The sequence below is a fragment of the Hyphomicrobium methylovorum genome, from assembly GCF_013626205.1.
Taxonomy (GTDB): Bacteria; Pseudomonadota; Alphaproteobacteria; order Rhizobiales; family Hyphomicrobiaceae; genus Hyphomicrobium_B; species Hyphomicrobium_B methylovorum.
This window is the reverse complement of the sequence record NZ_QHJE01000001.1, coordinates 1,960,172-2,190,857: the sequence shown is the minus strand read 5'-3', so window position 1 is coordinate 2,190,857 and position 230,686 is coordinate 1,960,172. Positions and strand designations below refer to the sequence as shown.

The following is a 230,686-nucleotide window of genomic DNA, read 5'->3' as shown; positions in this document are numbered from 1 at the left end:
ACATTCCACTTACGCAGTTCGCGCTGCTGTCGAGCTATCAGCTCACAGACAAGCTTCGCGTTGGCGGCCAGGCAATTTACAACGGCGATATCGTCAGCGGCTTCTTCGCAGCGAACCAGTTCGGCTACCATACGAATCCGTATTGGCGCTTCGACGCTTTCGCCGACCTCAAGATCACCGACAATCTCTCGCTTGAAATCAACGGCGTGAATCTCACGGACGAACTCTATTACGACGCGCTGTATCAGGCAGAGAACTCGTTCGCGTATGTCGCTCCCGGCCGCTCTGGTTACCTGACGGTCAAGTGGAAGTACTAGAATTCCCAATTGCAGCCGTTGCCGCTGGCAGCGGCTGCAATATTGAGTAAGTTTGGCGGGATGCCATATGCCTCCTGACCCGCGGACGTCTTCACCGCCGACGCGGGTTTCGCCATTCGTATAAAGGTTGATTATGCTTATCTGTATTCCAGAGGTGCTCAGCAAAGACGAAGTCGCTTCGTTCCGCAAAGTCATGGATGCGCAGAATTGGGAGGACGGCCGCACGACAGCTGGCACCCAATCGGCCACCGTGAAAAACAACCAGCAGCTGCCTCAGAATTCCGATGCTGCGCGGGCACTCGGCGATAAAATCCTGGAAGCCCTCTCGAAGAACTCGCTATTCATTTCTGCGGCGCTGCCCCAACGCATTTTTCCGCCGCTGTTTAATCGCTACGGCATTGGCCAGGATTTCGGCATCCACGTCGACAGCGCCATTCGTGGCATTCCCGGAACGCCGGTCCGCATCCGCACCGATCTTTCATGCACCCTCTTCCTCGCTGAACCAGATGAGTACGATGGCGGAGAGCTCGTCGTCGAAGATTACTACGGCACGCACGAGGTGAAGCTGCCTGCGGGAGATCTGGTGCTCTATCCGTCGACGAGCTTGCATAAAGTCACCGGCGTCACGAGGGGCGCACGCGTCGCGTCGTTCTTCTGGCTGCAAAGTATGATCCGCGAGGATTCGCATCGCTCGCTGCTGTTTGACCTCGATCAGTCGATCCAGGAACTCGCAGCGGAAAAAGGCGTCGAAGATCCGACGTGCGTTCGCCTAAGCGGCATCTATCACAATCTCATTCGCACCTGGGCGGAAACCTAAAGCGCGTCGAGAAATCCCGCGCATCGATGAGCTAAACGATCTGCGCGCCATCAGACTTCGTCGCGAGCGCTTCTCGCAAAATGTCGAAGGCCTTCTGAAGCTGTGTCCGATTACGCGCGGCACCAAGCGCCAATCGGATCGCGCTCGGCGGCGTTCCTGACGTCGCAAAAACGTCGCCCGTCACAACGGCGAGCCCATGCTTCTGCAATTGCCCCGCGAAACGGTTGCTCGATCGTCCATCCGGCAACGAGAGCCAGATGTGGGGACCGTTGGGATGGCCCTGGAAATCGTAGCCCGCGAGAGCTTCACGCGCGAGCGCCTGGCGCGCCGTCACTTCGGCAGAAACGGCGCCGATGATCGCGTCGGCCGTGCCGTCTCGCAACCAGCGCACCGAAATCGCCGTCACCAGCGGCATCGACATCTGGATTGTCGCGCGCAGTGTTTCTGCAAGAGCAGCAGCACTCGCGCGATCTGGCGTTACGACCAGTGACGTCCGCAGCCCCGGCGAAATGCACTTCGAAAGGCTCGCAGCGAGATAAGAGCACTCAGGGATCAACGACGTCAGCGGCACCACGCCAGGCACCAGAAATCCGTAAGGATCATCCTCGATCAGCGTCAGATCGTGCTTGCGGATAATCTTCGCAATGCGTTGACGACGCTGTAACGGCATCGTCGCCGTCGTCGGATTGTGCACCGTCGGCATGAGATAGACGACGCGCGCACGATGTTCGCGGCAAGCGGCGTCCAGCGCCTCCGGCTTCATGCCGTGCTCATCCATCTCGACGCCAATCAAACGTAGTCCAAGCGCAGCGGCAGCCGCTTTGAAACCGGGATACGTGAGATCTTCGGTGAAAACGGCTGAGCCTCGCGGCGTCAAGATCAGCAGCAGAGCGAAGAGCGCCGCCTGCGTTCCCGGCGCAATAATGAGCTGCTCACCTTTGCAATCTGGCACGAAGTTGCGCAGCCATTCGGCCGCTTGATGCCGCTCCGCTGCAGCTCCACCCGCAGGATGATAGCTGAGATAAGAATCGACCGTCGCTTCGGTGCGGAACTCGCCGATCACCTTCGCCAGCCGACCACCGAAATCCACGCCGAGCGGCTGCGGTGGAATATTCATCGAAAGATCGATGCTGGGCGATACCGATTGTCGAGCAGGAACGCTGCTGCCTCGTACAACGGTGCCGCGACCGACCCTCGCGTCCGTCAGTCCGAGGTGGCGCGCCTGATTATACGCCCGAGTAACGGTCGTCAGATCGACACCCAGCGCCTCAGCGAGCTTGCGATGCGTCGGCAGCTTCTGCCCTTGGTGCAGAACCCCCGTCGCAATGTCATCAGACAGCGCCCCGACAATCCGCAGATAAAGCGGGCCGGTCCGTCCAGAAATTGTAGGTATCCAATCCATACAAGCGTGTCACTAGGCGCGTTGCAATGCCATACAATTCTCTTTAGATCTTCCATGCAGACAATGCAATGGAAACGCCGAGGACAAGTCATGATGGACTCTGAGCCAACCCTGAAGACCGCCATGAAGCGCGGCGCGATGTGCAAATGCCCGAACTGCGGAGAGGGTCGTCTCTTCCGTAAGTTCCTGAAGGTCGTCGACAACTGCGAAGTGTGCGGCGAAGAATTGTATCACCACCGCGCAGACGATCTCCCGGCGTACATCAACATGTCGATCGTGGGTCATATCGTGATCGGTGGCATGCTGTGGCTGGAGATGGCATACCATCCGCCGTTCTGGGTGCATTCCGTCATCTGGTTCCCGTTGACGCTGATCCTGAGCTTGGCGATGCTTCAGCCGATCAAAGGCACCATCGTCGGCATGCAATGGAAGAACGGCATGCACGGCTTCTCAACCCGCAGGGGACTGGCGAAGCCGAGCGACGTGCGCGCCGCCCCATCAACCACCCGTTCAGCACCCCTCTCAGCGATCATCTAATCGCGGAGACCGCCTGAGTCGGAGGAAGGTCCGAGCCCGGATGAACGCCGCGAGCGACACTGTTCCACTTCGCCATATCCTACTTGCCGTCGCTGTCATGGCGATATGGGGAACGAACTTTGTCGTCATCCACATCGGGCTCGAGCATCTTCCGCCCCTTCTCTTCGCCGCGCTGCGCTTCGTCTTCGCGGTTATTCCGGCCATCTTCTTTCTGAAGCGGCCGGCCGTGCCGTGGCGCAATCTGGCGGGCTACGGACTGCTGATCGGCGGTGTGCAGTTCGGCATCCTGTTCATCGCAATGAACGGGCACATCACCCCGGCACTCGCATCGCTGGTCGTTCAAGTGCAGGTCTTCTTCACCGTTGGTTTTGCAGCATTGCTGACCGGCGAACGCGTACGCCCGTTTCAGCTCATCGCCCTGAGCCTCGCCGTCACCGGCATGGCGATAATTTTCGTTCATACCGACGCAACCACGACGACACTTGGCCTCGTTCTCGTCGTGATAGCAGCCGCCGGGTGGGCTGGCGGTAACACCGTCGCGCGCGCCACACCGAACGTAGACATGCTCGCGTATGTTGTCTGGGGCAGTCTCTTTTCTGTGCCGCCGCTGTTCGCCCTCTCCCTCGCCTTCGAGGGCTGGCCCGCCATTCATCAAGCACTCGTATCCGCCGACGCAAAAACGTGGTTCGCGGTGGCCTATCAATCGATCGCCAACACGCTGTTCGGTTACGCCGTCTGGGGCTGGCTGCTCGCCCGCTATTCCGTAGCGCAAATCGCTCCGATGCCGCTGCTGGTGCCGGTGTTCGGCATCGCTGCATCCGCCCTATGGCTCGGCGAACCGCTGCAATATTGGAAGATCGAAGCCGCCCTTTTGGTCATGTCAGGGCTGGCGCTCAATTTGCTGCTTCCGCGAGCTCTCGCCTACCGTCGAGACCGCACACGCATGCCGATCGAGGGCGTGCCGAGCTTAGCTGTCCCAGGCACTGCGAACACGACCCCGCCACGTAGTGAATAAGTATAAGAACCGCGGAAAAATCCGCCCATAAAACCAAGGAGGCATCCAATGTCCAACGTCATCGCTCCCCCATTCACTTTAGAAACGGCAACCCAGAAAGTACGTCTCGCGGAAGACGGCTGGAACAGCCGCAACCCCGAGAAGGTCTCGCTCGCCTACACACCGGATAGCCGCTGGCGCAACCGCTCTGAGTTCGCCAACGGACGCGCCGAAATCGTCGCCTTTCTCACGCGCAAATGGGCGAAAGAGCTGGACTACCGGTTGATCAAAGAAATCTGGGCCTTCGGAGATAACCGAATAGCGGTGCGTTATGCCTACGAATGGCACGATGACAGCGGCAACTGGTTCCGCTCCTACGGCAATGAGAACTGGGAATTCGATGCCTCCGGCCTGATGCAGCGCCGGTTCGCCTGCATCAACGATCTGCCGATCAAGGAAGCCGATCGCAAATTCCGTTGGCCGCTTGGCCGCCGCCCGGACGACCATCCCGGCCTCTCCGAACTGGGGCTCTAACCCGCCCTAGCACCCACTTGTGACGCGCATGAACAACGCTGGAGCAACGCTCCACTGCGCTGGTTCCTGCATCACTTGTCGCGCCTTGACTATTTAAAGCGATAGGCTCATTGGAGCAGCGTGGCGGCCGAGATTTCGGGCGCCGCGATTATAAGGAACTCAAACCTTGTCAAGCGACAGTAGTAGTCGAACTTGCCAGCCGTCGACGCTCGTGGCCTGATCATCGATAGGCTCGCCACGATCCGTTCTGACGGCGGATCGAGAGGTGAGCAATGAAAGAAATCCACTACACTTCCGGCGAAGATGTAGATCCGATTCTGCTGGTCGAACTGCTCGAAGAGCACGACGCAGATATCATCACTCAACTCAATGAGTGCGATCTCGAAACCGCCGCCGCTATCCTTTCACAACTTCCCCGAGACCGGACCGTCGACATCTTCGACCGGCCTGAGCTGACTCGTGCCGGCGATCTGATCCTTGAACTGCCGGAAGAAATGGCCGGCGAAGTCCTGAAGGGCATGTCGGCCGACCGCGCCGCCGATACGCTCCGCTTGCTTGACGGCACAGACCGCACGCTTTTGCTCTCCCGCATCGATTTTGAAACCGCGCAATCCCTGAAGCTGCTGCTCGCGTATCCCGAGGGTACGGCCGGCAGTATCATGACGACCGAGTTCGTCAGCGTCCCATCGACATACACCGTAGCCGAAACGCTGAAGCACATTCGCGAAGTCGAACACACGCGCGAAACGGTCTATGCGATCTACATTCTCGATCCCATTTCGCGCGAACTGATCCGCGTCGTCGGATTGCGCCAGCTTGTCTCCAGCGAGCCAGATCAACTGATCATGGATGTCGCGCCCGACCGAGATCCCATCTGGGTCGAACCCGATACCCATCGAGAAGAAGTTGCGCGGCTCATTTCGATCCACGACCTTTTGGCCGTTCCCGTGCTCAATGCGCGCCATCGCATATTGGGCATCGTAACCTTCGACGACGTGATCGACGCGATCCTCGCCGAAAGTACGGAAGACGTGCAGAAGTTCGGCGGCGTCGAAGGCATGGCAGAGCCCTACCTCGAAATCGGCTACGTCGAGATGATCAAAAAGCGTGCAGGCTGGCTCTGCGCGCTCTTCCTCGGCGAAATGCTGACCGCCAGCGCCATGCAGCACTACTCCGATGAGCTTGCGAAAGCCGTCGTGTTAACACTGTTCATTCCACTGATTATGAGCTCCGGCGGCAACTCCGGTTCTCAGGCAACATCGCTGCTCATTCGTGCATTGGCACTCGGGCAACTCCGATTGCGCGACTGGTGGCGCGTCGCCGCGCGCGAAATCCCAACGGGTTTGACACTCGGAGTCATCTTGGGAGTCATCGGCATGGTGCGCATCGCCGCTTGGCAGGAGTTCGGAATCTTCGACTACGGCGAGCATTGGAAACTCGTGGCGCTGACCGTCGGCGTGGGTCTTGTCGGCATCGTCACCTTCGGCTCCTTCGCAGGGTCGATGCTTCCGTTCATTTTGAAGAGATGCGGGTTCGACCCCGCAAGCGCGTCCGCGCCGTTCGTTGCAACGCTCGTGGACGTCACTGGGCTGATGATCTACTTCAGCGTCGCTCTGCTTATTTTGAGAGGCACGCTGCTCTAATTCTAATCGGGAACCACACAGAAAACCCGCGGTTTTGAAGAGAAAGTGTCTGCCGCTGGTATTTAGGTATGCTACGAAGCGGCAAGCTGAGACCTACATTGAGGCGTCTCAACTTGCCGCTCCACGCTTATACTCCTGACATGTGGTTCCGATGATACGACACGAGCAATCGCGATTTTCACTTCGCATGCGATCTTTCGCATTCGTCGCTTCCACCCTCGCACTGACCAACATCGGCGCTGTCAACGCGCAAGAAGCGCCGCCCGCATTTCCGGTGACGGTGGCTACGCCGCTGCAAAAACACATCAAGACATGGGACGAATACTCCGGCCGCTTCGAGGCGGTTCAGCGCGTTGAGCTCCGTCCCCGCGTCAGCGGTTACATCGATCAGGTCAACTTCAAGGAAGGCTCGGACGTAAAGCTCGGAGACCTGCTCTTCACGCTCGACAAGCGGCCGTTCGAAATCGCCGTCGAAGCAGCAAAGGCCGAGGTATCGCGCGCACAGGCGCAAGTCGTTTTCGCGAAAGCCGATCTGGAACGCGCCGCACCGCTCGTTGAATCGAGAGCGTTGAGCGAGCAGGTCTACGAACAGCGCAAATCGAGCCTGGGTGTTGCCGAAGCATCGGTCATGGCCGCCGAAGCCCAGCTCAAATCGGCCGAACTCAATCTCGAATGGGCCGAAGTGCGCGCGCCGATCTCCGGCCGCATCTCGGACAAGAAGATTGACGTAGGCAACCTCGTCATCGGCGGACAAAGCAACGCCACTCTAATGGCCACGATCGTCTCGATCGATCCGATCCATTTCGTGTTCGACGCCTCCGAGGCCGACTACATGCGCTACACGCGCCTCAGCCAGTCCGGCGCGCGGGCGTCATCACGAGACACCGCCAATCCAGTGCGCATCAAACTCGCCGACGAGACCGATTGGTCTCACGAAGGCACGATGGACTTTGTCGACAACGCTTTTAACGAGCGGTCCGGAACGCTCCGCGGGCGTGCCATCGTCAAGAACGCTGACGGATTGTTGACGCCGGGAATCTTCGCCCGCCTCGCGCTCTACGCAGGTGACGTCGATGCACTGATGATCCCCGACACCTCGATCGTTTCAGATCAGGCGCTCAAGATCGTCTACACCGTCGGCAACGACAACATCATCAAAGCAACGCCCGTTACGCCCGGCCAACTTTACGAAGGCCTGCGTGTCATAAAATCCGGCCTCAAGAAAGACGATCAGGTCGTCATTGAAGGCGTGGCCAACCCGGCAATCCGGCCGGGCACCAAGGTTGCGCCAACAGTCGGCAAGATCACTCCGCCGGAAAAAACTGCCCAGAAATAATTTCAGCGAACAACCGTCGAAAGTCCGATGCGCCTCACCCATTTCTTCATCGATCGCCCGATCTTCGCATCGGTCGTCTCGCTCATCATCACCATTCTCGGGTTGATCTCGGTCAGCTTCCTGCCGATCGCCGAATACCCCGAAATCGCGCCGCCGACCGTCAGCATTCACGCGACTTACCCCGGCGCATCCGCACAGGTGATCGCAGAAACCGTCGCCACGCCGATCGAGCAGGAAGTCAACGGCGTCGATAACATGCTCTACATCAGCTCGCAGTCGACGGGCGATGGTCAGGTTACGATCAGCATCGTCTTCAAACCGGGAACCGACGTCGATCAGGCGCAGGTTCTCGTTCAGAACCGCGTCTCGGTCGCTGAACCGCGCTTGCCGGAAGACGTCCGCCGCCTCGGCATTTCGGTCCGCAAGGCATCGCCCGACCTGATGATGGTCGTGCATATGACGTCACCGGACGGGTCGCGCGATCAGCAGTACATATCGAACTACGCCACGCTCTACGTGAAGGACGTACTGACCCGCATCGACGGCGTGGGCGACGTCAACGTCTTCGGCGCACGCGACTATTCCATGCGTATCTGGCTCGATCCGGACAAGGTCGCAGCTCGCGGACTGACAGCAGGCGAAGTGGTGGCAGCGCTTCAGGCCGCAAACCTTCAGGTCGCCGCAGGCTCTATCAATCAGCCACCCGCGACGTCCGACGGCGCATTCACGCTGAACGTCAAAACGCTCGGCCGCCTCACGTCACCCGACCAGTTCGAGGATATCGTTGTACGCGCCGAGCCGGACGGACAGGTCGTCCGCGTGCGCGACATCGCCCGCGTCGAGCTTGGCGCTCAAGATTATACGGTCAACGCGTACCTCGATAACAAGAACGCGACCGCATTGGTTCTTTTCCAGAAGCCGGGCTCGAACGCGCTCGCCACAGCGTCCGCCGTCAAGGCGCAGATGGAAACGCTGAAGAAGGATTTCCCGCCCGGCCTCGACTACACCGTCATCTATAATCCGACCGAGTTCATCCAGTACTCGATCGACGCCGTAGTTCAAACGCTGGCCGAAGCGATCCTCCTCGTCGTTCTGGTCGTCATTCTATTCCTGCAGACGTGGCGCGCCGCGATCATTCCGATCTTGGCTATTCCGGTTTCGTTGATCGGCACGTTCTTTGTGATGAGTGCCGTCGGCATCACGTTCAACACGCTTTCGTTGTTCGGCTTGGTCCTCGCCATAGGCATCGTCGTGGACGACGCCATCGTCGTCGTCGAAAACGTCGAACGCTACATCGAACAAGGCCTCAGCCCCAAAGCCGCCGCCCATAAGACAATGGACGAAGTCGGTGGCGCGCTGATCGCAATCTCGCTCGTGCTGATCGGCGTGTTCCTGCCAACGGCCTTCATCACGGGCCTGCAAGGCACGTTCTTCCGCCAGTTCGCGATCACCATCGCTGCATCGACCGCCATCTCACTCATCGTGTCGTTGACGCTTTCGCCAGCCATGTCGGCCCTGCTGCTCAAACCTCATCAGAAGGAAAGCGAACGTCGCCGCTCGGTCATTGGCTTCCTCGGCGCACCGGTTCGCTTATTCTTCCGCGGCTTCAATCGGGGGTTCTCGGCGCTGTCGCATGGATACGCGTGGCTAACAGGGAAGCTGATCCGCGTCGGGTTGCTGTTGATCCTCGTCTATTGCGGCCTCGTCTTCATGACGTACTCCCGCCTGACATCGACTCCGACTGGCCTCATTCCCTCGCTTGATCGCGCCTATCTGATCGTCGCGATGCAGTTGCCACCGGGATCGACGTTGACGCGAACCGACGCGGTCGTGCGCAGAGTTGGTGAAATCCTTTTATCGCGCCCCGGCGTTCGCAACTCGGTCGCATTCGTCGGTTTCGACGGCGCAACGTTCACCAACGCGCCGAACACGGGCGTCATTTTCGTCAACCTCGCACCGTTCGAAGAGCGCGTTCACTCCGGGCTGACGAAAGACAAGATCCTAGCTGACTTGCGCCAGGAAATGGCGGTCGTGAAGGATGCATTCGTGCTCGTCATCGAGCCGCCGTCGGTTCCTGGCATCGGCACGGGCGGCGGCCTCAAGGGCTACGTTCAAGACAAGGGCGGACGCGGTCTCCCCGCGCTCGAAGGCGCCGCTTGGGCCATGGCCGGAACCACGGCGCAGAATCCTGGTGTCGCTCAGGCCTTCACGCTCTTCAACGTGCGCACGCCCGAAGTGTATGCCGACATCGATCGCACAAAGGCCGAACAGCTCGGCGTCCAGATCAGCCGTGTCTTCGAAACGCTGTCCGTTTACATGGGCTCCGCGTTCGTCAACGACTTCAACATCCTGGGCCGCACCTATCGCGTCACTGCGCAAGCGGACAACCCGTACCGACTCTCGCTGCATGACGTGGAGAACCTGAAGACGCGCAACGCGACCGGCGAAATGGTGCCGATTGGCTCCGTCGCCACCTTCAAGGACACAACGGGCGCGTACCGCGTGCCGCGTTACAATCTCTATCCGGCAGCCGAAGTTCAAGTGCAGCTCCAGCGCGGCTATTCCACCGGTGAAGCCATCGCCGCGATGGAAAAAATCGCCGAGAATGTTCTGCCCTCAGGCTTCGGCTTCGAATGGACCGAAATTGCATTGCAGGAAAAGCTCGCCGGAAACACGGCGATCTTCGCCTTCGCGCTTTCGGTTGTGTTCGTCTTCCTGCTGCTAGCTGCGCTGTATGAAAGCTGGCTGCTTCCGCTGGCCGTCATTCTGATCGTGCCGATGTGCATCCTCGCGGCAATGATCGGCGTGAACATAGCCGGGCTCGACCGCAACATTCTCGTCGAGATCGGACTCATCGTGCTTGTCGGCCTCGCGGCGAAGAACGCAATTCTGATTGTGGAGTTCGCCAAGCAGGGTGAAGATCAGGGCCTGACCCGCGCCGAGGCAGCCGTCGAAGCGGCCCGCACACGCTTGCGGCCCATCTTGATGACGTCGCTGGCATTTATTCTGGGCGTGGTGCCACTCGTGCTGGCATCGGGTGCGGGTGCCGAAATGCGCCAATCGCTCGGCACGGCCGTGTTCTCCGGCATGCTTGGCGTGACGCTCTTCGGCTTGATATTCACGCCGGTATTCTACGTTCTGGTCCGCAAATTGGCGCCGCAGCACAGAGCTGACGAAACAACAATCACACCCGGCGATCCGCCAGCAGCCGCAGCACACTAAACCGGAACCAACGTGTACCCCCATCGCCTATGTGGCGGGGGGTTGAACGTCAGCTTCTGGCGGTTGCTCCACGTAAAGTCGCAGGACGACGGCAAACATTGCCGCGCCGGTTGCGAACATCGAAATAAACCAAGGCTGCCACATGCCGTAGCTTGCGGCTGTCATGCACATCACACTGGCGAACGTTGCGTGCGCATAGGGAGTGACCCGCATCGGCCACGAGCGTATTCGTTCCAGAACGGCAAGTCCGAACAACGTCAGAAGCGCAGCACCGACTGCGCCGAGTTCAAACCAACTCTGCAGATAGATATTGTGTGCATGCGGCGCGACGGGATCGAATTCTTGATCTGCGGACAGCGTCCGCGCCGTCACCGCTTTTTCGCCAGCAGGATCGATCTGATACATCATGCCCGCGCCGATGCCGATAACGGGCGACTTCATCGTCTCTTCGGACGTGTGATGCCAGATCACGATGCGGTGCCGCAGCGTATCTTGCAGCCAGTGTGCTTGCTGTAGATCGTAGTTGTAGAGCGCCAGCGTCACTGGAACGACCGCTAGACACGCGGCAACCCACAACAGCTGAAGCGTGACATTGCAAAGCCACTGGTTATAGCGCGAGAAGGCGTAGATGCCCGCGCCGACCACGAGACCAACCTTGGACGTTTCGTGTTCGGATTTCATGACCACGACGACGGCCGTGAGAATGAGAACCCAGCGCAGAATGCGCGCCGCGTCCGGGCGTACGAGTTTGTCGATCACCAACAGCGCTGGCCAGATGAGCAATGTCACCGGCGCGATATTGCGCGTTAAATCCGTTGGTGCGATCGACACCAGAACGCCGTTCTCCCACATGAAGTCTCGCGCAGGCCGCAGCCAAGACTTGGGAATATCGAGCGCACGATAAAGATTGAGCTTCACCGCCTGATTGGTGAGGATCTCGAACCCGAGATAGACGAGCCCCACGAGCAGCCCGATCCACAGCCCCTCCGCGATACGCCGCGAAAGCTCACGATCCGAGGTGAACACCGTCTGAGCGATGACCAGATACGCGTAAAGGAAACCAAAGGCCGTAATGAGCGGAACTATGGTGCCGCTTGGTCGAAACGCCCACGCCGCCGATAATGTGGCATAGGCAAGCAGTCCGACCATCGTCCATTCGACTGCGCCGAGTTGTGGTCTCAGCGACCATCTGCCTCCGTAAACCCGTCCGAAAACGAGCAGAGAAATGGTAACAATCGGCAGCGAGTAAGGAATGGTTCTGGGACTTACAAATCCCGCCGCAATCGCAACCGCGACGAGCGTTCCAACCACCCTACACCAGAATTCACCATCGAACCCGGATTGGTATTTTGCAGCACTATCAGCAGGCACAGTCACTGAGCCACCGCCAACAGCAATTGGCGCAAGCACTTGAATTCGCCTTCCAAGACGAGTTGAGATAGATCAGGGCGGCATTGAAATTCCGTCCGCAATATCTGGTAACCCGCCATCGTCCCCCCTGAGAGCAGATGAACTAATCACATGAAATCTGATAAAAAACCTAACCAAGTAGATGTAGAAAATGCGTTTGCGACGGTAATTCGTTGGGCCGGAGACGATCCGACGCGGCCAGGACTGAAGGAAACTCCCAATCGTGTAGCGCGGGCGTTCCAAGAATTCTTTCGCGGCTACGGGGAAGACCCGGAAGCAATTCTCCAAAAAACCTTTGAGGAAATCGAAGGTTACGATGAAATGATCGTCCTTCGGGGAATTCGTTTCGAAAGTTATTGCGAGCACCACATGGCGCCGATTATCGGACGCGCATGGGTTGCATACATCCCGCGTGGCCGCGTCGTTGGTATTTCAAAATTAGCGCGCGTTGTCGATGCTTTTGCAAAACGTTTGCAAATCCAGGAAAAAATGACGGCGCAGATCGCAAACATTATCCAGGAGGTCCTGGATCCTGAAGGCGTCGCCGTTGTGATCAAGGCCGAGCATTTCTGCATGACGACACGCGGCGTTCACAAGCCCGGGACAGACATGGTCACAAGCCGCATGTTAGGCGCGTTCCGAGACAATCCTCTCACGCGCCAAGAATTTTTGGCGATTGTGACAGAAGACCAGAAATCTTGATCTCAGGTCATTCGGCTACAAAATCACTTCAGTAATCGACTTTGACGAGATAGAGGCCTGCCGCCGGCGCAACCGGCCCGCAGGCCTCTCTACGCTGTAGAGATAGCGCTGACGCCAAATCGCCCGCTGTCCACTTTCCGTCTCCCACGAGTTTCAAGCTGCCCACCATCGACCGCACCTGATTGTGCAGAAATGATCGGGCCGAGACGCGACAGAGAATAACGTCGTCCTTTCGCAGAACTTCGAAACTGTCGATCGTTTTGACCGGCGATTGCGCCTGGCATTGAGCGGCGCGAAACGTCGTGAAATCGTGCGTCCCCAAAAACACTTTCGCCGCTTCCGCCATCATGTCGGAGTCGAGATCGCGCATCGTCCACCATACGCGATGCCGCTCCAGAATCGGCGGAGCGCGCCGCGTCAGGATGCGATATTCGTAGTATCGCTTGCGGGCACTGAAGCGCGCGTCGAATGCGTCATCGGTCACTTCGGCAGTCAGCACCGCAATCGGGTTAGGCCGCAGATGAAAATTCATCGCGTCCCGCACGCGCCCCGCGTCCCAGGGCTTCGACAGATCGAAATGCGCCACTTGCCCCAGCGCGTGAACTCCGGCGTCCGTACGGCCCGCGCCACGGATGCTCACCGTCTCACCGGAAAAGCCACGCACGGCAGCTTCAAGCACACCTTGAATCGATGCGCCTTCGGCTTGGCGTTGCCAGCCGACGAAAGGCGTTCCGTCGTATTCGATAGTGATGCGAAAGCGGGGCATTCAGGTCGACAGCGCAATGGGAAGATATGGATCTCCTAACCGCTCTCGCGCCAGTGCTCAATCTCTCGTTCAGCGCATCTGCACGCCGCCACCACCTTGGCGCGGTCCGGAATGATGCGGCCCTCCGGGATGGCCCGGTCCACCATGTCCATGACGGAAGCCGCGTCCATAAAGCGGAGCAGAGTAAATCGTGCCATCTTCGGAGTAAGTCGCACCCCGGCGCGTGTAGACGCGCACCCGAGAAGGCGACGAACCATAAACGTGCGTCTCGTTGAAACCGAGCGAAAGAGGCGTGCGATTGGGATTGATGATGACTTGTCGATCCGGAGGCAGCGGACGGAAAACGCGCACGCCTTCTTCAACCGTAACAACGGCGCCGTAAATCGGACGCGTCTCAATTCGCGTCGTATACCCGTCAGCCGCCGCACCGCAGGTAGCGAGAGCTAGGAACGCGCAAGCAGCCAGATGCGAAACGCTGATATGACGAAGCATGACGACCTCGAACGGAACTACGGACGTCGCCAGTTTAGCGATCCGTTTACCGCGTGGGCAGAATTCTTCGCTGCATATGCTTAACGGCCGAGCTAAGCGAAACGTATACCCGGCGTGAGACGCGAACCGCGCAAGAAATCTGCGGCACTCATCGGCTGCTTTCCTGCTCGCTGCAGTTCGCGGATGCGGATCGCACCGCTTCCGCACGCAATCGTCAGCTCAGCGTCCAGCAATTCCCCTGCGGTGCCGTTCCCCGCGACAGCTTCAGCCGAGAGAACTTTGATCCGCTCGCGCTTCTCTCCCTGCACCAGTTCGAACCAAGCGCCCGGACGCGGCGCAAGTCCACGGATGTGATCGATCACGGCGCGCGCGGGCTTGTCGAACGCAATGCGCGTTTCGCTCTTGTCGATCTTCTCCGCATAGGTGACGCCTTCGCTCAACTGCGGAACACTTCCAAGCTTATCCGCTTCAAGCAAGGCAAGCGCCTCGACCATCGCCGTCGCGCCAACGACAGACAGCGCGTCGTGCAATTCCCCCGCCGTCATCTCCGGCGAAATCGCAACATCGCGTTCGAGGCAGATCGGTCCGGTATCGAGACCCGCATCCATTCGCATAACAGTCGCCGCAGTCACAACATCACCCGCCATGATCGCACGCTGGATCGGCGCGGCACCACGCCAGCGCGGCAGCTTGGACGCATGAACATTGAAACATCCAAGACGCGTTGCCGAAAGAATGTCCGGCGGCAGCAACAGCCCGTAAGCAACCACCACAGCCGCGTCTGCTTTCAGCGCCGCGAACTCAGCCCGATCCGCTTCGGCCTTGAATGTCTTCGGCGTCCTGACAAGTAAGCCCAGCGCTTCCGCGCGCCGATGGACTGGCGATTTCGTCTCTGCCAAGCCGCGCCCGGATGGTCTCGGCGGTTGGCTGTAAACAGCAACGACCCGATGTCCGGCTTCAAGAACGGCATCGAGAACTGGCACGGAAAAATCCGGCGTACCCATGAAGATGATATTGAGCGCCATGCGTACCTTCGTGGCTGCCAATCGAGCTGCGAGCAGCTTCAGATGGAAACACCGCGCATTCGGCCGCGGCTCTCAGTTCAGTCGCGCAAATCGCGGGTCTGCTTCTTGAACTTCCGGATGACCATGTCGCGCTTCAATCGCGACAGGAAATCGATAATCAGATGCCCGTCGAGATGATCGATCTCGTGCTGGACGGCAGTCGCCAACAGCCCGTCGACAGCCATCTCCTGTTGCTTGCCGTGCCGATCGATGAAGCGCACGGTCGCTGTAGCGGGCCGTTCGATATCGACGTGGACGTCCGGAATGGAGAGACAGCCCTCTTCGTGCACACGCGTCGTCGAACCGAGCGCAACGAGTTCCGGGTTTGCCATAGCAATCGGATTGGGCGGCGCGTCATCCTTTGCCGTATCGAGCACGATGATGCGCTTCAAGATGCCGACCTGCACAGCAGCCAGCCCAACTCCGGGCGCCGCGTACATGGTTTCCAGCATATCATCCATTAGCTTGACGACAGCATCGTCCACCCGTTCGACGGGGTCGGAGATCTTGCGCAAGATCGGATCAGGTATCGTAACGATCGGAAGTACGGCCATGGCTGCTGACATATGAGAGCCCACCGCCCCGGTCAATGGCGATACCTCAAGGTTTGAAAGCGCGCGTCATTTCCTCACGAGCGGCCGCAGCCAGCGCTGAGATCGTTCCCTCACGAGAAACCCAACCCGTCGCGCGCAGCCGCGCCGCATCGACCACCAACTCACCGGTCAGGCGGTCTGCGACACCCGGCCGCCCCGCCATACGCAAAGCACCAGCCAGCGCCGCCTCCGGCACAGGAACCAGCATCGCCCGCCGGCCGCGTCCGGCACGCACCGCCGCAACGATTTCCGCCAATGTCACAGCGCCTTCGTCCGCGACGACGAAAGCAGCATCCTCTGTTGCAGGCGAACTGAGCGCATGCTCAACCGCAGCCAATAAGTTGCCGATACTCAGCAACGACCTTCGGCCTTTGATCGCCCCAAACGGTAGCGGCACCGGGCGGGCCGCAAGCCGCATGAGCGCCGCCATGTTCCCTTTGACCTCCGGCCCATAAACGAGCACCGGCCGAAGCACCGTCCAACGCGTTGCCGAACCCGAGAGCACGTCCGCGGTCACGCCCTCCGCAGCGAGCTTCGAACGGCCGTAAGCGTCGGTCGGCTCTGGCGGCGTGTCTTCTGTCACGACGCTGGAATGGCGCGCGCCGACCAGCGCACGGATCGACGACATCAGCATGAAACGCTTGACGCGAGCAGCCCGCGCAGCGCGCGCCAGCTGGCGCGTCGCATCGACGTTGATTGCCGTATACGCGGCATCGGGAATACCGGGACGAGCGTGCGCCATGCCCGCCGCATGCACCACCACGTCAACTCCACGGACGACATATTCCGCCGCGAACGATCGCGCCATATCACCGAGCGCAATGCCCTCGATCCGTGGATCATCGAAAACAACTGGCTGACGCGACGCCGCGCGCACGCGGTATCCCTCTTGCGCAAGCTTGCGAACAAGATGACGCCCGATGAACCCCGAAGCGCCGGTTACAAGAATGCGAGGACTGTCGCTCACGACGGATGTCCGATGTATTGGGCAGCAGTGCTCTTCGCTTAGACCGCCCGAACGCTTTCAACTCAATGCAGCGTCCGCGAGGGCGCCACGTGCGTTGCCAGCGAAATCTGTTCCGCCAGATCGCTGGACGCATCCATCTGATAGCCTTCCACGATGCGCATCAGAACGCCCTGAATGCCTGCCGTATCGCGCAGCGCAATCGCAGCGCGCAGCTGATCGAATTCATGTGCCAGTTCCTGCGGCGTCAACGCGGGCTCGTCGAGCCGAAGAATACGCGGATGCTCAGTCGGCGTCGTATCCGCACCGATCAGAAGCTCTTCGTAAAGTTTCTCGCCGGGCCTCAGACCGATATAGGAAATTTCTATATCACCTTCTGGATTTGCTGCGTCTTTCACTTCAAGCCCGCTGAGACGGATCATCAATCGCGCAAGATCATCGATCTTGACGAGCTCTCCCATCTCAAGCGCGAAGATACCGCCGCCTTTCGCATGGCGCCCGCCTGAATGACAAGTTCCGCCGCTTCCGGGATCGACATGAAGTAGCGCACCACTTCCGGATGCGTCACCGTCACCGGTCCGCCATTGGCGATCTGGCGGCGGAAACGCCCAACGACCGAGCCAGAGCTATCGAGCACATTCCCGAAACGCACGATAGCGAACGTCGTAACGGGATCAGTCATCGCGCGCGCCTGCAGCGCCAGTTCGGCAAGCCTCTTGCTGGCACCCATAACATTCGTGGGTCGCACAGCCTTATCCGTCGAAATCAGAACCATGCGCTCGACACCGCATTCGATAGCCGCTTCCGCCACGATATCCGTACCGAACGAATTGTTCTCGATGCCGACAATTGAGTTGTGCTCTACGAGTGGCACATGCTTGTACGCCGCCGCGTGATAGATCGTGTGAATATCGTATCGCCGGAGTGTATCGAGCAGCAGCGCCTCGTCGAGAACAGAGCCCAGCACACCTACGACGTCCGGCATCTGCTTACCTGACGCGGCATCCTTCGCAATCGCATCGCGAAGTTCAATCTCGATATTGTAAAGCGCCGCCTCGGAGATATCGAGCAGCACGAGACGAGACGGACCCTGCTTGAAAACCGTCCGCACGAGTTCCGATCCGACCGATCCGCCAGCGCCCGTCACCAGAACATTCTTCTGCCGGGTATTGCGCGAAAGCAGATCGTCGAGGGGCGGCACGCTATCGCGTCCAAGAAGATCGGCAACATCGAGACGGCGCAACCGCGAGACGTCCACACGTCCCGACGCGATATCTTCAAGCGATGGAAGAATCTTTACCTCGACCGGGAGTTGTTCGAGGTCCTTTAGAACGGCGCGGCGTTCCCTGCGCTCGTTCTCGGGAAGCGCAAGCAGCACCTGAGTGACGCCAAAGCGCTCGACGACAGGGGCGAGACGATCTGGCTGATACACGCGAATATCGGCGACGTACTGACCCCAGAGCGACGGCGACGGATCGCAAAAGCCAACGACGTCGTATTCCGACGATCGGGCGAGCGTGCGCGAGAGTTCCACGCCAAGGCGCCCTGCACCGTAAATCAGAACGGGTTCACGCCCCTTCGACATATCGAACTTCGGCAGCACGATGCCGTAATTGCTCAAGAGCCAAGCAATGCACTGCCGCGAGAGAATAAGCAGCGCCGACCCCGCGATACCGTAGAGAAGGATGACGCTGCGCGGGATGCCGTTCTGCCCCATCATGAAAACGAGGAGCGCCCAAATGAGGACAGACATCAGGAAGGCGCCGATGATGCGCCCATGCCCATGCGATCCAAGATACCGCGTGACGAACCGATAGAGTTCAGCAGACGCCAGCGTCACGATAGCGATGACAGGCGCGGAAAAAAGCAGAACCGCCGTCCAGTCATCTGGCCAGTACGACGTGCCATAGCGGATCGACATCCCAAGCCAAAGGATTGCCGAAAGCCCGACGAAATCGAGGACGACAAGAAGCGCCCGCTTTTTCCGTCGTGGAAGTTCAAGCAAACGCTTGCGCAATCCAATGAACGACTTTCGTCGAGCGACCATACCCGCCACTAGAATAACTGAAAAATAAAGTATCCCGCCGGCCAAGTGCCCGAGCGGCCGGAGCCGCAAACTACCCCATCTCGACGACACAACCAAGTCAAAGGCGCTATCCCCCTACGTGCCGCTGCGACGGGTCGCACAATAGTACCGAAGTCGACCTATCTGAAGCTTTTCCCAATACGGGCGATGAGTTGGTAGCCCGATATGGTCGCAATAAGACCGAACGCGATGCCACCGGCCATATTCCCGGCGAGCACACCAAGCGCCTGGAAATAGTGTCCGCCTATAAGAACGAAAGGAACCGTGCCGATCGTAGCACGTCCCCAATTCAGTAACGTCGAAAAATGCGGCCGCCCGAGCGTATTGAACGCGGCGTTGGAAACAAAAAGCGCCCCCATGAATACGAAGAACGGCGACAGCCAACGGCAGAAAAAAACAATCAAATCGTGAGCTTCGTCCTTGGCATGGAAAAGCCTGGCAACGCCTTCGGCAAAAATGGAAAGCCCGAGCCAAGCCACCACCGTGAACGCCGTCATTGTGAGCAGCGCCAATGTGAAAGCGTCGCGAAGCCTGTCCGGCGCGCGCGCTCCGAAATTCTGCCCAAGAATTGGGCCGATCGTTCCTGAGAGCGCATAGATCGCGCCGAACGCAACGGGCACCAGACGCCCGACGATCGCCCATGCCGCAACCGCCGGATCGCCATATGCGGCAATCGCATATGTAACGTACCCGTTTGCAACCGCGGGCGCGACGTTGGTGAGCACGGCAGGTCCGGCGATACTGAGAAACGGCGGCGCATCCTGGCGCAATGTTGAAATCTTCGAACGTCCGCTCAAATTGTGAACGCGGATAACGCCGTGAAACCCGATGCCCATCATCACGAGCCGGGCCAACAGCGAGGACACCGCTGCCCCCTCGATGCCATAACCGAGATAAACGATCACCACGAGATCAAGGATCGTGTTCACGACGGCGCCGAACAGGGTCACGAACATCGCCCTGCGGGCGTCTCCGACTGACCGCAGCACCGCCGCAGACGTCATCGCCAACGCCAGAACCGGCAACGTCGGCACAAGAATTCGGAGATAAACGGCCGCGAGATCCAACGTCCGGCCGCGCGCGCCGAGCAACTCCAATAGCGGCTCGATCACCAGCCACAACGCCAGCGCCGAAATGGATCCGACGATGAACGCGATGACGTGGCAATTCGCAGAGAGGCGACGCGCGCGTATCCGCCGACCCGCACCCAGCGCCGGAGATACGAGTGCCGTTGCCGCAATCGAAAGTCCGATACCGATAGACGTCGCGAGAAACAGAATAGAACTGGCGTAGCCAACGGCCGCGACGATCGCTTCGTCACCAAGCTGCGATAGGAAGTAGATGTTGGCGAGGTCACCCGCGAAAATCGCCATCAGCCCGACAGCACCCGCGCCAGTCATGAGCAAAATGTGCCTGAGCAGTGACCCGGTCACAAACCTCGGAGCTTCCGCCAAGCGACGCCCAACACCTTCGTTCGTCATAAACTTTGGTCCTGAGGTATCGCTTTGACGCGCTTACGACGAAAGATTGCGACGCGCTTTGAAGGCCGCAGCAAGCGTTCCGTCATCGAGATAGTCGAGTTCCCCGCCGATCGGAACTCCATGAGCTAGACGTGAAACGGTTACGGTCGCCTGCGCCAACTGATCGGAAATATAATGCGCCGTCGATTGGCCTTCGACCGTCGCGTTGAGCGCCAGGATGATCTCTTTCACTTCCGGCGCAGCCGCGCGCGCAATGAGGTTTGCGATGTTCAACTGAGCAGGCCCCACGCCGTCGAGAGGCGACAAGTGACCGCCAAGAACATGGTAGCGAGACGAAACGACGTTCGCCCGTTCCAGAGCCCAGAGATCGCCAACCTCCTCGACCACGACGATCAAACTATCATCGCGCCTCGGATCGTTGCAGATGCTGCAAGGAGAAACGGTATCCAGGTTTCCGCACGTCGGACACTCGGAAATCTTGTCGACCGCCTGCTGCAACGCGTCCGAAAGGGGGATCAGCAGATCGTTACGCCGCTTGAGAAGAGCCAGCACCGCTTTGCGCGCCGAACGCGGTCCAAGCCCCGGTAAACGAGCCAGGATTTGGACGAGCCGTTCGATTTCCGGCCCTGCGATTTTGCGCGACATCTCTCAGCTTTCGAAGGAACGGCGTTCGTGACGAGATTCGATCCGCCACGCACGTACGGCAAACCCCACGATAATGCAGTGCAGGACAGAACTCGGGGCGAACGCGTCAGCCAACCGGCGGACGAACGTCCTCGCCTAAAACAGTTTCATGCCGGGAGGCAAGGGTAAGCCGCCAGTGATCTCGGCCATCTTGGCTTGCATCTCACTATCGGATTTTTGCCGCGCGTCCGCCGCCGCCGCAACGATCAGGTCTTCGAGAATCTCGACTTCGTCCGGCTTCATCAGACTTGGATCGATGCGCACGCGCCGCACCACGCCTTTGCCGTCAACGGTCAAATGCACGAGTCCGCCACCCGACTGCCCCTCAATCTCGGAGCGCTCGAGTTCCTCCTGCACTTCTTTCAGGCGGGCCTGCATCTGCCCAACCTGCTTCATCATTCCCATCAGATCTTTCATATGGTCCTCTGTACCAAGCACGGGGCGATGTCAGCGACAGACATCAGCCAGCTTCGCTTTCCTTGTCATCGCCTCGAAACATCTCGCTTCCGACTATCGATTTGATCTCCATCTTCGCATCGGGGAAAGCCTCGAGCACGGCCCGAACGGCCGGATGCGATTTTAGTTCCTCATGTTCCGCCGCCTCGCGCGCCCGCTTTACGGCGCCGATCGCGGGCTGCCCCTGCTCTTTCGACAGCACGACGACCCAGCGCCGGCCGGTCCAAAGATTGAGCTTCTCACGCAGATCGTTCGCGAGTTCCGGCGGAGCAGCCGGAAGTAGAAACAGATCGATTGAACCCGCCGCCGCGTCGAACTTCACGAGGCTGACGTCATCTTCCAGTTGGATCGTCAGCTTCACGTCGCGTTTTTCTTTGGCGAGCGCCACAACCTCCGCGAAGCTGCGCGGGTTCGCGATTCCCGGGAGCGACGTACCACCGCCCTCCTGCAAATCGCTATCGCTGGACCCGTCGTCGAAATATCCTTCGTCGCCAGTATCGAAATCGAAATCGTCCGCTGCGTCCGAATTGTCATCCGCCTCGGCCCGCGCACCGGTACGCGCTTGGTTGATAACCGGCGGAGCTTGCCGCTCTTCGCCAGAACCCGATGACGGCTGCAACGCAGGCCGGCGCGCAGGCTGTGCGCCACCGCCAAGACCGCGAACCAGTTCGTCCGGCGTCGGCAAATCGGACGTGTACGCAATCCGGATTAAAACCATCTCGACCGCAACGTCGGGATTCGGCGCGCGGTTGACGTCTTCCAGTCCCTTGATGAGCATTTGCCACGCGCGCGACAGATACGGCATCGATAGGCGACTTGCGAGATCGCTACAGCGCCGCTTTTCTTCCGTCGTCATGCCTTCGCTGGCAGGCTCTTCGCCAACTGCCTTCACGCGCGCAATCGCGTGAACCGTCTCGGCAAGATCCCCGATGACTTCATTTGCGCCGGCGCCGTCTCGATGGAGAGCGGAGAACAGCGCAAGCGCCGCCGCCGCGTCACCACGGAACAAAGCCTCTGCGAGTTCAAAAATCCGCGTCCGGTCGGCAAGGCCCAGCATGTCGCGAACTGCCGACGCGCCGACGTGGCCTTCACCCATTGCGATCGCCTGATCGAGAATGGAAAGGCCGTCACGCACCGATCCCTGCGCGGCGCGGGCGATGAGTTGTAGAGCGTCCGCATCTGCCGTGCCGCCTTCGCTCGCGGTGATCTTGGCAAAATGCTCAGCCAGCACCGGCTGATCGACGCGTCTAAGATCGAACCGCTGGCAACGAGACAGAACGGTCACCGGAACTTTGCGGATTTCCGTCGTCGCAAAAATGAATCGCACGTGGGCAGGCGGCTCTTCCAGCGTCTTCAGCAGCGCGTTGAACGCGCCTTTCGACAGCATGTGAACTTCGTCGATGATGTAGACTTTGGTGCGCGCGACCATCGGCGTGTACTGCGCACTTTCGGTCAGCTCGCGAATGTTATCGACGCCGGTATGCGAGGCCGCGTCGATCTCCAGAACGTCCGGATGCCGGCCTTCCATGATCTCTTTGCAATGCGCGCCGAACCCTTCGGGACCAGGCGGCATATCAATTGTCGGCTTGTCATAGCCCGGCGCTTCATAGTTGAGCGCACGCGCAAGAATTCGCGCCGTCGTCGTCTTGCCGATGCCGCGCACGCCGGTCAGCATATACCCCTGCGCGATCCGGCCGGAGGCAAACGCATTCCGCAGAGTCGTCACCATTGCCGATTGGCCGATCAGATCGTCGAACGTCTGCGGCCGATACTTGCGCGCCAGCACGACATACGGCTTCGCGGGCTCAGAACTCTCAGAGCGGCCGGTATCAGTTGGTGTTGTTTTCTTCGCCATATGCCCTGAGCAAAATTGACGCCCGGAGGGCGATGGAGCAAGGCGACCCGCGGCAAGCCGCGCCCCCGCAGAGGGCCGTTGGCCCGTGAGCGAATAAAGGAGGCTGGCGAACGACCCGATTCTGATCGTTAGGGCTGCTTCCTTCCGGACCTGACCCGGTTGGCGACGAATGCGTCCGCCGCCAACCTCCCGGCCTTATAATGGGCTGGCGCGCTGAAAAGTACAACCCGAACTCTGGCCGGGAAGGCGGACGAATGGGCTCCACGTTAGGACAATACGTCGCCGTATTCGAAGCGGGCTAAATGCAGCGCCCGCCGTCAACTTCCATTGCCACGCCCGTGATGAAAGCGCTCGCCGGATCGGCGAAGAACAGCGCGGCATTGGCGATATCGACGGGCTTCGACATGCGCCCGAGGGGTATCCCGGCAACGAACTTGGCGCGGTTCTCTGGCGTATCGGATAGCCCCATGAACTGCTCCAGCATCCCGGTCTCGCCGATCACCGGATTGATCGCGTTGACGCGGATATTCTTCGGCGCCAGCTCCGCCGCCATCGACTTGGTCAGCGTGATCGCCGCTCCCTTGGACCCGTTATACCAGGTCAGCCCCGGACGCGGACGGATGCCCGCCGTCGAAGCCGTCACGATAATCGACCCGCCGCCGCGCTTTTCCATCATCGGCACGACGGCAAGCGTCGTCAGATAGATCGATTTCACGTTGACAGCGTAGATCCGGTCGAACTCATCTTCCGTGACCGTCATCAGCGATTGGTTCTTATGCGTCACGCCCGCATTGTTGACGAGAATGTCGACACCGCCGAACGCGTCCGTAGCCGATGCGATCATACGCTCGACGTCATCGCGCTTCGTCACGTCGGTTGCCGTTGCGATAGCCCGCCCGGCATCCGCCCGCGCCGCTTGCGCTTCGGCGGCTGGCCCATTTACGTCGGCAAAAACGACGTTCGCGCCCTCTGCGAGAAACAACTCGGCAATGCCGAGCCCAAACCCGGACGCAGCGCCAGTGACGATCGCAACCTTACCCTGAAGCCGCATGACTAGACCGACCGCGGCAACGGAATTTGCCCGCTCGCTGCCAGTTCCGCCGCCTCGCGCCGGAACGGGCTCGCTTCGTACGTGCCGAGGATCGTCACTTCCGTGGAGAAGAACGATAACTCCTCCAGCGCAAGCTGCACGGAACGATCAACCGGATGTCCTTCGATATCGGCAAAGAACATCGTCGCATTGAACGTGCCCTCCTGCTGATAGCTTTCGAGCTTCGTCATGTTGACGCCGTTGGTCGCAAAGCCACCAAGGGCCTTGTAAAGCGCCGCCGGAACGTTGCGAACGCGGAACACAAACGTCGTCATCACCGGACCGTCGCCGGGCTCGGCGTCGTCCGGATCTTTCGCAAGAATGACGAAACGCGTGGTGTTATGCGTTTCGTCTTCCATGTCGCTCTTGAGAATTTTCAGACCATAGATTTCTGCTGCGAGGCGCGATGCGATGGCCGCCGTGGTGAGATCGTCACCTTCAGCAACAAGCCGCGCGGAGCCTGCGGTATCAGCCTCCGGCACCGGCGTAATACCGAGCTTGCGCAGCGTCGAGCGGCACTGGCCGAGCGCTTGCGTATGGCTCATCGCGCGCTTGATCGCGGAAAGGCTCGCGCCCTCCTTCGCCATCAGTTGATGGCGCACGCGCAGAAAGTGCTCCCCTACGATGTAGAGACCGGCATTCGGCAACAGGTGATGAATGTCCGCCACCCGCCCCGCGACCGAGTTCTCGATCGGGATCATCCCATACCGCGCCTCTCCAGACTTCACCGCCAAGATCGCATCCTCGAATGTCGGATAGGCGATGGCTTCGAGTTCGGGATGGGCTTCGCGCGCCGCGAGATGAGAATTCGCGCCGGGCTCTCCCTGATAGGAAATCTTCGGCGGAGAGGCGGACAGGGTGTCAGGCATGAGGATGCGGCGTCTCGGGTCGATTGTGTTGCTGAAACTACGCGGAGTCAGGGCGCGAGAAGCTGGCGGGCTCGCGCGAGGTCGGCCGGAGTATCGACACCGAGGGGAACGGTGTCAACGATCGCGACGTCGATCCGCATCTCCGCCTCCAAAGCGCGCAATTGCTCGAGCTTTTCCCGCGTTTCAAGGGCTGAGGGCGGCAGGCCCACAAACCGTTCCAGGCTCTCCCGGCGGTAAGCATAGATGCCGATGTGATGATAGAGGGGGCCGTCACCGTGGGGCGCCGTGGCACGCGTGAAATAGAGCGCCCTCAGCCGGCCCGGCGAAACCGGCGTGCCAACCACCTTCACGACGTTCGGGTTCGTCCGCTCTTCGTCGTTCGATATGACAGCCGCAAGCGTGGCGATGTCGACCCGCGCATCCTTCAGCGGAGCCACGCAGCTCTGCACTAGCTTACCGTCGAGCGTCGGCAGATCACCTTGCAGGTTGACGATAATCGCGACCTTACGCGCGGGGTCGATCGTAGAAACCGCCTCATACACGCGGTCTGAGCCCGAGGCATGATCCTCGCGCGTGAGCACCGCTTCGCCTCCGGCAGCTTTGACGGCCTCGGCGATTGCATTGCTATCGGTGGCGACAACCACACGCCCCGCATTCGCCGAAACCGCGCGACGCCAGACGTGCACGATCATCGGCTCCCCATGGATCTCCGCGAGCGGCTTTCCAGGCAAACGGCTGGCGCTCATTCGCGCCGGTATGACAATCAAAGCTTCTGCCAAAGTTTCGTGGGACATAAGACCATTTTATCGGGATTATGAGGAGGATCGGTGACAAACTGTCTCGCGAGTTTGCGCGGCATCAGGGTGTTTGCGCGCTTGCATGCCGGATGTGAGCTTATATACCTCCCAATAATCCCGTCACGAGTGATTTGAGCGGCCTGTACGCCCAACTCTTCAGCTGGCCGACACGCGGAGCGCACACATGGACCAATTCGAGTTCACGAAAATCGCTGGCTCGGTGCTCTGCGCACTGCTGCTGATCTTCGGCACCAAAACCATCATCGAGATGAACGTCGGCCATTCGCACGAGAAGCCGGGTTTTGAGCTGCCCGCTCCCGCACCTGCTGAAGGCGCAGCACCCGCCGAAGGCGCGGCTGAGGCTGCACCGGTAGACAAAGACGAAACGCCGGAGGTTCTCGCGCTGCTGCCGAAAGCAAACGCCGACAACGGCAAAGCCATCTTCAAGAAATGTCAGGGCTGCCACGTATCGGAAAAAGGCAAGGCACCGACAGTCGGACCAAACCTCTGGGACGTCGTGAATCGTCCGAAGGCGTCCTTTCCAGGATTTAATTATTCGGCAGCTATGAAAGCCAAGGGTGGCGATTGGTCATTCGAAGAGCTGGCTCACTTCCTCCACAAGCCGAAGACATACATTCCAGGCACAAAAATGGTCTTCAGCGGCCTGCCGACGCCCAACGATGAGGCAGACGTGATCGCCTATCTTGCAACGCTTGCAGATACGCCCGTTCCGCTGCCGAAATGACAGCAAGTTAACTCGCTATACGCCCCTATTTTTGCGACCCTGCCGACCTTCGGCGGGGTCGTTTTCTATTGAGATGGAGTTGTCCTCCCACCGCGGCGCCGTGCTAAGCTTGTCGCTGGGATAACAGCATAGGGATCGAACATGCGCATGCGCCTCTCGCAGTTAACCGTTCTCGCGACGGCGCTGATTTCGATCTGCCCAAGCTTCGCTTTCGCCGATACGACCAGTACGGACGGAGAGAAATGCCGCCACTCGATCTCTCTCATTGGCGAGCCGAAGTTCGGCGCCGATTTCAAAAACTTTGATTGGGTCAATCCTGATGCTCCGAAAGGCGGAAGATTACGCCAATGGGCGAACGGCACATTCGACACGCTGAATCCCGTTTCCGACAAAGGCGTGAAGGCGCTCGGACTGGGACTCATCTTCGAAGAACTGTTCACGTCGAGCTTGGATGAACCGTCGACGCAATACGGACTGATTGCCGAATGCGCATCCTATCCGGATGATTTTTCTTCGGTCACGTTCAAGCTGCGCCCCGAAGCGAAATTTCAGGACGGCCAGCCGGTAACTCCGGAAGACGTGATCTTCTCCTTCGACGAAGCGAAGAAAATCAATCCGTTTTACGGCTTCTACTACAAGAACGTCGTCAAAGCCGAAAAGACCGGCGACCACGAAGTAAAGTTCACATTCGATTCCAAGGGCAATCGTGAACTCCCGTTGATCGTCAGTCAGCTCAACATTCTGCCAAAGCACTACTGGGAAGGGAAAGACGCGTCCGGCAGGCAGCGCGATCTCTCCACCACAACGGTTGAGCCGCCGCTTGGCTCCGGTGCGTACAAGATCAAGTCCGTCGATACGAGCCGCAAGATCGTCTACGAGCGCGATCCCAATTACTGGGCCAAAGATCTGCCGGTCATGCGCGGCCAGATGAACTTCGATACGATCGAATACACGTACTATCGCGACCGCACGCCCGCATTCGAAGATTTCAAAACCGGCTCGATCGACATCTGGCCGGAAAACCAGGCCGCGGCCTGGGCAACGCAGTACAATTTCGACGCCTTGAAGAAGGGGTACGTCAAGAAGGAAGCGTTCCCCATCAAACGCGTCGCGCCGATGCAAGCATTCGTCTTCAATCTGCGGCGCAAGCAGTTCCAGGATCCGCGCGTCCGCCAGGCGTTCAATTTGCTATTCAACTTCGAAGAGACGAACAGCAAACTGTTTTACGGACTCTACAAGCGCGTCGGCAGCTTCTTCGAAAATTCCGAACTGCAGGAAGGTGGCTTGCCGCAAGGACGCGAGCTGGAAATCCTGAACGAGGTCAAATCCGAAATTCCGCCGGAAGTCTTCACGACACCCTGGGCCAACCCGGTGAATGCTGCTGAAGGCGACTACCGCAAGCACCAGCAGCAAGCGTTGAAGCTCTTCGAGGAAGCCGGTTGGAAAATTTCAAGCGAACCGGTCAACGATCCAAACTGCGGCTGGTTCTGCAGGTTCAAGCAAACGATCGGCCTTGGCTCCGCATCCACCGCACGCGCGCTCCGCAACGCCGACGGCGAACGCATGACCGTTGAATTCTTGCTGGACGGCGACACGTTCGAACGCATCGTCATGCCTTACATCAAAGGGCTTGAAGCCCTCGGCATTAAAGCCAGCGTTCGCGTTGTCGACAGCTCCCAGTACAAGCAGCGCGAAGACAAACGCGATTTCGATATCATCATCGACAACTTCGCCCAGTCCGATTCTCCCGGAAATGAGCAGCGCGATTTCTGGGGCTCGGCTGCGGCCGACAAAGATGCGAGCCGCAATACGGCCGGCATCAAGAACCCCGCGATCGACAAGCTGATCGACAAGGTCGTCTTCGCAACAGACCGCGCGGAATTGGTCGCCGCAACGCACGCGCTGGATCGTGTTCTCCTCTGGAATTACTACGTCGTACCCCAGTGGCACTATCCATTTGAGCGTCTCGCTTATTGGGATATTTTCGGACGGCCCGACAAGCAACCGTCGCAAACGGCCGGGCCCCTACAGACCTGGTGGTACGATGCCGACAAGGCAAAAACCATCGAAGCTGCAAGAGCGAAGTAGTCCCGTGCACATGAAAGCGCGAAATCTCGCAAGCATTCGCATCGGCTGCTCCGCGCTGCTTGCGCTCGCGGTCTCACTCGCATTCGCTCCAGCTGCTTCGGCTGAGCCGCGCCATGGCCTTTCCGTCTTCGGAGAGTTGAAATACCCGGCGGACTTCAAGCATTTCGACTACGTCAATCCCGATGCGCCGAAAGGCGGCCGCCTCAACACGATGGGAACAGGCGGCGCGAATACGTTCGACACCCTCAACCAGTACATTCTCAAAGGCGATGCCGCGCAGGGCCTTGAATCCCTGTTCGACTCCCTGATGGTCCGCGCGATGGATGAGCCGGATGCCGTCTACGGTCTGATCGCAAAATCCGCCGACGTCGCGCCTGACGGCATGTCCGTCACATTCAAACTTCGCCCTGAAGCAAAGTTCTCGGACGGCACTCCGGTCACCGCAGATGATGTCGTCTATTCCTTCAACGTTCTGAAGGAAAAAGGCCATCCGGCTGTCTCGATCACGTTGCGCGATGTCACCTCTGCCGAAGCGCTCGATCCCGAAACGGTGAAGTATACCTTCACCGGCGAACTGATCCGCGACCTCCCAACGACCGTCGCGCAACTGCCCGTGTTTTCGAAGGCGTTCTATTCGAGCCAGCCGTTCGACGAGACGTCGCTGAAACCGCCGCTCGGCTCCGGCCCCTACATCATCAAGGATTTCAAGCCGGGCACGTACATCCAGTACGAGCGCCGCGCCGATTACTGGGCGAAGGATCTCCCGGTCAATCGCGGCCGCTTCAACTTCGATCAAATCCGGTATGACTATTACCGCGATCGCAACATCGCGCTCGAAGCGATCAAATCCGGCCAGCTCGACCTGCGCGAGGAATTCGGCAGCGTCTCCTGGGCGACGGGCTACAACATTCCAGCCGTGAAGGAAGGCCGCCTGATCAAAGCCATCCTGCCGGACCAGCGCCCTTCCGGCGCGCAAGGATACTTCCTCAACACCCGGCGCGACCAATTCAAAGACCCGCGCGTTCGCGCCGCTTTCGATCTCGTCTTTGATTTCGAATGGTCGAACAAGAAGCTGTTTTACGGGCTCTACAAACGCACCGCCAGCTACTTCCAGAACTCGGACATGATGGCAACCGCGCCGCCGACGCCGGAAGAACTCGCGCTGGTTGAGCCGTTCAAAGACAAACTCTCGCCGGAAGTCTTCGGCCAGCCTTACACGTCACCCGTGACGGACGGCAGCGGCAACAATCGCGCGAATCTGAAGGCCGCGCGCGACCTTCTGATCTCGGCCGGATGGAAGCCCGGCGCAGGCAACATGCTGCGCAACGACAAAGGCGAAACGCTCAACGTCGAGTTCATCGAATTCGAAGAGATGTTCGAACGCATCACCGTTCCCTACGTCGAAAATTTGCGCCGCATCGGCGTGAACGCCTCGTTCCGCGTCGTCGATCCAAGCCAATACGAACGCCGGGTGAAATCGTTTGACTTCGACGCCACGACGCAGCGCTATTCGCTTCGCCTCACACCCGGCATCGAAATGCGCTCCTATTGGAGTTCGGAAGCGGCGAAGACCGACGGCTCCTTCAACCTCGCCGGAATTTCCGATCCAGTCATCGACGCATTGATCGACAAAGTCGTCGCCGCGAAATCTCGGGCTGAACTCGTCACCGCCACGCACGCGATCGACCGCGTTCTGCGTGCCGGACATTATTGGGTTCCGCACTGGTACAAAGGATCGTATTCGGTGGCCTACTGGAACAAATACTCGTTTCCGGCCGTGCAGCCCAAGTATGATGCCGGCATTCTCGACACCTGGTGGTTCGACGCGAAGAAAGCCGAAGCTCTGAAATCCGGATCGCCTGAAACTCAGCCCAAAGAACAGACGGCAAAGCCCTGATGGCCAGCTATCTCCTGAAACGCCTGCTGCTCGTCATCCCGACGCTGTTCGGCATCATGCTCTTTTCTTTCATCATCATTCAGTTCGCGCCGGGCGGCCCGGTCGAACGGATGATCGCGGAACTGACCGGACATTCCTCCTCGCTGCTCAATCGGATGGGCGGCGGCGGGGGCGATGCTTTGGGCGGCGGCGCGACCGGCGCACAGCTTGGCGCCGGAGCAGACAACATCACCTCGAAATATCGCGGCGCGCAGGGCCTCGACCCGGCATTCATCAAAAGCCTCGAAAAGCAGTTCGGCTTCGATAAGCCCGCGCACGAACGCTTCTTCCTGATGATGAAGAACTTCATCACCTTCGATTTCGGCAAAAGCTATTTCCGCGACGTCTCCGTGCTGCAGCTCATAAAAGAGAAGCTGCCCGTCTCCATCTCGCTCGGCATATGGATGACGCTACTGACGTACCTGATCTCGATCCCGCTCGGCATTCGCAAAGCCGTGCGCGACGGCGAGCCATTCGACACTTGGAGCAGCGCCGTCCTCGTCATTGGTTACGCAATTCCCGGCTTCCTGTTCGCGGTGCTACTGCTGATTTTGTTCGCAGGATCGTCGTTCTTCCAGTGGTTCCCGTCGCGCGGACTGTTCTCAGACAACTGGGATCAGCTTTCGACGTTCGGCAAGATCACCGACTACCTCTGGCACTTGACGCTGCCGATCATCGCAATGGCAATCGGCTCATTCACCGCCATGACGTTCCTGACGAAGAACTCGTTCCTCGATGAAATCCGCAAGCAATACGTCGTCGCCGCACGCGCCAAGGGCTTGACGGAAAATCAGGTGCTCTACGGACACGTGTTCCGCAACGCCATGCTGCTCGTGATCTCCGGATTTCCCGCGGCCTTCATCAGCGCGTTCTTCTCCGGCGCGCTGCTAATCGAAACAATCTTCTCGCTCGACGGTCTCGGCCTGCTGTCGTTCGAGAGTATCGAGAAACGCGATTACCCGGTCGTCTTCGCTTCGCTCTATATCTTCTCGCTCGTTGGTCTGTTCGTCGGCATCCTCTCGGATTTCGTCTACACGCTCGTCGATCCGCGCATTGACTTCGAAACGCGTGAGGTCTGAGCCATGGATCAGAAGACCGAAGAACGCATCGAAACCACAGCGGGAACGACGGCTCCGCCAGCACCCCAACGCTCTCGCTGGCAGCGGTTCCGCCGCCGCTTCACGCTGTCGCCTGTTAACCGGCGCCGTCTCGAACGCTTCAAAGCGCACAAGCTCGGTTACCGCTCGTTCCAGGTTTTCATGGCGCTCTTCCTGGTGACGCTGTTCGCCGAATTCATCGCCAATGATCGCCCCCTCCTTGCCAGCTACAAGGGCGAGATCCTGTTCCCCGTTCTGGTCGACTATCCGGAAGAAAAGTTCGGCGGCTTTCTTGCCATCACTGACTACCGTACGCCCGACATCCAAAACGAGATCAACGCAAACGGCTGGATGCTCTGGCCGCCGATCCGATATTCCTACGACACGATCAACAAGGATTACCCTGGCCGCATCGGCGACAACGGCATCTGCCTCGGCTATCCCGCACCGCCTCCGTGGGCATCCTCAATGAAGCTTTGCGAAGCGCCTGCCGATCAGGTCGCCCGCTATCGCCAGCTCGGAAACACCAACTGGCTGGGGCTCGACAACCAGGGCCGCGATGTCGTCGCGCGTATCATCTATGGCTTCCGCATCTCCGTGCTGTTCGGCCTGATCTTGACGGTCATATCGTCCGCGCTCGGCGTGCTCGCTGGCGCGGTGCAAGGCTACTTCGGCGGCAAGGTGGACCTGATCTTCCAGCGCGTACTCGAAATCTGGAACTCGATTCCGGAACTGTTCGTGCTGCTGATTATCTCATCGCTGTTCATACCGGGCTTCTGGACGCTGCTCGGCATTCTGCTTGTCTTCAGCTGGACGTCTCTCGTCGGACTTGTGCGCGCGGAATTTCTGCGCGGCCGCAATCTGGAATATGTCCGAGCCGCACGCGCGCTTGGCCTTTCCGACTGGCAGATCATGTTCAAGCACCTGCTGCCGAACGCAATGATCGCCACGCTCACGTTCTTGCCGTTCAAGCTGTCCGGCGGCATCGCCGCGCTGACCGCACTGGACTTCCTGGGCCTCGGCATGCCGCCCGGCTCGCCATCGCTCGGCGAGCTTCTGCTGCAAGGCAAGAAACACCTCGAAGCACCATGGCTCGGAATATCGGGCTTCGTCGCGGTCTCGATTATCTTGTCGCTCGCGATCTTCATCGGCGAAGCGGTCCGCGACGCGCTCGATCCCCGCAAAACCTTCAGGCAGAACTAGACGATGTCCGAAAACACCGCCCCACTCGTCGACGTTCAAAACCTCTCCGTTGCTTTCGGACACGGCGCGGACGCGGTTACGGTCGTCAAGAACGTGTCCTTCAACGTCGGCAAGGGAGAAACTGTGGCTCTCGTCGGCGAGTCGGGATCGGGCAAAACCGTTTCTGCCATGTCGATCCTGCGCCTTCTGCCGAACTCCGCCTCACATCCGTCGGGCGAGATCCTGTTCGAAGGCAAGGACATCCTGAAGGCCAACGAAGCCCAACTCCGCGCCATCCGCGGACGCCGCATCTCGATCATCTTCCAGGAGCCGATGACGACGCTCAATCCACTGCACACCATCGAGGTGCAGGTTGGCGAGATCATCAAGCTGCACCAAAAATTATCTGACAAAGACACCCGCGCCCGCGTCATCGAGCTTCTGAGCAAGGTCGGCATCCGCGATCCCGAGAAGCGCCTGAGCGCCTATCCGCACCAACTCTCCGGCGGCCAGCGTCAGCGCGTGATGATCGCCATCGCTCTCGCCAACGAACCCGACCTCCTGATCGCTGACGAACCGACCACCGCACTCGACGTCACGATTCAGGCGCAGATCCTCGAGCTCCTGAAGGTTCTGCAGAAAGAGATGGGCATGGCGATGCTGCTCATCACGCACGACCTCGGCATCGTGCGGCGCATGGCAGATCGCGTTTACGTCATGCAGAACGGCGAAATCGTTGAGACGGGCCCGGCGGAAGACGTGTTCACCGCGCCGAAGCACCCCTACACGCGCCACCTCCTCGCTGCCGAACCGAAAGGCATGCCGCCCTCCACCGACGACACACGGCCCGTCATCGTAGAAACAGACAATCTCAAGGTCTGGTTTCCGATCAAGAAGGGCTGGCTTCAGAAGACGGTCGATCACGTCAAAGCCGTTGATGGCCTGTCGCTAAAACTCAGGGCTGGCGAAACGCTGGGCGTCGTCGGTGAATCCGGTTCCGGCAAGACCACCCTCGGCCTCGCGATCCTCCGGCTGCTCTCATCCGAAGGCCCCATCGCCTATGTCGGCAAACGCATCGACGGCTTGACCAACAAGCAGATGCGTCCGCTGCGTAAGGAAATGCAGATCGTCTTTCAAGATCCCTACGGCTCGCTGTCGCCGCGGCTGACGGTCGGCCAGATCATCGAAGAAGGCCTGCTGATTCAGAACCCCGAACTCGATGATGAGCAGCGGCGCGAACGCGTCAGCGCTGCTTTGACTGAGGTCGGCCTCGATCCGAACGCGCAGGATCGCTACCCGCACGAGTTTTCCGGCGGCCAGCGCCAACGCATCGCCATCGCACGCGCCATGGTGCTAAAGCCGAAGTTCGTCATGCTCGACGAACCGACGAGCGCCCTCGACATGAGCGTGCAGGCGCAGATCGTAGATCTGCTTCGCAGCCTTCAGAACAAGCACGGCTTGGCATACCTCTTCATCAGCCACGATCTTCGCGTCGTCCGCGCGCTTTGTAACTACGTCATCGTCATGCGCAACGGTAAGGTCGTCGAAGAAGGCCCCGCGCGCGAAATATTCGAGCATCCGACGGACGACTATACGAAGGCGCTCCTCGCAGCAGCGCTCGATATCCGCGTCGCCCACCGGGCCGCGCTCGCAACCTGAGGGAGACGCCCATGGCACTTCCGAAAATCGTCCACTACCACGCGCCAAATACCCGCTCGTTCACGATCCGCTGGCTCTTTGAAGAACTGGGCTCGCCGCCGCACGACCTCAAAGTGCTCAACATGAAAAAGGGCGAGCACAAATCGGCCGAGTTCCTTGCCATCAACCCGATGGGAAAGGTGCCGACGGTAACCGCAGACGGAACGCCCGTAACCGAAGTCGGCGCGATCGCGATCTTCCTTGCCGATCTCTATTCCGATGCGAAGCTCGCGCCAGAGGTCACCGATCCCGCACGCGGCACCTACCTGCGTTGGATCGTCTTCAATCACGCTGCGATCGAACCTGCCGTTATGGACAAAGCGCGCAACACGCCTGCCGGGTTTCCGTCATCGGCGCTTGGATACGGCTCATACGACGATACGGTGAACGCTCTCGCCGCCGCCATTGGCAACGGCCCCTATGTTCTGGGCGACCGCTTCTCCGCCGCCGATGTCGTCATCGGCTCCGCCGTGCGATACCTGACGATGTTCAAGCTTCTCCCCGAGAAACCTGAGTTCTCAAGCTATATCGAACGCATGACGAGCCGCCCGGCATTCAAGAGCGCACTCGCGAAAGACGAAGAGCTGGCAAAGGCGCTCGCATCCTGAAATTGTCACCTCTTCCCGCAATCGGCAGATCGGCTATTCTCCGACATCCAAGCCGCTGATGCAGGAACACACGATGCTGCCAGATGACGTCTTCCGTGAGCGCCTCGAAAGCACTCTGGTCGAACTCGAAACCTGGGCCGAAACCACGCGCCACTGCGCCGACATCGACATCGGTGCCTCACCGCGTTACTGGCGCATCGAGGTGGTGCCGCATTTTTCGGGGGCGTGTCCGTTCGCTCTGATGCTGAGCGCCAACCAGACGTTCACGCTCGAGCTTGCGGGCGAACGCCATTCCGATCTCCCAATCGAACACTTCGACCTGTTCCCGCGCCTCGCCCGCGCCGTCAGGGTTGGAAACGTCGAACGCATCGAAACGCTGAACGCGCTGACGAAAGTTCTTCTCATGGTCGAGATGCGCGTTTCGCTTGGCGACAACCGAGACTGGATCGGCCAGCGCCGCATCGTTCCGCAGAATCTCGACGTACTGCTCGACTCTGAAGAGCGCACCGCTCACCGCTTTCTTGCCTACGAACGCTAATCAGGCCAGCAGAACGCGCTTGGAATGGTCAGACAGCCGCTTCACGGCAACGATCGGCCCCACAGCCTTCCCAATGCGCAGCGCAGCCTCCGGTAATGGTTCGAGCGCCACCAGCATATGGTGCGAATTCGCGTGAACCATAAGCACGGCATCGATCATGATACCGACGTGCCCCTTCCAGAACACGAGATCGCCGCGCGTCAGGCCCTCGAAATCTCCGGAAACCGCAACCGACTCGCCAAGCTCCAACTGCTGCATATCGCTATCCCTGGGCGCCGTATGTCCGGCTGCAAGGAGCGACGTCTGGACGAGGCCGGAACAATCGATGCCAACATGCGTGCGCCCACCCCAAAGATAGGGCGTACCGATAAAGCGCTCTGCGATCTCAACGAAATCACGCGCATATCGCTCGACTGGCGCAGCGTGCCGCGTGAAGACAAAGCCGCCGTTTTCCAGTTTGAGAAAATGCTCGTCGCCAGACTCCGCGGCCAGATACGCATTGAGCGCGAGATGCATGATCGGCGGAGATTTGATATCTGGCGCACGATAGACGAACGTACCGAGCGTCTGCACACGATGCGTCGGCCGAACGGTACCGCGCCGCACCGTATCGGCAGGCAGATAGCCAACGTAACCATCACGGCCAAGCTGCACCCAGGCCCAGCCGCCTTGCTCGTCGTAGATCGTAACCGGCTCACAGAAGAGCGCTTCCGTCTCGAATGCCCGCGCGGCATCAGGAGCTTTGCGCAGCGGAACAGCGGCACGAACAACCGTTCCCGCCTCGCCCGTCACATATCGCTCGGCCTTGACTGCCCCTTCGAGGGCCTTCGAAGCAAGATCGGGCCGGAAAACATTGCGCCGCGGGTCGAGCGCGCGCGGCGGAGGTTTATTCACCTTGGGACTCACGCCTGAAGCTCCCGTCGCAATTGCGCGATCACGGCCCGCGCGCTTTGAGGCTCACCGCCTTTCGGCCCAAGCGGACGCGGCGCCGGGCGCCAGCCATAAAGATCGAAATGGGCGAAACGCCGGGCCTTGCTAACAAACCGTTTCAGAAACAGCGCCGCAGTAATCGCACCGGCAAACGGCGACTCCCATACGTTGTTGATATCCGCAACGCTGCTGTCGAGATGCCGATTGTATCCATCCCAGAGCGGCATACGCCACACGGGATCGCCAATCGCGGCGGCAAGCGGCGGCAACTCCGCGGCCAAACCTTCATCGTCGGTGAAGAACGCGGGAAGGTCGGGACCAAGCGCACTTCGCGCCGCGCCCGTTAGCGTCGCGAAAACAAAAATGCTCTCCGGCTCTTCGCTGTCCGCCAGCGCCAGCGCATCCGCCAGAACTAGGCGACCCTCAGCATCCGTATTACCAATCTCGACGGAAAGGCCGCCGCGGCTTGCCAGCACATCTCCGGGACGGAACGCATCCCCGCCGATGGAATTCTCCGCCGATGGGATCAACACACGCAGCCGGCAATCGAGCTTTTCGGACATGATCATATGCGCAACGGCAAGCGCTGTTGCTGCTCCGCCCATGTCCTTCTTCATCAGCAGCATGCCGCTCGCCGGCTTCACATCGAGACCGCCGGTGTCGAAGCTGATGCCCTTGCCAACAAGCGTGATTTTCCGCGCGTCCTTCGAGCCCCACGTCAAATCGATCAATCGCGGCGGCCTTGGGCTGGCGCGCCCAACAGCGTGAATGAGCGGATAGTTCTGTTCGAGAAGTGCATCGCCGACAACGGACGTAACCCTCGCGCCATGCCGCTCCGCCAACTCACGCACAGCGTCTTCGATCTCCGCTGGACCCATATCGGATGCAGGCGTGTTGATGAGATCGCGGCCGAACCAGATGCCTTCCGCCGTGGAAATGATCCGCTCCGCATCCGCGCCATCGAAACGGAGTCTGGCAGGCTTCGCGTTCCCATTCTTCTGCGCACGATAGCGTTTGAAAGCATACGCACCGAGCGCCCAGCCCAGCAACGCAGCTTCACGGTCCGACGTTTCCGTCGCCAGCGCGTAGACGCCGCTTGGTAACGCCTGCGCGAGCAGCCCCATGGCAAGTTCCGACGGTCCGCTCGGCTCACCCTGCTGACCGTCACCCAGCCCGAAGACAACGGCGCCGATTCCGCCGTCCGCATTCGGGATCAACACATGCCGCTTGGCCGCTCCTGAAAACTTTTGCGCGCCGAGCCACGCCCGCTGGCGCGCATCGAGCCCGGCAAGCGCATCCGGATCGGACGAACGTGAAAGATAAACCGGAATATCCGAGGGCTCCCCGGCCCCCATCTCGAAAACATCCCGAACCGACCAAGCAGTAGTTTGAACCATCGCACCCATCGCTCGCTTCATATCTCTCCATCCAACACGGAGTCCGCCCATCGCCGCAAGCCGGTGGCTCGCGGCGTAAGGGCTGAGTTGCATCAGCTATCACGACCGGGAGCAGAACCTTAAGCGTTTGTTGACGCGTGCCCCGGAAACTGACGCTCAAAGATTCGCTGGCGTTGGACCGCGAATCCCCGCCACGGAGACGACCCCAATGCGCACCGCGCGCCCCAATTTCGCTGCCTTAGCATACCGCAAAGCGCCCCCGTTTGGCGTTCTCGCCAGCGTAACCGCCGCACTGATGCTGAGCGCCTGTTCGGCTTCGCCGGACCTCCTAAAGCAGGTCGCGCTGAAGTCTGAAACGCCCGCGCCGACCGAAAGCGAGCCCAAAACGCCGCAAACGGAACTGCAGCGCGCGACCACCTACTGGGGCGCGGAATACGCCAAGAAGCCGACCGAAGTTCAGCCCGCGATCAATTACGCGAAAAACCTGAAAGCGCTCGGCGAAAAGCGTAAAGCGCTCACCGTGCTGCAGCAGGCAAGCACGATTCACGGCAACGATCCCCAGCTCGCAGGCGAATACGGACGCCTTGCGCTGGAACTCGATCAGGTGAACGTCGCGAGCCAGCTTCTCGCAGCAGCCGATGATCCGACGAAGCCTGATTGGCGCGTCGTCTCGGCGCGCGGAACCGTTTTGGCGAAGCAAGGCAAATACGGCGAAGCGATCCCCTATTACGAACGCGCCCTTACGATCGCGCCCGACAACCCGTCGGTTATGAGCAACCTCGCGATGGCTCACGCAATGATGGGCGATCCGAAGACGGCCGAGCAGATCCTCCGCCAGGCTTCAACCACGCAAGGGGCCACGCCGAAAGTCCGCGAGAACCTCGCGCTGGTCCTCGGCCTGCAGGGGCGTTATGAGGAATCGAAATCGATCGCATCCAGCGTTCTGCAAACAGACGTCGCTTCAGCAAACGCCAGCTACCTGAAGCAGATGGTTCGCCTCGATGCAAAGACGGAGATGCCGGACGCCAAGAGCTTCGCGGCTCAAACTTCCGTTGCACGCGCCGAAACCCCGCCACAGCCGCGCGCTGCCGAAGTTCAGTTGGCAACCGCCGTAAAACCGTTGCCCGCGTCTCCGAGCCTCTGGGAGACGACAAGTCTTTCCGATCCGGTGCCTGCCGCTGGCAGCAGCCGCGGCTTCTGATTGAAACCGCACTCTCGAAGGTCACAACGCAATTTCAACGCCTCCGTTCTTCGGAGGCGTTTTGCTTTGTGCAACCGAAGCTGATCTCACTGACGAAACCTCGCGCTCCCGGCCAAACAAGAAAAGCCCCGGCCGGATCAACCGGTCGGGGCTCAACGCAACACCATACCTATGCGCGGCAGCGCGCTTATTTATCGAGAGCCATGTAGCTCATCGCCGCTGGTCCAAGAATGACGATAAACAGCACCGGCAGAAAGAAGACGATCATCGGCACCGTCAGCTTCGGCGGCAACGCGGCGGCCTTGCGTTCCGCTTCCGATTGACGAATTTCGCGGTTCTCCTTGGCCATCGTCCGAAGCGCCTGGCCTACCGGCGTACCGTAGCGTTCAGCCTGAGCCAGCGCCGTTGCAACGCCCTTCACGCCCGGCAGACCTGTGCGCTTTGCGAGATTATCGTAAGCCTGCCGACGGTCCTGCAGATACGAAAGTTCCGCCGTTGTCAGCGTCATTTCTTCGGCAAGCTCGATCGACTGCGGTGCGATTTCTTTGCCAACTTTACCAAATGCCGCCTCGACCGACATGCCCGACTGCACGCAGATCAAAAGCATATCGAGCGCGTCGGGAAACGCCTGCTGGATCGATTGTTGGCGCTTCTGCACACGGTTCGAGATGAACATATTCGGCACGTAAAAGCCGAGAAACCCCGCACCGAATGCAATACCGGCGTTGATCATCGGCGGGTAATCGGTCTCGTAGACGAAGTACAAATAGAACAGCGCAAAGAAGAACATCGCAATCGGCGCAACCACGCGGAAGAACATGAAGCGCACGATATTGCCTTCACCGCGCAAACCAGCGCGCTTCAAGTTCTCGCGGATTTCGTCGTTATCGAAACGCTCGCGCAGCCGCAATTCATCAACGATGCGCTGCATGAAGCCTTTGGACGTATACCGCAGGCGGCCTGCGCCTTGCCGCTCCTTCGCCGCCATATCCGCAAGGCGCACCGAACGCATCTTGCTGCGCTCGATTGCCATTTCCTTCATGCGGCGGTTCATCTGATCCCGCTGCAACATCGGCATGGCAACGGTCAGCACGGTCGCGAACACACACAGCGCAGCAAGCATCGTCACGATGAACTGCGGGTTCATGACGATATCGATGAAGTCGCTCATTGTTGCGCCGCCTGTAGCATTCGCATTCGCCGCTCGAGTCTAGAATTTAAAGTTGATCATCTTCTTCATGATGAGAATGCCGAACGACATCCACATCGCTCCGGCTGCCAACAAGAAGTTGCCCGTAGTTGTTGTAAACAGCGGCATGATGTAGTCGGGCGTCGTCACGAAAACCATGAACATCACGCCTGGTGGCAACGATGCCAAAACCATGGCCGAAGCTTTCGCTTCAGCAGAAAGGGCCTTGACCTTCATCGCCAGCATGTGGCGGTCGCGCAGAACACTCGACAAGTTGGAAAGCGCTTCCGAAAGATTGCCGCCCGCCTGCTGCTGAATGCCGATGACGATTGCAAGAAAGCGCACCTCCGAAATCGGCATCGTTTGGCACATACGATCAAGTCCCTCGCTGAGCGGCACACCCAACCTCTGCTGCTCAACGAGATTTTTGAACTCGCCCGCCAGCGGCTCGCCGCTTTCGCGCGCAATCACCTGCAAACATTCGTTGAGCGGCAAACCAGACTTGACGCCGCGAACGACAACGTCGATCGCGTTGGCCAGCTGAGCGGTAAACTTCGCCTGGCGCCGCCGTATCATCCGATTGAGAATCCAGCGCGGAAGACCAAAGCTGCCGACAAATAGCGCAACGATCGCAACGGGTAGTGGCGCGTCTAACAGGAACATCGCGACACCAGCCAAGACCAGGCCAACGGTCGCGCTGATGATGTAGAAATCACGCGGGCTTTGCGTCAGACCCGCGCGCTCCAGGCGCAAGCCCATCGTCACTTTCTTGTCGGACTTCTGTCGCTCCTCCATCTCCTTCAGCGTTTCAGCAACCGAACGCTTGCGGTTGTTCTGGATCTCTCCAAGAACTCCGCTGGTGCGACGGTTGCCACCGACAACAGATTCGAAACGCTTGTCCTTCTGGCGATCCCCGGAAAAGTACGGAAACGCAATTGCGTAAACACCGCCGGCAAACGCAAGCGCCGCGAAGAGCGGCACCAGCAAGGAAATCAAGCTGCCATCACCCATTGCGATCGCCTAAAGGATTGCCGTTGTTGTCCATTATTTCCGATTCCGCCAAGGCGCGCGCAAGGCGTTCGGTCTCGTTGTAGTATTCCGCGCGCTCCCAGAGGCGTGGGCGCGCGATACCTGTAGAGCGGTGATGTCCGATCAGCTTGCCATTCGCATCTTCGCCCGTCACCTCGTAAACGAGCAGATTTTGCAGCGTCACCGTTTCCTCTTCCATGCCGAGAACTTCGGTGATGTGCGTAATCTTTCGCGAACCATCACGAAGGCGCGACGCCTGCACGATGAGGTCGACAGACCCGCAGATCATCTCGCGTATGGTTTTTACAGGCATCGAATAGCCGCCTTGCATAATCATGGATTCAAGACGGCTCAGAGCTTCGCGCGGACTATTCGCGTGTAGCGTACCCATTGAGCCATCGTGGCCCGTGTTCATCGCCTGCAGAAGATCGAATGCTTCCGGTCCGCGGACCTCACCGACGATAATCCGCTCAGGTCGCATACGCAGGCAGTTCTTGATGAGATCGCGCATGCGAATCTCACCTTCCCCTTCGATATTCGGCGGCCGTGTTTCAAGCCGCACAACATGGGGCTGTTGCAGCTGAAGTTCCGCAGAGTCTTCGCATGTGATAATGCGCTCGTCGTGATCGATCGAACCGGTAAGGCAGTTCAACAGCGTCGTTTTACCGGAGCCCGTGCCGCCCGAAATGATAACATTGCAGCGCACACGGCCAACGATTTCGAGAAGCACCTTCGCTTGCGGCGTGATCGACCCGAACTTGACGAGCTGCTCGAGGCGCAAGCGATCCTTCTTGAATTTTCGGATCGTCAGAGCTGGGCCATCGATCGCAAGCGGCGGCGCAATGACGTTGACGCGCGACCCGTCAGGAAGACGCGCGTCGCAGATCGGACTGGATTCATCAACCCGACGTCCAACTTGGCTGACAATTCGCTGACAGATATTCATCAGCTGCTGATTGTCGGCGAAGCGCACGCTTGTCTTGATGACCTTGCCGTTGACTTCGATAAACGTAGCACCCGCACCGTTGACCATGATGTCAGCGATGTCGTCACGCGAAAGCAGCGGCTCCAGCGGCCCGTATCCGAGAACGTCGTTGCAGATGTCTTCGAGCAGTTCTTCCTGCTCAGCGATCGACATCACGACGTTCTTGATCTGAATGATCTCGCTAACGATGTCGCGGATTTCTTCGCGTGCCGCCGTCGTATCCAGCTTCGCAAGCTGGGTCAGATCGATCGAGTCGATCAGCGCGTTGAACACCGTCGTTTTAACGTCGTAGTACTCTTCAGAATGCTTGCGACGCACCTCTTCCACGGGCTCGGGCTTCGGCTGCTTCGCTGGCGCAGCAGGCGCCGCTTGCCGCGGCTCAGCAACAGCTGCCGGCGAATTCGGTGTAGAAACCGGAACGCCAACACGCACCGGAGTAACGGGATCGTTCGAACGCCTGCCGAACATGATGACGTCCTTAACGCTTGAGCTTCAACTTATCGAGAAACGGCGCGATTGCACCGAGACGTGAATTTGGCTTTTCGATTTTGACGCCGCGCCGCGTGACCTTCTGCGCGATTTCGAGGAACTTCTCCGTGGCTTTTGCCTTCGGATTGAGCTCTGCGATCATCTGCCCGTTGTTGGCGGCCTGACTGAACGTTTCGTAGTCGTTGTCGATGACGCTCATTACCTTGAGATCAAGCGCCTGCTCGAACTCCTTGAGCGTGATTTCCTGACGCTTCGGCACGTTCGCCATATTGAGAATGATATGCGGCTTGCTGTCGTTCTTCCGCGAGGTCTTCAACAGATCGACGATGTTTTTCGCGTTGCGGAGGTTTGCAAGATCGGGAACCGCGGTGATCACCACCTCGTCCGCTTGCAGCAGCACACGCTTCGTCCAGACCGACCACCCATGTGGAAGATCCACGGCGACGAACGGTACGTTCTGGCGCACCACATCGAGAACCGCATCGCACGCATCCGGCGAAATTTCGTAGTCGCGATCGATAACGACTGGCGCCGCGAAGATCGAAAGCCGCTCGGAGCATTTCGTCAGCAAGCGATCCAGCAATTGATCGTCGAGGCGTTCTGGCGCCGCCAACGCGTCGGCAATGCCCTGAACAGGATCCTGATTGAAATCGAGACCCGTGGTGCCAAACGCCAGATCGAGATCCGCAATCGTAACGTTCGTGTTCAATGTCTCCGACATCGTCCAAGCAACGTTATGGCAGATCGTCGAAGAGCCAACGCCGCCCTTTGCGCCGATGAAAGCAAAGACATGCCCGACCGGATCGGTGTCGGGATTATTGTAGAGATTGGAGATGCTCTCCATCACGCCAATCGGCGTGACCGGCGCAACGAGGTATTCACCGACGCCGCGTTTCAATAGCTCACGATAGAAAAGAACGTCGTTGTGGCGGCCAACCACGATCACCTTCGTTCCGGGGTCGCAGCTCTCTGCGAGCCGATCAAGCTCTTCGATCAGCTGTCCGCCGGAGAGATTGCTGTCGATGATGATGAGGTTCGGCGTCGGGCTATCCATATAGTGGCTGATCGCCGCCGCGATGCCACCCATGTGGACGCTGAGATGCGCCTTCGCCAGCCGCCGATCATCGGCCGCAAACTGTAACGTATCCGCCACGTTTGGATCGTCGCAGAATGCCTGGATCGAAATGCGCGGGATGGGACGCGCACGATCGCTCGGGTGCAATTCCAGCCCCCCATCGTCGATGATGTCTCCACCGTCGTAGGATTGCGCGTTCTGGGCCATATCGTTTCGCTACCTCAAATCAATCCGCGATTCGGACCTTCGTCACTTCTTCTTTCGCCCCGAGCGTCTCGCCCTTCACATACTTGCCGTACATGTCATCGCGACGGTTTGAATCGCGCGGGCTCATCGTGCGTGGGCCAAGAAGATCGGCCGGGTTCGCAACCATGACCGCGAGATTTCGCTGACCCGAACATCCCATGTTGGGGTAAGGCGTGTTCTGGTAGGCGCGCGCCAGATTTTCGGACCAGTTCAATCCGCAGTCGGGCGCATCGGCGACATAGCGCATGTACGAGATCCGTAGCGGCGCTTCGCGCGTATTCGCGTGATACGCTTCGATCGAGATCGACGATTCCGAATATCCGCTGGACAGCATCAGCCGACGGACATCCTCGGCCGCGTCAAGCGCCGCGCCTTCATTCGCAGACCCTCCCGGCGCTGCAATGACGAAGCGGCTATTGCCAGCGTCACCCGCGCGATTGCGACTGATGAAATCGACCACGCGTCCCCGCTGAGCCGACGTCAAACCGCTCGATCCTCTGGCCACGCTGAGATTGAGATTGGCCGGCTGCTGCGAAACCAAAATCGGGTGACGCTGCTCCGGATCAATCAACTGCCAGCCCGCAACCTGCGGTCCTGCGCGATCGTGCTGGCACCCTCCCAGAAGCGGAAGAATAGCGAGGGCGACAACCTTGGCCCACACCATGCGGGCACCATGAGGTTCGCGGATATTTGTAATTTCGCTGCTCATTGCTGCGTCTCCGGAACCTTATTATTCGACGATAAAGCCGTAATCGCCCTTCAGACCGCCAGAAGGAGCGTTCTCGCCCTTGCCGTAGATCCGATTGAGATGGCCAAGGAAGTCTGCCTTGAGATCGGTCGCCGGATAGAGACCGTCCGTCGGCGTTGCGAGCTGCTGACGCGAAACGGGCTGCACGAGATACGGCGTGACGATGACGACGAGCTCGGACTCTTCATTCTGGAAATCGCGGCTGCGGAACAGCGTACCGAGGATCGGAATGTCCTTCGCACCGGGGAAGCCGTCGATGTTGTGCTGCATCTTCGTCGAGATCAAACCAGCAAGAGCCAGCGATCCACCGGACGGCAGTTCGACGACAGTCTTCGCCTGGCGGGTATCGAACACCGGATTGTTCGCGATGTAGTTCGCAATATCGCTGACGCTCGTATCGATCTTGAGGCTGATGCGCCCTTCGGTCAGAACAACCGGCGTAAAGCTCAACTGCACGCCGAATTTCTTGAACGCGACCGAACTGACACCCGACTGCGTATCGATTCCGGTGACGTAAGGCACTTCGCCACCCGCCAGAAACTCTGCAGGTTCACCCGAAATTGCAGTGAGGTTGGGTTCTGCAAGCGTACGGATCAGACCGTCGCGCTCGAGCGCGCGGATTGCCGATTGAATGTTGTTGCTGCCGTTGCCCCAGCCGGAAATCAAACCGCTGTTGCCAACCGAGTTCGTACCGGGGCCAGAGTTATAAACGCACATCGCTCCTGCCGCGCATGCGCCGCTGGCAGCTGTCGAAAGTCCGAACGCTGGCAGCTGGCCAAGGCCCTGGGAGGACGAAATCGGGAATGAGTTCGCTGTCAGAAGCGTTGTCGCGAAGCTTCCGGATTGAAGCATGCCACCAAGGTTGACACCCAACTGCTTGAGCAGCGTGCGCTTCACTTCGGCAACGGTAACCTTGAGCATCACCTGCTCTTCGGCTTCCACCGTGAGCATGTTGATGACGGTATCCTGCGTGGACGTCTGCGATTGCGCGTCGGTCGAAATCGCAATCCCTTCCGTTTGCTTCGACTTGTTCGAAACATCGTATTGGACGTTGGCAAACTGCCGGGCGAGATCGGCCGCGCGTACCGAGTCCGTCGGATTCTTGACCGAGCCCGTGAGCACGACGGACTGATTGAGCATCTCGACTTTGATGCGCGAACCGGGGATCAGCCGGTTCAGCAGGCTTTCAATCCCGGCGGTCTCACGCTCAACGTAGATTTCCATCGTCGCGAATTGCTCGCCCGAGGAATCAAAGAAGAAAGCGTTTGCCTCGCCGACTTTCCGCGCGAGAAGAAAAACGCGGTTGGAGCTGAGAACCACGGCATCGACAGCCGACGGGTTCGACACCATCACGTCGCGCACATCGCGCGGAAATTCGAGAAGAACCGACTTGCCCAAGCCGATCTTTATATCTCGACGGCCCTCTTCACCGACACGGATGAAGGACTGGTGCTGACCAGCTGAGGCCATTTCGCGCGCCGACTGTGGCGAGCCCGATTGGGGCCCCGCCAGAGCAACTGGAATGGCGATAAGCATCGCCGGCACGAGCACAGCGAGTGCGCATGCAGCAGAGCGCTGCAGGAGAGTATTTAGGGCGCGCATGTAATTCCAACCTTGTGACGACCACTGACTCACACTGACTCAGTTCACGCCATACACACGCGACTTGGCACCATACCGAACTATACGAACTGAATTATTATCCTCGGGCTTATTGAGATTCAGTCCACCCGCACGCTCAGGATCCGACGACAGGTCGGCAACGCTTCTGAGCGACAGAGTGATTTCACCCATGGAATTCGCGAGAGCCATCATCTCAGCCTGACGCGGCATCAGTTCGAGCGTGGCCGTCGAAGCGGACATATCGGCCGCCTTCTTACCTTCCTTGATCTCGATCTGCTGCCCGATCGCAATGACGCGAACGTTGCGGAACAGAGTGTCGGAGATCGTCTGATCCTTGCCGCCGCGGCTCCGCATCTGCCGGATCAAAATCACGTCGACATGATCGTTCGGAAGAATCAGGCTTCCAGCAGCCGTCTCGGCTTTGATCTTGGTCGAAATCGCGCGCATGCCCTGAGGCAGGATCGCGGCAAGAACGCCACCCTGACCTGCCTTGATGAGCTTCTGTGCGGTAATCGGTTCACCCGCCAGCAGCGCCGAGCGCGCGACAGATCCCGAAATCTCGCGCATCCGCGAAAGGCCGCCATTCTCTTTGGTGATGTAGGCGCGCGACGTCGCCTTCACAGGCCACGAAACCCAGCGGAAGTGACCTTCATTCACGATCTGCCCGACCGGAATATCGGTACCGGCAACGAGAACTTCGGTGCTGTCGACTTGCTTCTCGACGGTGACCGGTGCCGGTGGCGGCTGCACGAACGCGCTCGCCACGTAATAGGCCATACCGGCAGCAACCAGCGCGACTGAGAAACCGACAAGTTGAGCCCGCTTCATCCGCGCCCCGCATCCTTTCGACCAGGAGTTCGATCCTGTGAAGCGGATATTGGGTGACAAACGTCAATGCGAGGTTAACCGGAGTCTCGCAATGACGTCATTGTAGCGCCACCGCAACGCCGATCCGTCCACTTACGGGGTAAGAAATGCGAGGGTGATCCTTAGGACGCGGGTTAGAGAACCTGGCCTAGCGCATCCACGTCAGGAAAAGATCGGTCTGCGGGAAAAGAAGAAGACCGGCAGCAGCGATCGCAATGCCATAGGGAACCGGGCCGCCCTCTTTATTGAGGCGCAGTGCCCAACCAGGAAATCCCAGAGCTTCGGCGGGAACCATTCGGCGATAAGCGAGAAGGAACAAGCAAAGCACGCCGCCGAAGATCGTTACGGATGCCACGTACTCTACAATATATGCGCTGCCCATCCACAGAGCGCCGGCCGCCATCAGCTTCGCGTCTCCGCCACCGAGGTAGTTCATCGCGAACAGCGCGAACGTCAGTGCAAGAACACAAAACGCGCCAGCAACGTGGAGACCGAACACGTCGAGCGGCATTTGTGTCAGAGCCGCGACCGCCAGAAAGGCAAGGATCAAAGCGGCCGAGATCCGGTTGGGGATCTTCATCGTGAAAAGGTCGTTGGCCGCTGCAAATGTCATCGCAATGGGAAACGTCATCAGAAGCAGCGAAACGACGATCGACATATGATTTTCCGGACTAAAGTGCGGGTTCGGCGCGAGTATGCGCGAGGAGAGTAAAAACGCGCCTAATGCGGCTGGCTTCGCGATTAGTTGGTCGGCGCCATACCGTCCGCAACCTTTCCAAAGGTGCCGTTGAGCGACGTCGCAATGCCTTTGCCTGCCGCTACGATGCATATACTGATGATGACTGCGATCAGCGCGTACTCGATGGACGTCGCGCCATCCTCTGCTGCAGCGAACTTCCGAAGCTTCGAAAGGAGCATGGGGAAACAATCCATCTGCGAGAACCCGCCGGGGCGACAAGCCGTAATCATCATCGCGACGCTATCCGGCATCTCTTAATATTGCGTAGTGCGCCGAATTTTTCCGCGAGACGAGAAGCTCTTGAAATGCAAAACGCGCCCGGGTTTTGCCCAGACGCGTTTCTCTGCTTGGCTTAAGCCAACGAAGCTTACTTGGAAGCGCCGTCGAGTTCGGTCTTGACCTTCGTGAAGGTCGTGTTGAGGCTGCCGCTGACCTGCTTCAGGACGGCGATGATAGCGACGCCGATAAGAGCTGCGATGAGGCCATATTCGATAGCCGTTGCGCCCGACTCGTCATTCATGAAACGCGAAAACATGTTGAAGTCTCCCAATACGCTAAACTGTACAGTTCCGATCCATGTCCACCGTGGGACGTCTGTCCTCTCCGCTGAACTGATGATCAAAGTAGAGGACAAAAATTAAAGCCAAGTAAAATAGCTCAAACACGAGATAACAAGTTAAACGAGCAACAAAACGGTGTATACGTAAAGAATAAATCAAAGTATTATTTGATATATCAAAGCATCTTTCGTACATACCGCGCGACACATATGCCGCATATCAAAAATATAACAAGTACTACCTGGTTAATACTGAAATTAATCACCTGATTGCACTGACGCCCAGACCGGTTGACCGGTCCGTCGAGCCCCAAAGTTCGACTAAAATGCAATCGAACTTTGGGCTGGTCTGACGATCTAATTCAATAAACCGTCCCAGACGGCAGCGGCTCGAAACGCACCGCCGAACTCCCAGGCACCAGCCGAAAACGCGTTTCGGCACATAACCGAACGACCGTTTGTAGTTCCTTCACCATTATATGAGCTAATCGCCGGACATTCTTCAAAGGATCGCGCGATGCTCCGTGGAGCGACGACTAAATTGAAGCCGATGCATCGGCCCGCCCGCGTTGTGGCACTTGGCGCAACTCTTCTGGCGTTATTCGCTGGTGACGCGCTCGCCGGTGATCTGATCGTCCGCTACGACCAATCGCAGCTTCTGCGCCTTCCCCGGCCAGCTACTGAAGTCATTGTCGGCAACCCGTCGATCGCCGATGTCGCTCTTCAAGGCGGCAATATGCTGGTCGTTACCGGCAAGACGTTCGGCATCACCAACATCATCGCCCTCGATGCTCAGCATAATGTCATCCAGGACCAACGGGTCATGGTGGAGCGTGACGACCGCAAGATCGTCAACCTTCACAAAGGCAGCACACGCTTTACATACGCGTGCACGCCGAATTGCGAACCGACTCTGACGATTGGTGACGACAAAGACTTCTTCGCCGACGTAGAAGCCGCCAATTCCAAGAAAACGCGCTTTTCGGAAGGCTCTTCTGACTCAACGAGCGGAAACGCACAGCAGTAGTCTGTTTCATACTTTCTCAACCATCGGATACGAAACATCTTTCGCTAAATGCGCTTTTAATCCGTTTCGTCCTATCTATCGCGATCCATTCAGAGGGTTGCGAGAGTGCCATGCCGAGCGTTGAAGCAGATAAGCCTCACTCGAGCCGGAATATGCCAAATCTTTTTCGCCGCTGGCGGAACGATCGCTCGGGCAGCACCGCAGTAGAATTTGCGATCGTCGCAGCGCCGTTCTTCATGTTCGTCTTCGCGCTGATTGGCATTTCCTACTACTACTTCGTCATCAACTCAGTCGAAAAAGGGATGGATCAGTCGAGCAGGCTGATCCGCACGGGACAAGCCGTCTCCGATAAAATGACGGTCGACCAATTCAAGAAAAAAATCTGCGATGGCGCTGGCGATTGGATCAAGTGCGAGAACCTTCAAGTGTTCGTCAAACACTACGCCAACTGGGCCGGGTTAGTATCTGATGCGCCGCAGGAGTGCCTCGATAGCAATCAAGTCATTATTCAGAATACCACCCCGGGCAATCAGCTGATCGCGATCGAGTCCGGTAACGCGAGCGACGTCGTCATCGTCACCGCCTGCTACCTATGGAAATTCACCGCCAATTTTCCCTTCCTCAAAATTGGCAACATGAAGAACGGCTCGATGATGGTGCAGTCTGCCACCGCATTCCGTAGCGAACCCTATCCCGAATCTTGATCTTGCGAGCATCGGAAGACGTTTCAGCCATGCGCATCCGCTCAACTTTACTTCTTAAGGCACGCTTCCGCGCCTTCATGTCGGACAAGAACGGCGTCGCCGCGGTGGAGTTCGCCTATCTCGCACCGCTGCTGATGCTGATTACGTTCGGCACATATGAGATGGCGCGCGGCCTGTTTGTACACAAACGCTTCCAGCGCGCGACCGCTATGATCGGAGATCTGGTAGCCCGCGAAAAGCAGATCGGCTCAGATGCGACAAGCGCGAACGCTGCGCTAACCGGCATCATGGCCTCCGGCCAGCATGTCATGTCGCCCTACAGCACAACGCCGTTTAAAGCCGCGATTTCACAGTTGCGTGCGTCGCCAACGGACGCAAAAAAAACGAAGGTCGAATGGTCATGGTCTTACCAGGGCATGCCAACGACAGGGTGTGGTTCGGATAAATCTATGCCGGCCGACAATATGGTCACGAAGGGCAATGCCGTGGTCGTCATCGAGACGACCTATGACTACAAACCTCTACTGACCAACATTATACCGGGTCTGGTGCAGTCGATGACGTGGCGAGACACGATGACATTCGCTCCGCGCTACGGTTCCGTTTTCTATGCACAAGCTGCCCAAAACACGAAATGTCCGCCAGGCAGCGGCTGAACGGTAAAAGTTATTCCGCGAATAAAATTTGTTGTTTGCAATATTTTTTGGCCGATTTGCTCATTTGTGATGAGTGAACGAAATTCATTCCCGGCGTCCTACGCAAATCAACATCGGATGCTCGAATAATTCGAAAAGGCGAGAAACACCCTTTCCCGAACAACGCTAAAACCCCGGTTCAATCTGCGGTTTATGCTCAACCCAATGTTGTCTTGAGGCGAGCATGTTGATATGTGGAATTATTTCCATGACGGGCGAAAAAGGCACGTAATTTCGATGGGACGGAGGTCTGCGCATTCTCCGGAAGAATTGAGACAACTTATTCTCGATGCTTCAAAAACAATCGTTGAGCAAAACGGTATTTCTGGTCTTTCTGCGCGTGAAATTGCGCGCATAATCGGCTATTCTCCAGGTACACTCTATAACATCTTTGAAAATCTCGACGATGTACTTCTGAGCATGCAAATTCAGCTGCTCGGCCGGTCAGTTGACCACCTCCACAGTGTAGAACTTGGTTCGGATAGTGAGGAGAATGTCGAAGCGCTGATCCAGGCGTACATCGATTTCGCTCTTTCGAACCGGCACATGTGGAACGTTCTGTTCGCTCACACCCTACCCGCGACCTTCACGATACCGGTATCCTTCACCGACCATTTGAATAGCCTCTCGGACATTCTCCGCCGCGCGCTGAAGCCGATCGATCCGAACGCCACGGACAGCGAACTCGATTTGACAGCTCACAGCCTCTTTGCAGCGGTGCATGGCATGACCGCGATTGCTGCCAGCGGTAAAAGCGCAATTCTGACGCCCCTCACCGCCCGATCCTACGCCAAGCAGCTGAGCTCGACGTTCCTCAGGGGGATGCGTTCTCGTCCGGCGTAGGCTCCACCGTAACCGGGGCAGCGCTTTCGGAATGGTCAGCCTCCGGCAGGCGAACATCCGGCGTGCTCGAGGCTGCCGGGGCTTCCTCCATTACGTCCGCAGGCGTTTTCGCAACAGACCCCGTAACGACGCCAGGCGCCGGAGCTTCACGCCGCGCGAAATGCGGCCCTTGCAGAACCCCAAACCATCGATCGCGCGGCAGCAAACGCTGCTCAAGTCCGGTCCAGAGACTGCGCGTTGTCAGCCCATCGACAAACGTCGTCGTCGACGGAGAGATCAACAACGCGCCGACCGTAGCGGCTGCCATTGCTGCAGAGGCCTTGAGGTAACGACGGTCGAATAGCTTCAGCGCTGTCCCGAATGAAGCCTTGAGCCGCGTATCCATCACATCGACCGAATACATTTCGTCGAGCGTAAGATGCGTCAAGTAGCCGAGAAACAGGAACGCCGCCGCCAGCCACGAAACGCCCGTGGGCTTCCCAAGCGCGTGATGAAATACGATCGCCGTAGCGACAGCACAGAACACTGCCGCCAAAATCGAATGCCAGACGCCACGATGGACAGAGAGGTTGTGAAACGCCTTATGCAGGCCGTATCTCACAAATAGCAGCGTCCCGAGCCATAAGATCCAAAGCTCCGCCACGGAATACTTCGTCGCCGCGTTGAATAGCACCGCGAACGAGAAAAAGATGGCAAGCCCTGCGAACATCGCGCGGCTGGGCCGCGAATCCTTAAGATCGATATCCGGCAGAACAGATCCCAACACGCCTGCGAGCGTCACGGCGACGAGATTCTGCGGCGCGACCACATCGGCAGCCAGCGTCAGAGTCGCCATAGCGCCCGAAACCACCGTTCCAACCGCGATGTGCGTCGTAAAGTTGGCCATGGCTTTCTATCTCACCCCGTCTCAGCGAAAACGCCGGACTGAACGCCGCCAGCCCGCTATCTGAGCATCAGATTCGCCCCCTCCCGACGAGCAGCTAGGCCATGCGGCGTGTGGATAAGCCCTTATTTCCGCGCCTCGGGTGCGATCTCTCGCGGCTGGCGGCATGGCGGCAAATGTGCCACCTAGTCGCCGAAGCTCCTTCGGAAATACGTTTTATGCCCCGCCCCGAGATCGAAGCGTCGCGCATCGCCAAGCTGGCGGCGATCAACATCGCCGTTGCCTTTGCCGTCGTGGCTATCAAATACGCCGCTTACTACGTTTCGGGCTCGGTAGCGCTCTTCTCGGATGCCGTCGAAAGCATCGTCAACGTGATGACGGCCGTGGCCGCCTTCGCTGCGGTCCGCATCAGCGCCAAACCCGCCGACGATGACCATCCCTTCGGCCACCACAAGGCCGAGTTCCTGGCAGCGATGTTCGAAGGCGCAATGATTGCCGTTGCCGCCGTACTCATCCTGATCAAAGCACATGATGCGTTCGTCTCCGGCGTTACGCTGGAGCAATCGACGCTCGGCATCGGCCTCAATATCGTCGCCACGATTGTAAACGGCACCTGGGCATGGCTACTGATCCAACGCGGACGACTGTGGCGCTCACCCGCTCTTGTCGCCGACGGCCAGCATCTTTTCACAGACGTCATCACCTCGGTCGGCGTCGTCATCGGCCTGATCCTTGCGGTCATCACCGGCTGGCACGTCCTTGACCCGCTAATCGCAGCGCTCGTCGCCCTGAACATCCTTTGGATGGGCTATCGGATCGCCACGCAGTCCATGTCGCGCCTACTCGATCAGGCCGCGAGTCCAGAGATTGCTGCACAAATCTGCGAGATCATCGCCGGGAACGGACACGGCGCGCTACAGGCCCATGACATTCGAACACGTCAAGCGGGGCGCGCGTTATTCATAGAGTTTCATCTCGTGGTGCCCGGCACGATGTCGGTCGAGGAAGCGCACGAAATCTGCGACCGCCTAGAACACTCGATCGAAAATGCAATTAAAGGATCGCAGGTCGTCATCCACGTCGAGCCCGAGCACAAAGCGAAGCCTGACGATTCAGGAGCGGTCCCGATTTAGATCGACCGCGCGCGACACGGCGCATTCTGGTCCGTTACGCATCGGACGAGACACGCTCGCCCCAAAGATCGTATTCGCCCGCTTCGACGACTTTCACCCGCACGATGTCGCCAGCCTTTACGTCGCTCTCGCCATTGAGAAAGACGTTGCCATCGATCTCCGGCGCATCCCACTTCGAACGTGCGATCGCGCCCGTTTCGTCAACCTCATCGACAATCACGTCGATCGTCGATCCGACCCGGCTTTCGAGCCGCTCCGCGCTCACGATCTTCTGCGCTTCCATGAAGCGGTGCCAGCGCTCGTCCTTCACTTCTTCCGGCACAGCATCACCCAGCGCATTCGCCGTTGCACCTTCGACTGCTTCATACTTGAAGCAACCGGCGCGATTGATGCCCGTCTCACGCAGCCACTCAAGCAGGAACGCGAAATCTTCCTCCGTCTCGCCCGGAAAACCGACGATGAACGTCGATCGGATCGCAAGATCAGGACAAACGTCGCGCCAGCGGCGAATACGCTCCGCCGTCTTCTCCTGCGATGCTGGCCGCCGCATCGCCTTCAAAACGGATGGCGAAGCGTGTTGGAACGGAATGTCGAGATACGGAAGGATCTTGCCCTCCGCCATCAGCGGGATCACCTCGTCAACGTGCGGATACGGATAGACGTAGTGCATGCGCACCCACACGCCGAGATCACCCAACGCCCGTGAAAGATCAAGGAACCGCGCCTTCAGCGGCGCGCTCTTCCATTGGCTTTCCGCGTACTTGAGATCGACACCGTAGGCACTCGTGTCCTGGCTGATAACCAGAAGTTCTTTCACACCCGCATCCACCAGCCGCTCAGCCTCATGCATCACATGATTGGCGGGACGGCTCGCGAGATCGCCGCGCAGCGAGGGAATGATGCAGAACGAACAGCGGTTGTTGCAGCCCTCGGAAATCTTCAGATACGCGTAATGGCGCGGCGTCAGACGCAGCCCTTCCGGCGGAACGAGATCCATGAATGGATCATGCAACGGCGGCACCGCAGCGTGCACAGCGCCAACCACCTGCTCATACTGATGCGGCCCCGTAACCGCCAGCACACCCGGATGCGCGTCGCGAATGCGATCCTCTTCGACGCCGAAACAACCCGTGACGATCACGCGCCCATTCGCCGTCATCGCCTCGCCGATGGCGTCCAGGCTTTCTTTCTTCGCGGAATCAAGGAAGCCGCAGGTGTTCACCACCACAACGTCCGCGCCCTCATAATCTGGCGCGATCGCATAGCCCTGCGATCTCAGCTTGGTGATGATCCGTTCGCTATCGACAAGCGCCTTCGGGCAGCCAAGCGACACGAACCCGACCTTCGGCGGCGCCGACGCGTTCGCGAGGCGGCGCACTTTAGCGCTGTCAGCGGAAACTGATTTGACCCTGGGCTCTGTCATTCCGCGCTTCTAGCCGCGCCCTACGGGAAGCGCAATCGTGACACGATCGCCCCGGAGGTCCTCCCGAGGCGGTTAAGCCAGCCGCCGCAGATGGTTATCAAACGCGATGTTGCGCAGCTCGACCTCGGAAATGACGCGCGCCTCGGCCGTTTCATACCGCATCACACCGAACCCGGATGACGCCGCGAAACCGTGCTTGCCGTCGGACGCAATCCCGCAAACGTCCTTGAGAACGCTCTGCGAGATGACCCGCGCCGTCGCCGCCTCGACGTAGAGAACCTGCCCGGCCTTTGGCGCGCTAGCCGCGATGATGCTGCCGTCACCGTTGACAGCCATCGACCCGATGTAACCGCGAAGCTCGACGGTCGTGCCCGCGGGCGGGGTGATGAACTGCGGAGCACGGTCGAGCCCAGCGCTACCGACGAGCTGGGGCGCTTCGCTCGGTGAGCCCTCCCATTGCCCGCCGAACCAGACAACGCCGCTTGCATCCTGCGTAAGGTGGCGGATCGAAAGAGACTTCAAATCTCCGGTCATATCGTGCTTGACCTTGAGCGCGCCCGTCTCCGCATCGACGAACGCAACCGACGCCTGCATCTCTTCGACGTTCAAATTCACGCGGTTCGCATCTGGAACGGTGTCGAGGCCCCCGGTGCCAACTGCAAGCGTCTTGCCATCCGCCAGCAGCATGATCTCGTGCGGGCCCGTGCCATAGCTCGGATGTTCCCCGATCTTGCGGTAACCGCGCTCCACGTCATAGACGCCGATGCAGCCGAGTCCCGCCTCGATATCGTTCTCGGAAATGTAAAGCAGCCGCCCATCCTGCGAGAACGCGCCGTGCCCGAAGAAGTGCCGCCCCTTGCTTGCCGTGAAGATGACGGGCGGCGTCGCCTTGTGCAATTCGAACGCCACCGCAAAGATGCCGGGCCGCCGCGCAATCGCAGCAAGCCGCCCAGACGGGCGATGAAACGCAATGTCATGTCCACGCCCCGAAAGCGGAACTTCACGCACGATCGAACCGTCGGCCTTTAGAAGCAGAACGGAATAGCCCCCCGATGCACGCCGCGCCGCCGAAATGTAAGCGACATCATTATCGGTTGCAGCCGCCGCGAAAGCCTGTTCACCAACGGCCGTCGCGCCGACGAACGCAATCGTGCTGAGCAACAAGGATCTACGATCAATCGCCATCGAGTTCATTGAATCCCACCGTAATGCGCGCATCTGGGCAAAGTTCACCGGTAATCAGTTTTCGCATGCCGACAAACTTATCGAACACTTCGCGCAGAGGCGGCGTCTTGCGTCCTTCTTGCGCCTTCGGTCCTCGTCCACCGACACCGTCGGTCGATAGAAATGCGCGCCACGCACCGCTGATCCAACCCATTACCCAATCTTTGTCTTCCGGGAGATAGGCCTGCAGCTTCAGCGTATCGAACAGATTCTTGAGAGACGCGATCGACGCCAGATAATACGCGCTCTGCAAGCCGGACTTTTCATAAGCCCCCGCGAGCTTCAATGTCGGATCGATCTGCGGCTTGATCTGCAAATCCGAGGTGAGCGACATGCCCATCAACAGCGTCTTCACCGTTTCAGCCGCGGCCTCACTATCGGACTTATAAACCGGGTTGTCTGGCCCGGCCTTCTCCATCGTGTCTCTCCAACCGCCCGGCGCTTCCCAAGCGTCGGTCACTTCGCCAGCGACCGTCTGAATGTTCTTGGCGATGATTTCCGCAAGCTTACAGCGATAGTCCGCGGCCTCACCCGGTCCAAGCGGCACAGCTTTATCGCGTATCAAAACTTCGAGCGCTGAAAGCCCCTGCACCGCCACGCTCTGCTTTGCGATTGCACCGGGCTCCAGCACCGCCGGATCTTTGTTCAAAAGAATGAGCCGCAACTGCCGGCCAACGAACCCGCGCGGATCGGGCCAAAATGAAAGCCGCTCGCGGCGGCCACGCTCGGCCATTGGACCGAAGCGCATGTAATCGACGCCCGCGTAGGCCGTAACCACATTCGCGAACGCAGTATCGAGCGCTGCTCTAGCTTCCGGACTACCTGTTTTGCAGACATTTCTGACCGCGTCAGGCAGCGGCCCGGTGGCGGCCTTCAGTGCATCGAAGTGCGGAAGGATATGCTTCTCGATCGCAGCGCGCACAATCTCCTTGTGCGTCGGTGGCGTCTCCGCCGCGCGAGCGCTTCCAACGGCAAACGCCATCATCGCAAACGTCGCGACAATCGCCGCCAAACGAACAGATATCGCGCTTCGCATGGTGTTGTGTCTCTGTCTCATAGTCCGTTTACATACTCGATCAGACGCAATTTATCTTCCGCCTTCAAGGCGCCGAATTGCTCCCGGCTGCGCGCCGCCTCACCGCCGTGCTTCGCAACAGCTTCATCAACAGTCGCCGCCGATCCATCGTGCAAATAGCGCCGCGGGCCGCGATTTCCGCCGCCAATCAACGGCGCCGTTCGCCACTCCGAAGATGCGACGCCCGGCTCACCAACGCCATCGTCGAGCGCCGATCCCATATCGTGAAGCAGAAGATCGGTAAATGCGGGAATAAGGCTCCCATCGCGCGCCTTGAGGCTCGGAACGTGGCACTGCGCACATCCGGTCGCGTCAAAAATACGTGCTCCTGCGGAATCGTCCTGCAGCGCACGCGGCTTGAGGCTCTCGATGTAGTTAGCGACGATCCGCAACATCGTCGCCGATATCTCCCGCCCGTCGAATAGTTTGCTCTCGCCGTTCGGCGCACCGAGACACGCCGTCTGCAACTTCGTGCAATCTCCATAAGGATGCGGCGCCTTCGGGCTCGATAAACCGATGTCGAGAGAGAACGCGTCCGCCACCTGGTCTTCCAGCGTCACTTGCGACGCCTTCCATCCAAACCGGCCGATGCCATCCGCTGTACGGTTTGCACGCCCGCGAATGCCATCGCCGTTCTTGTCATCAGGATCGGCGCGCTTCAGAATTTCCTCGTCTGAAATCTGATCAAACGCACCGCGCCCGTGAAGCGGCGGCGCGATACGCACACCCGCCTTCACACCAGAAGCAAGCGGCGGCCCGTTGAGATGATACGAAAGCTCAGGCAGAAAATGCGCGCTCCCTTCCGGAACAAGACCCGGAACCGCATCCGTCTGCAGTTGCCGTTCATAGTAGGGATCGGCCGAACCGTCAGCGCGCCCGAACCGAAGAACAGCACCCGCAATGTCGTCGCGAGATGGATCGTTGCGCGAGGGTGCCACGTGCGCCCCTCCCCCGCCCGCGTGACACGATACACACGAACGCGCTGTGAAATACGGACCCAATCCATCGGAACCATCTGTTGAAGACGGCGCTGGAATCCAGTTGCGGTCGAACAGAGCCTTCCCGGCAATCGCATCCAGCGGATCGGTATCGGCAGCCAGAGCAAACTCGCCGCCCGACAAAAAGAACGCCGCAAGCATCGTCATCGGCATTATGCCTGCCGTCCGAACCGCGCTCATGTCACGACGATGTAGCCCATCATCCCGGTCTCTTGATGTTCGATGATGTGGCAGTGGAACATCCATTTTCCGGGATCGCCCGCGACCAGTCCGACGGTGATCCGCTCCTTCGGCAAAAGCAGCACAGTGTCGGCGCGAAACCGCGGAAGTCGACGGAGGTTAGAGCCAAGAACCTCAAACATATGCCCGTGAATATGGATCGGATGCGCGTGCGGCGTCAGATTCTTCAGCTCGAATACGTAGCTGTTACCGCTCTTGAGAACCGCAAGCGGCGCGCCGAGATTTTGATGATCCTTGCTGGGCCACGCTTCCTTGTTGATCGCCCAGAACGTATTGGTCGAAAGACAAAGCGAGCCGATTGTAGTGCCCGTGGCATCACTCATCTGCACAACCGCTTCGCCCGTCGCAGTCGCCGAGAAATCCATTTGGATGTGCTCAGCACTCGCCTCATCGAGCGGCGCAAACTTCGAAACCTTCAGCGGCTGCGGAACGAATTTCCCCGTCCGTCGCGGCGCACCTTCCGAAACGAACTCGGCAAGAACAGCGGGAACTTTCGAGAAGTAATCCATCAACCGCACCGTCTCGCCCGCAGGCGGCGTACGCAGCAGCAGGTCGACACGCATCGCCGGACCAAGCCGCCAGGATTCGAGCATGATCGGCGGTTGTCCGTTTCCGTCGACCGCGATGATTGCCGCTTCCGCCGTCTCGAAACCAATCTCCGAAATACGCACCGGATCTACGTTGTAGAAGCGAATGCGAACGTCTGCCGAAGCTGGAACCTTAAACACCGGCTTAGTCACACCGTTGACCGAGCGAACGGTGCCAGACGTGCCTGCACGCGCCGCACCATCATCGGTGATGAACGGAAGAAATTTGCCGTCCGGCGAAATTCGCCAGTCCTTCATCAGCAGAACGAGTTCAGCGTCGGGAGGTGAAATCTCGTCACCCTCGACAATCAGCGCCGCTACCAACCCGCGTCCGAAATGCTCCGCCGAATTGCAGTGCGTGTGAAAAAAGAACGACCCGGTGTCGGGCGGCGTGAAACTGTAGCTGCCCTTGGCGCCGGGCTCGATCGGCTGCTGCGTGAGAAACGGAACACCGTCCTGATCGTTCGGTATCCTGAGACCGTGCCAATGGATCGACACGTATTCGCCCTGCCGCGGCAGGTTATTGACCAACGTCGTCTCAAGACGCTCGCCAAGTTTCATCCGCACGATGGGAAACGTCGTTCCTTCTTCGAACGTCCACAACGGCAACGTCGCGCCATTGAAGCACGGAAGCGCCGTCGGCCGCTCGGCGAGATCAAGCGCGAGATGCTTGACGCCGGACGCGATGGGCTCCGCCACGATTTCCGGCGTTAGCGCGTCCCGCGCTCTGGCAACGTACGCGGTGCCGGCGAAAGACGCTGCGACGCCACCCGAAAACGCGGCGGCGCCCGCAACAAACTGTCGTCGTGTCGTACCCATGCTTCCTCTTATAACCGCACACGCATCGCGAACGCTCGCGATGCCTGGCCGCTACTTGCTTCCAACTGCCGTCGGGTTGTCGAGGCTATCGGAACCTTCCATCTTGATCTTGAGATGCAGCGCCGCGACGACGCCTTCGATCGCGCGCGCCTGCGCCACGAGAGCATCTACGCCGTCGAGGATCATCTTGTTGCCAGCTTCATTTCCAGCGGCCAGCATCTGGTCGTAGGCCATTTCGCCGGAGTCGGCCTTGTCTTTGATCGCCTTCAACTTCGCGAGCGTATTGGCCATCGCCTCGTCCACGCGCTTCGCGGCTTCCGGAGCCTTCGCCCGCGCCAATTCGGCGATGCTCGCGCCGCTGACGGTCTTTGAGCCCTCGTACTTTCCGTTCCAGATCCCGATCATGCCGACCTGATCGAAGTAGTGGCTGTTCTGCGTGTTGTCGGAGAAGCAATCGTGCTCTTCCTCGGGATCGTGCAGCAGCACACCAAGCTTCATGCGCTCGCCTGCAAGCTCACCGTAAGACAGCGAGCCGATACCTGTCAGGATCGACGACAGCGCGACGTTATCGCCCTGCGCTTCAAGTGCAACCCGCGCGGGTCCGCCCGCCTTCCAATTGCCGGTCATCTCCGCAAGGTCATCAACCAGCAGACCGCTCGCGGCCTTCAGATAATCGCGCCGCCGGTCGCAATTCCCGCCCGTGCACGCCTTCAGATCGTAGTCCGTAACGGGCCGTTCGCCAGCGCCGGGTCCCGTCCCGTGCAGATCCTGCCCCCAAAGCAGAAACTCAATGGCGTGATACCCCGTGCCGACATTCGATTCGACGTGCAGCGCACTGTTCAGTTGGCCGATCACCTCTTTGGTGATCTTGCTCGCGTCCAGAACCTTCGGGCCGAGCCGAATGGATTTGTTGGCAATGATATTGGCCGTGTAGAGAGGATTTTCTGCCTTTTCGTCGCCGTAGCTGGCTGCATCGACGTAATCGATCAAACCCTCATCCAGCGGCCAGGAATTCACACGACCTTCCCAATCGTCCACGATCCTGTTGCCGAACCGGAATCCTTCGCTCTGCATGTAAGGAACACGTGCCGCTTTCCACGCGTCGCGGGCCGCTGCGAGCTTTTCGGTTGTGGGTTCAGCCAGTAGATCATCAACGGCCTTATCGAGATCGCGCGCCTTCGCCAGCGCGTCGCCATAGATCGTTTCCGCCAGATTCCCGTAATTTTGAACGATATCCTTTACGGCCGGCGCATCGGCGCGCGCCGGGCCAGCCGCTGTGACGACGACGCCAAACGCCAGTCCAATCACACTCGCCAGAGCTACCGCCGCCTTCGCCATTCCCAAATCTCCGTCAAACTTTGAATTTCGCAGTGCAGCCACGGGGATACCTTCGTTTTTATTTACTGGAGAGGTATAGATTGAGCCTGGATCGACAGTGTCAAGTGAACTCGGCGACATTGTACATGCCATCCCGGCCCCCGGCACTTGCCACGTTGCCAAGAACTGTGAAACAAGCTCTGCCATGGAATATTTGCGCCGCGGGGCTGCCTTTCAGGTATCGAAATGCGCTTAACGAAGCAAACCGGACACGCAATCCGTATTTTGGTGGATTGTGCCCACGCAGGTGACCAGCTCGTAAAGGTTGCCAGTATTTCGGGCCGTCTGGGTGTTACGAAACAAAACGTCTTCAAGATCGTGCACATCCTGTCGCGCGCTGGCTTCGTCGTGGCCTTGCGCGGACCGAACGGTGGTGTCCGTTTGGCGCGTCCCGCCGCCGAAATTCGCATCGGCGACATCGTTCGCGCGATCGAGGTGACGCGCGTCCAAGTTGAAGGCGGACGCAACCGCAAGTCACCCGAATCCGACCCTGCGAACATCAACGCTATGTTTGATGACGCTCTGGGTGCGTTCATTTCCGTTCTCGATCAGCATTCCCTGGCCGAACTTGCGGTGCGATCGCCGATGGAGATCGCGAACGTGACGGGTACGGAAGAGACGACCGGCCCCGCACGCACGACACGAACACGTGCAACGACAAAGAGACCTGCTGCCCGCGGCATGCGCCGGACTTAGTCTTTCGCCCGGACCTCCGATGTCTCTTCGATCTCGCGAACGCTTGTCCATCCGCCGCTTCGGGATCATCGCTTTTTGCGTTGCGACGCCCGTCGCAGCTCTGCTCACGCTTTACGCGGCCGAACCATTTCGCAGCGTCATCCTGGCCCTCTGCGGTGCGACCATAGGCGCGGCTGTCATCGCAATTTGGCGAAGCGATGCGCTGAGTGACGACATGCTTGAGATGATCGTCAAAAGGACGCGCAGCGAAAAGGTCTTACCGTGGCCCGAAGTCGTGGCTGCGATGCCCGATCCAGCCGTCGTCGTTGACCGCTCGTCGATCATCCAAAGCTACAATGAACCGGCGCGCGCTGTGTTCGACCTCCTTCAAGCCGGAAAATCTCTAGAACATGTCAGTCGGGATCCCGAACTGCTCGAATCCGTGAGCGCCGTGCTCGAAAACGGGGAACGCCGCACCTCGCGTCTGTTGCCACACGGGGTGCTTGGCCGCCGCTTCATCGTTACGATTTCCGCGTTGGGCAACACAGAGCATCGCAAGGCGCGGGCGGTTCTCATTACGATGCACGACCAATCCGAGCAGCACCGCCTGCTGGAAATGCGCACCGACTTCATCGCAAACGCGAGCCACGAACTGCGCACGCCGCTCGCGACACTGCACGGCTTCATTGAAACACTACAGGGCCCCGCACGAAACGACGAAGGCGCACGCGATCGCTTCCTCGCGATCATGGCCGATCAGGCCAATCGCATGAAACGTTTGATCGACGATCTGTTGCTGCTGAGCCGGGCCGAGGAAAAGGCCAACCTGAAGCCCACCGGCACAGTCGATGTAAACGGCCTACTGGCAGACGTTGGCCGCGCGCTCGCACCCATCGCAGCGGCGCGAGACATCAAGATTACGATCGCGAACACGCCAGAGCCGCTTGTCGCTTTAGGCGACCGCGACGAGCTGTTCCAGGTGTTTCACAATTTGATCGAAAACAGCATCAAGTATGGCCGCGAAAGCGGCAAGGTGACAGTCACGCCCGAGTTCAAGCCAAGCTCGAAGGACGCGGCATCGGGCTCCACGCCTCACGCCATCGTTTCCGTGTCAGACAACGGCCCGGGCATCAGCCCCGAGCACTTGCCGCGTCTCACCGAACGCTTTTACCGTGTCAACGCCGAGCACAGCCGGCGCGTTGGAGGCACAGGCCTCGGCCTCGCCATCACCAAGCACATTCTCACGCGCCATTCGGCCGAATTATCCGTCGAGTCAGTCGTTGGCCAGGGCACCACGTTTCGAGTCACGCTTCCTGCATTAAAATATAATTGTAATTCAATAAGTTAATCTGTCACAAATCTATTGCAACAAAGGTCTAGAACGTCCTCGCGTTGAGTTGTCCTGAAATGGATGACATTGCCGGCCACCCCGCTGCGGTCGGGTTCGGCCAACGCCCCGGAACGAGGCCCGCCAAAAAGGGTTTGCCGGGCACAAGGGTCGCGGCTCGCCGAAATGCGCGAGCAAACGCGCGACACCTCAAGGGGAAGACGCGTTCGAAAGTGCTGTCGCCGTTCATGCGGTGACAAAACGAAACCGGAGAACGTTTTGCCGGGCACGGCCGGCAAAGGGGAGTGACGGGGCAATTAGAGCCCTCGTTCAACAGGAGAACACGAGTGAAAAAGTCTTTGGTTGCGCTTTTTGCGGCGCTTGCGGTCACGGCCGCTGTGGCTGCCCCAGTGCAGGCCGGCAACATTTCCGGCGCTGGCGCCACGTTCCCCTACCCGGTCTACGCAAAGTGGGCCGATAGCTACAAGAAAGAGACCAACGTCGGCTTGAATTATCAGTCGATCGGCTCGGGCGGCGGCATCAAGCAGATCATCGCCAACACGGTCACCTTCGGCGCTTCCGACAAGCCGCTTTCCGCTGAAGACCTCGAAAAGAACGGCCTCGTGCAGTTCCCGACCGTTTTGGGCGGCATCGTTCCGGTCGTCCACATCGACGGCATCAAGCCGGGTGACCTCGTTCTCGACGGTCAGACCATCTCCAAGATCTACCTCGGCGAAATCACCCATTGGGATGACGCCGCGATCAAGAAGCTCAATCCCGACCTCAAGCTCCCGAACGACGCCATCGCCGTTGTCTTCCGCTCGGACGGATCGGGCACCACGTTCGTCTGGACCAACTACCTCTCGAAGGTCAGCGCGGACTTCAAATCGAAGATCGGCTCGAACACCTCCGTTCAGTTCCCCGTCGGCATCGGCGCCAAGGGTAACGAAGGCGTCGCAAACAACGTGATGCAGACGAAGGGCGCTATCGGATACGTTGAATCTGCATACGCGAAGCAGAACAAGCTGTCCTACACCAAGCTCATCAACAAGGACGGCAAGACCGTTGCACCGACCATGGACACGTTCCAGGCAGCAGCCGCGAACGCCGACTGGTCCAAGGCTCCCGGCATGGGCGTTATCCTGACGGAAGAGCCCGGCGCCAACACCTGGCCGATCACCAACCCGACGTTCATCCTCATCCACAAGAAGCCGAAGGACGTCGCTGCCGTGAAGGAAGCGCTCAAGTTCTTCGAGTGGGCCTACGCGAAGGGTGACGAAGAAGCCTCGGCTCTCGACTACGTGCCGCTGCCGGACAACGTCGTCGAACAGGTCAAGAAGTCGTGGACCGAAATCGTCGGCGCAGACGACAAGCCGGTTCTTGCTACGAACTGATTGACGGAAATCTTGGAGGCGCCTTACGTGGCGCCTCCTCCCGCCTTCCGACGCAACGTCGGTTTCCTTTCCCGGAGCGGAAAACTTGACCTTCTATGTAGATCTCCCTGAGCATCAGTCGCCCGCCGAACGGCGCAGCGTCCTTGAACGTCTCCGCAAAACCGACGTCCTGTTCCGCTGGCTCACCCAGTCATCGGCCTATCTCGTTCTCATTATTCTGGGCTCGATTTTCCTCTCGCTCGTCGCAGGTGGGTGGATCGCCTTTGAAACGTTCGGCTTCAGCTTCCTGACCACCGAGGTCTGGAACCCCGTAACCGAACAGTTCGGCGCCCTCGCTCCCATCTACGGAACGATCGTGACGTCGATCATCGCCATGCTCGTCGCCGTGCCGATCAGCATCGGCATCGCCGTCTTCCTGACCGAGCTTTGCCCGATGGCCCTCCGCCGCCCGATCGGCGTCGCGATTGAGCTTCTGGCCGGCGTTCCCAGCATCATCTACGGCATCTGGGGCCTTTTCTTCTTCGCCCCCTTCATTCAGCGCTACGTGCAGCCCGAACTGATCTCGACGTTCAAAGGCGTGCCCATACTCGAAACGCTGTTCTCCGGTCCGCCATACGGCATCGGCATTCTGACATCGTCGCTCATTCTCGCGATGATGATCCTGCCCTTCATCACCGCTGTCTGCCGTGACGTATTCGAAACCGTGCCACCGGTATTGAAGGAAGCAGCTTACGGACTGGGCTGGACGACGCGCGAAGTCGTCAGCAACGTCGTCATTCCTTACACCCGCGTCGGCATCATCGGCGGAGTCATGCTCGGCCTCGGCCGCGCGCTCGGCGAGACGATGGCCGTGACGTTCGTCATCGGCAACGCACACCGCATTTCCGGTTCGATCCTGGCGCCTGGCACCACGATATCGGCAACCATCGCGAACGAATTCACCGAAGCCGTTGGCGATCTCTATACATCGTCGCTGATCGCCCTCGGTCTCATTCTCTTCTTCATCACCTTCGTCGTGCTGGCGCTCGCGCGCCTCATGCTGATGCGCATTGAGAAAAAGGCGGGAACCTAAACATGGCACTCGATCATGGGCGCTATCGCCGCCGCCGCCTGAGAAGCACGATTACCGTCACCCTCTGCTGGCTTGCAGCGGCTCTCGGCATCACCATTCTCGGCGTCATCCTCGCCACGCTGGTCTACAAAGGCTTTGCTGGACTGGGCTTGCAGGTGTTCACGGAAATGACGCCGCCGCCGGGAAGCGACGGCGGTCTTCTGAACGCCATCGTCGGCAGCCTCATCATGACGGTCATCGGCGTTATCGTCGGTACGCCGATCGGCATTCTGGCAGGCACCTACATGGCGGAATACGGCCGCTACAATAAAGTTAGCTCCGTCATTCGCTTCATCAACGACATCCTGCTCAGCGCGCCGTCGATCGTCACAGGTCTCTTCGTTTACGAAATCCTGGTCCGGCCGATGGGGCACTTCTCCGCCATAGCCGGCGCGGCTGCGCTTGCCATCCTCGTCATCCCGACGGTGGTCCGCACGACGGAGAACATGCTGCTGCTCGTACCGAACACGCTTCGCGAAGCCTCAAGCGCGCTCGGCATGCCGCAATCCATGGTCATCCGCAACGTCGCCTACAAAGCGGCGCGGGCAGGCATGATCACCGGCGTCCTGCTGGCAATCGCACGCATCAGCGGCGAAACGGCACCGCTTCTATTCACCTCGCTGAACAACCAGTTCTGGAGCACCGACGTTAACGCTCCGATTGCAAGTTTGCCGGTGGTGATCTTCCAGTACGCATTGAGCCCGTATGAAGATTGGCAGCGTCTCGCTTGGGCGGGCGCGCTCCTGATCACCGCAGCGGTGCTCACTCTCAGTATTCTTGCACGTTGGTTAGGGTCTTCAAGGACGCAACAATGAATGTCATGTCTAAAACCCTAGACCAGGGTCTCACGGAAAAGATCTCGGTCCGGAATCTGCAGTTCTACTACGGCTCGACGCACGCGCTGAAGAGCATCTCGCTGCCTCTCTATGAGAAGCAAGTGACGGCTTTCATCGGCCCGTCGGGTTGCGGCAAGTCCACGCTGCTGCGTGTGCTGAACCGGATGTACGATCTGTATCCGAACCAGCGCGCCGAAGGTGAGGCCATCTTCGACGGTGAGAACATCCTCAGCCCGAAGCAGGATTTGAATTTGCTTCGTTCGCGCATCGGCATGGTGTTCCAGAAGCCGACGCCGTTCCCGATGACGATCTACGAAAACATCGCATTCGGCATTCGCCTCTATGAGCGCCTGCCGAAATCCGAAGTCGATGCGCGCGTCGAATCCGCATTGGAAAAAGCGGCGCTTTGGAAAGAAGTGAAAGACAAGCTGCACAGCAGCGGTCTGAGCCTCTCCGGCGGCCAGCAGCAGCGTCTGTGCATCGCACGCACCGTTGCCATTCGGCCCGAGGTCATTCTGTTCGACGAGCCATGCTCCGCACTCGATCCGATCTCGACCGCCAAGATCGAAGAACTGATCGACGAGCTGAAACACGACTTCACGATCGCGATCGTCACGCACAACATGCAGCAAGCTGCGCGCGTCTCTCAGAACACGGCGTTCATGTACTTGGGCGAATTGCTGGAATTCTCCGAGACCAAACAGATCTTCATGAACCCGACCGACAAGCGCACGCAGGACTACATTACAGGCCGCTTCGGCTAGAATAGCGCCAGAAACCAGCCTTTAAGGCCTGCGATTCAGGCCGGTACTTTCAGGAATGACCGCTATGAACGAACATACCGTCAAATCGTACGAGGATGAATTCAAACTCCTCGACCGTCGCATCGCTCAGATGGGCGGCTATGCCGAAAAGCTTTTGGTGCAGGCGATGGACGCGCTCGAACGGCGCGATCCCCAGCTCGCCGAAACCGCCGTATCGAGCGACGCTGTCCTCGACTCGCTTGAGCGAGAAGTGCAGGAGCAGGTGATCGTGATGATCGCTCGCCGCCAGCCGATCGCCAACGATCTCCGTCACATCATGACGGTGTTGAAAATCGCGGGCGACCTCGAGCGCATCGGCGACCTTGCGAAGAACATCGCCAAGCGCGCGCTCGCCGTCGCGGGCGAAACGTATCCGAAGCCGCTGATGACCGGCATGCGCCACATGACCGAGATGGTCCAGACGCAGCTGAAGGACGTCCTCGACTCGCTGGCGTCTCTCGACGCCGACAAGGCGATGAAGGTCTGGCATGCCGACCAGCAGGTCGACGCGATGTACAATTCGCTGTTCCGCGAACTCCTCACCTACATGATGGAAGATCCGCGCAACATCGGGCTCTGCACGCATTTCCTGTTCGGCGCCAAGAACATCGAGCGCATCGGTGACCACACGACCAACATTGCCGAAAACGTCTACTATCTCGTGCACGGCGTGCCGATCGCGGACGACCGTCCGAAGGGCGACAAGACGGCATCAACTCTCATCACCCCGCGTCAGTAATCGCGGACCAGGGAGATAAAAGGCCTAAGTCATGGCAGCTAAAATTCTCGTTGTCGAAGATGAAGCTCCGATCGTCGAGCTTCTGCGTTACAATCTGAACTCGGAAGGCTACGACGTCGTGCATGCAGCCGACGGCGAAGAGGCCGAACTCCTGCTCGCCGAGCAAACGTTCGATCTCGCCATTCTGGATTGGATGATCCCGAAAATCTCCGGGATCGAACTCTGCCGCCGTCTGCGCAATCGCAGCGAAACGGAAGCATTGCCGATCATCCTGCTCACAGCACGCGGCGAAGAAGCCGACCGTGTTCGCGGCCTGACGACCGGCGCCGACGACTACGTGACGAAGCCGTTCTCGGTTCAGGAATTGATGGCGCGCATCAAAGCGCTTCTCCGGCGCACGTCGCCCGAGCGCCTCAGCGACACCCTCGTTTCCGGCGAGATCACAATGGATCGCGGTGCCCATCGCGTCACGCGCAGCGCGCGTGAAGTCCGCCTCGGTCCCACCGAATACCGCATGCTCGAAGTGTTCCTCGAGAGCCCGCGGCGTGTCCTCTCGCGCAGCCAGTTGCTGGATCGCGTCTGGGGTCAATCGGCTGAAGTCGATGAGCGCACGGTCGACGTCCACATCGGTCGCCTGAGGAAATCGCTGATCCGCGGCAATGAAAGCGATCCCATCCGCACGGTCCGCGGCGCGGGATACGTGTTCGACGGCCGTCAGGCAGACGCAGCCTAACGTTTGCTCAAGCCTCGCGGCTGGCTCAACTCTGCGAAGAGAGACAGCCCGCGAGGCTCTTTGCCAATCCGCGCATCAATTCGAAATAGAGATCGGGTCCGGGCGTCAGAAGCTGCGCTTCGGTGTCGAGCGTGCCTGAGCGCGCTTCAGTCCCTTCCGTCACAGCCTCGACGAGCTTCGGCTGAAAGCTTGGCTCGCTAAAAACGCAAACGGCGCCGAGCGACGCAATCTTCCGGCGCACGTCCGTTAGGCGGCGCGCGCTTGGCGGCACATCCGGGCTGACCGTGATCGACCCAGCGGCGTGAACGTCGAAGCCTTTCTCAAAGTATTGCGTCGAGTCATGAAACACGACGAACGGCCGGTCAGATGCCGACGCAAGAACCGCCGCCAATTCGCCCTTCAGGCCGTCGATACGCTTTTCGAGTGCCGCTGCATTAGCTTCGATCCGTGACGCATGTTCGGGAAACCGCTTGGCCAACGTCGCGCTCACATCTGCAACAATCGCTTTCGCGTTTTCCAGATCGAGCCAGATGTGCCCGTCCTTCGCGGCATCGTCGAGGTCATGCGCGTGCGTGTGTGCGTGTCCTTCATGCTGGTGCTCATCATGCGCCTCATGGCCCTCATGCGAATGAGCATGCGTTTCGAAAGTCCCCCCAGCGCGGCGATCGAGAAGCCGCACACCGGGAGCATCCGCGAGAGTCAGCACAGTTACGTTCGGTGACAGCGTCGAAACGATCTTTCGCGTGAAAGGCTCTATCGCCTCGGACACGCGGATGAACACATCGGCACCGTTAATCGCACGCGCCGTTGAAGGGCGCAGTGAAAACGTATGCGGCGACGCCGAACCATCAACGAGCAGCCGCGGCTCGCCGACACCCTCCATCACCTGCGCAACGAGCGCGTGGATTGGCTTGATCGTCACGACCACGTTCGGCGTGTTGGCGCGGGCAGCCCCCGCAAACGCCAGCAAAAACATCGCCGACCACACGAATGCCGAAGCACTTCGGCCGAAAACGCCAAGAATCACGGCCGTCGGCCATCTCAAAAACATCGAAAAATCACCGCCTCGCGAGCTATCCGTATATTATAACAATCTCCGTACTCCCGCCGCAATACGCCGTCATGCCTCTCCCTGGCATATGGCACGCTGCGCTCCGTGTCGCATTGTCGCCACGTTGCCCGTGCGTGCGTACAACAGCAACGAAAACGCACCGCTCACTTTCGGACATGCAAGAGGCCACACGTGCTGGGTACGAAATCGACGCTCTTCTCTTTGTTTACGGCTTTGGCTGCATTGGCTATCGCAACACCGGTAGTCGCCCATCCCCACGTCTGGGTCACGTATGAAATGACGGTCGACTACGACAAAGACGTCGTCACCGGCGTCGACCACATCTGGTCGTTCGACGACGCCTATTCCGTCATGGCGCTCGAAGGACTCGATACCAATAACGACGGCAACTACGACGAGAAAGAACTGGCCGAACTGCTGAAGGTCAACATGGAGGGCCTGAAGGAGTTCAACTACTTCACCGTTGCCAAGCTCGGCGCCGACAAGCTCACGTTTAAGCCGCCGACGAATGAGCGCCTGGAATATAAGAACAAAGTGTTGAGCCTCCATTTCCGGCTCACGCTTGAGAAGCCTGTGCCAGCCAAAGCGGAAGGCCTGACGTTCGCGGTGTTCGATCCGTCGTTCTTCATCGCCTTCGAGCCCGAGAAAACAGACAGCGTGAAACTTGCTTCCGCTCCAGCAGGCTGCAGCGCAACGATGATCGATCCCGATGCCGAAAAGCAGGACGAGCAGGCCAAGAAGCTCGGAGACGCGATCGTGCAGCAATTCGGCGGCGACGCGCTCGGCTTCGGCTCCTACAAAACCGTTGCCGTAAGCTGCAAAGGCTCGTAGCGCGATCGCGACGTCCGGGATCACGGCGCGCCCGTAGTCCCAATCCGAGACGGCGATTAACTAGTGCTTAAAGTTTTCGAACCCCATCGCGCGGCGAGAGTTTAAGACTTGTAACGACCACTGCGTTCTCGGGGAAAATGGATGCTTCGCCTCTTCACCGCCGCAACTTTCGCCCTGCTGTTGGCAACGCCCTTGCGCGCGCCTTTCGCGGGCTTAGACGGCAGCGCCTCGCCCCCGGCAATTGAAAGCGGCTTCCAGCTCATCGTCGTCGAAGCCGACGGTTGCATCTACTGCAAACTATTCCGGCGTGACGTTCTCCCCGCCTTCCAGGCCTCCAATGACGGCAAAGACATGCCCGTCCGCTTTATCGACGTGAACGTTCTCGACAATACCGAGATGGAATTTACGTCTCCGGTCGACATCGTCCCGACCTTCATCGTCGTAAAATCGAACCGCGAAATCGATCGCATCGCCGGCTACGTCGGACCGGAAAACTTCTTCCATTCAATTCATTACTTGCGGTCGTCCGCGCCCTGATCGTAAATTTTTTACCAGCCGCCGCGAACAAGACGACAATCCTTCCAATCCGCGTCATCCTTCGATGCAACACTCGCGAATCGAAGGCCATGCGCGCTGGACGACGCGGTGGTGGCGCGAGCTAGCAGCAGGAGACAATTCTTATGGATGCAAAGTACGCCGAGGACATTAAGCGCTATCAGCCGAACGTTGACGAGAAGGCCGTAGCAGCCATCGTCAAACATCTCGGCATCGCACTTAAAAGCGCGGACGCCTCTCTCGTTTCGTGTTCGAGCAAGGACGAACTCGCAACCGTTCGCGATAGCTGGCTCAAGAAAAAGCTCGCGCTGACGGACGACGACGCAAAGCTCGACAGCGCGATCCACGACGTCTGCACGGTCATGAAAGCTGACAACCGTAAGCAGCGCGTGACGTTCTACTATCTTCTCGCCGAAAAGGCTGGAAAGCTCGCAGCCCTCGCAGGCTGATCCGCTTTAGGCGCCCGCAGAAAATTACGCGGGCGCCGACGAGGCGGCGCAATTCACGCCGCCACAGCACAGTCGAGAGCGAGCACTCAGGCTGCTTCCGCTTCTTTCGCCGGTTGAGCCGTCTCAGCGATGTAGCTCATAGCCGCCGCGACGCCGCCCTTCTTATGGGGCACGCCCGCCAACTCCAGACCCATCTCCACGCCGGTCAACGCGCCGAGCACAGTCAGCTCGTTCGTGTCGCCGAGGTGACCGATGCGGAACGCCTTCCCGGCCAGCTTGTTGAGCCCCGTGCCGAGCGACATGTTGAAATTGTCGAGCACGATCTTGCGGAACGCGTCAGCGTTATGTCCGTCCGGCATGAGCACGGTCGTCACCGCAGGCGAATAATACTTCGCGTCACGGCATACGAGCTCAAGACCCCACACGCGAACAGCGAGGCGCGTTGCTTCCGAAAGCCGCGCATGGCGCTGGAATACGTTCTCAAGGCCTTCGCTGTTGAGCATGTCGATCGCTTCTGCCAGCCCGTAGAGCAGGCCAGTCGCAGGCGTATATGGGAAGAACCCGTTCGAGTTGTTCGCCAGCATATCGTCCCACGAGAAGTACGACCGCTTGAGCCCAGCCGTCTTCGATGCGTCGAGCGCCTTCGCGCTGATCGCCGTGAAGGAGAGACCCGGCGGCAGCATCATGCCCTTCTGCGATCCGGAGACCGTAACGTCGATGCCCCACTCGTCGTGACGCAGATCGGCGCAAGCAAGACCCGAAATCGAATCCACCATCAGCAGCGCCGGATGCTTCACGGCATCCATCGCGCGACGAACTTCATCAATCCGCGTCAGGCAACCCGTGGACGTCTCGTTGTGAACGACGCAAACGGCCTTGATCTTGTGCGCGGTGTCTGCCCGCAGCTTGTGCTCGATGAGGCTGGCATCAGCGCCGATCCGCCAGTCCGTCGGAATAACCTCGGGATCAAGACCGAGCCTTGTCGCCATTCCGGCCCAGAGCACGGCAAACTGGCCCGTCTCGCACATCAGAACCTTATCGCCCGGCGACAGCGTATTCGTCAGCGCGGCTTCCCAGGCGCCCGTGCCGGACGACGGATAAATGATGACGTGGCTCTGCGTCTTGAAAACCGACTTGATGCCGCTCAACACGCGCTTGCCAAGCTGCTGGAATTCAAGCCCACGGTGGTCAAGGATCTGCCGCGACATTGCCGAAAGAATTCCCTCCGGAACCGGCGTCGGGCCGGGAATCTGAAGGAAATGCCGGCCAGGGCGGCGGGGCGCGTTCGTCATCATGTTCCTCGGGGCTGGGTGAATTTAGTGCCGCTGTCGTAATACGCTGCCGCTCCGGATACAATTAGCAGATCGATGCATTTTCCCCGTTCTTTCGCGCATTTTGTCTCGCTGGCAGCAAAACGCGAACCCCTGGCCCCTCCCTGCCCCCGCCAGCTTGCAAGTTTTGAATGGCTGGCCCATCAAACGGCTAACCGGTTGATTTTTTGAACAAGTGGGGTTCGTGACCATGGCGGAGAGAAACATCGCTCATCTGACGGCCACGGAGGCGCGCGCCGAACTGGAAGCCGGGACGCTGACGTCGCTGGAGCTTGTGGACGCATGTCTCGCCCGCATCGCGGAGCGCGATTCGGATGTCGGCGCCTGGGCGCATCTCAATGCCGAAGCCGCCCGTAAGTCCGCTCAGGAAGCCGACGCCCGCCGCGCTGCTGGCAAAAGCGTTTCGCCGCTCACGGGCATCCCGGTTGGCATTAAAGACATTATCCACACGACCGATTTTCCAACCGAGTACGGCTCATCCGTTTTCGCGGGGAACCAAACCTCGGAAGACGCTTTCATCGTCGCTCAGTTGAAAGCCGCAGGCGCCGTTCTGCTCGGAAAAACGGTAACGACGGAGCTCGCGTTCTTCGGACCCGGAAAAACGCGCAATCCGCGCGACCTCGAACGGACGCCCGGAGGATCATCCTCGGGCTCTGCTGCTGCCGTGGCAGACGATCAGGTTTTCTTAGCGCTCGGATCGCAAACCGCCGGTTCAACCATTCGTCCGGCGTCCTACTGCGGCACCGTCGGCTTCAAGCCGACATTCGGCTACACCTCCCGCACCGGTGTCCTGCCCCAGTCCGAACCGCTTGATACGCTCGGCGGTTATGCCCGCTCCGTCGACGACATCGCGCTTCTGTTCGATGCGATCAGCGCCCATGACCCGGCGGATACCGGCATGGCGCCAGGCAATCGTCCTTCGCTCGTAGATGCTCTGGCAGAACCGGGCCCCAAAGTGCCGCGCTTCGCCTACGTCCGCTCGCCCGGATGGCCGCAAGCCGAGGCCGCAATGAAAGCCGCGTTCGATGATTTCGCTGGCAGCTTTGGCGCACGCGCCGAAGTTGTCGAAACGCCTCTGCCAGCAGAGTTCGATGAGATCCTCCGCCTTCAGCAAATCGTGCAGTTCTCCGACATCGCCCGAAACTACGGCCCGATTGCCGACGCAAATCCGGATGCGATTTCCGCCAAGCTGAAAGAGATCATCGCCGAAGGCCGCACGTTCTCCTCGTCCAACTATGCCGCCGCGCGCGAGGAACAGGAAAGCCTGTACGAAGCGCTCTGCGCCGTACTCGGAAATTACGATGCGATCCTGACGCCCGCCGCAACCGGAGTCGCGCCAATCGGTCTGGCCTCAACTGGAAGCCCCGTCTTCAACGGCCTTTGGACCTACCTTGGCATGCCCTGCATTTCGCTTCCGCTGATCGAAATCGATGGCCTGCCCGTCGGCGTACAATTGACCTCCGCACGCGGCAGCGATGCAGCGCTCCTCCGCGTCGCCAAGTGGATGACTACCGACAAAGGTGCCCGAGGCTAGCCTGCGCTGGCGGCCGGCTCGACGGAGGAGAGTCGCCAGCGCCAACAACGAAGACTCGTCGAAGACGCCTTCAGTTCTCACGCCGCCTTCGAGCGTCCGATCGCCGGACCCGCCGCAACCACGTCGGCATCGACGTAACGCGCATACTTCGCGAAGTTCTCGTGGAACATAAGCGCAAGCTTCGCCGCCATCGCATCGTAGTCAGCGGGGTTCGCCCACGTATCGCGCGGCACGAGAACCTTCGGATCGACACCCTCGAGCGCAACCGGAACTTCGAATCCAAACACCGGATCGATCCGCATTTGCGCAGATTTCAACGTGCCTGAAAGAGCGGCGTCGAGAAGCGCCCGCGTCACGGCAATCGGCATACGTTTGCCATCGCCATACTTGCCACCCGTCCACCCGGTGTTGACCAGCCAGCAATCGACATTGTGATCGGCAATCAGCTTACGAAGGAGGTTGCCGTAAACACTCGGATGACGCGGCATGAACGGCGCACCGAAGCACGTCGAAAATGTCGGCTTCGGCTCCGATCCCATTCCCTTCTCCGTCCCGGCGACTTTAGCCGTGAAACCCGAGAGAAAGTGATACATCGCCTGGCTCGGCGTCAGCTTCGCAATTGGCGGCAATACGCCGAAGGCATCCGCCGTCAGCATGACGATGTTCTTCGGATGGTCTGCAACGCCCGTAGGGCTCGTATTGCTGATCGCTTCGAGCGGATAAGCCGAGCGCGCATTTTCGGCCAGCCTGTTGTCATCGAAATCGGGAACGCGCGTTTCGGGATCAATCACGACGTTTTCGAGTACCGTGGCGAAACGGTTCGAAGCATCCCAGATCGCAGGCTCCGCAGACTTCGAAAGCCGGATCGTCTTCGCGTAGCAGCCGCCTTCGAAATTGAAGATGCCGGTATCGGCCCACCCATGCTCGTCGTCACCCAGAAGCTCGCGCGAAGGATCAGCCGACAACGTCGTCTTGCCCGTTCCCGAAAGCCCGAAGAAGACCGCCGAAGTTCCATCCTTGCCGACGTTCGCCGAGCAATGCATCGGCATAACGTTCTTCTGCGGCAGCAGATAGTTCAGGAATGAAAAGACGCTCTTCTTGATTTCGCCCGCGTAGCTCGTGCCGCCGATCAGCACGAGACGCTTCGTGAAATTGCACGCAATCACCGTTTCCGTTCGCGTACCGTGATAGTGCGGCGCGGCGCGGAAGCCGGGCAGATCGACAACCGTGAACTCAGAAACAAAATGCGCCAGCTCTTCGTTTCCAGGACGACGCAGCAAATGTCGAATGAACAGCGCGTGCCACGCATATTCCGTAACGATGCGCGTATTGAGCCGATGTTCGGGATTTGCGCCCGCGAACAAATCTTCGACGAACAGTTCCTTGTGACGCGCGAAGTCGATGAAATCCGAAAGCAGCCGGTCGAACTGCTCCTCGCTCATCTCCTTGGCGTTATCCCACCAGATCGCATCGGCCGTCGTGGAATCTCGGACGATGTATTTGTCTTCCGCAGATCGCCCGGTGTGCTGCCCCGTCTCGACGACGACGGCACCACTCGCGGCAAGCCGGCCTTCGCGTCGGCGAATGACATGCTCGACGAGGTCGGCTTCGCGAAGGTTGCGGTGAATTTTGTCGGTTTTTGAAATCGGAAAAAGCTGAATGGTCATTGCAACATGCCCTTACGGTCCGCACCGGATGAGCCGGCGAACCGTCTGAATGCCCAACATACAACCGATTATGCTGCATGCGCGCAGTCTTGGCTCATTAGAAAAGGATCAAGGCAAGCTCAAGCCGTCCCTTCGTCCTAGACATGTCGATCGCAGGGATTTTCGTAATCGCATGTTCCTGCACAAAATTTCGCCGCTTACGCCATCTGTGCGAAACAAGTGGAAATGTTCAGGCCTCGCACGTTTCTTCGCTCGTTGCAGCGCGCAAACCCTGCGCTTCGCCTTGCTCATGCAGCCTGGGTCGCATATTCAGGTACCATTCAGTCTCAGGCGTCCTAATGGACTTGGATGCCACAATTGGTCCACCATGCCACCATATGCGGCAGCGGCGGCCAGACTGCCTGCGGCACACGCGGGGGCGTGAGAGGAAAATATGAAAGAAAAGAGTACGATCGCACTCGTCGATGACGAACGGAACATTCTCACCTCGCTGCGCATGGCGCTGGAGGCGGAGGGTTACAAAGTTCGCACCTACGGCGACGGTGTGTCCGCCCTCGAAGCCCTGACTGAAGAGCCGGCCGATCTCGGAATTTTCGATATCAAGATGCCGCGCATGGATGGCATGGAGCTTCTTCGCCGCGTTCGCCAGCAATCGGCGATGCCCGTTATCTTCCTCACCTCCAAGGACGAGGAAATCGACGAGCTGTTCGGCCTCAAGATGGGCGCCGACGATTACATCGCCAAGCCGTTCTCGCAGCGCCTGATCGTCGAACGCGTGAAAGCGGTTCTTCGCCGCGCCGCTCCGAAAGACGGCACCACGGTCGAAGATGAAGCGAAGCGCGTGCTTGAGCGCGGCAAGCTGAAGCTCGACCCCGAGCGTCATACGTGCCATTGGGACAACAAGGCGGTTACGCTAACGGTTACGGAATTTCTTATCCTACAGGCGCTGGCCACGCGGCCAGGTGTCGTCAAGACGCGCGACGCTCTGATGGATGCCGCTTATGACGATCAGGTATATGTTGACGACCGCACAATCGACAGCCACATCAAGCGGCTGCGGAAAAAGTTCAAGCAGGTCGACGACGATTTCGACGTGATCGAAACGCTCTACGGCGTGGGCTACCGTTTCAAGGAATGAACGGTCCGCCGTCAATGGGGAATGGATGGCGCTCGACACCAATGAAATAGCGGCAGCCGCCGCTCTTCCATCTTCGGCTATCGACGTCGACGATCCACCCCGCACGGCCCCTCGGCGCAAATTCGATATCGGCGACGCGGCCGCGTCGCTCGTCGCGGGTGCAGGCCGGTGGATTTCGCGTGGCTGGATCGCCCGCGCGCTTCGCAAGAACCTGCGCCGCCGCATCTTGCTCGCGAACCTCGTCGGCCTCGCGGTGCTTCTCTTCGCGATGCTCTACTTCAGCCTGCATCACGGCTGGCTGCTCGACGCCAAGGTCGACGTCGTAAAGACGGTGTCACGCATCACGTCCGAAGCCATCGCCTACCGCGCCGTGAATGAGCGCGCCATCTTCGACCCCAACCGCCTGCCGGAAAAAACCGCGCCGTGGGCGCAACGCGACGATGCCTTTGCCGCGCTCGAGTTACCGATAGACCCGCATCAGGCCGCCGTCGTGCTTCGCAAGCTCGTCGGGCCTGCAAACCTCAAAGCCCGCGTCTATTCGGCGAAGGGCACGCTCATTATCAACAGCGAGACTCTCTTTTCCGACGATACGCAGTCGAGCGCTGGCGCCGACAATAGTCCCGCTCCGCGCCTTCGTAATTTCTGGACGCGCGTGAACTACTGGCTCATCAACAAAGAGCTGAAAGTCTATCGCGAACTCGGCACTGCAAACGGCTTCCTCTATCCCGAAGTGAAGATCGCGGCCCAACAGGGCGTCGAAACGCCGATCCTTTTGCTCAATAAACGCGGGCAGCAAATCGTCTCGATGGCGGAGCCGATCAAGCGCGGCAACAAGGTCCTCGGCGTCCTTCTCGTTTCAACACAGCCGGGCGACATCGATGACATCCTGTGGGACGAACGCTGGCTGATCCTGCAAATCGCTGCGATGGCGCTGCTCGTCGCAATCGGTAGCTCTCTCGTCCTGGAGCGCACCGTCGCCGGGCCGATGCGTCGCCTGTCGGAAGCCGCCAATCACGTCACTGAAAATATCTCAGCGCGTCAGGAGCTTCCTGATCTAACGGAGCGCCGTGACGAAGTCGGTCAAACCAGCCGCGCTTTCGTGGCGATGACCAACGCACTCTATAAACGCATCGAAGGCAGCGAAAAGTTCGCCGCCGACGTTGCACACGAACTCAAAAACCCGCTCGCCGCTGCCCGTTCGACGGCCGAAGCTCTCGCCTACGCGAAATCGGATTCCGACCGCACCGAACTCGTGAATGAAATCCAGGCTGAGCTGAAGCGCCTCAACCGGCTCATAAACGACATTTCCAGCACCTCGCGGCTGGACGCGGAACTTGCGCGCCAGCAGATGCAGCCCGTCGATATCCGCAGCGTGCTCGAATCGGTGAACGCACTCTTCGTCGACATGCTGGCCGACGACACGCGCGACATCTCACTTGAGGTGGAACCGGCCGCCGCCGTCGCCTACCGCGTGCGCGGCAACGACAGCAGGCTTGGCCAGGTGTTCACAAACCTGATCGACAACGCGTTGTCCTTCTCGCCCGAGAACGGCAAAGTGACAGTGCGCGCCCGCCCCGTCGGCCAAAAAGTCGAAATCACAATCGACGATGAAGGCCCCGGCATTCCAGAAGACCGGCTCGGCCAGATCTTTGACCGCTTCTACAGCGATCGTCCGCAGACCGACACCAAACGCGGCAAGAATTCCGGCCTCGGCCTTTCGATCTCGCGCGAGATCGTGGCCAGCCATCACGGAGAAATTTTCGCCGAAAACCTGCCGCGGAATACCGGCAGCGGCATCGCCGGAGCGCGCTTCACGGTGCGGCTCCCATTAACGATAGAGGGGGCCGGGCTTGCCTGGCGAACCTGAGAGCGAGCGCATCCACGCCACCGCAATTGCCGTGGGCGGACGCGGCGCGTTGATCCGCGGCCCCTCGGGTTCGGGCAAATCCGACCTCGCGCTCCGCTGCCTCTCGCTCGCGCCGTCCACCCTGCTTTCAAGCGCGGTGGAGCTCATTTCAGACGATCAGGTGATCCTCACACGGGACGAAACAGCGGGCCGCATACGCTTGCTCGCATCGGCGCCAGAGACAATCCGCGGCCGCCTGGAAGTCCGTGGCATCGGTATTATCGACGTAAAGGCCGCGCCATCCGCCGAGATCGTCCTGGTGATTGACCTCAGCACGGATGAACCTTTCGAAAGGTTTCCAGACCCTTGGAAAAAAGTTCTCTGTGCGAAGTTCGAAATTCCAGTGCTAAGGCTCGCGCCGTTCACCACGTCCGCGCCCCAGAAGGTCGTCGCTGCCTTGCAGCTGGCCGGATTACCACCCACCTTATATACGCCGTGAACACCCACTAAATATAGCTTGCACCTACGGCAAACACTTGCCACCTTCCGCGCAATCGGCCCGGCCTTTAAGCCGCTGCCAAATGGAACTGCAATCGGCTGCCATCATGATCGGACTCGTCATCGTCACGCATGGTGGCCTTGCAAAAGAGTTTCGCAACGCGCTGGAACACGTCGTTGGCGCTCAGGAAGCTCTCGAGACTGTCGCAATCGGCCCCGATGACGACATGGAAGAGCGCCGCGCTGATATTCTGAACGCGGTCGGTCGCGTAACGGATGGTTCCGGCGTCATCATCCTCACAGATATGTTTGGCGGCACGCCATCCAATCTGGCAATCTCCGTCATGGATGAAACGAAGGCCGAAGTCATCGCCGGCATCAGCCTACCTATTCTGGTGAAACTCGCGAGCATCCGCAACGAAGTGCCATTACCGGCCGCGGTAATAATGGCCCGCGACGCGGGGCAGAAATACATTAAGGTCGCGAGCCAAGAATTGACCGGAAGCTAAATCTGGCTGAGAGAACGTAATGCCTGAGCTGTCAAACAGCCCCCGACCTGAAGCCGTCGTTACAATACGCAACATCAAAGGCCTTCATGCGCGTGCATCCGCGAAGTTCGTGAAGTGCGCCGAAAGCTATCAAGCGACCGTCACAGTCACGCATCACGGCCAATCCGTTGGTGGCACATCCATCATGGGCCTGATGATGCTCGCCGCTTCGCCGGGAGCAGAGTTGCATCTCGTCGCGCAAGGACCGCAAGGGCCGGAAGCGCTCGCAGCGCTCGTCCGTCTTGTCGAAGCGGGCTTCCATGAAGAATGCGTCGACGACGACTGACGCTACTTTCCTCACGTCATCCTCGGCCAAACGCGCAAAGCGAATGACACTCATCTCGTCATCCTCGGCCAAGTGAGCAAAGCGAATGACGGCCGGGGATCCAGCGCAAGACTCGGGCGAAGCCCGTCGTCCATTTGTCAGCCACACATACCCCCAAAAAACGAAGGGGCCGCTCGATTGAGCAGCCCCAGCGATAAAACAGTCTTTATACCGATAGACCTGAGCGCGATTACGCCAGCTTGAACGGCATGTCCTTGCCAGCAAAGAACGCGTCGATGTTGTCGAGCGCTTCAAAGCCCATCTGGTTGCGCGCCTCAATGGCCGCCGATCCAAGATGCGGGAACAGGAACGTGTTCGGCAGATCGTAGTAGCCTTCGTTGATGTTCGGCTCGCCCGCGAACACGTCAAACCCGGCATAGGCGAGACGGCCCGACTTCAGAGCTGCAATCACGTCGTCGTCTTTCACAAGGTCGCCACGCGCCGTATTCACGACGATCGCGCCCTGCGGCAGCTTCTCGATCGTCTCCTTATTGAAGAAGTAGCGCGTCTCCGGCGTCGAAGGCGCGTTGATCGAGAAGAACTGCGAAACCTTGAGCAGGCTGTCGAGCGAGTCGTGATACGTGGCGTTGTACTTCGCTTCGACTTCAGGCTTCGCGCGATAGATGTCGTAGTAGTGAACGTTCATGTCGAAGCCGCGCGCACGCTGCGCAAGCGCCTGACCGATCTTTCCGAAGCCGTAGATGCCGAGCGTCTTGTTATCGAGACGCTGGCCAACAAGTTGCAACGGCTGCCAACCCGGCCACGAGCGCGTGCGGATCATCTTCTCGCCTTCGCCAGCGCGACGCGCCGAACCGAGCAACAGCAGCATTGCGATTTCAGCAGTCGCGACGGTCACGCCATGCGGCGCGTTGCCGACTTTGATACCCCGTGCCTTGCAGGCGTCGAGATCGATATGATCGAAGCCGATCGAATACGTCGAGATGCACTTGATGTTCTCGGGAATGCGATCGATGACCTCTTTGCGGCACTTCTCATTGAGCGTGATCAGAAGCGCATCGACGGACTTCGCCGTCTCGATCATCTCATCGATCGTAATCTTCGGATCGTCGCCGTGGGCGATGACGTCATAGGACTCGCGCGCGCGGGCCATTGCAGCCTCCGGCAACGGCCAGGTGATCAAAATCTTCTTCTTCGACATGGAAATCAGGCTCTCCCGGGCATTCTTTTGTTCGTAGACCAACGCTTGTGCCCGACCGGGCCTTGGCTGACAAGCCCGTCACAACGGCGCATCGCACCGCAACCGGACGCTCAGAAACCATTTTTTCACGCGCGGCCTATATCTTTAACGGTACGCGGGGGCGGCGTATTTCGCCTCGAATACAAGGTGGCGCCATGCGCATCATCGTCATCATGCTGGCGCTGCTCGCCTGCTTCAAAGTCTGGAGCCAAGACCGGACCTATCGCTCAGTCATGGGCGAAGCTTTGGCCAATGCCTATAGCGAGCGAGCGCTCGAAGCCTGCCGGAAGGCATCGGCACCGCGTACGCAAAACGCGCGGATCACAGCCGCTGCGTGGGGCCGCGAAACCGGCATCGAGACGACGCTTGGCAACGCCGATGTGGACGTCGCCATCTGGGATACGCAAAATCCGCTCTGGTCGCGCCGCTTCCGCGATCCCTATCTCGTGCTGACGAGTGCAACGGCCGGCACCCGATGCGCCTACGACGTCACCGGAAACACGGCGACGCTCTCGAACTAGGGATAAATTGCGTAGCTGCAACCTCATGCCGCGCCGGCTGCCATTTCGTTAACAACGTCCCGTTCACCTTTGAGCCCGACAATGACCGGGTGATTCGGCTTCCGCCGGTGAATTCCGGCGAACCTCCACGATTGGCGACGGCGACGCCCCGCCTCACGAACTGCGAACGCATGAAGCAGAAGACACAACCCGTCGCTGAAATGCCCGCACCCCATGCGTCAGCACTTGGCCGCCTGCGCGCTGCCGTTCACAAGCGGATCAAGGCCGTCGTCGCATTGCCGGTCGCGGCAGCGCTGCTGACTGCCACGATCGTGTCGTTCCTCCCGAACCGATATGTCGCCAGCGCCATTCTCCAGATCGATCCGCGCCACAGCCTCGCTCTTTCCGAAGCCGAGACGGGCGCAAGGATCACGGGCGGCGACCCGATCGATTCCGAGATCGCGGTCCTAAGGTCCGAGCCTGTCATCGCAAGAGCCGCCGAAGCACTGCATCTCGAAAACGACCCGCAAATCAAACCGAGCCTTCCCGCGCGCGTTCTCACGATTCTGAAGCCCGGCAGCGACGACAAAACAATGGCGACAGCGGCCATCTATAGCGGGTTGACGGTTTCGCGCCTGCGCAACACGCTCCTCGTCAACATTCGATTTTCATCGCCCGATCCTAAGAAGTCCGCGCGGGTCGCCAATGCCGTCGCCGAAGCATACTTGGCCCATGAAGCAAACCGCCTGACAGAAATCGAGCTCCAGGAGCAGACCGAAGACGGAAGCACCAAAACTCCCGCTGCTGGAGAAACAGCATCCGAACGTATGTTCGCATCTTTAATGACCAAATACGGTGCGCCGCTCGCCGGTGCCCGTATGGTCGCGAAAGCCCAACCTCCGCTAGAGCCGTCCTCGTTGAACCGAGTGAAAACAACGGCACTCGCCTTCGGTGGCGGATTGCTTATCGCGATCCTGATCGCGCTGGCGCTCGAACTGCGCGCCTCACCCGCCGGACAACGACGACGCGCCAAGGGCGTATTCGCCTGCTCTCACGTAACGACGATTCCACAATTCGCCGAAAACGCGGCCACAGCTACACCATCTCGCGCCTGCCGTGTCGTGCTCAGCGAACCCCAAGGCAGCTACGCCGATGCCGTTCGAGAAACCTGCCGCGTGCTTGACGATCGGCGAAGCAGCAGTTCCGGCCGCCTCCTTCTTTGCGTTTCCGCGGTCCACGGCGAGGGCGCCGAACTGTTTGCCTCCAACATCGCGCACGAACTCGCGATGGCGAACCGTTCGCCGCTGCTGGTTGATACCGATCTTCGCGGACGAGGGCTGACGCGACAGCTTGCAGGCCGGATCGAGCGGGGCATGTTCGAGCAGATTGCTGCGGGCCAAAACGTCGAGAACGCCATCCTGCGCGACGCAACGACAGGGCTACATTTTCTTCCGGCCGCCGGTCAGGGCCCATCTGGCTTACGCCCGGAAGACGTCTTGAAATCGCGTCACATGAGCGAGGCTTTGAAGGGACTGCGCGGCGGCTTTGAAACCGTGATCCTATCCGCAACGCCACTCATGGAAGCGGCCGACGCGCGCGCTCTCGCCGACATTGCCGACGACATCATTTTCGTGACCGCCTGGGACAGAACTCCCGAGCACGTCGCACAGCAGGCACTGCAATTGTTCGAACAAAACCGGCGCAAGGTCGTCGCGGCAGTTCTGACGGACGTCGCTGCTGGACACGCGACGAGAGTGATGAGCTTCGCCGACATCTTCGGTGAGATCCGCGGCGCAGCCGCCTTCCCGACGTTCCGATCACGCGCAGCCTGAAGCAGCCAATTCGCTTCTGCTTGGCGCCGAACTTCCTACAACGACGTAGAACCGCTGCTCCCGCTCCCAATGGTCTAAGCCGCGCCGCATCGCTGCCTGCTCCAATCGCAGCAGCCCTGCCGCACTCAAATCTGCTTCTCCGAACCACCCTGCAGACAAGAAAAAAGCGGCGGAGCTGATGTGCTCCGCCGCCTGGCAGTTTCGGGAGTAGGTTTACGAGGGCAACTTAGAATCTCACCTTTACGCCACCATAAGCCGCAAACGGGATAGCCGGAGTAATCGACCGGTGCGTACCGTCTTCGTCGAACTGGATCGGCGGAGTATCAGCCTTACCGCCAACGTTGGCTGCTTCGACGTTAAAGTACGTACCGTAGATGCCGTAGTAGTTGTCCGTCACGTTCTCGAACAAACCATAGATCTGGATGTTGTCCGTGATGTCGTAGGACGTGTGCAGGTTCAGCCTTGCAAAGCCCGCCAGCGGACGATCCTGATTGCCTTCGTCGCCCGTGAAGAACTGGTCGCTGACAGCCAGCAGGTCGGCACCGAACTTCCACTTCTGGGTCATCCAGTAGTCGAAGCCGATCTTGAAGCGGTGCTGCGGTGTGCCCGGCAGACGGTTGCCCGGCCGCACCTGGACGCAATGTGCTTCATCATCGTCGTCGTCATCACCGCCGGCACCTTCAGGGCACTCGCCTGCAAATGGGTTATCCGGTGAAGACAAGGTCAGATAATCGCGGAACGTCGCATCGACATAGGTGTAGTTGGCGTAGGCGAAGAGGCGCTGCGAACGATACTCGATGCTCGCCTCGACACCCTGCCGCAACGTTCTACCGGCGTTGAGGAAGTATCCGCGACCGTTGGAGGTCTCGTCAGCAACGCTCAAGATATCGTCGGTGTTGAGCGTGTGGAATGCGCCGACGCCCCAGTTGATCCGATCACCCTTCCAGCCGAGCTTCGTCTCGCCGCGTACACCGAGTTCCCAGGTGCGGGAGACAACTTGCTTCAGCGGAGGATCCGCCGTCAGGAAGCTTTCGATGATGCACGGATGCTCGGGATCGGCGCAGGCGATTTCAGCCGGCGTCGCAGCGCGGTTCGCTTCCGAATATCCGCCATAGAGCGAGAGACCGGGTGCCAGCTGATACGTGAGGCCAGCCATCGGATTGAAGCGATTGTAGGTGTTCGTGCCGTTCAGGAACGACAGCTCTTCTTCGCCCGTATTGTCCTTGATTTCGATGCGCGCATAGTTGAAGCGGCCACCGACGGTCAAAGCCAAACGATCCGTCAGATCGGTCGTATTGCTGAAGTATGCACCGAAGTAATCGTTCTTCGTCGTGATATCGCGCGGCGTCACGTCATCCGATCCGCACTCTTCGCCCGGCTCGATCGGCACAGGGCACGGACCTTCCGGCGGCGCCTGGAATTGGATGCCCGTACCAGCCACGACGAAGCGCGGCAGGAAGGTGCCAAGCTCGCTGTTTGCTGTGTAACCGACGCGACCGTGATCGTAGCTTGTGCCGACGGTAAACTGGTTGCGGTATCCGAACAGGCGCGACTTGTCGGTCGCCTGCAGAGCCACGCCCCAGCTATCGGCATCCTGCGATGTTCGATCGATCGATCCATAGTTTGCGGTTGGATCAAAGTTGATAGTGCCGTCAGGATTGACGCCTGCAATGCCCGGCTTGCCGAACGCTACGCCGTCTTCGATGCACAGAAGGCCAGGATTGTCGTCGCACTCCTCAGCTTCGGCGATGTTGCCGTCAACGTGCCTCTGCTTGAACCTGCGGTAGTAGGCATTGGCCGCAACCTCGAGGGTCTGCGTCGCCTGCACCCGGCCGTTGAGCTGATAGAGTTGCAGCTGGTTGTCGGTCGTCTGCGGCGACGTAAAGGTGCGGTCCCAGCCACGCTGGTTCAGCAATTCTTCGGGCGCTGCAGCCGTAACACCTACGTGGTTGTCCGCGCCGGTGAAGCTGAAGTGGAACTCCGACCAGGAATTCTTGAATCCGAGGTCAGCATAACCACGACGGATCTCCGCATCAGAGAAGTCGCGGAAGCCATCGTCGTTGATGCCTTCGAATGCGCCGTAGATGCCGAAGTTACCCGACTGATAACCAGCCTGCGTCGAAACCTGCTTACGGCCGTACGAACCGAAGCGCGTATCCACTTCGGCACCCTGATAGTTGAAGCCATCCTTCATGTTGATGGCAATCGAACCACCGATTGCGTTCAAGCCGAACAACGGATTGCCCGTCATCACGGTGATGTCGTTGATGGCGTTCGAGGGCAGGAAGTCCCAGTTGACCGTATCGCCGAACGACTCGTTGATGCGGACGCCGTTCTGATAAACGGCAAGGCCCTGCGCCACGCCGTTGACGGGCGACGCTTCAAAGCCGCGGAACTGGACGTTCGTCTGGAACTGGTTGCCCTGAAGATCGCCAACGATGACGCCGGGCACGCGGGCCTGCAGTGCTTCCTGCGGAATGACGGTCTCGTCGCGTTTGAAGTCCGTCGCCGTAACCTGCGAAACGCTGCTCGGCACCTTCGCGACCGGAATAGCGCTTCCGCTCAACGGAGACATATTCACTTCAGCGGGCGGGCCCGATGCCGTATCGCTGGTCTGTGCCGGCACTTCCTCTTCGGGCATCGGCTGCGGAGCGACGGCGACCGGCGGCGGAGCTTTTGGCTTCTGAGCTTTCTTAACGGGCTTGGGTTTAGCGTTGTTCTGCTGGATGACCCGAACTTCTGGCAAGTTCTCGGCATTTGTTCCCTGCCCAGCGGCAGGGGGCGCTGCGGGCGTTTCTGCAGTCGGCGGAGTATCTGCGGGAGGGGTAGTGTTGCCCTGATCCTGCGCGATAGCGGACCCAGAGCCACTCATGACTGCGAACATGGCAGCGGTCGCAGCCGACGCTATTAGATGACGCCTCATCCCCCGATTCCCCTTCTAAAAATTAGCGTCGCTCGACCTTAGCCAATCGCAACAACACCAATATTTCCCAAGCGGCACCCGACTCTCGGCCGCTCCCCATTACACCAAGGGACACGTTGCCGCGGACGGTCAACCCAAGCGGACAGGAGAAAACTTCCCAGCATATGTTCCTGGAGTGCCCAGTTGCCAATGTGCAACAGAAGCAAAGTGTTTCGGGAATTCGACTGGTTCTAAATCAGGAAATTTTCTCGGTGCGACGCAGCAATGTTGAGAAGCGCCTCATCAATCTCGACCGGATAAAAACTGTTCTAAATCAAAGGTGCGAAAGTTCAGTTTGCCGCATGATAACTCTACCAATTCTTGAGGTTTTGGCACTGGTCACGTCCCCACAAAATGAGTACACGCAAAGCAACAGTGCAGGCTTTCTCAGAACCGGAAACCAAGAACGTGATCAGCATTCTGAAGCGTCTCCAGTTGCCTCAAGCATTCGTGGCAATCATGTTTCTGATGGCTCCTGGCGCAAGCGCCGAGCCGGAAAATCATGAACATCAACAGCACGAGTCAAAATCGCAAGAAGCGAAAGCTCCGGAGTCGTCGGGAACATCAGTTCATCTTGAGCTGAATAAGCTCGAAGAATCTGACAAAGGCTGCCGCGCTTACGTCGTCATCAAGAACGAAACTGAGAAAAGCTTTCAGTCGTACAAGATCGATCTCGTACTCTTCCAGGCAGACGGCGTCATCGGCCGCCGCTTCTCGATTGATCTCGCTCCGCTCCGTCCGAAGAAAAGAAGCGTCAAGCTGTTCGATATCGACGGAATGGCCTGCAATAAAATCGGCTCGCTGCTCATCAATGACGTGATGGAATGCAAGTCCGAACCCGAGTCGGACTCCTGCTTGCGCGAGCTCTCGACATCGAGCCTCACGAACGTCCAACTTTCTAAGTAAGTGGGGATCGCTTTGTACGTATTGGCAGAAGAGATCGTCGGCCGGGATTTGACTATCCTTGGGCTGTTCCAGCACGCAGACATCGTCGTGAAGTCCATCATCATCGGCTTGCTGGCGGCGTCGCTCGTCTGCTGGGCGATGGCGTTTGAAAAGTTCATTCGCGTTTGGCTATTGAACCGCGAAATTCGCGTTCTCGAAACGAACAGCTCAAAAGGCACGTTGCCCGCGTCGCGCTCCAACGGATTGGTTCGCGCCGTTGGTGAAGCAGCACGCACCGAATGGAACGAAGGCGTTCACGACGGTACGAGCGGTGAAATTCGAGACCGCCTGGAAATTGCCATGCGCGCCGCATCCAAACGTCAGCTCAAGAACATCGAACAGGGACTTCCGTTCCTCGCCACGCTCGGTTCGGCAGCTCCGTTTATCGGCCTTTTCGGCACTGTTTGGGGCATCATGAACTCCTTCACCGCCATCGCGCAGTCGAAGGATACGAGCCTCGCGGTCGTCGCACCCGGTATTGCTGAAGCGCTGTTCGCAACCGCCGTCGGTCTGGCCGCCGCTATTCCTGCCGTTATTTTCTACAATCAGATTACTGTTGCGCTTGGCCGCGCCTCTGATCGCGCCACGCCCGCAATTGTCGGTTTGGCGCGCTCGCTATCGCGCTCAGGAGTCGGGAGCGCAAACTAATGGGCATGTCGGTTCCCAGCGGTGGCGGTGACGACGAGAACGGTTACAAGCCGTTGGCAGAGATCAACGTGACGCCGTTCGTCGACGTGATGTTGGTGCTACTTATTATCTTCATGGTGGCCGCGCCGTTGATGGTTCAAGGCGTGCCGCTTGAATTGCCGAAGACGTCGGCGTCGAAACTTGGCGCCATCAAGAAACCGATGGTCGTCTCAATGTCGACCGATGGAAAACTTTATATTCGCGACGAGGAAGTTTCCTCGGGAAGTCTCGTTTCGCGCCTGATGCAGATCAAGTCGCAAGAGGGCGACGGTGTGGTCTACGTCCGGGCCGATCGAAAAATGGCTTACGGCGATGTCATGGAACTGCTTGGGCGTGTCGGAGAGTCGGGCTTTGCCCGCGTCTCTCTGCTCTCACAGCCAGCACCTTCCGCGCAGAGCGCCAACTAACCTGACGGGCGGCGTATGAACTGGTTACGAGCGGCAGCGGTTCTGTTGTCCCTATTGATCCACGGATCAATTGGATACGCCATGCTGCCTGCTTCCAATCATGCGGACATGTCGCTCGATGTCGGCGAAGGCACTGACATCGTCCTCGTTGAACAAGGCATCGCAACCGAAGGCATTTCCAAGCTCGGCGATGCGCTCGAAACCATCGAGACGGCGGAAGTCGTTCCCGTTCAGCAGACGGCGCCACCACCGCCGCAAGAGGTGAAACCCGACGAGTTGCAGGACGTCATCGTGTCCGAGGCGAGCACCATCGTGCAGGACATCGTCAAGACCGAGCAACCTCCGCCGCCGAAGCCGGTCGAGCAGGAGGTCGTAAAGACCGAGCAGCCCCCGCCGCCGGAAGTCCTGCCGCCATCGCCCGACGAGGTGCAGACGCAATCGCAGCCTGAGCAGGTCGCGATCGTCACCGAGCAGAGTTCGGGCGAAGCCCAGTCGGGCGGTGACGCAAAGCTGTTCGGCCGCTACCTCGGCCAGATCAACGATCACGTCCAGCGCGCCAAGGTGAACCCGCGATCGACGGTTGCTGGCGTCGTTGTCATGCGCTTCACGATCGACACAGACGGCAAGCTGCTGTCGAAGGAAATCGCCACAAGCTCGGGCTCCAAGGTGCTCGATGACGCCGCTCGCGCCGCCCTGGATCGCGCCGCGCCGTTCCCGCCGATCCCGCCTCAGGTCAGCGTCAAACCCTTGGCCTTTACCCAGCCGTTCAAATTCATCATGCGCTAACCAAAGCTTGTTAGCTTTGCGCGCTTCCATGCTTCCCCTCGGGGTAAATTTTTCAAAAAATTTATTTATTAACTGTCTTGCAACGATGGCCCCGGTTTGCCCGGTCCGGCCCAAGGCTGATGGCGGGAATTAACCGACGATTAGTCTACTCGATAATAGAGTGAACCGTTAACCGAGCACCGCTCTAGGCTGCACTCGATGCACTTCGGATCTGCCCCTAACTCGAAGCCGAACTCGCTGATGGATGAATACGCCGCGTTGCTGAGCGACGCCGTTCTCCGTCATCGCGCCCGTGTAGCCGAACACACGGCCCGCCTTGAAGCCGAACTGGCGAGCAAGGTGAAGTCCGAATTCATCGCCAATATGAGCCACGAGCTGAAGACCCCGCTGAACACGGTCATCGGCTTCTCCAAGCTCCTCACGCAGCACGAGCACAAGCGCCTGGGCGATCAGGAGATCGTCGAATACGCAACGCTCATCAATTCTGCTGCCGGCCAGCTTCTCGCGATCATCAACGACATTCTCGACATTTCGAAACTGCAGAGCGGAAAGCTCGCGCTCGACACCAAGGTGCTCGATCTCGAAATCGTGCTGACTGACATTCTCGCGACGATACAGAAGCAGGCGCGCGACTCGAACCTCTCTCTCAGAATCGCGCTTTCGCCCGACCTGCCCTTCGTGCGCGCCGACAACACAAAGCTGAAGCAGGTATTCAGCAACCTTCTCTCGAACGCGCTGAAGTTCACACCCGAAGGCGGCACGATCTCGGTGAACGCCACGACCACGGACGACGGCGACGCCCGCGTTGTCATCGCCGACACCGGCGTCGGCATGACGAGCGAGGAAGTCCAACTCGCGCTGATGCCATTCGGCCAAGCCGATGGCAGCCGCACGCGCTGGCGCGAAGGCGCTGGCCTCGGCTTGCCCATCGCTCATGCACTTGTCGAACTGCACGGCGGCGCACTCGAAATCCGTTCCCAGAAGGGCTCAGGCACCGAGGTCGTTATCTCGATCCCGAACAAAGATAAGAACATCCAGTCTGCCGCGGTGAAAAGCACCGGCGCGCGGAACTCGACGACCTAAGCGCGGACGGAAACCACACTATGATTGGCAATCCGCTCAGTGATGAACATCGCGACCCTTCGTTCGGGCGCATCGTTTCCGTCACGGGCTCAAAAGCGATCGTCCTGCTCGACAACGCGAATGACGCACATGGCCGCCGCCGGCGCATCCGCCCCGAAATGGGCACGCTGCTCGCAATCGAAACGCAAAATACGTTGGCGCTCGCCGTCGTTTCGGCACTGAGCGTTCCGGTTCCGTCGCAAGGCGAAGGTGATGGCGAAGTCTGGATCGCAGAGCTTGGCCTCGTCGGAGAGTTGCAGAAGCGCTCCGACAATCAGGTGCATTTTAATCGCGGCGTAACGGCGTTCCCCGGGCTCGGCGATCGCGTCCGAGCTGCATCCAAAGCGGAGCTCGAAGCCGCGTTCTGTGGCGATGCAGACGCTGCCGTCCGTATCGGATGCCTCCGGCAAGACAACTCGATCCCCGCGATGGTTCGCGTCGACGAACTGCTCGGCAAGCACTTCGCCATTCTCGGAACGACCGGCACCGGCAAATCGTGCACCACGGCGCTCATCCTCCGCTCGATCCTGGAAAAGAATCCAGCGGCGCACATCGTGCTGCTCGACCCGCATAGCGAATACGCGACGGCATTCACCGAGTGGGCCGAGGTCATTTCCCCACGCAACATGCAGTTGCCATTCTGGCTTCTGACGTTCGAGGAAATCTCCGAAGTCCTCGTTGCTGACGACGATCGCAAGACCGAATCCGACGTGCTGCAAGAGCTGATACCGATCGCCAAAACGCGATACGCCAGCAGCCGCGCAAGCGAAGCTCCAAAAACCCGGCGAAGCTTCGCCGAGCTTGGCCGCTACACTGCGGATACGCCCGTTCCGTATCGCATTTCCGATCTGGTAGCACTCATCGACGACCGGATGGGCAAGCTTGAGAACAAGCGCGATCTGACGCCCTACCGCAACCTCAAGCATCGCATCGAAACGGTCTCGAAAGACCCGCGCTATGCGTTCATGTTCGGCTCGCTCACCGTATACGACGGCATGGCACAAGTGCTCGGGCGCATATTCCGCGTGCCCGTCAACAACAAGCCGATCACAATTCTCGAGCTAACGGGCATCCCGTCCGAGATCGTCAACGTCGTTGTTTCGGTTCTCTGCCGCATGACGTTCGATTTCGCGCTCTGGAGCGAAGGCCAGATTCCGGTAACGCTCGTTTGCGAAGAAGCACACCGCTATGTGCCGGTGAATTCGACTCTCGGCTTCGAGCCCTGCAAGCGGGCCATCGCCAAGATCGCAAAGGAAGGCCGAAAGTACGGCGCGTCTTTGTGCATCGTCACCCAGCGTCCCGCTGAAATCGACCCTACCATTCTCTCCCAGTGCAACACCGTCTTCGCGTTGCGCATGTCGAACGACCGTGACCAGGCGATTGTCTCATCCGCGGTTTCCGACACGGGATCGGGTTTGTTGGAATTTCTCCCGTCGCTCGGACAACGCGAGGCCATCGCATTCGGCGATGGAATGTCCCTGCCCGTCCGCATCAAATTCGACGAGCTTCCCGCCGCGGCGCTGCCGAGGTCGTCGACGGCACGCTTCACCGAACGTTGGCAACGCCCGCTCGGCGACGAGCGCTTCCTGGATCAGATCGTCGAACGTTGGCGCATGTCCGCCGCGCCGCCGACCGCAGATCTTACGCAAAACCTCTCGATGATGGTGGATGCCCTCGGACTGCAAAACCAGCCCGAGCAGGAAACCGCGCACGAGCCACCCGCGAGATCCGTTGCTCCACCGCTCCCGGCTGCAAAACCGCCAGCCAGCTTTGCATCCGCGATGCGATCGCAACGCGCAACGCCGCCAGCCGCGCGGCAAACGACGGCAGCTCCCGACGACGCCGAGGAGGCAACGGCCTCCGTCGCAGTGTCGGCATCGCTTCGTTCACTTCGTGACCGCCTCACGCGAACATCGAATTGAACAGCGAACAGCCCGACCTTCACCTGTTCAGCTAAAAAAGTGCGGAACCGATAACGTTAGCTAGCCTTCTCGAGGCCACATCGGCGCTGTTCTTGCATCGCATCCGCGCGCAACTTAGACAGTGGTTTTAGGATTTTCGTAGGGCACCCGATGAGCACAATCTTTCCGGTTATTCTCTCCGGCGGCTCTGGCACACGGCTCTGGCCGCTGTCGCGGTCAATGTATCCGAAGCAGTTCATTCACTTCTTCAACGGACAGACGACGAGCTTCCTCGGCGCAGCACTAAAGCGTCTGAAGTCCGGCCCGGACTTCGCCGGACCGATCCTCCTCTGCAACAACGATCATCGCTTCCTCGTTCGCGAAGAACTCGAGCGCGCAGGGATCGAGGCAGAAAAAATCATCCTTGAGCCGGTCGCACGCAATACGGCGCCCGCCATCGCCGTTGCTGCCCTCGTCGCGTTGCAATCCGACCCAGCCGCCATCCTCGCGGTCATGCCGTCCGACCACATCGTGAAGGACGAAGCCGTATTCGCGGAAAGCGTGCGCCGCGCTGCCAAAGTGGCCTCGGAAGGACGCCTCGTGCTGTTCGGAATTAAGCCGAACGAACCCGTTACCGGCTATGGCTACATCAAACGCGGAGCCAGACTTCCAGGCGAAGAAACCGAAGCCTTCATCGTAGATGCCTTTGCGGAAAAACCGGATCGTGCAACGGCTGAGAGCTATCTCGCGCAGGGAACGTATTACTGGAACAGCGGCATTTTCGTTCTCGATGCCCGCACCTACATCGACGAAATCGAAAGGCTCGCGCCTGAGATCTTGACGGCAGCACGCGACGCCCTTGCAAACGCTGTTGAAGATCTGGGCTTCCTGCGCCTCGAAAAGAAAAGCTTCGCCGCCGCGCCCAGCATTTCCGTCGACTACGCCGTGATGGAAAAAACGGCTGCAGCCTCCATGCTGCCGCTCGACGTCGGCTGGAACGATGTCGGCTCTTGGTCGTCTTTGTGGGATGTCGCTGAGCGTGACGCGGACGGAAACTACGTCAAGGGCGACGCCATTCTGCAAGATACGACCGATTGCTACGTTCACTCGGAGAAGTCGGTTGTCGCAACCATCGGCGTCAGAGACCTGATCGTCGTCGACACGCCAGATGCCCTACTGATCGCCGACAAAAACCGCTCGCAGGATGTCGGCAAGATCGTCGGTCGCTTGAAGCAATCGAACCGCAAAGAGCAGGAGCAGCATCTCCGCAACTATCGCCCGTGGGGATACTTCGAGACGCTCAACATCGGCCCGCGCTTCCAGGTCAAGCTGCTGCACGTAAAGCCCGGCGGCATGCTGTCGATGCAAATGCACCACCACCGTTCAGAGCATTGGGTCGTCGTGCAGGGAACGGCGCGCGTCGTCATCGGCGAGCGTGAACAGCTCGTGCGCGAGAACCAGAGCGTCTACATCGTCGCTACGCAATGGCATCGCCTGGAGAACCCAGGCAAGGTTCCCGTGCAAATCATCGAGGTGCAGATCGGCTCATACCTCGGCGAAGATGACATTCTCCGCACCGACGACATCTATCACCGCACACCCGAAGAGACGAAGTAGCTGCCGGCTACTTCGGCGGCTCCTGCGGCGGTCGAAGCGTGAATATCCGCCCAGTGCCAGACGTCTTCGGCTCGCTTGAAGCACTGGCTTCAACGCCCGTAACTGAGGCCGGAACCATACCCGCCGCCTCAGCCTCGGCATTCGCTTCGTCCTGCTCTCCGCAGCGTTCGCGGAAATTGCGCCAGCTCACTGGAATGAATGCCAGATAGCCAAGCGTAAGCGCTGTGAGCGTCTGGTATGGATACGTGAACAGCATCGCCACGAGACCGACAGCGATCACGAAGATCGGCAGCACCCATTCTCGGCCGACGCGCTCTCCGAGCAACTTGCCCGAATATGTCGGGATCGTCGAAACCATCATGAACGCCAGGAAGAGCGTGTAGATCAGAACCGCCGAAAGAGCCCACGGCGCCTTGATCTCTTCAAACCCAAGCTGACTGATATAGACCGGCAGCAAAACGGCGATCGCCGCTGCAGGCGTTGGCATGCCGACGAAGAAATTCGACTGCCACTTTGGCTTTTCGTCTTCGAGCGCCGCATTGAACCGCGCAAGCCGCAGAGCCGATGCCAGCGCGAAGATCATCACACAGATCCATCCGCCGCTTTTGAAATCTCCGTGTCCCCACGTGAAGATGAGGAACGCCGGTGCAACGCCGAAATTCACGAAGTCTGCAAGGCTGTCGAGTTCCGCGCCAAAACGTGATGATGCCTTCAGCAGCCGCGCAATGCGTCCGTCGATACCATCGAGGCACGCCGCAAAAACGATCGCCGCAAGCGCCAGGTCATAGCGCCCCTCGATTCCCATGCGGATCGACGTCAGACCGGCGCACAGCCCGAGCAACGTGAAAAAGTTCGGCACCAACATGCGCACCGGCACACGCCGATGCCGGAACAGAGATCTTCTGCGCCGACGCCGCGTTTCGGTATCCAGAATTGGCTCAACAGGATCCATGGCAGGGTCTCCTTCGACCGCACGCACTCAAACGCATCGAACGGCGCGGCATCACTCAGCCGCGCAGCGCTTCACGCTCTGGTTCAGTTGAAAGCAGGTCTGCAAAAACGGTTTCACCCGCAACGGCGCGCTGCCCAACGCTCACCAAAGCGATCTTTCCAGGCGGCAAGTATACATCAACGCGAGACCCGAAGCGAATAAGTCCGAACCTCTGTCCTACGCCCACAGCGTCGCCGGTATCGAGAAACGTCACAATCCGCCGCGCCACCAATCCAGCGATCTGCACGACACCGACTTCTCCATGCGCCGCCGTTTCAATGACGAGCATGCGCCGCTCGTTCTCTTCGCTGGCCTTATCAAGCGCCGCATTCAAAAACGCGCCCGGCACATAAAGCGAGCGCACGATCCGCCCCGCAACCGGCGCACGATTGATGTGCACGTCAAAGACCGAGAGAAACGTCGAGATGCGAACGCGTTCCTCAGGCCCCATTCCAAGTTCAGCCGGCGGAATCACACGCTCCACCGACGAGATCTTTCCATCGGCGCTCGAAATAACGAGCCCCGGCCGAAGCGGCGTCACACGCGCCGGATCGCGAAAGAAATAGATGATCCACGCCGTTACGCCCGCCGCAATCCAGCCAATCGGCGGATAGAGCAAAAAGAACACCAGCGCCACGGCTGCGCCGATCGCAATGAATTTGTGCCCGTCCGGATGAACCGGCGACAACGTATCGAAGATCGTATCGATCAAACTGCTATTATCGGACACGTCGGGCTCCTGCGGCGCGATGTATTTTCTCGGCGAACTATTCTTTACGAGAGCGGAACCGCGACGAAGCGCAGATCGCCCTTTCCGTCTTCTAGTCTAAGCAGAACAGCTTTGCGCCCAGATTTGCGAACCTTCTCGACGCTTTTCGCCACATCGCCCGGCTCCGAGATAGCTTCCTGCGCAACCTCGACGATCACGTCGCCGGGCTTGATCCCCTTTTGCATCGCCGCGCTTTGCGGATCGACCGCTTCGACGACCACACCCTTGACCTTGTCGTCGAGCCCGTACTTCTTGCGCAGCTCGCTCGTCAAAGCCGAAAGCTTGAGCCCGATGATTGCGGCGCCCGGAACTGGTTTGCTGTCATTCGTAACGGAACTCGGCGTCGCGTCGTCGTCTTCATCTTCAAGACGGCCAACCGTCACCGGCAATGTCTTGCGTTCGTTCTTCCGCAACAATTCGACATCGACAGCCTTCCCGATCGGCGCCTGAGCGACGACCCGCGGCAGGCCGCGCATCGAGTTCACGTCCTTACCGTCGAACTTCAAAATAACGTCGCCCGCCTGAAGACCGGCATTCGACGCAGGAGACCCCGGCGTCACGGCCGAAATCAATGCGCCGCTGTTTTCCGGAATGCCAAGCGTTTCAGCAATATCGTCAGTCACCGTCTGAATTTTCACACCGAGCCAGCCGCGCCGAACCTGCCCGAACTGCTTGAGCTGGTCGACCACGCTCGCAACCGTGTCAGAAGGAACCGCAAAGCCGATGCCGATGGATCCGCCCGTCGGAGAAATGATCGCCGTGTTCACGCCGATGACTTCGCCATCCATATTGAACAACGGTCCGCCGGAATTGCCTTTGTTGATCGCCGCATCGGTCTGCAGATAATCGTCATAGGGGCCCGAATTGATGTCGCGGCTCTTCGCCGAAATGATGCCGAGCGACACCGATCCGCCAAGGCCGAACGGATTGCCGATCGCTAAGACCCAGTCACCGACCTCAAGCTGTTCGGACGGTCCAAACTTCACATCGACCAGCGGCTTCTTCGGTGTCACCTTGAGCAACGCAAGATCGGACTTGGGATCGCGGCCGATCACCTTGTCGACCTTCAGCTTCGAGCCATCGTGAAAATTGATCTCGATTTCCTCAGCGCCTTCGATCACGTGGTTGTTCGTGACGATCAGGCCTTCTTTGCCGTCGATGACGAAGCCCGAGCCAAGTGATGAGATCCTGCGATCCGAATTCGGAACGCCGCCGCGCTTGTTGAAGAAATCATCGAAGAAGTCTTCGAAGGGCGCACCCTTCGGAACCTTGGGCAACGGCACCCCGGCCGGCCCCTTCACCCGCTGCGAGGTGGCGATATTGACGACGGCATCGGAAAGCCGCTTCGCCAATGGCGCAACCGACGTTGGACCGTTCTGGCTGAAAGCGTGAGCCGTGGCGGAGAAAAGCGCCAGGGAGAGGGCGGCGGCAGCCAGAACGCGGCCGAGAGGCGCTGAAGCTATTCCGGGCATTCGAAACTCCAGGATCTGATCCGGCCAGTGCCGGCAAGCCCGGCAGAATAAGCCGGATCGACTTCGACTGTCGAAGCGCAATCCTAGCATACCCCCAAAACCCGGGAGAACTTGGGCGGAGATTATCCCCGCGCCAGCCACACCAGAAAAACGCCAAGGGCTACGGCGCCGAGCGCCGTAGCCTGAATACCGCCATTGCCGCGCGTTGCAATCTCCGCAACCACGCGCCGCGCAAGGTTTGGTGCGAGAGCCCAGAGAAGACCCTCAAGAACGAGGGCAATCCCCAGACCCGCAATCAGATCCGTCATCGAGCCGGCGCGGCAGAGCCCGCGTTATTCCGGACGTGACCTTGCGGATCCTGGAAGTACCGGAAGAATTCGCTATCCGGCGTCAGCAGCATCCGCGTGTCCTCGGGCCTGATCGCTGCGGTGTAAGCCTGCATCGACCGGTAGAACCGGAAGAACTCCGCGTCCTTGCCGAAAGCATCGGCGAAGATGCGGCTGCGCTCAGCTTCGCCATCACCTCGGATCTCGTCCGACTTCTTGGTCGCCTCGGCCTTGATGATCGTCACCTGCTTATCGGCGTTCGCGCGGACGCGATTGCTTTCGGCTTCACCTTGCGCACGAAGCTCAGTCGCCTCGCGAACACGGTCGGCGCGCATCCGGTCATAGACCTTCACAAGGTTGGCCTTCGGAAGGTCCGCACGCTTGATACGCACGTCGACAACTTCGAGTCCGAAGTCACGACCTTCCTTGTTCACCTGTTCCGCGATCTGCTTCATCAGGCTTTCGCGCTTGTCCTTCACGACTTCCTGAAGCGTCGCGGAGCCGAGCACACGCCGGATTTCCGATTCAATCAACGGTCCAACAACTTCCCGCACGCGCTCTTCGGTGCGCACGTTCTGATAAAACTTGAGCTGGTCCGTGATGCGATAGCGAGCATACGCATCAACAATCAGACGCTGCTGATCAGACGCCGTGACTTCCTGTTCCGTCGTATCGAGATCGAGAATTCGCTTGTCGAACGTCTCGACCGTATCGATGAACGGAATCTTCCATTTCAGGCCCGGCGATGTGATGACCTGCTGCGGATTACCGAACCGCAGAACCAGCGCTTGCTCGTTCTGATGCACGATGAATGCTGAGGCGTAGAGAGCGACGGCGCCAAGAACGAGAACGGTCGCGATGAAAGCAAAAAACGCACGCATCTCATCGTTCTCCTTCAGCCGGTTCGCTTACGCGCTTCTGGATCTGATCAAGCGGTAGGAACGGCACGACGCCCTGCCCACCCTGCTTCTGATCCAGAATGATCTTGTCCGCGCCGCCAAGCACTCGTTCCTGCATTTCCAGGAACAAGCGATCGCGGGTTACGTCCGGCGCCTTTTTGTATTCTTCGTAGACTTTCTCGAAACGCGCGGCCTGACCGGTCGCCTCAGCGACGGTCTGATCACGGTAGCCTTCGGCGGCTGCAAGAATGCGATCCGCATCACCACGCGCGCGCGGCGTCACCTGATCGGCATACGTCTGCGCCTGCTTGATCAGCGTTTCTTTTTCCTGAGCAGCAGCAGCAACGGCACGGAAATCACCGACGACTTCTTCCGGCGGATCGACTTCCTTGAGCTGCACCTGGTCGATCTTGATGCCCGCCCGGTAATAATTGAGCGTTCGCTGCATCAACTTCTGAACTTCTTCCTGCGTCTGCTGCCGGCCACCGGTCAGAAGAGGCTGCAGGTTGGATTGCCCGACGACTTCACGCATCGCGCTTTCAGCAACTTCGCGAACCGTCGTTTCCGGCGCCGCGATGTTGAACAGGAACTGCTCGACGCCCGTTTCGCCGGTCTTCTCGTCACGCTCCGGGCTGATGCGCCAGAACACAACAAACCGGACATCGACGACGCTACCGTCGCCGGTCAGCATCAAACCGCTGTCACGCGCACCGATAGCGCTCCGCGCAGAGCCGACTTCGATCGTGCGCTGTTGCGTAACCTTAGGCAGGCGAACTTCTTCGATCGGATACGGCCAGCGGAAATGCAGACCAGCGGGCTCCCAGCGATCGAACTTGCCGAACCGCAGAACGATGCCCTGCTCGTCCGGATTCACGCGGAAGAAAAAGCCGTAAAACGCCACGCCAGCGAGAAGCAGCATCGAGACCAGGAAGATAAAGGGCTTCGGCACGCCGCCGCCCAAGCTTCCGCCGCCGCTGCCATTACCGCCGCCACCGCCGCGCATCACCTGGCGCATGCGATCCTGGCCGCGTCTGAGAATTTCATCGAGATCCGGCGGCTCCTTGCCGCCGCCACCACCGCCGCCTGAGCCCCAAGGCCCCTGACCCCAAGGTCCGCCACCTTTACGGCCGCCGTTGCCGCCGCCTCCACCGCTGCTGCCACCGCCGCCTTGACTACTCCAGGGCATAAATCAGGGACCTCGTCTTTAGAATTTAGGGCTGAATGAGATCAATACGGAGAGCCCCTCAAATCGATCCGGGCCGAGCCCCGATACGAAATGCCAGAGGTGCACCGCTGACGAATTGCGAAAACTCGATTGATCAGAGTTTTGCGCAGCTTATAGGGCAGGGATCGACCGTTCGCAAATTCCGCTTTGTTTGGCTAATCGCAATTTGGGGCAGCCCCAGGCCGCCTTCAAGGGCGAATGGCCCAAACTCCGGCGAACTTTATTCGGTAGCGCCTGTCCGTTCATAAATGATTAGGGTCGCCGCATGTTCGTCGCGAGGGCCCTGCGGAAGCCCCTCCCGGCTGACTTCGCGCCAGACGGCGTCATCCAGCGGTGCAAAGTGCCGGTCACCCTCGACGTCGGCATGCACGCGCGTGAAATAAATGCGATCTGCAACGGGCAACGTCGCCTCGAACACGGCCACACCGCCAATAACCATGATCTCGTCGGCGCCCCGGGTCGTTCCGAGTATCCGCGCCAGCGTAAGCGCATCCGTGACACTGTCGCAGACCGAAACGCCCGCAACTTCAAACGCCGGATCACGCGTAATGACGATATTATCGCGCCCATCGAGCGGCTTGCCGATGGAGTCGAACGTCTTCCGGCCCATCACGAGCGGCTTATCCATCGTCAGCCGGCGAAACATCTTGAGATCGGACGACAACCGCCACGGCAACCCGCCGTCCCGACCAATGACGCCGTTCTCGGATACGGCAACGACAAGAGAAACCTTCATTGTACAACCATTCTAAACTGCTACCGGCGCTTTGATGTGCGGCCAGGGGTCATAACCCTCAAGCGTAAAGTCCTCATAGCGAAAATCGAAGATCGAGGTCACGCTGGGATTGAGCGCCATTCGGGGCAACGGCCTCGGCGCACGCGAAAGCTGCAGATCGGCCTGCTCCAGATGATTGAGATAAAGGTGCGCATCACCGAGCGTGTGCACGAATTCGCCCGGCTTTAATCCGGTCACCTGCGCCATCATCAGCGTCAACAGCGCGTAGCTTGCGATATTGAAGGGCACGCCGAGAAACACATCGCCCGAGCGTTGATAGAGCTGGCAGGAAAGTCGTCCGTCTGCGACGTAAAACTGAAACAGGCAATGGCACGGCGCCAGCGCCATCTTCGGAATATCCGTCGGATTCCACGCGGAAACGATGATGCGACGGCTATCGGGATCGCGCCTCAACGTTTCGACAGCCGACGTGATCTGATCGATCGACGCGCCGTTTTCCCCACCCCAGGAGCGCCACTGCTTACCGTAGACCGGCCCGAGTTCACCTTCAGGGTCCGCCCATTCATCCCAGATCGAAACGTCGTTGGCTTTGAGGTAGCTCGTATTCGTCGCGCCCATCAGAAACCACAGCAGCTCGACGATGATCGACTTCACATGCAGCTTCTTCGTCGTCACCAGCGGAAACCCATCCGCCAGATCGAACCGCATCTGATGCCCGAACACGCTGAGCGTGCCCGTGCCGGTGCGGTCGGTCTTCTTCACACCTTCCGTGCGCACGCGGCGCAAGAGATCGAGATATTGCTGCATGTCCCAAGCACTCGTGCGATTCTGGCAGGAGGTTCAACTAGCCGATCAGCCAAGACGGCCAGAACGCGAGTATAAGCACGATCAAAGAGTTGTAGACACCATGCGCGACCATGGGCGCAACCAGCGTCCCCGTGCGCTCCCGCAGAAATGCCAGATAAATCCCGATCACCAGCACCGCGATCACGCCATAGATCGAATAGTTCGCGTGCAGCGACGCCCAGAGCACCGAGGTCACGAGCGCCGTACCGAGAAACCCGAACACCGACCGTCTAAGCACCGCATAGAGAAGACCGCGAAACAGAAGTTCCTCAGCCAGCGGTGCGCCGATACCTGCGGCGATGAGCATCAACCACCACGCGCCCGTCCCCATCAAACCGACGAACGGTTCCAGATCCTGACGAACGGCATCCCCATCGAACGCATAGGTTGAGGCGCCGATCAGGGCCGCCAGCGCCATCAACGCGATCACCGACAATACGAGCGTTCGGATGCCCTCCTTCGGCATTCCGAACGGCAATAGAGATCGTCCGCTGGCACGCAGCCGGGCATCTGCAAAAAATACCAGAAGCACCGTCACGGCTTGAAATCCGAAGAGCGACGCCGCAACCCGCGCCGTCAGCAAAAACTCGGGTTCCCCAGCGCGAAAGGCACGCGGCTCGTCCAATCGAGACACGATGTCGAACAGCTTCGCTGCCCCGAAACCGGCCGCAGTCGCCAGAACGATAATCGCGGCGGTGATGACGAAGACCGCAACGACCGGCTTCCACCCAGCGCGCTCGCCCGGCTCCTGACGCTGACCTGCAAAGAGGTTCAAAATGCCGCCGCCTGGTTACAGCCGCGCATCCCATGGCCGCGCACGCCCCGCGTCAACTCGACCATCTGACAATGAACTTTCCTTGGGAGCGTAATTTCTCTCATGCGGAACCGCTTTGTTTTCTTGGCGCGAGGCATTATATTTCCTGTGCCGGCTTGCCGGCTATGGCGATAAACGCGGTCGTAATAAGCTGATCGGACCCGGGGGCGGTACCCGGCGCCTCCACCATTTCTCTCTGCCGCGCTTCGCGGCCGGCTCCCCTCCGGGGAGTCGCGAAGCGCCAGGGAATATGGGGGCGAAATAGGATCGACGAAAGTGTAAAGGACTTTGCTTTTGCCCGGCATGATACCACCGTTATCGGGTCATTCAGAATAGTTGCCAATGACAACTATGCTGAGGCCGCTCTCGCTGCGTAATGCAGCGCGACTAGCCTGAACTTGAAGCCCTTACCCTTAGCCGGGTAAGGCGCGGTCCGGAGGGCACCGGGCAACAGAAGCCCTCCACTTTACCGCCACAAGCCGTTCGGACTTGACTGAGCGGCAAAACTGATCTCAACCGTCGATAAAGAGTGCGGCACTTTCGAAGGCTGAAGCATGGCATCCGGGCCATCAATCGATTACGCGAAACTACAACAGGACGCGATGCGGGGCGTAGTGCGCGCCGTACTCCAGCAAATCGTGAAAACCGGTTTGCCGGGCGAGCATCATTTCTATGTCTCGTTTCTCACGCAGGCGCCGGGCGTCATTCTTTCAAAGCGCTTGAAAGAAAAGTACCCCACCGAGATGACGATTGTGCTTCAGCACCGCTTCTGGGACCTGATCGTCTCGGAAGATCGTTTCGAGGTGAAGCTGACGTTTGACGGCATACCGGAGCGGCTCGTCGTTCCTTACGCCGCCATCAAGGTGTTCATCGATCCGAGCGTTCGCTACGGCCTGCAGTTCGATGATGAAGCCGTCGAAGCCGAGGCCGCGCGCCCGCATCATGCACTCACCGCCGACGCAACATACGATCAAGTCGGTGGCGCAGCAGACGTTCCGCGCACGACGACGAAGCGCCCGCGCGCACCTCGCAAGTCACGTGCCGAAAAGGACGCCCCGCTGAATACGGCACGCACCGCGCGTGACGAAAGCGAAGCGATGCCGCCCTCGCCTGAGCCCGCATCGCGCGCAGGAGAAGACGTCGAAAAATCTGACGACGTTGCGCAAACGGACGACCGTCCGTCCGAAGGCGCGAAGATCCTCAGCCTCGACCAATTCCGCAAGAAATAAGCGTGCCGCCTTAACTTGCCTCTTCCGTTGGGAAGAGGCGGGCAGCGCCTGAAAACGGCTTTACTCCACCGCCAGCATCTTCATGCGGACGGCGCGGCATTCGTTGAACCCTTCCAACGAAGCAGCCTGATAAAGCCGTAAAAATAACCGAGCCAAAGAACCACGGAGAGGCCGTAAAAAACGATGGTCCGCACGGACCACAGCGGCCAGTTACCGGCGGCACCGATGGCGACGACGTTGGGATAGAACGAGAAGAGCGTCGAGCGCCACCTGTTCCACACCACGGTCACTTTCTCGTTGCGGCCCTCGAACGTCTTCGCATCATTGAACACGCGATCGCTATTGCGCTTCAGCCACCACCAGGAATCCTCGTTCGCCAGCTCTAGCCCGCGATCGGATTGGTTGCGCATAAAAATGTAACGGACGTCGGTCGTATTCCCTTTCGCGTCTGGTTCGCTACGGCGCACTTCCGTTCCGGTTACGAGTCCCGTCGTCCAAGTCGGACGCGCATACTCCCATGCGAACCAGATGGGCAGCCCCACAATGAGCGATGCGACGGCCAGAACCATCCCGCCCTTGCGCCAAAGCACATATGCGAGCACGCCAATCGCGAACAGGATGATAAAACCGTAAGACAACCAGGCCTGGAGCATTCCTCAAACCTCGCCTTGCCCTCGGTCCCATCCGAGATCGCGAGTAAACCTAGGTATCTCTCCGCACTACGGCAAGATGGTTTCGCTGGGGGAAGACTTTGAAGCCCGCGCCCTACCCCAGCCGACAGCGACCAACGACCGCTGCCCCCAACGCGCTCGCACTCAGCTCGGCCGATAGCAGTTGACGATCGTGCCCGCAGGAAATGCTTTCGAGCTGATCAGAGTGAAGCGACGAGGCTGGATCACCTCCGTGAAAATCGGAAGACCCTGCCCCAACACGATCGGAACGGTCGCCAATTCGAACTGGTCGACCAGGTTATGGGCGATGAGACTGCGAGCGAAGGACGCGCCGCCATAGGCGAACATCGGCTTCCCGTCCTGCGCTTTCAATTTGGCGACTTCATCAACGAGGTCTCCGCTCGCCACATAGGCCTGTGACCAGCTTTCGGCGCCAGGTTGAACAGTTTCGAGCTTAGAGAGAGCCGCGCGGGCCTCATCCAAGATCGCCGCTCCGCGTTTCGAAAACACGGCCTTGGGAATCCGGTTCATGGGAGCGGCAAACGCGTCGGTCGCGCTCGGCCAATAACCAGCCCACATCCGGAACGTGTTGCTACCCACGACGTGCAGGCTGGTCTCCGAGACCCTTTCTGCGTTCCAAGCCTTCGCCACGGGATCGGGCGGCGGCTGCAGCACACCGGGATTGCCATCCGCGCTTCCCACGAACCCATCGAGGGAAACAAACATCTTCAAAATCAGCTCTCTCATGGCGTGCTCCTCTGGCGTTTCGAAACGAGGACGTTTCGAGAGGACCGATCCCGACAGCACCGACGTGATACAGGCAAACTTAAATCTTCCTGCTGTCATACGCCCAGTGAAGCAGAGCCTGCCGCTGCCGCCGCCTGCAACCGAGATCGAGAGTGTCGCAGTTGCGCTTCAATTGCCCCACATGACGGCTGATCTGTCTCCAACGCTTGATCTGGCGAGCGTCTTCTTCCGGCAAGCGCCTGCCCATGTAATAGCGGCAGTACCACTGGAACCAGCCGCGCGGATCGTCCGAATGAATCCATCCGTTCTTGCGCCAAACCGAAAGCGGTTGGCTCGCCTTGATCCTGAAAAAATTCAGCGTCGCGTCATATCGATCTGGCGAGAGCTTCGCGTGTTGAAACCAGCTTTTCGGAAACTCTTTCTGGCAGTCGGTCATGTATTTGCCGCCAAAGACGCCAAGGCTAAGCATCTCTGTGGGCGTGAGATCCGGCGCGAAGTCCGACGCAAAATCGCGACCCGCCCCCGCCACCAATTCGTAGCGATAGCCCCGCTGCATCTTGTCGTTCACGTGTACGGTCTTGTGTTTCATCTCCGCGGAGCGCCCCCAACAAGCGGATCATTCTGCTTCATGATGCCGTTTCACTGCGACCATCACTGCTGACCGAGAAAGGCAAGCCAAACCTTGATCGTCGCCTCGCTAGCAACGCACCCGCAAAACCAAAGTTTCGTCCCGGCGCGCTAGCGCGGCGACACTAACCATCCTTCCCCATCCCACCCGAAAACTTATCCCCGCTCTACCCGACGACCTCATACTTCCACGCATCTTACCACGCTTACAGAGAGCATGAGCTCGTGCCGCGAGACATGAGTGGATGAGAGCATGCGGGGTCGCGCGGAGAAATCGGTATGCCGCGGGTTCGCTGCCTGCCGCGCTCGGGCCTCTGAGGAGGCGGCGCGGTGAAACGCCGCTCGGAATGTGATGCGGGGGCGGATGGCGGGTTCGAAGGCTCAAAGATCGCCGTGCGGCGATCCGCACTCATACGAGAGGCGCCGGACGTTAGGGCCGGGGCCGGGGCCGAGGCGGAGAGTTGGCATGCACGGGGCGGCGCTGGTTCGCATCGCTAATCCAATTGCAAAGAGCGAGGCCACACCGCCCCGTCCTTCTGTTTTCATCCGTCACGGCGACTCGCATTCTGCGGGCCAGCCGAACTCCCGCTTGGTGCTACACCCGCCACCGTCGACAGGCTCGCACTGGTAAATGCGGCCGGAAAACGCTCGACAAAGCCCGCTCCATGCGCGACGAAGCTCGCAATTTCACACTCACGATCTGCAAATGGGACCGAACGACATGAGCAAAACGCGCACCGAAACCGATACCTTCGGGCCCATCGAAGTTCCCACCGACCGCTATTGGGGCGCGCAGGCCCAGCGCAGCCTCGGCAATTTCAAGATCGGCTGGGAGAAGCAGCCCGCGCCGATCGTCCGTGCTCTCGGCATTGTGAAGCGCGCCGCCGCCGAAACCAACATGGCGCTCGGACGGCTCGATACCAAAATCGGCGACGCCGTCGTCAAAGCCGCGCAGGACGTGATCGAAGGCAAGCTCGACGATCACTTCCCGCTCGTCGTCTGGCAGACGGGCTCCGGCACGCAGTCGAACATGAATGCGAACGAGGTGATCTCGAACCGCGCCATCGAAAGCCTCGGCGGAGAACAGGGCTCGAAGAAGCCCGTGCATCCGAACGATCACGTCAATATGAGCCAGTCGTCGAACGACACGTATCCGACGGCGATGCACGTCGCTTGCGCCGAAGAGATCGTGCACCGGCTATTGCCCGCGCTCCAGCACCTGCGCAATACGCTGAACGACAAAGCGCACGCCTGGACGCGCATCATCAAGATCGGCCGCACGCACACGCAGGACGCGACACCGCTGACGCTCGGTCAGGAATTTTCCGGCTACACCACGCAGGTCGAAAACGGCATCGCCCGCATCGAGCAGACGCTGCCCGCGTTGATGCAGCTTGCGCAGGGCGGCACGGCCGTCGGCACCGGCCTCAACGCGCCGGAAGGCTTTGCCGAAATGGTGGCCGAGCGCATCGCCGCCATCACGCAGCTTCCGTTCAAGTCTGCGCCGAACAAGTTCGAAGCCCTCGCCGCCCACGACGCAATGGTGTTCTCACACGGAGCGATCAACACGGTAGCGGCGTCGCTGTTCAAAATCGCGAACGACATTCGCTTCCTCGGCTCAGGCCCGCGCTCTGGCCTCGGCGAGCTGTCGCTTCCCGAAAATGAACCCGGGTCGTCGATTATGCCGGGCAAAGTTAATCCCACGCAGTGCGAAGCGATGACCCAGGTTTGCGTGCAGATCTTCGGCAACAACGCTGCGTTGACGTTCGCGGGCAGCCAGGGCCACTTCGAGCTGAACGTCTTCAACCCGGTGATGGCTTACAACTTCCTGCAATCGGTACGCTTGATGAGCGACGCCGCAACGTCCTTCGCGGAAAATTGCGTCGCGGGCATCGAGCCGCGCGAAGACAACATCAAGGCCGGGCTCGAGCGTTCGCTGATGCTCGTCACGGCGCTTGCACCGAAAATCGGCTACGACAACGCTGCGAAAATTGCCAAGACCGCACACAAAAACGGTACGACGTTGCGTGAAGAAGCCGTCGGCGGCGGGTACGTGACCGATCAGGAGTTCGACGACATCGTGCGTCCGGAAAAGATGATCGGCCCCGGCTGAGACATCGTTTCGTCGCACTCAGAAGATGCACATACTCACGTAGACCGCGGCTGGAAGTGTTCCATCGAGCACCAACCGTCGCGGATAGAACGACGCGAAGTTTGACGGCTTTGCATTGATGCACGTAAGATGCAGCAAACGTCGTTAGACCCGACCCGTTGCGGAGTGCATTTTTATGACCGCAGAGATCGTCAACCTCAACAAGGTCCGAAAGGCGCGTGAGCGCGCCAATCGTGAGCGCGAGGCTGAGGAAAATCGCATGAAGTTCGGCCAGTCGAAGGCGGAGCGCGGCCTGTTCGATGCGCAAAGCCGTAAGTCGCAGATGGACCTCGACCGTGCGCGCCGCCAGAACGAGCATCACATCGACGATGACGATCAGGATCCGGGTCCCAAAGCGTCATAATGCGACCTGAGAAGCGATCGTTCTCGATTCGAGGACATCGAACCTCGATTTCGCTGGAAGCGCCATTCTGGGTGGCGCTCAAGGAAGCCGCCGCGGAAGATGGCGTGCCGCTCGCCGGACTGATCAGCAAGATCGACGAACAACGCGGAGAAGCTGGCCTATCGAGCGCCGTACGCGTGTGGATTTTGGATCGGCTGAAATCCCGCGCCGCTCCCCACGCAAAAAATTGCGACAACTGACGGGAACGCCGCTCAGAAATTACGAAGCGATTTCATAACTTCGTCTGAGGATGTACGCCGCTGAGCCGGCGGCTGCGGCCTCGGCCGAGGTCTCACCACAGCCTGATCCTTCGCAACAACGGGAATACCAGTCGTCGGATCGATCGACGGCGCAGTCGCGTCGCCTGAGGCTGACGGAATCGGCTCCACCGTGATGGTGGGAGAAGAAACCGTGTTTCCGTTTGAAGACGCCGACGCCCCAGCAGATGTGGTACCTTCGCCAGCAGGAGACTGCTGCGATATGGAACCGCCATCGGTACCGGCAGACTCTGGAATGACCGGCGGAAGCTGTTCAGCTTCTTTCTTCGCGCGCTCGGCCGCAATTGCCGCCGCACGCTGCGCCTCAACAGTCTTCCGGCGTTCGCGCTCTAGGCGCGCGCGCTCTTCATCCACCCTGCGATGTTGCTCAAGCAGCTTCGCGTTCCGCTCCACCTGCCGCACCGCAAGTTCACGCTGCAGATCGTTAACGTCCACACTCGTCTTGATGACCGAAAGATCATCGAGAGACCCATCGTAAAGCACGATCGCCGGAGGCAGCGGCGCAGTCTGCGCCGTCGGGTTCCAGTCCGGCAACGGAATTGGCGGCTTAGGCAAAGGTTTGGCGGGTGCCGTCACCTGACACGCTGCACTGAGATTGAACGATGTGAGATCGGCCGAGACCGTCGCGTCGACTTTACCACCCTCGGCATCGATCTTGAGAGGCTCGAACTTGATCGTCCCGTCCGCCATCTGCAGCGCAAATTCGCGGTCGCCGACATGGAGTTCGGACGTATTGAGCGCGGTGAGCAACCCCGCTGATATTGTCCGCGTATCGTTCTGCGCCGTGCCCTGCACAACGTCGTCGACGACGCGCGAAAGCGCCTCGATAGACGGGCCGCGCAGCGTCGCATCCTTGAGCGTCACATGCCCTGAGCCAGTAAGAACTGCCATGAGGCCCGCCGGACTTTGCGCCCGCGCGGTGCCATCGAGGCTAACATTCGCCGTGCCTTTCGCCGCGCTGCTAAGCGACGAAAGCTTCGCCCCGTCGAGCTTGAATTTTGACGCCAGCGTCACGCCGTTCGAAACCTTTTCGAGATCCGCGCTGCCCGTAAATTCTCCTCCCGCTGCATCCGCAGAGAGATTGCTGATCGAGATTTTTCCAGGCGTCAGCTTCACGCGCATTTCGCCTTCGTGCGTCGCGAGGTTTCCGCTCAGATTGAGAGACGCGAAGCTAACCAGCAAATCCGCTTCGGTATTATCGAGCGCAGAAAAATCAAAAAGTCCTGCAGGCCAAACGTCAGCCCCCTGCGGCGCGGACGTATCACCGTCCGATTCAGCTCCAGCTGATGGCGCGCCCGTGACCGCGGTAAACAGCGTCGCAATCCGCACGCGATCCGCGCCGATTTTTCCGCTGATCCTGCGCTGCCCCTTATCGTCGACGCTGACTTGCACATCACCCGAAACGGCCGAAGTGCCAAGGTGCAAATCGTGCGTCGCCAAACTCCACGCGCCGTTTTCGCGATTGATATCGAACCGCCCATGCATTTCCGCTGGCGCAACGCCGGCAGGAAGCGACAAACCGGCAAACGCAACAACGTCAGCCACGTCATTCGATTTGACATCGCCACTTCCGGTAAAGGCATAACGCGCGCCTTCGGGCCACACCGTCGTACCATTCGCGGTCGCTGCAAATCCCGGCGCAGAAATCTCGATGCGCGTCGCAACACCGTTTGCAACAGTACCCGCCGCAACGACCGATGCCGTTGCCCGGCCAGGCGTAGAACCCTCCGGCGCACGCGCGGCATCCCTCACGGACCTCGGCTCTCGGCCGATCGCCGGCAGCAACTCACGAAGCGTTGGCGCATCGAACGTAACGTCCAAGCGGCTCGGCCGTGTACGCCATTCTGCAAACCCGCCATCAAACTCTCCGGAGCCGCGGAACAGCGAACCATTGAGAACGCCATCGACACTGAGGTCCACCGCACCGGGAGTGCGGCGGCCAAACTCAATGAGACCCGCGAGCTTGCCAGTCTTGAGCCCGCGAAGACCCTCCGGCCCTGTCAACTCGACGAGCCCCGTCTTCTGCGCCAGCTCCCGCATGGCATCCGGACTCGTAGCAGACACGTCGTAAGCCAACCGTCCGATGGCCGCGCCTTCGCCCTTCTTAATCTTACCTTCGAGACCGACGGTCAGACCGCTAGCCGTCGTCACCTTTGCGGACGGCACGCGAATGTCGGATCCCTCGAGTTCGAAAGTCACGTCCACGTCACGATACCGATCCGAGCCGTCCGTGAGACTTCCTGTAATGACGCGGAGACGCATGTCTCCCGGAAGATCTTTCTCTGAAGCCTTCTCAGCGTTGTCCGGCAATCCAAGCGTCTTGCGAAGCTCCGTCTTGAGCCCGGCAAGCATCGTCGGAAAAATTTCGCCGGCGTCGAGGTCGGCCGCCTGCAGCACCAGATCGATACGTCCGCTATCCTTATTCGCAACAGTCAGATCACCCGACATCGCTCTCCCGGCGATCGTGCCGAAAGCGTCGCTTAGCGTGAAGCGCGCCGGATCAATATCGAGCTTGCTGGTGAGCGAATATGCGCCATCGGCTGTCACGCCGATATCGATGCCGCCTTTAGCAGCCCAGTCTCGCAGACGCGCAAGGCTCGATCCGCCAATAAACAGATTTCCGGAGAAACTGCGCTTGCCCTTGTTGTCTTTCATGTCTCCCGAGAGATCGAGACGCGCTCCCCCGGGAAGGCCAGCGTTGAAACGCGTAATCCGCGTAACCGCTCCGTCGCGCTCGGCATCAATCTGCAATCCACCGGCGTTTTCGCCGCCAAGTTTCACCCGATCGAGGTTGATCTTCGCGCTAGCCTTGCTCTCGCCTGCGACCGTCTCCACCAGACCGAGAACGAGTTGCTTCAGCTTTGCAAATGACGCGCCGCCTTTTGCAGATCCAGACAGCCAATCGATGTCCAGCCACTGCGAATTGAGAGCAAGATCGAGCTTCGCGGGAGTCGCCCAGGTCGCAACGGCCGAACCAGTGATCGTCTGCGGTTCAGCGGCATTCGCGAGCGACAGAGAAAGATCCTCAAGCTTTGCGCCAGCAACGTCAGCCGTCACGTCAGCCTTGAGGTCGATCAGCGGTGCCTCGCCGTTTTCTGCCCCGGCAAGCCCTTCACCACCCGGAACTGCAACAGTACCAGTCCACGAACCCTTGAAGACGGGATTGGTACCGATATCCGATGCACGCCCTTCTAGCAGATACGAGTTCGACGTTCCTTCGGCGCGCGCGGCGAGCTTAATCCCGATAGAGCCATCACTTGCAGCGGGGTCAGTCGCAAACTTGATGTCATGCACCGTATCCGACCAGGCAGCATCGCCCTTGAACCGAAACGGTCCGCGCAAGCTATCGGCCGAAAGCTCGCCGTTGATATTCTCAACCTGCGCCACACGCTCCGTCGCCGCGTTGTAGATCGATACGCTGCCATCCGAGAGACGAACGGAGCGCAGCGCCACGTCGCGCGGCACGAACGGCAGGTCGCCTGGCTTCAGTTCGATGTTCGCCCAGTTGCCACCGCCCTGCGGATCCACGACAAGCGCCAGCGCCGGTTTCTCGAGTTCGATCTTGCTCGCTTCGAGAACGCCGCGCAGCAGCGCCGAACCGGAGAGCCACATCTTGAAGCTATCAGCGCGGATAAACGGCTCACCCGTCTGTCCCGAGACGTTCGCAATGCGGACCTTCTCGAAACGGACGTAGGGCGCGGGCAGGAACTTCAAATTGACTTCGCCGCCGACACGCACTTCCCGGCCAAGGACCTTCGAAGCTTCTTCTTCGAAGACGCCGCGATATCCATTCCAGTCGATGACATTCGGGACGGCAAAAAGCGCCGCTAGAACGACGACCAGAAGTCCGCCAAAGTATAACAGCCCGTTGTTCATGAGCTACTCTTGCAGCCCGCACGCGGATCGCCGGGCGCTGCGTCGGGTCAGATTGAAAAACTGAACCCCCGTGCGCACCTATATGCCACGGAGTGCGCACACTCTGAACCCGAATTTTGGCGTCAATTCAGGCATAGGTACTTTTTCTGTTTTTCCTGTTGGCGCACCTGTGCAAATTCGCCCAACCCGGACGCATCAGTTGTAGGATCAGCCCGGGTGGTTTAGGTCAACTCACATGAATTCGACTCGCAAGCCGAGCGCTTCGGCAGGTCCCGATCTGCCGCCTGACGACGACCCGCCGTTTGATCTCCCACAAGCTCCGGCGACGACCGATCGTTCTGCGCCTAAGCCCGCCTCAGATAACAGCACACGCCCGTCCATCTCGGCGCGCGCGGTTGCCGCTGCGCGCGGTGCACCCCAGTACCTGGACGGCCTCAATCCCGAGCAACGCGACGCCGTAGAAACGACAGAAGGCCCGCTTCTCGTTCTGGCAGGCGCAGGCACTGGCAAGACGCGCGTTTTGACCACACGCATCGCGCACATCCTGGCGACGGCGCGAGCCTATCCGTCACAAATCCTTGCGGTGACGTTCACGAACAAAGCCGCCCGCGAAATGCGCGAGCGCATCGGCACGCTGATCGGCGGCTCGCTCGAGGGTATGTCCTGGCTCGGCACGTTCCACTCCATCGGCGTCAAGATCCTGCGCCGCCACGCCGAACTCGTAGGCCTGAAGTCTGGCTTCACAATCCTCGACACCGACGATTCTCTCCGCCTGCTGAAGCAAGTCATCGAAGCCGCCGGTCTCGACAAGGACCGCTGGCCCGCGCGCCAGCTTGCTGGCCAAATCGATAGCTGGAAGAACCGTGGATTAACGCCCGACAAAGTTCCGGCCGGAGAATCCTTCGCTTTCGCCGCGGGCAAAGGTGCCGCGTTGTATGCGGCCTATCAGGCGCGTCTGAAAGACCTCAACGCCTGCGATTTCGGCGACCTGCTACTCGAATGCTTGCGCCTCTTCCGCGAGCATCCAGACGTGCTCGCGGACTACCACCGGCGCTTCCGCTACATTCTCGTCGACGAATATCAGGACACGAACGTCGCCCAGTATCTCTGGCTGCGGTTCCTCGCGAAAGGCTCGCCAAACATCTGCTGCGTCGGCGACGACGACCAGTCGATCTACGGCTGGCGCGGCGCCGAGGTCGACAACATCCTGCGCTTTGAGAAAGACTTTCCAGGCGCGAAGGTCATTCGCCTTGAACGCAACTACCGTTCGACGGGCAATATTCTCGCCGCGGCATCCGGTCTGATCACCAAGAACAGCGGCCGTCTCGGGAAGACGCTGTTCACCGACGGCGCATCTGGCGAGAAAATCGCCGTTGCCAATTTCTGGGACGATGAAGCCGAAGCCCGCGCCATCGGCGAGGACATCGAATCTTTTCAGCGCACACGTGAAAAGCTGAATGACATGGCGGTTCTCGTGCGGGCGTCCTCACAGATGCGCGCGATAGAAGACCGCTTTATCACCCTTGGCCTCCCTTACCGCGTCATAGGCGGTCCGCGCTTCTATGAGCGTCAGGAAATCAGGGATGCCATTGCCTATCTCGACGTCGTTGCCAATCCGTCGAATGATTTGAAGTTCGAGCGCATCATCAACGTCCCGAAACGCGGGCTCGGCGACACCACGGTGAAGCGCGTGCGCGAACATGGCCGCGCTCGCGGGCTGCCGCTCTATCAGGCGGCGCGCGAAATCGTCGAAACCGACGAGCTTGCCACCAAGGCGCGCAAATCGCTCAGCGACCTGACGAACGCATTCGAACGCTGGCGTAGCAACCTCGACCACATGCGGCACACCGATCTGGCGGAACTCCTGCTCGACGAGTCCGGCTACACTGCGATGTGGCAGGCGGATAAGAGCCCGCAGGCGCAAACCCGGCTCGAAAACCTGAAAGAACTCGTGCGCTTCATGCACGGCTTCGACACGCTCCAAGGGTTCCTGGAGCACGTTTCCCTTGTCATGGATGCGGATCAGGGAAGCGACGGAGATCGCGTATCGCTGATGACGCTGCACGCCGCGAAGGGTCTCGAATTCGGCATCGTATTTTTGCCCGGATGGGAAGAAGGGCTCTTCCCGCATCAACGCGCGCTTGATGAAAGCGGCAACGCTGGCCTCGAAGAAGAGCGCAGGCTTGCTTACGTCGGCATCACCCGCGCAAAGCGCCGGGCAAAAATTTCATTCGCCCAGAACCGGCGCACGCACGGCCTATATCAGTCTGCGATCCCGTCCCGCTTCGTTGATGAGCTTCCCGAAGCGACCGTCGACGTCGTCGAAAGCGAGATGCCCTACGGCGGGCGCTCGAACGCGTTCGGTTACGGTGGCTCGTTCGGACCGAGCAGGTTCGATCGCGCGGGCGGGTCGGACCCATTCGCCTCGACCTACAATACACCCGGCTGGCAGCGCGCCCAGCAATCGTGGAGCGGCAGCCGTGACAACCGACGCAAATCCCGCCCTCCTGTGACGCTCGAAGGCGAGCTTGTAGCCGCCTCCTCCGCCAGCGCCCCCGCATTCAAGGTCGGTACGCGCGTCCAGCATGAAAAGTTTGGTTCAGGCACCGTCACCTTCGTTGACGGCAACAAGCTCACCATCGACTTCGACGATGGCTCAACAAAACGGGTTGTGGCGAGCTTCGTCGATCCGATCGAGAGTTAGCATCACAATTGAAAAAATGCTTTTACAACAAAGCATTAATCTCGCGGTGAGAGCAAGAAATTTGCCCTCCCGAATCGATTTTCGCCCGCAGAATCCAGATCTCGCCACAATTCGATGGCACGTTTGTCGCAGCTGAATGAGCTGTGGGGGTTCACAAGCTAAGTTATTCTGGTAACGCCGAAATCACTTCGGTGACGAGTTCTTGTTGCGCGTTTCGTGACCCACGAAAGTAAATTTGCGCGGGGGTGCAACTTGAGTGGGTCGATTTGGTTTGGGAGGGGTAGAGTCCTGGAGAGGAGCTATCCATGAGCACGTACCGGTTTCCTTTAAGCGGCAAAATCGGACTCGTACGAGGACTGGACGGATATGGCCTGCTGCGCGTCATCAGTATGAGGCGCGAAGAAGCGAAGGCGAAGCCTAGGTCATACGTCCTGCAGGACATCAAACCGCTGAGCGAAGAGGAAGTAAGAAAACTTCCCGTTGCTCATCGCTGTTCCGCCTGAGATCGAGGATCGGCTTAGGCACCAGAGAGACGAAAAAAACAGACGGAAGCAAAAACGGATTCCGGTTTCAAGCGGCGCCCATGAGGCGCCGTTTGTGTTTCTGCGATTTGCCCAAACGCCCAGCGCAACAACAGCCGACGGCGACTGAAGCAAGGTCGAGGGCAAGAAACTAAGCCGCCGCGACTTGCCCGGCGCCGTTGCCTTTCAGAATATCCCAGGCAGCGTTGATCTGCTTGATCCGCTGCTCCCGATACAGCCGGTCGGGCTCGTTCTGCGCATGATCGGGATGCCATGACATTCTGAGCGCATCGACGACCTTCTTGACCGCAGCTTGTGGCGCCTCCGCATTGAGACCCAGGACGCGGTAGGCTTCGAATGTCGTCGATGGTGACGCGGCCAGAAACTGCTCGTCGCCTTCCGGCTGCTCCCCAGCGCCTTTCGCAATTCGCGCGATACGGTCGAGATCGCGAGTCAAACCGCGGAGCATGGCCCCCGCCCGCTCCGGCGCCAGCGTCTTGCCACGCTGCGCCACGTCGTCGGCGCGCTTTCTGAGGCCGTCGAGCTCCGACTGCAGCACACTGCGAAGCGCAAGCCCTGAAGCAAGCGATGAGACAATCATCTCAGTCTGCGCGATACGCGCCTTCGCCAGCGCAACCGAGTTGATCAGATGCCCAAGATCGCCTTCGAGCGCCGCATTATCAGCTCCACCAGCGCGACGGCGGCGCGTGAAAGCGCGGCTGGTCGCAAACAATCCCAGCGCGAGGACAGCGATCGCCGCTGAACCTGTCGCTATGCCACCCCATGAAACGAAACTTTCCGACGGGCTGACGACCGTTACCCAACTGGACGTTGCCTCGGAGGATTGGGGGTCGCGGTCCACAATCACATCGTCGGGCGAAAGAAACTGGCGCGAGACGGCAGGCAGCCGTGTCGTCTGTCCGAAGCCTGGCAGAACGATACGCCCGCGCAACCCTGCGATCGGCGCATATCCAGCCGGTAGATTCACAGGCAATTCAACGCCAAGCGCGCTGGCCGAAGCTGCAACCGTTGCCCAGGGGACCGTCTGGCCATCGCACGCGATTGCAAACCGATGGACTAGGATCGATTCGCATCCCACTCCGCCATCCGTGGAACAGGCCGAAAAGGGGCGCGCGTCACGTCTTCCGACAATCGGGTACGTGGTCGGCGCGGAATGCGCCAGACGCGGCGATCCCGCCGTCATCTCGCAAGTGAATGGAATGACGAGATCTTCCGCGTGAAGCTCAGTGGGAAGAGCCCAAACCAGCGCTACCAAACCGAAGCCCGCTCCGGCTCCGATCCTCAAACTACTCCGCCAGAACCGCATTCATCCCCCGGCAATCACTTCCCGATCCCTTTGTACAAGGATCGTATCGCGACCTCGGCACGACTGTGGCAATTCGGCAAGTTATGAACCGGTATTCTACAATGCTGGCGTGCAACATGCCCTCTCCGTCCCCGCCATGCTGCTGCCGTTCTCTCCAAGCAACCAGAGAGAAGGGCGTCGCGAACAGTGCCGTCCGATCTAGGGAACTGCCAAACTCGACAAAGCCGCCCTGGGCCGACTAAAATCTCCGCCGGACCCGTAGATCAGGGCAAAGGGGCCGGGGGAAATCACACGACGGGGAGTTGCGTCATATGTCGTCCGCGGATTTTACAGCGGGCCCTCTTTCGAGGAAGCCGGGATTCTTTGAGCGCCTGTACGATCTGACCGATCTCGACGCCAAACCGGCCGAGGCGCGCGAAGACGACGTCGAAGAGCGCGTGAGCGACATCCTTCAACCAGACGAACGAAGAAAGCGCGAGCGCTTCATTCCCGTCACGCGCTTCGCGCTGCTGGATCGCCTGACCAAGCCGTGGCTCTGGCCACCGGGCCAGGCAGCCGACGCACGACGCTTTTTCCGCTATCTCGATTATTGGCGCCAGCAGCAGTATTTCGCGCTGCTGCTCGATCTCGAGCAGACCTACGAAACCTTCTCGCCCGACAGCGATCTGCTGATGACGCGGAAGTTCTCTGAGGAGGATCGCGATGTGCTGAAGCATCGGGTCTTCGAGGGAGTCGAAGGCCTCTTGCAGCGTGCCAACTACGAACGCATCGACCCAACCGACGTCGAAATGATTCTGACGCGGGACAGCCACTACGGGCTGGACCTGACCGTGGACATGAAAGCGTTCGAACGCATCGTGATCTACTACCGCGGCGCCACCAACCAGCGTTATGAAAAACGGATTGTTCGCAAGTTCCTGCGCAAGGAAGAGTTCAACGTCCCGATCTTCCAGCGCCTTTTCATCATGTTCAAACTGAAGCCGTTTGAAACCCGCGTCGAAGAGGTGATGCAGGATCGCAAATGGACCCGCGAGGCCGCCACCAAATGGGTCGATCGCCGCTGGCAGCAACTTCCGCCGGGCATCGCGGATAAAAATATCTACTTGAAGCTTTTCAAGAACATTCCGCGCACAGACATCGAGATGGTGTTTCCGAATACGGAGGTGCGTTTCCGCTCGCGCGATAAGCTTCGCCTCGGCGTTACGGCCGGGGGCGGCCTCGGCATGGGTGCCTTTGGCGCCGCCGGAAAGATCGCGTTGCTCGCCAGCAATCCAATCGCGGCCATGGGTGCCTTGGCAGGCCTCGGCGGTATCGCCGCGCGTCAGGCAATGGGCTTTTTCAATCAGAAGCAGCGCTACATGGTCGTGATGGCGCAGAACCTCTACTTCCACACGATGGCCGACAACCGCGGCGTCATCCTCAAGATCGCTGCCCGCGGCGCCGAGGAGGACGTAAAGGAAGAAATGCTGCTCTACAGCGTTCTCGCGAAAGAAAAATCGACGCGTGCGGACCTTCCCTCGATCGACCTCGCCATCGAGTCGTACCTGCACCGGACGTTCGGCGTGAAAGTCGACTTCGAGATCGATGATGCCCTCGATCGGTTAATTCGCGACGGCATCGTCGTCGAAAAGCCCGACGGAACGCTGGCAACCCTGCCGCCGGCCCAGGCCGCCAAGCACATCGACGACAAGTGGGACCTGTTTCTCGATCACCTTCCCGATCCGATCCCATCAGAGGGCTATGAGTTTGAGGGCCGATGAGCTAACTGAAGCTTATGACCGTCAAGAAGTTCGCCGCTGACTTTACCGATCGATCCCTCGCGCATGCGACCGTCAACGCTCTACAGGACTTCGTAGAGCCGCCGCCGGACGCATTGACCGTGTTCGAGAACGGTCCGGGCAAGTGGCGCGTCGAAGCATATGTCGATCTCGACAGCGGAGACCGCAACCTCGCGGACGAGCTTGCTCAGATCATGGAAGGCCCTCTTCCGGAATTCACAGCCGAGATCGTGCCTGACCTCAACTGGGTGGCGGTGTCCCAAGCGGCCCTGCCGCCTGTGCGAGCCGGTCGCTTTACGATCCACGGCAGCCATGATCGCAATCGCGTTGCACGAGGTCCCAATACCATCCTGATCGATGCGGGAGAGGCCTTTGGCACAGCGCACCACGCAACGACGCTGGGCTGCCTGCTTGCGATCGACCGGCTGTCCCGCTCACGCGCTTACGAAAACATCCTGGATCTCGGCTGCGGATCGGGCGTCCTGTCAATCGCCGCCACAAAGGCGATGCCTCACGCTCGCGTCATCGCCGCGGACATCGACCCTAAATCCGTCGAGGTCGCGACAGAGAACGTCCGCCTGAATGGGGCCTCGCGCCGCATCGCGCTTTATGAGGGTGATGGCCTGGCCCATCCCGAGGTTCGCAGCCGCGCACCTTATGATCTATTGATCGCGAACATTCTCGCCGGTCCGTTGCTGCGTCTCGCACCGGCGCTTGCACAAGCCGTCACAACCGGCGGAACGCTGGTGCTCTCCGGCATCCTCATTCCGCAAGCGCCAGAAGTCATCGCCGCCTATCGCACGCAGGACTTTGCGCTCATGCGCCACGACCGCCACACCGGATGGTCGGCACTGACGTTCGAACGGCGCTAAAATCGCACGTTGCCGCCACCCCGTGAGCCTCCTAAAAACGTCGTCATGTTTCAAACCTTCCAATCGCAGTCGAACCCCGAAAACGTCGCCGCGCGCGTAAAGGCGCTGCGCGCGCTGATGGCCAAAGCAAAGCTCGACGCCGTACTGATCCCGCGCGCCGACAAGCATCAGGGCGAATACGTCCCGGCGTCAGACGAGCGTCTGCAATGGATCTCTGGTTTCTCGGGCTCAGCGGGCCTCGCAGTCGTCACGCGCAAATCCGCGATGCTGATGATCGATGGCCGCTACACGGTTCAAGCTGCGGCTGAGACCGATAAGTCCGTTTTCGAGGTCTCGCTGTTGCCCCGCGCGAAGCTCGGCGAATGGTTGAGCAGCGCGCTCGGCAAGGGCCACACCGTCGGCTTTGATCCTTGGACACACACGGGCGGAGAGATCGCGCGTCTCAAAACAGCGCTCTCTTCGAAGAACATCAAACTAAAACCGCTGCCCAAGAATCCAATCGACACGCTGTGGGGCAAAGCGCGTCCAAAGCCGCCAGCAAACCCCGTCATAGCGCAGCCGCTCGAATTCACGGGCAAGTCCGCCGCCGACAAGATCGCGAGCATTCAGGCGAGATTGAAAAGTGAAGGACAGGCCGCCGTCATTCTGACGCTGCCGGATTCGATCTGCTGGCTATTCAATATCCGAGGAAGCGACGTCGCGCATAACCCCGTCGCACTCGCATTCGCGATCGTGCCCGCCAGCGGCAAGGCCGAGCTTTTTATTGACGCTGAAAGGGTAGACGCCGAAGCGCGCACCAGCCTCGCGAAGGTCGCCAAGTTGCTTCCGCCGAAGACCATGAAGGAGCGCCTCGCCAGCCTGAAATCACAAGGCAAGCGCGTTCGCCTGGACCCTGAAACGGCAAGCGCATGGTTCGAATTGAAACTCGGCCCAGCAGCAATCGCGCGCGGACAGGATCCGTGCATTCTGCCAAAGGCGATCAAGACCGAAGCCGAAATCGACGGCGCTCGTTCCGCGCACGAACGCGATGGCGCAGCAGTCGTTCGCTTTCTGGCGTGGCTCGACGATACCGCACCCAAAGGCGAGCTTGACGAAATCACGGCCGTTAAAAAACTTGAAGACTTCCGTCGCGACACGAACATGCTGCGCGAAATCAGCTTCGCAACCATTTCCGGCGCCGGTTCGAACGGCGCCATCGTCCATTATCGCGTCTCCGAAGCCACCAATCGGACAGTCACACCTGGCGAACTCTTCCTGATCGATAGCGGCGGACAATACCAGGACGGCACGACCGACATCACGCGCACCGTCGCCGTCGGAGAGCCGAACCAAAATATGAAGCGGCACTTCACCGCCGTTCTCAAAGGACACATCGCAGTCGCAACAGCGCGCTTTCCAAAAGGCACGCGCGGCATCGATCTCGATCCCTTCGCGCGCCGCGCGCTATGGTCCATCGGTGAAGACTTCGACCACGGCACGGGTCACGGCATCGGCAGCTATCTCTCGGTACACGAAGGCCCGCAGTCGATCTCGCGCGGAGGCATGACGCCGCTCGAACCCGGCATGCTCATTTCCAACGAGCCCGGCTTTTATAAAGTCGGTGCCTATGGAATTCGCATCGAGAACGTCGTGCTGGTCACGCCCGCGGAAAAAATCGGCGACGGCGAACGGCCGATGATGGCATTGGAAACATTGACGCTCGCGCCGATCGACCGACGCTTGATCGATGTCGAGATGCTTGAGACAATCGAGCGCGAATGGCTCGACGCTTACCATCGCCGCGTGTTTGAAACGCTTTCGGGCAAACTTGATGCACACGACCGTGCGTGGCTGAAACAGGCAACGAAGCCTCTATAAGCAACCATAAAGCACGCGCGGTTCGCAGGGCAAAGCTTACCCAATAAGCGCAAGCCACTCATCTTCGCTGAGAACCGTGACGCCTAACGCACGAGCGTTATCCAGTTTCGAACCAGCTTCCGCTCCGGCGACGACATAATCGGTTTTCTTTGAGACCGAGCCCGACACCTTGGCGCCAAGGCGTTCAGCTTGCGCCTTCGCTTCGCTGCGCGTCAGCTTCGTAAGCGTTCCGGTAAAGACCACCGTCTTTCCACTAACGGGCGTGTCTTTTACCTGCGGCCGTTCGAACGGCGTCACCGTCAATTCATTACGCAGCGCCGCAATCTGTTCGCGGTTGTGCGGTTCGGAAAAGAAGTCGATGAGCGCATCAACAACGGTTTCGCCGATGCCCTCGATATCGTCGATCTCGCGATACGCGTCGCTCTCCTTGCCGTCCTGGATGGCGGCATTGACGGCCGCGAGCAACGCGTCGAGCGTCCCATACGCCTTGGCAAGATCCTTCGCGGTCGTTTCCCCGATGTGGCGAATCCCAAGCGCAAACAAAAACCGGTCCAACGATACCGAGCGGCGCGCATCGATCGCCGAAAAGAGCTTACGAACGGACGTTTCCTTGAAGCCGCGCACCTTCGTCAAAGGTTCATCGGAAGCCTGATCGCGTGCTTCGAGCGTAAAAATATCAGCCGCCGACCGAATGCGTCCCGTCTCAAAGAAGAACTCAATCTTCTCCGCACCAAGCCCCTCGATATCAAGCGCATTGCGCGACACGAAATGCTTGAGGCGTTCCTTCACTTGCGCAGGACAGATCAATCCACCGGTACAGCGGCGAACGACATCAACCGCATTACCTTCGTCGTCCGCCTCTCGCACAGCATGACTTGAGCAGATTGGGCAGACCGTCGGAAACTCGAAAGGCTTCGAATTTGTCGGACGCTTATCGAGCAGAACTTCAACGACTTGCGGAATAACATCGCCCGCGCGCTGCACGACAACGGTATCGCCTTCGCGGATATCCTTGCGCCGGATTTCATCCTCGTTGTGCAGCGTCGCATTGGAGACGACGACCCCACCGACCGTCACCGGTTCAAGCTTCGCAACAGGCGTCAGCGCACCGGTACGCCCGACTTGAATATCGATTTTGTTGAGAACCGTCGTCGCCCGCTCGGCAGCAAACTTGTGCGCAATCGCCCAGCGCGGAGATCGCGACACGAAGCCAAGCCGCTCCTGGTAGTCGAGCCGGTTCACCTTGTAGACGACACCGTCGATATCGTAGCCAAGTCCCGCACGCTTGAGCTCGATCTCGCGATAAAACGCGATGAGTTCATCCGCTTCGCGCGTCACGCGCAGCAGCGGATTGACGGGCAATCCCCATGCTTCGAACGCCGCCAGGACACCCGCCTGCGTATCTGCGGATAGCTTCGATGCGGCACCCCAGGCGTAAGCGAAAAACCGCAGCGGTCGTTTCGCCGTGATTCCGGAATCAAGCTGACGCAAAGACCCCGCCGCCGCATTGCGTGGATTCGCAAAGACCTTGCCACCGGCTTCCGCTTGCGCAGCGTTGAGCGCGGAGAAGTCCGCATGACCGAGATAGATTTCACCCCGCACGTCGATGACGTCCGGCACGCCTTTGCCTTTCAGGGTATGCGGGATCTCTTTGATCGTGAGCACATTCGCGGTGACGTTCTCGCCTTCGAAACCGTCACCCCGCGTCGCAGCCTGAACGAGCTTGCCGTCCTCGTAGCGGATGGAAATCGAAAGCCCATCAATTTTCGGCTCAGCAGTGATCTCAAGCGTGTCATCTTCCGCGACATTCAGAAACCGCCGCACGCGTTTGCCGAACTCGACAACGTCCTCGTCGCTGAAGGCATTGCCAAGCGACAGCATCGGCACGTCATGACGAATCTTACCGAACGCAGCAACGGGCGCAGCGCCCACTGTCTCGCTCGGACTGTCTTCTCGCCGAAGCTCGGGATGCGCTGCTTCGAGTTCCGTCAAGCGGCGGCGCAAAGCGTCATAGGCGGCGTCCGAAATCTCCGGCGCATCCTCGCGATAGTAAAGAGCATCATGATGCGAGATTTCAGCCGACAGCCGAGCGATCTCCTCGGCGACATCTTCAGGCAGCGCTGCGTCGGCAGCCCGCGTTCCCTTGCTCGTCTTCTTCGCCATTGAGATATGCGTACAGCCGCCGCCGACAAGACCTACGCGGCAGGCGACCCCACCGCGCTCAAAATCGACCGGAGAATAGCGGATCGATCAGCCGCGAACAGCTCTAACCGTTACCGAGGCTAATTTTCGGTACTGCGTTCCAAGTCTTTGAGAGCCACGACTCCCCGTCCTCACGCGGACCGACACCACCCGACTGAAGCAGGGCATAGGAATCTTTGTACCACTTGCTATCGGGATAGTTGTGCCCAAGCACAGCGGCCGCATTCTGCGCTTCCTTAACGATCCCCAGCGCCATGTAGGCTTCGACGAGGCGCGCAAGCGCTTCCTCGACATGCGCAGTCGTCTGGTAATCGCTCACCACTGTCTTGAAGCGATTGATCGCGGCAACGTAGTTGTGCTTGTCGAGGTAGTAGCGGCCAACCTCCATCTCGGAAGCTGCGATGTTATCCTGACAAAGACGGATCTTGTTGTCCGCATCGCGCGCGTACTCGCTATCAGGGTAGCGCGTCTTCAAAGTCTTGAACTGTTCAAGCGCCTTCCGCGCGGGCGTCTGATCCCGGTTCGACGTCTTCATGTCGTCGAAGTACGATTGGGCGATAATGTTGTGCGCCATCGGCGCTTCTTTCGTGCCGGGATGCATCGCGACGTAGCGCTCGGCCGACGCAATCGCTTCAGGCGCCTTGCCTGCGCGATAATACGCGTAAGCCGCCATCACGATCGAACGGCGCGCTTCCGGCGAATATGGATGCTCGCGGTCGACGGCTTCGAACTGCTTCGCTGCATCCTCGAAATTTCCGCTCGCCATTTTTGCGTCCGCATCCGCGAACATTTTCGAAGGCGGATCGGGATTAAGCGCTGAGGTATCAAGCTTGCTCGACGCGCAGCCGGCAAGCGCCAGCGCTGCAACAAGCGTTGCTCCAGCAAAAAACCGCACGAAATACGGAATGATCTTGTCTGCGAGTATCGTCATACGCCGCGTTGCTTCCCCACCCTGGCCCGCGCTGGTGCCGCTCTTGGCCATCTCGTCAACGACTGCAACCCGGAACCCGGATAGCATTTCCGTCTTCGATCTGAAAGATCGGCGCCCTCGCGCCGAAGACCCTGTCCCAGGGAAAATTTATCGGCGGAATGTGGTGCATTCCAGGCCGAAAGTGCGGGGCCACCGCGATTGAGGCCCCGCCGATAGACTATTCCGCAGCGATTGCGATACCGGACGTTGCAACCGGCATCGGCGCCCGCGTGGTGCGAGTGCGCGGAACCTGCACGACGCTCCAGTTCGAAGCATCGGCAAACAGAGCCTGCAAAACCATCGAATTGAGGCGATGGCCACCGCGATACGAGCGGTAAGCACCAAGCAGCGGCATACCTGCCAGCGCCAGATCACCAACTGCATCGAGCATTTTGTGACGGACGAACTCTTGTGGATAACGCAGGCCGCCCGGGTTCATCACACGGCCTTCGCCGATAGCGACCGTGTTGGAAAGATCGGCGCCGAGCGCCAGTCCTGCTTTCCAGAGTTTCTCGACGTCGCTCATAAAGCCGAACGTGCGAGCGCGAGCGATTTCATGACGGAAGATGCCTGGGCTCATCTCATACTGGAGCCGCTGACGACCGATAACGGGCGATTCAAAGTCGATCTCAACGTCCATACGGAAACCGGTGTGCGGATGAAGCTCACCCCAGCAGCCATTTTCTTCAGCGCGGACAGATTTGAGAACCTTGATGTACTTGCGCGGCTCAGAGAGCTCGCGAATGCCGACCCGATCAATGGCTTCGACGTAATCCGCCGAGCTGCCGTCCATGATCGGAACTTCTTTGCTATCGATCTCGATATAGAGGTTATCGATCCCGAGGCCACGGAGCGCGGCAAGAAGATGTTCGACTGTGCTGACGGTCGTACCGGCTTCATCGCCGATGACCGTACAGAGCGTTAGATTTTTTACGTTCGCGACATGCGCAGCGATTTCAGCAATGACCCTGCCACGTTTGGTGACAAGAAAACGGAGCCCAGTATCAGCCTCTGCTGGATGCAGTGTGAGTGATACCGGAGCTCCGCTGTGCACCCCCGTGCCTGTCAACTGAATTTCGCGAGCAAGCGTGGTTTGCCGCGCACCGATGAATCGATTCGACATACAGCGCCGTCCCTCGTGTTCTGGTGGACCGCTGCTCCCCAGCATTAATGCGGTCAACCACCCCCTGACTGCTGCACATCACCTTCTGATTTTTGCCAGTTCGCCGGCTTATTTTCGCCGTGTCTTGAACCGTTGGAAGGATCACTGCAGGAAGTCGATGTCCAAAAGCTAACTGCTTCGCGAAACACCGACAAATCACGCTTTCTTACATTCTGTTACGCTTTAGCAACCATGCTTGACGACACGTTTGTCTTGAAGCAGTCGCAATCTCACCGTCGCTCGCGTGCAACAAAAACTGGCAGAGATGGATTCTCATCATCGCCTTCAACGCGATACGCATCGTCTCTTTGTGACGACTGTTTTACACTGCGGCTGAAATTCGTCAAACGTCCAAAAAAGCCCGATTTTCTTGACTCTTCTGAGCGTCCACCATCTGTGGATCGACGCGCATTCCATTCCTTCTGCGCCTGCGGAGGGAAGTCTTCGATCTGCGGCAAGCGACGTCCGCCCCGCTGAAATTCTGCGGGCGCTTGAGGCTCGAAGTGATGTCCGCTTGCAGTCGTAAGACCACCCGGTGGAAGCGGTGGCGTTCGTAACAAAGCGTTGCCGGTGAGCGGAGGAAAATTCTCGAGTCCGTCTTCGATGCTGACATTGCCCGGTGCAATCCAGCTGTCGCGACCGGAGCCACGCGAATCGTTTTCCGTTTCATTAGAATAGTTCTGCGAACGATCCGCCGATTGCGGTTGCATCGCTTCGGAAAGTCGCCGCTGTAAATCGCCGGGAGGATTTCCCTTTCCGGCTTGCCCTTGCGGTTTCGCGGGAGCCTGCGGCTGAGAAAAGGGTTCCGGCGCGCCGTAGCCGCCATTGCCGCTCTGCATTGGTTGCTGCGCGGGCTGTTTTGCACCGCCGCGAGCCTGCGCTTGAGCCTGAGCCGATTGCTGCGCCGCAAATTGCGCTTCGGCGCGATTCATACCGGAAGCAACGATGGAAACCCGCAGCCGGTCGCCGAGCTGATCGTCAAACGTTGCGCCGACGATGATATTCGCCTCGGGATCCACTTCCTCGCGGACCCGGCTCGCGGCCTCGTCCACCTCGTAAAGCGTCATATCTCGGCCGCCCGAGATCGAAAGCAGCAGTCCGCGCGCGCCACGCAGCGTCACGTCGTCGAGCAGCGGGTTGGCGATGGCTTCTTCGGCCGCGAGAACGGCGCGCCGCTCTCCCGTCGCCTCGCCCGTACCCATCATCGCTGTTCCCATTCCACTCATGATGGTGCGAACGTCAGCGAAATCGAGATTGATTAGGCCCTCTTTCAGTACAAGCTCGACGATGCAAGCTACGCCCGAATAGAGCACCTGGTCGGCCAGCACGAACGCTTCGGCAAACGTCGTCCGTTCGTTCGCGATGCGAAACAGATTCTGGTTCGGAATGACGATGAGCGTATCGACGTACTGGCGCAGCGTCTGCACACCAGCTTCCGCGATGCGCATGCGCCGCGCACCTTCGAACTGAAACGGCTTACAGACGACGCCGACGGTCAGCGCACCTGTCTCACGAGCAGCCCGCGCCACGACAGTCGCCGCGCCCGTTCCCGTTCCGCCGCCCATGCCAGCCGCAACGAACACCATGTGCGAGCCCGCGATATGCGTTCTCAGTTCATCGATTGCTTCTTCAGCGGCCGCTTCGCCGATCTCCGGCCGCGATCCCGCGCCAAGCCCTTCCGTGAGGTTAGCGCCGAGTTGAACGCGATATTCCGCGCTTGAAGCCGCGAGAGATTGCGCGTCCGTGTTCGCAACGACGAACTCGACCCCCTGCAATCCGGCAGCGATCATATTGTTGACAGCGTTGCAGCCTGCGCCACCGACGCCGACGACCGTCAGCCGCGGCTTCACATCGACCAATGTAGGCAATTGCAGCTTGATGCTCATGACGTCCTCGAAAATTCTAGCCGGTCCGGACCCGAGGGCGTAATGCGCCCCTTCTGGTTTATCCCTGCCGCGAACCTGTCCATACCGTCCCTAAAACCCGCGCTTGAGCCACGAACCGACACGTCCGAGGTACCCTTGCGTAAGAACCTTGCGCCCATATGGCGGACTCCACTCGGCACGACCCCGGGCCGCAATCGTCGCCAAACCGGAAATCGTCGCCATTTGCGGTCCGGATAGGCTTGCGTTCAGTCCCACGAGATCGTTCGGCCGACCGAGTCGTACCGGCCGCCCGAATTCGTGCGCGACATACTCGGATAGTCCGAGAAGCTGGCTGGCTCCGCCCGTCAGAACAACCTTCTCTCCTGCAAAGCGACTCGCCGGGTTGAGCGCGATCCGCTCGCCGACTAGCCCCAAGAGTTGCTGCACGCGTGGCCGAATGATTTCCGTCAGTCGTGCCTTGGTGGTTTCGTAGCTCGCGTCGTCATCTTCCCCGGCAACCGGATGGGCGATCGACTCGTGCTCATCAGACTGGGCATTGAGCAGTGTGCCATAAAGCGTTTTGATTCGCTCGGCTTCTGAGAGTGGCGTCTGCAACGTCCGCGCGATGTCGTAGGTGATGTGCTGACCACCCACCGGAACGACATCGACGCCCGCAAGCATCCCCTCTGAAAACATAGCCAGTGTCGTCGTACCGGCGCCGAAATCGATGCATGTCACACCGAACTGACGCTCTTCCGGCGTCGTCACCGCAAGCGCGCTGGCATAAGGCGTCGCGACGAGCCCATCACACTCCGCGTAACAGCGGTCGATCAGAACCAGAAGGTTGCGCAGCGGCGCTTCGTCAGCAGTTACGGCATGAAGGCCTGCCGCGAGACGCCGGGCCGCAAATCCGATCGGATCGCGTACGCCTGCCGCGCCGTCGAGTTCGCAAGCCAAACGATTGAGATGAAGCAGCGTGCGGCCATCCCGTTGCGCGTAGCTTTCGCCCGCAGACATCAGGCGCGCCATATCCTCGTGCGTGACGTGACCGCTTTCGACGTCGATACGCGCCGTGCAATGCGTCGATGCGAGACGCCCTGCAGCAATCGACACGGTGTAATTGCCAACCGACACGCCAGCCGTCCGCTCGGCATGCCCTATCACCGAACGCACGATCGATTCTGCGTCATCAAGATTTGTCAGAACACCGGCTTTGACGCCCTTTGAGCGCTGCATGCCAAGGCCCGCCAGCTTAAGCACCGGCTCTGCGGAGCCCGGCCTTTGCTCGGCGACAATCACCGCCGCCACCGTCTTGCTGGTGCCGATATCGAGGAGGCCGAACGTTTTAGATGTGCGCTTGTCCGCCATGAGCTTACCGATGAAGTGAAGGCGTCGAACCGCCGTTATTGCTGGCAACCGCAACGTCCACCGGCCGAACAGCAATCCGACCCGGCGTCCGCACATCGATGACCATAGGGTCTCCTTTGAGAAGCGTTGAAACCGCGTTCGTATTTGCGATCTCTTCCAGTCCTTCGATTTCGCGGTCGGCCGCAAGTTCGAGAACGGAACCGTTGGCAAGAACGATGCGCCAACGCCGTTCTGCAATACGTTCGCCATAGGCATACTGGCGCGCGATTGCGGGATAACGCTTGATCGCGGCGAGCATCGATGCAGCTTCGTTTTTCGCGCCTTCGCCCGCAACGCGCGGCAACGCCCAGTTGCTCGCCACCGGAACCGGACCCAGCACGCGCCCGGTGCCATCGACCAGGTATGCGTCACTGCCGCGAGTCCAGATGAACGACGGCGTCCGCTCTCGGATGATGATGTCGAGTGTGCTCGGATAAACGCGTGTGATCTGCGCGGTATCGACCCACGGAATACGCTCGATGCGTTTCAGCGCCGCGTCCGAATCGAATGCTGCAAACGTCCTGACGTTGGTGAGGTCCAAAGCATCATAGACGTCGCTATCGGCGGCGAAGCGCTGTCCCGAGAGATTCACCTGATCGATGCCGAAGCCCGCAGCAATGACCAGCGCAGTCGCCTGTGCCTGCACGAACCGAATTGCATCCGCCGGATTGAATGCATCACGCGGCAGCGCGAAGTAAGCACCGCCGATCGCTGAACCGCAGACCGAGAATGCAATCAACGCGCGCGTCCAGCGCCGAAGCGAGCGCCGCGAACGGCGTGGCGGCCGCCGATCACCGCGCGGAACCCGTAAGCTCTGAGGAGAAACCGAAGTACGCCCGCGAACCGCACCTTGAGTGCTTCCGGTCGCGGGAGACGTGCGAACATGAGCGGTTCCGGACGTTAGCGCTTTGTGCGCTCGCCCCCACCACCGCTCGATGCCCGCTACCTGTTGCAACTCGCGTCCTCGACCATCCAGCGGACAAGGTCGCCAAACGACCAGCCCGCATATCCGGCCAGCTCTGGCACGAGAGAAGTTCCCGTCATGCCCGGCTGGGTGTTCACCTCAAGACAGATCAGCTCCCCGCTGCCACCCGGCGTATCGTCGAAGCGGAAGTCCGCACGCGACACACCACGGCAGCCCAAAGCCTGATGAGCTCTTAACGTTAAGGAACGGACTGACTGGTAAACATCGGGTAAAAGTTGTGCAGGCAGCTCATGTTTGGAGCCGCCAGGACCGTACTTCGACTCGTAATCGTAGAAGGAGAGTCCCCTTAAGGGCACGATCTCGATGACATCCGTCACAAAGTCGCCAAGTACGGCGCACGTCAGTTCGCGCCCGGCGACATAGCGCTCGACCATGACGACTTCATCGAGAGTTGCAGAAGCAGCTATCGAATTCGGTGGCTGGGCAGCATCCGGCGGCACGATGACGACGCCAAAGCTCGAGCCCTCCGCGATGGGCTTCACGACATAGGGCGGCGGCAGAACATGGGACGCGAGCGCTTCACCGCGCGTCACGAGCTTGGCTTCAGCGACTGCAATGCCCTGCAGCTTCATTACGTCCTTGGCGCGTTCCTTGTGCATGGCCAGCGCGGAAGCCAGAACGCCAGAGTGCGTGTAGGGCACCCCAAGAAGTTCGAGGATGCCCTGAACGCATCCGTCTTCGCCGAACTTGCCGTGCAGCGCGTTGAACGCGACATCGGGCTTCAACTCCTGCAACTGGATCGCAAGATTGCGGTCAGCATCAACCTCGGTAACACGGTAGCCTTCGCCACGAAGCGCCTCCGCAACGGCGGCACCCGACCTGAGGCTCACCTCGCGCTCCGCCGAAAGACCGCCCTTCAGAACGGCAACGTGTTCGTGCGTGCGCTTCGGCACCGGACCGAGTTTATTCATGGCGCCCTCGACCTCGCTTCGCGAAAGGGTTCAAGTTTGGGAAGATTCTGTAGTCGCGTCGGCAATCGCCAACGCCTCGCCGGTTAACCGGCCGGGCTTTGCGGAACCGAGACGAATGATCTCCCAGTTCAATTCAATGCCCGACGACGCCTTCACGCGCGCGCGCACCGTCTCGCCAAGAGTCTCGACGTCTTCGCCGGTTGCCTGCTGGTCGTTGATCAGAAAATTGCAGTGCATCTCGGAGACCTTCGCTCCACCGACCCGCAATCCACGGCACCCAGCTGCGTCGACCAGCTTCCAGGCGCTGTGACCGGGCGGGTTCTTGAATGTTGAACCTCCGGTGCGCTCCTTGATCGGCTGGTTCTTCTCGCGATAGTCCGCGACCTCGTCCATTTCCTTCACTATCTCGGCGGAATCTCCAGGTTCACCCGCGAAGGTCGCCTCCGTGAAAATCCAATCCGCGGGAATTCCAGAATGGCGATACGTGAATTCCATGTCGGCAAGTGACAGCACATGCACGTTGCCATCGGGATCGACCGCGCGCGCACCAACAAGGCAATCCTTCGTCTCACGGCCGTGAGCACCCGCATTCATCCGCAGCGCTCCGCCGATCGAGCCCGGAATGCCGCGATAGAACGCCAAGCCACGAATACCGGCATCTGCCGCAGCGCGCGCAACTTTCACGTCGGGCACCGCCGTTCCCGCACTGAGCCGATGCCCATCCTCGACGCGGATCTCACTGAACCCGCGTCCAAGCCGAATGACGATTCCGGGCACGCCGCCATCACGCACAAGCAAGTTCGAACCGAGCCCAATCACATGCACCGGCAGGTCGCGCGGCCGCCTTGCCATGAAGTAAGCAAGATCCGCTTCATCGGCGGGCGTAAACAAAACCTGCGCCGGACCGCCGACACGGAACCACGTGATGTCGGCCAGCGACGCATTCGCCGCCAGCCGCCCGCGAAGATCCGGCATTGCGCTGCGCAGGTCGCTCGTGACATCTGCAAACATCACGCAACGCCCCCAGCGCGACGCGCACCATCATTCAGCCAATCCGGCAATGCGTGCGCCCATTCGGTCGAATATCCGGCGCCAAGGCAAACCACGATATCGCCGGGCTTGCCGACGCGTTCGATCGCCGGAACGATTTCCATCGCATCATCCACCGCTTCGACGGAGCGCCGTCCAAGAGTGCCGATGCGCTCCGCAAGTGTTCTGTTGTCCACGCCCGCAATCGGCCCCTCGCCCGCCGTGTAGAGCGGGCCGACGATGACGTGATCGGCATCTTTGAAGCACCGGGCGAAATCATCGAACAGATCGCGCACGCGCGTGTACCGATGCGGTTCGACGACGGCGATCACCTTACCCTTCGCGCCGCCACGTGCCGCCGACAACACCGCCGCGATTTCCGCCGGGTGATGCCCATAATCGTCGTAGATGCTGACGCCGTTCCACTCGCCGGTAAATTGGAAGCGCCGTTTGACACCTGAAAATCCGGCCATCGCGGCCTTGATCTTCGCATCATCGAGGCCTGCTTGCGTCGCGACAGCAATCGCCGCAAGCGCGTTGAGCGCATTGTGCGTGCCCGGCAGCGGCACCGACCAGCCTTCGAGCTTTCGCGCACCGCCTTTGACGAGAGCCGTAAGCGTCGCGTCGAAAACCGCCGTATTTCCTTCGATGCGGATACCTTTCAGAACAAGATCGGCATCGGCGCTTTCCCCGTAGGTCAAAAGCCGCCGTCCGTCTGCTCTCAGATTCAATCGCTCGACCAGTTCCCGCACCACCGGATGATCGATGCAAACAACTGCCAAGCCGAAGAACGGAATGTTCTTCAGAAAGGCTTCGTACTCGCGGTGCATGGCTTCGACCGAACCGAAATAGTCGAGATGCTCGGGATCGATGTTCGTAACGATGCCGATTTCCGTCGGCAGACGCGTGAACGTGCCATCGCTCTCATCCGCCTCGACGATCATCCACTTGCCGCGTCCAAGCCGCGCGTTCGATCCCCATGAGTTGATGATGCCGCCGGTGATCACCGTTGGCTCTTCGCCTGCTTCCGTGAAGATATGCGACAGCAGCGACGTCGTCGTCGTCTTGCCGTGCGTGCCGGTCACCGAAACCGTGGAGTAAAGCCGCATCAATTCCGCAAGAATTTCTGCACGCCGAATGATCGTCAGGCCCTTCTGGCGCGCCGCGATCAGCTCCGGATTGAATGGCTTCACCGCCGTCGAAATCACAACATAGCGCGCGCCGATCAGGTTGACGGGATCGTGGCCAACGAACACCCGAATACCTTTCGAGCGCAGCCGCCGCACGTTCGCGCTCTCTTTTTGATCGGACCCCTGAACGGTATAGCCCTTCGCCACCAGGATCTCGGCAATGGCGCTCATGCCGATGCCGCCAATACCGATGATATGGAAGGGCCCGATCTCACGCGGCATTTGCATGGCTCAAAATCCTCGGTCGAGCTTCAGCCTGTCGGCGGAAAAAATGTGCTGGCTTGCGTCATCCGGCGCGCGCCACATCCGGACGGCGCCGATCTGCCAATGCCAATGCGAAGTCGGCCAAATTACGAACCGCCTCCGGGCGCCCAGCGTTTTTAGCCGCTCGGGCCGCGTCCGCAAGGGCACCGGGCTCCGCCAAAAGCCTTTGCAAGTGGTCCGCAAGCCGTTCTGGCGACAGCGAGCGCTGTTCGATGCACCATGCACCGCCCGATTCGGCAAGGCGCTGCGCATTGTTGAGCTGATCGTTGTCGAGCGCATGCGGCAATGGCACCAAAATCGACGGACGCCCGATGACCGTAAGTTCCGCAACCGTTGAGGCGCCAGCCCGCGCGATAACGAGATGCGCCTCTGCTATCCGCGCCGGAAGGTCCGAAAAGAACGGTGCAACGTTCGCGTTGATTCCGGCCTCGGCGTAAGCTTCACGCACACGATCGATGTCTTCCTCGCGCGCCTGCTGCACCACCCGCAACCGCTTACGCACATCGTCGGATAACGCGAACAACGTCAGCGGCATCGTATCCGAGAAGAAGCGCGCGCCCTGGCTGCCACCGAATATCAATAAGCGAATGTCGCCATCGATCGTCGCCTCTTCATATCGGCGCGCTGCTGCATCGAGAACGACCTTGCGAACAGGATTACCCGTCAACACGGCCTTCTCGGCCAATCGTCGTTCCAGATACTTCGTCTTCTCAAATGATGTCGCGACAGCCGTAACGCGGCGCGCCAACATCTTGTTCGCGCGCCCGAGCACGGCGTTCTGCTCATGGATCGCTGTCGGAATGCCGCGCAAGCGCGCCGCTACGAGTGGCGGATATGTCGGGTAGCCACCAAACCCGATCACAGCACTCGGACGCACGTCCTTCAAAACCTCGAACGCGCGTTTGACACCGCTCGCCAGTGCAAACGTCGTTTTTGCAATGTCCGCTGGCGAACGAGACGCAAGCGTTGCGGAAGGAATCCGGTAGATCGAACGCGCGGGAAAACTCGTGCCGTAGCGGTCGCCGCGCGTATCGGTCATGAGGTCGATCGCGATCCCTCGCCGCACAAGCTCTTCGGCGAGTGCGAACGCCGGAAAAAGATGTCCCCCCGTTCCACCTGCCGCCAGAACGATTGATCGCACGCCACTCATGGATGTCTGCTCATGTCGATGGATTGGGGCTGCCGAACTGCGGTTCGTCTATGGCCACCATTTTCGGTTTCTTCAGGCGTGTCGGATCTGGCCGTCTGCGTGTCAACGCCATCAGCATACCCGCCGTAATCGCCAGCGCCAGCATCGACGATCCGCCCGCGGAAATGAACGGCAGCGTCATACCCTTCGGCGGTAGCAAGCCAATGTTCACACCCATATTGATGAGGGATTGCAAACCAAGCAGCAGCGCTAAGCCCTGCACCGCCAGCCGATCCGCAGCATTTGGTTCATCAGCCGCGCGCTTCAAAGACCTGATGACGATGAATGCAAAGACCATCAGCAGCGCAACACAAGCGATGACGCCGTATTCTTCGCCGATCACCGCGAAGATATAGTCGGTATGAGCGTCCGGCAGTACGGACTTGATCGTACCCTCGCCTGGACCGCGGCCGAACAACCCGCCTTCGGAGAACGACTGCATCGCGCGCCCGACCTGATAGTTCTCGAACGGCGCCGCGCTGAAGAATTTCTCAAGCCTCGACTGCACATGACCGAAATTCATGTAGGCCAGCCAAAACCCGCCGCCCCCGATCGCCACCAGGATCGCCGCACCGATCAGCGGAAGGCCCGCCAAAAGATACAGCAGTCCTGCTGTTGTGCTGACGAGAACGGTCTGCCCAACGTCTGGCTGCGCCACCAGCAACCCCGCGAAGGCCGCCCATAAGAGGAGCGCCAGCGGCAATGCCGGCATGTCGCTGCGCCGTGCAGCTTCAGCGAACAACCACGCCATGACGACGATGAACGCGGGCTTGGCAAACTCCGACGGCTGGATCGAGTATCCCCCGAAGTTCAACCATCTCTGCGCGCCGTTGATCTCCGTACCGGAAAAAAGCACGAGCCCCATCCCCGCAAGCGCGAGAATAAGCAAACCGGCGGACAGCCTGCGCACGCCGATCGGCGACAGCAAGGATAGCCCGAGCATCAAAATGGCGCCCAGTGCAGCAAACACAACGTGCCGTTCGACGAAGTAAAACGTCGGCAAACCTTTTTTAATCGCAACAGCAGGCGATGCCGCGAACGACAGCACTACGCCGATGGCAATCAACGAGAGAAGCGCAGTCAAAAGCCCGCGATCGATGGTGAACGACCAATCAGACAGCAGGCTGCGGTCTGCGCGCGACATCTTCATGGCGCGGCCCGCCGCATGACGATGCCGGGCAAAGCGGCGACCAGCGAACGGAAACTGTCACCACGCGCTTCGAAATTCTTGAACTGATCGTAGCTCGCGCACGCGGGAGACAGCAGCACGATCGACTTGGTATCGCCGATCTCGCTCGCGTCGCGCGTCGCGGCGGTGAGTGCCGCGTCGAGCGTTCCGCTCATTTCAAACGGAACCTTGCCCTCAAGCGTCGCCGCAAAATCCTCAGCCGATTCACCGATCAAATAAGCCTTCGTGATACCGCCGAAGTACGGCGCAAGCGGTTCGATCCCACCCGCCTTCGCACGACCGCCTGCGATCCAAAACACGTTCTTCGGAAAAGACAGCAGCGCCTTCTCGGTCGAATCCGCGTTCGTCGCCTTGCTATCGTTGATGAACACCGCATTGCCAGCGCGGCCAATCTCTTCCATCCGATGCGGCAATCCCGGAAACGATGAAAGCGCACCTTGCCAATCGAGATCGCTCGATTCACCGATCCAGTTCAGACATTCGCGAACAGCGGCAACGGCGGCGAGCGCGTTCTGCGCATTGTGTTTCCCACGGAGCGTCGCAATACCGTCGAGCGCACCAAGCTTAACGGCAAGCCCCTCGCGGTTGCTGCACACGATGGTGCCATCAAGAATGCTATACCCAGGCGCGATGGATTTCTCTGCGCTGAAAGCAATTGCCGCGCCGCGTTCGATGCGCCGCTTCAGCATTTCAAGCGTAAAGGAATCATCGATCCCAACCGCCGCAACCTCCGCGCCTTCAACGATGCGCTCCTTAATGGCGGCATAGCGATCGATCGTACCGTGGCGGTCGAGATGATCCGGCGTCACGTTCAGCATCACGCCGACGGTCGGCGAAAGCGTCGGCGTCAGATCGATTTGAAACGACGACATCTCGACGACGTAGAAGCGCGTTCTCTGCGGCTCATCGAGAGTCAAAATCGCGCGGCCGATGTTGCCGCCAAGTTGCACATCACGCCCCGAGAACGCGAGAATGTGCCCAATCAACGCTGACGTCGTCGACTTCCCGTTCGTGCCCGTTACCGCAATGAAGGGAGCGGACCCCGCCCGCGCTGCCCGTTCACGCGCGAAGATCTCGATATCGCCGATGATCTCGACACCGTGGGCGCGCGCCTTCTCCACCGTCCAATGCGGAACAGGATGCGTCAGCGGCACGCCCGGCGCCAATACGAGCGCAGAAAACCGCGACCAGTCGGCGGCACGCAAATCAAGAACCGGAACACCGGCGCGAATGGCGGCTTCCCGTCCCGCCGCTCCGTCGTCCCATGCCTCGACGTGGGCACCGCCTTCGACAAGCGCCTTCGCCGCCGCGATCCCGGAGGATCCGAGACCGAAAACCGCTACCGTCTGACCATTGAATGTTGTTGCGCGAATCATCGGCCGAAATCTAACGCATCCCGCATGATTTGGCCGCGACCTAACGCAACTTCAGCGTTGAAAGTCCGACGAGTGCCAAAATCACCGCGATAATCCAGAAGCGAATAACAACGGTCGATTCCTTCCACCCCTTCTGCTCGTAATGGTGATGCAGCGGCGCCATCTTGAACACGCGCTTGCCGGTCCACTTGAACGACAGCACCTGTATGACGACCGATAGCGTCTCCAGCACGAATAGTCCGCCGACGACGGCCAGCACGATTTCATGCTTGATCGCCACCGCGATAGCGCCAAGCGTGCCGCCGAGGGCCAGAGACCCGGTGTCCCCCATAAAAATCATCGCCGGAGGCGCATTGAACCAGAGGAACCCGAGCCCTGCACCGATCAGAGCGCCGCAAATAACGGCCAGCTCACCCGTGCCCGGAACGTGATGGATCTGGAGATACCCGGCAAACTTGGCGTTGCCCGAGAGATACGCAATCACACCGAACGTCGCCGCGGCGATCATCACCGGCACAATGGCAAGCCCATCAAGGCCGTCCGTAAGATTGACCGCGTTGCCCGCACCCGCGATCACCAGCACCGCGAGCAAAATGAAGAACGGCCCGAGGTCGATCACAAGATCCTTGAAGAACGGCAGCGTCAGCACGGTGTTGAGCCCGTTCGGCCCAAGTTTCATCAGCATGTAACCGGCAATCGCCGCGACCAGAACCTCCAGCAGAAATCGCGATCTGCTCGAGAAGCCGTCGCTCGAACGCTTCGTCACCTTCAGAAAATCGTCATAGAAGCCGATCGCCCCATAAGAAATGGCAACGCCCAGCACGACCCAAATGTAGCCGTTGGAAAGCTGCCCCCAAAGCAGCGTCGAAACCGTGACCCCCGCGAGGATCATCAGACCGCCCATCGTCGGCGTGCCGCGCTTCAGAAGATGCGTCTGCGGACCGTCAGAGCGGATCGGCTGGCCCTTCCCCTGCTTCACGCGCAGAAGATCGATAATCGCCGGCCCGAACATCATCACAAACAGCAGAGCCGTGAAGATCGCGCCGCCTGTACGGAAGGTGATGTAGCGAAAAACGTTCAGCGCGCTGATCTGGTCGCTGAAGTTTACGAGCTCATAGAGCATGCAGGATCAAGTTCCCCCGTAAATGCCGCCATCGCTTAGGCGGCGGACCCGCGTCGCGAAAAATGAGATTTGAGGCCAGAGACGACCTCACCGAGCCGTGTCCCGTTCGACGCCTTGACCATCACGACATCGCCAGGTCGCAAAATCTCGAGCAGTCCCTCCGTGAGAATGCCGGGCGTTAAACCGTACCCGCCCTTCTTGGACTCGGGTAAGGCATCATAAAGGCCCTTCATGTGGACGCCGCAGGCAAATATCAAATCGATACCCGCCTCCTCCACAGCGTCCTTTAGGCTCCGGTGCAGCTCGGCCGCATCCGGTCCGAGTTCCAGCATGTCGCCCAACACCCCGATCCGGCGGGCAAATTTGTCCCTCGGCTGCGCTGCGAGGGTCGCAAGAGCCGCCCGCATCGACGCCGGATTCGCGTTGTAGCTCTCATCGATCAGAAGCGCTTCCTCGCCCCGAACCGCCAGAATCGTTCGTTCGCCGCGACCGACCGGCGGTTTCAACTCGGCAAGGGCAGCAATTGCGCGCTCAATGTCCGCACCGACGGCATCAAGCGCCGCGACGACCGCAAGAGCGTTTTCCGCGATATGCCGCCCCGGCATCCCGAGCGTAACGCGAAGCCGCCGCCCGCTCGTCGAAACGGTCATCGTCGTTCCGGCATCGCTCAACGTCAGATCCTCGCCACGAACATCCGCATCCGCCCCAAATCCGAAGGTAACGGAGCGCGCGCCGCAGTTCTTGGCAATGCCTACAAGACGCTCGCGAAACGGATTGTCGTGCTTGATGATCGCCGCGCCGCCCGGAACAATCCCCTCGAAAATCTCGCCCTTTGCATCGGCAATACCCTCGACCGACGAAAAGTGTTCGAGGTGCACCGCTTCTACGGTCGTAACGATCGCCGCATGCGGACGCACCATCGCCGTCAATGGCCGAATCTCACCGGCGTGGTTCATTCCGATTTCGAATACGGCGAAGCGCGTATCGCGAGGCATCCGCGCAAGCGTCAGCGGCACACCCCAATGATTGTTGTAGGATTTCTCTGATGCGTGCGTCGGGCCCAGTATCGAGAAGCAAGCGCGCAACATTTCTTTGGTGCCGGTCTTACCAGCGCTCCCGGTGACAGCGACCACGCGCGCTTCGCCCGCAAGACGCACTCGCGCGGCAACGCCGAGGGCTTCGAGTCCCTTCAGCACATCCGGCACGCGAAAAAGCGGCCCGTCTCCCGCCTGCTTCGCATAGGCGTCTGAAACAAGCGCCGCGCTCGCCCCGGCCTTGAAGGCAGACGTCACGAATTCATGCCCGTCACGCAGATCTTTGAGCGCGACGAACAGATCACCGCCTGCCAGCGTGCGCGTATCGATGGAAACGCCAGAAACCGAAACATCGGTCGCCTCGCGGGACGAAGCCGTTCCCAGCGCCTGAGAGAGTTCCGGTGAGGTCCAGAGGTTTTGCATTGATGGAGAGATCAGCTTTCTAGCCGGCGGCGGATTTCTTCGTGGTCCGAAAACGGCACGACCCGATCGCCGATGATCTGGCCCGTTTCATGGCCTTTCCCGGCAACCAGCAGCACGTCGCCCGGTTTCAGCATCGCCATGGCCGTTGCGATGGCTTCCGCCCGGTTCCCGATCTCCAGCGCTGCCGCCGCCCCATTCAGGATCTCGCTACGAATTACCGCCGGATTCTCGCTGCGCGGATTGTCATCGGTGACAATTGTAATGTCGGCCTTCTCGATCGAGATGCGCCCCATGATCGGACGCTTGCCTTTGTCGCGATCGCCGCCGCAGCCGAACACAGAGATCAACCGGCCCGAAGCAAACGGCCGACAACCATCAAGAGCAGCCGCGAGAGCTTCCGGCTTATGCGCATAATCGACAACGGCGAGGCCACCATTCTTCTGCCCAACGATTTCGAGCCGCCCTGGCACACCTTTAAGATGCTCGAGAGACGCCAGAACGTCAGCAGTTGCCTCGCCGGTGGCAATGGCAAGCCCGGCCGCGACAAGCGCATTCTCCACCTGATACGCGCCGACGAGCGGCAATCGCACGTCATAGGCCTTGCCTTGGGAAACGAGCCCGATGCGCTGATAGAATCCCTCGCGGCGGAGCGACAGCCGATTGAGGAGATCTCCGCCTGAGCCAACCGTCATCACGCGCAAACCTCGCGAGCGCGCAGCCGCGATCACATCATTGGCGCGCGCGCCGTCCATGTTGACAACGGCGGGCTGTCCAACCTGCAGCAGCTCCGTAAACAAGCGCAGCTTGGCCTTCAGATAAGCCTCTTCGTCCGGGTGATAGTCGAGATGATCGCGCCCCAAATTTGTGAACGCCGCCGCAGCAAGCTCCACGCCGTCGAGGCGGTGCTGATCGAGACCGTGCGATGAGGCTTCAAACGCGAGATGCGTAACGCCTTCGTCCGCGAGCTGGGCAAGCGTTGCATGCAGCGTGACGGGATCCGGCGTCGTCAGCGATCCATAGATCGCCCCACCCGGCTTAACGATTCCGATCGTGCCGAGGGACGCAGCAGGATGGCCGAGATACGAAAAAATCTGGCGCGTAAAATCGGCAACCGACGTCTTACCGCTCGTACCTGTTACGGCCACAGCGCAGCGCGGTTGTTTGCCGTGAATCTTCGCGGCAATCTTCGCAAGCACGGCGCGCGGATTGTCGACCTCGATCAGAGCGACATTCGCCGGGACGGCGCTGCCTTTCCCCTTCCCGACGATGATGACTCGAGCGCCGCGTGCAACCGCAACAGGCACGAACGTAGCACCATCCACCTTCGATCCGGGAAGACCTGCAAATATAAAGCCGGGCCGGACTGCGGCACTCGACGCTGTAACTCCGGTGACAAAAATATCCGACGAGCCCGCTGGCAGCGGAATATCGGACGGCAGCACATCGCTGAGCCGTAGTTCGCCTCCAGTCTGCTCGCTATCGCTCATGTGCTTTGTGCCCCTTCGCCCCGCGAACTTAGATACGAGGCGAGGGGCCGATGCGTCAAATCACGCAAACCGCCGCCGCGACGGCCGACAGCCCTATTGGCTCTGCGCAACGTCCATCGGTGCGACGCCAAGCTGAGCGGCAACCCGCGAAATAAGACGGCTGGTAACCGGCGCCGCGTTCGTGCCCGCCGTACGCCGCCCCTGAGTGTCCGCGACGCCCTTCGGCTGAAACAGCACGACGAACGTCAGATACTGAGGTTCGTCCATCGGGAACGACGCCAGGAACGACGTGATGACTGCGTTCTTGGCGTAACCGCCACGAATGGCAAGGTCGGCCGTACCTGTTTTTCCACCCACACGGTAGCCGGGCACGTCCGCTTCCCGGCCCGTTCCGTCTGGCGCGGTCACGTTGAGGCGCATGATGTTCGCCAGCTGCCGCGAGGTCGCGTCGCTTATCCGCGGCTTCGTATCCGCCGATTCAGCGTCGAACCGGCGAAGGAACGTGGGCTGCACCTGATGGCCGTGATTCAGCAGCGTCGCGGCGGCAGCCGCAAACTGAATCGGAGCGACGGCAATCCCATGTCCGTACGCAGCGGTGATCGTCGATGCGCGCGTCCATGTCTTGGGAACCTGCGGCGGCGCAACCACGCCTTGCTCGGTCTTTAGCGTGCCCAGAACGCCAACCTTGTCGAGGAACTCCGCGAACTTCTCCGGCCCCGCCTGCAACGCCAACATGGCGGCCCCGATGTTCGACGAGTGCGTGAAAATTTCTGTCACGCTCAAAGGCCGCCCCGCCGGATGAAAATCCGTGACGGTGAAGCGCCCAACTTGCATCGGCTTGCGCACATCGATCATCGTGCCGGGCTGCACATGGCCATCATCAAGCGCCATGCCGATCGTAAGCGTCTTAAAGACCGACCCAAGCTCGTACGTGCCACCCGAAACGCGATCCAATCGCTGATCGGCGAGCGCTTCCGTCGGCCAGGAAGGATCGACCCGCGGCAGCGACGCGCTCGCAAGAACTTCTCCGGTCTTGATGTTGAGGATGAGACCCGCCGCACCTTCCGTCTTGTACAGCTTTACTGCGTCATCGAGTTCGTCTTCGAGCGCGTGCTGCACGCCAATGTCGAGCGAAAGCCGAACGGGTGCGCGCGATGACAGCACAGCGGCATGCACCGGATCGACCCCGACCTTTTCGTCGATGTACTTCTCGATCCCGCTTACGCCGCGGTTATCGACGTTTACGGAACCGAGCACGTGCCCCGCGAGAGCCCCGGCCGGATAAGCGCGCTTCAGCTCATTGCGGAACGATAGTCCCGGCAAACCGAGGTCATGAACCTTCTGCGCAATCTTGGGAGAAACGCCTCTGCGCACCCACACGAACCGGCGCGAGCGATCGGAGAGCGCGCGTCGCAGCTCCTGCTGGTTGATATCCGGCAATACAGTGACGAGTTTTTCGACCAGTTCGTCGCGATCAAGCACCAGCGCCGGATCGGCGAAGATCGAAGGCGCCTCGAGATCGGTCGCGAGAAGCCGTCCGTTGCGGTCGACAATGTCAGGACGGCTGAAGCTTCGCGCCACGGGCTCCGAAAGCGCGAGCGTCGCGCTTGGAGACCGGTTCACCGCGAGCAGAACCAGCTGAATTCCGACTTGCACGAACGCAAAGAACAGAAAGCCGTAGACGCAGGCTTCAGTTATGTGCCGCGTTTTCGATCCGTATCCACCGCGCGGGCGCCGTCGCGCATCAAGACCTCGCGCAATGTCAGCGGCCATCGGCCTGCGCCCCGTTGACGGTCAGCTCAGACACCATGCGTCCGTTACGGAATTGGTCGGGCTTCGGCGGAGCAAAGCCAAGTTGGCGTGCCAGGACATCGATGCGGTCAGGACGGGCGAGGTGGCCACGTTCGGCCTTCAGCACCGCGATGTCGTCTCGCGCGCTCGCAGCGAGACGCTCTATTCCCTGCATCTCGGCTTCGAGACGGCGCGTTTGATAGTTAAGGCCATACAGGAGCAGCGCGCTCGCAATGGCAAAGAAGAATGCCGTTATGTTTAAGAGACGCATTTCATGTCCCCTACTGACTAAAACTCGAAGAACAACCTCTGCGGGGTGAAGGGACGGCCCCGAAATCTCAGGTTTCCGTCTTGTCCCGCATTGGCGCAGAATCAGTGCGAACCGCTGCTCGAAGTCGTGCCGAGCGTGCACGCGGGTTCACATCCAATTCACCTTTAGAAGGTGTTAACGGGCGGGAGTTAACAATTCGAAAACTCGCAGGCTCAGTTTTTATCGAAGCTTGAGGAGAATGCCGCGAAACTGCAGGCGCTTTTCCAGACCGTTCGATCAGGAATTTCTTTACGATACGGTCTTCCAGGCTGTGAAACGAGACGACGACGAGACGGCCGCCAGGTTTAAGAATTTTCTCGGCAGCGCTGAGCGCGCGGCTCAATTCACCGAGTTCATCGTTGATATAAATTCGTAGCGCCTGAAACGTCCGCGTCGCCGGATGGCGCCCGTCCACGCGCCGGCCATGCAAAACGCGCGACACCGTATCCGCGAGTTCCAGCGTCGTTGCAAACGGCGCCTGAGCACGCCGCCGAACGATGGCGCGCGCAATGGAACGCGATTTGTGCTCCTCACCGAACGTATAAATCACGTCCGCGATTTCGGCTTCTTCAGCCTCGTTGACGAAGTCGGCAGCGGTCTGCCCATCGCGCGACATCCGCATGTCGAGCGGCCCGTCATGCTGAAATGAAAACCCGCGCTCTGCATCGTCGATCTGCATCGAAGACACGCCGATATCGAGAACGACACCATCGACGTTCTGCCCTGCGAGAACCGTCTCAGCTACATCCGCCATGTCACTGAAGGGAGATTCAACGGCGATAAACCGGGCGCCGAACTCGGCGCGCAGCGGCTCCGCATTCGCGAGTGCTGTCGGGTCGCGATCGAGCGCCAGCACCATGCAATTCGCGGCATTGAGAATCGCGCGCGTGTATCCGCCCGCACCGAACGTGCCGTCGATAAAGACTTCGCCGTCTTTTGGAGAAAGCGCTTCGATGACTTCGGAAATAAGCACGGGGACGTGGCGCGGAGGCTTGTCATCGTGCCCCAGCGAGGCTCCCTCTGCCCCGCCACCCCGCGTCATCCCCGTGCTCCTTCATCGCCGCCTTCACCCGAAGAACGGCTACCCGCTGCGAATAGTTTGCGCGTCACTTGAACTTTGCTTCGCGCTTCTGCGCGGCGCTTTTCGAACCGCCCAGGTTCCCAGATCTGAAACTTGTCACCGAGGCCAACAAACGTGACGGCGGTTTCCAGCCCGGCGTGGGAGCGGAGGCTTTCAGGAAGGACGATGCGCCCGTCGCCATCGATCGTGAGAACTTGGACGTCGCCGTAGAGTGCGACAGAGAGTTGGTCCCGCTCGTCCGAATAATCCGGGAGATTTGCGAGCAGACCATCGATCTTTTTCGCAAGTCTTTCGCCGCCTGCATCGAGCGCAGGAGCATCGAGCGAGGGGTAGCAGTAAAGCCCGCCCGGATAACCGTCGCGCTCCAAGACGGCGCGAAACGATGCAGGGATCGAAACGCGGCCCTTGGCGTCAATCTTGTTTGTGAATGTTGAGACAAAACGGTCCATCCCCCAGCTAACGAATAATCGCTCCCTTACTCGTTACCTGGGCCCCGGTAGGCCGAACGCCGATTGCCGGACACTCACTCATTCACTTGGCTCTGGCGGCCCGCGCACAAACTGCGTGTCGCCCGAAAATCTCTTCGCTTGGTCCTGACGACTCCCCCTCCGGGGAGCCGGCCGTCAGGACCGGCTTCGTTTCGGGCGGCCGGCGCGCGGAACGCGTGTCGCCCGAAACAATCAAGAAAGGGGCCGTGGCGGTCGCTCAAATCTGGGCCCTCTACCAAATCGGCGCCCGACCACGGTGTCCTGCCCGGTGCGGACGGGCACTCATGGGATGCCATGGGATTAAATGGTCGTCAATGGAATTTTAAGGATTATTAGAGGGGATAACTGGGCTCCGGCCGCGCCGATAATCCGAAGCGCACGTAAAATCAGACACTTGTCGGAGTGTGGCGATCCTTCGGCTAAACACCATGACTTGCCGATGCAGCCAAAATCACGCAGTCCTGACTTGACGCCACAACTGCAGAGCGCATCCTCACTCCAGTGCCTGATGGTGGGAGTACCCGCGGCGGATGCTGTGGACCTCAATTATGTCTCGGCATCCGTGAAATCGGAGGCGCCGACATGCCGATCTCAAACACCAGTCTTCAGTCATCCAGACACCCGCTGAACCCCATCGGTGACCCCAGATGGCCAGCAAGCGCCCTCTGGCGCGACGGAGAGCCCGAGGTCAGAACGATCACCTATTCCGACGTCTGGTCGTCGCTACAGCAGGGCATCGATGATTTCCGCGCGATGCCGACACAGGTCGCCTTCCTGCTGATTATTTATCCGGTGGTCGGGCTCATTCTCTTCCGCCTACAGTTCGGCTTCGAACTGTTGCCGCTGCTCTATCCAATGGCCGCAGGCTTCGCGCTTCTCGGACCGCTCGTTGCGATCGGTCTCTATGAGCTGAGCAGACGGCGAGAACAGGGGCTCGATATCTCACCGGCACGCGCTATTGATGTTCTGCACCGCCCTGGGATCGGAGCCATCGTCCGGCTAGGGCTTGTGCTTGCAGCAATCTTCGTCGCTTGGCTCTTTGTAGCGAACCTCATTCACACGCAGATCTTCGGGAGCGAAGCAGCAACGCCGGAGAAATTCTTCGACCAGCTTTGGCACTCCGGAAAAGGCACGCAGGTCCTGATCGTCGAAACTGTCGTGGGATTCGTGTTTGCGCTCTTTGTACTGACGATTAGCGTCGTATCGTTTCCCATGCTCGTCGATCAGCACGTGAGCGCCGCCACAGCCGTCAGAACATCCGTACGCGCCGCACTTGAAAACCCAGGCCCAATCGCGCTCTGGGGCTTGATCGTGGCCCTGAGCCTCGTTCTTGGCGCACTGCCATTTCTTGTCGGCCTTGCGATCGTATTACCCGTGCTAGGCCACGCGACATGGCATCTCTATAGAAAACTCGTTGTCGCGCCGTAACACGACGCGCGATCAGACGTGCTGCGCCTTACCTCGATGATGTGTAGACGCCGGATCGACTCGCAACTTCGCGGTGAGCAAAAGCTGCATCCCGTCAGTCGCAATGAAAAGTACCAGCCGGCCTGTAAGCCGGGTTCTGTCTGGAGTTGCCTCCGCGACGGCCATTCCTCTGGGACGTCTGTCGCCAGGCGCCTCGTGCAATCAACCCGGATGAGTAACGTGATGACACGCCTCGCAGCAGCGGTTGCCCGCCCTACGCGCTCACCCCTATTCGATCTTGCTCCCGGTGGGGTTTGCCATGCCACGTCTGTTACCAGACGCGCGGTGCGCTCTTACCGCACCTTTTCACCCTTACCTTCGGGCGAACCCAATGGCGGTATCGTCTCTGTGGCACTTTCCCTGGGGTCGCCCCCGGCGGCCGTTAGCCGCCACCGCATCATCATGGAGCCCGGACTTTCCTCCACCGGACGCTTGCTTGCTACCGGGCCTTTAGAGCCCGCTTCGCCACAACGAAATCCGGCAGCGGCCGTCCGGCCGGCTGGTGATGCAGCATAAGCGGTCAGTTCTCCCAAACGTCAAGTCGGAGCTGATGAAGTCTGCAGCATTGCGTCAATTAACAATTGCCGAAGCCTAACTTGGCCATCACGCAGCGGGAACGATCTCGCCATAATGTCGTTCTCTAATCTCAGGCGCGCGCGGTAGGCGCTGCGGTCCGCGATATACCGGAAATACACGGGGCAAAGTCTTCAGGGAATTTGAACAGCAGCCGATCCGCTGACCCGACACCTCCGCAATCCCAGACCCGACTTTGTGAAACAAACCAACCGGCCCAGCCGTATCACACACGAAACCCCGGAGGAGGCCGATGCTAGACACAACGAGCCCGCCCAAAGCCCATATCCTAAACCAGCCTGATGCCCCATCGATTGCCGAACGACTGTTCGCAACGCGCGATCGCTCCATGGAATTGGCCGCGCCGCTCACGCCGGAAGACATGGTCGTCCAGGCCATGGAAGACGCCAGCCCGACGAAATGGCATCTGGCTCACGTCACATGGTTCTTCGAAACCTTCGTGCTGAAGCCATACCTCCCCGGCTATCGCATCTTCGACGACAGCTTCAACTTCTGCTTCAACTCGTATTACGAGAGCCAAGGCGCACGCCATCCACGGCCTAAGCGCGGATTACTGACACGCCCGTCAATAGAATGCGTGATGGCGTATCGCGCGCACGTCGACGAAGGATTGCGCACACTCTTCGAACAGCGGGCCGACATGGCGCCTGATGTTGCGCGGCTTATTGAAATCGGCATCAATCACGAGGAACAGCATCAAGAGCTTCTGCTCTCAGACATCCTCGCATTGTTCGATGCAAATCCGCTTCGGCCCGCTTATCAGGAAGCTGCGGACATAAACGATACTGAGCCACAGCTCCCCGTGCGTTGGATCACGCACGGCGGCGGAATCGTAAAGATCGGTCATTCCGGCGAGGGCTATTCCTGGGACAACGAAAACCCAGCTCACGAAGCTCTCATCCATCCGTTTGCAATCGCGAGTCGACTGACAACCAACGCGGAGTGGTTGGAATTCATTCTCGACGACGGCTATCGCACGCCCTCGCTCTGGCTTGCCGATGGATGGACCACGGTCAACCGCGAAGGATGGAACGCGCCGCTGTACTGGCATCAATCCGACGGCGGATGGATGCAGATGTCGCTGCAGGGATCGCGCCCCGTCTCTCCGGCCGAACCGGTTGCGCACCTGTCGTTCTATGAAGCCGAAGCCTTCGCGCGCTGGAGCGGCAAGCGACTGCCAACCGAATTCGAATGGGAATTCGCCGCGAAGGCTGCAGGCGAAATGAAAAATGGTGCGCGCTCCGGTGCGCTTCGTCCGCATCGAACGCCGGACACCGGAAGCGCGAACGCTCCACAGCAACTTTTCGGCGATCTCTGGCAATGGACTGCCAGCGCATACCTTCCCTACCCCGGCTATCGGCCGCCACTCGGAGCAATCGGCGAATACAACGGCAAGTTCATGGTCAGCCAGCACGTCTTGCGCGGCTCATCTTACGCAACGCCACCAGACCACTCGCGCACCACCTACCGCAATTTCTTCTATCCCCATCAACGCTGGCAGTTCGCCGGCCTGCGTCTCGCATCGGATCACGTATAATGAATGAATCTCTGTCTGCTGATTACCGCGAAGACGCCCGCGGGGAATACGACACGGCTTTCGCAAAGTCTGTACACGCCGGTCTTTCCAAAACTCAAAAGACGCTGCCTTGCCGGTACCTCTATGATGCGCGCGGAAGCCGCTTATTCGAACGCATTACCGGCCTCGCCGAATATTACCCCACGCGAACGGAAGCGGCGATCCTACGCGCAAATGCCGAAGAGATTTGCGCGCCGATCGGCGAGAATGAATTGCTCGTTGAATTCGGCTCCGGCTCGAGCGTCAAAACCGAAATTCTGCTCGATCGCATCGCGTCGCGCGTTGCCTATGTTCCGATCGACGTCTCACGATCGGCACTTGAAGACGCTCGCGCCCGACTTGCCCGCAGGTACCGGACACTCGACGTTCGCCCCATCGTCGCCGATTTTTCCCAACCCGTCAGCCTGCCGCCCGATCTCAGATCGCGCCGCAAGACCGGTTTCTTCCCCGGGTCCACAATCGGCAATCTGGCGCCCGACGACGCCATCGAACTGCTCAAGACGTTCCGGCATTCGCTCGGCGAGAACGGACGGCTTATCGTCGGCGTCGATCTTAAAAAGGACCCCGCCGTCCTCGTCTCCGCATACGATGACGCGTCAGGCGTGACGGCGGCGTTCAATCGCAACCTGCTGAAGCGGATCAATCGCGAGCTGGGCGGTTCCTTCGACGAGGATGGCTTCAGCCATCGGGCGATTTACGATGCGAACCGCGGCCGTATCGAAATGCATCTCGTGAGCACACGCCGACAAGATGCCCTCGTCGCGGGACGCCGCTTCCGGTTCGAAAGCGGTGAGACGATCCACACGGAGAATTCCTACAAATACAGCGTCGAGCAATTTCGAGACGCCGCCGTAAAGGCTGGCTGGAGCCCTCGCGGCCTCTGGACCGACGACGCAGAAATGTTCAGCATCCACGAGTTGATCCTCGGCTAAATTTCACCAGTAGCGTGCAGAACGCCCGGCGTCGCCACAGCCGCACGTCGCTGCGAGAGCTGAAGAACCGCGTCATTCCTCAATAATCCGCCTAGTGACGAATGTGTTCACACAGACGTGTTTCAAATTGAAACGCCCAGCGATCATTCCTTATGGCACCGATTTTGAAACACTCAGCAGAGCCTCACCCACGCTGAGCGAAAATGGAATGTATTTTAACCATTCGTTTACGAATTCGTTGAGCGACATTTTCCTGACAGCTAAATCTGTTCGGGGCAGCCCAGTGCCGTCGAATTTTTTCGGAGGGTGCGGCGACAACCGTGGAGATTACCGTGCATACAATCAGCTCGCTTTTCATCTCGATTTGGGACTGCTTGCCGACAAAAGACACCCCAGGCGTTCCGGAAATCGACGGACCTGGCGGAATTGCTGCAATGGCATTGCTCGCCAGCTGCTGCGCCGTCGCTTATCGCCGGATGCAGTCGCGCTAATCGGCCACGATCGCAGCTCCTCGATCGTGTCTGCGACGTACCTCGGCCATACACACGGAAGGCCGAACCCGCATGTCTAGGATTCTATCCGGACACAGCCGGATTCCATTCCGAATTGCGGGTTCCGCCATTATCGCCGGCTGCCAGCTCCTCGCAGCCGAACGCCTGATCCCCACCATTCGCTACGATAGCGTCGCCATCTGGCTTGCCAACGGCACGGCGAAAGCCATGGTCGCGGCAGCAATCGTTTTCGTAATCGTCTCCTGGACCCGTCGCGCTGAACTGCTCCACGCGTTGAATGCCACCTCGAGCCGCAGCAACGTTGCAGTCGCGGGGGCCTTCAATCTCACTGCGTTCGCATTCCTCTTGGTATGCCGCTCCGCGCTCGCGGATCCCTCGACCGCGTTTGAATGGTCGTATGCTTACGCATTCGCGCTCGCCGCGTTGGGCGTTTCACTCATATTCGTAGCGGCACCGCTATCGTTCTGGAGACAGCTAGCGGCTCGGTGGCGCGCCGAACTCGCGCTAGCCTTACCCATTGGAACGATCGTCGCCCACGCCACTGCGCTTTCCGAAGCGGGCTGGGATCGGCTTTCGGCCGCCACACTGTACCTCGCTTACGGCATCCTCGCCGTGATCGAAGACCGAGCCCACATGGAGCTCGACACCCGCATCCTCGGTGCGCGCGATTTCAGTGTGCAGGTATTTGCGCCATGCTCGGGCTACGAAGGCATGGCGCTCATCGCAGCGTTCCTCACGACCTATATCTGGGTCTTCCGCCACTCGCTCCGGTTTCCGAATATTCTTCTGCTTCTGCCGATCGGCATGGTCACCATCTGGCTGCTCAACGGCTTGCGGATCGCATTGCTGGTTGTCATCGGCGCACACTACTCGCCGGAAATTGCGCTCGACGGTTTCCATTCGCAGTTCGGTTGGATCTCATTTCTCCTCGTCGCCATCTCGATGATGATCGTGACGCAACGCATGCCGTTCTTCTCGCTAACGGCGGCCAGCGCCGGACAGTCAGCCACAACCGCACCAAGCTCAGCCAAGCCGGGCACCAGCCTCGCGAACGATCCTGTCATCATGTACTTGGCGCCGTTCATGGCGCTGATGGCCGCGCAAATCCTGACGAAATCCTTCGCTCCGAATGAGCAGGCGCTCTACCCGGTCAAGGTCCTGGCCGTACTCCTCCCGGTTTACGTCTATCGCGAAGCGTACGCCCGGTTGTTGACCGGTGTACCGTGGTTTTCCATCGGCGTTGGCGTTGCCGTAGCGGTAGCGTGGATCGCGACCGACCCCGGCAGCACCACTGAGGGAGGGCTCGCTGCCTGGCTTGACGGACTCGCTACGCCCGCACTCATGGCCTGGCTCGCCTTGCGCGCGATCGGCACGATCGTCATGGTTCCGATAGCTGAAGAACTCGCCTTTCGCGGCTACCTCTATCGCGTACTGATTTCTTCGCGCTTCGAAACGGTCGACTTCAAGACCTTTGGATGGATGGCGTTGATCGTCTCGTCGATGCTGTTTGGATTGATGCATGATCGCTGGATCGCGGCAGCCCTAGCCGGTTGCGTCTACGCCCTGTTGATGAACCGAAGTGGCCGCCTGACAGACGCGGTCGCATCACACATGACGACCAATGCCGTGATCTTTTTCTGGGCCGTCGCCGCGGGACAATGGTCCCTGCTCTGACATGAGCGGCGGCGAGCTGAGCTGCCTCCATTTTATCCACGCAACCCACTCGAACCTTGCGCGAAACTGACGTCGCGCAAGCAGAAAACGCCGATTCCTGCTGCGAAAAGGCCACGAATTACCAACAAACGCGGCATAATTCGGTCATTGACCTCGACGCCTCCCCACGAATCACCTCCGATGACAGCCAGCATTCTCGTTTTCAGGCGTCTTCGCCTCTCATCGCCATTTTTTTATGGCGCAACATAAGGTCATGCTCATGAGGCTACTTCCAATCTTGATGATTGCCGGCGCATTTTGTCTGGGCGCCAGCCAAGCACAGGCTGGCGGCAGCCTGAAAGACGGCGATTTCGGCGACAGCGGCCGTTGCGTCGGCGGCGCCTTTGCTGGTCCCTACGCCGGTGTTCACGTCGGCTTCGGCAGCCTTCGCTCGAAGAACACAGCCGGGGCATATGTGAGCGGCGTTCCGATCGGCGGGATTGACGCGTCCGACAATGATCGCGGTTTCTCGATCGGTGGGCACGCTGGCTACAACATTCAGTGCGGCCGGGTCCTGTTCGGCGTCGAAACGGATTTCAACTACTTTGACGCTGACACGAGCGCCCTTCTCGGCAGCACGGCCTTCTTGGGCTCCAGCATTGACTGGTACGGCACCTTGCGCGGACGTCTTGGCCTCGTTTCAGGCGATAACTTCCTCGTCTACGCGACTGGCGGTCTTGCCTATGCCGACGTAGATCACACGCTGTTTGATCCCGGCGCACCGGGCGGTTCTTTCTCCGCATCGAGCGGCGGAACGCAGTGGGGATGGACCGCAGGCGGCGGCATCGAATTTATGAGGGACGGCAACTGGTCGATCCGGGCGGAAGCTCTGTACGTCGATCTCGGTTCAGAGAGCGAATCGTACGCCGTTACCACGGTCTGCGAAACCTGCTCCACGCGCGTAAGCTGGGACGACAGCTTCTGGGTCGCTCGCGTGGGCCTGACCTATCACTTCCATCGTGACGAACCGGCGCCCTACGTTCCTTTGAAGTAGGTTCGCCGTCCACAGATGTGGCTTTCAACGCCCGGTTCGCCCAACAGCGAGCCGGGCGTTTTTTCTTGCGCGAACGCTCGCAGTCGCAAAACACCGCCAGAAGGCGGCATCTCATGCTCGATTGTTAGAAAGCTGGAAGAAAAGCCTATCTCTTGAGCCGCAACCCGTGCTGGCTCGGCGCTGCGATCGCGCCATCGAAACTTGGTGCCTCAGGAGGGACTCGAACCCCCACACCCTTGCAGATAGCAGATTTTGAGTCTACCGCGTCTACCGTTCCGCCACTGAGGCTATGCGCCCAAAGTGGGCAGGCGGCGATCTATACCTGTACCGCCAAATCCGTCAACGCACTCCGCGCATTATCTTAGCGTGTGCGTCACCCGGCCCGTTGCATGATGGTGGGCAACGACCTGGATTTTGTCGCCGATCTTGATGTTTCGCGACTTGTAGGCAACTACGCGAACCATCTCCCCATCATCCAGTTTGACGAGGACATTCTCTCCGTCCGCCGCATCCCTTTTGGACACAAGCGGCTCGATGTCGGTCACGACGCCCGCCACATCCGTATTGTCGACCTTGAGATCGAGCGTTTCGTAACCGAAAGCCAACCCGATAGCCGCCACTATGCCGAGCCCGATACCGGCGTATTGGGCACGCTCGATCCAGAGCGCCCTATTCAGCCGCCGCCGCGTTTCATCACGCACGATCGCCTCCTGAGAAAATCGCGCTGCATCTAGCAGAGTTGCTTCGCGCGGTCACCTGCTCCTTAGGTAGCCGAGCCAATTGACCACTCAGGCGTGGCGACGGGGCCTACGACCGCCCCTCTCTCACTGTCGGGGGTTCAAGCCGCCGCGCGCGCATGCTGATCAACGAGTTGAACGATCTCAGCCATGATATCGTTCAACTGGAAGTCCTTCGGCGTGTAGACCGCCGCAACGCCGTAAGCCTTCAGCTCCTTGGCGTCTTCCGGAGGAATGATCCCGCCGACGACGAGCGGAACATCGGTAAGCCCTTCCTTGCGCATCCGCTCGACGACATCCTTGACCAGCGGAACGTGCGAGCCCGACAAAATCGACAAACCGACAACATGCACCGCCTCGTCGACGGCCGCGCGCACGATCTGCGCGGGTGTGAGGCGGATGCCCTCGTAGACGACTTCCATGCCGACGTCGCGCGCGCGGACGGCGATCTGTTCCGCGCCGTTCGAGTGGCCGTCGAGGCCCGGCTTACCAACCAGGAACTTGATACGCCGTCCAAGACGCTGCGATACCGCGTCAACCGAACCGCGAACGGCTTCGAGCTGACCGCCCTGGCGCACCACAGCCGCTGCTGCCACGCCAGTCGGCGCCCGGTACTCGCCGAATACCTTGCGCAGGGTCGTGCCCCACTCGCCCGTCGTCACGCCGGCTTTCGCAGCGGCAATCGACGGCTCCATGATGTTGAGGCCTTCCTTCGCTGCGCGCTCGATCTCGGCAATTGCTGCGGCTGCTTTCTTGGCATCGCGCTGTTCGCGCCATGCCTTCAGACGGCCGATCTGCTCAGCCTCGACAGCCGGATCTACGACCATGATCGCATCGACGCCGCCGGATAGAGGCGACGGCTCAGTCTCGACGAACTTGTTGACGCCAACGACGACAAGCTCACCCGTCTCGATCTGCGAAAGCCGCCCGGTGCCGCTCTCGACGAGACGCCGCTTCATATAATCGATGGCCGCGACCGCGCCGCCCATCTTGTCGATCGTTGCGAGTTCGGCCAGCGCCTCTTCCTTGAGCGCCGCGACCTTCTTCGCAATCTCGACCGACCCGTCAAAGATATCGCCGTATTCGAGAAGATCCGTTTCGTACGCCACGATCTGCTGCATGCGCAGCGACCACTGCTGATCCCACGGACGCGGCAGTCCCAGCGCTTCGTTCCAGGCTGGCAACTGCACAGCGCGCGCGCGCGCGCCCTTCGAGAGCGTCACAGCAAGCATTTCGAGCAGAATGCGATAGACGTTGTTTTCGGCCTGCGGCTCCGTCAGCCCCAAGGAGTTCACCTGCACGCCATACCGGAAGCGTCGCTGCTTCGCGTCGGTCACGCCATAGCGGTCGCGAGCAATCTCATCCCAAAGCTCACCGAACGCGCGCATCTTGCACATCTCAGTGATGAACCGCATGCCCGCGTTCACGAAGAACGAAATGCGCGCAACGACGTTGCCGAATTCTTCTTCAGGCACTTCGCCGGACGCTTTCACCGTATCTAGCACGGCAATCGCCGTCGCAAGCGCGTAGGCAAGTTCTTGAACCGGCGACGCACCAGCTTCCTGCAGATGGTAGGAGCAGACGTTCGTCGGATTCCACTTCGGCACGTTCTTCGTCGAGAAGACGATCGTATCTTTGATCAGCCTCAACGACGGCTGCGGCGGGAACACATACGTTCCGCGCGAAAGATATTCCTTGATGATGTCGTTCTGAACGGTGCCCGTCAGCTTCAAGCGTGACGCGCCGGTCTGATCCGCCACAGCGATGTAAAGCGACAGCAGCCAAGCGGCCGTCGCGTTGATCGTCATCGACGTGTTCATCTGGTCGAGCGGAATGCCGTCGAGCAGCGCGAGCATGTCGCCAATATGGGAGACCGGCACGCCGACCTTGCCGACTTCGCCCCGAGCGAGTTCGTGATCGGAATCGTATCCGGTCTGCGTCGGCAAATCGAAGGCAATCGAAAGCCCGGTCTGCCCCTTCGAAAGGTTGCGCTTATAAAGCTCGTTCGATTTCGCGGCCGTCGAATGGCCAGCGTAAGTCCGGAAAAGCCACGGGCTATCCCGCTCTGGCTTCCCATCCTTCGCTTTGGCTGGGTGAGACGGCTTTTTTTCCGACATAGGAAGTGCGTCTTTCGAGGTCAGGGGCCGAAGTGTACTGGAGGGATTGTAAAGTACCGGATCGTTACGGAAAGCAAAAAACGGCAGTTCGCCGCGCCCTAGGAGCAGAACAGGTCCACTTGTATGTGGGAACAAAGAGCTACTGTGACGGCGGCTGCTCGGGAAAGACCTGTGACTGCAGCGCGGCCAGTTTGGTTCGCTGCACTTGGCGCTCTTTGTAGACGAGCCAAAGCCACTTGCCAGCCACCATTAGAATGAGAGCACCCAGCACGCCCAGCGCACACGTTGCCGCCGCGTTGGCTTCCTGGTCCGGTGTGAGGACAATGACTTCAGACCGGAAAAAGGCGGGAACCAAGAGCCCGCCAATAACGAGAGCGGGCAACGAAAAAACCGCCAGCATCGGCGCATCTATGATTTCGCGGATAAACCAGAACACCGCGCCCGCAAAAAGCAACGTGATGTAAACGGAAAGCGCATCAATATCTTTAAGCTGCCACATCAAATCTTGCATGCGACGCTCTCGTACTCAAAAAGTGCGGCAATCGTGACCGCTGCCAAAACGCCTCAGGTCTTGTACACGCCATTATTAGGCCACCAGGGGTTAAAGGGTTATTGATGCCGAGTTAACAGCGCGCACGCTTACCCCTTCATTGCAGCGCAAAAACATGCTTCATACTGCGGTCCCCGCCGCCAAAAAGCGGGGAAGTGTGAGTTAATGAGCCAAAACGGCCACTCACTGCGGGAATTGTCGGGAGACACAGCACCAATGTCGAGCCAGAACGTGGCAACTAAAAATAATGCCGGCCCATCTCGCACCGCCGAGCTGGGCGAGAAAAAAGACCTCTACGAAATCGGAGAAATCCCGCCGCTCGGCCATGTTCCGAAGAACATGTACGCCTGGACGATCCGCAAAGAACGCGAGGGCCTTCCCGAAACGGCGATGCAGGTCGAGGTCGTCCCGACCTGGGAACTCGACAGCCACGACGTTCTCGTCCTGGTGATGGCCGCCGGTGTCAACTACAACGGCGTCTGGGCGTCGCTCGGAACGCCCGTCTCGATGTTTAACGTCCACAAGCAGCCCTACCACATCGCAGGCTCGGATGCCTCGGGCATCGTTTGGGCCGTCGGCTCGAAGGTGAAGCGCTGGAAGGTCGGCGACGAAGTCGTCATCCATTGCAACCAGGACGACGGTGACGACGAAGAATGCAACGGCGGCGACCCGATGTTTTCGCCCAGCCAGCGCATCTGGGGCTATGAGACGCCGGACGGCTCGTTCGCGCAGTTCTGCCGCGTTCAGGACCGTCAGCTTCTGGAGCGCCCCAAGCACCTCACCTGGGAAGAAAGCGCCTGCTACACGCTCGTGCTCGCCACCGCTTACCGCATGCTTTTCGGCCATCGTCCGAACGTTCTTCGCCCCGGCCACAACGTGCTCGTCTGGGGCGCATCGGGCGGTCTCGGCTCAATGGCGATCCAGCTTTGTGCCACCTCCGGTGCTAACGCGATCGGCGTCGTTTCCGAAGACGATAAGACGGACTTCGTGAAGCAGCTTGGCGCCAAGGGCGTCATCAACCGCAAAAAATTCAACTGCTGGGGTCAGCTCCCGAAGGTGAATTCTCCGGAATTCAACGACTGGATGAAGGAAGCCCGCAAGTTCGGCTCCGCGATCTGGGAAACGACCGGCAAAGGCAACAACGTCGACTGCGTGTTCGAGCATCCGGGCGAATCGACGTTCCCAGTATCCGTCCTCGTCGTGAAGCGTGGCGGCATGGTCGTCATCTGCGCCGGCACGACCGGTTACAATTTGACGATGGACGCACGCTATCTCTGGATGCACCAGAAGCGCGTGCAGGGCTCACACTTCGCCAACCTCATGCAGGCAAGCCAGGCAAACCGCCTCGTCATCGAACGGCGCATCGACCCGTGCATGTCGGAGGTCTTCTCTTGGGAGCAGATTCCCAAGGCCCATATGCGCATGTACAAAAACGAGCATAAGCCGGGCAATATGGCCGTTCTCGTATCCGCTCCGACGACAGGCCTTCGCTCGCTCGAAGACGTTATCGAAGCCGGCCAGAAAGCCAGCTAAAGCTAGTTGGCAGGCGCCAAGCGACATTTGCACGGCGCAAATTGAAAAACGATTTTCTCGGGCGGACGCTACAGCGTTCGCCCGATTTCTTTTGGAATACGCTTTCAGCTCAGCTCGGCGAACCGCCACTAAACGCCGCCCGCTCGGCCGCCTCGCGCCGCATGCGCTTCATTTCCATGATGCCGCGATTGAATTCAGCGCCCAGCAGAATCGTGATCGCCGTGAACTGAAAGAAAATCAGCGCGATCATCAATTGCGAGAGGCCCGCATAAAAGAGCGAGTAGTTGGTGATCTCGAGATAGTGCGACCAGAGCCCGGCAAGCGCCAGCCATAGAGCAATCGAGAGTATAACGCCCGGCCAGACATCGGCCACGCGGCGGCGCCCGGCAGCGAGCCACAAATGCAGCGCCAGCAGCTCGATCGCGCTGACCGCTCCAGCAAGCGCATAACGTACGCCCGGCCCGAGCCAGCTCGAGTCGAAAAGCGTCTTGACCCATTCCGTCTGAAACAGCGACGCGATTGCCGGTCCAACGACGCTTGGTCCGACGACGACCGCCCACGTCAGCACCAACGTCGAAATCGCGCTGACGAAAACAAAAAGCATGCTGATCAGCAGACACAGCGGATACGTCCGCGTTTCATGCACCCGGTAAGCACCGTTGAGCGCCGCGCGCAGCGTCTCGATAGCGCTCGTTGCGAAGAACAGCGCAAGAAATCCGCTGGCCGTCAGAAGATCGATACGCCTCGACCCCATCACCGCTTCAACTTCAGGAGCGATCCCCTTGGCGACCGGACCCGGAAGAATTGCGAAGAGCTGTGCGATGGCGTCTTGAGCCAGTTCGCGGCCCCCGAAAACGCCCGACAGGGCGCCGAGGAAGATCGAAAACGGAAAGAGCGAGACAACAAACGAAAACGCCACAGCGCCAGCCATGGCGAACCCCGAATGCTCGTAAACCCTATAGAGGGCATCGAACAATCGCCGCATCCGCTTCATGCCGTTTCAATCCCGATCCGTTAGCCACCAGCCGCGGGAACCTAGTGTTTCGCAGGCGCGCGGTCCACTGCCTGACGAATGGGAGGCAATTGAGACACAGGCATAAAATCACAGCTCGCGGGCCGTTAACGATTCGCCGGAGAACGCCCAGCGGCCCGTTTCGCGCCGATAGGTCGCGCGCTCCGGAAAGCGCCCCGAGAGTTGACTAATCACCGTGTTTTATAAAGAAGTCACACCTGACCGATTGACCAATCACCGTCGCGAAGCCGGGCCCCGCTCGCCTTCGACGTTCCCGCACGTTCTCAGGAGAATTCGTATGTCCGTTGCGCCGTTGAAGGCAGGAAGCAGCAATCTTTCCGCCAGCCCTGAAAAGCTCATCGAGCGCTGCGGCGAAGCCGTGATGGAAGCCGACCGCATCCTGCAAGCAGCGAAGGCCGGAGTTCGCATCAAGATCCAGGAAGAAGGCGGCATCGACAATGCGCAGCACGTCGCGCACGGCCTTGCCTGGCTGGCAACGACGGTTGAAGGCCTCCGCCAGTTGCATGACTGGGCGAGCCGGCTGAAAGGCGAAGGCCGCCTTGGCGAATTCGAGCAGCTTCTTCTGATTGCGGGCTTCGCCGAATACGGCGCGCAGATCGCGAACGGCATCCCGATGAGCCAGCTCGAAATTGCGCGCGCCGATGCGCTCGGCGTGCCGAAAGCAGATCTCCGCCGCTTCGAAGATTCAATCGCGGATCTCATTGCTGAAGGCGGCTCTGAAACCGTGAAGGCACGCCTCGGCGAGCTTATTTCCGCACAGCCCGAAGCCATGACCTTCGGCGACACGGGCCTCGACGAAACCCACGCGCAGATCCAGGACCTGATGCGCCGCTTCGGCCTCGACGAGGTCTATCCGCACGCCCACGAGTGGCACCTCAAGAACGAATACATCCCGCTCGAAGTCATCTCCAAGTTGGCTGAGCTCGGCGTGTTTGGCTTGGCGCTTCCGGAAGAATTCGGCGGCATGGCACTCGGCAAGGAAGCAATGTGCGTCGCGTCCGAAGAGCTCTCGCGCGCATACATCGGCGTCGGTTCGCTCGGAACACGCGCCGAAATCGCCGGTGAACTCATTCTGCACAACGGCACGCCGGAGCAGAAAGCAAAATACCTTCCGAAAATCGCATCGGGCGAAATGCTGCCCACCGCCGTCTTCACCGAGCCCAACACCGGCTCCGACCTCGCGTCTCTCAAAACGCGCGCCGTGAAGGAAGGCGACGTTTACAAAATCACCGGCCAGAAGACGTGGATCACGCATCCCGTTCGCGCCGACGTGATGACCGTTCTCACCCGCACGAACCCGAATGAGCCCGGCTACAAGGGCCTGTCGATGTTCCTCGCCGAAAAACCGCGCGGCAGCGACGGCGAGCCGTTCCCGGCGCAGGGCATGAGCGGCGGCGAGATTGAAGTTCTCGGCTACCGCGGCATGAAGGAATACGACATTTCCTTCGATGCCTTCGAAGTTCCGGCCGAAAATCTGCTCGGCGGCGTTGAAGGCCAAGGCTTCAAACAGCTTATGAATACGTTCGAAGGCGCACGCATTCAGACGGCCGCGCGCGCCGTCGGCGTTGCACAATGCGCAATGGATCTCGGACTCAAGTATGCGCTTGAACGCTCGCAGTTCGGCAAGCCGATCTATGCGTTCCCGCGCGTACGCAACAAGGTCGTGATGATGGCGGTCGAAACGATGATCGCGCGCCAGCTCACATACTTCTCCGCACGTCAGAAAGATGCGGGCCGTCGCTGCGATCTCGAAGCCGGCATGGCGAAGCTCCTCGGCGCACGCGTCGCCTGGGCCAACGCCGACAACGCTCTGCAGATTCACGGCGGCAACGGCTTCGCCCTCGAATACCCGGTCAGCCGCGTTCTCTGTGATGCACGCATCCTGAACATCTTCGAAGGTGCAGCAGAAATTCAAGCGCAGGTGATCGCGCGCCGCCTGCTGGAGAATGCGAACTGAGTTCGGCCAAAATACTCTGAGGACTTTTGACATGAAACGAGCGATCGCCTTTGCCGTTGCCGCGCTGGCTCTGCCGCTGGCGGTCGCCGTCCATGCCGAAGAAGACGAGGCACCGTTGACGGCTCAATGGGTCGCCATCGAACTCGACGGCAAAGCGGTCGACGGACCGACGCTCGCTTACACGACTGACAAAGTCTCCGGCACCGGCGGCTGCAATCGCTTCAACGGTCCGATCGCGATCGAAGACGACGCGGTGCAGATCGGTCCTCTGGTTTCGACCAGGATGTTCTGCGAAGGCAAATCGGAAATCGAATCCAGATACTTCGCGGCACTCGAAGAAGCGCGCGCCTTCACGCTTGAAAACGGCAAGCTGGTTCTCAAAGGCGAGAACGGCAAAGTGCTTCTGAAATTCCGCAAATGAGTGCGTAAATCCGTCAATACGCTCTGCTGAACAGCCTGAACCGTCGCGCCGCAACCACGCCGTCCACGAATCGGTGCGAAAATCGCGTTTCAGTGCGCCTCACCATTCGGCGATTGTATCGCACGCGTGCTAAGCCGAATTCGGGAACACCGGAGTTTCGATGGGCGAAATGACACGATCAATTCTCATCACGGGATGTTCGTCTGGAATCGGGCGTGCAGCGGTGCACACGATGCGAGAGCGGGGTTGGCGCGTCATCGCGACGGCCCGAACAGCAGACGACATCGCTCGCTTGAAAAACTTTGATGGCGTTGACGCGCTACGCCTGGAACTCAACGACCCTCAGTCAATCGCGACCTGCGCCATACGCGCCCTTGAGTTGACGCGCGGCAGCCTCACAGCTCTTTTCAACAACGCCGCTTACGGCCAACCCGGCGCCGTCGAAGACCTGTCGCCGGCACTGTTGCGAGAACAGTTTGAAGTCAACGTCATCGGCACGCATGATCTCACGCGCCGCCTCATCCCGGCGATGCGCAAGAACGGCGAAGGACGCATCGTCAATTGCTCTTCCGTGCTCGGTCTCGTCTCGGCCCCATATCGCGGCGCGTACTGCGCTTCGAAATTTGCACTTGAAGCATTGACGACGGCCCTGCGGCTGGAACTCGAAGGATCGGGAATCTCAGTATCCCTGATTGACCCAGGCCCCATTCGCTCACGCTTCGTCGAACACGTCGCCGCGCGCCTTGTCGAGACGATCGATATCGATAACTCGCCCCATCGCACCGCCTATCGCGAACGCCTCGAAGCGTTCCAAGCGGGCGGCACAAACCGTTTCAAGCTCGAACCGGAAGCAGTTACGAAACGCCTCGTGCACGCAGTTGAAAGCTCACGACCGCGCCGCCACTACTACGTAACCGTTCCGACCTACATGGCCGCCGCAATGCGCCGCCTGCTCCCCGAATTCGCCAGCGACTACTTCGCCCGACGGTTCTGACGCCGATATTCGGCGCACAATTTATGCAGAGAACGCGTTCTGCCAACGCGCAGTTTTCTCGCTGAGCTGCCGAGCATAGGCGGGGCTCGTGGAAGGCAGTGTTTCTAGGAAAACGAGATCAGCAGGTAGATCCTGAGTTTTCTGCACATGACGCCTGAAGAACTTCAGCGCGTTATTTCCATTAAACGCGATCGTTCGTATCTTCGGATACTCACGAAAAAAGGATGCAAAGTCATTTGCACACTCGTTGGCGATTGCAGAATCCAAGGCTGTCCCGTCGCGAACCGCGCTCTTTAGGACATCCCAGAGAGCAATCCTGCTTCGCATCACCATCGCAATTCGATCCGAATATTCGCTCGGAAGTTTTTCACCGCAAACTTCAGCGATGATCGGCCAGAAATGATTTCGCGAATGACCATAGTACTGTTGAAGCCTAAGCGACTCCTCACCCGGCAAAGTACCGAGAACGAGAATTCGAGCCTCGGGCCCGACGATCGGCGGAAAACAACACTTAGACAGCGAGTCCATGCGATTTCCCCTCGGTTGCTTTAGTTACCCATCCTAATCACGCGCGATGATAGGGATGTCCGGAAAGTATCGTAGCGGCTCTGTAGATCTGCTCAAGCAGAACGACACGCGCTAGTCCGTGCGGCAGCGTCAGCGCACCGAGAGACAGTTTCAAGATCGATGAATCGTCCAACACGCTCCGCCCGTGACCGTCCGGGCCGCCAATCAGAAACGCCGTTGCTTTCGTCGCGCCATCGCGCTTGTCGCGGATGAGCGCAGCAAATGCCTCGCTATCGAGGGAGCGTCCGCCAGGATCGAGTGCAACGATGAACGCCCCCGCGGGCACATCCTTCAATAAACGGGATGCCTCGTCGCGTTTGCGTTCGTCAGCGCTTTGCGCGCGGCTTTCGGAAAATTCGTGAACATCGAGCGGACCCAGCCCAATGGCTCGCCCCGCTCCGTTGAAGCGCTTCATATAGCGCTCACACATCGCCCGCTCTTCAGCATCTTTCAGCTTGCCGACGGCTCCGATCACAACACGCATGATCACCTGCCGGAAAACGCATCGGCCGAAATTGAGCGGGCCTTCACTTCGCCGTCAGTGCTGCGAATTATCGGCGAGCGACGCATTCGGCGGAATCTCCGCCTGCCACATCTTTTCGAGGTTGTAGAATTCACGAACCTCGGGACGGAAGACGTGAACGATGATGTCGCCCGTATCGATGAGCACCCAATCGCAAGCGCTTAGGCCTTCCACCCGCACACGCGCCTCGCCACGCGCCTTCAACTTCTCGCGAAGCTGCTCAGCGATGGCCGCAACGTGACGATCATTGCGGCCAGACGTGACCACCATGAAATCGCCGAGTGCGGATTTGCCTTCGAGGGGGATAGTAATGATCTCCTCAGCCTTCGCTTCGTCCAGCCAGTGAACGACATCGGCAAGAAGATTGGCCGAATCCGACGCCTTGGCGGCGGACTGGGCGTGAGAGGAACCCTTACGGGCGGCCTCTGTTGTAGGTCGAATCAGGGCAAACATCCTTTGCTGTCTGGTCCCGCGTGCCATCCGGACGATTCCGGACATGTAAGATAGTAATCGCCATCGCCAAACTCGGCAAATGAATTTCCCTTGGCGATTGTCACAAAAATGTCTTTCAAATCAATGACATGCGCGGTTATCGCTTTACCACATCCGGTGTTGCGTTGCGCAAAGCGGTTGACGAAAGGCTCGAAAGCCGGGTCGTCAAAATCAACCACGCAGGCGGCTTTTGGTTCACCAGTAGCGGCGCGTCGGTCTCCGACAGGCGAAATTTCGCCAGGACCTGCGCGGCAGGAGAGGCAAGAGCCGCATGGCGCCAACCCGGACGGTCCACCACCGCGATCGGCATCGTCGACGCGATATCGCGCCAATGCTGCCACCGATGAAACGTCGCCAGATTGTCGGCGCCCATTACCCAGACGAAGCGCACCGCGGGATGCCGCCGCTTGAGAAACGCAAGCGTTCCCGCCGTGTAGCGCGTGCCGAGCTCATGCTCGAAACTGGTGATCTTCATTCGCGGCCCGCGCGCGAACGCGCGCACGAGATCGCGACGGCCATTGATCCCGGGTGCCCCAGACCCATTGCCTGTCTTGAGCGGATTGCCGGGCGTAATCAGCCACCAAAGCTGATCGAGCCGAAGTCGCTTGATAGCTGCCTCGGCCGCGATCCGATGCCCATCATGGGGAGGATTGAACGAACCGCCCATGATGCCGATCCGCTGGCCGGGATGACAATCGGGAGTCCGGACGCGGATTGAACCGAAATCCTGCGGCGGTATCTTGCGCGCCAATTAAAGAAGCCTCATCCGCATGCGCTCAAACCGGCCGCGTCTGACCGGTACCGCGCACTTTGTATTTGAAGCTCGTCAACTGCTCGACTCCAACCGGGCCTCTCGCGTGCATCTTGCCGGTCGCAATGCCGATTTCGCCACCGAAACCGAATTCACCGCCATCCGCGAACTGCGTTGAAGCGTTGACGAGCACGATTGCGGAATCCACACGATTGAGAAAGCGTTCCGCTGTCCCTTCGCATTCGGTGATGATTGCGTCGGTGTGCTGCGAACCGTAACGCGCGATGTGCTCGATTGCGCCATCCACGCCATCAACCGACTTCACCGCGATAATCGCCTCCAGGAACTCCTTGCCATAGTCGGCTTCCGTCGCGGCCTTGACGCGCGCATCTACCTTTTGCGCAGCTTCGTCACCGCGAACCTCGCATCCGGCGTCTAAAAGTGCCGAAATGAGCGGCGTAGCAAGATCGGCGCGCGAGTTCTTGTCGATGAGAAGACACTCGGTCGCGCCGCAAATTCCCGTGCGGCGCATCTTGGCGTTGACCACCAGCGGCACCGCGATCTTGAGATCCGCTCCCTGATCGACGTACGTGTGGCAGATGCCTTCGAGATGCGCGAACACAGGCACACGCGCCTCGTCTTGTACGCGCTGCACGAGGCTCTTTCCACCGCGCGGAACGATGACATCGACAGCCCCGTCGAGCCCGCGCAGCATAAGCCCAACCGCCTCACGGTCCGTCGTCGGTACGAGCTGAATAGCGGCTTCCGGCAGCCCGGCAGCCTTCAAACCCGCAGCCAGCGCCGCGTGAATAGCAACGCTTGAATGATGGCTTTCAGAGCCGCCACGCAAGATCGAAGCATTGCCAGCCTTGAGCGACAATGCACCCGCATCCGCAGTGACGTTGGGACGGCTCTCATAGATGATGCCGACGGTGCCGAGCGGCACGCGCACACGCTGGAACTTCAGGCCATTGGGCCGATCCCATTCCGCGAGCACAGTGCCGACCGGGTCAGGCAGCGCTGCAATTTCTTCAAGCCCCTTCGCAATGCCTTCGACGCGCTTTTCGTTCAGCAGCAGCCGGTCGACGAATGCAGAAGGCCGTCCCGCAGCCTTGGCCGCTTCAATGTCCTTGGCGTTTGCTTCGAGAATTTTTGGCGTCGACTCGCGCAGCGCCTTCGCTGCAGCAAGAAGCGCGTTGTTCTTCTCTTCAGAAGTCGCAACACCAAGCCGCCGGCTTGCGCTCTTCGCAGCTTCGCCGATGCGGCGCATCTGATCCGCTGTATCGCGATTGATGCGGTCTACCGTGTTCATCGCTGGCTCCTTGTCAGCGCCATGTCGTCCCGGTGAATGAGCGTGTCACGCCCCTCGTAACCGAGGATAGCGGCGATCTCAGTCGACCGTTTGCCGATGATACGACGCGCGTCGTCTGCCGAATAGGCAATGAGGCCGCGGCCGAGTTCACTGCCGGTCGCTGAACGTAGGGTAACGGCGTCGCCCCGGTCAAATACGCCTTCGACGCGGGTCACGCCGGCGGGCAACAGGCTCTTTCCTGAAAACAGGGCCTTTTCCGCGCCCGCATCCAGAAACACCTGTCCGTTCGGTACAAGCTGGCCCGAAATCCAGCGCTTTCTCGCTGCGACGGGATCGGATTTCGCCACGAACCACGTCACGCGGCCGCCCTCGGAAATCGCGCGCAGCGGATTAAGAATTTTGCCTGTGGTGATGACCATGTGCGTACCGCCCGAGAGGGCAATCTTGCCCGCCTCGATCTTGGTCTTCATACCGCCCTTGGACAGCTCCGTTCCCGCGTCTCCGGCCATCGCCTCGATCTCGGCCGTGATCTCGTTGACGATAGGAATATGCTTCGCATTCGCGTCTTCGGAAGGCGGCGCAGTATAAAGCCCATCGATGTCCGAGAGCAGCACGAGGCAATCCGCCGAAACCATCGACGCCACGCGCGCCGAAAGCCGATCGTTGTCGCCGTAACGAATTTCCGCCGTGGCCACGCTGTCATTCTCGTTGACGACGGGAATGGCTTTGAGAGACAGCAGAACCTCAATCGTATTGCGCGCGTTGAGATAGCGGCGACGTTCCTCGGTGTCGCCAAGCGTCAACAGAATTTGCGCCGCCGTCAGTCCGCGCGCCGCAGCCGTCTCCTGATAAGAATGCGCAAGACTGATCTGCCCGACCGCGGCTGCCGCCTGACTCTGCTCCAGAGCAAGCACACCCTTCGGCAGCTTGAGCGCATGTCTCCCGAGCGCGATCGATCCTGATGAGACAAGCACGATCTGCTTGCCAGCCTTCGCCAGCTCAGCAACGTCGTCCATGAACGAGTTAAGCCAATCCGACTTGAGCCGACCCGTCTCACGGTCCGTCAGCAACGCCGAACCGATCTTGACGACGATACGGCGCGCGTCACCCCAGCGCGCGCGTGCGGCCGCAAGGGTAGCTTCGGATGTCTGCGTGCGAACCATATCGGACTCTAGGGAGGTACCTGCGGTTAAATCCATGCATGCCTTATCCGCAGGTTCCATATCCGGGCAAGGGGAATACGCGATCCCGCTTACCAGGAAATCCTTTACCAATCGGCTGAGCCTTCAATCCCGCCCTATGGGACGAAAGCGAGGAACATAAACGTCCCGAACATCACGAGGTGCAGGAAGCCGAACAACACATTCGTGCGGCCTGTTCCAAACGTCAAAATGCTCGCCGCGAGCGTCATTGCGAGCAACGTGACGTCCCTCGGTTCCAGACCGAGAACGAGTGGCACCTGCTGAAAAATGTTCACAAATGCGATCGCCGGCACAGTGAGACTGATCGTTGCCAGCGACGAGCCAAGCGCAAGATTCACACTCTTCTGCAGGTCGTCCCGGCTGGCGGCCCTGACAGCGGAAATTGCTTCCGGCGTGAGAACGATAAGCGCGATCAAGACGCCAGTGACGCCTGGAGGCGCCCCGATTGAAGCAACGCCAACGTTCGCCAGAATGGCAAACAGCTTCGCAAGCACGACGACTGTCGTCAGCGCCAGACATAACAGGATCAGCGATTTGAAGAACTTTCCACCGGTTGGCGGAGACGCATCCGAATTAAAATCACCCGTGAAATAATCTCGGTGCAAGACCGTCTGCGTGTACAGAAAGACTCCATACAGAGCCAAAATCGAAACACTGATGAAGGCAAGCTGCCCGAACGAATAAAGCCCCTCGGGAGCGGCATGCGTATAATTTGGCAATATCGTCGTGAGCGTAACGAGAACAATGAGAACCGCGAGATAGATCTTCGCCGAGGTGACATCGAACCTCTGCTGACGATAGCGCAAGCCACCGACGACGATACATAAACCCACCAAGCCGCACACGATGATCATAACGACGGCGAAGACGGTGTCGCGAACAAGCGTCGGCGAAGCTTTACCCGTTGCCATCAGAGACAGAATAAGCGCGAGCTCGATAACGGTAACGGCGATCGTAAGAACCAACGTGCCGAAAGGCTCACCGGTCGCGTGGGCTATTTCCTCCGCATGATAGACGGCCGCGAACACCGCGCCGATCAAGAGCGGAATGGCGAGAACAGCGAGAGCGATACTTTCCGGGCGAGAGGCGAAATCCTCACCGAACCCGATTACGGTTGTGGCACCGAAGAGAAGGATACCGAGAATGGGCAACGCCCAGGACCAAAGGGGCGTCTTGGCAGAATGGACCATCTAATTCCTTTTTCTTCATTGACATGGCGGGAGGGCAGTCGACGGAATCAGATTGTGCGCAAACTGACCACAGCCCGCAAGCGATGCATCAGTACAAACGTACCAACCTCAGGGCTTCCATGGCCCAGCATCAGCATTTTCCGCATCTTCTGCGTCATCAATGCGGGTAATCTCGCGTGTGAGCGCATAAAGCGCATCCTTCACGCCCCGCCCAGATACCGCCGAGAGGATAAGAGGCGTCTTTCGCGCAGCCTTCTTCAGCGCATCACGGCGTTCAGCGAGCGTCTCATCGTCGAGTGAATCCGCCTTGGAAAGAGCGACGATCTCCTTCTTCTTTTCGAGATCATTGCCGTAGCTCTTCAGTTCTCGGCGCACCGTCTTGTAGTCCGCAGCAACGTCGCTTGAAGTTGCATCAACGAGATGGAGCAGCACGCGGCAGCGTTCGACATGGCCGAGAAAGCGATCTCCAAGGCCCGCTCCCTCTCCTGCGCCTTCGATCAGACCCGGCAGATCCGCGAGCACGAAATCAATATCGCCTGCGCGCACCACACCCAGATTGGGATAAAGCGTCGTGAACGGATAATCGGCAATCTTCGGCTTCGCCGCGCTCACAGCCGCAAGAAACGTCGATTTGCCTGCGTTCGGCAAACCAATGAGACCCGCATCCGCGATCAGCTTCATCCTGAGCCAGATCGTCAACTCTTCGCCCGGTTGGCCAGGATTTGCGTGACGCGGTGCCTGGTTGGTCGGGCTTTTGAAATGCGCGTTACCGAACCCGCCGTTCCCGCCACGAGCCAGACGCGCCCGTTCACCCGGCTGCGTGAGATCGGCAAGCAGCGTTTCGCCATCTTCAGCCAGGATTTGCGTCCCCGGGGGAACCTTGATGATGCAGTCGTCACCGTTCGACCCAGCGCGATCCTTGCCCATGCCGGGCCTGCCGTTCTGCGCGGCGAAATGCTGTTGGTAGCGATAATCGATCAGCGTGTTGAGGTTCTGCACGCACTCGGCCCAAACATCGCCGCCATTGCCGCCGTCACCACCGTTCGGTCCGCCGAACTCGATGTACTTCTCACGCCGGAACGAAATGCAACCGTTCCCGCCTGCACCGGATTTGATGTAGATCTTCGCTTGATCGAGAAATTTCATGTGGCGAGCGCCCTGAGTTTCATGGTCCATGGGCGCCGACGCTCGTAGCTTAAAGCCGGCAGTTCACACTGACGCGCTTCGCACCATCCGGTCGCGCCGCCGATATATTTGAAGCCGAGTTTGCGGATAACTCGCTCCGACGCCGGATTCCCCGTCAAATGCTTACAGATGAACCGCCGAACGCCGCCTTTGGCGAAGCCATAACGCATGACCTCACGCGCCGCTTCGGTCGCGAACCCTTCGCCCCAGTACTCTCGTCCGATCCAATATCCGAGTTCCGCAGATCCGTCCTCGTCGAGCGTAAATCCGCAGATGCCAATCAGCTCGCCGCGAAATTCGATCCCGAAGACTTTCTCACTCGCCGCGACGCCACTGATCCAATACTGGGCTTCTTCTTCCGAGTACGGGTAGGGAATGCGTCCCGTCATGCTCGCCACTTCCCAGTCGCCCGCCAGCACAGCGATGCGCGCGGCATCACCGTTCACGACGGGGCGGAGGCGAAGACGAGCTGTTTTCATAGCTGGCGTTAGACTGAACTCGTATGGCGAAAACACATATGAAGGGCCGGACATAAATGCAAAAAGGGAGCGGCAAGGCCACCCCCAATTCGCAAGCCAAAATCTTGGATCCACTGCTGGAGCGGTTATTCCGCTGCGACAGCCTTGGTGGGCTTTACGGAGATGTAGATCCGGCCGTTGCGCTTGGTATCGAACTGGACGGTGCCTTCTTCGACGGCGAAGATCGTATGGTCCGTACCCATTCCGACGCCCGAACCCGGATGCCACTGCGTTCCACGCTGGCGGCAAAGAATGTTGCCCGGAATGACAGCTTCACCGCCGTAGCGTTTGATGCCGAGGCGTTTGCTTTCTGAATCGCGGCCGTTACGTGTCGAGCCGCCTGCCTTTTTCTGTGCCATTGCTCAGATCCTTGGATAATACGGCGACGACTTACGCGCCCGAGATGTCTGTGATGCGCACGATCGAAAGGTCCTGACGGTGGCCCTTCTTACGGCGTGAATTTTTGCGGCGGCGCTTCTTGAAAGCGATGATCTTCGGCCCGCGCGAATGTTCGACGAGTTCAGCAACAACTTTCGCGCCCGAAACGATCGGTCCGCCGATTTTTACGTCGGCACCGGTTCCGACCATCAACACCTGATCGAATTCAACTTTCGCGCCGGCGTCGCCCGCCACGCGTTCGATGGTGACGAGATCGTCCTTGGAAACGCGGTATTGCTTGCCGCCCGTCTTGATGACAGCGTACATAATTCAAGTCCTTTCGGCCTTTCAGGCCTGTTTCCGCGCCCTGTGGCGCCATCGAAAAAACCGATGGACTTCAAAGGGATGCCGTTAATATTTCGGCACCAAGCCTCGGGCAGCGCGTTGTCCCACGGGGGATTTTTCCCGCGCGTGAGCAGAGGCCGGTTTATTGTCGAACTGAGCTACCTTGTCAATCGCCGTGCGGCATTTCGGCCTTAGCCATCGAAAGAGTGTAACGCACCCGCAAAAAGACGCGTGGGCTGGCACTTTGTATTGGCCTTCCCGGAGCTTACATCCGCTCTACAAAAGGCGACGAGATAAGGGGCCACAGGAGCTACATGTCATCACACCACGAGCTCCCTATGGCAACAGGGGCCAGCCGCGCCGCCGCGCCCCTTCCGGATGTTCCAATTATTGAAACCGGACCTGCTTTTCCGCTGGAGACGCTCGCCGCTGCCGCCGATCGCGCAAACGCCCTGCTCGACACGGCCTCGCACCGCTATCCGAAGAGCGCTCTGAAGGCCCTGGACGCGGTATCCCGCGCATGGCTCGCCCGCTGGAATAACGCTCACCTGCCAGAGATCGACGCCATAGCGAAGACCCTCGGCCGCCCCGGCGCTTACTTCTTTTCCGTCAACTACGAGTGGGGTTGTACCTGCCGCGCCGCCCCGTCGCCCGATGGCCGCTCGGCGCGCCTGATGCGCGTCCTGGACTGGCGCACGCCCGGCCTCGGCGCCAACATCGTCTGCGCGAAGGTCACGGGCGCACCGGCAGGACCGTTCGCGCTCATCACCTGGCCGGGATACAGCGGCGTCCTTCAAGTCATGGCGCCGGGACGCTTTTCCGCCTCCCTCAATCAAGCCCCGATGCGCAAGAGCAGCGGCCTCTTCTATCTCGACTGGGCTGCAAATCGTCGCCGCGTCTGGCGCATGCCCTATCCAACACCCGCACATCTTCTGCGTCACGTCGTCGAAACGGCAACCTCATTCGCTGAGGCGCGCCGCATGTTGGCGGATAGTCCGATCGCGACGCCCGGCATTTTCACACTCGCCGGGCTGGAGCCACGCGAAACGGCCGTCATCGAACGGACCGAACGCGAAGCGCGCATACGCGACGGGGACCACGTCGCCGCCAACCATTGGCAATCGGCTGGCTGGCATGGCCGCCCACGTGGCGAAAAAAGCCCCGAGCGCGCCTGCATGATGGCCGAAATGCCGATCGTCTTCGATCCCGAGTTTCCGTGCCTTCAGACGCCTATTCTCAATGATTTTACCCGCATCGCCATGGTCGCTGATGCCAAGGAAGGGCGCATGATCGCTCGCGGCTACGAAGCGCTCGCCCCGGCAACCGCCACGCTCGATCTGACATGGGCTCCCTGACCGCACCCGTTTTAAGCGCCCAAGCGACGATAGGCCGGAATCAAGCCGGATTGTCCAAACCCCACGAGACACTGTAGAGAAGTCGGCCAAAGCGCCGAAGAACATCGGCGCTCATCAATTTCACACTTAGGAGAGACGTTTCATGCCTCTGATGTCAGATAACCGCCGCCGCAAGATCGTTGCCCGGCAGCGCAAACTGGAAAACGCGAAGAGCCGCGAAGCCAAAATCGCGAAAAAAGAACTCAACGCTGGCAAACCGACGAAATCGGGCGCCAAGAGCGGCTGATGCTCTTTCGGATGCTTCGCCTACGCGCACAGCATCCGCCCGGCCTACTCTGAAATGAGCGTCGTAAAACGCACACTTGCAAGCATCAGCGGCATGTCATAAGAGGGCCGCTCGCCGTTCACGATCGCTACCGTCGAAAGACCACTTCGACGGCTGGCGCCGTGAGAGAAAGCAGACACCCGGCACCGCACAAGCGGCACCCGGAAACGCTGCACTCAAAGGCTTCGGAGAGGTGGCAGAGTGGTCGATCGCGCCGCACTCGAAATGCGGAGTACGGGCAACCGTACCGGGGGTTCGAATCCCTCCCTCTCCGCCAAATTATCGATCCCATGATAATCCAGAGCACTGGCGCGAAAGCAGTATTTTCTGCATACGCCGCACTCGGCAGCGCCACTGCGTCAAGGCAACCGCCGCAGCAAGTGACGGGACGGGTCGCCGTTTAGAATTCTAAAAATGCATTCGTGCATGCTAAGGGAGCATACGCGCTTCCCCCCAAGATTTCGCAATCCACGGGCGCATCGAATGCTGCAATTCTTGGCTGATCTCGCCGTCCCAGGTTGCCTGTTCCTCCTTATGCTGATCGCAGGCACGGAGATTTTGCACGACGATTTTCTAGACCTCCCGAACAACTCACGAAGCATAATCATTGGCGCCCTGTGCCCGCTCATCGTGCTTCCGCCAGTTGTGCTCGCCATCTCCGCGTTGGTTTCCCCGCTTCCAGTCGTCGCAGCAGGCTTACTGCTCCTTTCGCTTAGCCCGAACGGCGGCATCTCCAATTCTTACTGTTATCTCGCGCGCTGCAATGTGCTGCTGTCGGCCGCCATTACGGCGGCAGGCACGCTTCTGTGTCTCGTCACCATTCCGATTTGGCTGAGATTGCTTACCGATACTCCAAGTGCAGCAATCTGCTTTCGGTCGCTGCCATCAAAGAAACAATTCTCGGAACGCTCGCGAGTTCGGCAGCGTCGCCAATCCAGAATCCAACCTCTGCACGATATACTGAGACAGGCTCTTCGGCGACGAGCGGAAATGTAATTTCCAAACTACCGTCCGCCAGACCATAAATACCGTCGGAAGGATCGCCCGCTTGGTAAACAAACTGGCCCGCGCCATATCTGCGCCAGCGTCCTATTTCGGAAGCCCAATTCATAAATTCTTTTGGTTGTTCCGCGAGCCAACCAAGCTGATCAAGAGGCGTTAATTTTGCGATGCTCACGAATTATCCGTCCACGATTGATCTGAATGAAGCATTTGGTGCAAATTTATTCTGCTAGCAAATGTAGCGTACGAAAAATTAGTACGAATACGTCGTTTTGTTACCACAGAGAAAACGATGTCTGTCGAGCAACGAGCGTTACGCAGATTCCGCGCGCCCGTGGAATGATTTTCATTCCGGGCGGCACGTTTGTCATGGGCTCCGACAAACACTACCGCGAGGAAGCACCGAGCCATCGCGTTACAGTAGATAGCTTCTCGATAGACGAAGCGCCGGTCACAAATTCTCAGTTTAAAAGCTTTGTCGACGCAACCGGTTACATAACGTTCGCTGAAACACCGCCCAATCAGGAAGATTACCCGGGCGCGCTCGAGCACATGCTGAACGCAGGCTCGCTCGTTTTTCAACCGGCATCGATCAACGCGCGCGACTGGAGCGAGTGGTGGGAATTCCGCTTCGGAGCAGATTGGCGGCACCCGTATGGTCGCGGAAGCGGGATCAAAGGGCGAGAAAACCATCCCGTCGTCCACATCGCTTATCGCGATGCAGAAGCCTACGCGAAGTGGGCAGGGAAACGATTGCCAACCGAAGCTGAGTGGGAATTTGCAGCGCGCGGTGGTCTCGAGAGCGCTGAGTTTGCCTGGGGCGACGAGTTAACGCCGGGCGGCCAACAGATGGCCAACACGTGGCAGGGCAATTTTCCGCACGAAAACCTGAAGCTCGATGGCTATGAGCGGACGTCACCCGTCAAAGCGTTTCCGCCCAACGGCTACGGCGTCTACGACATGATTGGCAACGTGTGGGAATGGACAAGCGACTGGTATGCACCGGCGCATCCGGCCGACGCTGGCAAGCCCTGCTGCATTCCTGAGAATCCACGCGGACCCTCTGCCGAGCAGAGTTTCGATCCTTACCAGCCTCAGATCCGAATACCGCGGAAAGTACTCAAGGGAGGGTCTCACCTCTGCGCGCCTAATTACTGCCGGCGCTATCGCCCCGCCGCGCGCCATCCTCAACCGATTGATACCTCGACCAGTCACGTCGGATTTCGATGTGTCATGCACAGCAACTAACCGGAACACGTATCGCTGCAGTGAGAAAAAAACGATCTGGAAAGGACCAGTACATGCGTAAGAAAGATGAAAGCCAAAATTCCAATAAGGGCGGCGTCACCTTAGATCGCAGATCTATCCTTTTAAGCGGCACATCGATGATGGCCCTCGCAGCCACGTCGACCGTGACAGCCAATGCTCAATCCGAAGCGGCAGATTCAAACCCGGCGGGCGGCGACAAACCAAACATTCTGATTATCTGGGGCGACGATATTGGCACGTGGAATATCAGCCATAACAGCCGCGGAATGATGGGATACAATACGCCGAACATTGATCGGATTGCGAACGAAGGCGTCTCGTTTACAGATTACTACGGTCAACAAAGCTGCACCGCGGGTCGCGCTGCTTTTCTTGGCGGCAACGTGCCCGTGCGCACGGGAATGACCAAAGTCGGACTGCCCGGCGCCAAAGAGGGATGGCAGAATTCGGACGTCACGTTCGCCACCGTTTTGAAGAGCTTGGGTTACTCGACCGGTCAGTTCGGTAAAAACCATCAGGGCGATCGGGACGAGCATCTGCCTACAATGCACGGCTTCGATGAATTCTACGGCAACCTCTATCACTTGAATGCAGAGGAAGAGCCGGAGAACGAGGATTATCCGAAAGACCCCGAATTTCGAAAGAGGTTCGGTCCGCGCGGTGTCATTCGCTCCTGGGCAAATCCCGACGGAACGCAAAGAATCGAAGACACGGGGCCGCTGACGAAAAAGCGAATGGAAACGGTAGACGAAGAGACGCTGTCCGCCGCCGTCGATTTCATTCAGCGCCAGCAGAAATCAGGCAAACCCTGGTGCTGCTGGTGGAACGCAACCCGTATGCACTTCCGCACGCACGTAAAAGAGTCGAACCGGGGCAAATCCGGACCGAGTGGTGATGAGTATCATGACGGAATGGTGGAGCATGACGGCCACGTCGGACAACTCCTGAAAGTTCTAGACGACCTTGGCATCACGAAGAACACGATTGTGTTCTATTCAACGGACAACGGTCCGCATTTCAATTCCTGGCCAGACGCTGGCACGACTCCCTTCCGAAGCGAGAAGAATTCGAACTGGGAAGGAGCCTACCGTGTCCCGGCATTCGCGCGCTGGACCGGAAAATTCCCGGCTGGCGTAACGCTGAACGGTATCGTCGCACATGAAGATTGGCTGCCTACGTTTGCCGCGATAGCCGGGGATCCGAATATCGCTGAGAAACTTCGCGCTGGCGTAGAGCTCAACGGCCGAAAGTATCGCAACTACATCGATGGTCACAATCAGCTCGATTATCTCTCCGGCGCCGTCAAAGAGTCACCGCGCAAGGAATTCATATATGTGAATGACGACGGCCAAGTCGTCGCTATGCGCTACGACCAATGGAAAGCGGTCTTCCTCGAGAATCGCGGAGAAGGTTTCGGCGTTTGGCGTGAACCGTTCGTAGAGCTACGCGTGCCCCTTCTCTTCAATTTACGGCGTGATCCATTCGAAAGAGCGCAACACTCCTCAAACACTTACAACGACTGGTTCATCGACCGCGTCTACGTCCTCGTGCCTATGCAGGCCATGGCCGGAAAATTCCTCCAGTCTATGAATGATTATCCGCCGAGCCAGACACCTGGCTCCTTCAATTTGAAGAAGATCCAGGAACAACTGAAAAACGCCACTGGCGGCCTCTGACGACATGACTCGGCCGGACTTTCTTAGTCCGGCCGATCTCGTTTCCTTTAGCTACCTGTGGGTTTCGTCATGAAATATATTCTCGCAGCGCCTGTTCTGCGTCCGCTGCTTCTGGCGCTCATCGTCTTCACCTACGCGTCATCGCCTCTCGTCTCCAGGGAATTGGGAACTGACCCACTTGCCTCCTGGAATGACACCAAGGTCAAAAAGGCTCTTGTCGATTTCGTCGACAGGGTAACGAAGGAAGGCGAGCCGGACTTCGTACCGCCTGAGCAACGAATTGCAGTCTTCGATAACGACGGCACCCTTTGGGCGGAGAAGCCGTTTTACTTCCAGCTCGCGTTTGCAATAGACCGCGTCCGCGCACTTGCGCCGGATCATCCCGACTGGGCAACGGTTGAGCCGTTTAAGAGCCTCATCGCAGGCGACATCAAATCGGCGCTCGCTACCGGCGAAAAGGGCATCGCGCAGATCGTCGTTGCATCACACTCCGGTATAACCACTGAGACCTTTGCTAAGGTTGTCGACGATTGGATCGCGAATGCGAAGCATCCAAAAACCCAACGCCCGTATACGCAGATGGTCTACCAGCCGATGCTGGAGCTGCTGACGTACTTGCGTGAGAACGGATTCAAAACGTTCATCGTCTCAGGCGGCGGAGTCGAATTCATGCGTCGCTTCGCCGAGGACGTTTACGGCATCCCGCCAGAACAGGTCGTCGGCTCCTCTGGGGTCGTAACATTCGAGATCGATCAGGACGGCAAACCTCAACTCATCAAGCAATCGAAGGTCGAATTCGTCGACGACGGACCCGGCAAGCCAGTTGGCATCAACCGCTTTATCGGTCGGCGGCCCATCCTAGCCTTCGGCAACTCCGATGGTGACCTGCAAATGCTTCAGTACACTGCGGCCGGAGACGGCCCTCGCTTCTTAGGGCTCGTCCACCACACCGATGCCGATCGCGAATGGGCATACGACAGAACGTCAGATATTGGACGACTCGACAAAGCGCTCGACGAAGCAACGGCAAAGGGCTGGTCGATCGTTGACATGAAGACGGACTGGAAATCGATCTTCCCGCAAGAATAATAGAAGGACGGTGACGACCGCTGATGTAGCGGAATCACCACACCGCGCTCCTATATGGCCGTCAAGATTGTTTATTGATTGAATATAGAATCGGGTCCCGCAAAGTCGGCTTCAAAATTGCATTTTGGGGGCGACGTGGACAGCAAGACGCTGCTCGGGATTTTCGTTTTTGGACCTCTCGCTTGCTTTGCCGACAGTCCGGCATTTGCGCAGGATGGAACCGCGACAGATCCAGGCGGCCAGGCGTCGGTAAACTTGCCAGACGTCGTCGTGACTTCCACTCCGAAACCGAAAAAGGTGAAAACCGCGAAGAAGGCGGCGCCGAAGAAGGAAGCCACCGCGCCACCTTCAGATCCGCAGCCCAGTCCCACGAACTCTGCGTCAATCGATAGCTCGCAAGAACGCGCCACCGGACCGGTTAAAGGATACGTCGCAACCCAGTCTGCGACCGGTACAAAAACCGATGCGCCGCTCGTAGAGGTGCCACAGTCGATTTCAGTCGTACCGGCTGATCAGATGCGGGATCAGGGTGCGGAAACTGTTTCCGAGGCATTGCGCTATACCCCAGGCGTCGTTGTCGAACGCGACGGCGCAGGCTCACGCGTCGATGTCGCGAGGGTACGCGGCTTCGAGGCCAAATATTATCTCGATGGCATGGCGCTGCCGCAGTTCGCAGATGATTTCGCTCAATCGCTAAACCAACCCTACAATCTTGAGCGTATCGAGGTGCTGAAGGGACCAGCATCTGTTCTTTATGGGCGAAATTCGCCGGGCGGCATCGTCAACCTTGTGAGCAAACGGCCGACCGATACGGCGCAGAACGAAGTGTTCGTTCAGTTCGGAAGCTTCGATAATGCGACCACCGGATTTGATTTTTCCGGCCCAGTGACGTCCGACAAAACACTGCTGTATCGCGTCGTCGGATCACTTCAGAACGCCGACACGCAGATAGACTACACCAAAGATGATCGCGGTTTCATCGCGCCCTCATTTACGTGGCAGCCCAACAAAGACACGAGCCTAACGGTTCTCGGTTACTACGGCAGAGACAAGGGTACAGTCCCGCTGCAGTACGTTCCGTCTGATGGGACGCTCAATCCCAATCCGAATGGTCGTATCTCGCGATCAACTTTCCTCGGAGAACCAGGGTACGACTCCTTCGAACGTGAGCAGTATTGGGCTGGCTATCTGTTCTCGCATCGCTTCAACGATGTCTGGCAACTCCGTCACAACTTCCGCTACGCCAGTATCGATGCGGACGTGCGTGCGTACCGGTTCACGTATCTCGAACCCGATATGCGCACAGCCAATCGCGCAGCGATCGAGCCGAATTCTGACGTCACAGCGGTCACGACCGATACGCAATTACAGGGTGACTTCTGGACGGGGCGCTTTGCGCATCAACTCGTTCTCGGTTTCGATTACAGCCGCACGACGCTCAACTATACGCTCGACACCGACTTCCTTGATCCGGGTCCACCGATCGATGTCTTCAATCCAGTTTATACCGGCATCCGGCCCAACATTTCGCCGTGGTACAAGAACGATCAACTCCTGAATCAATACGGCTTCTATGCCCAGGATCAGATCAAGTTCGAGAATTTCATCTTCACTCTCGGAATTCGCGAGGATATCGCAGATAGCTTCTCGAGCTCGCAGTACGTGCTCTTTGATCCTGCGCCGACGGTCGTGAAACCGACCGACAGTGCGACGACCTATCGAGCTGGCGTTGGCTACGAACTTGCCCCCGGTCTCATTCCTTATTTCAGCTATTCGACGTCGTTCGATCCAATCCTCGGTGCCGACGCGACCGGCAAGGCGTTTTCTCCATCAACGGGAGAGCAGTTTGAGGTGGGCGTCAAATACCAGCCGCCCGGCACGCAGACCCTGCTGACAGTCGCGGCCTTCGACATTACGCAAGACAACGTCACCGCCGTCGATCCAGACAATCCTGATTTCAATCTCCAGGTCGGTCAGGTGAAAGCGCGCGGGTTCGAGGTGGAAGCTCGCACCGAGCTAAGCAGGAACCTGCAGTTCCTCGCGGGATACAGCTATCTCGATACCGAAGTCACTCAGAGTAGCGATGAGTTCCAGATCGGTTCGCAGCTTCCTGGATTGCCAAAACACACCGCGTCGACCTGGCTTTATTATACATTCCACGAAACGGCTCTGCGCGGATTTGGCTTCGGCGGCGGCGTCCGTTTCACCGGCCCAAAGGCAGAGACGTTTGGAACATTGGCGCAGCCAGCCTATACGCTCTTCGATCTTGCTGCGCATTACGACCTGGAGAACGTCTCAAGTTCTCTCCGAGGCGCGCGCTTGTCCCTAAGCGTTCAGAACGTGGCCGATCAATACTATGTCACGAACTGCCTGCCCGGCTCTTGCTTCCTAGGAAGCGAACGAACGTTCCTCTCGACGCTCAGCTACAAGTGGTAGCGCGAGACCGTTCGAAAACTTGGGTGCCGACAGCTTGCTAGATCTCTCCGTCGACGGTCGTTTATGTGACCGGTCGTTCCTTCACTTTGCATTCCGTGCGCATGCGGCGTGAAGATCGGATGGTACGGGGTCCAACACCTTATCGTAGTCGTAGATTTTGACGATCCGGCTGAAGTCCCGCCTGTCAGCGCAAGCCAGCACAAATGCTCGCGCCAACGGCGCTTTTGCCTTCGCGCGTTCGTATATCCGATCGGCGCGAGCGAGATTTTCAGGCGTACAGTTCTGATCGGCCATGTCAGCTGCACGGAGCGCCTCGACGTCTTGGTTGTGTCTGTCCGCGTCGGTTGTTTCGAATTCCTTCAGTGCGCGGAATGCGTCGGAACATGAGGGTGAAGCATACGTCGCAGATGACATCATCACCGTCACCAGTATCAAACCGACGGCGAGCCAAATGCCTCTTTGATGCATCGCTCGGAATTTTGAATTATCCACGCTCGTCCTATTGCCCCGATTTCCGCGCCATTTTCGTCTGTTCTGACAGCTCATCTTTGGCCTGTCATTCCCAGTAAGACAAGGGAATGCTTCAGCTATTTGCTTTCTCAATATTCACTTTGAAACGGCCAAAATATCGAATGGCCGGCTAGACGGAAGAACTGAACAGGAAGCAAAGAAAATTCAGCATGTCTGGCGCGCACAGCATGAATCAGCGCGCACCGCACTGCCTGAATTATCATCCTACTGTTAATATGAAATCTGATTCTGGCTGGGCTCAATCAGCCGCAATTGCCGTGATGAAGAGCACTCAAACCAATGCTTTTGTGATCGGATCGATATGCCTCTTTATGCCCGGATCGTCTTTGGATGCCTCGCTGTTTTTGTAATCTGGACGATCATTCGCGCCGTCCACAGCGGATCCGTTTTTAGCCGCGGGATCGAATTTAAAATCGACGATCGCCCCTTCGTCTACAGTTTGGCGCTCGCCGTTCATGTACTCATTGCGGCGTTTCTAATTTGGAGCGCGGCAGGAAACGATCCGGGAGTTTTTCTCACTAAGCTTGGAATTTCGAACACGTGGTCATCCGCGAACTGAAAGGCCGCAGCCGATCAGTACGGTCCAGTGGCTGCTACTTCGAGTCTTGGGTCTCAGAGCTTTCGCCAATGTTTTATCGGAACGGCTCGCGCCTCCCTCCGTTGACCACAGAGGCAAGAAAGGAGAACCAATGTATCGATATCTAATCCTCGCTTCAGGCGCGCTGCTGCTCGCGACTCCAACGTTTGCGGACACCACGGATTCAACGGTCAAATCGTCCGATCAGGAAACGGGACAAGCCGAAAGCTCCAAGACCGCGAAACCCGCGTCATCTGAAGGAGCCGGAAGCCATGGGCCAACCGGATCAAAATCAGGCCCAGCCGTTAAGCCCGAGGAAAAGAAAGCAAACCCTTCGGATCAATGAGTCCCGATTGAATGACTTGAAGTCTCGATGCCTCGGCGCACGCGCCGGGGCATTCGTTTGAGGAACCCGCTAATACAATTATGACCTCGCAGCGCGTCCCTAGCGGACGATAAACCGAAAAACCTGCGTGAAGGTCATCGGTTTCAAACCCACTTCCGCGGGAACAGCAGGGAACGGCGCGGCACGTTCAATCGCAGCAAGAGCCGCATCATCGAGCACTTGATATCCTGACGAAGACTCCACCTGCTTCGACACGAGCGAGCCGTCGGTTGCTACCGTAAATCTAAGAAGCACTCTTCCCGTTTGCTGCGAACGCGGATTGACCTTGGCGCGCTGAACCTTGGCGTTTATTTTTCCCATGTAGATGCCGAGGATCTGTGCGTTCCCGCCCATCTTCTCTTCGCCCGAACTCAGCTCAGTGACGATCGCGACCTGCTCGGGCTGCGCTATCAATTCCCTTTCTTCCGGACGCTCGGATTTGACGGGATCAGGCGGCAACGGCTCATCAACCTTCGCAATCTCGTTCGTTTCCCTCAGCCGTTCCGGCGGTGCGACTCTGGCGTTGTCCGATTTAAGAGCACTCAGCGGAGCCGGAAGAGCAGAAGACGAAGCGCTTATCATTTCCAGTTCGGCAGCGCTTTTCTCTTGATCGAGCCGGTCATGTAGCTGTTCCGGCATCGGCAAATCGCCAGCCTTTGCAGCCTTGAGCGCCTGGACGGGTTTCGGCAGAGGAGACTGAGCAGCGCTGGCAACTTCCTGCTCAGCTGCGCTGGTTTCTTGCGCTTCGAGCCCTTGAAGCTGATCCGCAGGCGAGAGGATCGGAGTTTTCGGCGATGGCGTCAGTTCGGACGTAGTATCGAGCGCTGGCGTGCTTTTGTTTTCGACCACGTCGACATTCGCCAACGGGTCGGTGGATGATACGACGGGCGCTTGCGGCGTCGGGTTTTGATCATCCAGAAGGGCTGACTCAGGCGACGCACTTTTCGCCGTTCTGTCTGGCACATCGTGAAGCTGCCGCGGAGCGGAAGCGGCTGGCGCTTTGGGCGTCGGCTTTTGTTCCTCCAGCGAAGCAACCTCACGCGGCGCCATTTTCACCGCGCGATCAGCAACGTCTTGCAAATGTTCTGTCGGAGCCTCGACCGGCGGCTTCGGCGTGGGGCTTTTCTGATCGACGGGGACGACCTCTTGCGTCTCCAAACTCTCGACGCTATCGCCCAGCGTCGTCACTTCATTTGCGATCAAACCTTGCGGGGAGAGTTCGATGCTGTTCCCGATACCCAGTTCGAGAACTTCGGTATTTTCTCTTTCGAGCCACGGCCAAATCGCATAACCGACCATGCCGTGCGCGAGCACCGAAACAACAATGGCAATTGTTCGAAGCAGCATGGATAACGGCCAGGACCCTTCACGTTTGTCGCTCTTTCCCCAAACCTAATATGAAGCTCTCCCGTTGCGTAGACCAGCCGTTGCACGCCTCGCAGTGAGCTTTGGCCTGTTCCACTGGAAATAATCCAGAAAATAGAACGGCACGCAGCAACTTGGGTTGCCGTAAAAAATGGTGCCGCGCAGCGCGTTTGCCGAATTCGCTTTTTACAACATCGACTTAAGGCGAGTCGCAGCCACTTGTTGCAGGTTGTCCCGCGAACCTTTCGGACAGCCAGCTAATGGCCTCGCGCGAAGTCTTGACCGCAATCATTCCATGACCAACGCCCGGAACCGTTAGCATCTGCACGCGGCTTCCTGCGGCGCAGAGCTTTCGCATGTAGTCCCGCGTGACAGCGGGGCGGATGGTGTCGTCCGTGGATCCTTGGATGAGAAACACGGGGATGTTCGAGGGCAACGTGCCGATCGTGTTCTCCGCCAGCAGCGATTGCCATGGCTCCCGCTTGGTCAAATTTTTAACGAGGAGAAAGCGGCGCTCCAGATTTTCTCCCGCGCGGCGCCTCGGCATAACGTCAATGAGGGATTCCAGGCAAACATTGGCGAGACGATCAATGACGGCGATCGCTTCTGGATCGACGACGCCCGTGAGCGGGGCATTGAAAACGCGTGACCAGGACCACAAGGTCATGGCGAGCAAGTTCTTCCCGCCCGGCGTGGCGAGGTCATCATCCAACAACGTACCGAGTTCTGTCGCGGGCGCCGCGGCCGCTATACCGGTGATTTCGAGCTCCTGCGCATAGCTCTTTGCGAGCAAGCCTGCATAGAGAACCGCCTGACCACCCTGCGAATGCCCCCATAACGCAGTGCGATGGATCGTACCCGTTTGCGCCACCGCGCGCGCAGCACGGATTGAATCGAGCACAGCGTAACCCTCGCTTTTCCCAACGAGATAGGGATGCGGACCGGGCGTGCCGAGACCGGGATAGTCGGTCGCGGCAACGATGTAGCCGTGATCCAGCATATCGCGCAGACCCTGGATCTGTTGAAACTTGAACAGAGCAAGCGATGGGGCGCAGTGCGGGACAATGCCCGATGTCGGATGGGCCCAAGCGATCACCTTCCGTCCGCCAACCGGTTCCGGCGTTGTCGGGATGATGATCAAACCCGATACAGCAATTGGCTGCCCATCGAAGCTCGTTGAGCGATACAGCACGCGATACGCGAGGGAATCGGACGGCGCGCCCGAAACAGACTCTTGGCGAATAATCGTTCCCGGCTTGCCAATGAGATCACTTGCGGACGCATCATAGAACGGCATCTGCGCGTTCGCAGGTACCGCGAATACACTGGCGATCAGCGCGGCGAAGCCGATGTGCCAAAGGAGCGATGCGAAAATCGTGCGAGCAAAATTTCCGATCATGCCAATCTTTCCCAGTCCGGATTGTCCCATTCCCAGCGCGATGCCGACGTCGGCCAATATCAACGACAGCAGATGGATGCGAAGGCAAGCTGCTCAATCCAGTCCGCTCGCAAACTTGTGTCCGCGCTCCACTGCCATTCGACGTCAAGCGAAGCTATTGTAGTCCCGACCAATCTTCCAACCCGGTCGGGAAAGCGCAAGTCTGCGGCGCGTGAAGCTGCGCGCCTTTCCTGAAAATCAAAAAAAGCGAGCCGTATTTGATGAACGACCCTGCCTATGCCAAGTCTATGATGCTACTCTTGGCCGGTATCGCAGTCGCGACCCTCACAGTCATTTTCGTAGCGCCTTCGTTTTATCAGACGTCCACATCCGAAACCGCCGCGCCGCAAAAAGAAGCGTCTGCAGCATCGCCCGCTGCTGCAAAACCATCCATGACGTGTTGGTTCCACGACTTCACACGCGCAACCATCGTTGTGCGCTTCGACTTCGACGTTGCGGTTCCAAAGGATGCGCCGCCCCGCTTTATGCAAACAGCACAAGCTGAACGCGACGGAACTGAAAAGATCTTCGAAGCCGATGATCGCCCGAATTGGCAGTACTCCCTCGATGAAGACGACGCGCCGGTGATCACGTCACCGGACGGCGCGACGCGCATCGTTCTCTACGGTCTGGACCTCAACGCCAAAAAGGCGGTGTTTCTGGAGACGGGACTTCGAAGCAATGAATACCGCAACCTCGGCGGAAGGTGCCGCCAAGCCAATCTCGGCGGCGCTTCAGATCTCAGCCCGTAAGCTGCGCTCGATAATGCGCGCCACCGGATCTTCGACGAGAAATTTGGACGTCTTGGTCGTGCGCTTTATCCAACCCGCAACAGCCGGCGCGCGAGCAAGGACCGGAGGTGGCCGCCGCGCGACTTCAGGCTGCGCCGGCGGAACGGGATCCAGTGGCGGCTCAGCAGCCACGACCTGAATCTCCTCGAACTCTTCCGATGCCAAATGCTGAGCGAGATCCATTCTCTGCGCCATCGCGAAAGCGGCGGCTTCGCTATCGAGCTCCGTGCTGGCGACGATAATCGGCTTTCTCGCCTTGGGCCGCCACATTGCAATCCGGTGGGCACGCTCAAGGCCGATATCGACACGCGAAACGGGGCGCTCGCTGCTGGTCTCAGCCTCGGCCACGCTCTTGACGACCGCAACGCCAAGCGCCTCGACTGACACCGCAATGATAGCAATCAATGAAAATACGCCGCCGAAATAGGCGGACACCGGGGCAATTCTCAAATGACGCAACACCACAACAACAAATCCCGATCACCTAACCGGGAGAACCCCAGCCGACGAAGCGCGGTTCCATATACGAATTGATGGGGCTTTAGCCTGAACTGAACGTCGTGCTGGTAAATATAATCCGAAATCAATTCATTAAACGGCTGATTTTAGCGCCGAAGTGGTGCGGCATACCCCATTTTGGGGATGCCGCACCGTTAAATATTATACCACGCCCATCGCCTGCATGGCTTCCGCCACCCGGATGAACCCGGTGACGTTCGCGCCGAGAACATAGTTACCGGGCGAACCATATTCGTCCGCCGTCTGCGCGCAGTTGTCGTGAATGCTGTGCATGATCGTGCGCAGCTTCTCTTCAGTCGTCTCGAAGCTCCAGGAATCACGCGACGCGTTCTGCTGCATTTCGAGTGCGCTGGTCGCAACGCCACCGGCGTTCGTAGCCTTGCCTGGTCCGAACAGAACGTTGGCGTCGATGAACGTACGCACGGCTTCTGGCGTGCACGGCATATTCGCACCTTCGCCAACTGCCAGAACGCCGTTCCTCACCAGCGTCTTCGCATCCGCTCCGGTCAGCTCATTCTGCGTAGCAGATGGCATCGCAACGTCGGCCGGAACATCCCAGATGCGCCCGTTCGGAACGTACGTCGCACCCTTGCGCGCCATGGCGTAATCGGAAACCCGGCCGCGCTTGCGCTCCTTGATCTCCTTCAGCAACGCAAGATCGATACCGCTCTCTTCCACGACATAGCCGTTGGAATCCGAGCATGCGATCACGCGACCGCCGAGCTTCTGCACCTTCTCGATGGTGTAGATTGCAACATTGCCAGCGCCCGAAACGATAACCTTCTTGCCATCGAACTGAGTGCTGCGACGGCGCAGCATACGCTCGACGAAGTAGACCGCACCGTAGCCGGTCGCTTCCGTGCGCACGCGCGACCCGCCCCATGTCAGGCCCTTGCCCGTAAGCACGCCCGACTCGTACCGGTTCGTCATGCGCTTGTATTGACCGAACATGTATCCGATCTCGCGCCCGCCAACGCCGATGTCACCCGCGGGAACGTCGGTGTATTCGCCGAGATGACGCCCGAGCTCCGTCATGAACGACTGACAGAACCGCATGATCTCCGCATCCGAGCGACCCTTGGGATCGAAATCAGAACCGCCCTTGCCGCCACCGATCGGCATACCGGTCAGTGCGTTCTTGAACGTCTGCTCGAAGCCAAGGAACTTGATCGTGCCAAGCAGCACGCTCGGATGGAAACGAAGCCCGCCTTTGTAGGGGCCGAGCGCGGAATTGAACTGAACGCGAAAACCGCGATTGATCTGAACCTGGCCTCTGTCGTCCACCCACGGAACGCGGAAAATGATCTGTCGCTCAGGTTCGCAGATCCGCTCGATCAGCGCGTTCTCAGCGTAGTGGGGGTGCTTGGCAATAACCGCACCCAAGCTGTCCAGAACTTCGTGGACCGCCTGATGGAATTCCTCTTCACCAGCATTGCGGCGCAGAACGTCTGCGTAGATCGGCTCCAACTTTTCATCCAGCATTCGCTTCATCCCAGGCATCACTGTTTTGTTGCTATTGAATCGCGCCTAAACACACGCCGCCGAAGCCTCGTGACAGCAGGATCGTCACGACGGTTCGCCCGCAAATCATTCAAAAGTGCGAAAGATTTAGGCTATCCGGAAGGGAGCAAAGGTGCTTCGCAGCCCACAAATAGAGCTTTTGCCTGAATTTCAAGCACCACACCCCACATTGGCGCTCGCCTATCGTCGCACCGTTCAATTCGCTCCCTGAATTGTCTTAACGGCCACAACTTCCGGCCGACAGCGGGCGGGGACACAGCCTCCCTCCGCTAAACCAGCCGTACCCGGCCAGCATCGGATCGAATCCAGTGCATTGCAGCAAAGAAGCGAGCCCCCTGGAGAGCCGAACAATTACCCCCTGACGCGGGGAACGGTGATCGACGTGCCGGGTTCAGTTCGGCAGAGGCCTAAAGATTGGAACGACAATGGACGGCGTTGGCTACCATTCCGACGAACTGAAATCATTTCATCGAATTCTCGGCGCGGCGATCTCCGAAGCTAAAATTCGGGGCCTGGAAAATCCGGTCGCCGAAATGACCCGTCGACTGTTCGCGGCCCTCGATGACGGCGAGCGCGACCCAAAGAAACTCAAAGCGATCGTCTTGGCGGGAACACCTGCTGAGCGGTGACGATTGCGACACAACTGTTCTCCCATCGAAATCGCACAGAGCTCCTTTTCTCCTGACAACAACCGCAAACAAAAAAGTCCTCGCTGAAACCGGCAGGGACTTTTCCAATGGGATTCGGAATTTCTTCAGAACCGGCCGAGCAGCGCCATGACGATGAGCAACAACAGCGCGACGGAAACGATGCCCGAGGGCCCATAGCCCCAATCGCGGCTATAATTCCAAGTTGGCAGCGCACCAATGAGTGCCAGCACAATGATGATGAGGAGTACGGTAGATAGCATGCTCTACTCCATTAAATGGGTGATCGTTGATCCCGGTGCTGTCCGCCAATTACGGCGGCGTACCAGGACGAGATGGCGGCAAGCAGCGTGATGATCGCGGCCCAGATAGCGGCCGAAGCTGCAGCCTTCCGTGCAGTGTCTGCGGCTTCCTTCGCTGCCGTTTCCGCTTTTACGTATGCAGCGCGGGTGTCATCGACCAACTGATCGACCCGTACCTTCGCATCCGCCTCGCTCAGACCGGTATGCCGCGCAACGACAGCCTGCACATACGCGCGGTCATCATTGGAAATCGCGCCAGATGCCAGACTTCGCGCCAATACCAGCGTCAACTCCGGCTTCACGTTCGTCGTATCCGCAGGCTGCGCGGATGCAGTCGGACCAGGACGAATGGCGCGATCGATGTAGTAATCGAAAAAGGCTTGGCCTTGTCCGCTCGACGTCTTCACTGCTTCCGCGATCGTTGGTCCAGCGACTGCAGATGCAGCGTCGACCGCTTTATTGACGGCCGATCCTAAGAGACTGCCAGCGAGAAGCACGGAAGCGGCAACGCCTACACCCCAAACAATCAGGCCATTGAAACCATCACGGATCGAGCGTTCATCTAGCGAAGCATCCAGCGCAGTCGTTCGCAAACGGCCGACCGAGTATCCGCCAATCGCCGCCGCATAAAGCGTGCTGAGCGTGAACCAGGCTGCGGCCGCGAGACCAAGGCTCTTCGCAGATGGCGCGCCGGTCCAAGGAGAAATCACGGCAAATCCAAGCGCTGCGCCCGCTGCGGAAAAAATGAGCGCGCTTGCCGTCGCAATAAGGGCCGCTCCGAAGATCGCGGCCCAATCAACATGCTTTTGCGCCGTCGGCGCTTCCGTTACGGCTATGACGTCTTCGGTCAAACTACTTATGGCCATTTAAATGCTCCAATATCGATCGTGGAAATCCGTGATCTCGGCTAGGCCGATCGCCGATTGGCTTAGCGGCCGGTGCATTCGAACAGCGCGCGCATCCGCGTTTTAGTTCCGTCGATCTGCGCGATCATGCTGACCGTCGACACTCTTCGCATCGCCATCCTCGCGGGGGAGCGGTAACCCTTCGCGTCGAGCGACGTGATCCTCCTTCTCTGCTTCGGCTCTTTCTATTGGCGTTGGAGTGCGGGATTGGCGCGACTTCGATTTGTCAGGCCCATTCTCAGTTTCCTTCGGCCTGCGCGGTGTATCGCGATCTTTGTCCATTACTCATATCCTGTGTTTATTCTCGCCTTCGCATCGCAAGCACACGCAAAGCGCTCGCGCAAATCGGGATGGAACGCCTGTTGGCGCATTAGCTTCCGCCGCCACCACCGCCACCGCCCGATGATCCACCACCGGCGGATCCTGACGACGCGCCGCTCGAACCCGTAGATCCAGAACTCGGCGACGATCCAATCGAACTCGAGCTACCGGTGGAAGGCGTTGCGCTTGGCGATGTCGATGTGGAGGAGCCGCTTACGCCGGAATTCGAAGCCCCGCTTTCACCCGTACTGGTGCCACTGCTCGAAGGTGCGCCACGAATGACTGAATTGTAGGACGTACCTCGTCCGTCCTGCGGCGCGTTCGCATCGGGATTTTCGCGAGCCCGCGCGCTCTGACCTTCGTCGATTTGCAAGCGTTGACGACTAGGTGCAGCGGGATCGATGCGGTTACGGCCAACCGTCGACGTGGGATTTCCCGGCGCTTCGGTTGAAGGATTTTCTTGATCCGTTTTCTGCTGAGCGGGCTCGGTGGAATACTGCCGCTGCGCTCTCTGCTGAATCTGCATGCTTTCAGGCAGCGTCTTATCGATGCTCGTATTCGGCGTGGTCGTGTTCGGCGTATTCGTATTTTGCGCGAAGGAAGCCGTAGCAAATAAAACGGCAACCGCTGACGTACCGAGAAGCAATTTCATCGGCGTTCTCCTCGTTCTGTATTTTGGAGAACAACGTGGCGTGCGCTGCGAGGGTTCCTACGGAACTAATTTACGAGCCCCACAAGGCCAGCATTCATCGTAAATGTAGACTTTCGGAACGAAAACGCGCCATCAATCACCCATCCACGCAACCAACGGCATGAGAGACAATGACAGCCCCCACGATCCAGCCCTTGGCGACATTCGATGATTTTCTGAAGCTCGATATTCGGATCGGCACCATCGTCGCGGCCGAACCTTTTCCCGAGGCACGCAAACCAGCATTCAAACTGACGATCGATTTTGGCAAAGCTCTGGGCAAGAAGCGCTCATCCGCGCAGCTCACACGTCACTACACTCCGGAAACACTGATCGGCCGACAGGTCATAGCCGTCGTCAATTTTCCGCCTCGGCAGATCGGCCCGTTCATGTCGGAAGTGCTGACGCTCGGCGTGCCAGACGCAAATGGCGAGGTCGTGCTTCTGGAACCAGAGCACGGCGTGCCGGATGGTGGTCGGCTTTACTGATTCGATCGCGATCGCAGCAAACTAACTAGCGGCCGCGCATATGCTCGGCGCGACGCGCAGCAACCTCGGCCTCTGTCACTTCACCCGCCGAGATGAGTGCTTGCAGGCAGCGCGGCGACAATCTCTCGCCCGCCGCGCGCATGCACTGACGAACCTCTGCACTGTCGGAAGGAAATCGGCTGCAATGGGCGCGGTAATCGCTCGAACACGCGAGCTTCACCCGCAAGCTGACCGCTTGCGACGGCACGGCGCTCAGGCCCATCAGCATGGCGAGCCCAACGGCGAACGCAATTCTCGTTGTCGGAGGCAATGGCATATCTCTCAGCATAGGCATGCAGCACCGCGTGTGAATGGGAGTTGTTAACATACTGACAATAAATGGTTTAATAAAACCTACCAAGATTTGCCGCTTTGGCGAAGTGCAAAGTGTCGCCCTACCGCAAATACTGACAAATACTTCAATCCCCAAGACGACTTATGGTCAATGAATGGCTCTGTCGCGGTTGATTGCTTGATCTAGCCCTTTCGCCTGATCGAAGCCTTTCGCTCCAACAAAACTCGCGCCGTCGAGATCGGCTCCCGCAAAATTCGCCCCCGAAACGTCGGCGCCCGCGAAATCAGCGCGCGACAGATCGGCATCCTCGAAGTTCGCGCCGGTCAGATCTGCTCCGACGAATTTCGCAAACCACATCACCACGCGCTGCATCTGGGCGCCGTGCAGGTTTGCGCCGGAGAAATCGCAATACTTGAGAATGTTTCGATAGGCCGTCACCATCGTGCCCTGACCGGCGCGCACTTCAAGCGGAGCGAAATCAGCACCGGCCAGATTAGCGCCCCGGAAGTCCGATCCTGAGAGCTCCGCCTGAACATGGACGTTCGACAAATTCGCTCCGGCAAAGTTCGGCGCATCGAGCGTATTGCTAGAGAGATCGGAATAGATCGTCGGGCGGAAAATCGTTGCACCGGTAAGGTTTGCCTCCGACAGGTTGGCTCGGATCAGCACCGCGCGATCAAGACGCGTATGCGAAAGATCGGCACCCGAAAGATTGGCTCCGGTAAAGTCTGCCCCATAGAAATCCGAACGCGCGAGATTGGCGCGCTTGAAGTCGAGATCGGAAAGATCGAGATACACCAGGAACTTCCCTGAAATATCAGGGCGATGCCCGGGCTTTGCCCGATGCAGCAAACTTGTGATTGCGTGCGCGCTAATTTCAGCAGTTTGAGAAACGGGCTCCGTCGCCTCCGCGGCGATAGCCCCCGCTGGCACTCCTAAAAGCGCACTGAGGCAAAAAGCAATTCCGAGCGTACGCACCGAGTTCGAAACCATCAAAGCCTCGCGATCACCGCATCATGCACCGGACCGCTTACCCGGCGCTACCCATCCACGGCGGCGGCGCAAAATTTCGGCCCTCAGAACTATTTTTGTACGCTGCCCACGGGCTGCAAGGCCTGGACCTGCCGTGTCCGGCATCCGGCAAAGAAATCGAGCTTCGGATCATAGACTTTGCTCGCGACATGCATGATCCCGAGAACCGAATGAAACAGATTGTCGTGGCTCACTTTCTCGCCGGAATGTCCGATCAGGCAATTGTTGTCGATCCCGGCCGACGTACGCATCGATGGCGTTAACCAGACCATCATCGGCACATGGATCTGCGCCTCCGGCGCGATCGCATAGGGCATGCCGTGAAGGTACATATTGCGCTCGCCCAAGCTCTCCCCATGATCGGAAACGAAGAGCATCCCCGCATCGACGCCGTGGCTCTCCGCCTTCCCCAATATCCCGATCAGCTGAGCAAGAACGTGGTCCGTGTAGACCAGCGTATTGTCGTAAGCGTTCACGATGTGCTGCAGATCGCAACGGCTGAACTGCACGTCCTTGCAAACCGGCTTGAATTTTTCAAATGCCTCCGGATACCGCTTCCAATACGCGGGGCCGTGGCTTCCCATCATGTGCAGAACGATAACTGTATCGCGATCGAGAGATGCGATCTGCGCCTCGAGTCCGTTGAGCAGAACGCCATCGTAATTCTGCGTACTCGGATAGAACGTGGGGACTTTCTGCCCCGTGAGAAACTCGTAAGGAACCCGCGCACAAACGCCTTTGCATCCAGCTTGATTATCGCGCCAGCGCACGTCGATCCCGGTACGCTTCAGAATGTCGAGCAGGTTTTCCTTACGTTCCGCCGCATCGTTGGAGAAATGCTCGCGGCCAAGCCCCGAAAACATGCACGGCACGGACTGCGCCGTATCCGTCCCGCATGAGTAAGCCTTGGGGTAATTGACGAGGCCTGGAACTTTCGCGAGCTCAGGATTGGTCTCAGGTTCATATCCGTTGAGCGAAAAGTGATCCGCTCGCGCCGTTTCTCCAACAACGATGACGAATAGAGATTTCCGCCGGTCGCTGGATTTCCAGGCCGCGCGATGCGCATCCTCACCAAACGCCGCAACTTTTGTCAGCGGCTTGCGATCTTTATGCCGAGCATAATGCACCAACGCTGAAACGTAGTTGAGAGGCACAAGCGTCAACCGAAGCTCGCGATGCGTACGGAACACGGACAGGTAGTCGCCCCACGCGGGAAACACCGTCAGCATCAACAATGCGAGCGACGTCAACCCGAACCTCAGCTTCCCCAGCACTTCGTCCTTGAAGCTTCGCTCCGTCCAAGGAACGAAACAAAAGAGAACAGCCGGAAGGATGCCAAGAAGGACGACGTAGGCAATCAGCTTAAACGTCAGAAGGTCGCTCGCCTCACGCACGTCCGTCTCGAACACATTGCGAACCATATGGACGTCGATAAACAGTCCGAATTCATTCATGAAATAGTTCGCAGCCGCAGAAATGGGCAGCAAAAGGAGTATCGCGATGCGGACGATCGGCTTCACCGAAATGATCAGCAAAGCGATGTAAATTATGAGAACGAGAGCAACGCCAACGCACGCGAAGAACAGCCAGTCGCTCGGGTCTTGCGGCGGAAGGACCGAATAAAAGCGCGACCAAAACGGCTGATTGAGAATGATGCCGAGCCACGCAGCAACCGGCAGCAACAGGATCTCTGGCGTACGAGGTTTAAACACAGAAGATCCTGAGCCTGAGGCAACCGACCCGCAAACCGAGTTGCGGCGTCCACCGATGGATTAGTCCGTGGCATCAATCTCAGGAGGCGACACTCCGTCAAGCGGCGACTTGACCGCGGACACGCTGAATCAGCCGTTCCAGTGTCAATTCGGTCGAATGGTCGAGCCGTCCATCCACACGCGCGGGGCGGAAGTGAAGCTGGAAGGCTTGCAAGACCTTCGTTGTCTGTTCGTCGACTTCACCGTTGATGGGTACGTTGTAACCGTACTCCGCGAGCAAACGCTGCGCTCGCTCAACTCGTGCGTCTTGATCGCCGGGTCCTAGACCCACATCTTCATCGCAGATGTCGACGGGCCGAACCCAGAATCCAACACCAGCCTTCGCGAGATAAGCCCAGTCAAACTTTTCACCCGGATCGATCTTGCGTCCAGGCGCAACGTCCGAATGCGCCAACACACCATCCGGCGCTATCCCGTGACGTTGCACAATGTCCTTCGCCAACGCGATCACGGCATCGAGCTGAGGAACAGGAAAATCGGGATAGCCGTGCTCATGCCCGGGGTTCTGAATCTCGATTCCGATCGAACGCGAGTTGACGTCCGTCTCTCCGCGCCAGAAGGAAACGCCTGCGTGCCACGCACGCTCACACTCCGGCACGAGCTGCGTAATCGTTCCATCGGTATCAATGACGTAATGACACGAGACGCCGCTCTCCTCGCGCGCAAGCCAATCGATCGCTTTCGCAGCCGACGCCATACCGGTGTAGTGGAGAATGAGCAGCGATGGCTTAGCTTCGCAGCGACGCTCTTCCGTGTTTTTCGCTGAGCACACCGCCGAAACGTGCGCACTGTCCGGAGCAAACGTCACGTGCTGGGTTCCAAGGCCCTTTCAGCCCGCTGACCGCGATCCGCGAGAATGGCCTCGTAAGCCGACGTAATCGCAGAGAGCCTGCGCTCCGCACCAGCAAGAAACTCCGGCGGCACGCCCATTGAAATCAGCGCATCGGGGTGATGGCTTTTCACAAGGTCGCGATAGCGCGCTTTGATCTCTTTGTCGGAGGCAGCGGGCGAAATATTCAAAACATCGTACGGACTATCGGCATCGATCACGAAGCCGCGACGCACACATCGGAACTCTTTTGTCGTGAGACCGAATATCTCGGCGACGCGCGCGAGATAACTGTCCTCATCCGGATGCAACACGCCGTCGGCGCTCGCGACGTGGAAGAGACATTCCAGAACGGAAATCTTGAGATCGGGTTGCCCTTCGAGCAAACGCGCGACTTGCGCAGCGTAAGCCTCATACCCGGCGACATCCTGGCTCGCGAGTTCATAAAGACGGCGCACATGCGCCTGTTCGGACGGAGGCACCGAAAACTGCCGTTCGAACGCCTGCGCTTCAATAGGCAACGAAACGCCATCGGCTTTGCTGATCTTGGCAGCAAGCGCCACAACTGCGATCGTGAAAGCGACACGGCACTGTCCATGTGCCGGCTCAAACCCGAATGCGCCCCTGAGGCGATCGAGTGCCGGACGCAGGCCGCCTTCATACGTTGCGGCAACCGCGTTTTTCAGAAATTGCCATGCCATCTCAGGAACCCGTCATTCCTGGCCAAACGGCAGCCAGAGCCAGCTTCAACCCTTCCTCGCGAAGCATAAGCGAGAGCGGTTGGAACTTCCCCTAAATTTTGCGCAACCTAGTATGGAAATGGGAAATTTCGTCTTCAAATTGCGATCGATCTACGCGGCGCCAAACCCATTCCGCCGCGCGTTTGCGCCGCCGCAACAATGAAAATGAATGAGGCGGCCCGAGAGCCGCCTCAACAAAATCGTCTTTAAACAGCCGGTGCAGCGCCGCTATCAGGCGCATCACGCCGCTCTGACATGAACTGGTCGAACTCCGACTTATCCTTGGCCTGCCGCAAACGATTGAGGAATGAGTGGAACTCGCGCTCTTCCTCTTCCAATCGCTTCAAGGTCGCCTCGCGATAGTCGTCGAACGCTTTGTTTCCGCTCGAGGCACCGCCTCTGCCGAAATTTCGGAACTCATCTTCGACCCGGTTACGCGCCCGGTCAAAACGCCCGGCCAACCGGCTTTCCCAACGTCCTCGAACACCATGCCATCCGCAGCTCATGCGCCCACTCCAAATCAAATAGGCGAGGACTGCGAGCCCAACCGGCCAAAATACGACGAAGCCCAGCACCGCTGCGAGGATCCACGCCGGCTTACCGAAATCGTCGAGTGTCTGAACCACTTGCGCCATTCGCCACCCTCTCCTTGGTTTAGGATGTAAATGTATTTTACATTCACATAAATGGAACGGCAAGAGCCGGATTCAAGAGATGGGTAAGAAAATTCCTGAAACAAATTACAAGTGAGAGCAGGCCGAGTTCGGAGGCGGAATAGCGCCGCAAGCCGACCTATGGGGCCTTTCTCCTCAAACCGAGCCCATCCAGATAGATCAGAACCGCCGCATCCAGCAGGTCATTCGGAGTCATCGGAATGGGTCGGCGCGCTTCGTCGCCGCGCGCAAACAGAGAAGCGATCCCGTGCGCTTGCGACCAGATATGCAGCGCCATCATCATCACCGGCGGACGCTTCTTGTCATCCGGCATCTTCGCAACTAGCGCCGCACATGCTTCCTTCAGAACATCGAACGCGCGCTCGCCTGCAATGTGCAGTTCCGGGAAAGCCTGAAACGAAAGCCCGGATTCGAACATCGCCGAATATTGCGCCGGAGCTTCCCGCGCAAATGCCAGATAAGCATGCCCGACACGCTCGAACGCGGCGAACGGATCCGGCGCGCCACCGTTCCAGGCTTTGCGAAGTTTCGTTTCAAATAATTCGAACGCATGCCGCGCGACGTCCGCCATCAGCGCGTCGCGATCCCGGTAATGACGATACGGAGCCGCAGGGCTGACACCCGCCGCACGCGCCGCCTCCGCGAACGTAAAACCCGACGGCCCCTTCGCCGAAATGAGTTCGAGCGCCGCCTTCATCAGGGCTTCACGAAGATTGCCATGATGATAGCCGCGCCGCGCGCCACGAGTTCCTTCGTCCCAGTCCATCGGCCGCTTCTAGAGTGCTTCCGGAAATGTGGGAACCGATTTTCCGATCGAAAGCCGGATCAAACTAGCGGATTTACGCCGCGTCTGCACGCGTCACACACCGCCAATGTGCTGACTATTTGCAGATCCTCATCGTTCCGTCGCGGCCATGGCGCGCCAGATCGAGATGGAAGTGATTGCTGTGCAGACTGTTGTAGTTCGGACCAAGCACCGTCGAAAAATAGTCGCACGAGCCATTATGCACCTGGCGCAAAAACGCCTGCTCCGCCTGCGACCCGCGCCACCCGCCTTTGACAGTCACAACGTCACCGTTCGCCAGCCGGAAGCCACCGATGTCGATAGCGTTGGCATACGCATGCTCCGAAATACGCGCACCATCGACGCTGTTCATCGGCCGGCACGAATAGGAGGCCATAACTTTCACCTCCGCCAATTCTTGCCGGAAATAATAGCGCGCCGCAGGTTTCACGACATCGCGCACCCAGCTATCGATTTGCGGAATCATGGGACAGCGCAACGACGCGGCCGGCACAAGGCTGACGCGTCCGCCATCAGCACCCGACATCTCGAACGGTTGCTCAGCGCCGCAAACGCTCGGACCGCCAAGCGCGGATCGCGCATGCACAAACGGAGAATTGCGAACGATGCCGGAGGCAAGACAGGCGCGCTCTTCAGGCGAGCGCCAGGGATCGTCTTTGACGACGAACGTCGGCCCCGTTGTCCCGCAGCCCGATAACAATGCGGGCCCCGAAATCATCAGGACGGCCAAAGAACCAAAAACGCGGATACGACGCGGAACCATGGCCTGACGCTATGTCTGGTAACGTTAACGCCGCGTTAAGCAGCGTCCCTATCGAGTCGCAAATTGTCGGATTTTTCAGGCTGATTTGCGCCGCACCCGCGGCACCAGCGCGGCGCGACCGCGGCGTTGTCGAGACGGATCTGTCCGCAAACGGACGCGTTGCCCGGCCCGTCCTATCCACGCTCTTTCAAGCGTTCACATACAACCGTCATGGGTTTGCAATCAGCCCGTCACGGCGCACCGCTATTTCCTCCGTGCTCAGACTGAGACTGAGCCCGGCTTGAACTTGTACCGCGTGCGGCCGGAATGCGCCCTCCCCGCGTCTTCGATCGGAACTGTCCCGCGTACCGATTAGAAGACGCGCGGAAGGCGATGCCGCCTAGGCGCCGCCAAAAAATTCCAGCACTGCTGCTTTGAAGGTCTTGTCGCCAACCGCGCGGTTGTGATCCCGCCCCACGATCGTGAAGGCCTCCGCGCCCGGAATGATCTTCGCGAGATCTCCCGCAGATCCGCCGATAACGTCTCCATCGCCGACAGCCACAAGAACCGGCACGGCAATAGAGCCCACCATTTCCGCTGTAATCGGCGCTCGTGCCGAACGGATGCACGCCGCCAGCGCCTTGAGATCGCTTTTCGTCTGCTCCGCGAACGCGCGGAATGTTCGCGCCGCAGGGTTCGTTACATCATCGATGCTTTCAGCCTCGAGCGCCCGCGCAATCGGTCCGGTGCCCGCGATCCCCCGCACCATGTTGATCCCAAGCCCGCCGAACACCACGCGGGCAACGCGGTCCGGGTGCCCCAACGCTAAAAACGCCGCAATGCGAGCACCCATCGAATAGCCAATGACATGCGCACGCGGAATATCGAGATGATCGAGAAGTCGGCGCGCGTCTTCGGCCATCAGCGGCGCGCCATAGTCAGTCAGCGCATAGAGCTTCTGACTGGCGCCATGTCCGCGGTTATCGAACGCAATGACGCGATACCCTGCCTTGCTGAGCCCCTCGATCCAGCCGGTATGCCCCCAGTTCGTCTCGACATTCGAGGCGAACCCGTGGATGAGAAGAACCGGCGTCTTTCCATTACCCCCGCCTGTGTCGGAAAAGGCAATATCCACACCGTCACTGTCGAAATGGTTCATGTCGTCGCTGTCTGCTGTATTGGCGGATAGCTCCTACCATCATCGCCGCGCCGACGGTATGCTAGAAGACCAATCGCGCCACTCGGAAAAGGGAAAATCATGGCCGGAGCACCCATCCCTCACTTCGCCAACGATGTCGGCGCCGAGCGCATATTCGTCGGCGTCAAGGAATTCAACTGCATGGGCGCACGCCCGCCGTTTGATCACCCGCACGTTTATCTCGACATGGGCCAGGATAGCCAAATTCTCTGTCCGTATTGCTCCACGCTCTATGTTCACGACTCCCGCCTCGCAGCAGACGAGAGCGATCCGAAGGGCAGCCTCGTCGCTGCATAGGCCCATGCAAGCGCCGATATCCCGAACCCAGCGCCGCCTCGCGTTACAATGACCGAGCAAACGAATGTCGCGATCGCTGGCGGGGGCATCGGCGGTTTGACGACGGCGCTCGCGCTCGCGAATGCAGGCATCGCGTCTAACGTTTACGAGCGCCGCCCGGCATTCCCCGAGGAAGGCGCGGGCATACAGATCGGCCCGAATGGCACGCGAATTCTCGAACAGCTCGGCGTCGCGCCCATTCTGCAACCTGCGGTCGCCACGCCGGACGTCTTGAGCGTTCGCGACGGAAAAAGTGCCAAGGAACTGACGCGGCTGCCGCTTGGCGACTGGATCGCCGCCCGCCATGGCGCGCCGTATTGGACAGCGCATCGCCGTGACGTACACGCCGCGCTTCGATCTCGCGCCGAAGCCGAACCTCTGATCTCTCTACACACTGGCGTCGAGATCGACTCTGTCTCTCGACACCGCGACGGCATCATCGCGCACGGCGCGAATGGCGAGCAAGCCACGGCTTCGCTGCTCGTCGCGGCGGACGGCCTTTGGTCCACACTGCGCCAAACATTCGTGCCGAACGCCACACCATTGCCCGTTGGAAAATCCGCATTCCGCAGCGTCATCCCGGCAACCGCATTGCCACCGGAATTGACCACCAACGCCGTCCACATCTGGCTCGCAAGCGGCGCGCACGCCGTGCACTATCCCGTCAACGCGGGACGCGACATCGCAATCGTCCTCATCGCCAAAGATTCCAATCTTGATGCAGGCTGGGACTTCGCTGCCTCCCGCGATATCGTCCAACAGAAAATCACGACGTTCGCAGTTCCTCTGCAAACGCTCGTCGCATCGGCCGCTGAATGGCGGCGCTGGCCGCTTTACACGATGCGCCCGCTGCCGCGCTTTACCGCCGAGCGCACCGTGTTCGTCGGTGACGCAGCGCATCCGATCCTTCCCTTCCTCGCTCAAGGTGCCGTCCTGGCGATGGAAGACGCAGCAACGCTTGCGGCCTGCCTCGCCGCTGCAGGCGATCGCATCGAAGACGGACTAAAATCCTACGATCTAAACCGCAGCCAGCGCATTGCACGCGTCGCTTCTGCCTCGCAACGCAACGGACGCATCTATCAGATGTCAGGCGCTACCGCAGTCGTGCGCAACGCTGTGATGGCGCATACGCCGCCACACCGTGTCATGGCCGGGTTCGATTGGCTCTACGGCTGGAGGTGCCCTCCATGCTGATACGCCTCGCATCTTACCTCTCCCGCCGCGCCGACCGCATTACACTCGGCGTGCAAGGTGTCGTGGCGGACGAAACCGGCAGCATTCTTCTCGTTCGCCATGGCTACCGTCCCGGATGGCATTTTCCCGGCGGCGGCGTCGAACGGGGCGAGACGGTCGAGACCGCGCTCGCTCGCGAACTCAATGAAGAAACCGGCGTATCGATAATCGACAGCCCGCGTCTCTTCGCGATCTACACAAACTTCGCAGCATTTCCCGGCGACCACGTCGCGCTGTTCATTATCGATCGCTGGCAGCGCGATCACATTCCAAAACCCAACGCCGAAATCGTCGAGCAACGCTTCTTCGCGCGCGACGCGCTGCCACCGGATATAACGCCTGGAGCCGCCCGACGGCTGGGGGAAATATTCGGCACGACGCAACGCACGTCAGCTTGGTAGGATGCCATGACACTCTTGAGCGCCATGATCACAAGCTTCCTCGTCGCGCTGCCCGCGCTCTTCTCGATCGTCAATCCGATCGGCGGCGCATTGATCTACAGCCAGATTACAATCAACCGCCCACAAGCAGAACGTCGGGCGCTTGCTTGGCGCGTCGCGATGTACTCGACGATCGTCATGATCACTGCGCTCTGGATCGGCGCAGGACTGATGAGCTTTTTCGGCGTTAGCATCGATGCGCTGCGGATAGCCGGCGGACTGGTCGTCGCGGCAAGCGCGTGGGGAATGCTCTACAGCCCGCAGGAAATCGAAGATCGCAAACAGGATCATGCTGCCTCTGCGTCAAGCGGAAGCGACGTCGCCTTCTTCCCGCTGACGATGCCGTTCACGACCGGTCCCGGCACCATCTCCGTCGCGATCGCTTTGAGCGCCAATCGCCCGTCAGGCGAAGCGGATGTCTTGCCGCACTTTATCGGCGCGACGGCTGCCGCAGCCGTCATCGCTGTTGTGATCGGGGTTTGTTATTCCTCTGCCGACCGGCTTGTCGCGTTGCTCGGCCCGGCGAGAGCACGCGTCCTCACGCGGCTCTCTGCGTTTCTGCTGCTCTGTATCGGCGTGCAGATTTTGCTGTCTGGCGCGCAAGGCGCAATTACCCAGACATTCGATCACTTGCGAGTATAACCGGGCGCAAACGCCCGGCCGTCTCACCAGAAATTGAAAAACGACGGCTGACGATACCGGCCGCGACGATCGTAACGATCATACCGGTCGTAGCGATCGTACCGCGCATAGGGATCATACGGATCGTCGAAGCTGTAGGACGATGGCGCAGGCTTACGCGGACGCTTCTTCAGGCCACCCTGCGGTTCGCCGCTCATCACGACAACGAACTCCGTCGCCGTGCCGGTTTCCTTGCTCAGTTCCTCATCCGAAACGATCATCGAAGAACCGGGCCAGACGTAATTCGAAATTCGCGCCTCAACCTCCGGCGGGATCGTGATACGATCGAGAGCAGCGGAGGCTGCGGCAACATTCGTCGCGGGCGGCGCATAGTTGGCCTCCACGAAACGCTTGTCCTTCTTGCTGTAACTCGTCGCGCCGCTGCCGTTGTCGGTCAGCGCAATCGAGACAACGTTCCAGCGCAGCGCTTTGCCCTGATCTTTGTAGTCAAGCGCTGAGAACACGTGCGTCCCGATAGGCAAGTCAGGATCGGCAATGGTGATCGGCGCGTCGAACACCGGTTCATTGCCCTGGCGGACATAGAGCCGTTGTGTCCTGCGGCTGATGAAGACCGAAACGGGATAGGTTTTCCATTGCGCCGCCTGCTTCGCAGCGACGGCTTTCGCACGGATGGCGTCGGCCTTCTTCCAATCTTCGGTCGCGGTCGCGAGTTCAGCGTCGGTCTTGGCGATCTCGTCCTTAAGTGCGGTCAGGTTGTCGTCCGCCTTCTTGGCAGCGGCATCCGTCTTGGCTTTCCAGGCTTCAGCGCGCTTCGTCGCCTTCTCTGTCTTGGCGGACGCTAAGCTTTTCGCGGCACGTTCAGCGGCCTTATCCGCCGAAACTTTCGCGGCCTCGGTCCGCTTCACGCGTTTCTGGAGGCGTGCCTTGGCCGTCTCTTTCGTCTTGACGGTCGCCTTCAATTCTTCAGCGAGCGGCGTAACGGAATCGGCTTCGAGCTTCTTCTCCGCCGCAATGGATTTCAGCGCTTCAAGTTGCGCGGCGCGTGCGGGCCAATGCGAGAGATCCGGATGAAAACGATCGCTCGACGACGTATCTGCCGTCGATCCATCGTTTTCATAAGAAGCAGGAACCGCCATCGCGGTTTCCACCAGCGGGTCGGGCTTCAGCAACAACGGATGCGAGATAGGCGAGGGAGCGACGTCATACTTGGAGACGACGACACGCATTCCAAGCTTCGTCAGAGGAAAGATCTGCTGTGCGAAGCTCTCCGGCAACCGGACACAGCCGTGCGACGCCGGATAGCCGGGAAGCACGCCAGCATGAAGCGCGATGCCAGACCAGGTGATGCGCTGCATGAACGGCATGGACGCATCGTCATAGAGATTTGAATAATGCTCTTCCTGCTTCTGCAGGATGCTGAACACGCCAACGGGTGTTTCATAGCCGCTCGCGCCGCTCGAAACCTTCGCGCGCACCGCGCGTCCGCTTCCGTCGTAAACTGAAATCCGCTGGTCTTTGATCGAGACGACCGCTACGGCCGCCTTGCCCGCCGTGATCGGGGAATCCACGCGATCCTGATCGTCGTCGGAAACTTCGATTGACTGGTTACGGCTCCGTGCCTCTGCCGGACCGAGCACGCTGACCGTCGCGAGACTAACGAGCGCTGCGCCGGCAACCATCCCGAAACGCGATACAACCGAACTACTAAACATTGATCTGAGCCTTGCAGAAGCCAACAGGGCGCCCGCCACACCGCGCCCAATCAAAAAATTAACGACCAATCATCAACTTGCGTTCCGCCCCGATCGTCCGCACGATGCGATTGAAAACGAAACTCACAATCAGTTCAATCGAGATTAACCGGCCTCAATGAAGCGAGAGTTAAGCAAGGCCGCCACTCAGCCTCGCCGCTCCAATTTTTCAGTCCAGCATTGTACTCATTGTCTCCCTTCCTGTTCGGGTTGTAACACCGCCTTCACCGGACCCTAAATACGCTTCGGCCAGATCTGACCGCTGGCAAGTATTAGCCTCAGAAAGGTATCGAAACATGGCGCTGACCGCAGAGACCATTGACCGTTCAGGCCACTTCTCCATCGGCGGAGATTTGACCGTTGCCCGTCTCGGGTTCGGGGCAATGCGCGTAACGGGGGCCGGAGTTTGGGGCGACCCGCCTGACCGGGCGGAATGCTTGCGCACGCTGCGCCGCCTTCCCGAACTTGGCATCAACCTGATCGATACCGCCGATTCCTACGGCCCAGGCGTCAGCGAGCGCCTGATCCGAGAAGCGCTTCACCCCTACCCCGACATGGTGATTGCCACCAAAGCCGGACTCACACGACCGAAAGCCGGAACATGGGTAGCCCTCGGCCGGCCGGAATATCTCCGCCAGCAAGTCCACATCAGTTTGCGCCGCCTGGGGCTGGAACGCATCGACCTCTGGCAGCTCCATCGGATCGACCCGAAAGTTCCGCAAGATGAGCAGTTCGGCGTCATCAAGGAGATGCAGAGCGAAGGCCTCATTCGCCACGTCGGATTGAGCCAGGTCAGCACCGCCGAAATCGAAGCAGCACAGAAATACTTCCGCGTCGTCACCGTGCAGAACCTCTATAACCTCGCAGACCGCTCGAGCGAGGGCGTGCTGGACTTCTGCGAAAAGAACGCCATCGGGTTTATCCCGTGGTACCCGCTTGCTTCCGGTGATCTCGCCAAGCCCGGCTCGAAACTGGATAGCATCGCAAAGAAGCACGGAGCGGCGCCGAGCCAGATCGCGCTTGCCTGGCTTCTCCGCCGCAGCCCGAACATGCTTCCGATCCCCGGCACGTCGAAAGTCAGCCACCTCGAAGAAAACGTAGCGGCTGCGGAGATTTCTTTGAGCGACGAAGACTTCGCGGCGTTGAACGACATCGCTAAGCCTTCGAGCTAAATCACACGGCGGGTTTTACCGGCGGGGTCCTGGCGAACGTGTTCACCAGCTCCTGCATCAGCGCCAGCACCTCGGGATGCTGCTCTGGCTTCCACTCAGACATCATGTGCCTGAGGTCGTCTTCGCGTGCCTCTAACAGACGCGCGTAGGCGACCCGTCCGTCATCGGTCAGCTCCACGATTCCATCTTCGCTCGTGCGCGCCATGCCGGAGCGTACGATGCTTTCAAAGAGCCGCGTTTTAAGATTGGGATCGGATATTCGCGCTTCGAGATCGGAGCGTTTCGCCCGCCCGCCGCGCTCTCCAATCCGCGACATCAGCCAGAACTCATCCGGCTCCAGATTGATACCCAGCCGGGTCGCCGCTTGCTGGTAGAAACGCCAGCGGTTCTTGCGCGCCGTGATGCGTTCGATGATCCGGCCAAGCTCGTGGATAGATCTTGCATCGCGCGGCATCTGCAATGGATCGTTCGGCGGATCCGACGTGATGCTGGTTCGCAGCGGCACTTCCTTGATCGCAAACGTCAAGCAGAACCCGATAAACGCCAGCGATGCGGCGGTCACGAACACCGGCCGGAGCGCTTCAACGAAGAGGTTCGTGTATGCGGCCTGCGTCGCCGCATCGAACGTTCCCAGCCGCGACGGATCATCGAGAACGACCGCAAGCTCCGGCGCCGAACTCATAATCAAGCCATGCAGCGTATACGTGAAAATTCCGCCGAACAGCGCCGCACCGACTGAACCACCGATGGAACGAAACAGCGTCGTGCCAGACGTCGCGACACCAAGCTGCTTGTAGGCGACGGCATTCTGCACAGCCATCACCAAAATCTGCATCACCATGCCGAGACCAAGTCCGAGGCACAGCATGTACATCGAGGCCGCCCTCGCTGTCGTATCGATCGTCATCATCGACAACAGCACGAGCCCGATCGTCATCAACCCCGTCCCGACAATCGGGAACATCTTATAACGCCCGATCCGGCTGATGATCTGACCGCTGGTGACTGAGCTGGCGAACACGCCCAGCATCATCGGCGTCATGTGTAAGCCCGCACTCGTCGGATCGAGCCCCTTCACCACCTGAAGATAAACAGGCATCAGCGTAATCGAACCGAACAGCGCCATCCCAACGATGAACCCAACCGCTGTCGCAATCACGAACGCCCGATTTCGGAAGAGTTCGAGCGGCAGAAGCGGATCGCTGACGCGCATTTCGACGTAAAGAAATCCAAGCAACGCCAAGAGACCAAGCGCCGAAATCGCAAACGTGCTCACCGGCGCGTCGCGTAACAACGGCGCTCCAAGACTTGTGATGATGACGATGCTGGTCAGCGCGATCGCCAGAAGTGCCGCGCCCACATAATCGATCTCGACACGCACTGGCTTGCTCTGTGGCCGGAACGATCGGTTGATGACGATTAGCGCCAGAATTCCGAACGGCAGATTGATGAGAAAAATCCAACGCCACGACAGATTGTCGACGATGAACCCGCCGATCAGCGGCCCAAGAACCGTCGAGAGCCCGAATATTCCGCCGAAAAATCCCTGATACCGTCCGCGTTCTCGCGGCGGAACGACGTCGCCGACCACCGCGATGGCGGTCACGATCAGCCCACCGCCGCCAAGACCCTGCACGATACGGAACGCGATGAGCTCTGGAAGATTCTGCGCCATGCCGCAAAGCGCTGAACCGATCAGGAATATAATGACCGCGGCCTGTAAGATGATGCGGCGCCCAAAAACATCGCCGAGCTTTCCGTAGAGCGGAACCACGACGGTCGTCGCCAGAAGATAGGCGGTTACGATCCAGGAGAGATGCGAGAGCCCACCGATGTCGCGAACGATCGTTGGCAGCGCTGTCGATACGATCGTTTGATCGAGCGACGCGAGCAGCAGAACGAGTGCCAACGCCGAGAAGATCGCGATCCGCTGCCGCATTTCCGCATGGCTGTCGTCCTGAACGCTTTCCGCAGTCATTCATTCACCGTTGAATTTCGCTGATCCGCATCACGTCAAACGCCACTTCTCGGGACATTTGAACGCGCGATTGCATAAAATTGCCAATTCGCGGAATGGCGACGAATTGCCCGACAGTGGATAATCCGGGTTCACGCGCCGCAGAAGCAACATGGATCGTTCATAACGTGCCCGTTGGCCCGGTTCGATTGGCGCTACCGCGTCGAATATGCTAGCCGAACAAAATTGAAACTACCGGAGCACTTCATGCAGGCGCGAGCGGCCGGATTCGCAACGATTATACTGACGTGGCTCGGTGGGATGGCGCCCGCCTTGGCAAATCCGACACTTCTGTTCGAACCATCTACCGGAAAAGTCCTCTATGCCGAGGACATTGACGACGTCTGGTATCCTGCCTCGCTCACCAAAATCATGACGGCCTACGTGGCCTTCCAGGCCATCAAGGAAGGCAAGCTTCGCCTCACGGACAAAATCCCCTGCTCCCTCGTCGCCACGCTCCAGCCGCCAAGCAAGGTTGGATTGAAAGTCGGTGACCAGCTAACCGTCGAGCAGGCGCTGAAAGCCATCATCATCAAATCCGCCAATGACGTAACGATCATGCTGGCAGAGGCGGTTGCAGGAAGCGAAACAGCTTTCCTTGAACGCATGAATGCCGCCGCCCAGCGCCTTGGCATGACGCGCACGCACTACAACAATACGAACGGTCTTCCTGACCCCGGCCAGCTCTCCTCCGCGCGCGACCTTGCAAAACTCGCCCGCGCGATCGTTACGGAATTTCCCGAGTACGCACACTATTGGTCGATGCCTGACATGCACATCGGCAAGCGCCGCCTTGGCAGCCATAACGCGCTGCTGCGGACGTTCCCTGGCGCCGACGGCCTGAAAACCGGCTTCACCTGCGATTCCGGCTACAACGTCATCGCCAGCGCCACGCGTGACGGACGCAAGCTCATGGCCGTGGTGCTCGGTGAATCTTCCGGCAACGAACGCGCGATCCGCTCTGCAGCGCTGCTGGAATACGGCTTCGAAATGTACGACTGGAAACAGCTCTTCAACGCCAACAACATCGACACCATGCCGATCGCGGCGGACGCGCAAGACGTGAAATCGGTGCGCACGACCGTTGCCGCCTGGAGCTGTAACGACCATCCGCGCAAGAAGGCTGGTCATAAGAAGGCTAAGGTCGCGAAGAAAAAGGGTGCAGCAGCGGCCGCTAAGGCCCCCGACGACGACGCATTTTCGACGAAGAGCGCCGTAGCGCCCACTGAGAAACCCCAAAGCAGCGCCGAAGCGAAGACAGACTAACCTCTCGCCTTGTCAGACGATGAGGTCCAGCGGACGGCCCCGGAAAATGCACCCGGGCGGCTCGACAGGATTGCCCTCGCGCGCATCGGAATCATCCTCGCCCTGCGGCGCTCCACCGGGTCGAGACTTTTGCCGAGGTCGCGTTTCAGCGCCTGGGTCACGTCCCTCATTTGAACGCCCACCCTGCTCATCACCATCTGAACCGGACTGAACGCGTTCTATTCCGGAACGGTCGGTCGCCAAGCCACCCGCCATGGACATAGCAGCCCCAAGCGACACGAACGCCGCCGCGGATATCGCTACCCGAAAAAGAAACATCATGGCCCGCGGTCTCGCTGAATGTGGGGCAAGGGCACCCAGAGAGCCCCAAAAATCGGCCCGTTAACGACTCCGCAAGAGGCACAAGGCCCTGGCTCACGTCCTGGCGTCAAACTTGCTCTTCCCACTCGTGAACTTGGATTTAAGGCTTGAGTAGGACTTTACGATGACCACGACGCCCCGAGCGCCTTGGAACGAAACGCTAGAGTTTACGCCGACACCGCGCGACGTCAACGCGATGGCCGAGGTGTTAGAAGGTAAACATGGGGCTTGGGCCGCATCAATCGCCGATTTCTTCGCGGTTTATCACGGAGAACGTGGTGACGCGAACAGATCGTCTGCCTGGAGTGGTGTCGCTGAGCTTGTCCGCAATCGCGAGCGTGACCGGCTCGAAAACTTGTAATCGACGGGAATTCACCGAGTGACGCGCGCCAACGGATCAAGCCTCGAAGCGGCGCCGTCTGTGCTTGCCATCCTCCCGGAGGACGCGGCACGCGAACGATCAGCCCTCCATTACGCGCGGGCTCTCCCACGCACGCTATTCGAAATCGCCCGCAATGTGATTGCCTCGCAAGGCGAGCGGGAACGCACCCAGCGCGACGCGTTGCTTGCATTCTCCGTGCGCGTCATGAGTGCGGGCCTTCTCTATCTCACACAGATCGCGTTGGCGCGTTGGATGGGCGGGTCCGAGTACGGCATTTATGTTGCCGTTTGGACCTGGGTTCTGATCCTCGGCGCGATGTCCCACCTCGGGCTCAACCTCGCCGCCATCCGCCTCGTCCCGGCTTACCGAGAAACTGGCGACTTCGATCGACTCCGTGGCCTCACACGCAGCGTCAGGCTGGTGGCGCTTGGCAGCGGAACCGCCGTGATGCTGGCTGGCGTCGCGGGCGTCTGGCTCTTTCAGGAACACATTCAAAGCCACTACGTGCTGCCGCTATACCTCGCCCTCGTTTGCATTCCGCTCTATGCGCTGACGGACGTGCAAGACGGTCTCGGTCGTGGCAATGCCTGGATGGGCGTTGCACTCATTCCGCCCTACCTATTGCGCCCGTCGCTGTTGCTTCTTGGAATGATCGCGGCCAAAGCATCTGGCCTCGGCATGGACGCCGCCACCGCCGCCGCAGCCGCGATCATCGCAACGTGGCTGACCGGCATCGTGCAAGCTCTCGTCCTCAACCGCCGCCTGCGAGAAACCGTGCCGCCGGGCCCGCGCCTCAGCGATCTCCCCGCGTGGCTGACGATCTCGCTTCCGCTCCTCGTCATGATGACGGCTGAACTGCTGATGCAGAACACCGACATCCTCGTCGTCTCGCGCTTTATGTCGCCCCAGGATGTCGGAATCTACTTTGCAGCCGGGAAGACGATGGCACTCATCCTGTTCGTCCACTACGCCGTCGGCAGCGCAGTCGCGCACAAACTCGCGGCCCTTCATTCGCGCGGCGACGACGCCGGGCTGCGCGCCTTCGTCAACGACGCCGTCAACTGGACCTTCTGGCCCTCGCTCGCCAGCGCGTTGGTGATCCTGACGCTCGGCAAACCGCTACTCAGCCTCTTCGGACCAGAATTCTCTACCGGTTATCCGGTGATGTGCATCCTGGTGATCGGATTTCTATTCCGCTCGGCGATGGGTCCGGCCGAATACCTTCTGAACATGCTCGGCGAACAGCGCGCATGTGCGGCCGTGCTTCTCTCAGGTGCCGCGATCAACGTGGTGCTGAATTTCTTAGCCGTGCCGCGCTTCGGACTTGAGGGCGCGGCAGGCGCCACGGCGCTGTCTCTGACGATCATCGCGCTCACGAGCGCCTACGTCGTCCGCCGCCGCCTCGGCATCGAAATCGCGATCTGGCACAACCTGCCGAAGTTCAAACGCGACTAACGCGTTCACTCCGCCATCCCTCACCCCGTCATCCTCGGTCGAGCGCGACGAAGTCGCGTCAAAGACCGGGGATCCAGCGCAAGACTCGACGAAGCCGTCGCTTAACGAACAACGCCGCGCTTACATCGGGGCGCCGACGACGAGCGTCCAGAATGATTTGAATTCGGTCTTCGGATCCTGCACCAGCGCAATGCCCATATGCACAGCGTCAGGCGTCAGCAGGTTCTTGTTGTGGCCAGGGCTTTCCTCCCAGCCGCGCATCACTTCGTTGAAATTGACCTGCCCCGTACCGACGTTCTCAGCCGTCAGCCGCGCATTGTATCCAGCGCGCTTTACACGATCCCAAGGGTTCGATCCGTCGGAGCCGTAGTGCGAAATGCGATCCCACTTCGCAAGATCGCGCGAGTGCGCTTTTGCGGCTTCGGTCAGTTCCGGATTGAGGCGCAGGGGCTTCAACTTATTCTTTTTGCGATAGGCATTGATGACGTCTCGCGCCATTTCCGCATTGAGCGCCGTGCGCGAGTAGTCGCGGTCCGAAAGCGTGCCGGGTTCCGCCCGTTCGAACGAGCCATTCGGTGCCTTGTCGAGTGCCGCAACCTTCGTCGTGCGCGGCCGGGACGGCTCGCCGCCCAAGCCAACGCTTTTCGCGGATGCCGTGGACCCGAAACCGGGTGAACTGAGCGAAGCTGTTGTCGTTTCGGATTCAGCAAATCCGGAAGAGATCGAGGACGAACCGAGACTGCAACCGGCAAGAGCGGTCACCAGCCCGGCGAGAGCGACGCGGTACATAAAAGATACTCCCGGCACGAAACGTGCGCTTAGAACCATCATTGCCGGAAATCCGTTAACCCGGTGTTAACGCTAACGGCGAGCGCGTTAACGCTGCAGCCACGTCGGCGCACCGATGAAATGCCCTTGCGAACAGGCGCACGCATAACCCGAAAATCCTCGCGAACCCATACTCCGCCCCGCACCGATTTTCGCGCCAACAACGTGTCGCGATTTTGACGCCGGAGGGGCGAAAGCCGGACAGGAAGCCCATTCGCGAGCACTTCGATCGCATTTTGCAACCGCGCACATCTGTGAGTGAGTGCCGACGCACACTTGGAAGAACGAGTTCGATAATCAACAGTCCCCGCAAAAGCGCGATTTGATTCGCAACCGGAGACACCTTTCGATGACGGCAGCCATCGGACACCTGGAGCTGAAACTGAAGTCGGATCAACCGACGGACATCACGCCGCGCGATGTCATTCTGCTTCGTATCGCAGCCGGCGGTGCGACCCGGGCCGACCTGCAGCGCGACGTGGCGACTTTGCTGACGAAGCGCATGTCCGGCACCGAATTTCGCCAATCCGCTGAATTGGCCATCAGTTCGCTGACCGGCAGTAACTTGGTGACGGAGACGAAGGGGCGGCTGGCCGCAACGCCGAAAGGTCTCGAAAGTGCCATGGCAGCGCTTCGTCCAGCACGGCCAGCGGATCTCTCCTGGGCAGAAATCCGAACTGCACTCCTGTTACGCGCCCTCTCCGCCACCGACACGCCCGCGATCCGCAAAGCGCTCCAGCGCGTGGAGGGTCTCTCCGCCCTTGTGTTGCAGCACCATTTCGGAAAACCAACCGACCGCGTCCGCTCGCCTGCGAACTTGAGGGCCGATCTGGCGATCGTCGCGCTCGAACGGGCGTTCGGCAACAAGATCAAGACCGGGCTCACCAAAGGCGCGGGCCTTCCAGCCAAAGCCGGACGCCTTCTGGCCGGACAACTGTTCAAATCTCCGCGCGAATTAGCAAGCGATGGCAAACTGATAATACAGCTTGCTTGTGAAATTGCTGGAATTCGCGACGCTGCGCTCCCGGCACTGGAACTTGCCGTCCTGCGAAGCATGTTCGCACCGGCCGAGACACCGGAAAACGCACCAGCCGCGAAGCGCTCCGAGCAGACTCCCACGGAACGCCGCGCGCCCCGCCGCGAAACGCCGCGCGCAGCGAACGACCCCGCGCCAATGTCCGGCGCTGCGCCTGCGCAGAAAATCTCCCCGCCCGACATGGCGGAATTCTGCCGCGCTGTTGTCGATGCGGCACGTCCCGTCGCGGAGGGCTGGCCAGGCAACCGGAAGGCGTTTATCTCTTTGGTCTGGAAGGCGATTCGCCACTCCCGGCCTGATTGGGGACTTTCCGAGATTGCCTTCAAGGGCATGCTCGCCGAAGCCCACCGCTCGGGTCAGATCGAATTGGCGACGGCTGACCTCAAAGACGGCCGCGATCTGACATCGCTTGAGGATTCCAAAATCCTCTACAAGAACACCGTCTGGCATTTCGTGCGCGTTCAAGATTAAAGGCATCTCGATTCGCAATGGGCGTCGAAGGCGGTCCACTCTCTAAGACGGAATTTGCTCCAACCCTTGCTCCAGATAAGCTGAGCGAGGCGTTTGAGCATTCGATTACTTGGGAAGACGATCTCTGGCGCGCCGATCCGGTTGACGTCCCGGAAATTCATGCCAAGGCCCGACAGAAATTCAACGACCTTCTGACCACCGTCACATCGGGACGCGGATATCACGTCCCTGAGCGCATTCTGCTGTTTCATGGACAGTCCGGCGCGGGCAAGACGCACCTGCTGCGCGCGCTGCGCACGGACTCCCATCGCACCGGCCAAAGCTATTTCGGCTACGCACAGATGACGCCGGACGTGCAGAACTACGCCGACTTTTATCTGCGCCGCCTTGTCAATTCGCTTGAGAAACCTTACGATCCCGATCGCTTCGGTGAGTCCGCGCTCTCGCGCCTGACGAACCGCATGGTGCTTGATTCCGAGGTGATCTCGTCTGCCGATCTCGACAAGCTGCGCGATGCTACGCTCGACGACAAGCAACTCGCCAAGCTGATCCTCCGCCTCGCCGACCAAATCGTCGCCTGCGAGAAATTTCAGACGCGCGAACTCGACATCAACATCGTGCGCGCGCTCCTTTACCTGCAGCGCCGCGACCCCCGCATCGACCAGCGCGTCCGCCAATATCTGAACGGCCGCCAGTTGACGCCAATCGCCCACGAAGCCGTGAGCGCGCTTGACCCGAATGACGGCGAAGACCGCGCATTCGAAATTATTGCCGCACTCGGCGCCCTCGTCTGGACGGTCGATCGCGCGGCGCTCGTCTTCTGCATCGACCAGGTGGAAGACCTGCGCTTCTTCGACAACGCCGAGGAACGCTTCCAGCGCGCCGTTCGCGACCTCATCCAGATCGCCAACCGGCTGACGAACGCGATCATCATTATCTCGTGCCTCGAAGACTTCTACGGGCAGGTGCGCGGCCTCGTTGCGCAGTCCTACGTCGACCGCATCGAGAAATCCGGCCCCGTGCTTCTGCGCGAAAGCAGAACGCCGGAAGAAGCGCGCCTCATCATCTCGAAGCGGCTGGCGCATCAGTCCGAGATCAGCGGCGGCGGATTGAGCTTCCCCGACGCTTCGCAGTTCTTCGGCCCGCAGTTCTTCGAGGAATTCGGCGGCCTTTCGACCCGACGCCTTCTCGAGCACGCGCAATCGCGTCTGCGCGAAGCAACGTCAACGGAAGGCGATGAGCGCGAGACTGAATCCGACGACAAGCCGTCGTTCATCAGCACGCTGGCGCAGGCTCTCGGCCAGGCCGTCGGCTTCGGACAGGAAGACGACACACCGGCAATTTCCGCCGTCCAGTTCCGCGAGATGTGGGAACGCTTCGCCAACGAAAGCGAAGCGGAGATGCCCGCCGACGATCAAGAACTGGTCGACATCCTTTCCGCCGCGTTGCTCCTCGCGCGCGACGAATGGGGCCGCTCAATCGAAGTCACGGTGAAGCGTCTCGAACTCGGCGACGAACTGCCCGCATTCGATCTGACGGTTCGTCACCGCACCGGCTTCGCCAACGACATTCGCGTCTTCCTGTGCAATCGGCCGACGCAGGGCGGCGGTCTCAAGCGCCAGCTCGACAAGGTGCTGCCCGCGATGCAGGGCAAGCCCTGCTTCATGCTACGCGCCAGCGATTTCCCGCCGAATAAAAAGAACCAGACGGCTCAGGCCTTCCGCAAATTCCGCGACGGCGGCGGACGCCAGCTTCTCGTGCCGATCCCCGAATGGGAACGCATGATGACGGTGCGCGAGTTCACTGCGCACCATCGCGGCGACACGGGCATGGCGCAGTGGCTGGAAGGCACGAAGCCGCTGTCGAGCCTGTTATCGGTTATCCATCTTCTGCGTCTCGATCTGCTTGGCCGTCCAGTTCCGCGCCTCGTCGCCAAGGACATGAATGATCCGCAGACGTCGCTGGCGGGCTTCGACGAAGGCCCGGAACAATCCAATCCCGTCGACGCTTCGGAACAAGCTGCCTCCGGCCTGCCCGCAAACGACGACGAATTGCCGATGTCCGTCATTCTCGACGAGGATGGCACATACGGCGCCAGCATCCTTGCGGGTCGCGAAGTCGGCAATCGTGGTGCACGCCCCGTAACGCTCAACAAGAGCGTTCTGAAACGCCACGCAGCGTTCCTCGGCGGCTCCGGCTCCGGTAAAACGACAATCGCATTGTCGCTCATCGAACAGCTTCTGCTGCGCGGTATTCCGGCGGTTCTGATCGACCGCAAGGGCGACCTCGCGAGCTACGCGAACCCGGAAGTCTGGCGCGCCAACGACAACGAAGCACAAGACCGCCGCGCCGAGCGCGAGAAACTTGCCGACGCGATCGACGTCGCCGTTTATACGCCCGGCCGCGCTTCGGGCCGACCAATCTCGATCACGTTGCTTCCGAACGGCATCAACGAACTGCCGGACCACGAGCAGCAACTGCTTGCCAATCTCTCCGCCGCAGCACTTGGCGAGATGCTACATCTGAAGAATTCCGCGACGCATCAAAAGCAGTCTGGCGTGCTCGCTGTGGCCTTGCGCATTCTAGGCTCGCTCTCGACCAACGAAGTCACGCTCGCAGACTTGATCCACCTCCTCGAGGACGAACACCCCGAGTTGACCGATCAGACGCAGCGCATGGACCCGTCGGGCAAACTCCGCCGTGATCTTGTTGCGCAGCTCGACTCCCTGCGCTTGCGCAATGCCGCACTCTTCGAAGGCGGCGGCGAAAGCCTGCGTATGGAAAGCCTGCTGGGTCTCGGCCGCTATCAGCGCCCGAACCGCACGCGCCTTTCCGTCATTTACACGGGCTTCCTCGGCGACAACGAGAATATCCTGTTCTGGGTCTCGCAATTCCTCTCGGAAGCGCTCCGCTTCTGCCAGCGCAACCCGAACGACGAACTGCAGGCCGTCGTCATGTTCGACGAAGCCGACCTTTACATTCCGGCGAACTCGAAACCGGCAACGGCCGAGCCGCTGCAAAGCTTGCTGAAGCGCGCACGCTCCGCAGGCCTCGGCATGATGCTCGCCACCCAGTCGCCGGGCGACCTCGACTACAAGAGCCGCGATCAGATCACGAGTTGGTTCATCGGCCGCGTTCGCGAAGATACCGCGCTCAGGAAGCTCAAAGCAGCGTTCCAGTCGGAATCGGGCCTCGATCCGGCAAGCGCGTTGCCGGGCCAGACGGTCGGCGAATTCCACCTTGTGCAGGAAGGGCTCGTCCGCCCGATCAAGGCGCAGCGCTCGCTGATCGCCGCCGAACAGGTTCCGTTCGATCGCATCGAACAATTGGCGGCGGAAACGCGAGGAATTGACGAGCGCCAGCTCCGGCTCTTTGATCTGCGTTAACCGCCTGTCAAATTCGTTAACGCGAATACGCCATTCAATTCGCATTTCAGAGCAAGACATATTCTGTGATCTTGCAGTGCAGTTGCTTGCCCCTTTAGGTGCAGCGGCAATCGAACGACTCTAATACAACAATTTGAATTTGTTATATTTCTAGAAATTGCGCTTTTACGGCGTGCTCATTTTTTCGCCCAGATTTCGCCTTTTGGTGTCTGTTGTGCGCCGCCCACGGCTGCGGCTCCAATGCCCGGCCGCCCTCTGTCAAGTTTCTCGCCTCAGGCGTAATATGACGACGGCTGAGCGTTTGGGAAATTCTCAGCTCACCGGACGAGGGGCGGCCCTTATTCGGCGATAAGAAATAGAAATGCAGCGATCCAGGGGGCAAATGGATCGGGGTAATTTCTAGGTCCAGCCGCGTGATTGGAGCGAACTGTACAAGTTCTGTGCGGGGTAGTGTGTAATGATGGCGAAACCATTCGTCATGATGGTCGTCGCGACCTTAATTGGTCCTGCAATCGGCGTCGGCCTATTCATTCTCGTAAATAACTTTTGAGCCTCCTGGCGCCTCGGTTCGAGTCTTCGAACACTCGCGCCTGCGCGTTCCTTTGCAAGCCGCAGAAATGCCTTATGGCCGATCCGATGCTGCCGCGAACGCGATGTGATCGCGCCGCATTGGTGAGATAGCACTGACGTTCCCCTGCGAGCCGAGACTGCTCGCGGCATAGCGCGGCTTTGCGTCAGTGATTTTACATGTACTGCGGCAACTGATCGCCGCCGGCGACCTCTGCCTCTCTATTCCGCGGCGCATCCTGCGCACGCTGATGATGGCCATACCGTTCAATCCCCGGCTCGGCCCCCTGCGCCATGTCGCAACGGCCGTTGTTCTCTACGGTCTCTTCGCCCTCGTCCTCGTCTACGTCGCCGCCCCGATCCGCGGCTATATCGGGCAACTCACCCTCCACGACAAACTCGGCTACGACGCGGAACGCTGGCTCGCGACTGCCATCTACGATCCGAAGGGAAACTTCATCGGCACGTTCGACCCGCGGCTCGATAGCCTGCGCGACGTGAATTACACCGACTCTGCGATCGAACTCGGCGACTACGTAGCCAACCCGGATCACAAATCGATCCCCGTGCGCGACGTTCCGGAGCAGTACTGGCGTTGCCTTTCCTATCATGAAGACCGCTACCTCGGCGGCCCGCTGAACCCGTTCGGCATCGATCTCATCGGTGTGCTGAAGATCCCCCTGACGACCATTTCGCATTCTCTCAGCACTGGGCGGCCAACCCTCGGCGTCGGCGGATCGACGCTGCCGATGCAGTTCGCGCGCGTGATCTACAAAACACCGCCGCGCCTCGATGAAGGCGGCATCGGTAAACTCCGCCGCAAGCTCGGAGAGTGGTGGCTCGCGCCCGTCATCTATCGCGAACTGACACGCGGAGGTGACGACACGCTTCTGAAGCAATGGGCAGCCAATCACATCTGGCTCGCACAGCGTACCGGCGGACAGCCGCTGCACGGCGTCGAAGTGACAAGCCAAGTCGTATTCGGAAAAGAAGCCAAGGACCTGACGACGGCCGAGCAGTTCGTGCTCGCCTCCGCCGTCAACAAGCCGATCATTCTGCTCGAAGGCAATGACCGGCTGAATGCCGTGCGCCTCGATCGCTGGCGTTACATCACGGAAGTTCGCGCCCGAACCTGCGCGGAAAAACTTCTAACCGATGAAAACGAACAGAAGACCGTTGTCTTCGAGCTGATGGCGCTCGCCGGTGGTCCGCCCAATCCAAAGCTTCGCCCCAAGCTCGAAGCAGCACTTGAACGCTTCGCCCCCGGCCAGACAAAACGTGCGGAAGCCAACCCCGTCATCCGCGCCAATCTGCTATTGCCCGCCGCGCGCTTCGGCTTGCGCGAAGAGATGAAGGAACGCTACGGCTTTGGCTGGCGCGATTACGTGCGCGGCGTCACGACGACATTCGACGTGGGCGAAAACCTCGCATTTCGCGACGGCATCGATTCCGAGCTTCGCACGTTGGATGCGAAGTGGATGTCACGCATCGATCCCGCCTTCACTCTGGATCCCAGCAAGACGTCCGCCGACCGCTCGGCACCGAACGTAATCGTCGTTGCCGCCGATGCCGACGGCCGGATCGTGCGTTACTACGAAACCGGCGAAACAGCCGCCTATTTCAGCTCCCTTCCCGCACGCAACACAAGCGATGGAATTTACAATCCCCGCTCCGAAAACCGACAAATCGCATCCGCGGGAAAAATGCTGCTCGCCATCGCGCTCGCCAATCAAGGCCGCGACACGACGGAAAGCCTGTACGACGACGCGTCGGCTCCAGCGCAGGGTCTCGACACATGCGCCAAGGGCACAAGCCGCCAGCCGCGAAAAGCCATCGTCTCGTTCGCCTGTTCGCTCAACGCGCCACTCATTTCGCGTGGCGCTGCGCTCGGGCAAGCTCCGGTCAAGCGCCTGATCGACGGCTTCGGATTCGCCATGCCGCCCGCCGCCGCAACTGGTGGAACACCACCATCGACGGCCGTCGTGCTCGGACAAATCGCCGGCGCCCCGCGCCGCGTCCACCTGATGTCGAGCGTCATCCTGGCGTCCCTGATCGGCCGCGCGACGAAGCCGGTCAACCAGCCGACGCTCATCAAGGCTTACGATTACACGCAGCAAGGCGAAGGCGGTTCAGGCATTGCAGCGGAAGCCCAACCGGCCATCATTCCAAAATCGCTGATCCGACCTGGCGCGAATGGACTGATCCGTAGCCTTCTCGAAGCGCCGCTCTGCTATCAAACGGGCGGCACCGCATACGGCACACTGAAAACGATCAACCAATGGTGCGCGCACCGCCGCGCCGGACTTCGGCTGCACTTCGCCAAAACGGGAACATCCGTCGGCCTCGATCCGAATGCAACTGTCGATGCCTGGGCCTCGGGCGGTCTGCAATTCACAAACGGCGCCGCATATTCCTACGTTGTACTCGTCGGCACCGGAAACGCGTCAAAGCCCTGGGCGCGAGATCTGCACGCCGCGCAGGTTGCAGCGCCGCTGCTCGACGTTCTGCTGCGAGACCTGGCAACGCACGCGAAAAACAATGCCCGCCGCGATCTTCTTCCGGCCCGGCGCGCTCCGGCATCGCCGTCTCCCAGCGCTCGCCGCGCAACACCCGAAACGCTCGCGAGAAAAGCACCAAGCGTGCGCGCACCTTCGCCCGCAGACGAGCAACTCCGCACTCTAACGGCGAACTAGCATCCCAAAGTCAGCCAACGTGCCAATGCGAAGCAACCGCCTCAACGGCGCTTCGCTTTTTCGCTCGCTTTGAGGATTGCAGAGACGACACCCGGAAAGCGCTTCTCGATTTCTCCGCAACGCAGCTCATTGACGACTTCCGTCCCGCGCCGCTCCGAGCGCACGAGACCGGCTTCCCGAAGAATCCGGAAGTGATGCGACTGCGTCGATTTCGGCAAATCGACCGGCGCAGCCGCCGAGCAATTCAGGCCACAAGTCTCGCCAGCCAAACGCTTGACGATTTCAAGGCGTGCAGGATCGGCAAGCGCGTACAGCACGCCCTCAAGCGTCACCTGTTCGATGGCCGGATGAACAAAGAGTCTCACCATGTCGCATATGTAAAGTGACGAAACTCATGTTTCAATAGTTCCATATTCTTGAACTACGGGACTAATGATCTTAGGTGTCTCGGCGCTAAGGGCGGACGCCAAGCGGCGGTCCGAGACCTGCAAACGAAGGAACAGAGACATGTCGAAGAACTTGCTGGAAAAATCGCACTCGTAACCGGCGGCAGCCGCGGCATTGGCCGCGCGATCGCAGAAACGCTCGCCGCCGAGGGAGCACTCGTTGCTGTGCATTACGGCAAAAGCAAATCCGGAGCGGACGAGGTCGTCGCCGGTATCAAGGCCAAAGGCGGCGACGCTTTCGTCGTCGGCGCGGACCTGAGCAAAACGGGAGCGGCGCAAGCTTTATTCGCAGGCCTCGACCAAGAACTCTCCGCCCGCACCGGCGACACCAAGTTTGACATTCTCATCAACAATGCGGGCATCGCACCGTTCGTGGGGTTCGCGGATACGACGGAAGCCGTGTTCGACGAAATCTATAACGTCAACGTCAAGTCGCTCTTCTTCATCACGCAGGAAGCCGTCAAGCGCTTGAAGGATGGCGGCCGCGTCATCTCGACGTCGAGCGTGGTCGCCCGCCTACCGGCGACAGGGTTGCCCGCCTATTCAATCCTCAAAACGCCGCTCAACACTCTCACGCAGGTACTCGCCGCCGAACTTGGCGGACGCAACATCACCGTGAATGCGATTGCGCCCGGCGTCGTAGATACCGACATGGCCGCAGCACTCGTTTCAGACCCGGATACCAGCGCATTCATGGTGGGCAAACAGGCGCTGAAACGAGTTGGGAAAACCAACGACATCGCCGACGTTGTGGCGTTTCTCGCCGGACCAAACTCGCGCTGGATCACCGGCCAGACCATCGACGTCTCCGGCGGAACGGCCGTCGTTCTCTAAACTGACGCGTCCGTCGGGCCACCTCTGATTTCCAAAACATCGCCGAAACCCACCGGTTTCGGCGATTTTTTGCGACAAACGCCAATCTGCCGCTTGCTTTCCCGCCACAAATGCTGCTTTTTTCGCGCGCTTCATTCGAAATAGGCCCGAAAACCGCGTGTTTTCGAGTTTCGACGATGTAGTGTTCGAGATGAAACCGATTCGCAGATGAGAGGGATAACCATGGCGAAGGCACCGGCGAAGGCAGCTGCAAAGACAGCGGCAAAGGCACCTGCTGCAAAGATTGAGACCGTCACGCTGAAGCATATGGCTGCGGCTCTGGCAGAAGCTCACGAGATTCCGAAGAAGCAGTCCATCGCGCTTCTCGAAGACCTGGTGACCGCGATCGGCAAGCACCTCAAGAAGGGCGCCCGCATCCGCATCGGCGGCCTCGGCGTTCTCCAGGTACGCAAACGTCCGGCACGCATGGGCCGCAACCCGGCAACGGGCGAAGCCATCAAGATCAAGGCATCGAAGAAGATCGCCTTCCGCGCCGCCAAAGAGCTCAAAGAGCTCGTCTAAGGCGACCGAGACAGGTCTGTTCTATAGAAGCCGCTCCGCTTTGCCGGGGCGGCTTTTCCATGCGCAGTGTCTGACAAATGAAGATCAGCAGGCAGAGATACTGAGGACAGCAACGGCCTATCGTCGGCGCGCCAACCAGATCGTGTGATTGCCGCAGGCGGGATCCTCACGAACGTGGTCGACCACATCGAAATCGTTCTGATCGAGGAGCTGACGATACTCCTGCGGATCAAGACTTGCGTGATAAAGCGGCTCGCCTTCCAGCGTTCCGATCGCCTCCCCGAAACTTGGACCGCTCGTGAACATCAACGGCGCGCCGGATACAGCGTGATCGCGGAAGATCGGAAACATCGCGCGCTGATCGTCCGGCGCGAGGTGGAAGAAACTGTCCCACGCCACGATACCATCAAACGTCGTCCCCAGCTTGAGACGCCGCATATCCGCAACGTGGGAGGCCGCCTCGGGGAAGTTAGCGCGGAACAGCGCTATCATCTCCGGCGAGCTATCCACGCCCGTCACAGCATGCCCCAAGCCCGAAAGCGCACGCGCAATCGGTTCCCCAGAACCACAGCCGATATCGAGCAACCGCGCATTCGGCCTGAGCAGCGCCGCAAATCGTTCGATCCACGCGCCTTCCATGAGGGTCTTGCCCCGCGCCGTCGTCCACGTCTGAGCATGACGTCGATAGAGATCGATAATGGTCTGAGAAGAGTCGTCAGCCATTCACGTTCCCAATGAATCCCGGACCGCAGCAGATGTTTCGAACGGCGCAGTGCCTCAGCCGTCCGCGAAATAGTTGCTGATAAAGCGACCGTAGACTTCGGTCAGCATTTCGAGGTCGCTGACGCTCGTGTGCTCATCCACCTGATGGATCGTCGCGTTGACGAGCCCAAACTCGACCACCGGACAAATGTCCTTGATGAAACGCGCGTCGGATGTTCCGCCGCCCGTCGTCAACGCGGGCGTTCGTCCCGTCACCGATCGCACAGCCTCTTTCAGCGTGGTCACCAGAGGACCAGGCTTCGTCAGAAACACGTCGCCCGTTCCCGAGAACGACAAATCGTACTGCGCGCCAATCTCGGCCGCGGCACGCTCCGTCGTTTCGCGAACCCAGGCTTCGATCTTGGGCCGCGTCCAACCATCGTTGTAACGTATGTTGAATTTCGCAAGCGCGCGGCCGGGGATGACGTTCGTCGCCGTATTCGGCACGGAAATCACCGTCACCTGCAAGTTCGACGGCTGAAAGTTCTCCGTCCCGTTATCAATCGTAGCCGAGGACAGCCGATCGATAATCCGCGCCAGTTTCGGCACCGGATTGTCCGCGATTTGCGGATAGGCGGAATGACCCTGCTTGCCGTGGATCAGAAGTTCGGCATTGAGCGACCCACGGCGACCGATACGGATCTCGTCTCCCAGCGCACGCGGATTCGAGGGCTCGCCAACCAGACACGCATCCACCACCTCGTCCCGCGCCTTCAGCCAGTCGAGGACTTTCGCCGTTCCGTTGATCGATGCCCCTTCCTCGTCGCCCGTAATCAGGAACGACAAAGATCCGCGTGGCAAACGACCGAACCGATCAATGTACTTCAACGCTGCGGAAACAAATGCCGCAACACACCCTTTCATATCAACGGCGCCGCGGCCGTAGAGAATGCCGTCCCGGATCTCACCTGCAAACGGCGGAACCGTCCACGCGGCTTCGTTTCCAACCGGCACGACGTCCGTATGCCCCGCGAAGCAGAGATGCGGCCGTCCATTGCCAAGCCGCGCATACAGATTATCGACGTCCGGCGTGCCCGGCTCGGTGAACACGAGGCGGTGGCATGTGAACCCCGCCGGTTCGAGAATGTTCTGCAGCAGCGTCAATGCCCCGCCCTCGTCGGGCGTCACGCTTTCGCAGCGGATCAGCGCCTGTGCCAGCGCTACGGAATCGGTCGGAACAAGTGTCATTGCGCGTCGGCCCTCGGTTTGTATTTAACCACGGGCCCCGGCATGTTGCGGTCCTCAAGGCTCTGAACCATGGTGATCTTCTGCCAAATCTTACTTGAAAGCTCTGACGTCAGTCGCTCGATATCGCCAACCGTATCAACGACGACGGCATCACTCAGCCGCTCCGCATAAAGAGCCGCACACTTCGCCGTGAGCGACAACATCTCGGAACAGTAATCGAGATAGCGCATCAACGAAAAGGGATCGAGATCTCGATGGGGCGAATCCGATGTGCGCGCCGCACCCATCATGCTCGGATCCTTGGTGAGCTGGTGCATGTCGATGACATGCACGATTGACCTCAACTCATGCAGAGCCGAAAGCGCGCGAGCACGCTTCCAACGCGTCTCCAATGTGGACATGAAAAACGCCGCGCCGCCAAGCAGCACGGCGATGTTGAACAGCGCATCGAGACCCTGCAGCGCCTCAGACCACTCGTCGGTGCCCTTGAAAGCCGTTGCCTGAGACACAAGAAACGCGAGCGAACCGATCACGCTCGCGACGAGCACAAACAGCAAGATCCGCATGCCCCAGTTCGGCCGCGAGACATACTCGATACGCTTCGACGTTTGCTTGGCGAGCGAAATCAGATCTTCACAAACCCGCGAAAGCCCAGACCCCGGAAATCGCTGACTGATGCGAAGCCCGAGCTTGTCGAGCGTCGCAATAACCTTGTCGGCGTCCAGCGAGCGATAGAGGTGGGTCGACTTCGCCAAGGGTTTTAATCCCGAAGAAGCTCGTTGATGCTGGTCTTGCTGCGCGTCTTTTCATCGACGCGCTTCACGATGACGGCGCAATAGAGGTTCGGTCCGGGCTCGCCGTTGGGAAGCGGCTTGCCGGGCATTGTACCCGACACGATTACGGAATACGGCGGCACCTTGCCAAAGAATTTCTCGCCCGTCGTACGGTCGAAAATCGTGGTCGACGCGCCCAGGTAGACACCCATCGACAGCACGGAACCCTCGCCGACTTCGACGCCCTCGGCCACTTCGGCGCGCGCACCGATGAAGCAGTTATCTTCGATAATCACCGGGCCAGCCTGCAGCGGCTCCAGCACGCCGCCGATACCAGCGCCGCCCGAGATGTGGCAGTTCTTGCCGATCTGCGCGCAGCTGCCGACCGTCGCCCAGGTGTCGACCATGGTGCCGCTCTCGACGCGGGCGCCGAGATTGACGAACGAAGGCAGAAGCACTGCACCCGGCGCAATGTAGGCCGAGCGCCGCACGATGGCGCCGGGCAACACGCGGAAGCCGCCCTTGCGGAAGTCGGCCTCGGTCCAGCCAGCGAACTTCGGCGGCACCTTATCCCAATAGAGACTGCCCGCCGGGCCGCCAGAAATCGTCTCCATGTCATTGAGACGGAACGATAAAAGCACGGCCTTCTTGAGCCACTGGTTTACTGTCCAGGCGCCGTCAACCTTCTCGGCGACGCGGAGCTCACCCTTGTCCAAAAGGTCCAGCGCCGTTTCAACAGCGTCGCGCACCTCGCCCTTGGTCGCAAAGGAAATGGCATCGCGATTTTCCCATGCTGCGTCGATGGTTTGCTTGAGATTTGCGTCGGCCATTTCGAGGAGGTCTCCGGTCTGTCAGGTGTCTGTGGGAAGGCCTTGTCGCCCCTTGCTTGCGGGGTGTCAATTCGGGCTCACACAGGGATCAGACCGGGCGCCTCGGTTTCCCCTTCCAAACACGCCGTACCTCCACAAGGCGAATTACGCTCCGTATACGAATCAGCCATCCTCCGGCCGCCCATCCGCCTACCGCGGATGCTCGCAACCCAAGGAAAAACTTCCATGGCGAAAAAGACTTCCATGGCTAAACCGGAAACCACCAGCAGGCGGGTGTCTTCGGCGGCGTCGAAAGTGTTGCGCAGCAAGACCGCGAGCAAGGCGGAAAAGTCGGTTGCCGCTTCGGCGCTGACGCAGGCGCACAACCCAAAAGAAACGACAAGCCGCCGGGTCGCGACCGCCGCTTCGAAAATCCTTCGCTCGCGCACAGCGAGCAAGGAAGCGAAGTCAGCCGCTGCGTCCGCGCTGACCCAGAAGGTCAAGGCGAAGAAAAAAGCCTAAATTTCATCGCTGAGTTGCGAAGCAAACGCCACGCCTGCCCAGGTCGAATGCATATCGACCGGATGCAACGCGTGGCGCATTTCGTTCGTGGCGTTAGTTCATCGCCGATTTGATAAGAGATTTCGCTTCCTCGGAATCCCACTCGGCCGAGCCCGAAAGACGGCCGACTTCCATTCCGTCCTTGTTGATCAGGATCGTCGTGGGCATTCCGATCGGCCGCAACTGCATCCCCTGCTTCGAGGTGGGATCGGCGTAGAGCTTGATCGCATGCGCGTTCATGTCATCGAGGAACTTGCGCGACGCGGCGTAGCCCTTCCGATCGAGGCTGAGCGCCACGACCTCGAAACCGTCCCCGCCAAGGCTCTGCTGCAGCCGGTCGAGCGAGGGCATCTCCTCCTTGCAGGGAGCGCACCAGGTGGCCCAGAGATTGAGCAGCACCGTTTTTCCCTTCAGGCTCGACAGCATCACTGTCTTCCCCGACTCGTCTTCAAAACTGACGTCAGGCAACGCTTCGGGCGTCTTCTTCGTGACGAAAGCCGCCATTTTACCCAGTTTGAAGCCGGATTCAGACCCAGCTCCGACGCTCGGCGGCGACATATCCTGCGCAACGGCGGTGGAGTCCGGAGAAGTCGCGTTGTCGAACCGGCCTCCGATCAAGTATACGGCGCCAAAGCCGATGAGTGCTGACAGTGCAATAATCCACAGGGCCTTTTGCGCCACTGACGCGCCGTTCGCCGCCATCTGATACCTCTATTCCTTCAAAGCCGTGGGAGCCATTCGTGACCGATAAATCCGCCAACTCTATGTGGGGTGGCCGCTTCGCAATGTCTCCCGCAGAGATCATGCAGGAGATAAATGCCTCCATCGGCTTCGACAAGCAATTAGCTCCGCAGGACATTCGCGGCTCAAAGGCGCACGCCCAGATGCTCGCCGAAGCCGGAATCATTACCAAATCCGATGCACGCGAGATCGTTAAGGGCCTGGATCAGATCGCGGCCGAGATCGCAGCCGGCACGTTCGAGTTCTCCCGCGAGCTTGAAGACGTACATATGAACGTCGAAAGCCGCCTCAAAACCATCGTCGGCGCAGCGGCGGGACGCCTCCACACGGCACGCTCGCGCAACGATCAGGTGGCGACCGATTTCCGGCTGTACGTACGCGACGCAATCGACGGCATCGATGCGGCGCTCGAAGGCGTGCAGCAAGCGCTCGCAGAGAAAGCGGAAAAACACGCAGCAACCGTCATGCCGGGCTTCACCCACCTTCAGCCCGCGCAGCCTGTCACGTTCGGACACCACCTTCTCGCATACGTCGAGATGATCGCGCGCGACCGGGGACGCTTCGCCGATGCCCGCAAGCGCCTCAACGAAAGCCCGCTTGGCTCCGCCGCGCTCGCAGGCACCTCGTTCCCGATAGACCGCAAGAAAACAGCGGAAGCGCTCGGCTTCGACCGGCCAATGGCCAATTCGCTCGATGGCGTCTCTGACCGCGACTTCGCACTCGAAACACTTGCTGCGGCAACGATCACAGCGGTGCATTTCTCGCGCCTCGCCGAAGAGATCGTGATCTGGATGACCCCCCAGTTCGGCTTCGTTACGCTGTCAGACCGCTTCACGACCGGCTCGTCCATCATGCCGCAAAAGCGCAACCCCGATGCGGCGGAGCTGGCGCGCGCCAAGGCCGGACGTGTTGCAGCGTCCTTCCAGGGCCTCGTGATGGTCATGAAGGGTCTTCCGCTGGCTTACTCCAAGGATATGCAGGAAGATAAGGAGGCGACGTTCGATGCCTTCGCGAACCTGCGCCTCATCATTGCAGCGATGGCCGGCATGATCGGAGACCTCGAACCGAACGCCGAAGCCATGCGAGCGGCGGCAGGCCGCGGCTATTCCACGGCGACGGACCTTGCCGACTGGCTCGTGAAAGAACTGAAGCTGCCGTTCCGCGACGCCCACCACGTCACTGGCACCATCGTCAAACTGGCAGAAAAAAAGGGTGTCGACCTCGATCAGCTCACGTTGAGCGAAATGCAAAGCGTCGAGCCAAAGATCACCAAGCCAGTGTTTTCGGTGCTTTCGGTCGAAAACTCGGTCAAGAGCCGAACCAGCTATGGTGGAACTTCGCCACAGAACGTCCTCAAAATGGCGCGTCAGTGGCTCCGGCGGTTGGAAAAGGGCCGCGGGAAGGACTAAAACCAGTCTGAGGGTAGCCTGCCACCAATAAAGCGGGCCAATTTGGTTTGGAGACGAGAACGCATGGCGTTTCCGCGCACGAAGTCCTGGATTGCTCTGGCGCTCGTCAGCGCCGTGGGCCTGGGGTTTGCGGGCTGCGGCGTCAAAGGCCCGCTCGAACCCCCGCCTCAGGCAAAGGTCGCCGGAGAAGCCACGTCGCCCGACGCACGCGATCCCGGCCAAAACTCCGAAGCCCCGCAGAAGAAGCATGAAGGCTTCATCCTCGATCCGCTGCTTCGTTAAGGGCCTCCTCGCGCACGATAGTTCTGGACGAATGCCCCCCGCGGCGGGCATTACCGGGCGGAACAATCCAAACCGCGAAAGCCCATGCACCATTTCCACTATAAGTCCGGCATTCTCCATGCTGAGGACGTAAGCCTCGCACGTATCGCCGCTGAAGTCGGAACGCCGTTCTATTGCTATTCAACGGCGACCATCGAACGCCACTATCAGGTGCTGGCTGAAGCATTTCAGAGCCAGAACGCGCTCATCTGTTTCGCCGTCAAAGCCAACTCAAATCAGGCAGTGCTGGCAACGCTCGCACGTCTCGGCGCTGGCATGGACGTCGTGTCCGAGGGAGAACTGCGCCGCGCGCGGGCCGCAGGTGTACCAGCTTCAAAGATCATTTTCGCAGGCGTTGGCAAAACGCGCGGCGAAATGGCGTATGCACTCAACGAAGGCATTCTCGGCTTCAACGTCGAAAGCGAGCCGGAACTGTTCGCGCTGAGCGAAGTCGCGGCAGCGGCGGGCAAAACGGCGTCGATCGCGATCCGCGTCAACCCCGACGTTGACGCCAAGACGCACGCAAAAATCTCGACCGGCAAGGCCGAAAACAAATTCGGCGTCCCTTACGACAAGGCGCGCGAACTCTACGCACGCGCCGCAAAACTTCCGGGCATCAAGATTTCCGGCATTCACATGCACATCGGCAGTCAGATCACCGACGCCGCGCCCTTCCGCGACGCGTTCGCGCTGCTGCGTGACCTTGCGCGCAATCTGATGGCGGACGGCATTCCCCTGACGCACCTCGACATCGGCGGCGGCCTTGGCGTGCCCTATCGCGGCAACAACGAACTGCCACCCTCGCCGGAAGATTATGCGAATGTCGTCAAGTCCGCTCTCGGCGATCTGGGATTGAAGCTCGTTCTCGAGCCCGGCCGCATGATTGTCGGCAACGCGGGCGTGCTGGTCACGCGCGTGCTTTATGTCAAGGAAGGTCAGGAAAAGACCTTCACGATCGTGGACGCGGCAATGAACGACCTCATTCGCCCGACGCTCTACGAGGCCTACCACGAGATCTGGCCGGTCGAAGAAGTCCGCAATGACATGGCGCCCGTTGCGCAGGACATCGTCGGCCCCGTGTGCGAAACGGGCGACTATCTGGCCCTGGAACGCGCCCTGCCGCAAGTCCAGCCCGACGACCTGCTCGCCGTCATGACCGCGGGCGCCTACGGTGCCGTGATGTCCTCTGCGTACAACACGCGCTTGCCGGTCCCGGAAGTCCTCGTCCGCGGCAGCGAATACGCCGTGGTCCGCCCCCGGCCGACGTACGACGACCTGATCGCCGCCGACGCCCGCCCCCCTTGGCTCGCCGACTGACGCTCAGCTAGCCTCCCTTTAAGAATTTTGCGAAACATTTGGGCGGCGACCACGTTGAAATCGGTCAGGATTTAGCCTCGTTAACGTTGCATTTTGTTAAGCTGCGGGGGCGTGGCGGTATGTTAGGTTTAGGGCTATGGCCGAGGCTCCCAAGCAGGATTCCCCGTTGTCGCGTTCGTTCGCCCGTAAGGTTCGCCTCAGCGGACTTGCGCTGGCGTTCGAACGCCTTTGGCCGCGCCTCTGGCTGCTGATCGGCCTCGCGGCTCTTTTCGTCTTCGTGTCGTTCACCGGCGTCTGGCCGCACCTCGGCGACATCGCACATAAGATCGCTCTGGCAGCATTCGCAGCAGCGGCAATCGCAGCGCTCATCTATGCGGTCCGAATTCCCTGGCCCACTCGCGAAGAAGCCGTACGCCGCATCGAGCAGAGATCCGGCGTGCCCCACCGGCCCGCGACCTCGTATGAGGACACGCTTTCGTCCGGCACCACCAACGCGGCAACAAGCGCACTCTGGCAGGCGCATCGCGAGCGGTTGGCGAAGATGATTGCGCGCCTGCGCATCGGTCCCCCACGACCACGCACGGACCGCTTCGATCCCGTCGCTTTACGAAGCCTCGCGATCCTTCTGCTCATCCCGGCAGCTCTTCTCGCCACGGGCAGCTTGAGCGACCGGCTTGCTTCTGCGTTCCGCTTCGGCGTTCCGGGGCTCGGTCCCGCAACCCGCGTCGACGCATGGATCACGCCGCCGCCCTACACCGCTCTACCGCCCGTCATGTTGTCCGACGGCGCAACGGGCGGCGCCCAGGCTGCGGACGACGACAAGAAGCGTTTCTTCACGGTGCCTGACCGCAGCCTGCTGACTTTGCGCGGTGTCGGCTTCGGCTCGTCCGGCGTTAGCATCGAAGTGCTAAGCGACGGCTCAGCCGAACCGACACGCATCGAAGCGCAAAAGCCAAAAGCGGGCGACACATCGAACGTATCGGAAGCGCGCTTCGAGGTTCGCAAATCTGCGCGCGTCCGCGCGCTCTCCGGTTCGCACGAACTCGGACAATGGACGTTTGACGTCATCCCCGACGAACTACCGAAAATCACGCTGACGAAAGACATCACCGCCACGCCGCGCGGATCGATGCGCGTCGCGTTCAAGGCCGAGGATGACTACGGCGTTTCCAATGCCGCTGTGAAAGTCCGGCAGATTGCACCAAAGGAAGGCGACCCGCGCACGGCTTGGGCACGCCCTGCCCCGCTCACCGGCCCGCGTCTGCCGCTCGAACGTCCCCCGGTTCTATCGCTGAAGCTGTCGCGTCCGGGAGCCAAAACGGTCGAAGGGTCCGATCTCCTTGAGGTTGGCGAACATCCCTGGGCCGGGCAGCGCGTCGAACTCTGGCTGGAGGCAACCGACGTTGCGGGCCAAGTCGGCCGAAGCGCGGCAATCGAAATGGTTTTACCAGCGCGGCGTTTCAAAAATCCTTTGGCACGCGCACTGATCGAACAGCGCGGCAAA

Annotated in this window: 211 protein-coding genes, 2 tRNA genes, 3 other RNA genes and 2 pseudogenes (2 of these 218 cut by a window edge); 98 read left to right on the top strand and 120 right to left on the bottom strand. The window is 59.5% G+C overall.

From position 1 onward, the window contains the following. On the top strand, positions 1 to 317 hold the final stretch of the coding sequence (locus DLM45_RS10580; RefSeq protein WP_181337078.1) for a TonB-dependent receptor. It extends 2,071 nt beyond the left edge of the window; the window shows 317 of its 2,388 coding nt (coding positions 2,072–2,388); the start codon falls outside the window, past its left edge; its stop codon occupies positions 315 to 317. A gap of 133 nt (positions 318 to 450) precedes the next feature. Beyond that, a complete protein-coding gene (locus tag DLM45_RS10575) occupies positions 451 to 1,134 on the top strand; it encodes a Fe2+-dependent dioxygenase (protein ID WP_181337077.1) in 684 nt (227 codons plus the stop codon). 31 nt (positions 1,135 to 1,165) lie between these two features. On the opposite strand, the gene DLM45_RS10570 is transcribed toward DLM45_RS10575, so the two are convergent. Beyond that, entirely contained in the window at positions 1,166 to 2,536 is a 1,371-nt protein-coding gene (locus DLM45_RS10570) for an aminotransferase-like domain-containing protein (RefSeq protein WP_181337076.1), read from the bottom strand. A gap of 54 nt (positions 2,537 to 2,590) precedes the next feature. On the opposite strand from DLM45_RS10570, the gene DLM45_RS10565 reads away from it, so the two are divergent. The 6 genes from DLM45_RS10565 to DLM45_RS10540 all read left to right on the top strand — a co-directional run bounded on the left by DLM45_RS10565 (position 2,591) and on the right by DLM45_RS10540 (position 10,802). Next, complete coding sequence (locus DLM45_RS10565) at positions 2,591 to 3,073, top strand: DUF983 domain-containing protein (RefSeq protein ID WP_181337075.1); 483 nt, start codon at positions 2,591 to 2,593, stop codon at positions 3,071 to 3,073. A 40-nt stretch (positions 3,074 to 3,113) separates the two neighbouring features. After that, positions 3,114 to 4,088: an EamA family transporter gene (locus DLM45_RS10560; RefSeq protein WP_181337074.1), complete on the top strand. Its 975-nt coding sequence runs from the start codon at positions 3,114 to 3,116 to the stop codon at positions 4,086 to 4,088. 48 nt (positions 4,089 to 4,136) lie between these two features. Further along, positions 4,137 to 4,601, top strand: a complete 465-nt coding sequence (locus DLM45_RS10555; protein WP_181337073.1) for a nuclear transport factor 2 family protein — start codon at positions 4,137 to 4,139, stop codon at positions 4,599 to 4,601. A gap of 272 nt (positions 4,602 to 4,873) precedes the next feature. After that, positions 4,874 to 6,244 carry a magnesium transporter gene (gene mgtE, locus DLM45_RS10550; RefSeq protein ID WP_181337072.1) on the top strand — a complete coding sequence of 457 codons (1,371 nt, stop codon included), beginning with the start codon at positions 4,874 to 4,876 and terminating at the stop codon, positions 6,242 to 6,244. A 187-nt stretch (positions 6,245 to 6,431) separates the two neighbouring features. Further along, complete coding sequence (locus tag DLM45_RS10545) at positions 6,432 to 7,580, top strand: efflux RND transporter periplasmic adaptor subunit (RefSeq protein WP_246317303.1); 1,149 nt, start codon at positions 6,432 to 6,434, stop codon at positions 7,578 to 7,580. A gap of 27 nt (positions 7,581 to 7,607) precedes the next feature. Continuing rightward, positions 7,608 to 10,802: an efflux RND transporter permease subunit gene (locus DLM45_RS10540; RefSeq protein WP_181337070.1), complete on the top strand. Its 3,195-nt coding sequence runs from the start codon at positions 7,608 to 7,610 to the stop codon at positions 10,800 to 10,802. Positions 10,803 to 10,829: 27 nt separating this feature from the next. Here DLM45_RS10540 and DLM45_RS16680 read toward each other — a convergent pair whose 3' ends face one another. Then, positions 10,830 to 12,212 carry an O-antigen ligase family protein gene (locus DLM45_RS16680; protein WP_181337069.1) on the bottom strand — a complete coding sequence of 461 codons (1,383 nt, stop codon included), beginning with the start codon at positions 12,210 to 12,212 and terminating at the stop codon, positions 10,830 to 10,832. A 111-nt stretch (positions 12,213 to 12,323) separates the two neighbouring features. Here DLM45_RS16680 and folE point away from each other — a divergent pair, with 111 nt between their 5' ends. Then, entirely contained in the window at positions 12,324 to 12,914 is a 591-nt protein-coding gene (folE, locus tag DLM45_RS10530) for a GTP cyclohydrolase I FolE (protein WP_181337068.1), read from the top strand. Positions 12,915 to 12,942: 28 nt separating this feature from the next. Here the strand turns inward: folE and truA are convergent, their stop codons facing one another. From truA to DLM45_RS10455, 14 genes and pseudogenes are all read right to left on the bottom strand, one after another. Beyond that, a complete protein-coding gene (truA, locus tag DLM45_RS10525; RefSeq protein ID WP_181337067.1) occupies positions 12,943 to 13,680 on the bottom strand; it encodes a tRNA pseudouridine(38-40) synthase TruA in 738 nt (245 codons plus the stop codon). A 69-nt stretch (positions 13,681 to 13,749) separates the two neighbouring features. Beyond that, positions 13,750 to 14,172, bottom strand: coding sequence for a hypothetical protein (locus tag DLM45_RS10520; protein WP_181338390.1), 423 nt, complete (start codon positions 14,170 to 14,172; stop codon positions 13,750 to 13,752). A 92-nt stretch (positions 14,173 to 14,264) separates the two neighbouring features. Further along, the gene (gene fmt / locus DLM45_RS10515; protein ID WP_181337066.1) at positions 14,265 to 15,197 is read right to left on the bottom strand and encodes a methionyl-tRNA formyltransferase; all 933 of its coding nucleotides are present in this window, start codon (positions 15,195 to 15,197) and stop codon (positions 14,265 to 14,267) included. A gap of 77 nt (positions 15,198 to 15,274) precedes the next feature. After that, on the bottom strand, positions 15,275 to 15,790 hold the full coding sequence (gene def, locus DLM45_RS10510) for a peptide deformylase (RefSeq protein ID WP_181338284.1): 516 nt from the start codon (positions 15,788 to 15,790) through the stop codon (positions 15,275 to 15,277). Positions 15,791 to 15,836: 46 nt separating this feature from the next. Next, positions 15,837 to 16,796 (bottom strand): NAD-dependent epimerase/dehydratase family protein, encoded by a 960-nt coding sequence (locus DLM45_RS10505; RefSeq protein WP_181337065.1) that lies wholly within the window; start codon positions 16,794 to 16,796, stop codon positions 15,837 to 15,839. Positions 16,797 to 16,858: 62 nt separating this feature from the next. Beyond that, positions 16,859 to 18,513, bottom strand: a pseudogene (locus DLM45_RS16400) (polysaccharide biosynthesis protein). Positions 18,514 to 18,998: 485 nt separating this feature from the next. Further along, positions 18,999 to 20,360, bottom strand: coding sequence for an MATE family efflux transporter (locus DLM45_RS10490; RefSeq protein WP_181337064.1), 1,362 nt, complete (start codon positions 20,358 to 20,360; stop codon positions 18,999 to 19,001). Positions 20,361 to 20,393: 33 nt separating this feature from the next. Then, complete coding sequence (gene recR, locus DLM45_RS10485) at positions 20,394 to 21,005, bottom strand: recombination mediator RecR (protein WP_181337063.1); 612 nt, start codon at positions 21,003 to 21,005, stop codon at positions 20,394 to 20,396. A gap of 135 nt (positions 21,006 to 21,140) precedes the next feature. Next, a complete protein-coding gene (locus tag DLM45_RS10480; protein WP_181337062.1) occupies positions 21,141 to 21,461 on the bottom strand; it encodes a YbaB/EbfC family nucleoid-associated protein in 321 nt (106 codons plus the stop codon). Positions 21,462 to 21,504: 43 nt separating this feature from the next. After that, positions 21,505 to 23,355: a DNA polymerase III subunit gamma/tau gene (locus DLM45_RS10475; RefSeq protein ID WP_181337061.1), complete on the bottom strand. Its 1,851-nt coding sequence runs from the start codon at positions 23,353 to 23,355 to the stop codon at positions 21,505 to 21,507. 95 nt (positions 23,356 to 23,450) lie between these two features. Next, positions 23,451 to 23,541: signal recognition particle sRNA small type (ffs, locus tag DLM45_RS10470), an RNA gene on the bottom strand. Positions 23,542 to 23,653: 112 nt separating this feature from the next. Continuing rightward, the gene (locus DLM45_RS10465) at positions 23,654 to 24,406 is read right to left on the bottom strand and encodes a glucose 1-dehydrogenase (protein WP_181337060.1); all 753 of its coding nucleotides are present in this window, start codon (positions 24,404 to 24,406) and stop codon (positions 23,654 to 23,656) included. A gap of 2 nt (positions 24,407 to 24,408) precedes the next feature. Continuing rightward, positions 24,409 to 25,314, bottom strand: coding sequence for a prephenate dehydratase (locus DLM45_RS10460; protein WP_181337059.1), 906 nt, complete (start codon positions 25,312 to 25,314; stop codon positions 24,409 to 24,411). Positions 25,315 to 25,361: 47 nt separating this feature from the next. Then, complete coding sequence (locus tag DLM45_RS10455; RefSeq protein ID WP_181337058.1) at positions 25,362 to 26,108, bottom strand: 3-deoxy-manno-octulosonate cytidylyltransferase; 747 nt, start codon at positions 26,106 to 26,108, stop codon at positions 25,362 to 25,364. 187 nt (positions 26,109 to 26,295) lie between these two features. On the opposite strand from DLM45_RS10455, the gene DLM45_RS10450 reads away from it, so the two are divergent. The 8 genes from DLM45_RS10450 (at position 26,296) to DLM45_RS10415 (ending at position 36,003) form a co-directional block, all read left to right on the top strand. Beyond that, a complete protein-coding gene (locus DLM45_RS10450) occupies positions 26,296 to 26,856 on the top strand; it encodes a c-type cytochrome (RefSeq protein ID WP_181337057.1) in 561 nt (186 codons plus the stop codon). Positions 26,857 to 26,997: 141 nt separating this feature from the next. Next, entirely contained in the window at positions 26,998 to 28,944 is a 1,947-nt protein-coding gene (locus tag DLM45_RS10445) for an extracellular solute-binding protein (protein WP_181337056.1), read from the top strand. A 10-nt stretch (positions 28,945 to 28,954) separates the two neighbouring features. Next, the gene (locus tag DLM45_RS10440) at positions 28,955 to 30,841 is read left to right on the top strand and encodes an extracellular solute-binding protein (RefSeq protein ID WP_181337055.1); all 1,887 of its coding nucleotides are present in this window, start codon (positions 28,955 to 28,957) and stop codon (positions 30,839 to 30,841) included. Beyond that, positions 30,841 to 31,959 (top strand): microcin C ABC transporter permease YejB, encoded by a 1,119-nt coding sequence (locus DLM45_RS10435; protein WP_181337054.1) that lies wholly within the window; start codon positions 30,841 to 30,843, stop codon positions 31,957 to 31,959. The genes DLM45_RS10440 and DLM45_RS10435 overlap by 1 nt, the downstream gene beginning before the upstream one ends. A 3-nt stretch (positions 31,960 to 31,962) precedes the next feature. After that, positions 31,963 to 33,180 carry an ABC transporter permease gene (locus tag DLM45_RS10430; RefSeq protein ID WP_181337053.1) on the top strand — a complete coding sequence of 406 codons (1,218 nt, stop codon included), beginning with the start codon at positions 31,963 to 31,965 and terminating at the stop codon, positions 33,178 to 33,180. 3 nt (positions 33,181 to 33,183) lie between these two features. After that, positions 33,184 to 34,818, top strand: a complete 1,635-nt coding sequence (locus DLM45_RS10425) for an ABC transporter ATP-binding protein (protein WP_181337052.1) — start codon at positions 33,184 to 33,186, stop codon at positions 34,816 to 34,818. An 11-nt stretch (positions 34,819 to 34,829) separates the two neighbouring features. Further along, on the top strand, positions 34,830 to 35,465 hold the full coding sequence (locus tag DLM45_RS10420) for a glutathione S-transferase family protein (protein ID WP_181337051.1): 636 nt from the start codon (positions 34,830 to 34,832) through the stop codon (positions 35,463 to 35,465). A gap of 73 nt (positions 35,466 to 35,538) precedes the next feature. After that, on the top strand, positions 35,539 to 36,003 hold the full coding sequence (locus DLM45_RS10415) for a hypothetical protein (protein ID WP_181337050.1): 465 nt from the start codon (positions 35,539 to 35,541) through the stop codon (positions 36,001 to 36,003). Here DLM45_RS10415 and DLM45_RS10410 read toward each other — a convergent pair whose 3' ends face one another. After that, positions 36,004 to 36,897 (bottom strand): C40 family peptidase, encoded by an 894-nt coding sequence (locus DLM45_RS10410; RefSeq protein WP_343062286.1) that lies wholly within the window; start codon positions 36,895 to 36,897, stop codon positions 36,004 to 36,006. A gap of 8 nt (positions 36,898 to 36,905) precedes the next feature. Then, a complete protein-coding gene (locus DLM45_RS10405) occupies positions 36,906 to 38,351 on the bottom strand; it encodes a leucyl aminopeptidase family protein (RefSeq protein WP_246317298.1) in 1,446 nt (481 codons plus the stop codon). Between the two features lie 187 nt (positions 38,352 to 38,538). On the opposite strand from DLM45_RS10405, the gene DLM45_RS10400 reads away from it, so the two are divergent. After that, the gene (locus DLM45_RS10400) at positions 38,539 to 39,531 is read left to right on the top strand and encodes a tetratricopeptide repeat protein (RefSeq protein ID WP_181337048.1); all 993 of its coding nucleotides are present in this window, start codon (positions 38,539 to 38,541) and stop codon (positions 39,529 to 39,531) included. A 187-nt stretch (positions 39,532 to 39,718) separates the two neighbouring features. Here the strand turns inward: DLM45_RS10400 and DLM45_RS10395 are convergent, their stop codons facing one another. The 10 genes from DLM45_RS10395 to DLM45_RS10350 all read right to left on the bottom strand — a co-directional run bounded on the left by DLM45_RS10395 (position 39,719) and on the right by DLM45_RS10350 (position 49,056). Beyond that, a complete protein-coding gene (locus tag DLM45_RS10395) occupies positions 39,719 to 40,702 on the bottom strand; it encodes a type II secretion system F family protein (protein WP_181337047.1) in 984 nt (327 codons plus the stop codon). Positions 40,703 to 40,741: 39 nt separating this feature from the next. Further along, the gene (locus DLM45_RS10390) at positions 40,742 to 41,731 is read right to left on the bottom strand and encodes a type II secretion system F family protein (RefSeq protein ID WP_181337046.1); all 990 of its coding nucleotides are present in this window, start codon (positions 41,729 to 41,731) and stop codon (positions 40,742 to 40,744) included. Next, complete coding sequence (locus DLM45_RS10385) at positions 41,724 to 43,202, bottom strand: TadA family conjugal transfer-associated ATPase (protein WP_181337045.1); 1,479 nt, start codon at positions 43,200 to 43,202, stop codon at positions 41,724 to 41,726. The genes DLM45_RS10390 and DLM45_RS10385 overlap by 8 nt, the downstream gene beginning before the upstream one ends. Before the next feature lie 10 nt (positions 43,203 to 43,212). Then, positions 43,213 to 44,505, bottom strand: coding sequence for a CpaE/TadZ family protein (locus tag DLM45_RS10380; RefSeq protein WP_181337044.1), 1,293 nt, complete (start codon positions 44,503 to 44,505; stop codon positions 43,213 to 43,215). A 19-nt stretch (positions 44,506 to 44,524) separates the two neighbouring features. Continuing rightward, positions 44,525 to 45,253 (bottom strand): CpaD family pilus assembly protein, encoded by a 729-nt coding sequence (locus DLM45_RS10375; RefSeq protein WP_181337043.1) that lies wholly within the window; start codon positions 45,251 to 45,253, stop codon positions 44,525 to 44,527. Positions 45,254 to 45,274: 21 nt separating this feature from the next. Further along, complete coding sequence (locus tag DLM45_RS10370; RefSeq protein WP_181337042.1) at positions 45,275 to 46,894, bottom strand: type II and III secretion system protein family protein; 1,620 nt, start codon at positions 46,892 to 46,894, stop codon at positions 45,275 to 45,277. Positions 46,895 to 46,933: 39 nt separating this feature from the next. Next, positions 46,934 to 47,743: a Flp pilus assembly protein CpaB gene (gene cpaB, locus DLM45_RS10365; protein WP_181337041.1), complete on the bottom strand. Its 810-nt coding sequence runs from the start codon at positions 47,741 to 47,743 to the stop codon at positions 46,934 to 46,936. Between the two features lie 187 nt (positions 47,744 to 47,930). Beyond that, complete coding sequence (locus DLM45_RS10360; RefSeq protein WP_181337040.1) at positions 47,931 to 48,440, bottom strand: A24 family peptidase; 510 nt, start codon at positions 48,438 to 48,440, stop codon at positions 47,931 to 47,933. 83 nt (positions 48,441 to 48,523) lie between these two features. Then, on the bottom strand, positions 48,524 to 48,700 hold the full coding sequence (locus DLM45_RS10355; protein WP_181337039.1) for a Flp family type IVb pilin: 177 nt from the start codon (positions 48,698 to 48,700) through the stop codon (positions 48,524 to 48,526). A gap of 188 nt (positions 48,701 to 48,888) precedes the next feature. Next, positions 48,889 to 49,056, bottom strand: coding sequence for a Flp family type IVb pilin (locus tag DLM45_RS10350; protein WP_181337038.1), 168 nt, complete (start codon positions 49,054 to 49,056; stop codon positions 48,889 to 48,891). A 541-nt stretch (positions 49,057 to 49,597) separates the two neighbouring features. On the opposite strand from DLM45_RS10350, the gene DLM45_RS10345 reads away from it, so the two are divergent. The 4 genes from DLM45_RS10345 to DLM45_RS10330 all read left to right on the top strand — a co-directional run bounded on the left by DLM45_RS10345 (position 49,598) and on the right by DLM45_RS10330 (position 52,349). Next, a complete protein-coding gene (locus tag DLM45_RS10345) occupies positions 49,598 to 50,107 on the top strand; it encodes a pilus assembly protein N-terminal domain-containing protein (protein ID WP_181337037.1) in 510 nt (169 codons plus the stop codon). Between the two features lie 152 nt (positions 50,108 to 50,259). Beyond that, positions 50,260 to 50,811 carry a TadE/TadG family type IV pilus assembly protein gene (locus DLM45_RS10340; protein ID WP_246317296.1) on the top strand — a complete coding sequence of 184 codons (552 nt, stop codon included), beginning with the start codon at positions 50,260 to 50,262 and terminating at the stop codon, positions 50,809 to 50,811. A gap of 29 nt (positions 50,812 to 50,840) precedes the next feature. After that, complete coding sequence (locus tag DLM45_RS10335) at positions 50,841 to 51,467, top strand: TadE/TadG family type IV pilus assembly protein (RefSeq protein ID WP_181337035.1); 627 nt, start codon at positions 50,841 to 50,843, stop codon at positions 51,465 to 51,467. 231 nt (positions 51,468 to 51,698) lie between these two features. Next, positions 51,699 to 52,349: a TetR/AcrR family transcriptional regulator gene (locus DLM45_RS10330; RefSeq protein ID WP_246317294.1), complete on the top strand. Its 651-nt coding sequence runs from the start codon at positions 51,699 to 51,701 to the stop codon at positions 52,347 to 52,349. On the opposite strand, the gene DLM45_RS10325 is transcribed toward DLM45_RS10330, so the two are convergent. Continuing rightward, entirely contained in the window at positions 52,321 to 53,235 is a 915-nt protein-coding gene (locus tag DLM45_RS10325; RefSeq protein WP_181337034.1) for a metal-dependent hydrolase, read from the bottom strand. The genes DLM45_RS10330 and DLM45_RS10325 overlap by 29 nt on opposite strands. A gap of 215 nt (positions 53,236 to 53,450) precedes the next feature. On the opposite strand from DLM45_RS10325, the gene DLM45_RS10320 reads away from it, so the two are divergent. After that, on the top strand, positions 53,451 to 54,365 hold the full coding sequence (locus DLM45_RS10320; RefSeq protein ID WP_181337033.1) for a cation diffusion facilitator family transporter: 915 nt from the start codon (positions 53,451 to 53,453) through the stop codon (positions 54,363 to 54,365). A 34-nt stretch (positions 54,366 to 54,399) separates the two neighbouring features. Here DLM45_RS10320 and rimO read toward each other — a convergent pair whose 3' ends face one another. The 6 genes from rimO to DLM45_RS10290 form a co-directional block, all read right to left on the bottom strand. Further along, entirely contained in the window at positions 54,400 to 55,788 is a 1,389-nt protein-coding gene (rimO, locus tag DLM45_RS10315) for a 30S ribosomal protein S12 methylthiotransferase RimO (protein WP_181337032.1), read from the bottom strand. 72 nt (positions 55,789 to 55,860) lie between these two features. Continuing rightward, positions 55,861 to 56,973 (bottom strand): DUF1513 domain-containing protein, encoded by a 1,113-nt coding sequence (locus tag DLM45_RS10310; protein ID WP_246317288.1) that lies wholly within the window; start codon positions 56,971 to 56,973, stop codon positions 55,861 to 55,863. Then, entirely contained in the window at positions 56,963 to 58,048 is a 1,086-nt protein-coding gene (locus DLM45_RS10305; RefSeq protein WP_246317286.1) for an imelysin family protein, read from the bottom strand. The genes DLM45_RS10310 and DLM45_RS10305 overlap by 11 nt, the downstream gene beginning before the upstream one ends. A gap of 17 nt (positions 58,049 to 58,065) precedes the next feature. Continuing rightward, on the bottom strand, positions 58,066 to 59,238 hold the full coding sequence (locus tag DLM45_RS10300) for a di-heme oxidoredictase family protein (protein ID WP_181337030.1): 1,173 nt from the start codon (positions 59,236 to 59,238) through the stop codon (positions 58,066 to 58,068). A 23-nt stretch (positions 59,239 to 59,261) separates the two neighbouring features. Further along, positions 59,262 to 60,731: a multicopper oxidase family protein gene (locus DLM45_RS10295; RefSeq protein WP_181337029.1), complete on the bottom strand. Its 1,470-nt coding sequence runs from the start codon at positions 60,729 to 60,731 to the stop codon at positions 59,262 to 59,264. Between the two features lie 51 nt (positions 60,732 to 60,782). Continuing rightward, on the bottom strand, positions 60,783 to 62,069 hold the full coding sequence (locus tag DLM45_RS10290; protein ID WP_181337028.1) for an imelysin family protein: 1,287 nt from the start codon (positions 62,067 to 62,069) through the stop codon (positions 60,783 to 60,785). A 225-nt stretch (positions 62,070 to 62,294) separates the two neighbouring features. Here DLM45_RS10290 and DLM45_RS10285 point away from each other — a divergent pair, with 225 nt between their 5' ends. From DLM45_RS10285 to phoB, 8 genes are all read left to right on the top strand, one after another. After that, positions 62,295 to 62,804, top strand: coding sequence for an RrF2 family transcriptional regulator (locus DLM45_RS10285; RefSeq protein WP_181337027.1), 510 nt, complete (start codon positions 62,295 to 62,297; stop codon positions 62,802 to 62,804). Positions 62,805 to 62,823: 19 nt separating this feature from the next. After that, positions 62,824 to 64,131, top strand: coding sequence for an ATP-binding protein (locus DLM45_RS10280; protein ID WP_181337026.1), 1,308 nt, complete (start codon positions 62,824 to 62,826; stop codon positions 64,129 to 64,131). Positions 64,132 to 64,457: 326 nt separating this feature from the next. Beyond that, entirely contained in the window at positions 64,458 to 65,504 is a 1,047-nt protein-coding gene (pstS, locus tag DLM45_RS10275; protein ID WP_181337025.1) for a phosphate ABC transporter substrate-binding protein PstS, read from the top strand. Between the two features lie 169 nt (positions 65,505 to 65,673). Then, the gene (gene pstC / locus DLM45_RS10270) at positions 65,674 to 66,576 is read left to right on the top strand and encodes a phosphate ABC transporter permease subunit PstC (RefSeq protein ID WP_246317602.1); all 903 of its coding nucleotides are present in this window, start codon (positions 65,674 to 65,676) and stop codon (positions 66,574 to 66,576) included. Between the two features lie 2 nt (positions 66,577 to 66,578). Then, entirely contained in the window at positions 66,579 to 67,430 is an 852-nt protein-coding gene (pstA, locus tag DLM45_RS10265; protein WP_181337023.1) for a phosphate ABC transporter permease PstA, read from the top strand. Then, positions 67,427 to 68,215: a phosphate ABC transporter ATP-binding protein PstB gene (pstB, locus tag DLM45_RS10260; RefSeq protein ID WP_181337022.1), complete on the top strand. Its 789-nt coding sequence runs from the start codon at positions 67,427 to 67,429 to the stop codon at positions 68,213 to 68,215. The genes pstA and pstB overlap by 4 nt, the downstream gene beginning before the upstream one ends. 64 nt (positions 68,216 to 68,279) lie before the next feature. After that, positions 68,280 to 68,993, top strand: coding sequence for a phosphate signaling complex protein PhoU (gene phoU, locus DLM45_RS10255; RefSeq protein WP_181337021.1), 714 nt, complete (start codon positions 68,280 to 68,282; stop codon positions 68,991 to 68,993). 31 nt (positions 68,994 to 69,024) lie between these two features. Next, complete coding sequence (phoB, locus tag DLM45_RS10250; RefSeq protein WP_181337020.1) at positions 69,025 to 69,726, top strand: phosphate regulon transcriptional regulator PhoB; 702 nt, start codon at positions 69,025 to 69,027, stop codon at positions 69,724 to 69,726. A gap of 25 nt (positions 69,727 to 69,751) precedes the next feature. On the opposite strand, the gene DLM45_RS10245 is transcribed toward phoB, so the two are convergent. Then, positions 69,752 to 70,777, bottom strand: a complete 1,026-nt coding sequence (locus tag DLM45_RS10245; protein WP_181337019.1) for a zinc ABC transporter substrate-binding protein — start codon at positions 70,775 to 70,777, stop codon at positions 69,752 to 69,754. A gap of 192 nt (positions 70,778 to 70,969) precedes the next feature. Between DLM45_RS10245 and DLM45_RS10240 the strand changes: the two genes are divergently transcribed. The 3 genes from DLM45_RS10240 (at position 70,970) to DLM45_RS10230 (ending at position 72,633) form a co-directional block, all read left to right on the top strand. Next, positions 70,970 to 71,629: a DUF1007 family protein gene (locus tag DLM45_RS10240; protein WP_181337018.1), complete on the top strand. Its 660-nt coding sequence runs from the start codon at positions 70,970 to 70,972 to the stop codon at positions 71,627 to 71,629. Positions 71,630 to 71,770: 141 nt separating this feature from the next. Continuing rightward, positions 71,771 to 72,166: a thioredoxin fold domain-containing protein gene (locus DLM45_RS10235; protein WP_181337017.1), complete on the top strand. Its 396-nt coding sequence runs from the start codon at positions 71,771 to 71,773 to the stop codon at positions 72,164 to 72,166. 143 nt (positions 72,167 to 72,309) lie between these two features. Then, a complete protein-coding gene (locus DLM45_RS10230) occupies positions 72,310 to 72,633 on the top strand; it encodes a DUF2853 family protein (protein WP_181337016.1) in 324 nt (107 codons plus the stop codon). Between the two features lie 86 nt (positions 72,634 to 72,719). On the opposite strand, the gene DLM45_RS10225 is transcribed toward DLM45_RS10230, so the two are convergent. Continuing rightward, entirely contained in the window at positions 72,720 to 73,925 is a 1,206-nt protein-coding gene (locus DLM45_RS10225; protein WP_181337015.1) for a pyridoxal-phosphate-dependent aminotransferase family protein, read from the bottom strand. Between the two features lie 229 nt (positions 73,926 to 74,154). On the opposite strand from DLM45_RS10225, the gene DLM45_RS10220 reads away from it, so the two are divergent. Continuing rightward, positions 74,155 to 75,498, top strand: coding sequence for an amidase (locus DLM45_RS10220; protein WP_181337014.1), 1,344 nt, complete (start codon positions 74,155 to 74,157; stop codon positions 75,496 to 75,498). Positions 75,499 to 75,575: 77 nt separating this feature from the next. Here DLM45_RS10220 and DLM45_RS10215 read toward each other — a convergent pair whose 3' ends face one another. Then, positions 75,576 to 77,165, bottom strand: a complete 1,590-nt coding sequence (locus DLM45_RS10215) for a phosphoenolpyruvate carboxykinase (RefSeq protein WP_181337013.1) — start codon at positions 77,163 to 77,165, stop codon at positions 75,576 to 75,578. A 433-nt stretch (positions 77,166 to 77,598) separates the two neighbouring features. Between DLM45_RS10215 and DLM45_RS10210 the strand changes: the two genes are divergently transcribed. From DLM45_RS10210 to DLM45_RS10190, 5 genes are all read left to right on the top strand, one after another. Further along, positions 77,599 to 78,303 carry a response regulator transcription factor gene (locus tag DLM45_RS10210; protein WP_181337012.1) on the top strand — a complete coding sequence of 235 codons (705 nt, stop codon included), beginning with the start codon at positions 77,599 to 77,601 and terminating at the stop codon, positions 78,301 to 78,303. Positions 78,304 to 78,328: 25 nt separating this feature from the next. Next, positions 78,329 to 80,170 carry a stimulus-sensing domain-containing protein gene (locus DLM45_RS10205; RefSeq protein WP_181337011.1) on the top strand — a complete coding sequence of 614 codons (1,842 nt, stop codon included), beginning with the start codon at positions 78,329 to 78,331 and terminating at the stop codon, positions 80,168 to 80,170. Then, positions 80,154 to 80,648 carry an HPr kinase/phosphorylase gene (locus DLM45_RS10200; protein WP_181337010.1) on the top strand — a complete coding sequence of 165 codons (495 nt, stop codon included), beginning with the start codon at positions 80,154 to 80,156 and terminating at the stop codon, positions 80,646 to 80,648. The genes DLM45_RS10205 and DLM45_RS10200 overlap by 17 nt, the downstream gene beginning before the upstream one ends. 106 nt (positions 80,649 to 80,754) lie before the next feature. Further along, on the top strand, positions 80,755 to 81,156 hold the full coding sequence (locus DLM45_RS10195; RefSeq protein WP_181337009.1) for a PTS sugar transporter subunit IIA: 402 nt from the start codon (positions 80,755 to 80,757) through the stop codon (positions 81,154 to 81,156). A gap of 19 nt (positions 81,157 to 81,175) precedes the next feature. Then, positions 81,176 to 81,481, top strand: coding sequence for an HPr family phosphocarrier protein (locus DLM45_RS10190; protein WP_181337008.1), 306 nt, complete (start codon positions 81,176 to 81,178; stop codon positions 81,479 to 81,481). A 229-nt stretch (positions 81,482 to 81,710) separates the two neighbouring features. On the opposite strand, the gene DLM45_RS10185 is transcribed toward DLM45_RS10190, so the two are convergent. Next, positions 81,711 to 82,679, bottom strand: a complete 969-nt coding sequence (locus tag DLM45_RS10185) for a 2-hydroxyacid dehydrogenase (protein ID WP_181337007.1) — start codon at positions 82,677 to 82,679, stop codon at positions 81,711 to 81,713. 194 nt (positions 82,680 to 82,873) lie between these two features. On the opposite strand from DLM45_RS10185, the gene DLM45_RS10180 reads away from it, so the two are divergent. Together DLM45_RS10180 and DLM45_RS10175 are read left to right on the top strand one after the other, a co-directional pair. Then, complete coding sequence (locus DLM45_RS10180) at positions 82,874 to 83,239, top strand: hypothetical protein (protein ID WP_181337006.1); 366 nt, start codon at positions 82,874 to 82,876, stop codon at positions 83,237 to 83,239. Positions 83,240 to 83,409: 170 nt separating this feature from the next. Then, positions 83,410 to 85,050: a CpsD/CapB family tyrosine-protein kinase gene (locus DLM45_RS10175; RefSeq protein ID WP_181337005.1), complete on the top strand. Its 1,641-nt coding sequence runs from the start codon at positions 83,410 to 83,412 to the stop codon at positions 85,048 to 85,050. Between the two features lie 226 nt (positions 85,051 to 85,276). On the opposite strand, the gene DLM45_RS10170 is transcribed toward DLM45_RS10175, so the two are convergent. Further along, entirely contained in the window at positions 85,277 to 87,973 is a 2,697-nt protein-coding gene (locus DLM45_RS10170; protein WP_181337004.1) for a TonB-dependent receptor, read from the bottom strand. 393 nt (positions 87,974 to 88,366) lie between these two features. On the opposite strand from DLM45_RS10170, the gene DLM45_RS16525 reads away from it, so the two are divergent. The 7 genes from DLM45_RS16525 to DLM45_RS10135 all read left to right on the top strand — a co-directional run bounded on the left by DLM45_RS16525 (position 88,367) and on the right by DLM45_RS10135 (position 95,477). After that, positions 88,367 to 88,918, top strand: a complete 552-nt coding sequence (locus DLM45_RS16525) for a hypothetical protein (RefSeq protein WP_246317283.1) — start codon at positions 88,367 to 88,369, stop codon at positions 88,916 to 88,918. A 12-nt stretch (positions 88,919 to 88,930) separates the two neighbouring features. Continuing rightward, positions 88,931 to 89,605, top strand: a complete 675-nt coding sequence (locus tag DLM45_RS10160; protein ID WP_246317282.1) for a MotA/TolQ/ExbB proton channel family protein — start codon at positions 88,931 to 88,933, stop codon at positions 89,603 to 89,605. After that, positions 89,605 to 90,051 (top strand): ExbD/TolR family protein, encoded by a 447-nt coding sequence (locus DLM45_RS10155; protein WP_181337003.1) that lies wholly within the window; start codon positions 89,605 to 89,607, stop codon positions 90,049 to 90,051. The genes DLM45_RS10160 and DLM45_RS10155 overlap by 1 nt, the downstream gene beginning before the upstream one ends. Before the next feature lie 15 nt (positions 90,052 to 90,066). Then, positions 90,067 to 90,837, top strand: a complete 771-nt coding sequence (locus DLM45_RS10150) for an energy transducer TonB family protein (protein WP_181337002.1) — start codon at positions 90,067 to 90,069, stop codon at positions 90,835 to 90,837. A gap of 198 nt (positions 90,838 to 91,035) precedes the next feature. Continuing rightward, entirely contained in the window at positions 91,036 to 91,920 is an 885-nt protein-coding gene (locus tag DLM45_RS10145; protein WP_181337001.1) for a sensor histidine kinase, read from the top strand. 20 nt (positions 91,921 to 91,940) lie between these two features. Further along, positions 91,941 to 93,881, top strand: a complete 1,941-nt coding sequence (locus DLM45_RS10140; protein ID WP_181337000.1) for an ATP-binding protein — start codon at positions 91,941 to 91,943, stop codon at positions 93,879 to 93,881. A gap of 150 nt (positions 93,882 to 94,031) precedes the next feature. Then, positions 94,032 to 95,477: a mannose-1-phosphate guanylyltransferase/mannose-6-phosphate isomerase gene (locus DLM45_RS10135; RefSeq protein ID WP_181336999.1), complete on the top strand. Its 1,446-nt coding sequence runs from the start codon at positions 94,032 to 94,034 to the stop codon at positions 95,475 to 95,477. Positions 95,478 to 95,484: 7 nt separating this feature from the next. Here DLM45_RS10135 and pssA read toward each other — a convergent pair whose 3' ends face one another. The 9 genes from pssA to DLM45_RS10090 form a co-directional block, all read right to left on the bottom strand. Beyond that, on the bottom strand, positions 95,485 to 96,429 hold the full coding sequence (pssA, locus tag DLM45_RS10130) for a CDP-diacylglycerol--serine O-phosphatidyltransferase (protein ID WP_181336998.1): 945 nt from the start codon (positions 96,427 to 96,429) through the stop codon (positions 95,485 to 95,487). Positions 96,430 to 96,484: 55 nt separating this feature from the next. Beyond that, on the bottom strand, positions 96,485 to 97,198 hold the full coding sequence (locus DLM45_RS10125) for a phosphatidylserine decarboxylase (RefSeq protein ID WP_181336997.1): 714 nt from the start codon (positions 97,196 to 97,198) through the stop codon (positions 96,485 to 96,487). A 44-nt stretch (positions 97,199 to 97,242) separates the two neighbouring features. After that, the gene (locus tag DLM45_RS10120) at positions 97,243 to 98,709 is read right to left on the bottom strand and encodes a Do family serine endopeptidase (protein WP_181336996.1); all 1,467 of its coding nucleotides are present in this window, start codon (positions 98,707 to 98,709) and stop codon (positions 97,243 to 97,245) included. Positions 98,710 to 98,831: 122 nt separating this feature from the next. Beyond that, on the bottom strand, positions 98,832 to 99,017 hold the full coding sequence (locus tag DLM45_RS10115) for a DUF2065 domain-containing protein (protein WP_181336995.1): 186 nt from the start codon (positions 99,015 to 99,017) through the stop codon (positions 98,832 to 98,834). After that, complete coding sequence (gene hflC, locus DLM45_RS10110; RefSeq protein ID WP_181336994.1) at positions 99,014 to 99,916, bottom strand: protease modulator HflC; 903 nt, start codon at positions 99,914 to 99,916, stop codon at positions 99,014 to 99,016. The genes DLM45_RS10115 and hflC overlap by 4 nt, the downstream gene beginning before the upstream one ends. A 1-nt stretch (position 99,917) precedes the next feature. After that, positions 99,918 to 101,120, bottom strand: a complete 1,203-nt coding sequence (gene hflK / locus DLM45_RS10105) for an FtsH protease activity modulator HflK (protein WP_181336993.1) — start codon at positions 101,118 to 101,120, stop codon at positions 99,918 to 99,920. Between the two features lie 259 nt (positions 101,121 to 101,379). After that, positions 101,380 to 101,895: a dihydrofolate reductase gene (locus DLM45_RS10100; protein WP_181336992.1), complete on the bottom strand. Its 516-nt coding sequence runs from the start codon at positions 101,893 to 101,895 to the stop codon at positions 101,380 to 101,382. 12 nt (positions 101,896 to 101,907) lie between these two features. Next, positions 101,908 to 102,702 (bottom strand): thymidylate synthase, encoded by a 795-nt coding sequence (locus tag DLM45_RS10095; protein WP_181336991.1) that lies wholly within the window; start codon positions 102,700 to 102,702, stop codon positions 101,908 to 101,910. A 37-nt stretch (positions 102,703 to 102,739) separates the two neighbouring features. Next, entirely contained in the window at positions 102,740 to 103,516 is a 777-nt protein-coding gene (locus DLM45_RS10090; protein ID WP_210269823.1) for a CPBP family intramembrane glutamic endopeptidase, read from the bottom strand. Between the two features lie 110 nt (positions 103,517 to 103,626). Here DLM45_RS10090 and ssrA point away from each other — a divergent pair. Then, positions 103,627 to 104,021, top strand: a transfer-messenger RNA (tmRNA) gene (gene ssrA / locus DLM45_RS10085). Positions 104,022 to 104,109: 88 nt separating this feature from the next. After that, positions 104,110 to 104,784, top strand: coding sequence for an SspB family protein (locus DLM45_RS10080; RefSeq protein ID WP_181336990.1), 675 nt, complete (start codon positions 104,110 to 104,112; stop codon positions 104,782 to 104,784). An 80-nt stretch (positions 104,785 to 104,864) separates the two neighbouring features. Here the strand turns inward: DLM45_RS10080 and DLM45_RS10075 are convergent, their stop codons facing one another. The 3 genes from DLM45_RS10075 to DLM45_RS10065 form a co-directional block, all read right to left on the bottom strand. Further along, complete coding sequence (locus DLM45_RS10075) at positions 104,865 to 105,437, bottom strand: DUF1523 family protein (RefSeq protein ID WP_181336989.1); 573 nt, start codon at positions 105,435 to 105,437, stop codon at positions 104,865 to 104,867. A 162-nt stretch (positions 105,438 to 105,599) separates the two neighbouring features. Beyond that, positions 105,600 to 106,202: a dihydrofolate reductase family protein gene (locus DLM45_RS10070; protein WP_181336988.1), complete on the bottom strand. Its 603-nt coding sequence runs from the start codon at positions 106,200 to 106,202 to the stop codon at positions 105,600 to 105,602. 79 nt (positions 106,203 to 106,281) lie between these two features. Beyond that, on the bottom strand, positions 106,282 to 106,791 hold the full coding sequence (locus tag DLM45_RS10065; protein WP_181336987.1) for a hypothetical protein: 510 nt from the start codon (positions 106,789 to 106,791) through the stop codon (positions 106,282 to 106,284). 759 nt (positions 106,792 to 107,550) lie between these two features. Between DLM45_RS10065 and fumC the strand changes: the two genes are divergently transcribed. The 3 genes from fumC (at position 107,551) to DLM45_RS10050 (ending at position 109,584) form a co-directional block, all read left to right on the top strand. Further along, positions 107,551 to 108,942, top strand: coding sequence for a class II fumarate hydratase (gene fumC / locus DLM45_RS10060; RefSeq protein WP_181336986.1), 1,392 nt, complete (start codon positions 107,551 to 107,553; stop codon positions 108,940 to 108,942). 175 nt (positions 108,943 to 109,117) lie between these two features. Further along, positions 109,118 to 109,345 carry a DUF4169 family protein gene (locus DLM45_RS10055; RefSeq protein WP_181336985.1) on the top strand — a complete coding sequence of 76 codons (228 nt, stop codon included), beginning with the start codon at positions 109,118 to 109,120 and terminating at the stop codon, positions 109,343 to 109,345. Next, on the top strand, positions 109,345 to 109,584 hold the full coding sequence (locus tag DLM45_RS10050; RefSeq protein ID WP_181336984.1) for a ribbon-helix-helix domain-containing protein: 240 nt from the start codon (positions 109,345 to 109,347) through the stop codon (positions 109,582 to 109,584). Before DLM45_RS10055 ends, DLM45_RS10050 begins: the two co-directional genes overlap by 1 nt. A 12-nt stretch (positions 109,585 to 109,596) precedes the next feature. Here the strand turns inward: DLM45_RS10050 and DLM45_RS10045 are convergent, their stop codons facing one another. Continuing rightward, positions 109,597 to 113,538 carry an AsmA family protein gene (locus DLM45_RS10045; RefSeq protein ID WP_181336983.1) on the bottom strand — a complete coding sequence of 1,314 codons (3,942 nt, stop codon included), beginning with the start codon at positions 113,536 to 113,538 and terminating at the stop codon, positions 109,597 to 109,599. Between the two features lie 235 nt (positions 113,539 to 113,773). Between DLM45_RS10045 and DLM45_RS10040 the strand changes: the two genes are divergently transcribed. Beyond that, on the top strand, positions 113,774 to 116,242 hold the full coding sequence (locus DLM45_RS10040) for an ATP-dependent helicase (RefSeq protein ID WP_181336982.1): 2,469 nt from the start codon (positions 113,774 to 113,776) through the stop codon (positions 116,240 to 116,242). A 672-nt stretch (positions 116,243 to 116,914) separates the two neighbouring features. On the opposite strand, the gene DLM45_RS10035 is transcribed toward DLM45_RS10040, so the two are convergent. Then, complete coding sequence (locus DLM45_RS10035; protein WP_343062285.1) at positions 116,915 to 117,862, bottom strand: DnaJ domain-containing protein; 948 nt, start codon at positions 117,860 to 117,862, stop codon at positions 116,915 to 116,917. Between the two features lie 539 nt (positions 117,863 to 118,401). On the opposite strand from DLM45_RS10035, the gene DLM45_RS10030 reads away from it, so the two are divergent. The 3 genes from DLM45_RS10030 to DLM45_RS10020 are packed head-to-tail and all read left to right on the top strand — an operon-like array spanning position 118,402 to position 122,597. Next, a complete protein-coding gene (locus DLM45_RS10030; RefSeq protein WP_181336980.1) occupies positions 118,402 to 119,850 on the top strand; it encodes a TMEM143 family protein in 1,449 nt (482 codons plus the stop codon). A 14-nt stretch (positions 119,851 to 119,864) separates the two neighbouring features. Further along, on the top strand, positions 119,865 to 120,740 hold the full coding sequence (locus DLM45_RS10025; RefSeq protein ID WP_181336979.1) for a 50S ribosomal protein L11 methyltransferase: 876 nt from the start codon (positions 119,865 to 119,867) through the stop codon (positions 120,738 to 120,740). Positions 120,741 to 120,785: 45 nt separating this feature from the next. After that, entirely contained in the window at positions 120,786 to 122,597 is a 1,812-nt protein-coding gene (locus DLM45_RS10020; protein WP_181336978.1) for an aminopeptidase P family protein, read from the top strand. 36 nt (positions 122,598 to 122,633) lie between these two features. Here the strand turns inward: DLM45_RS10020 and ligA are convergent, their stop codons facing one another. The 20 genes from ligA to mraZ all read right to left on the bottom strand — a co-directional run bounded on the left by ligA (position 122,634) and on the right by mraZ (position 146,034). After that, on the bottom strand, positions 122,634 to 124,760 hold the full coding sequence (gene ligA / locus DLM45_RS10015) for an NAD-dependent DNA ligase LigA (protein ID WP_181336977.1): 2,127 nt from the start codon (positions 124,758 to 124,760) through the stop codon (positions 122,634 to 122,636). Between the two features lie 103 nt (positions 124,761 to 124,863). Continuing rightward, positions 124,864 to 125,817 (bottom strand): outer membrane protein assembly factor BamD, encoded by a 954-nt coding sequence (locus DLM45_RS10010; RefSeq protein WP_246317280.1) that lies wholly within the window; start codon positions 125,815 to 125,817, stop codon positions 124,864 to 124,866. Between the two features lie 130 nt (positions 125,818 to 125,947). Then, positions 125,948 to 126,892, bottom strand: coding sequence for a UDP-3-O-acyl-N-acetylglucosamine deacetylase (gene lpxC, locus DLM45_RS10005; protein ID WP_181336976.1), 945 nt, complete (start codon positions 126,890 to 126,892; stop codon positions 125,948 to 125,950). Positions 126,893 to 127,161: 269 nt separating this feature from the next. Next, positions 127,162 to 128,817, bottom strand: a complete 1,656-nt coding sequence (gene ftsZ / locus DLM45_RS10000; protein ID WP_181336975.1) for a cell division protein FtsZ — start codon at positions 128,815 to 128,817, stop codon at positions 127,162 to 127,164. Positions 128,818 to 128,907: 90 nt separating this feature from the next. Then, entirely contained in the window at positions 128,908 to 130,164 is a 1,257-nt protein-coding gene (gene ftsA, locus DLM45_RS09995) for a cell division protein FtsA (protein WP_181336974.1), read from the bottom strand. A gap of 4 nt (positions 130,165 to 130,168) precedes the next feature. Then, positions 130,169 to 130,942 (bottom strand): cell division protein FtsQ/DivIB, encoded by a 774-nt coding sequence (locus DLM45_RS09990; protein WP_246317279.1) that lies wholly within the window; start codon positions 130,940 to 130,942, stop codon positions 130,169 to 130,171. After that, positions 130,939 to 131,088: a hypothetical protein gene (locus tag DLM45_RS16520; RefSeq protein WP_246317277.1), complete on the bottom strand. Its 150-nt coding sequence runs from the start codon at positions 131,086 to 131,088 to the stop codon at positions 130,939 to 130,941. The genes DLM45_RS09990 and DLM45_RS16520 overlap by 4 nt, the downstream gene beginning before the upstream one ends. Positions 131,089 to 131,145: 57 nt before the next feature. Further along, positions 131,146 to 132,099, bottom strand: coding sequence for a D-alanine--D-alanine ligase (locus tag DLM45_RS09985; protein WP_181336972.1), 954 nt, complete (start codon positions 132,097 to 132,099; stop codon positions 131,146 to 131,148). Positions 132,100 to 132,129: 30 nt separating this feature from the next. Beyond that, complete coding sequence (gene murB, locus DLM45_RS09980; RefSeq protein ID WP_181336971.1) at positions 132,130 to 133,110, bottom strand: UDP-N-acetylmuramate dehydrogenase; 981 nt, start codon at positions 133,108 to 133,110, stop codon at positions 132,130 to 132,132. Continuing rightward, on the bottom strand, positions 133,110 to 134,546 hold the full coding sequence (gene murC / locus DLM45_RS09975) for a UDP-N-acetylmuramate--L-alanine ligase (protein ID WP_181336970.1): 1,437 nt from the start codon (positions 134,544 to 134,546) through the stop codon (positions 133,110 to 133,112). Before murC ends, murB begins: the two co-directional genes overlap by 1 nt. Positions 134,547 to 134,604: 58 nt before the next feature. Then, complete coding sequence (murG, locus tag DLM45_RS09970) at positions 134,605 to 135,732, bottom strand: undecaprenyldiphospho-muramoylpentapeptide beta-N-acetylglucosaminyltransferase (RefSeq protein WP_181336969.1); 1,128 nt, start codon at positions 135,730 to 135,732, stop codon at positions 134,605 to 134,607. Between the two features lie 10 nt (positions 135,733 to 135,742). Then, positions 135,743 to 136,921 carry an FtsW/RodA/SpoVE family cell cycle protein gene (locus DLM45_RS09965; RefSeq protein WP_181336968.1) on the bottom strand — a complete coding sequence of 393 codons (1,179 nt, stop codon included), beginning with the start codon at positions 136,919 to 136,921 and terminating at the stop codon, positions 135,743 to 135,745. After that, positions 136,918 to 138,336 (bottom strand): UDP-N-acetylmuramoyl-L-alanine--D-glutamate ligase, encoded by a 1,419-nt coding sequence (gene murD / locus DLM45_RS09960; protein WP_181336967.1) that lies wholly within the window; start codon positions 138,334 to 138,336, stop codon positions 136,918 to 136,920. The genes DLM45_RS09965 and murD overlap by 4 nt, the downstream gene beginning before the upstream one ends. A 40-nt stretch (positions 138,337 to 138,376) precedes the next feature. Further along, positions 138,377 to 139,459, bottom strand: a complete 1,083-nt coding sequence (mraY, locus tag DLM45_RS09955; RefSeq protein WP_181336966.1) for a phospho-N-acetylmuramoyl-pentapeptide-transferase — start codon at positions 139,457 to 139,459, stop codon at positions 138,377 to 138,379. A gap of 35 nt (positions 139,460 to 139,494) precedes the next feature. Next, on the bottom strand, positions 139,495 to 140,916 hold the full coding sequence (locus DLM45_RS09950; protein WP_181336965.1) for a UDP-N-acetylmuramoylalanyl-D-glutamyl-2,6-diaminopimelate--D-alanyl-D-alanine ligase: 1,422 nt from the start codon (positions 140,914 to 140,916) through the stop codon (positions 139,495 to 139,497). A gap of 11 nt (positions 140,917 to 140,927) precedes the next feature. Next, a complete protein-coding gene (locus tag DLM45_RS09945; protein WP_181336964.1) occupies positions 140,928 to 142,403 on the bottom strand; it encodes a UDP-N-acetylmuramoyl-L-alanyl-D-glutamate--2,6-diaminopimelate ligase in 1,476 nt (491 codons plus the stop codon). A 93-nt stretch (positions 142,404 to 142,496) separates the two neighbouring features. Next, positions 142,497 to 144,176, bottom strand: coding sequence for a peptidoglycan D,D-transpeptidase FtsI family protein (locus tag DLM45_RS09940; protein WP_181336963.1), 1,680 nt, complete (start codon positions 144,174 to 144,176; stop codon positions 142,497 to 142,499). Beyond that, positions 144,166 to 144,465: a cell division protein FtsL gene (gene ftsL, locus DLM45_RS09935; RefSeq protein ID WP_181336962.1), complete on the bottom strand. Its 300-nt coding sequence runs from the start codon at positions 144,463 to 144,465 to the stop codon at positions 144,166 to 144,168. The genes DLM45_RS09940 and ftsL overlap by 11 nt, the downstream gene beginning before the upstream one ends. A gap of 67 nt (positions 144,466 to 144,532) precedes the next feature. Next, the gene (gene rsmH, locus DLM45_RS09930) at positions 144,533 to 145,546 is read right to left on the bottom strand and encodes a 16S rRNA (cytosine(1402)-N(4))-methyltransferase RsmH (protein WP_181336961.1); all 1,014 of its coding nucleotides are present in this window, start codon (positions 145,544 to 145,546) and stop codon (positions 144,533 to 144,535) included. After that, entirely contained in the window at positions 145,543 to 146,034 is a 492-nt protein-coding gene (mraZ, locus tag DLM45_RS09925) for a division/cell wall cluster transcriptional repressor MraZ (protein ID WP_181336960.1), read from the bottom strand. The genes rsmH and mraZ overlap by 4 nt, the downstream gene beginning before the upstream one ends. Before the next feature lie 621 nt (positions 146,035 to 146,655). Here mraZ and DLM45_RS09920 point away from each other — a divergent pair. Continuing rightward, positions 146,656 to 147,501: a DUF2189 domain-containing protein gene (locus DLM45_RS09920; protein ID WP_181336959.1), complete on the top strand. Its 846-nt coding sequence runs from the start codon at positions 146,656 to 146,658 to the stop codon at positions 147,499 to 147,501. Positions 147,502 to 147,610: 109 nt separating this feature from the next. Here the strand turns inward: DLM45_RS09920 and rnpB are convergent. Then, an RNA gene (gene rnpB, locus DLM45_RS09915) (RNase P RNA component class A) lies at positions 147,611 to 148,043 on the bottom strand. Positions 148,044 to 148,366: 323 nt separating this feature from the next. Between rnpB and egtB the strand changes: the two genes are divergently transcribed. The 5 genes from egtB to DLM45_RS09890 all read left to right on the top strand — a co-directional run bounded on the left by egtB (position 148,367) and on the right by DLM45_RS09890 (position 153,861). Next, positions 148,367 to 149,671, top strand: coding sequence for an ergothioneine biosynthesis protein EgtB (gene egtB / locus DLM45_RS09910; protein WP_181336958.1), 1,305 nt, complete (start codon positions 148,367 to 148,369; stop codon positions 149,669 to 149,671). After that, positions 149,671 to 150,642 (top strand): L-histidine N(alpha)-methyltransferase, encoded by a 972-nt coding sequence (gene egtD, locus DLM45_RS09905; protein ID WP_181336957.1) that lies wholly within the window; start codon positions 149,671 to 149,673, stop codon positions 150,640 to 150,642. The genes egtB and egtD overlap by 1 nt, the downstream gene beginning before the upstream one ends. A 332-nt stretch (positions 150,643 to 150,974) precedes the next feature. Continuing rightward, entirely contained in the window at positions 150,975 to 151,133 is a 159-nt protein-coding gene (locus DLM45_RS09900; protein WP_181336956.1) for a hypothetical protein, read from the top strand. A gap of 72 nt (positions 151,134 to 151,205) precedes the next feature. Then, positions 151,206 to 152,828, top strand: coding sequence for an exosortase E/protease, VPEID-CTERM system (gene xrtE / locus DLM45_RS09895; protein WP_181336955.1), 1,623 nt, complete (start codon positions 151,206 to 151,208; stop codon positions 152,826 to 152,828). Between the two features lie 259 nt (positions 152,829 to 153,087). Next, the gene (locus DLM45_RS09890) at positions 153,088 to 153,861 is read left to right on the top strand and encodes an outer membrane protein (protein ID WP_181336954.1); all 774 of its coding nucleotides are present in this window, start codon (positions 153,088 to 153,090) and stop codon (positions 153,859 to 153,861) included. A 202-nt stretch (positions 153,862 to 154,063) separates the two neighbouring features. Here DLM45_RS09890 and DLM45_RS09885 read toward each other — a convergent pair. The 4 genes from DLM45_RS09885 to DLM45_RS09870 all read right to left on the bottom strand — a co-directional run bounded on the left by DLM45_RS09885 (position 154,064) and on the right by DLM45_RS09870 (position 157,226). After that, positions 154,064 to 154,149: transfer RNA gene (locus tag DLM45_RS09885), tRNA-Leu, on the bottom strand. Between the two features lie 68 nt (positions 154,150 to 154,217). Continuing rightward, positions 154,218 to 154,562: a hypothetical protein gene (locus DLM45_RS09880; protein ID WP_181336953.1), complete on the bottom strand. Its 345-nt coding sequence runs from the start codon at positions 154,560 to 154,562 to the stop codon at positions 154,218 to 154,220. 137 nt (positions 154,563 to 154,699) lie between these two features. Further along, positions 154,700 to 156,715: a protein meaA gene (locus tag DLM45_RS09875; protein WP_181336952.1), complete on the bottom strand. Its 2,016-nt coding sequence runs from the start codon at positions 156,713 to 156,715 to the stop codon at positions 154,700 to 154,702. A 139-nt stretch (positions 156,716 to 156,854) separates the two neighbouring features. Next, positions 156,855 to 157,226: a hypothetical protein gene (locus DLM45_RS09870; protein WP_181336951.1), complete on the bottom strand. Its 372-nt coding sequence runs from the start codon at positions 157,224 to 157,226 to the stop codon at positions 156,855 to 156,857. A gap of 255 nt (positions 157,227 to 157,481) precedes the next feature. Here DLM45_RS09870 and ccrA point away from each other — a divergent pair, with 255 nt between their 5' ends. Next, positions 157,482 to 158,798: a crotonyl-CoA carboxylase/reductase gene (gene ccrA / locus DLM45_RS09865; protein ID WP_181336950.1), complete on the top strand. Its 1,317-nt coding sequence runs from the start codon at positions 157,482 to 157,484 to the stop codon at positions 158,796 to 158,798. A gap of 109 nt (positions 158,799 to 158,907) precedes the next feature. On the opposite strand, the gene DLM45_RS09860 is transcribed toward ccrA, so the two are convergent. Further along, on the bottom strand, positions 158,908 to 159,792 hold the full coding sequence (locus DLM45_RS09860; RefSeq protein WP_181336949.1) for a YihY/virulence factor BrkB family protein: 885 nt from the start codon (positions 159,790 to 159,792) through the stop codon (positions 158,908 to 158,910). A gap of 316 nt (positions 159,793 to 160,108) precedes the next feature. Here DLM45_RS09860 and DLM45_RS09855 point away from each other — a divergent pair, with 316 nt between their 5' ends. The 3 genes from DLM45_RS09855 to DLM45_RS09845 all read left to right on the top strand — a co-directional run bounded on the left by DLM45_RS09855 (position 160,109) and on the right by DLM45_RS09845 (position 163,203). Further along, positions 160,109 to 161,788, top strand: a complete 1,680-nt coding sequence (locus DLM45_RS09855; protein ID WP_181336948.1) for an acyl-CoA dehydrogenase family protein — start codon at positions 160,109 to 160,111, stop codon at positions 161,786 to 161,788. A gap of 31 nt (positions 161,789 to 161,819) precedes the next feature. Further along, positions 161,820 to 162,209 carry an META domain-containing protein gene (locus DLM45_RS09850; protein WP_181336947.1) on the top strand — a complete coding sequence of 130 codons (390 nt, stop codon included), beginning with the start codon at positions 161,820 to 161,822 and terminating at the stop codon, positions 162,207 to 162,209. 169 nt (positions 162,210 to 162,378) lie between these two features. Then, the gene (locus DLM45_RS09845; RefSeq protein ID WP_181336946.1) at positions 162,379 to 163,203 is read left to right on the top strand and encodes an SDR family NAD(P)-dependent oxidoreductase; all 825 of its coding nucleotides are present in this window, start codon (positions 162,379 to 162,381) and stop codon (positions 163,201 to 163,203) included. 21 nt (positions 163,204 to 163,224) lie between these two features. Here the strand turns inward: DLM45_RS09845 and DLM45_RS09840 are convergent, their stop codons facing one another. From DLM45_RS09840 to rplU, 11 genes are all read right to left on the bottom strand, one after another. Further along, positions 163,225 to 163,731, bottom strand: coding sequence for a DNA-deoxyinosine glycosylase (locus DLM45_RS09840; RefSeq protein WP_181336945.1), 507 nt, complete (start codon positions 163,729 to 163,731; stop codon positions 163,225 to 163,227). Between the two features lie 37 nt (positions 163,732 to 163,768). Next, positions 163,769 to 164,254 carry a 23S rRNA (pseudouridine(1915)-N(3))-methyltransferase RlmH gene (gene rlmH / locus DLM45_RS09835; RefSeq protein ID WP_181336944.1) on the bottom strand — a complete coding sequence of 162 codons (486 nt, stop codon included), beginning with the start codon at positions 164,252 to 164,254 and terminating at the stop codon, positions 163,769 to 163,771. A gap of 54 nt (positions 164,255 to 164,308) precedes the next feature. Further along, positions 164,309 to 164,746 carry a ribosome silencing factor gene (gene rsfS, locus DLM45_RS09830; RefSeq protein WP_181336943.1) on the bottom strand — a complete coding sequence of 146 codons (438 nt, stop codon included), beginning with the start codon at positions 164,744 to 164,746 and terminating at the stop codon, positions 164,309 to 164,311. Positions 164,747 to 164,882: 136 nt separating this feature from the next. After that, positions 164,883 to 165,536: a nicotinate-nucleotide adenylyltransferase gene (locus tag DLM45_RS09825; protein ID WP_181336941.1), complete on the bottom strand. Its 654-nt coding sequence runs from the start codon at positions 165,534 to 165,536 to the stop codon at positions 164,883 to 164,885. A 25-nt stretch (positions 165,537 to 165,561) separates the two neighbouring features. Beyond that, positions 165,562 to 166,848 (bottom strand): glutamate-5-semialdehyde dehydrogenase, encoded by a 1,287-nt coding sequence (locus DLM45_RS09820; RefSeq protein WP_181336940.1) that lies wholly within the window; start codon positions 166,846 to 166,848, stop codon positions 165,562 to 165,564. Then, positions 166,845 to 168,047 carry a glutamate 5-kinase gene (gene proB, locus DLM45_RS09815; protein ID WP_425485205.1) on the bottom strand — a complete coding sequence of 401 codons (1,203 nt, stop codon included), beginning with the start codon at positions 168,045 to 168,047 and terminating at the stop codon, positions 166,845 to 166,847. Before proB ends, DLM45_RS09820 begins: the two co-directional genes overlap by 4 nt. Positions 168,048 to 168,145: 98 nt before the next feature. After that, positions 168,146 to 169,240: a calcium:cation antiporter gene (locus DLM45_RS09810; RefSeq protein WP_181336939.1), complete on the bottom strand. Its 1,095-nt coding sequence runs from the start codon at positions 169,238 to 169,240 to the stop codon at positions 168,146 to 168,148. A gap of 108 nt (positions 169,241 to 169,348) precedes the next feature. Beyond that, positions 169,349 to 170,386, bottom strand: coding sequence for a GTPase ObgE (gene obgE / locus DLM45_RS09805; RefSeq protein WP_181336938.1), 1,038 nt, complete (start codon positions 170,384 to 170,386; stop codon positions 169,349 to 169,351). Beyond that, positions 170,383 to 170,904: a GNAT family N-acetyltransferase gene (locus tag DLM45_RS09800; RefSeq protein ID WP_181336937.1), complete on the bottom strand. Its 522-nt coding sequence runs from the start codon at positions 170,902 to 170,904 to the stop codon at positions 170,383 to 170,385. The genes obgE and DLM45_RS09800 overlap by 4 nt, the downstream gene beginning before the upstream one ends. A 125-nt stretch (positions 170,905 to 171,029) precedes the next feature. Next, the gene (gene rpmA, locus DLM45_RS09795) at positions 171,030 to 171,302 is read right to left on the bottom strand and encodes a 50S ribosomal protein L27 (protein ID WP_181336936.1); all 273 of its coding nucleotides are present in this window, start codon (positions 171,300 to 171,302) and stop codon (positions 171,030 to 171,032) included. Between the two features lie 31 nt (positions 171,303 to 171,333). Then, a complete protein-coding gene (rplU, locus tag DLM45_RS09790; protein ID WP_181336935.1) occupies positions 171,334 to 171,648 on the bottom strand; it encodes a 50S ribosomal protein L21 in 315 nt (104 codons plus the stop codon). A gap of 356 nt (positions 171,649 to 172,004) precedes the next feature. Here rplU and DLM45_RS09785 point away from each other — a divergent pair, with 356 nt between their 5' ends. From DLM45_RS09785 to DLM45_RS16725, 4 genes and pseudogenes are all read left to right on the top strand, one after another. Then, complete coding sequence (locus DLM45_RS09785; RefSeq protein WP_181336934.1) at positions 172,005 to 173,021, top strand: C45 family peptidase; 1,017 nt, start codon at positions 172,005 to 172,007, stop codon at positions 173,019 to 173,021. A gap of 142 nt (positions 173,022 to 173,163) precedes the next feature. Continuing rightward, positions 173,164 to 173,307 (top strand): hypothetical protein, encoded by a 144-nt coding sequence (locus DLM45_RS09780; protein WP_181336933.1) that lies wholly within the window; start codon positions 173,164 to 173,166, stop codon positions 173,305 to 173,307. Between the two features lie 226 nt (positions 173,308 to 173,533). Continuing rightward, positions 173,534 to 173,623 (top strand) — tRNA-Ser (locus tag DLM45_RS09775). Between the two features lie 137 nt (positions 173,624 to 173,760). Further along, a pseudogene (locus tag DLM45_RS16725) lies at positions 173,761 to 174,135 on the top strand (hypothetical protein); the annotation flags it as partial. Positions 174,136 to 174,187: 52 nt separating this feature from the next. Here DLM45_RS16725 and DLM45_RS16515 read toward each other — a convergent pair. Further along, positions 174,188 to 174,523: a cyclic nucleotide-binding domain-containing protein gene (locus DLM45_RS16515; RefSeq protein ID WP_343062284.1), complete on the bottom strand. Its 336-nt coding sequence runs from the start codon at positions 174,521 to 174,523 to the stop codon at positions 174,188 to 174,190. Positions 174,524 to 174,687: 164 nt separating this feature from the next. Between DLM45_RS16515 and DLM45_RS09765 the strand changes: the two genes are divergently transcribed. The 4 genes from DLM45_RS09765 (at position 174,688) to DLM45_RS09750 (ending at position 180,818) form a co-directional block, all read left to right on the top strand. Beyond that, the gene (locus DLM45_RS09765; protein ID WP_181336931.1) at positions 174,688 to 175,596 is read left to right on the top strand and encodes a formylglycine-generating enzyme family protein; all 909 of its coding nucleotides are present in this window, start codon (positions 174,688 to 174,690) and stop codon (positions 175,594 to 175,596) included. 53 nt (positions 175,597 to 175,649) lie between these two features. After that, positions 175,650 to 177,293 carry an arylsulfatase gene (locus tag DLM45_RS09760; RefSeq protein ID WP_210269822.1) on the top strand — a complete coding sequence of 548 codons (1,644 nt, stop codon included), beginning with the start codon at positions 175,650 to 175,652 and terminating at the stop codon, positions 177,291 to 177,293. A gap of 69 nt (positions 177,294 to 177,362) precedes the next feature. Next, a complete protein-coding gene (locus DLM45_RS09755; RefSeq protein WP_181336930.1) occupies positions 177,363 to 178,382 on the top strand; it encodes an HAD family hydrolase in 1,020 nt (339 codons plus the stop codon). A 135-nt stretch (positions 178,383 to 178,517) separates the two neighbouring features. Then, positions 178,518 to 180,818: a TonB-dependent siderophore receptor gene (locus tag DLM45_RS09750; protein WP_181336929.1), complete on the top strand. Its 2,301-nt coding sequence runs from the start codon at positions 178,518 to 178,520 to the stop codon at positions 180,816 to 180,818. Positions 180,819 to 180,899: 81 nt separating this feature from the next. Here the strand turns inward: DLM45_RS09750 and DLM45_RS09745 are convergent, their stop codons facing one another. Continuing rightward, a complete protein-coding gene (locus DLM45_RS09745) occupies positions 180,900 to 181,235 on the bottom strand; it encodes a hypothetical protein (protein ID WP_181336928.1) in 336 nt (111 codons plus the stop codon). Between the two features lie 385 nt (positions 181,236 to 181,620). After that, entirely contained in the window at positions 181,621 to 181,806 is a 186-nt protein-coding gene (locus tag DLM45_RS09740; protein WP_181336927.1) for a hypothetical protein, read from the bottom strand. A gap of 232 nt (positions 181,807 to 182,038) precedes the next feature. On the opposite strand from DLM45_RS09740, the gene DLM45_RS09735 reads away from it, so the two are divergent. Beyond that, complete coding sequence (locus tag DLM45_RS09735; protein WP_181336926.1) at positions 182,039 to 182,272, top strand: hypothetical protein; 234 nt, start codon at positions 182,039 to 182,041, stop codon at positions 182,270 to 182,272. Positions 182,273 to 182,371: 99 nt separating this feature from the next. On the opposite strand, the gene DLM45_RS16510 is transcribed toward DLM45_RS09735, so the two are convergent. Continuing rightward, the gene (locus DLM45_RS16510; RefSeq protein WP_246317276.1) at positions 182,372 to 183,658 is read right to left on the bottom strand and encodes a TonB family protein; all 1,287 of its coding nucleotides are present in this window, start codon (positions 183,656 to 183,658) and stop codon (positions 182,372 to 182,374) included. Positions 183,659 to 183,875: 217 nt separating this feature from the next. Continuing rightward, positions 183,876 to 185,075 (bottom strand): alpha/beta fold hydrolase, encoded by a 1,200-nt coding sequence (locus tag DLM45_RS09725; RefSeq protein WP_181336925.1) that lies wholly within the window; start codon positions 185,073 to 185,075, stop codon positions 183,876 to 183,878. Between the two features lie 260 nt (positions 185,076 to 185,335). On the opposite strand from DLM45_RS09725, the gene DLM45_RS09720 reads away from it, so the two are divergent. Further along, positions 185,336 to 185,866, top strand: coding sequence for a hypothetical protein (locus tag DLM45_RS09720; protein WP_181336924.1), 531 nt, complete (start codon positions 185,336 to 185,338; stop codon positions 185,864 to 185,866). On the opposite strand, the gene DLM45_RS09715 is transcribed toward DLM45_RS09720, so the two are convergent. Together DLM45_RS09715 and gdhA are read right to left on the bottom strand one after the other, a co-directional pair. Continuing rightward, complete coding sequence (locus DLM45_RS09715; RefSeq protein WP_181336923.1) at positions 185,849 to 186,340, bottom strand: hypothetical protein; 492 nt, start codon at positions 186,338 to 186,340, stop codon at positions 185,849 to 185,851. The two genes, DLM45_RS09720 and DLM45_RS09715, sit on opposite strands and share 18 nt — an antisense overlap. A 225-nt stretch (positions 186,341 to 186,565) precedes the next feature. Further along, positions 186,566 to 187,906, bottom strand: coding sequence for an NADP-specific glutamate dehydrogenase (gene gdhA, locus DLM45_RS09710; protein WP_181336922.1), 1,341 nt, complete (start codon positions 187,904 to 187,906; stop codon positions 186,566 to 186,568). A 464-nt stretch (positions 187,907 to 188,370) separates the two neighbouring features. Between gdhA and DLM45_RS09705 the strand changes: the two genes are divergently transcribed. Next, complete coding sequence (locus DLM45_RS09705; RefSeq protein ID WP_181336921.1) at positions 188,371 to 188,574, top strand: hypothetical protein; 204 nt, start codon at positions 188,371 to 188,373, stop codon at positions 188,572 to 188,574. 125 nt (positions 188,575 to 188,699) lie between these two features. Here the strand turns inward: DLM45_RS09705 and DLM45_RS09700 are convergent, their stop codons facing one another. From DLM45_RS09700 to DLM45_RS09690, 3 genes are all read right to left on the bottom strand, one after another. Further along, complete coding sequence (locus tag DLM45_RS09700; protein WP_181336920.1) at positions 188,700 to 188,855, bottom strand: DUF3309 family protein; 156 nt, start codon at positions 188,853 to 188,855, stop codon at positions 188,700 to 188,702. Positions 188,856 to 188,866: 11 nt separating this feature from the next. Next, positions 188,867 to 189,760: a hypothetical protein gene (locus DLM45_RS09695; protein WP_181336919.1), complete on the bottom strand. Its 894-nt coding sequence runs from the start codon at positions 189,758 to 189,760 to the stop codon at positions 188,867 to 188,869. Between the two features lie 409 nt (positions 189,761 to 190,169). Then, complete coding sequence (locus DLM45_RS09690) at positions 190,170 to 190,772, bottom strand: hypothetical protein (RefSeq protein ID WP_181336918.1); 603 nt, start codon at positions 190,770 to 190,772, stop codon at positions 190,170 to 190,172. A gap of 170 nt (positions 190,773 to 190,942) precedes the next feature. On the opposite strand from DLM45_RS09690, the gene DLM45_RS09685 reads away from it, so the two are divergent. Beyond that, positions 190,943 to 191,299: a tRNA-binding protein gene (locus tag DLM45_RS09685; RefSeq protein WP_181336917.1), complete on the top strand. Its 357-nt coding sequence runs from the start codon at positions 190,943 to 190,945 to the stop codon at positions 191,297 to 191,299. Between the two features lie 25 nt (positions 191,300 to 191,324). On the opposite strand, the gene DLM45_RS09680 is transcribed toward DLM45_RS09685, so the two are convergent. From DLM45_RS09680 to DLM45_RS09640, 9 genes are all read right to left on the bottom strand, one after another. Then, positions 191,325 to 191,609, bottom strand: coding sequence for a hypothetical protein (locus DLM45_RS09680; RefSeq protein ID WP_246317274.1), 285 nt, complete (start codon positions 191,607 to 191,609; stop codon positions 191,325 to 191,327). A gap of 171 nt (positions 191,610 to 191,780) precedes the next feature. Next, positions 191,781 to 192,431 (bottom strand): pentapeptide repeat-containing protein, encoded by a 651-nt coding sequence (locus DLM45_RS09675; protein ID WP_343062283.1) that lies wholly within the window; start codon positions 192,429 to 192,431, stop codon positions 191,781 to 191,783. A 284-nt stretch (positions 192,432 to 192,715) separates the two neighbouring features. Next, complete coding sequence (locus DLM45_RS09670; RefSeq protein WP_181336915.1) at positions 192,716 to 194,377, bottom strand: phosphoethanolamine--lipid A transferase; 1,662 nt, start codon at positions 194,375 to 194,377, stop codon at positions 192,716 to 192,718. 97 nt (positions 194,378 to 194,474) lie between these two features. After that, positions 194,475 to 195,245 carry an N-acetylmuramoyl-L-alanine amidase gene (locus DLM45_RS09665; RefSeq protein WP_181336914.1) on the bottom strand — a complete coding sequence of 257 codons (771 nt, stop codon included), beginning with the start codon at positions 195,243 to 195,245 and terminating at the stop codon, positions 194,475 to 194,477. Then, on the bottom strand, positions 195,242 to 195,967 hold the full coding sequence (locus tag DLM45_RS09660; protein WP_181336913.1) for a J domain-containing protein: 726 nt from the start codon (positions 195,965 to 195,967) through the stop codon (positions 195,242 to 195,244). The genes DLM45_RS09665 and DLM45_RS09660 overlap by 4 nt, the downstream gene beginning before the upstream one ends. 245 nt (positions 195,968 to 196,212) lie before the next feature. Further along, on the bottom strand, positions 196,213 to 196,641 hold the full coding sequence (locus DLM45_RS09655) for a DUF2852 domain-containing protein (protein WP_181336912.1): 429 nt from the start codon (positions 196,639 to 196,641) through the stop codon (positions 196,213 to 196,215). A gap of 157 nt (positions 196,642 to 196,798) precedes the next feature. Then, a complete protein-coding gene (locus tag DLM45_RS09650; RefSeq protein WP_181336911.1) occupies positions 196,799 to 197,446 on the bottom strand; it encodes a TetR/AcrR family transcriptional regulator in 648 nt (215 codons plus the stop codon). A gap of 115 nt (positions 197,447 to 197,561) precedes the next feature. Continuing rightward, on the bottom strand, positions 197,562 to 198,248 hold the full coding sequence (locus DLM45_RS09645; protein ID WP_181336910.1) for an extensin-like domain-containing protein: 687 nt from the start codon (positions 198,246 to 198,248) through the stop codon (positions 197,562 to 197,564). A gap of 379 nt (positions 198,249 to 198,627) precedes the next feature. Further along, positions 198,628 to 199,386 (bottom strand): alpha/beta fold hydrolase, encoded by a 759-nt coding sequence (locus DLM45_RS09640; protein ID WP_181336909.1) that lies wholly within the window; start codon positions 199,384 to 199,386, stop codon positions 198,628 to 198,630. Between the two features lie 99 nt (positions 199,387 to 199,485). Here DLM45_RS09640 and DLM45_RS09635 point away from each other — a divergent pair, with 99 nt between their 5' ends. The 4 genes from DLM45_RS09635 to DLM45_RS09620 are packed head-to-tail and all read left to right on the top strand — an operon-like array spanning position 199,486 to position 202,076. After that, positions 199,486 to 199,722 carry a zinc-finger domain-containing protein gene (locus DLM45_RS09635; RefSeq protein ID WP_181336908.1) on the top strand — a complete coding sequence of 79 codons (237 nt, stop codon included), beginning with the start codon at positions 199,486 to 199,488 and terminating at the stop codon, positions 199,720 to 199,722. 48 nt (positions 199,723 to 199,770) lie between these two features. Next, the gene (locus DLM45_RS09630) at positions 199,771 to 200,955 is read left to right on the top strand and encodes an FAD-dependent monooxygenase (protein WP_181336907.1); all 1,185 of its coding nucleotides are present in this window, start codon (positions 199,771 to 199,773) and stop codon (positions 200,953 to 200,955) included. Then, entirely contained in the window at positions 200,949 to 201,395 is a 447-nt protein-coding gene (locus DLM45_RS09625) for an NUDIX domain-containing protein (RefSeq protein ID WP_181336906.1), read from the top strand. Before DLM45_RS09630 ends, DLM45_RS09625 begins: the two co-directional genes overlap by 7 nt. 6 nt (positions 201,396 to 201,401) lie before the next feature. Next, positions 201,402 to 202,076 (top strand): MarC family protein, encoded by a 675-nt coding sequence (locus DLM45_RS09620; RefSeq protein WP_181336905.1) that lies wholly within the window; start codon positions 201,402 to 201,404, stop codon positions 202,074 to 202,076. 23 nt (positions 202,077 to 202,099) lie between these two features. Here the strand turns inward: DLM45_RS09620 and DLM45_RS09615 are convergent, their stop codons facing one another. Further along, positions 202,100 to 203,788: a L,D-transpeptidase family protein gene (locus DLM45_RS09615; RefSeq protein WP_181336904.1), complete on the bottom strand. Its 1,689-nt coding sequence runs from the start codon at positions 203,786 to 203,788 to the stop codon at positions 202,100 to 202,102. Between the two features lie 335 nt (positions 203,789 to 204,123). On the opposite strand from DLM45_RS09615, the gene DLM45_RS09610 reads away from it, so the two are divergent. Then, complete coding sequence (locus DLM45_RS09610) at positions 204,124 to 204,999, top strand: aldo/keto reductase (protein WP_181336903.1); 876 nt, start codon at positions 204,124 to 204,126, stop codon at positions 204,997 to 204,999. A gap of 1 nt (position 205,000) precedes the next feature. On the opposite strand, the gene DLM45_RS09605 is transcribed toward DLM45_RS09610, so the two are convergent. Further along, complete coding sequence (locus tag DLM45_RS09605; RefSeq protein WP_181336902.1) at positions 205,001 to 206,977, bottom strand: MDR family MFS transporter; 1,977 nt, start codon at positions 206,975 to 206,977, stop codon at positions 205,001 to 205,003. Positions 206,978 to 207,223: 246 nt separating this feature from the next. Between DLM45_RS09605 and DLM45_RS09600 the strand changes: the two genes are divergently transcribed. After that, the gene (locus DLM45_RS09600) at positions 207,224 to 208,282 is read left to right on the top strand and encodes a D-alanyl-D-alanine carboxypeptidase family protein (RefSeq protein ID WP_181336901.1); all 1,059 of its coding nucleotides are present in this window, start codon (positions 207,224 to 207,226) and stop codon (positions 208,280 to 208,282) included. 12 nt (positions 208,283 to 208,294) lie between these two features. Here DLM45_RS09600 and DLM45_RS09595 read toward each other — a convergent pair whose 3' ends face one another. Further along, a complete protein-coding gene (locus DLM45_RS09595) occupies positions 208,295 to 208,603 on the bottom strand; it encodes a hypothetical protein (RefSeq protein ID WP_181336900.1) in 309 nt (102 codons plus the stop codon). A 163-nt stretch (positions 208,604 to 208,766) separates the two neighbouring features. Here DLM45_RS09595 and DLM45_RS09590 point away from each other — a divergent pair, with 163 nt between their 5' ends. Both DLM45_RS09590 and DLM45_RS09585 read left to right on the top strand, forming a co-directional pair. Next, complete coding sequence (locus DLM45_RS09590) at positions 208,767 to 209,003, top strand: hypothetical protein (RefSeq protein WP_181336899.1); 237 nt, start codon at positions 208,767 to 208,769, stop codon at positions 209,001 to 209,003. Between the two features lie 18 nt (positions 209,004 to 209,021). Then, positions 209,022 to 210,479, top strand: coding sequence for a lipopolysaccharide biosynthesis protein (locus DLM45_RS09585; protein ID WP_343062282.1), 1,458 nt, complete (start codon positions 209,022 to 209,024; stop codon positions 210,477 to 210,479). Between the two features lie 120 nt (positions 210,480 to 210,599). Here the strand turns inward: DLM45_RS09585 and DLM45_RS09580 are convergent, their stop codons facing one another. Next, positions 210,600 to 211,268, bottom strand: coding sequence for a CAP domain-containing protein (locus DLM45_RS09580; RefSeq protein ID WP_181336898.1), 669 nt, complete (start codon positions 211,266 to 211,268; stop codon positions 210,600 to 210,602). Positions 211,269 to 211,656: 388 nt separating this feature from the next. Here DLM45_RS09580 and DLM45_RS09575 point away from each other — a divergent pair, with 388 nt between their 5' ends. The 3 genes from DLM45_RS09575 to DLM45_RS09565 all read left to right on the top strand — a co-directional run bounded on the left by DLM45_RS09575 (position 211,657) and on the right by DLM45_RS09565 (position 219,460). Further along, positions 211,657 to 212,814 (top strand): hypothetical protein, encoded by a 1,158-nt coding sequence (locus DLM45_RS09575; RefSeq protein ID WP_181336897.1) that lies wholly within the window; start codon positions 211,657 to 211,659, stop codon positions 212,812 to 212,814. 17 nt (positions 212,815 to 212,831) lie between these two features. After that, positions 212,832 to 216,200, top strand: a complete 3,369-nt coding sequence (locus tag DLM45_RS09570; protein WP_181336896.1) for an ATP-binding protein — start codon at positions 212,832 to 212,834, stop codon at positions 216,198 to 216,200. 737 nt (positions 216,201 to 216,937) lie between these two features. Then, positions 216,938 to 219,460: a transglycosylase domain-containing protein gene (locus tag DLM45_RS09565; protein WP_343062281.1), complete on the top strand. Its 2,523-nt coding sequence runs from the start codon at positions 216,938 to 216,940 to the stop codon at positions 219,458 to 219,460. Positions 219,461 to 219,501: 41 nt separating this feature from the next. Here DLM45_RS09565 and DLM45_RS09560 read toward each other — a convergent pair whose 3' ends face one another. After that, positions 219,502 to 219,828 (bottom strand): ArsR/SmtB family transcription factor, encoded by a 327-nt coding sequence (locus DLM45_RS09560; protein ID WP_181336895.1) that lies wholly within the window; start codon positions 219,826 to 219,828, stop codon positions 219,502 to 219,504. 48 nt (positions 219,829 to 219,876) lie between these two features. Here DLM45_RS09560 and DLM45_RS09555 point away from each other — a divergent pair, with 48 nt between their 5' ends. Next, positions 219,877 to 220,740 carry an SDR family NAD(P)-dependent oxidoreductase gene (locus tag DLM45_RS09555; RefSeq protein ID WP_246317272.1) on the top strand — a complete coding sequence of 288 codons (864 nt, stop codon included), beginning with the start codon at positions 219,877 to 219,879 and terminating at the stop codon, positions 220,738 to 220,740. Positions 220,741 to 220,962: 222 nt separating this feature from the next. Then, positions 220,963 to 221,301: an HU family DNA-binding protein gene (locus DLM45_RS09550; protein WP_181336894.1), complete on the top strand. Its 339-nt coding sequence runs from the start codon at positions 220,963 to 220,965 to the stop codon at positions 221,299 to 221,301. Positions 221,302 to 221,418: 117 nt separating this feature from the next. Here DLM45_RS09550 and DLM45_RS09545 read toward each other — a convergent pair whose 3' ends face one another. From DLM45_RS09545 to dapD, 4 genes are read right to left on the bottom strand one after another with little or no spacing between them, the layout of a single operon-like run. Beyond that, a complete protein-coding gene (locus DLM45_RS09545) occupies positions 221,419 to 222,024 on the bottom strand; it encodes a class I SAM-dependent DNA methyltransferase (protein WP_181336893.1) in 606 nt (201 codons plus the stop codon). 54 nt (positions 222,025 to 222,078) lie between these two features. After that, on the bottom strand, positions 222,079 to 223,251 hold the full coding sequence (dapE, locus tag DLM45_RS09540) for a succinyl-diaminopimelate desuccinylase (RefSeq protein ID WP_181336892.1): 1,173 nt from the start codon (positions 223,249 to 223,251) through the stop codon (positions 222,079 to 222,081). Beyond that, positions 223,248 to 224,006, bottom strand: coding sequence for a hypothetical protein (locus DLM45_RS09535; protein ID WP_181336891.1), 759 nt, complete (start codon positions 224,004 to 224,006; stop codon positions 223,248 to 223,250). The genes dapE and DLM45_RS09535 overlap by 4 nt, the downstream gene beginning before the upstream one ends. Positions 224,007 to 224,011: 5 nt before the next feature. Then, positions 224,012 to 224,854 (bottom strand): 2,3,4,5-tetrahydropyridine-2,6-dicarboxylate N-succinyltransferase, encoded by an 843-nt coding sequence (gene dapD, locus DLM45_RS09530; RefSeq protein ID WP_181336890.1) that lies wholly within the window; start codon positions 224,852 to 224,854, stop codon positions 224,012 to 224,014. Between the two features lie 225 nt (positions 224,855 to 225,079). Between dapD and DLM45_RS09525 the strand changes: the two genes are divergently transcribed. Beyond that, positions 225,080 to 225,355: a hypothetical protein gene (locus tag DLM45_RS09525; RefSeq protein WP_246317270.1), complete on the top strand. Its 276-nt coding sequence runs from the start codon at positions 225,080 to 225,082 to the stop codon at positions 225,353 to 225,355. Between the two features lie 93 nt (positions 225,356 to 225,448). On the opposite strand, the gene DLM45_RS09520 is transcribed toward DLM45_RS09525, so the two are convergent. Beyond that, complete coding sequence (locus tag DLM45_RS09520; protein ID WP_181336889.1) at positions 225,449 to 226,096, bottom strand: TlpA family protein disulfide reductase; 648 nt, start codon at positions 226,094 to 226,096, stop codon at positions 225,449 to 225,451. 38 nt (positions 226,097 to 226,134) lie between these two features. Here DLM45_RS09520 and argH point away from each other — a divergent pair, with 38 nt between their 5' ends. From argH to DLM45_RS09500, 4 genes are all read left to right on the top strand, one after another. Further along, positions 226,135 to 227,544, top strand: a complete 1,410-nt coding sequence (gene argH, locus DLM45_RS09515) for an argininosuccinate lyase (protein WP_181336888.1) — start codon at positions 226,135 to 226,137, stop codon at positions 227,542 to 227,544. Between the two features lie 63 nt (positions 227,545 to 227,607). Continuing rightward, positions 227,608 to 227,826 (top strand): LPS translocon maturation chaperone LptM, encoded by a 219-nt coding sequence (gene lptM / locus DLM45_RS09510; RefSeq protein ID WP_181336887.1) that lies wholly within the window; start codon positions 227,608 to 227,610, stop codon positions 227,824 to 227,826. A gap of 84 nt (positions 227,827 to 227,910) precedes the next feature. Further along, the gene (gene lysA / locus DLM45_RS09505) at positions 227,911 to 229,182 is read left to right on the top strand and encodes a diaminopimelate decarboxylase (protein WP_181336886.1); all 1,272 of its coding nucleotides are present in this window, start codon (positions 227,911 to 227,913) and stop codon (positions 229,180 to 229,182) included. A 166-nt stretch (positions 229,183 to 229,348) separates the two neighbouring features. Then, positions 229,349 to 230,686, top strand: the 5' portion of a protein-coding gene (locus tag DLM45_RS09500) for a TIGR02302 family protein (RefSeq protein WP_246317268.1). The gene runs 1,332 nt beyond the window's last position; only the first 1,338 of its 2,670 coding nucleotides appear in the window; the start codon lies at positions 229,349 to 229,351; its stop codon lies beyond the right edge, outside the window.

Bases quoted from the DNA above. Each gene is read 5' to 3' on its own strand.
- DLM45_RS10450 (WP_181337057.1), top strand. From the start codon at position 26,296: ATGGACCAATTCGAGTTCACGAAAATCGCTGGCTCGGTGCTCTGCGCA.
- DLM45_RS10475 (WP_181337061.1), bottom strand. From the start codon at position 23,355: ATGGCGAAGAAAACAACACCAACTGATACCGGCCGCTCTGAGAGTTCT.
- DLM45_RS09760 (WP_210269822.1), top strand. From the start codon at position 175,650: ATGCGTAAGAAAGATGAAAGCCAAAATTCCAATAAGGGCGGCGTCACC.
- pssA (WP_181336998.1), bottom strand. From the start codon at position 96,429: ATGGATCCTGTTGAGCCAATTCTGGATACCGAAACGCGGCGTCGGCGC.
- DLM45_RS09560 (WP_181336895.1), bottom strand. From the start codon at position 219,828: ATGGTGAGACTCTTTGTTCATCCGGCCATCGAACAGGTGACGCTTGAG.
- DLM45_RS10210 (WP_181337012.1), top strand. From the start codon at position 77,599: ATGAAAGAAAAGAGTACGATCGCACTCGTCGATGACGAACGGAACATT.
- DLM45_RS10325 (WP_181337034.1), bottom strand. From the start codon at position 53,235: ATGGCCAACTTTACGACGCACATCGCGGTTGGAACGGTGGTTTCGGGC.
- fmt (WP_181337066.1), bottom strand. From the start codon at position 15,197: ATGGCGCTCAATATCATCTTCATGGGTACGCCGGATTTTTCCGTGCCA.
- pstA (WP_181337023.1), top strand. From the start codon at position 66,579: ATGGCACTCGATCATGGGCGCTATCGCCGCCGCCGCCTGAGAAGCACG.
- DLM45_RS10445 (WP_181337056.1), top strand. From the start codon at position 26,998: ATGCGCATGCGCCTCTCGCAGTTAACCGTTCTCGCGACGGCGCTGATT.
- DLM45_RS10565 (WP_181337075.1), top strand. From the start codon at position 2,591: ATGCAGACAATGCAATGGAAACGCCGAGGACAAGTCATGATGGACTCT.
- proB (WP_425485205.1), bottom strand. From the start codon at position 168,047: ATGGATTTAACCGCAGGTACCTCCCTAGAGTCCGATATGGTTCGCACG.
- ftsL (WP_181336962.1), bottom strand. From the start codon at position 144,465: ATGCGTCTCTTAAACATAACGGCATTCTTCTTTGCCATTGCGAGCGCG.
- DLM45_RS10375 (WP_181337043.1), bottom strand. From the start codon at position 45,253: ATGAGCAGCGAAATTACAAATATCCGCGAACCTCATGGTGCCCGCATG.
- DLM45_RS09945 (WP_181336964.1), bottom strand. From the start codon at position 142,403: ATGAGCGATAGCGAGCAGACTGGAGGCGAACTACGGCTCAGCGATGTG.
- rsmH (WP_181336961.1), bottom strand. From the start codon at position 145,546: ATGACGCGGGGTGGCGGGGCAGAGGGAGCCTCGCTGGGGCACGATGAC.
- DLM45_RS09845 (WP_181336946.1), top strand. From the start codon at position 162,379: ATGACACGATCAATTCTCATCACGGGATGTTCGTCTGGAATCGGGCGT.
- DLM45_RS10010 (WP_246317280.1), bottom strand. From the start codon at position 125,817: ATGCTATCCGGGTTCCGGGTTGCAGTCGTTGACGAGATGGCCAAGAGC.
- DLM45_RS10465 (WP_181337060.1), bottom strand. From the start codon at position 24,406: ATGCGGCTTCAGGGTAAGGTTGCGATCGTCACTGGCGCTGCGTCCGGG.
- cpaB (WP_181337041.1), bottom strand. From the start codon at position 47,743: ATGAAGCGGGCTCAACTTGTCGGTTTCTCAGTCGCGCTGGTTGCTGCC.
- DLM45_RS09765 (WP_181336931.1), top strand. From the start codon at position 174,688: ATGATTTTCATTCCGGGCGGCACGTTTGTCATGGGCTCCGACAAACAC.
- DLM45_RS10195 (WP_181337009.1), top strand. From the start codon at position 80,755: ATGATCGGACTCGTCATCGTCACGCATGGTGGCCTTGCAAAAGAGTTT.
- pstB (WP_181337022.1), top strand. From the start codon at position 67,427: ATGAATGTCATGTCTAAAACCCTAGACCAGGGTCTCACGGAAAAGATC.
- obgE (WP_181336938.1), bottom strand. From the start codon at position 170,386: ATGAAATTTCTCGATCAAGCGAAGATCTACATCAAATCCGGTGCAGGC.
- DLM45_RS09920 (WP_181336959.1), top strand. From the start codon at position 146,656: ATGCCGATCTCAAACACCAGTCTTCAGTCATCCAGACACCCGCTGAAC.
- DLM45_RS10225 (WP_181337015.1), bottom strand. From the start codon at position 73,925: ATGACGAACGCGCCCCGCCGCCCTGGCCGGCATTTCCTTCAGATTCCC.
- DLM45_RS10235 (WP_181337017.1), top strand. From the start codon at position 71,771: ATGCTTCGCCTCTTCACCGCCGCAACTTTCGCCCTGCTGTTGGCAACG.
- DLM45_RS10430 (WP_181337053.1), top strand. From the start codon at position 31,963: ATGGATCAGAAGACCGAAGAACGCATCGAAACCACAGCGGGAACGACG.
- truA (WP_181337067.1), bottom strand. From the start codon at position 13,680: ATGCCCCGCTTTCGCATCACTATCGAATACGACGGAACGCCTTTCGTC.
- DLM45_RS10080 (WP_181336990.1), top strand. From the start codon at position 104,110: ATGGCATCCGGGCCATCAATCGATTACGCGAAACTACAACAGGACGCG.
- ligA (WP_181336977.1), bottom strand. From the start codon at position 124,760: ATGGCGAAGAAGACGAGCAAGGGAACGCGGGCTGCCGACGCAGCGCTG.
- DLM45_RS10045 (WP_181336983.1), bottom strand. From the start codon at position 113,538: ATGAACAACGGGCTGTTATACTTTGGCGGACTTCTGGTCGTCGTTCTA.
- DLM45_RS09605 (WP_181336902.1), bottom strand. From the start codon at position 206,977: ATGACTGCGGAAAGCGTTCAGGACGACAGCCATGCGGAAATGCGGCAG.
- DLM45_RS10205 (WP_181337011.1), top strand. From the start codon at position 78,329: ATGGCGCTCGACACCAATGAAATAGCGGCAGCCGCCGCTCTTCCATCT.
- phoU (WP_181337021.1), top strand. From the start codon at position 68,280: ATGAACGAACATACCGTCAAATCGTACGAGGATGAATTCAAACTCCTC.
- DLM45_RS10285 (WP_181337027.1), top strand. From the start codon at position 62,295: ATGCGCTTAACGAAGCAAACCGGACACGCAATCCGTATTTTGGTGGAT.
- DLM45_RS10370 (WP_181337042.1), bottom strand. From the start codon at position 46,894: ATGCGCGCCCTAAATACTCTCCTGCAGCGCTCTGCTGCATGCGCACTC.
- mraY (WP_181336966.1), bottom strand. From the start codon at position 139,459: ATGCTCTATGAGCTCGTAAACTTCAGCGACCAGATCAGCGCGCTGAAC.
- mraZ (WP_181336960.1), bottom strand. From the start codon at position 146,034: ATGGACCGTTTTGTCTCAACATTCACAAACAAGATTGACGCCAAGGGC.
- DLM45_RS10560 (WP_181337074.1), top strand. From the start codon at position 3,114: ATGAACGCCGCGAGCGACACTGTTCCACTTCGCCATATCCTACTTGCC.
- DLM45_RS09590 (WP_181336899.1), top strand. From the start codon at position 208,767: ATGACCACGACGCCCCGAGCGCCTTGGAACGAAACGCTAGAGTTTACG.
- DLM45_RS09965 (WP_181336968.1), bottom strand. From the start codon at position 136,921: ATGAAGATGTCGCGCGCAGACCGCAGCCTGCTGTCTGATTGGTCGTTC.
- DLM45_RS10480 (WP_181337062.1), bottom strand. From the start codon at position 21,461: ATGAAAGATCTGATGGGAATGATGAAGCAGGTTGGGCAGATGCAGGCC.
- DLM45_RS10390 (WP_181337046.1), bottom strand. From the start codon at position 41,731: ATGGGTGATGGCAGCTTGATTTCCTTGCTGGTGCCGCTCTTCGCGGCG.
- DLM45_RS10140 (WP_181337000.1), top strand. From the start codon at position 91,941: ATGATTGGCAATCCGCTCAGTGATGAACATCGCGACCCTTCGTTCGGG.
- DLM45_RS16525 (WP_246317283.1), top strand. From the start codon at position 88,367: ATGAGTACACGCAAAGCAACAGTGCAGGCTTTCTCAGAACCGGAAACC.
- DLM45_RS10145 (WP_181337001.1), top strand. From the start codon at position 91,036: ATGCACTTCGGATCTGCCCCTAACTCGAAGCCGAACTCGCTGATGGAT.
- DLM45_RS10290 (WP_181337028.1), bottom strand. From the start codon at position 62,069: ATGGCGAAGGCGGCGGTAGCTCTGGCGAGTGTGATTGGACTGGCGTTT.
- DLM45_RS10350 (WP_181337038.1), bottom strand. From the start codon at position 49,056: ATGTTTTCGCGTTTCATGAATGACGAGTCGGGCGCAACGGCTATCGAA.
- DLM45_RS09580 (WP_181336898.1), bottom strand. From the start codon at position 211,268: ATGTACCGCGTCGCTCTCGCCGGGCTGGTGACCGCTCTTGCCGGTTGC.
- DLM45_RS09985 (WP_181336972.1), bottom strand. From the start codon at position 132,099: ATGAATAAACTCGGTCCGGTGCCGAAGCGCACGCACGAACACGTTGCC.
- DLM45_RS10380 (WP_181337044.1), bottom strand. From the start codon at position 44,505: ATGGCCCAGAACGCGCAATCCTACGACGGTGGAGACATCATCGACGAT.
- DLM45_RS10020 (WP_181336978.1), top strand. From the start codon at position 120,786: ATGTTTCAAACCTTCCAATCGCAGTCGAACCCCGAAAACGTCGCCGCG.
- DLM45_RS10245 (WP_181337019.1), bottom strand. From the start codon at position 70,777: ATGTTTTTGAGATGGCCGACGGCCGTGATTCTTGGCGTTTTCGGCCGA.
- egtD (WP_181336957.1), top strand. From the start codon at position 149,671: ATGAATGAATCTCTGTCTGCTGATTACCGCGAAGACGCCCGCGGGGAA.
- DLM45_RS09720 (WP_181336924.1), top strand. From the start codon at position 185,336: ATGAACGACCCTGCCTATGCCAAGTCTATGATGCTACTCTTGGCCGGT.
- DLM45_RS09870 (WP_181336951.1), bottom strand. From the start codon at position 157,226: ATGCAAGATTTGATGTGGCAGCTTAAAGATATTGATGCGCTTTCCGTT.
- DLM45_RS10180 (WP_181337006.1), top strand. From the start codon at position 82,874: ATGCGCATCATCGTCATCATGCTGGCGCTGCTCGCCTGCTTCAAAGTC.
- DLM45_RS09785 (WP_181336934.1), top strand. From the start codon at position 172,005: ATGGCAACAGGGGCCAGCCGCGCCGCCGCGCCCCTTCCGGATGTTCCA.
- DLM45_RS10280 (WP_181337026.1), top strand. From the start codon at position 62,824: ATGTCTCTTCGATCTCGCGAACGCTTGTCCATCCGCCGCTTCGGGATC.
- DLM45_RS10120 (WP_181336996.1), bottom strand. From the start codon at position 98,709: ATGCCCGGAATAGCTTCAGCGCCTCTCGGCCGCGTTCTGGCTGCCGCC.
- DLM45_RS09840 (WP_181336945.1), bottom strand. From the start codon at position 163,731: ATGGACTCGCTGTCTAAGTGTTGTTTTCCGCCGATCGTCGGGCCCGAG.
- DLM45_RS09625 (WP_181336906.1), top strand. From the start codon at position 200,949: ATGCTGATACGCCTCGCATCTTACCTCTCCCGCCGCGCCGACCGCATT.
- DLM45_RS10065 (WP_181336987.1), bottom strand. From the start codon at position 106,791: ATGAAACACAAGACCGTACACGTGAACGACAAGATGCAGCGGGGCTAT.
- DLM45_RS09630 (WP_181336907.1), top strand. From the start codon at position 199,771: ATGACCGAGCAAACGAATGTCGCGATCGCTGGCGGGGGCATCGGCGGT.
- DLM45_RS10405 (WP_246317298.1), bottom strand. From the start codon at position 38,351: ATGAAGCGAGCGATGGGTGCGATGGTTCAAACTACTGCTTGGTCGGTT.
- DLM45_RS10025 (WP_181336979.1), top strand. From the start codon at position 119,865: ATGACCGTCAAGAAGTTCGCCGCTGACTTTACCGATCGATCCCTCGCG.
- DLM45_RS10540 (WP_181337070.1), top strand. From the start codon at position 7,608: ATGCGCCTCACCCATTTCTTCATCGATCGCCCGATCTTCGCATCGGTC.
- DLM45_RS09755 (WP_181336930.1), top strand. From the start codon at position 177,363: ATGAAATATATTCTCGCAGCGCCTGTTCTGCGTCCGCTGCTTCTGGCG.
- DLM45_RS09655 (WP_181336912.1), bottom strand. From the start codon at position 196,641: ATGGCGCAAGTGGTTCAGACACTCGACGATTTCGGTAAGCCGGCGTGG.
- DLM45_RS10400 (WP_181337048.1), top strand. From the start codon at position 38,539: ATGCGCACCGCGCGCCCCAATTTCGCTGCCTTAGCATACCGCAAAGCG.
- DLM45_RS10030 (WP_181336980.1), top strand. From the start codon at position 118,402: ATGTCGTCCGCGGATTTTACAGCGGGCCCTCTTTCGAGGAAGCCGGGA.
- DLM45_RS09575 (WP_181336897.1), top strand. From the start codon at position 211,657: ATGACGGCAGCCATCGGACACCTGGAGCTGAAACTGAAGTCGGATCAA.
- DLM45_RS10545 (WP_246317303.1), top strand. From the start codon at position 6,432: ATGCGATCTTTCGCATTCGTCGCTTCCACCCTCGCACTGACCAACATC.
- DLM45_RS09620 (WP_181336905.1), top strand. From the start codon at position 201,402: ATGACACTCTTGAGCGCCATGATCACAAGCTTCCTCGTCGCGCTGCCC.
- DLM45_RS09570 (WP_181336896.1), top strand. From the start codon at position 212,832: ATGGGCGTCGAAGGCGGTCCACTCTCTAAGACGGAATTTGCTCCAACC.
- lysA (WP_181336886.1), top strand. From the start codon at position 227,911: ATGCACCATTTCCACTATAAGTCCGGCATTCTCCATGCTGAGGACGTA.
- DLM45_RS10050 (WP_181336984.1), top strand. From the start codon at position 109,345: ATGCGACCTGAGAAGCGATCGTTCTCGATTCGAGGACATCGAACCTCG.
- mgtE (WP_181337072.1), top strand. From the start codon at position 4,874: ATGAAAGAAATCCACTACACTTCCGGCGAAGATGTAGATCCGATTCTG.
- def (WP_181338284.1), bottom strand. From the start codon at position 15,790: ATGGCCGTACTTCCGATCGTTACGATACCTGATCCGATCTTGCGCAAG.
- DLM45_RS09690 (WP_181336918.1), bottom strand. From the start codon at position 190,772: ATGAAATTGCTTCTCGGTACGTCAGCGGTTGCCGTTTTATTTGCTACG.
- DLM45_RS10420 (WP_181337051.1), top strand. From the start codon at position 34,830: ATGGCACTTCCGAAAATCGTCCACTACCACGCGCCAAATACCCGCTCG.
- DLM45_RS09595 (WP_181336900.1), bottom strand. From the start codon at position 208,603: ATGATGTTTCTTTTTCGGGTAGCGATATCCGCGGCGGCGTTCGTGTCG.
- DLM45_RS09855 (WP_181336948.1), top strand. From the start codon at position 160,109: ATGTCCGTTGCGCCGTTGAAGGCAGGAAGCAGCAATCTTTCCGCCAGC.
- recR (WP_181337063.1), bottom strand. From the start codon at position 21,005: ATGTCGCGCAAAATCGCAGGGCCGGAAATCGAACGGCTCGTCCAAATC.
- DLM45_RS09660 (WP_181336913.1), bottom strand. From the start codon at position 195,967: ATGGCATGGCAATTTCTGAAAAACGCGGTTGCCGCAACGTATGAAGGC.
- DLM45_RS10355 (WP_181337039.1), bottom strand. From the start codon at position 48,700: ATGCTCCTTTCGAAGCTTCGGAAGTTCGCTGCAGCAGAGGATGGCGCG.
- DLM45_RS09705 (WP_181336921.1), top strand. From the start codon at position 188,371: ATGGACGGCGTTGGCTACCATTCCGACGAACTGAAATCATTTCATCGA.
- DLM45_RS10215 (WP_181337013.1), bottom strand. From the start codon at position 77,165: ATGACCATTCAGCTTTTTCCGATTTCAAAAACCGACAAAATTCACCGC.
- DLM45_RS09550 (WP_181336894.1), top strand. From the start codon at position 220,963: ATGGCGAAGGCACCGGCGAAGGCAGCTGCAAAGACAGCGGCAAAGGCA.
- DLM45_RS09600 (WP_181336901.1), top strand. From the start codon at position 207,224: ATGCAGGCGCGAGCGGCCGGATTCGCAACGATTATACTGACGTGGCTC.
- DLM45_RS10520 (WP_181338390.1), bottom strand. From the start codon at position 14,172: ATGCTTCGTCATATCAGCGTTTCGCATCTGGCTGCTTGCGCGTTCCTA.
- rimO (WP_181337032.1), bottom strand. From the start codon at position 55,788: ATGACAGAGCCCAGGGTCAAATCAGTTTCCGCTGACAGCGCTAAAGTG.
- DLM45_RS10320 (WP_181337033.1), top strand. From the start codon at position 53,451: ATGCCCCGCCCCGAGATCGAAGCGTCGCGCATCGCCAAGCTGGCGGCG.
- DLM45_RS10460 (WP_181337059.1), bottom strand. From the start codon at position 25,314: ATGCCTGACACCCTGTCCGCCTCTCCGCCGAAGATTTCCTATCAGGGA.
- DLM45_RS10300 (WP_181337030.1), bottom strand. From the start codon at position 59,238: ATGCCGATGACGATGCTTGCGGCGTTCTTTTTGTCGGGCGGCGAGTTT.
- DLM45_RS10440 (WP_181337055.1), top strand. From the start codon at position 28,955: ATGAAAGCGCGAAATCTCGCAAGCATTCGCATCGGCTGCTCCGCGCTG.
- DLM45_RS10095 (WP_181336991.1), bottom strand. From the start codon at position 102,702: ATGCAGCAATATCTCGATCTCTTGCGCCGCGTGCGCACGGAAGGTGTG.
- DLM45_RS10175 (WP_181337005.1), top strand. From the start codon at position 83,410: ATGAAGCAGAAGACACAACCCGTCGCTGAAATGCCCGCACCCCATGCG.
- DLM45_RS10230 (WP_181337016.1), top strand. From the start codon at position 72,310: ATGGATGCAAAGTACGCCGAGGACATTAAGCGCTATCAGCCGAACGTT.
- hflK (WP_181336993.1), bottom strand. From the start codon at position 101,120: ATGCCCTGGAGTAGTCAAGGCGGCGGTGGCAGCAGCGGTGGAGGCGGC.
- DLM45_RS10575 (WP_181337077.1), top strand. From the start codon at position 451: ATGCTTATCTGTATTCCAGAGGTGCTCAGCAAAGACGAAGTCGCTTCG.
- DLM45_RS09645 (WP_181336910.1), bottom strand. From the start codon at position 198,248: ATGGTTCCGCGTCGTATCCGCGTTTTTGGTTCTTTGGCCGTCCTGATG.
- DLM45_RS09685 (WP_181336917.1), top strand. From the start codon at position 190,943: ATGACAGCCCCCACGATCCAGCCCTTGGCGACATTCGATGATTTTCTG.
- phoB (WP_181337020.1), top strand. From the start codon at position 69,025: ATGGCAGCTAAAATTCTCGTTGTCGAAGATGAAGCTCCGATCGTCGAG.
- DLM45_RS09650 (WP_181336911.1), bottom strand. From the start codon at position 197,446: ATGGACTGGGACGAAGGAACTCGTGGCGCGCGGCGCGGCTATCATCAT.
- DLM45_RS10385 (WP_181337045.1), bottom strand. From the start codon at position 43,202: ATGTTCGGCAGGCGTTCGAACGATCCCGTTACTCCGGTGCGTGTTGGC.
- DLM45_RS09735 (WP_181336926.1), top strand. From the start codon at position 182,039: ATGTATCGATATCTAATCCTCGCTTCAGGCGCGCTGCTGCTCGCGACT.
- DLM45_RS10435 (WP_181337054.1), top strand. From the start codon at position 30,841: ATGGCCAGCTATCTCCTGAAACGCCTGCTGCTCGTCATCCCGACGCTG.
- murG (WP_181336969.1), bottom strand. From the start codon at position 135,732: ATGAGTGGCGTGCGATCAATCGTTCTGGCGGCAGGTGGAACGGGGGGA.
- DLM45_RS10135 (WP_181336999.1), top strand. From the start codon at position 94,032: ATGAGCACAATCTTTCCGGTTATTCTCTCCGGCGGCTCTGGCACACGG.
- lpxC (WP_181336976.1), bottom strand. From the start codon at position 126,892: ATGTCGAATCGATTCATCGGTGCGCGGCAAACCACGCTTGCTCGCGAA.
- DLM45_RS10570 (WP_181337076.1), bottom strand. From the start codon at position 2,536: ATGGATTGGATACCTACAATTTCTGGACGGACCGGCCCGCTTTATCTG.
- DLM45_RS10490 (WP_181337064.1), bottom strand. From the start codon at position 20,360: ATGACGAACGAAGGTGTTGGGCGTCGCTTGGCGGAAGCTCCGAGGTTT.
- DLM45_RS09640 (WP_181336909.1), bottom strand. From the start codon at position 199,386: ATGAACCATTTCGACAGTGACGGTGTGGATATTGCCTTTTCCGACACA.
- DLM45_RS10310 (WP_246317288.1), bottom strand. From the start codon at position 56,973: ATGGCGATTGATCGTAGATCCTTGTTGCTCAGCACGATTGCGTTCGTC.
- folE (WP_181337068.1), top strand. From the start codon at position 12,324: ATGAAATCTGATAAAAAACCTAACCAAGTAGATGTAGAAAATGCGTTT.
- DLM45_RS10115 (WP_181336995.1), bottom strand. From the start codon at position 99,017: ATGACGGATCTGATTGCGGGTCTGGGGATTGCCCTCGTTCTTGAGGGT.
- murB (WP_181336971.1), bottom strand. From the start codon at position 133,110: ATGTTTGCAGATGTCACGAGCGACCTGCGCAGCGCAATGCCGGATCTT.
- ccrA (WP_181336950.1), top strand. From the start codon at position 157,482: ATGTCGAGCCAGAACGTGGCAACTAAAAATAATGCCGGCCCATCTCGC.
- DLM45_RS09725 (WP_181336925.1), bottom strand. From the start codon at position 185,075: ATGATCGGAAATTTTGCTCGCACGATTTTCGCATCGCTCCTTTGGCAC.
- DLM45_RS09940 (WP_181336963.1), bottom strand. From the start codon at position 144,176: ATGGCCGCTGACATTGCGCGAGGTCTTGATGCGCGACGGCGCCCGCGC.
- DLM45_RS09875 (WP_181336952.1), bottom strand. From the start codon at position 156,715: ATGTCGGAAAAAAAGCCGTCTCACCCAGCCAAAGCGAAGGATGGGAAG.
- DLM45_RS10295 (WP_181337029.1), bottom strand. From the start codon at position 60,731: ATGGGTACGACACGACGACAGTTTGTTGCGGGCGCCGCCGCGTTTTCG.
- DLM45_RS10040 (WP_181336982.1), top strand. From the start codon at position 113,774: ATGAATTCGACTCGCAAGCCGAGCGCTTCGGCAGGTCCCGATCTGCCG.
- DLM45_RS10070 (WP_181336988.1), bottom strand. From the start codon at position 106,202: ATGAGAGAGCTGATTTTGAAGATGTTTGTTTCCCTCGATGGGTTCGTG.
- DLM45_RS10100 (WP_181336992.1), bottom strand. From the start codon at position 101,895: ATGAAGGTTTCTCTTGTCGTTGCCGTATCCGAGAACGGCGTCATTGGT.
- DLM45_RS10425 (WP_181337052.1), top strand. From the start codon at position 33,184: ATGTCCGAAAACACCGCCCCACTCGTCGACGTTCAAAACCTCTCCGTT.
- DLM45_RS10150 (WP_181337002.1), top strand. From the start codon at position 90,067: ATGAACTGGTTACGAGCGGCAGCGGTTCTGTTGTCCCTATTGATCCAC.
- DLM45_RS09520 (WP_181336889.1), bottom strand. From the start codon at position 226,096: ATGGCGGCGAACGGCGCGTCAGTGGCGCAAAAGGCCCTGTGGATTATT.
- DLM45_RS09545 (WP_181336893.1), bottom strand. From the start codon at position 222,024: ATGGCTGACGACTCTTCTCAGACCATTATCGATCTCTATCGACGTCAT.
- fumC (WP_181336986.1), top strand. From the start codon at position 107,551: ATGAGCAAAACGCGCACCGAAACCGATACCTTCGGGCCCATCGAAGTT.
- ftsZ (WP_181336975.1), bottom strand. From the start codon at position 128,817: ATGAGCATCAAGCTGCAATTGCCTACATTGGTCGATGTGAAGCCGCGG.
- DLM45_RS10335 (WP_181337035.1), top strand. From the start codon at position 50,841: ATGCGCATCCGCTCAACTTTACTTCTTAAGGCACGCTTCCGCGCCTTC.
- DLM45_RS09635 (WP_181336908.1), top strand. From the start codon at position 199,486: ATGGCCGGAGCACCCATCCCTCACTTCGCCAACGATGTCGGCGCCGAG.
- DLM45_RS09780 (WP_181336933.1), top strand. From the start codon at position 173,164: ATGCCTCTGATGTCAGATAACCGCCGCCGCAAGATCGTTGCCCGGCAG.
- hflC (WP_181336994.1), bottom strand. From the start codon at position 99,916: ATGCGTGCGTTTTTTGCTTTCATCGCGACCGTTCTCGTTCTTGGCGCC.
- rplU (WP_181336935.1), bottom strand. From the start codon at position 171,648: ATGTACGCTGTCATCAAGACGGGCGGCAAGCAATACCGCGTTTCCAAG.
- rlmH (WP_181336944.1), bottom strand. From the start codon at position 164,254: ATGCGTGTTGTGATCGGAGCCGTCGGCAAGCTGAAAGATGCTGAAGAG.
- DLM45_RS09800 (WP_181336937.1), bottom strand. From the start codon at position 170,904: ATGAAAACAGCTCGTCTTCGCCTCCGCCCCGTCGTGAACGGTGATGCC.
- DLM45_RS10395 (WP_181337047.1), bottom strand. From the start codon at position 40,702: ATGAGCGACTTCATCGATATCGTCATGAACCCGCAGTTCATCGTGACG.
- DLM45_RS16510 (WP_246317276.1), bottom strand. From the start codon at position 183,658: ATGCTGCTTCGAACAATTGCCATTGTTGTTTCGGTGCTCGCGCACGGC.
- DLM45_RS10075 (WP_181336989.1), bottom strand. From the start codon at position 105,437: ATGCTCCAGGCCTGGTTGTCTTACGGTTTTATCATCCTGTTCGCGATT.
- DLM45_RS10305 (WP_246317286.1), bottom strand. From the start codon at position 58,048: ATGCGAAGCGCGATATCTGTTCGTTTGGCGGCGATTGTCGCGACGTTT.
- DLM45_RS09950 (WP_181336965.1), bottom strand. From the start codon at position 140,916: ATGCAAAACCTCTGGACCTCACCGGAACTCTCTCAGGCGCTGGGAACG.
- DLM45_RS09890 (WP_181336954.1), top strand. From the start codon at position 153,088: ATGAGGCTACTTCCAATCTTGATGATTGCCGGCGCATTTTGTCTGGGC.
- DLM45_RS10345 (WP_181337037.1), top strand. From the start codon at position 49,598: ATGCTCCGTGGAGCGACGACTAAATTGAAGCCGATGCATCGGCCCGCC.
- DLM45_RS09740 (WP_181336927.1), bottom strand. From the start codon at position 181,806: ATGAACGGCGAGCGCCAAACTGTAGACGAAGGGGCGATCGTCGATTTT.
- DLM45_RS09850 (WP_181336947.1), top strand. From the start codon at position 161,820: ATGAAACGAGCGATCGCCTTTGCCGTTGCCGCGCTGGCTCTGCCGCTG.
- murD (WP_181336967.1), bottom strand. From the start codon at position 138,336: ATGATTCGCGCAACAACATTCAATGGTCAGACGGTAGCGGTTTTCGGT.
- ftsA (WP_181336974.1), bottom strand. From the start codon at position 130,164: ATGGCGGACAAGCGCACATCTAAAACGTTCGGCCTCCTCGATATCGGC.
- lptM (WP_181336887.1), top strand. From the start codon at position 227,608: ATGGCGTTTCCGCGCACGAAGTCCTGGATTGCTCTGGCGCTCGTCAGC.
- gdhA (WP_181336922.1), bottom strand. From the start codon at position 187,906: ATGCTGGATGAAAAGTTGGAGCCGATCTACGCAGACGTTCTGCGCCGC.
- DLM45_RS10170 (WP_181337004.1), bottom strand. From the start codon at position 87,973: ATGAGGCGTCATCTAATAGCGTCGGCTGCGACCGCTGCCATGTTCGCA.
- DLM45_RS10555 (WP_181337073.1), top strand. From the start codon at position 4,137: ATGTCCAACGTCATCGCTCCCCCATTCACTTTAGAAACGGCAACCCAG.
- DLM45_RS09820 (WP_181336940.1), bottom strand. From the start codon at position 166,848: ATGAACACGGTAGACCGCATCAATCGCGATACAGCGGATCAGATGCGC.
- DLM45_RS10190 (WP_181337008.1), top strand. From the start codon at position 81,176: ATGCCTGAGCTGTCAAACAGCCCCCGACCTGAAGCCGTCGTTACAATA.
- DLM45_RS10360 (WP_181337040.1), bottom strand. From the start codon at position 48,440: ATGTCGATCGTCGTTTCGCTGCTTCTGATGACGTTTCCCATTGCGATG.
- DLM45_RS10185 (WP_181337007.1), bottom strand. From the start codon at position 82,679: ATGTCGAAGAAGAAGATTTTGATCACCTGGCCGTTGCCGGAGGCTGCA.
- rpmA (WP_181336936.1), bottom strand. From the start codon at position 171,302: ATGGCACAGAAAAAGGCAGGCGGCTCGACACGTAACGGCCGCGATTCA.
- DLM45_RS10155 (WP_181337003.1), top strand. From the start codon at position 89,605: ATGGGCATGTCGGTTCCCAGCGGTGGCGGTGACGACGAGAACGGTTAC.
- DLM45_RS09810 (WP_181336939.1), bottom strand. From the start codon at position 169,240: ATGGTCCATTCTGCCAAGACGCCCCTTTGGTCCTGGGCGTTGCCCATT.
- DLM45_RS10415 (WP_181337050.1), top strand. From the start codon at position 35,539: ATGCTGCCAGATGACGTCTTCCGTGAGCGCCTCGAAAGCACTCTGGTC.
- DLM45_RS10220 (WP_181337014.1), top strand. From the start codon at position 74,155: ATGGCGGAGAGAAACATCGCTCATCTGACGGCCACGGAGGCGCGCGCC.
- egtB (WP_181336958.1), top strand. From the start codon at position 148,367: ATGCTAGACACAACGAGCCCGCCCAAAGCCCATATCCTAAACCAGCCT.
- DLM45_RS10340 (WP_246317296.1), top strand. From the start codon at position 50,260: ATGCCAAATCTTTTTCGCCGCTGGCGGAACGATCGCTCGGGCAGCACC.
- DLM45_RS09695 (WP_181336919.1), bottom strand. From the start codon at position 189,760: ATGGCCATAAGTAGTTTGACCGAAGACGTCATAGCCGTAACGGAAGCG.
- DLM45_RS09700 (WP_181336920.1), bottom strand. From the start codon at position 188,855: ATGCTATCTACCGTACTCCTCATCATCATTGTGCTGGCACTCATTGGT.
- DLM45_RS09745 (WP_181336928.1), bottom strand. From the start codon at position 181,235: ATGATGTCATCTGCGACGTATGCTTCACCCTCATGTTCCGACGCATTC.
- DLM45_RS10330 (WP_246317294.1), top strand. From the start codon at position 51,699: ATGTGGAATTATTTCCATGACGGGCGAAAAAGGCACGTAATTTCGATG.
- DLM45_RS09615 (WP_181336904.1), bottom strand. From the start codon at position 203,788: ATGTTTAGTAGTTCGGTTGTATCGCGTTTCGGGATGGTTGCCGGCGCA.
- xrtE (WP_181336955.1), top strand. From the start codon at position 151,206: ATGTCTAGGATTCTATCCGGACACAGCCGGATTCCATTCCGAATTGCG.
- murC (WP_181336970.1), bottom strand. From the start codon at position 134,546: ATGCAAATGCCGCGTGAGATCGGGCCCTTCCATATCATCGGTATTGGC.
- DLM45_RS16520 (WP_246317277.1), bottom strand. From the start codon at position 131,088: ATGTTCGCACGTCTCCCGCGACCGGAAGCACTCAAGGTGCGGTTCGCG.
- DLM45_RS09525 (WP_246317270.1), top strand. From the start codon at position 225,080: ATGGCGAAAAAGACTTCCATGGCTAAACCGGAAACCACCAGCAGGCGG.
- DLM45_RS09860 (WP_181336949.1), bottom strand. From the start codon at position 159,792: ATGAAGCGGATGCGGCGATTGTTCGATGCCCTCTATAGGGTTTACGAG.
- DLM45_RS09610 (WP_181336903.1), top strand. From the start codon at position 204,124: ATGGCGCTGACCGCAGAGACCATTGACCGTTCAGGCCACTTCTCCATC.
- DLM45_RS10455 (WP_181337058.1), bottom strand. From the start codon at position 26,108: ATGTCCCACGAAACTTTGGCAGAAGCTTTGATTGTCATACCGGCGCGA.
- rsfS (WP_181336943.1), bottom strand. From the start codon at position 164,746: ATGTTTGCCCTGATTCGACCTACAACAGAGGCCGCCCGTAAGGGTTCC.
- dapD (WP_181336890.1), bottom strand. From the start codon at position 224,854: ATGGCCGACGCAAATCTCAAGCAAACCATCGACGCAGCATGGGAAAAT.
- DLM45_RS10055 (WP_181336985.1), top strand. From the start codon at position 109,118: ATGACCGCAGAGATCGTCAACCTCAACAAGGTCCGAAAGGCGCGTGAG.
- dapE (WP_181336892.1), bottom strand. From the start codon at position 223,251: ATGACACTTGTTCCGACCGATTCCGTAGCGCTGGCACAGGCGCTGATC.